Below are 212,573 nucleotides of genomic sequence, written 5' to 3'. Positions count from 1 at the left end.
CCTGTCCGACCGGCTACGCTGGGGTGGCGGCCGGACGGAGCGCTCCGCGCGTTCGCCGAGGAACTCAACGATGTCACCGCGGACAAGGTGGTCGCCGCCCTCATCCTGTCGGCGGGCGACCGCGGCCCGGGCCTGGCGCAGGCACTGGAGGATCTGTCGGCACCGTCCGCGAAGAGGTCGCCAAGAAACGCGCCATCGAGGCGGACCGCGCCAAGCCCCGCACCACCGTGCGGTGGATGACCATCATCACCGTGGGCGTCGTGGTGGCCGGGTTCTTCGTGCCGTCATACCGAAGCCCGTACTCCACGCTGGCGGGGACAGCTCGTGCTGGCCTCCTGACGGCCGGGTCGTCGGCGTAACTCGCCACTGTGGCGGCAGCTGGGGCACTTTCCGGCGGGCGTCCGCGCGGTCCTGGTCCACGGACCAGCCCAGGCACCGTGCCGTTCTGGCCACCGCGCCGCCCGCGCCGAGCCGGGCATGCGCGGCCGATCCGCCCGCTCGGGAGCCGGAAGGGGCCGCCTCGTGAACCTGCTCCCCGTTGTCGTGACCGGTGGCACGGTCGGCGCCGGCGTCGCCCTGCTGATTAGGGAACTCCTGCAGCCCCAGCCCGCGTTGGGCCGGCCTCAAGCGCAGCGCCCCCGCCACTTTGGACCATGCCCGAGCCGGAGCTGGACCGCGAGGAGGTGTTGGGGCCGGCTGGCCTGCTGGGCCCGGCCTCGAGCGGCTCCCGGGCGTCCGGGTGGCCCCAGTGAAACCTGGCCCTGCCATCGTTGGGCAGGGGCCGGGCCAGTTCATGCTGAGAAGACCGCGCTCGCTGGTCTGGGTCTGCTCTGCCGGTGATCGCGAGCGATTTCCGTGGAGTCATCGCGGGCGTGGGCTTGCCGTCTACGTTGCCGCGCCGGTCGGACTCCTCATCGCCGGCTTGCTGTTCATCACCCGGATCTCGCAGGTGCGGGACCAGGCCAGCGTCCGGAGAGTTCGCGCCGCCCTGTCGCTACTCGACCTTGGTCGCCCTCAAGCGGGCCGGCCGACGCCGGCCCCTGCCGAGGCCCTGGAAAAAGGCCGCCGAGGTCGGCGATGGCTGGCCCTTCCTCTATCTCCAAGGGCGCGCTGCGCCGGGGCACGGCTGGATGAAGATCCCTGCCGTAATCAGGCGCTGCACTGGAAAACTCCGCCAACACGAGTAATGACTTGCCCGTCCTGGACCGACGTCGCCGACATCATGCGGCGGCTCAGGCTACCGACGGCGCCGCCCGTCTACAAGGCACTACGGGCCCGCACCCGCCGCCCTCAAACGCCGAACTGCTGGCGGATCAGTCCCAACCGAGGCGAACGCGGGCCAGCGAGAAAGAATGACCGCTCCCGGAGCCCCTGCTCGCCGTCCTGGTATGTTCTTGATGGCATTCCGGCGGTGATCCGCTTGCTGACCGTCTGAGACCACTCCGACTCGTTCAACGCACCAGAGAGGCAAGGAAGATGACGCACACCACAGCCCGCACCCGCCGTGCCGTGCCTCCCGGCGGCTACCCACCGCACTGCGGCCCCGTCCACACATCCGCGGACCAGGCCGTCGTCGTCGGGCCACGCATGCCTTGGAGCGCGCCAACGGTGGGGTCCTCCGGCTGACCACGCGCGTACAGGAAAGGCCTTCAGGAGGCCGCCCGCCGTCCGGACCGCGGCGACATCAGCATCACCACCGTCATCATCTGGCTCGCCGCCATCGCAGGCGCTGCCACGAGTCGCCGGGACCAATCGCCGTCGTGATCGCCAAGTACAACGGCAAGCTCTTCGGCGCGTGATGAAGCCTCCGAGCAGCTGACGGACTGGTGGCAAGGGACGAAGATGGCACGACGAACCGCGGCGACACCAGCATCCAGATGGCGATCATCTTCCCGTTCGTGCTGCTCGCCAACCCTCGCCGTCATCCCAGGCCTCCATGTGGTACTACGCGCGGCAGATCGCCCTGACCGCTGCCCCGCGAAGGCCTCACGGCGGCCCGCTCCTACCAATCGAGCCCGCGCGACGGGGCCGCCAAGCACGCAACGTGCTGGGCCGCACCGCAGGCGACAGCCTGCGCGGCTACAGCGTCTTGGCCGCCGGCCGACGGGACAGCGGGTGCAGGTCCAGGTGATGGGCACGGCCCTGTCGATGATCCCGGGCGTGCCGGGCCTGCAAGATCAAGCAGTCGGCATCCGGAACCGTGGAGCGCTGGACCGTCCCCGGGGAGTGAAGCACGTGCGATCCACAGCCCGTTGGGCCCGCCACCTGCACGGCGATGAGGGCAGTGCCGCGATCGAGGCCGCGATCGTCCTCCCGGCATTGATCATGTTTCTGTGTCTGGCGATCGCCGGCGGTCGGATCGTCTCCTCTCCGGCTCGAAGATCGATTCTGCGGCTGAGGACGCGGCCCGGGAGGCATCCATTCACCGCACGGCGGCGGCCCGCCCAAGGTGCCGCGCAGGCGGCGGCCGCCGAGTCCCTTAACGACCAGGGGCATCAAGTGCGCGTCGACATCCGTCAGCATCAACAACCGGTGGCCCTGAGCGTGCCGGTGGGCCAGGTCGCACGGTCACCGTGACCGTGACCTGCACGGTCAATCTGTCCGACTTGCTGCTGCCGGGGGTGCCGGGGGCCAAGACGCTCACGTCGACGGCGACGTCGGTCGTGGACCAGTACAGACAGCGAGGCGACTGATGATCTTGCGTCGGTTCTACGGACACGGTGCGACGACCGGGGAGGCGTCACCGTGTTCGTCGCGGTGTGCGTCTTCGCGCTGATCGGCATCATCGGTCTCGCCGTGGACGGCGGCAGCAAGATGCGCGCCACCGAGCACGCCGACTACATCGCCGGCGAAGCCGCCCCGGGCAGGCGGACAGGCCATCGACCCCGCCGAGGCCATCAACGGGACCGCGATCACCATGAATCCACAGGACGCACAGGCCGCAGCCCAGACGTACTTGGGCTCCGCTGGCGCCACCGGCACGGTCAGCGTGTCCGGCGACGGCAAAACCCTCACCGTCACGGTCACCAGCACCTACGACACGAAGTTTCTGTCGGTGGTGGGAATCGGTCTCTGTCGGTGACCGGCCATGGCAAGGCCACCCTCCTGCACGGCGTCACCGCTCCCGAAGGAAACTGATGAGCACCACCCCCTCCCCCGCCGCAGCGGGCCGCACGCACCCTGAGCCGACTCCTCAAGGCAGTCCTGAGTCTGCTGGTCCTGGCCGCCGCGGTCGCCGGGCCTGCCGCTGCTGCTGGCCTGGGCCACTCCGGTCATCTGGGCTTCCACCCACGACGACCTCACGCACCTGCTGGATCCGGCAGGACACGGGCGCCGCGTTCCTGCTGCTCCTCGTCGCGGTGGGCTGGATCGGGTGGGCCCAGTTCGCGTTCTGCGCCGTCCGCGAGTTTTGATCGCGCAGGTGCGAGGCCGAACCTGGCACGCCCCGCGAGGGATGGGCGCCTCCCAGCGCGCCGCGGCCCTCCTGATCGGCAGCATCCTGTGCTGCTTGCTGCACGAGTTCGGCCCTGGCCTCCGACGCCCAGGCCGCCCCGGCCCACCACGGCGGCCCACATTCCCGGGCCAGCCCCCAGGCCCCCGCAGGCCGTCGACACCGAGCAGGCCTCCAGGCCCTCGTCAAGCACCGCGGCGCCTCGGCACGCTGTACACGGTGCGCGAGAGGCCGGCTGGCGGAGAGCCTGTGGGGGCATCGCCGAGAAGGAGTTGGGCGACGGTGAGCGGTGGCGGGAGATCGCTGCCCTGAACGAGGGCCACACCATGGTCGACGGCACGGTTTTCCGCGCGAACAGCTTTCTGCAGCCCGGCTGGCAGCTTCAGATGCCCGACACGCCAACGGGAGCGGGAGACCTCCGTACGCAGTTGGATGAGGCCGCGCCGGCTGGCGGCGAGAAGAGCGAGCACGTCGTCACGGTCCACTCGGGCGACTACCTGTCGAAGATCGCGGAGGAAGAGCTCGGCGACGGCAACGAATGGCCCGAACTGTTCAAGGCCAGCCAAGGCCAGGAACAGCCACACGGCCTGCCCAAGATCACCGACCCGGACGTCATCTACGCGGGGCAGCAGGTCACCGTGCCCGGCACCCAGCCCGACCAGCCCACTCCGCCGCACGGCAGCAACGACGGCGATGCGGCGGGCAGCCAGGACACCACTCCCCCGGAAGCGAAGACGCCTGGCGCGAACAGTCGCCGGGCGATGACGCGGGGGATGCGCCAGCTACGGGCCCCAGCACGGCGCCCGCTCCAGCGTCGTCGGCTCCCAGCGCAGCGAGCAGCCGCCTGGCCGAGCAGCCCGGGCAGGCCCAGGGCTCGCCCTCCGCCGCTCCTTTTGCCACGCCGCAGCCCAGCAGCAACGCCCCCTCTGCCGCGTCGGCGTCGGCCGGGCCGTCCGGTTCCGCTGCCTCCTCCCCCGCCGCCACGGCATCCGAGACGCCGGCGTCGGCCCCGTCCGACGGTCCGCTGAACTTGCGCACGGTCCTGGGTGCCGGTGCACTGCTGGCCGCCGCCATCACCGCAGCGCTCGCCCTGCGCCGGACCCTGCAGCGCCGGCGCCGCAAGCCAGGCGAGAAGATCGCCATCGCGTCGGAGACCTCCCCGGCCGAGGCCCAGTTGGCGGCGGTTTGCCGAACCAGGAGGCGCCGCTCGGCTGGATGTGGCCCTGCGGACCCTGGCCCACCAGCTGGCCCAGCAGAAGAACGATGCGGTCTTGCCTCCGGTGCGGGCCGCACGTATCGGTGCCCGCACCCTGGAGGTGCTGCCCGAGGACCTCGCCCTGGACGCTGCAGCGCCCTTCGTCGCCGGGAAGGCCGGTTGGTGGGTCCTGCCCGCCGACGCCGACCTCCTAGACGAAGACGCCGCCCGCGACGTGCCGGCACCGTACCCGGGGCTGGTCACGATCGGCCACGCCGAGACAGATGACCTCCTGCTGCTCAACCTCGCCCGGCTGCCCGCCCTGCTGCTGGACGGCAATCCGGTCCACATCACCGAGGTGTGCACCTCACTCGCCCTCGAACTCGGCATGAGCCCGTGGGCCAGCGAAGTCGAAATCGTCACCATCGGCTTCGGCGAGGACCTGCCGCAACTGCTGCCCACCGCGCGGATCGCCCACATGCGCCACGCCTCACACGCTCTGCGCGACCTGAGTGAACGGCTACTGGAAGCGCACCAGATGCCCGAGACCAGCCATCATCCCTACCTGCTGCTGTGCGCGGCGGCACTTGACTCGGACACCGCCTGGAAGTTCGCCGACGTTATCGACAAGGCCGGCAGTTTGCCCGTCACCTTGATCGCACCGGCCAGCACGGCGGCCGCGCACTTCCCGGAGGCGGAGATCCTCAACGCCTCGGTCAGCGACCCGCAGCCTCTCGACGCCGCCGGCACCGACATCACCGTGCAGCGCCTGGAGCACGCTTCGTACCTTCAGATCACCACCGCGCTGCGGGTGTCCGCGCAGCCGGCACACCCGGCCGAGGGCCCCTGGCAGGACGTCCCGGCCGAGTCCGACGTCTGGCAGGAGCCTGCGCCGGAGGAGTCCGCCGGGCCGCTCCCCGACGCTGACTCGACCCCTCCGTCGGCATCGGGCGCGGAAGTGGACGGCGAGGTCTTCCCGGCCCTGCTCGCCGCCACCACGGATCCGTCCGGACTACGTCTTCTGGCCGCCACCACGCCAACGCCTCAGGTTGCGGAGGAAGCCGAGCCTGGGGCCGACGCGCCCGTGGCCCCTGCCGCCGGAGGTCCGGATAACCCTGACCCTGTCGCCCGACAGGCCGCCGAGGCGGGAGCGGTACAGGAGGCGGACGAGGGCGAGACACATGACCTGCATGCCCCGGAGATCCGGGTGCTGGGCCCGGTCGAGGTAGACCGCGTGGACAGCACCGGCCACGGCCCGCGGATGGCACAGCTCGCCGCCTTGTTGTTCTTCCGGCCCGGGCGGAGCGCGGACGTCCTGTGCTCCCATATGGATCCCGTCAGCCCCTGGTCGACGAGCACCCTCAACGCCCGGATGCAGGGCCTGCGCAGTTCCCTGGGCAGCGACGCGTCCGGCAGCCTCTACGTGCCGCGCCGCAAGGCGGCAGAGGACCCGTACCGGCTCGCCCCCGGTGTGCGCTGCGACTGGACCCGATTCCTTCAGCTCGTCGAACGCGCCCTGCCACTGGGCCCGGCCGGCCTGACCGATATGGAGAAGGCGCTCGCCCTGGTGAGGGGAAGGCCGTTCGGCGGCAAGCCGCTGCCCTGGGCCGAGCCCCACCAGCAGGAAATGATCACGCGGATCATCGACGTCGCCCACACCGTGGCCACCCACCGCACACCCCCGGGCCCTCACCATGACCTCAGCGCGGCCCGCCAGGCCGTCGCGACCGCGCTCGATGTTGACCCCACGGCGGAGCTTTTGTATCGGGACTGGCTCCGGATCGAGAGCGCGGCCGGCAACCGGCAGGGGCTGCACACCGCCATCACCCGCGTCCAGCAAGTCAACCGGGCGCTGGACTGCTCCCTCGAGACGGAGACCACACAGCTCCTCAACGAGCTGCTGGGCTTGACCCACCACGACCACGCTCACCCCCCTTCACTGCCGGAACGTCAACGGCCGTGATCTGTTACACCCCAACGTCTGTGTCCCTGCTGGGGAGGTGACTCGGGGCACAGACGTTGGGAGGATCGGGCCTGTCCGGTTACCTTCGGTGCTCCTCCCAGGAGCGTGCCGCCTCCCGCATGGGGTTCGCCCAGTCGTCGGTGCTCTCGGCCGCGATGGAGTCCCAGAGACGGCGCTGGACGCGGGCCAGGGCATTGAGGCCTTCCGCCGGGGCGAGCGCCCATGCCGGGTGGGTGGCGGACGCACGCTCCGCCTGATCGCGAGTGTGGCCGTGAGCGATCAGCCAGAGCAGCCAGAGCGCGGGGTCGATCCAGGCGGCGCCGGTGGAGGCCCAGCCCCAGTCCACAAAGAGGGCTCTGTCCCCGGATACGAGGACGTTGTGCGGGTTCCACTCCGTGTGGAGGAGGCTGTCACCAGCGAACCAGGACAGGTCTGCGGGGTCGTCCACGAAGGTGCGGAGCCGATGCGGCATGCTCTTCAACTCGAGTGCCGGCGCCGGGACCTTGGCCAACCGCCTCATGGTGGCCATGACCGCCGGCAGGTCGCGGGACTTGGGCGTAAAGTCGGCGTGGCCGCCGTTGACGTACTCGAATCCGAGCAGACTCCAGCCGTCCTCTTCGATGTGCCAGAGCAATTCCGGGGCGATTCCCCGGAGGTATGGGCTGATCTGCGCCTCCCGATTCTGGGTCCATACGCGCGGGTGATCCATGGGCAGGCCCTTGACGAACAGGGTGTCCTCGGGGGTGCGCACGCGGGCGGCGATTGCGCTGTTCAGGCCTGCGTTGATGTTCCCGACGTCGACAATAGGGCCGCTGACCTTCTCGATCATCCGCCGCACGGCGTCCGGCAGGTCGGTGAGCCGCTGCGTGGACATTGCGGAGAGCCTCCAAGGGGAAGGTGCCGGGGCCGCCTTCAGAGGCAGCCCCGGGCAGGTGGGGTGGCTAGTTGTACGGGTTGTAGTCGCCGCAGCCGGGCAGCGCTTCGGCGAGCAGGGCGTCCACGTCCTCGACCAGGGTGACCTCCTCGGGGTCCTGGACAGCAAGTCTCCGGCTTGCGCGTCAGCTCGATGATCACAGCGGGTCATGTCACTACCTCGTTTTGTGTTGGCAGTAGTTTTCGAGCGGTGCCTTCGCCTTCTGGAAGACCTTCGCCATCGGCCTGCACACCCGGCACATGCCGGACAGCGTGCAGCCGTTGCATCCTCTGGTGCGAAGCATGAGGGACTCGGCGATTGCGCCGAGCTGGGTCAGACCTTCCACACCTTCGGCGATCAGGTCGATGTTCGGTTCGCGGCCGACCTTGCAGATCGAGGCCCGTCCGAACGGGTCGGCGTGGAAAGACGTCACGCCGGCCGGGCAGGCAGTGAACGGTGCCCGGTTGGTGAGGTACTCGGGCGACAGCGACGGCAGCGTCTCGGCACCACCATGGATGGTGGGCGAGTTGTTCGCGTACTCGCGGAACGGCAGATCGAGGCTGCGCACCCAGGCGCGCATCAGGTCGATTTCCTGGGCGTTGGCCTGCACGATGATCAGGGACAGGTCCAGGTTCAGCACGGCGTCGATCGCCATGCGCAGGCCGCGGGAAAACCGAGTGAAGGCGCCGCGGTTGCGAGTCACCGTGTCGTACGTCTCGGCCGTTGCGCCGTACATGCTCAGCGTCAGCTTGCTTGCGCTTGGATGTGGTCCCCGCCGAGGCCGCCGATCAGCCCTGCTGCACCCGCGTCCACACCGCGGACTCTCGGGGTCTGGTTGGGGGCCCGATCAAGGGTGCCCAAGTCAGTAGTCGACCGCATAGGACAGCTGACCTCACGCTGTGGAGTTGCCGAGCTCCTTCGCTTCACTTAATGAGCTGCTGAGTACCATCTCGCCAGTTTCCAGAGCGGTTGCAAGGTCTCGGTGCAGCCCTTCTGGGAGCACCCCCGAGTCGAGCGCGCAGCTCCGGAGCAAGTTCTCGCAGTCCTGCCACTGGGCGTCCTTCGCGAGCGCGTCGAACAGGGGGTGAGCCAGGACCTCGCGGGCCGCGTACCCGTTGCGCGCTTTCATTGTTCGCCGGCACAGATCGTCGACGAGGAGGGGGGCTAAAGGGTGTTCGGCTGATCCGACGACGTCCAGGACGGTAAGGCCGAGACGGACGTCGAATATGGTCATTCCCGCGTTCGCCTCGTGGTTCAGGTAGGTGTTCGTCAACAACGTCAAGGAGTCGTCGACTGGTTGGCCCACGTCGCGGCGGCATAGCGTCATCAGGCAGGCGGTGACGACCTGTTCCCACGCCTCCCCCGGTGCTGTAGCGGCGAGGAGTTCGTGAGCATGGCTGGTCTGACCGGAGGTGAGAGCCGCGATGACGGCGACTTGGCGCCCGTCCAGCATCCTGGTGCCCACGCCCCGGTGCTGTTCGATATGGGCCAATGCCTCAGACCATCGCCCTGTCGTGGTGAGGCTGCGCGTGCCGTCAGCGAGGAGTACGCGCCATAGCCATGCCCGTACCTCTTGTCGGTCGCCCTCGGTGCAAGTCAGGTCAGCCGGCACGGTGATGCCCTCAAGGGAGACTGCGGCTGCGGCGCCGACGGCCTCGTACAGGTCCAGCAGCCGCTGGCGGCCCTCGTCGGTCCGGCCGGCGCGGATCTGCAGGCGGGCGAGGTTGACCAGGGGTTCCAGCGCGCGGATGGCGCTCATTGCGGGGAGCGGGCCGGCATTGAGGTAAGCCTCAGCGTGCCGGTGACACATCGCTCTCGCGAGATCCGGACGGCCGAGGTCGGAGGCGATGAGTGCCGACTGGTTGAAAACGGTGGAGGCCAGTCCTTGGTCGCTCTGCTTCACGGCCCTTGCGGCCAGCTCGGTCACGGACCGTACCCGATCGGGCAGGGGGAGGCAGGCGGGGCGGAATCGGGCAACGAGCGGGAAGCGCCTGGCTATTGGGCCGTGTGGATCCATGTTCCCCTCAAGCGACGCTGACGTGATGCTGGGTGAACGAGCTGGGGGCGGTGCACGTCGAGACGTCCGGCGGGCACCGCCCCCTTATTTATGGGCAGTTGTCTGTACGGGCCGTTGCGTTCAGTGCCAGTCGACGACGATGCGGTTGAGCGGTGTGTCGAGGACGAAGCTGCCGGGGCGCTGCTGGATCACAGGAGCGTCGAGGGGCTGGATCTCGAAGGTCGCCTCGCGGCCGCGGTAACCGCGGTCCCAGGTGCGGATCGCGTCGGCGACCTTCGCGGTCAACTTGTCGCTGCAGGGGCCGTGGCCGATGACGCCGAACTCCCAGAGCTTCCCGCCGTCGGGGGTCTTCCTCTCCGACAGACGGCGGGCGAGGTAGGCGATGGCGCCCAAGTCGACGGCCGCGGTGGAGGAGGGGTATGGGTCCTCGGCGAGGACGGTCCCCTTGGCTTCCTGCGGGAACAGCATCCGGATGAGGCCGCTGGGCAGGGAGCAGGAGACGAACAGCTCCATCCACTCGGGCGACTCCATGGCCCGGACCGTCATCCCGGTCCACTCCTCGGTGCGCGGCTGTGCCAGGACTCCGGCCAGGGCGCCGGCGTCCACGTTCTGGCCGGCGGGGGCCTGGAGCCGTACTGTGCTGTCCGTGCTGAGGGGGATGACGCGGCGGTCGTCGTCGGCGATACCCCTGCGCAGCGGCATGAAGGTGTTCATCTTGCTGCTGACGCTTGTCCAGCGGCCGTCGTGCTGCTCGTAGGCGATGGAGCGGGACACGCTGCCCTTGAGTCGTTGGGGTACGACGAGGCGTCCGCCCGGGGCGAGTTGCTGCATCCAGGCGTGTGGGACGCCGTGGGCGCCGACGGTAGCGATGATCCGGTCATAGGGGGCGCCTTCGGCGTGGCCGAGGGCACCGTCACAGGTCAGGGCCTGGACGTTGGTGCACCCGGCGGCGGCGAGGTGCGCGCGGGCTCCTTCCACGAGGTCGTCGTCCACGTCGATGGTGGTGACGTGACCGCTCTCGCCGACCAGGTGGGCAATCAGACCCGCGTTGTAGCCGGTGCCGGCGCCGAGTTCGAGGATACGTTCGCCGGGCTGAGCCTCCAGTTGGTCGAGCATGAGCGCGACGATTCCGGGCTGGGAGGCACAGGAGATCGACGTGCCGTCGGTGTCGTACTTGATGTTGACCGGCACGTTGGCGTAGGCGTCTTCGAGCGAGGCGTCGGGCACGAACAGGTGCCGGGGAACGGTGCGCAGGGCGGTCTCGACGGCATCGGTGCGGGCGTGCCCGGATGCGCGGATCTGGTCGACCAGGGCATTGCGGAGCCGGGTGGCCTCGGAGTCGGGGGTGGTGATCGTGTCGGTGTTCACCGCCTCGACGCTAGTGGTTTCGGACGTGCCCTCGGCGGGCGACGCGGTGTTGTCACTCGATCCCATGACTGCCTTTCTTGCGATGTTGAACAGGGTGCTCTGGTCTGGGGAAGGGAGACCGGCGCGGTTGGCGTGGAAGATCAGGTGGTGTGCGATGACGGCTCGCAGACCGCGGGTGAGATGACCGCCGACAGCGAGACGCGCGAGGTTCGTTCCGGCCTGCTCGAAGGCCCCAACCCATTCGGCGTGTCCTTCGAGCGGCCCGCTCGGGCGGCACAGGCTGTGGGCGTCGACCGTCATCAGCTTCTCTATCGCCGGAATCAGGGCCATCGCCCGTTCGGGGGCGAGGGGTTGGGCGGACGGCCGGAGCGTGGCGGCCTTCGCCCATACGTCCCCTTGCTCGAACCAGTCGAGGTTGGCGGCCCGCATCAGGGCGCTGATCAGGAGGACGGCGGTCTCCCGGCGGCCAAGCCGTCCAGGCCCGGGCTGGTAGTTCAGAAGGCATCGGCTGTCGTGGTGGAACAGCTCGTGGGCGGCGTCCATGGCCTGTGGACCGCCGAAGGCGTCGGTCTCCGGTTCGTAGATCGCCCGTACACACGACGCTGCCGTGCCGTCGTCGACGAGGTCGCTCAGCAGCAGCTCGACGAGCGGGGACGGTTCGGGGGCTCGGTACCGCAGCGGCCAGGGCTGTTTGTTCATGAACCACCAGCCGGTGAGCTGGCCGTCTTCTGCGGCCGCGATCAGGGCGGCGCCGAGGCGTTCGGCGATGGCGCGCTTGCCGGCCTCGCGGTCGGTGAAGGTGATGTTGTGCTGGTGCCAGGGGGCCGGGCGCATGGCGGTGTTCCTTCGGTGGGTGTCAGGCGATGAGCAGGCAGGCGTCCCAGGACGTTCGGGGCGGGGCTTCCGTCGCGGGGACCAGGAGCGCCAGGGCAATTCCGGCGGCGCCGTTGAGGAAACCGCGCCCGGCTTCGATGTTGTTGACGATCGCCGTGGCGGCGTCGTCCGGATCAGTGCCTGGCGGACAGAGGAGGGTCAGGAGGGCGGGGATCGCTGCGCGCAGGAGACACGCGGTCGAGGGATGCGCGTCCTCGGCGGTGCGGGCGGCGATGTGGGCGAGGCCGGCGAAGCCGTGGCACAAGCCGTTGTCCGTGGTGGCTTTGAGTTGGGCAGGGTCGGTGAGGGCGGCCACGAGTGCGTTCTCTGCTGCGACCTGGCGGCCGGTGTCGCCGAGGGCGAGAGCAGCGAGTTGCTGGGCGCGGCCCAGTCCCGCGGTGCCGTAGCACCATGACGGTCGCCGGGGTGCGGACGGAGCGAGGAGACCGGTGCGCAGTTCGTCTCGTCTGATCCAGTACGGCCAGCTGGGGCCCCGGTTGGTTTCCTCCTGCCACCGGTCCAGCCAGGCCAGGATCGTCCGCAGTGCTTCATGGTGATCACCGACGGTGGTGCCGCGGCGGGCGGCGAGTGCCAGGAGGGCGAGGACCCCGCCGATTCCGTGTGCCATGCCGGTGTTGCCGTGTCCGTCCGGGAACCGGCTGTCCGCTCGTCCGGAGGGGCCGGTTGGTGTCCACCAGCCAGGCAGGATCTCGCCGTTGTGTGTGACCGGTTCGGTCAGGCGTACGCAGTAGTCGAGGATGGCGCGCACTTCGGCACCGGCAGGGTCGCGGCGCAGGAAGTAGGCCCCGTAGCCGGTCAGGCCCCGGATCGTGTCGAACTCGGCCAGTTCCGGCAGTTGTCCGGCGTCGATGCGGCGATGTGCGACGTCCAGCCTGCGGCGAACGTCTGCGGCCAGTTGGCCCTCGATCAGGCCCAGGGCACGCTGGTAGGCGCCGGACGCGTGGTCGGCTGCACAGGCCATGGCGTGTGCAAGGGCGGGCACCCCGTAGAAGGGGTGGCTGTCGGGACCGTTGGTGAAAGGGGACAGTACGGCTGCGTCGAGCCAGTCGTGGGCGCGATGCCACGGGCCCAGGCCAGCGGCGGCCCGCTCGATGTGCAGCAGCGCGAGCCCTGTCGGCCCATACGCGAGGTGCTGGCGCGAGGACGCGCCATTCGGCCCTGGCAGGTCGGTAGCGGGGTCGGCCAGCAGATCGGCGATGGCTTCGGCCACCTTGAGCGTGATCGGTTCGTTCACCGTATTCTCCGGGACATCCAGGCCATGGCGGCGGCGCGCGTGAGGTACAGGCAGACCGCTTCCTGGGGGAAGTCGACCGCGACGTGGCGTACGAAGTGGACGTGCAGCAGCGAGGAGAGGACGTCGTCCTCCGCGATGCCCTGGGAGTCCGGACCGGGGACGTGGGCTCGGTAGGCCTCCAAGGCCGCCTCCCGGTCGGCCCACGCCTCCACGATGGCCTGTCCCCCGGGCGCGCTGCGCAGGGCCGTCCAGTCGCCGGACGGGTCGGACAGCCGGACCGTTTCCGTCAGTTGAGCGCGGGGAACCGATGTGGGCGCGGTGCGCGGAATGTGGTCGATCAGCCAGCGCATGCCGGCCTCGGTGCTGCCGAGGAACGCGCTGGCGATGGCGATGCTGTGCGCGGCCACCAGGGTGCGCTGGTACGGACGCTGAGGCTGACGAAGCTGGGTGACGATGGCGCGCGAGTCGGCCCGGAACACCTCCTCGGCGGCGTCCCAGGCGACTCCGGAGCCCCAACGGCCCATCTCCCGGTAGGAGGTGGGGTAACACAGATCCGACAGCAGCCCCTTGGTGCGCAGCTCGTCGGCCCAGGTGCTGATCGTCCGGACGGTCTCGGCGAAGGCAGCGGAGTTGGGTAAGGCGATCCGCAGGCGCAGGTGCTGGTCGGGATCGCGGAAGCGGATGAACCACCAGGGCGGACCGCCGAGTTGGTTCAGCAGGTCGGGGATGTGCCGGGTCAGCAGGAGGTCCTGGCGCCGTACGTCGCCGTACAGGGTGGCGAGCAGCAAGGGCGAGAGGCCCGGGGTCTGTGTCTGTGCCGGGGACAGGGCGCGTGCCGAGGCGGGGGCGGGCAGGAGCGGCCATGCTGGTGGCCGCGTCGCCTTGAGCGGCACGACCACCTCGTGCGCGCGATCGCCGCACCAGCCGTATGCGCCGCGCGGCGGGGCTTCAACGAGGAGCGCGGGTCGGGCACGGTTCAGGTGCTGGCGCAGCAGGGAGCGGTGCCCGGGCTGGTCCAGGTGGAGGAGCAGGCGACGGTCGTCCTCGGCGAGGAAGACCCGCTGCGGCATCCGCCGTCGGATCCGCCAGTCCTCGAGCGCCGCGTCCCATTCGCTCTGCGGGCTGTCGCGGCCCGGTAGTTCTGCGGGCTCAAGTCGCCATCGCGCGGGGGCGAGCACGGTACGCCCGTAGCGCAGTCGGGGCAGGAACGGCATCACCGAGGCCGCCCCCCAGTCGAACAAGGTGACCTGGGCGCACTGAGCGCGGGACAGCTCGGTGAGGAATCGGACGAGCGGCGGAGTGTGCGTGGCGAGGTTCAACGCGTGCATGCCGACGGCTTCGATCCGGTGCCCGTGCTGGGGGACGGCCAGGTACATGCGGCGGCCGTCGCACGCCACCGCGAGGTCGTCGGGCGTGAGGACACCGTCGTCGGGAGGACGGTGTTCCTGAACGCTGATCACGGTGGGCAGGACCTGTGGGGGGCGGGTGACATGGGCACTCGTAGGCAGGAGCGGCGGAAAGGACAGCTGGGCCGGGACGGTCCTGTCGTCAGCCGCCGGCAGGTCGGTCAGCTCCGTCTCCAGGGCGGTACGGTCCGCAGGGGCGAGCACGCTGAGGAATCGGCCCGAGGTGACGCCGACGCCCCGGGACACGCTCACGATCTCCAGACGGAACCGCCCGCTCTGCAAGTCGCCGGCGCTGGCTGCGTGCACGCGGACACCGATCTCCAGGTGCGGTGGAACCCGGGGGTGCTCGGGTCCGATATCCATCGCGGAGATCAGTTCATCGGTGAGGACCACTTCATCCCGGCCGTCGAGCACGGCGGCCTGCGCCAGCCCGACCAAGGTGTCGTCACGCACGGAGGTCGGACGGCGGCGTACCTCTGCTGACGTGCCCGGGTAGCCGTCAGGGAAACCGGTGCCGCTGTCGGCGAGGACTTCCTTGAGGGGCACCATCGTGCCGATGCCGTACCGCTCGTAGAACCGCCGCTGGTACGCCTTCCAGGCTGCGGTGCCGTAAGGGAGGGGGCTGACCCGGGTCATCGCCCAGGCAGCGCGCTCGGTCTCTCGGGCGACCGACTCGGGCAGAGCGACGTGGGCGTCGAGCCGGAGATCAAGAGCGAGCGGATGGCGGCGAAGCCCGGGAACCAGGGCCCGCATCCGTGCCGCCGTGCCGGCCCGACCGCCACGGGAGTCGCATGCGCGCAAGTCGGCCTGCACAGCGCGGAGTTCTCTGACGGTGGCGGCGACCGGTGCCACGGTGTCGGCGTGAACCGCGTCGAGGCTGCGCAGCAGGTGGTCCAGGGCGTCGGTCTCAGTGCTCGGCGCGTGCAGGCTGGAGATCAGAACCTGGTGTTCCATCGACTCCTGCACGAGCCGGAGTGCCTTCTCCGCCCCTGCGTGGGGGAACTCCGAGAGCAGCTTGTCGGCCAGGTCACCGGCGCGGATCGGTGATCGTGCGGCTTCCAGGATCAGGCGCACCGGCGCGGACAAGCCGATGGACGCCTCGACCGCGTGGCGCGGGTCATCGTGGGTGTCGGGCTGGTACGGCACGACGAGCCGATCCCCGCGTTCCGCGACGGCGCTGTTCAGCGCCACCGGCAGGCGCTCAAGGAGTTCCGGGCACGACTCCAGGAGCTCGATTACGGCCACCAGCCACTCTGCGGACGCCCGCCCGATCGTCACATGCTCCGCACCCCACACCGCGGCCGCCCTGGAGCCGAGAGCCGCTGTCGTCACCCCGGCGAACAAGCCGAAGGGAGTCGCCCGATGCTCGGCACGCAGCAGATAGCGGGCCACGGAAGCGATCGCGCGGCGCACATCACGCGTGGCCGGATTGCCGGACGAGCACAGGGTACGGACCTGGGAGGCGAGCGCAGGGCTGGCGTGTTCCAGGGCCTCGACAAGGTCCTCGTTGGACCACGCCTTCCGGAGCCACGCGAGCCGGGTTGCCGCATTGTGGGGAGAAGGGTCGTCAAGGTCGGGCCATGGAGGAAGAGGAAGCTCCGGCCGGGCAACTGCACGGACCAGAGCCGTCTTACCGGCGCGGTAACCGGTGCTCGAAGCCATCACAACCTCCGTGATCCAGGACGGCGGCCGGTGCCCTCGCGGTGCGAGGTGCGAAGGCACCGGCCTGTGCTGATGCGTGCCTCAGGTCAGGCCACGTTCGTGGTGCAGGCGCCGCAGGTTTCGCCGCAGCCGTCGTCGGTCAGGTTGATCAGGCCGGCGACGTCGGCGACCTCGACCAGGGTGACGTCGAGGTCGAAGCCGTCCGGCGTCGCGGCGCTCGGCTGGCTTGCCTTCGTGCTGGGCTCGATACGGGGACTCATGCCAACTCCCTTTTGTTGAAGGTCATTTAGGGATGGTTGTACGACCGGGTCAGCGCGTGTCGAGCGTCTTGAGGTCGCTACGTCATAGGGCGCTTCCCGGCCACCGGCCCGAGGTCCGTGCCCCGACCGGGTGGGGACGGGACCGCTTTTCGGGACGGAGCTCAGTTGCCAGCCCGGCAGCCGGCTGCCAGACGGGTCAGACCGTCGCTCCCCTGATCACGGACTGTCTGGGGAACGCCGGCCGACGATCGGTGGCTCAGGCACGGCCAAGCCCTCTCGCTCGCTCGACGTCGGTGACGTGAGCGCGCTGCCAGGCGATCTCGGCCTGGGCCGCGCGGGTGTAGTGCCGCATGACGGTCTCACCCAGCACATCGTGCACGATCTTGTGGCCGTCGAAGCCCACAAGGGCTTGCGAGAGATCGACTGGTACGGGGGCGGCATCGGTTGCCGTGTACGGGTCGCCCTCGCATGGTGGCGGGAGGTCGGGGTGGTCCTGGATGCCGTGGATGATGGCGGCGCAGGCGGCGGTCAGGGCGAGGTAGAGGTTGGCGTCGGCGCCAGGAAGGCGGATCTCCAGATGGGCGTTCTCGCCGACGCCGGTGATGCGGATGGCGCAGCCCCGGTTGTCGAAGCCCCAGGTGTAGCGGGTGGGGGCGAAGGTATGGGGGGCGTACCGCTTGTAGGAGTTAGTGGTGGGGGCGTACAGCGGGGCCAGGTGCGGCATGCCGGACAGGAGGCCCGCGATGGCCCGTTCCATCACCGGGGGCAGGTCCTCGCCGCGGTGGTAGGTGAAGGCGTTGCCATGCGCGGACCACAGCGACAGGTGCAGGTGCATCCCGCTACCCACGCCGGTGGAGGGTGCGGCCATGAAGACGGGCGTCATGCCACGCCGCTCGGCAATGTCCTGGACGATCAGTCGGAAGGCGGTGTAGGCATCGCATGCCGCCATCACGTCCCCGTAGACGAAAGTCACTTCGACCTGGCCTGCAGCACCCTCCGTCTTGATCGCTTCGACGGGGATGCCGGCGTGGCACAGGGCCTCGTGGAGGTGGTGGAAGAAGTCGGCGGCCTCTGGCGGATGTTGCAGCGCGTAGTCGAGGTTATGGGCCCAGGCCAGGCGCAGACCCTGGTACCCGGCCTCGTGCGCGTCCTGTGGACTGCCCTGATAGAGCAGGAACTCCACCTCTGTCCCGACCGCCACGTGGTAGCCGATGTCGACCAGACGCTCCAGCTGGGTGCGCAGCATGCGGCGTGGGGCGACCTCTACGGGCGTGCCATTGTGGTGGAAGGCCTCACCGATGACGAGGGCGGTGCCCGGCTGGTGGGGCAGCAGGCGCATGCTGGCCGGGTCAGCCTTCACGCCGAGGTCGCCGTAGCCCTGTTGCCAGCCGGTGAGGTCGAATCCGTCGAGCGGGGTCATGTTGATGTCGGTAGCCAGGACGTAGGCGCACATCTCCCCTTCGGAGTTCATCCGTTCCACGAAGACCGGGGCGCTGAGCATCTTGCCCTTGGGTCGGCCTTGCATGTCCGGCACGGCGAACCGGACCGTGGTGATCTCCCCGCGCTCGACGTACTCCCTCAGCACCGCAGGGGAAACCGTTCCCGCAGGCCAGGGGCCTGGTTCGGTGAGCGGCTCGTCGTGGCTCATCAGACGACTTCCTCCATGTCGGCCTGGTCGGCGGTCATACTGTTGGGGCTTGTGAGTTGGTAGTCGTGGCGGCCGCGGGTGATCCAGGTCAGCCAGGCCAGCAGCAGCGCGATGGCCAGCGTCACGCCCGCGTAGTTGAAGGAATCCGCCGTGATCGGTGCGGACTGGGGCAGGCAGAAGACCACGGTGATGATCACGACATACGCTACGGCGATCCAGCCGATCGGGCGCCGCCAACGGCCCAGCGACCACGGGCCGGACCTGTAGTGGTCGCCCTTGCGCAGGGCGAGGTAGACCGGGATGCCGTAGGCGGGGATCATGCCGACCGCGTTGATCGCCGTGATCGCGCCGTACGCGGCCGGCGACCACAGCGCCGGGAGGGCAAGCACGAACGGCAGCACCACCGCCACCCACACGGCCGGAACGGGGGTCTTGGTGCGGTTGCTGACTCTGCGCCAGGTCTGCCAGTGCGGCAGGGCGCGGCTGCGGGAGAAGGCGTAGATCATCCGGCTTGCGGCGGCGACCTCGGCGTTGCCGCAGAACAACATGGCCACGATGACGATCAGTAGCAGGGCCTTGGCGCCGCCAGAGCCCAGGACGTCGAGGAAGATCTGGGCGGGTGGCACGCCCGTGGCGGAGTTCTGGGTGGCTTTGTAGTCCTGGATGGCGAACAGCATCCCCGCCAGCAGGACGAATCCGGCGATCCACGAGACCGTGATGGCGTGCACGATCCCGCGCGGCGCCGAGGTCTGCGCCTTGGTGGTCTCCTCGGCGACGTGGGCGCTGGCGTCGTAGCCGCAGAAGGTGTAGCCGGCCAATAGGGCGCCGATGAGACAGACGTAGAGGGGGTTGGCGAAGCCGGTGTCGTTGTGGAAGTGGGTGAAGTCGAACTGAGCCGACTGGTGCTGGGACGGGGCGAGAGCCAGCGTGCCGACGATGATCGCGACGCCGAGCAGCTGCCACCACACCGAGATCGAGTTCAGGACGGTGATCAGGCGCACGCCACAGACGTTCAGTAGACCGTGGAGCAGCAGGATGCCCCCGAAGACGGCCATCGTCGTGCTGTCGGTCGGCTCGATTCCCCATTGCAGCTGGGCGAAAGCGCCGATGAAGGCGGCGGCGCCGTAGTCAATTCCGGCGATCGCGCCGAGCAGGCCGAGCAGGTTGAGCCAGCCGGTCGTCCAGCCCCAGCGGGGACCGCCGAGCCTGTCAGCCATGAAGTACGGACCGCCGCTGGTTGGGTAGGCAGAGACGACGTCGGCCAGGGACATCCCGACCAACAGCGTCATGAAGCCGATGACGACCCAGCTGCCCAGCATGACCACGGGCCCGCCGTGACTCAGGCCGAAGCCGAACAGGCTCATGCCGCCGGCCAGGATGCAGATTACGGAGAAGCTGATCGCGAAGTTCCCGAACACACCCATCTTGCGGGAGAGTTCGGCCTTAATGCCGAGCTCGGCCAGGACGGCGTCGTCGTGCGCTAACGAAGGAGCCGTTGTTCTTCCAAACACCAGAGTTCCTCTGCGGTGACGTGGGGATGAAACGGGGGAAATGATCTGCGCTCACCGAACGGCGGTGACCGACTGCTCATGAGCGGCGGCCCCTTCGCGGACGGAGGGAGGCGTCACGCATGCGTCGGAACTCGTTCTGCCAGTCCCGGCCCAGACTGGCGCTCACCTGCGCCCACGGCGCGCTGGTGGCATACGGGCCGATCGCCTCGAACACCCAGCTCGCCCCGCTCTCCCCGCACGCAACGAGCGCGTAGGCCAGGTGGTTGAGGTCCAACAACGACAGCATCGAGCGAGCCGTCGGCGGGATGCAGTAGAACCAGTCGTCCCGCGCTTTCCGCGTGTAGTGCCTGACCTGCTCTGTGGACCAGAAGGCGATGGCGCCGCCCTGCCCTTTTCCGTGCCGCCGCTGGTACTCCGCGACGAACGCGTACAACGGCAGCACCTGCAGCGCGGAGCCCTGCGGCGCTCGGGCGGTCACCCACCGAGCAAAGTCCACGGCCAGGCCGCCGGAGAGATGCGTATCGACGTACTCGCGCATGCGGTGGTAGGCCTCGCGACTGCCCGGATCTCGCAGGTCCGCTTCGTGGAGCAGCGGCCATGGCCCGGGAAACAGGCCCATTTCCGGCGCTTGGCCCCACCGGTGATGGCGCTGCCTGAAGAACGGGTCCAAATGCCGGGCGTCAATGGGCAGTTTGGCCAGGTCCAGCAGGCACACCCAGGGCACCGGGTCCTGCGGCCAGGTCCGCACCGCCGCCCAGCAGGCGTCCCTGGCGATACCGGCGGCCCGACCCAGCAACCCTGCCTCTCTGCCCTCACGAAAGGCACGGACAGCCTGCCGCGTCAGCACGCGTGCCCACATCATCAGCGCGTCCGCATTGCGTGGCTCCTCCTCGCGCCAGGCCGCGACAGCACCACCATCACCCGCTCCGACCGCCAAAACCTGGCTGCGCGCGGTGCGCAGCGGCCAGTCGCCGCCGGCCTTCAATAGCAGATCCCGCAGGGCGAACCAGCGGTTCATGCGCAGATCGTCCAGAGCCAGGCGCAGTTCGTCGTCCCGGCCCGCCAGGTCGACAATCAGGGACATGCCATCAGCGGGCATCGGTGTGCTCCCGCAGGGCGAGAGAAGCGACAGCAGTCAGCACGGCTCGGGCGCTCTGACTACGTAAGAAGGAAGTGGGGGACACGGCAGCCTCACGCTTGGGAAATGTGGAAGACCGCCGGGCGGCAGCCGGGCTCAGACCTTGGGGAGGTAGGCGGCTGCGGCCCGGCGGCCGCTCAGGGCGCCTCGACGACCGGGAACGTGGGGCCGAGTCCACGAGGCTGCATGCGGACCCGGATGGTCTTCCCGCTGCCGGACTCATCAGGGAACCAGCTGACCTCGCCGCCCAGTTGTCGCACGAAACCCATCCCCGTGCCGTCGCTCCCCAGCAGAGCTTCGTCGAGACCATGGCCTGCTGGCCTCGGATCCGTCACGTCGACGAGTAAGACGTCGTCTTCGTCAACCGACATGGTCAGCGTGACCCTGCCTGCGCCGACATGCTGGACGGCATTCCGTACAACCTCCGTGATGACCCGTACGGCGGACTCTTGCGGACCCGACCAGGCCATCAGTCCGAGGCGCGTACGGGCATGCAGACGAGCAAGCCTGGGGACGCACGCTTCCATCAACCAGCAGTGCGTCCAGACCTGCGGACGGACAGGAGCCGGCCGCATGTCGGGACCGCCTGCTCGAGAGCTCGCCGAGTCAACGTCGACGAACGGGGCCTCAGTTGCTCGTGGGTTCGCCAAGGGAAAGGCGAGGGCGGCGCTCACCATTTGCGTCACGGGGGACCTCTGTTTCCACGACTCTGTGCTTGGACATGCACTCTCAGCGAGGGTGCTGAACAGCCTGGTCCTGGATGGGGTGCCACCACCATGTCAGCGGGGTGCCACCTGCACGGCCGTTTGGCGGCCACCGGCCACCTGGCGGCCAGTCAAGTGCCATTCACCGGGCATGTGTTGCACTGGACGACGGCGCCGGGGTCCTCTTCCAGCGAAGGGATCGATCCGCAGGCGAGCCGCCGACGGGCCAAGCTCGACGACTGGGGGACGACGTGAGTGCACAGGCCGAAACGCTGCTCAAGCAGTGGTGCGACGAGCACGACTTGGGCGTCCCCGAGTTCATCGCGCTGTTCGACACAACGGCCGACGAGGTCGTTCGGAAGGGCGTCAACAACCCGACGTGCAGCGAGCGTACTGTCCGTCGCTGGAGGAAGGGCCAGGTCAGGCCCGATTCGCTGTCTCCTGACACTCGCCGCGTGCTGAAGGCCATGACAGGTCGAAACATGGCAGACCTGTTTGCGCCTCCGCCGTTGCCCGCAGATCCCGAGGTACCCGCGTTAGACCTGGAGCAAGTGATCAACATGACCGCACGCGACGCACAAGACGACGCCAGCGCAACCGCCGCAGCGTCCGTCTCCGACACCAGCCTCGACCAGTTCACCGACGATGTGGCTTCCCTCGCGCGCGAGTACGCATCGATCCCACCGCTCGAGGCCTTCCGGCACGGCCGGCAGCTCCAGGAGGAGCTTCAAGACCTTCGAGACCGAACGCAGATCCCGGCCCAACAGCAGCGACTGCTCGAGCTCACCGGGCAGACCGTCGCCCTGCTCGCGGCGTCGGCCTTCAACCTCGGCGCCTTCGACGGCGCCCGCCGCCTGGCCCGTACCGCCCACCTGTACGGTGAGAGCGCCCGATTCGAGGCGTTGCAGGCGTACGCCGACGGCATCCTCGCCTACATCGCGTACTACACCGGGATGCCTGGCGAGGCCGTACTCAAGGCGCAGCGCGCCCAGACTTACGGAGGTCTCGGCGACGTCGCCCGTCGACGTCTCCTCGCGATCGAAGCACGCGCGCACGGCTACCTCGGCGACGTGGAATCCGCGCTCCGGGTGCTGCGGCTTTCCGAGGATGTCGAGAGCGGCGCACGCGATAACCTCCACGATGTGGTCGGCGGAGAGTTCGGCTTCCCTTTGGAGCGCCTGGCCATGTCCAGCAGCTCTACGGCGCTCCTTGTCCACGACGGCGAGCATGCGGAGCAGTCGGCACAGCGCGCTCTCACCTTGCTCAACCACCGACCACGGGACGCACGTTCGGCCCACGTCCTTGGAAGCGCCTCAGCCGATTTGGCCATGGCCCGGCTCCTCGCAAACGACGTCGAGGGCGCGGCCGCGGCCTTGGTGGCCGTGTGGGACATCCCGGCCGACCAGCGCGTGACCGGGATTCTCAACCGCGCTGGCCAGATTCAGCACTTCCTCACGCAGCAACCGTTCCGGGGCGCCGCACTCCCCCGCCAACTGCGAGATCAAGCCGAGGAGTTCACGCGCACCGCCAGCAATCACCAGCTCAGCAGCCGTTCCGCACTGCTCCAACTGGAGGCCTGAGTCAGGCCAAGGAAGCGAGGATCTTCGCCTCCTTCTCCGGGGCGATCCCGTGGTCCGCCCACCTCGGATGGCCCACGGGACGCCCATCCGCCTCCAACCAGGCCCACGTGTCCCTGATGGTGTCAGCGATCGGCCGGCATCGCAGGCCTGCGGCGACCGCGCGGCTTGCGTCGACTGACCACACGCCGGCGTGCGTGCGCCACAGCGGCATTTCCGTCCACTGCCTGACGCCCTGCTCGATCAGCACGTCCGGCGCCGTCCATACCGGCTTCCCGGCGCCGCCGGTGACCGCCAGGCACTCGGCGAGGAAGTCACCAAAGGCGAGCCCGTCGGGGTGGGCGACGTTGTAGCCGCCGCTGCTGCCGCTCGCGGCCTGGTCGAGAGCGAACTCGGCGACGTCGCGGACGTCGACCGGCTGGATGCGCTGGCTGCTCGGCTCGGGGGCAAGGATCCGTCCGCCGCGCTTGGCTCGGTTCAACCACCAAGGCAGCCGGCCGACGTACTCGCCGGGGCCGAGGATGACGCCGGGCCTGAGGAACACCGCGCGGTCGCCGAAGGCCTGAGTCACAGCTCGCTCACCGCCGGCCTTCTGGAATCCGTAGATCGTGGGGCTGCCGTCCTCGCCCGTGTACCCGTACGTCTCGTCGGCGTCCGCCGGGCATTCCAGCAGCGGCGAGGTGTCGGCGAGCTCCTGGTGCGGCCAGCCCTGGTAGACGGACACGGTCGAGATGTGCACCCAACGCCGGGCCACGTCCCTGAGGGCGGTCGTGGACAACAGGACGTCTCGGGGTGCAAGTTCGGAACTGGATGTGTCTACAACAGCGTCCCACGGCCCGTGCTGGGCGAGGCGCTTCAGGTCCTCGCGGACCGTGCGGTCACCGTGGACCGGTTCGGCGCCCTCAACGTCTCGGCCGGAGCGCCCGCGGTTGAAGGTGGTGACAGACCAACCCCGTTCGAGAGCGCCTTCTGCGATGTTCTTGCCTAGGAACCAAGTTCCGCCGATGACCAGAATCCTCATGCACCCGATCCTGCCGGGCGAGCGGAGGGAACGACACCCCGGGGGTCGCGGATCGCAACCTGGTTGGAGACCACACAGGCTTCCATGGCATCCCGCCGCGGCCCGAACCCACGCCGACAGACCGGATGGGAGATTGGCCACTCCGTGGCTTCCTCGACCGTGCGGATGGTGCAGTGGGCCTTGTCGGGGTCCTACTGCTGGATTCCGCTTTCGGTGGGTATAGCTGCTGGTAGCGGGGCGGTTTCGGGTACTCGGGGGCGGGTGCTGGGTCATGGTGCTGAAGGCACGGCTGGGCCGTGACGATGGCGAGCGAGCGGTGGTCCACCGCCTGGCGTCGGCGAGAAAGGCGCCGAGGGATGTGGTGGAGCGGTGCCGGATGGTGGAGCTGAGCTGGGACGGGTGGCTGGTCCCGCAGCTCGCGGACGAGCTGAGGTGCAGTCAGAAGACGGTGGCCGCTGCCGGCGAGAAGGTGGTGGACGTTCCGTCCACCCTCTCCGCCCGGGCCCGGCTGCTGGCCACCGGCGGGGACAGCAAGACCGACGCCGCCGACGCCCTCCATGTCGCTCAGGTCGCACTCTTCCGGCAGGACTTGCGCACGGTCGAACCGGAGGACCAGTCGACGATCCTGCGGCTGCTGACCGAGCGCCACGACGACCTCGTCAACGAACGCACTCGGATCATCAACTGACTCCACGCCGTCCTGCGAGACCTGCTGCCGGGCGGGGCTCCCACCCGCCTGTCCGCCGAGAAAGCCGCAGCCCTCATGAAGGGCATCCGTCCCGCCACGGCCACCGACTCCTGCCGACGCGATCTCGCCCGGGATCTTCTCGCGGATCTTCGACGCGTCGACCGCCAGGTCCGTGACAACGAGGCCCAGATGCGTGACGCCCTGGCGGCCGCCCGCACCGCGCTGACCGCACTGCCCGGACTGGGCACCGTGATCGCCGCCAAGCTGCTCGGGCACGTGGGCGACGTCGCGCGCTTACCTACCGAGCACCACTTCGCCAGCTATACCGGTACGGCCCCACTGGACGCCTCCAGCGGAAAAAACACCCGCCACCGACTCAACACCGGAGGAAACCGAGCCCTCAACTCGGTGCTGCACATGGTCGCTGTCTGCCAGATCCGCGACGGCGGCCGTGGACAGGAGTACTACCTGCGCAAGATCGCCGAGGGCAAGACACCGGCGGAGGCACGGAGGGCCCTCACACGGCGCCTCTCGGGCCCGGTGGCACCACCCCCCAGGTCATCCCTTCGACAGGGGGGACCAGCCATGCCGGGCCCGGAGGCCAGCGGCCCTCTTGCAGGACCGCGAAGAAGATAACGGGGGAGCGCTCAACCAGCTGATGCGGATCGGCGCCCATCGGTGGCGGTCCGAGCGGGGCGCCGCGATCAATAAGTGCTGTTCCCTGGATCTCGCGCGTTCCCAGCCCGGCACCACGGCGTGATAGCGGGCGGCGCATCGGTGTCGGCAGTGACCGGTCCGGGGTCGAGGCGACCTGCGCGGGAACTGCAGATCGCCCCGACCACCCACTACCGTTCGCGGTCGGCCATTCGTCGAGATCGTGGCGAACTGTTGTACGCGAACGCTGCTTCGTCCTCCTCGAGGTGACGGCACGACGACGTCAGGCCGCGTCCTTGTCCATGTCGAGAAGGACACTGCCCACCTTGTGCCGCGAATCCACTCGCCGGTGGGCGGAGACGACGTCCTCCAGGGCCATCGTGCTGTCGATGATCGGCTCGATCGATCCGTCAGCCACTCCACGCAGGAGGTCCGCGGCGCCGTCGCTGCGCCCCAAGGAGGACCCGGTCACCAGGGCACGGCTGGGACTGAGCATCTGCCCCAACGACGCACGCAGAAGCACCAGCTTGCCGCCGCTCGTGAGCAAGCGGTCCGCGTCGCTCGCACCGAGGTTGCCCACCGTGTCGAGGACGAGGTCGTACCGCTCCGTGTGCGCACTCAGGGGCTCACGGGTGTAGTCGACCACAGCGTTCGCACCGAGTCGTCGCACGAGCGCGGCGTTCGCGGCACTCGCGACGCCGGTGACGTACGCACCACGAGCGCGAGCGATCTGGGTCGCCATCAAGCCGATCTCCCCCGAGGCTCCGTTGACCAGGACCCGCGCGCCTGCCGCGATCCCGCCGCGCTCGAGGAAGTAGACGGCGGTGGTCCCCCCGAACAGCGTCGCCGCAGCCTGCCGCATCGACACGTCGGAGGGGATGGGCACGCATGCCGACGCCCGCGCCACCACGTACTGCGCGTGGGTGCCGGCCTCCATGCCCTTGACGCCGCACACCCTGTCACCGACGGAGACGTCGGTGACCCGCTCACCGACGCCGACCACCTCGCCGGCGAACACGCACCCCAGGATCTTGCGACGGGGGCCGCGGACGCCGAGCGCGAGGCGTCCACCGGCCCCCGTGCCCGGCGGGAAGTCGGCCGCACGCTGGAGGGTGTCGCCACGCGTCACAGCGGCTGCGACCACCCGCACCAAGACCTCACTCGAACCGAGGGACGGCTTCGGCACCTCGGCGACACGGACGACCTCCGGCGGCCCGTAGGCCTCGTACACGGCAGCGAGCATGATCAGTTCCTCCTGAGAGAAGGGCCGGACGAGGTCAGCGGTCGACACCGGTCGACGTCCACGACGTGCACCGCTTACTCTCCTTCCAGCGAATGAAACGGGATTCTCATCCCGCTTCTCGATACGATACGGGATGGCGATCCCGTTTAGGAAGGAGTCCCGTGACATCCACCGATCCAGCACCAGCTCCAGCACCAGAACCAGCACCACGGAGCCGACGGTCGGACGCCGTCCGCAACCGTCAGCGCATCGTGACCGCAGCAGCCGCACTCTTCGCCGCTGACGGGCTGTCCGTGTCGGTCGCAGACGTCGCCCGAGCCGCCGGGGTGGGGACGGGGACCGTGGGGCGACACTTCGAGACCAAGACCGAGCTCATCCAGGCCGCCCTCGCCGACCCCATCGTCGAGGTCATCGCGCGAGCCGACCGGGCCGACCGGCTCGAGCCCATGGCGGCCCTGCACGAGGTGTTCCACTCGATGGTCGAGGCAGCCGCAACCCACCGGGGCCTCGGCGACGCACTCGCCGGGCTGGGTGGCTGGGAGGTCACCGCCGCGCTCCACCAGATCGGGGCAGCGGACATCCGACGTGTCCTGGACCGCACACTCAACCGCGCAGCACAATCGGGCGCGCTGCGGGACGACATCACCGCCACCCAGGTACTCCAGCTCGCGATCGCTTGCATCAAGGTGCACAGGGAAGAAGGACGACGATCGTCCGAGATCACCCAGGAGATCGTCCTTCGAGGCCTTCGCCGCTGACCCGCTGAGCGCGAAGGAGCGCAGCGGACCCCGGTCGGAGCTGCACTGGCGGCCCCCCAGGACGGGTGCCGGCGCACCAGGATGACGCCCCCTCCCTGCGCGCCTCCGGCGTGTGCGGATCAGTGACCAGCCAGCGGGCCCACTCAGCGGGCCGACTCAGCGGGCCGCCGAGGAAGGGCACGACGAGCGCGAACAACCGCTCAGCGCCAGGTCCGCGATCGCTGCCATTCGCGGCGCCCCTCCCCCTTCGGTCCCGCCGAACTTCGGCGGCCGGCCACCGTGCGAACCGCGTTTCTTGCGGTTGGCGACCTGGTCGCGCTTCTCCGGGATCGTGCAGCGGAGCGCGGCGGCGGAATGGCACAGGTGCCGCCGCGGACGCGTGGCCGGGTGATCGCGCTGACCAGAATGACACCGCCCGCGGAACGGGCCTGACGCACTGGTCGATGCGCACGCTCGCCGCGTATCTGAAGCGGACCGAGGGCATCAAGATCTCCTTCCACTACGTCGCCCGCGTGTGGCGCGAGGAGAACCTGAAGCTCTTCCCACCACGCTCGCGCCGGCCACCCCGGAGCACCCCACGTGCGCGCACGGCCTCGCCGCATAACCCAGCCGCACCACCCGCTGCGCCCTGCCGACACCAGCTCGATGTCGGCGGGGCGCAGCACTGTCCACCGACCATTGGAGGAACTGTTCGTGCTCATCCCCCGACCGCGCCGCCGCATCGGCCGGCCCCGCCCGCAGCGTCCCGGCCCCCGCTACCCGCACCGCCCGGCTGCCCAGCGCCTGGGGACAGTGATGCCACGCCCCAAGAAGAAGCGCCGCCGCGAGAAGAAACAGCGGATACCGCGCGGAGCCCAAGGCATCCGCACCAGCTGCTGGACGTCCGTACGCAGCCGGTCGCGCTCGGCCCGCAGGCGGGTGAGCTTCTGCTGCAGCTCCTCATTGGTCCGCTTCAGGTCATCGACGACCTTCGGCCGCGCGTCCTCCATACGCACCAAGGCGTAGAACAAGTCCTACAGCCGGGTGTACTTGTGGGTGAGCTTGTTGCGCTTGAGGCCCGCCTCCTGAGCGAGGGACTTGATCGTCAGTTGACCGTCGAAACGCAGAGGTGTGCCCACCAGCAGGCGGATCATCGCGTCAGTGATCGCCTCGATCTCGGCGGTATCGCCGGGCGCGACGGACTCGCCGCCGCCGCGGTCGTCGCGAGCACGCGGCCCACCGTCTCGGCGATACCTGCGGCGGCCGGCGCCGCGGGTGCGTCAGTGCCGTCGGCCTGCTCGCCAGAGGCCAGGGAGTCGTCCGGGGCTGTCGTCATGTGCTGTCCTTGCCGGCCGTGCGCCCTACTGCGGCCTCATGCTCCTGAATGATCTTCTCTCGGCTCGTGCGACAGAGCTCGAGTCGGCGTCGTATCGGGTGGGGCAGGTGTGGGTCGGCGCAGTCGGTGTCGATCTGGGCAAGCTGCTCGTGGGCCCGCCGCATGTGGGTGTCGGTGCGGGAGATGTTCGCGCAAGCGGAGTTGCAGCGGTTCCAGTTCGGCGTGCGCAAGGACGGTTCCGTGCCCTTGGCCAGGTCGGGATCGCACAGCGCCTTGTAGGGGTCGAGGTTGCAGGTCAGCAGTACTTGCGGGTCCTCGAAGATCTGCAGCCGGGGGTTGTTGCCCAGCGCTTTCATCTGACCCTTGGTGGCGAATCCGCCCGCGTAGCGGGCGGTGAACTCCTCCGCAGCGGCGATGTAGCGGTCAGCGGCCGGCCCGCTGACCTGTTCTCCAGCGGATAGCCGGTCGCTGGCTTCCGCCAGCGCGTCCGCCAGGGCCAGCGTCTTCTCGAAGTCGAGGATCTCCAGCATGTCGGCCTTGGTACGCCCGCCGTATGACTCGGCCAGGGAACTTGCGACATGTCCGTACTGCAGGCCGAGGGCGATGCGGCCGCCGGGACGGCGGTAGATGAACCAGGCCACGGTGCGGCGCAGGCGGCGCAGTGTGATCGGCCCGTGAGGATCGGCCGGGATCAGCTCATGCGGGCGGGCGAGCCGAGTGGCGGTCGCGTTCGCCCAGTCGATGAACGACTTGATGCGCCCGACGAACCGGTTCGGGTTCAACCCCTCCGTGCGAATCTCAGCCGGGGCGGGCTCGAGGGTGCGGACAGTCATCGACCGGGGGAACAGCAGGCGATCGTCGTGGAGTTGCTCCAGGACCTTCACGGCGCGGTCGACGAGTTCGATGACCCTCCAGGGCTCGGGGCGAATCTCGCCTCCGGGCCGGGTATTGCCGTCTTCATCGGTGACGCCCTTGACCCCCCACGGAACCGTGCTCCCGCTAGCGCGGTCATCCCACACCGCCCTCCCGTGTATGCGAATCCCGCCCGGCCAGCCAGCGTGGCCGCCTACACTGCGGGCCATGTCCGATGCAGTCGCTGCGCCCCTCCGCCTTGAGCGGTTCCGGCCTGTTGCATCGTTCCGTCTCAATGCGATCACCGGGGTGTTGGTCGGAAGGAACGCCGGCGGCATGGCAGCCATGCTTGACGCGCTCGCGGTAGCGTGTGGCGTGGTTCGGGTTGAGCAGTTCCTGCAGTCCGGCAAGACCATGTCAACCGGCCCGATCCTGCACTCCGTTCTCGCCGTCGACGACCTACGGCAGGTTCTGCACGAAGCGCGGGAGCAGCAACACTCCATCGAGTTCGCGCGATCTCTGCTCAGGTCGGCCGAGAACGCTACTCATCTCCCGTCGATCACGACACCGACCGTCGGCTCGACGCCCATTCGGCCGGCAGACCTGCCACTGTTCGATGGCCTGGACCGTGCCGCTAAGGCTGCTGAGCAGTTCTGGCTTCTCGCTCTCGCCCTCCTGCGCGCACGGCTAGGGCCGGTCCACTACGGCTTCCAGCCGCCAGCCCCTACCCGTCAATTGTCCCCATGCGGCGTGATCCGGCTCGCCGCGCCGCGTGTCCCCCGAGCACCAGGAGGACCGGCCAACTTGCCGTTCTCCTCCAACTCCTGCGTGCTCGCCGCCTGACCCTTTTCAAGAGGCGGCAGCCGCCGCTTTCGAAAGGTAAGTCAGTGGAAGGTCCCACCCTGTGGGTGCTCGCGATGATCGGCTTCATCACCATCGTGTGCGTGATGGGCGCAAAGCTCGCCAGCGACTTCGAGACACTCGCCGAGGCCTGGATCGGCGTACTCCAACGGCTGCGTGAACTCCTGCGGCGACGGCGATAGAAGATCCCAGAGAGGGTCCCGGCCAGCAAGAACGTCCGGGCCTGTAGTGGGCGTGACGCTCCCGTCCGCGGGTCGTTGAACCGGTCGGACGTTCCAAAGCACAGAGAGACCCCGGGCCGCAGATGCCCGGGGTCTCGTATCTCCGACCGCCGCCAGCGGATGCCCAGCCACCAGGTAAACGTGGCGAACAAGGTTGCGCCAGCCGCCGTTGCCGCTCCAGGCACCAGGGCGAACAGCGCTCTCGGTACGAACTGCTTAAGGGTCTTGTCGTGCATCGAGGAACGCACGGCGACTGAGCTCACGTACCGCACGACTTGGACCGGGTGTGCGCCGGTTCATCTCCCCTTGAAGGTGGGAGCGGGTGACGGCGTCGGCAACGTCAGTGGGGGGTGACGCGTGCTGGACGTAGCCGCAGCTGACGGCCGCACAAGGAATCGACTTCGTGGATCGCGACCCACAACGCCCACAACTCATCTGGCACCAGACGCCGCGACAGTTCCTGGACCGCAACAGACTAGCTGCCACAGATCAGCGGATCACAACCACGTAGGACACGCTCTAAGTGGCATTGATGCAGGGTCGAATCTGTTCGTCTCCATCCGGTCCCAGAGTTCCATTCCCGAGATGACGGACTGATGCGCCCGGATGCACCGCTCAAGATTTCCCCAGATTTCGCCAGGAACATTTTGTTCGCTCAAATCCTTCTTGAGCGAATTTACTGCGGAGACATTTTCGCGGGTGCGCGCCTCGATAAGGCGTAGTACCTCGGCGACGGCTTCCTTCAGATCAAGCCCGCGTTGTTTACGGAGAATGGTGATCATGTTGGCCGGTTCGTTTCCCGCGACTTCGACGGAAAGGGAGTGCACATCGTTCGTCCAGCACATTACATCGGCCGCACTATCGATGATTGTTTGATACGACTTGTGATGGAAAACCGAGTCCGGAAGTTCGGCGGCTTCCGCAATCTCAACCAGGTTAGACGAGGGGTAACAAGTGCATTCGTCACGACGCAGTCGCAGGTACTCCTGCACGTCAGGCATGCTTCCTGTGGCCCAGAAAGCATTCTGTCTGGCGTGGCCTAACAACCAGATCTCAAGACTCATACGAAAACGCCGTGACCAGCCCGAAGATCGACCGGGGAATGTGCGTGAGCACAAATCGGAGAGTGCGGCGACGAGAGGATGGTCGACGGTGACCTTATCGCCCTGGATGGTCCTCCACGCCAAATATCGAAGATTGTCATATTCGTCCAGCCGATTCCCGGCTACCGCCGAATTCTGTACATCATCGAGAAGGAAGAACAGGAGGTTCCAGTTGGCGACCACTAGCAAATCCTTGAGGGAGGCCGTAGGGAACCAGTAGGATGTGAAGCCGGCAAGGTATGCGGCATCGAGCTTGGCCAGCGCCTCTTCGCCTTGGATAAGGCCGAATCGAACGCTCCAATCCCGATTATGCCGTTGCGCTTCGATACAATTTGGGTTCTTGCGCGCCTCAAATGGGAGCCGGATCTCCAATCGATGTAAGTTTTCTATTTTGTCGCCCGGATCGCGGGTAAATGCAAAATCCGGCGGAATGTCAGTAATCATCGCATCCTTCCGATGATGTCGATTGGTGAGCCTGTCGCGATAACCGTGAACGTTTCGGTGCTGTGCACCGTCATTGCGGGCGGCCCTGTTCCCACAGCGCGGTGAGCCAGGGATCCGGCAGGGCGAGCTGGTCCAATGGTTGTGAGTCGGGCTCGACGCAGGCCACCACGACGTCACGCATCCGCGCCAGCAGACTGTCCACATAGGACACCGGAACGAAGGCAGGGTCGTACACGGCCGCGAGCCGCAGCGCGTCACCCTCCGGGCGCGCGATCACGGCGAGCTGGGCTGGGAGCTGGAACATCCGGCCCGCGAAGTCGTCTTTGAGCTGATCACTGTGCCGGATCGAGCAGCTCTCGAAGCTCAGACCGTTTACCGGTGCCAGCACCTCGAAAACGACCGATTGCGACGGGCCGAAGGCCGCCAGCATGTCGGGCAACAGCTGGCACAACCCGAGCAGTGGGATGCTGTCGTGCCGTAGGGCCTCGCACAGGTCGCCTCCCGCCGCAGTGAAGGCTTCGCCAACAGGCAGTCCGGGGCGCAGGTGATGGCGCACCAATACCGCGTCGAGGACCAGTCCGACCGTGCGCTCCAGCTCTGCGCTGTGCCGTGCCGCGCTGACCGTCAGCAGTCGCACGTCCCGATCGCCGGTGTCGGCGGCGATGAGCGTGCACAGCACGGCATAGAGCGCGCTGTGCAAGGTGACCCGCTGGGACCGTGCGAAACGCAGGAATGGCTGTGCCTGGGGGGCGGGCAGGACCAGGCTGCGCACCAGCGTGGCGTGCGGTTCGGTCACCGTCTCGAGATGCCACGGCGGCACCAGCTCCACGGGCCCGCATCCCGCGACTTTCTGGGTCCAGTACAGAAGATCGTCCGGGGCCGGCACCGAGGCAGACGTGCCGAGCAGCCCGCGATAGCTCGGCGGCCCGGGCAGGGCAGCCTCGTGACCGGAGCAGATTTCCTGGTACAGCTGAGAAATTTCACGCTCCACAACGCCGACCGAGTGCCCATCGGACACCATGTGGTGCATGCGCAGCGACAGCAGATGCTCCTGGTTCGGGCCGCTTACCAACTCGGCGGCGAAGACCTTGCCCTGAGCGGGGAGCAGCGGGGTGGACTCTTGCAGCTCGGCGAGCACGGCGGCGATATCGGCCCGGTCCGAGGTGACTACCCGCAGGATCTCGGTCGTTGGTGGATCGATCACCTGGTATAGGTCCTCCGGCTCCCCCACCAGTTGCAGAGTGGTGCGCAGCGCCTCGTGGCGGTTTACAACCTCGTCCACAGCTCGAGCGAGCGCGTTCGTGTCCAGTGGGCCGCTGATGCGGTAGTGACTGCCGAGGGTGAAATCCGGGCCGGGAACTAGTCCCCTGTTGAACTGAAGGTCGTAGGCCCACAACAACATCTGCGCAGGACTGAGCGGCAAAGTCTCTTGGTCCACAGCAGACTCTTGAATGGTGGCCGCCTGCGGTGCGACCGTCTGGTGTGGGGAATCGGCCAGCAGAGCGGCAAGCTGCACGACTGTCGGTGCGTCGAACACCGTCCGCACGGGCAGATCGACACCGAACGCAGTTCTCAGCCGCACCGCCGCCCGCACCGCAAGCAGGGAGTCACCGCCGAGTTCGACGAAGTTGTCGTGTACACCCACCCGGTCCAAGCGGAGTAGTTCGGCGAGGATCTCCGCGACGCGGCACTCGATCGGCAGCACCGGTCGGACGTACGGGGTGCTCAGCGCGGGACGTTCGGCTGGCGGCGCGACCAGCCCGGCGCGGTCGAGTTTGCCGGACTCGGTCAGTGGCAGCTCGGTCAGCACGACGTAGGTCGAGGGACGCTCGTGCTCGGGCAGCCGTCCGGCAGCATGTTCACGCAGATCCGGCAGCAGTCGCTCGATGGCCGAGGCGATCACGTGCCGACGGATCGGCGCGTTGGTCAACTCCCCCTCGCACGGCTGCTGCGGCCATCGCACCGGGAGGTCACCATCGGCCGACGGGGGCAGGAACGCTGCGTCCAGCCCACCGCACGTCCATCCCGACGCCCTGGAGAACCGGACCGTCCAGCCGAGTTCTGCGGCCAACGCGGTGAGCTGCTCCGGACGCACGGCGCTACTGTCGGCCTCCGCGGCCAACTGGCGAAGCGACCCTGCGGTGTGTTCATCGTCGCTGCTCGTCAGCTGCGCGCGTATAACGCACGCGCCCGCGGTGCGCTGGTTGGGCACCCGCAGCACACCGATCGGTTCATCGCCGGTGAGCAGAGCCCGCAGCGCTTCGGGACTTCCCGGCCACGGCACCCACTCGGCGATCTCGATCTCGTTGGCGGGACCGGGGAAGACGACCGCGTCGAACCTGAAGTCGTTCATCTCATTGCGAGCCGCCCCTTGGCGAGGACGGACCTCGACTCTCCGGTCGCCAGCCGCTTGGAGGAACCACCGCGGGTCGACCAGGAAGTGCGGGTCGAGGTCGATGCGCCGCCGCCACAGCTCCCGCAGCGTCGCCACCGGTACGTCGTCGTCGGCACTCGCAAGCACCACGGCGGCGTGCAGAGCGTCCTCCAGGCCCAGATCCTTGACATCACCGAACACCACCCGGCCCTCGGGTGTCGTCGCGCGCAGCGCGCCGGACAGCACGGCGGCCAACTGGTCGGGACCAGAGAAATACGGGGTGACCGAATTACACAGCACCAGGTCGAAGCCGCTCAGCGAGTTCACGTCGCGAGCGTCGCCGTGCCGCAGCTCCACGTGATGCAGGCCGAGCGTGTCGAGCGTCTCCGCCAACGCGTCCAGCGTCGGCCGCGACATGTCGAGTCCAACGACGCGGTCACGACCGGGCGCGAGCTTGGTGAGTAGCATGCCGGTGCCGCAACCCAGTTCCACCAGCGACCGGGGGTTGCCCTCCTCGGCCAGCCGCACCGTATCCGCGACCCACTCGTCCATGTCCTGATCGGACAGTCGCTCTCCGGTGTAGCTACTGGTCCACCCGATCCGCTGGTCCCCATGGTCGAGGTCATCGATAACCGTGGACCAGGATTGCCGCAGCTGCTCGGCCGCCGACTGCTCATCCCACTCCGGGACCACGTAGGCGATCAGACCGTCGTGGGCTGTGACGACGGCATCTCGCACTCCGGGGTGCGTGCGCAGCGCATCGGCGACACCGTCCGGCTCGACCCGGTACCCGTGGATCTTGATCTGGTCGTCCAATCGTCCCCGCAGTTCCACCCGACCGTCGGCCCGCCAGCGGCCGAGGTCACCGGTCCGATAGACCACACGTCGGGAGTCGAGCGGATGCGGCACGAACCGCGCACGGGTCAGCTCGGGGTTGCCGAGGTACCCATCGGCCAGGCTCACGCCCCCGACGCACACTTCGCCGAATTCGCCGGGCGCCATGATCTGGCCAAGTGCGTCGAGCACCCACAGTTCGGTGTTGGCGATCGGGGTACCGACAACGACGTCGGTGCCAGGCTGCAGGGTCGCCGAGGCACACCACACCGCCGCCTCGGTAGGTCCGTACCCGTTGACCAGGTCGACATCCGATAGCACGCGGTAGTGCTCGGATACTAGGTCCGGCGGGCACTGTTCACCCGCGACCATGACCTGCCGCAACGCTGACGGCGTCGTCGTCGCAGTCCCCACGGAGGACAGAACGGCTCGGTACAGCGACGGAGTGAGCACCGTATGGCTGGTCTCACCGTCCGACAATGCCGAGACCAGCTCGCCGACCGCTTGCGCCGTATCGGGAGACAACAGTCGCAAGCAACCTCCGGACAGCAGGGTCCACCAGATGCCGGCCAGGCACGCATCGACCGTCATCGGCGAGACGAGGACGAGCCTGGTGATCGGCGTGGAATAGCGGTGCGCGTATGCCTGCATGGAGTTCGAGATGGCCCCGTGTGACACCGCAACCGGTTTCGGTCGTCCCGAGGTGCCGGAGGTGTGGATGACATAGGCGAGGTCCTTGAGCATGGGATCGCGCTCAAGCCGATCGCCCGCCAAGGCGGCAACCGCACGGCCCACCGAGGGATCATCGAGGTCGATCCGCTTCGCCTTCGACGAGACCTCCTGGTCCTGCATGGCCACCATGAACTGCGCGTCGACGTCGGCCAGCAGGCGTGATAGCAGCGCCTCCGGGTAGGCCGCGTTGATCGGCACATGAACCGCGCCGAGCGCAAAGACGGCCACCTGCACCACGATCGCGGGCACGCCACGCGGCAGCGCGCATGCAACCCGCGTGCCCGGCTGCACTCCCAATCCCTGCAGGTATCGCGCGAGCCGGTGTGCCTGGGCGACCAATTCGGCGTAACTGAGTGATTCACTCAAATCCTGCACGGCAATGGCATCAGGGCACAATTCAGCGCGCTGGCGCAGCAATGCGGGAAGTGGCAGCGCAGGAAAGTCAACCGTGGTCTCGTTCCACGCCCGTAACTCGTTTACCAGGCTTACAGGAAGGTCAGGCATAGTTCATCTCTCAATCACAAAGTAAGTTGCACTGAGCCTTTCCGGGTTGTGGTCGGCTCGGCGGTGATGGACAGCACCCGGGGTCAGCAAGCCGCTCCGAGGCAGAACGCACCCCGCTGCTATCGGCTAGAAGGGACCATTGCAGCGCTTGGGAATCGGTCGCCGTCGCGGCCCTACGGCGACTGTTCAGCCAGGTCGTAGCGGACTGGGCGCTATGTGCATGCCCAGCGCGTCATGCAGGAATCGGATTTGGCCGCATCTTGCCGATCCACAGGAGTACTCAGAAGGCGCGCATGATGAACGTACGCCGGATCGCGCGGCCCACGCGTCCCCATGACCAGTTGCGGGGCGCCGACGGCGAGCTTCAGGGTGTCGCGGCTGGCTCTACGGATACGCCCGCGTCCTGCTGACCGTCGGCGAGGACGGCACGGCCGAGGGCCAGTTGCTGGGCGGCACAGTGTCGTTCATGTCCGCGCGTGCCCACGCAGCGCCGACGTTCGGCAACCCCGCCCACTGGGCGGCCGGCCTTCCGGAGAAACCGCGGACGGGCCGGCACCGGAGGTGGAACGCTTCCTCGGTGGCGTCGGTGATCCGCTGAGGGCTGTTCCTCGCCCAAAGCGCGGTGCCGGACGCGCAGATGACGACGGTCGGCGACGTGGTGCACCTGGTCGACGTGGTGACCGGCTCGGCAGGACAGCGATGGCACGGCGTCCGGCTGGGCGAAGGAGCCGCGACCGTCGATGAGGATGGTCGGGGAGCCGGTGAAGCCGATACGTTCGGCCTCCGCCTGGTCGGCGACGACCCGGGTGGTGACAACGGTCCTGGCCATGCCGGTGGCGTGTAGCGCGTGCCGCAGCCGCTGCTCGGCAAGATGCCGGTTGCGGCAGTCAGGCACGACGAGGACCTCGATCTCCATGTCCTCAGGATCGCGCACCCCGCCACCGTACGACGCCGCACGGACGGCCACGCCCACGTCATCCATCGACGGCGCCCCTGCTCGTCGCTTTCGGCTCAGGTAGCCGGCCCGTTCGAGGCCGGCCACGATGCGCTGGGCGGTGCGCTCGGGGATGTAGCAGGCGGCTGGCGCTGAGAACGATCATGCTCGGCCTGGGCGCGGCCGACGTTCCTCAAGTCCGTGATCCTCCACGACGGACCGGGAGAAGCGGGCGAATGCATCCCTGCCCGCGTCGAACGTGGCGCGGGCCTCATGGAGAGCCAGGTTACGGCGTTCCTCGTCCTCCGCCGCCCGACCGCGCCACGGAGCGCGACGGATACGTTCGACAAGCAGACGGAACTCGTCGTTCAATATGCGGCCGCAGACGTAGACCTCCTGTGCCGCGGCCGCCGCAGCGTCCGGACCGTTGAGCTGGACTTCGACCAGCAGCTTCCTCAGTTCCCGGACAGCACCACTGATCTCCTGTTCAGAGAGCCGCAGGTTGCGGCTGGTGAGCAGGAATGAGCTGGCGGGTCCGTCGACTGCCCCCAACCCGACCCGGTTCAACGCGTCGTCGATCGGCTCGGCTGCCTGCTGAAACAGCCGGTAAGCCGCACGCCGTTCCTCTCTGAGCTTCTGCGCGTGTTCTATCCGCCCGCGCTCGCGAGCCTGCCGCCCGGCGGCAAGGTAGGCGAGACCCGCCGTTCCCAACGATCCGACGACACCGATTCCTGCGCCCGCTAAGGCGGCGATTCCCTGGTCCATGAGCGGCATCCTGAAGTACGCACGCGGCCGACATCAGCAGAATTCGCCGCCCTGGTCTCATCGTTGGTCAGTGGCGCGGGCGCCAGCGGGTGAAGACGCTCTGGTCGTCGCCGACGCCGAGCCGGAAGGGCAGGGCGATGCGGTCGCCGAGCTGCTGGTGCATCTGCCAGGTCCGCTTGAGCAGCATCGCGGCGATGCCCTGGCCGCGGGCGACGGCCAGGCCGTGGATCTTGGCGACGAACAGGCTCAGGACCATGGCCATCTCAGCGGCCGACGGCGCAACACATCCCGCTGCGCATCGTCAACACGCGGCACGCCCGACTGAATTTTCCGTTCCCCAGGGGGCTGATCGACGATCACCCCCGATGATGGGGCCCCGGAGCAAAGAATCAAGCAACGCTGGGAGTACGGACATGGCCGTGGAGGCCGGCACGCAGCAGGAGGAGCGCATCGCGGGACGAGTGTGGGCGGTACGCCTGGACCCCTACGGCCGCCCCTCCGCCGGCACGGTGAGACTCTCCTGCTCCCGCCCGGCCTGCGCCGATCGGCGCTTCCCCGGTGGCACCGCTGCCGGGCGCAAGGCAGCGGTGGAACACGTCAACACGCACCTGGCCCACATCCGCGAGGGCGGCGGGCCGCGCAGCGAGGCGTGGTGCGCCTGCCGCGCCGCCGACTGCGCGTGGCACACCCCTGACCCCGACACCGGACCCCGCGGCGGGGCACGGCCGGCGGCGGGGTCAGTGCGCTGCGGCGGCCCGGTGACCCTGACGGTGTACGCGGACCGTGCCGGGCGGCTGTGGCGGATCGCGGAGATGTGCGCCCGGTGCGCGGCCGCCACTCCCGACTGCCGTGTCCTGGACACCGCCTCCCTCCCGGCCCGCGCCACCCCGGCCGGGACGCGCCAGGCGGCAGGAACGCCAGCCGCGGAGCGACCGGAGCCCGCAGGCGGCACGGTCCCTCGCGCCCGCGCAACCTCACCGGGTAATACGTCCCGGCGGGCGAAGCGGTCGGGGAAGATCGCACAGCGGATCGTGCCGCGCGACCTCGAGCCTGACGCCCTGCGGGTGGAGCTCACCGAGCTCGGGGATGCGTTCCGCGTCTACCAGCAGCGCACCGAGCCCGACCTCGCCCTCCTCGCCGAACTCCACGAGCGGAAGGCCCGCGCCTTCCGCCAGTGGGCCGACGTGAGTGGCGACGGCTCCCTGCGCCACGAGGCGCACCGGGCCGAGAAGGCCGCGCAGACCACCCGCGAGATGCACACCAACCGTGGCGGCCGGCCCGTCGGCGACACGGCGGACGACGGGCCGGCGGTGGAACGGCTGCTGACCCGGCAACAGGCCGCGCACGCCCGCACCGTGCTGGACACGTCACCGCCCGTGCCCCGCACCCGGAGCCCGAGGTACACCTGGTGGTGCTCATGCTCGCCCTGCGGGCCGCGCGCGCCGGAACCGGGAACGTCACCAGCCAGGACCTCACCGGCTGGCTCCAAGGCGACGCCGAGCGAGTACTTCAGCAGTTGGTCACGGCTGACTGGCTGCGCCTGCCCGGCACCGTCGCCGAAGTGATGGCCGCCCGTCCCGAGGACCCCACCGCGTTCACCATCCCCACGCTGCTGCCCGACCAGCCCCGCCCCCTCACCATCGCCAAAGCCCACCGGTCAAGGATCTCCGGCTGGGCACAGAAAGTCGTGGGCGACCGCAAGATCCGAAAGAAGAAACCGGTCGCCGCCACCCGGCTCCTGGCCCTGTACACCGCCGCCCACACCCGCCCCGACGGCCGCCTCGGACACGCCGAGGACGGCGGACTCCCCCTGGACCAGGTCGCCGCCTTCTGCGCCCTGCCGCCCGGCCAAGTCGCCGAGCACACCGAGCTGTTGGTCGCCGCCGACTGGCTCGCCGAAGCCGACACTGCCGGAGGAAGGCTGCGTGGGCAGCTCACCGAGCGCGTCCTGCCGCTGGGCGGGCTGCTGTAGGAAGCCGGCCCTGGCCGCCCGGCACGACGAGAACGACCAGGATCTGGGGTTCCCGCCGGTGACAAGCCACTGACAGCCCTGGGCTCCGGTGGTCGCGTAGACGAGGCCGCTGACGCCGATGGGGTCCAGCTGTGCCAGTCAGTCCTCGCCCACCTGGATCAGTACGGCGAAACGGCGGCCGTCGGTGCCGGCAACGAAGCTTTCGAACGTACAGCCGGAGATGTCCGACAAACTGTCGCTGTCGCCGTTGGACCACCATTGCGCTGCCGACCCGAGGAGTTCAACGACCTGCCCCGCGACGACAGCGGCCTCGGCAGGGTCCATGAACACGACGCGGGACCACACGAGGCACTGGGAGGCAAGGCGCCCCAGGACAGACTCAGCCCTCCCCGCGTCGATGCCGTCCAGTGCCTCCTCGACCTGCTCAACGGGCGCTGGTCCCGTCGAATCGGAGGTTTTCTGTTGCCAGTCCTTCCGGCACAGCTGCCTGAACAGGGTGTGCACTTCAGCGGCCACAGCGGCCACGACCCCGCTCGCGCCACCGCTCGTCGGCCGCAGCAGCCCAGAGCGGACGTACACGCGCCCCTGATGCGAGAGGCGCTTCATCAGCACGGACAACTCGTCGCCCCGCCGGGCCATGTCAACGCTCCTTCTGCGCGAACAGCGTCGCGATCCGCCTCTGCCTGCCCTCCCCAGGCTCCTGCACCATCCGCGCGGAGACCAACAGCCCGGCCTGGCCCAGCAGTTCCACGATCCGTTCTGGCGGCAGCAGAGGGGATCGTCGGGGAGAGGCGGCACAGCGGGCGGCGGGCGACCGAAAGGTCGACAGGCGCCCGCTGTGGTCATCCTGCCACCTCGGGCCAGGGCTCCCGCCCGGCCCACGGGTCGGACTGCCCAGCTGCGGGCGGAGGTATCCGAAACCCCTGCCGGACGCGGGGTGGGATCAGGCGCTGCGGGGCCTGCGTGCCGCTGGCTTCTTCGTGGTCTTCTTGGCCGGCTGCTTCTTTGCGGTCTTCTTCGGCAGCTCGTGAACGTCTGCCTTCTCGCCGCAGGAGGCCTTGGCCTGCTGGACGGACTCGGTCAGGGCAGCCATGAGGTCGAGGACCTGGCCCGGCTGCTCGGGCTCCGGGGCTTCGGGCAGCGGCTTGTCCTCCCGCTTCGCCTCGATGATCTTCGCCATAGCCTCGGTGTAGGCATCGGTGAACTCGGGACCTTCGAGGTCGTCCCGGGTCATGCCGTCGATGAGGGCGAGCGCCCCCTCGATCCAGCACGATGAACCGGTTGCCTCGAACGATGAGCTGCGTGACCTTCTCCGCCAAGACGGTCCATTTTCGATCTTGAGGGCCTGTTCGACCCGTATGCTCCAAGATCGGTTGAGATACGGCTTCGCAGGTCAGGCCGGGTGATCTGCCGCGCATGGTCTGGCGCGTCTGACTCCACACCTTCCCCTCGGGAACGCCGCCGCTTGCAACTGTGCGTGAGGGATAAGCAGTTGGCAGACTGGCGAGCCGCTTTGGGCACTTCCTTGTTGCGTGCGCGCGGACCTACGCTGCTTCGGTGTACAGAAGTTCACAGCCAGGCATCAGCCCCGTCACCCGGGAGAGACCGTGAACGTCCCGACATTGATCGTGTTGGGGGCGGCGGGCGGTCTGCTGCGTGAGGCCGTGGACCTGTACAGCCGACTCGTGTCCTGGCGGGCCGAGCGCCTCAGCCATCGGCGGGGAGGACGACAAGCCCCGCTGTTCTCCGACTACTTCGATCCCACCGTCGACCTCTTCATGCCTGTCGTGCACATCGTGATGGGTGCCGGTGCCACGGTGCTGTTTGGCACCACGGGACAGATCAGCGGTGAGTACGCCGCTCTCGTCGTCGGCATGTCGGCACCTATGCTGCTGACCCAGCTCACCCGCGTCGAGACGGTGAACGATGCGCTGACGGCCGACCGGCGGCCGGCGGAGACTGCCGGGGAGAGCGCAGCGCCTTCGGCTATTGGTGCCGACGGCTCCAGTGCCGCAGCAGCCGCAGGGCCCGGCGCTTCCCCACCCCGAACGCAGCCCCGGCCCCCGCACTCCGCGTCTCCGCCCGGCCCTGCCCAGTCCGCCGCCCGTGCCGAAAGCCCGTTGCCCACGGGGCCGATGTCATCGCCCCGGCCGCCTACCCCGGTTGCTCGCGCGCAGGAACCCGCCCCCGACGGACCGCCTGGGGACCGAACACAGCTTTCGGAGTCCCTGCGCTCTGGGGACACTCCCTTCTCGACGGACCCGGCCGACGGCGCGGGATCTGGCCTCGATGGTGGCGGCGCGCAACGATGGCAGCAGCGGACGATCGGGGAGGAGGGGGCATGAACAGCGTTCCGCAGCACCTGCACAGCGAGGACCGCCAGGATTTCGAGCAGATCCTCGATGAGGCGCTGCGTTCCACCCTGCCCCGGCCGGAACAGGCCCCTTCCGGTTCTGCGGCCAATCCCGGCGAACGGCGCCGGCCGACGCCGTCCACCCGCGAATCCAACCCCCGCTCGGCAAGCGCCGACCACCATCGCCGGGCAGGTCTGGGGCCGCGGCCCGCTGCGGCCACCGTGCGCGCCGAACGACCGGGCGGCCGCCGGATCAGTAACGGCGTCGCGGCGCGGCGGTGGGCCGGAATGTCCTACGGCCGGCGTCTGCTGGCAGCAGTCTTCGGCCTGCACGTCCGTCCAGACGTACCGAAGACAGCCGGAGCGGCGGAGGAATCCACACCGCCCCCGGAGACGACCGAGGCGGCCGGATCCAGTGCATTCGCCGTCTTCGCCGCTCCCGCCACCGTCCTCTCCGGAGCAATCACCGCGATCTGCTTCCTCGCCGGCCTCGTCCTGAAGATGTTCAGCTCCGGGAAGGCGTCCGCCCGGCCCATGTTTTCCGCAGGCTGGGTGTTCGGATCCGTGACGGTCGGCTTGATCATCATCTGCATGATCGTCCAGCTAGTCACAACTCTGCGTAAGAGGCCCTCGCCCCATGCCGAACCGTACGGCGAGAAGACGCCCCGGCCGCCGACCGCCCGTGTATCCGGCTCCGACGCTGTCGGAGCGCAGCTCAATCGCGAACAACTGCGCACCATGGCGCTCAACGCCACCGCACTCATCACGGTGGCCGCGGCGGCCGAGTACCAGCACTACGTGAAGGTCCGCGAGGAACTGCGCCAACCGGCGCCGTCCACACCGCCGTCCACCCGCGGACCCGGCTCCGCAGGCGAGCCGGCAGCAGGGATCGCCACCACCCTCGGCGAGGCCGCCGGGGCCGGCGCGGGCCTGGGCGCCGTCGCGGCCGTCGTCACCCCCGTCCTCGCCGGAACGGCCGCGGCGATCTTCCTGCTCGTCGGCTACATCGTCGGGCTACAGTCCATGATCACCGCCGGATGGGTTTTCGCCGCCGTGACCGCGGCCGCGATCGTCGTCGCCGTTGTCGGACTGCTGCTCACGGCGCTGCGCACCCAGTCCTCGCTCGAATCGGGACCGTACGGTGAACTGAGCGGGGAAGTGGCCCGGGCCAGAGAAGCCTGGCACGAGGCACTCCTAGAGCGCGGCATCTTGCCATTCCTGCGGGAGGCGCTCGCCGACCCCGGAACGTCCGCGGCACTGCACAGCACGACAACGGCGTCGACCAGCCGTATGCCGCGTCTCGGCTACGACCAACCGGGCTTCCGCAGCCCGGACGACGGTGCGGCTCCCGGCCCGCGTCCGAGCTTCACCAGCCCGGACTACACCAGCCCGGACTTCGGAGGCCCGGAACACCAGCCGGAGTAACAGTCAGCTTGCGTCATCCCATTCCCGGGGCTGGGAGGGACAAGTCCGTTACCGTACCGCCCCGCTCTCATCGAGAGCCTCACGGCCAAGACCGGGCTGGATCTCCAACCGACGTGACCTCAGCTGCTGAAGATCGCTAGTGCCAATGGCCACGGCTGGCGATCAGCGCCACACTGCTCTGCCCGCTCTGCTGCTCCGTCGTTGGCTTCACCTCACGTGCTTGGCAGACTGCTCTTGCACACAGTGACGGGAGGCATGAGGTGGGACTGGCCGACTCCTTCGGAGCAACGGTGCTGGTGGAACGACACCTTCTCGCGCTGATCGATACCGACCCTGAGATCGAGGAGCCCTTCTCTCGTCTCCCTCGGAACGGGTCGTTTCTCGTCCACGAGGGTTCCGTCGTAGTCGCGTCTGCGCTGGAAGACCAGATGGCTCGGGTTCGGGTGGAGCTGTGGGACTCGATGCCGGACGCACCACCCGGAGATGCGTATCAGAGCATGGGCGAGCCGGCCCCCGTCACCTTCGATTCTGAACAGATCCAGCTGATCAACCTGATGCGTGAGCCTTCCGGAGACGAGTACGAGCTGGCGGATGCGGGGCCGTATCAGGTACGCGTGTGGGTGGGGCCGCAGGAGGAGGATCCGGAAGAAGAGCTTGAGGCATATCGGCTCTTCGAACGGTTCGTGATCCAGTTGTGGCGTTGAGTCGTCAGGCGGGGCGGCCCTCACGGAACCACCCCGACTTCGCGGACTACTTCACCTGCACGTAGAAGGCGTCGCCGTCCAGGATGCGAGCGTCGTTGTACCAGGCTGAGAGTTGAGAACCAGCCTTCTGGTTATCGGTGCTGTCCAGTGCTCGTGCGGAGAAGTTGCCTTGGGCTTTGTAGGCCCCTTCCTTGGTGGTAGCGAAGGGGTACTCATCACAGTCCTTGTCCTGACTGGAGTAGTTCGGCCAGTTTGCCCGGCAGACCGCCCGAGCGGTGTCGCGGTTCTGCCTGCGCAGGGTGGTGTCGTAGAAGATCCGGTGCAGCGGCTTCGCCGACGGTGCGCCGGGGACCGCCTTACCCGCCTTGGTCGGGACGGTGTTCTCGGGATGGTGCTGAGCGTCGTAGATGTGCTGTGCCGTCTCGTTGACGGCGGCGTTGCTGCGGTCGTACGTCAAGGTGTTGCGGGTGTTGGTGAAGATGCTGCCCGTCTTGTACTTCTCATAGGAGGCACTGTCGAACCGGACACTGATCTTGGGCTCGGGCAGCTGGACGTTCTTGTTGTCCTTGGCGATGAAGAAGGTTGCGGGCACGAAGTCGAACTTGTGGACCTTGTCCCGGCCGGTACCTGAGGCTGCGTCCTCGTCGAAGGTGAGCAGTTCCATGCTCTCCCTCTTCCAGTTCTTGATGCTGGCGTCCTCTTGCGCCGCGCCGACCTCACCGCGGAAGCCGCCCGAGATCTGCGTGACGCCCCCGTGCTTCTGCCCCTTGTGCAGGATGGGGCCGGTCCCGCTCGACTGGTTCCACCGGTTGATCAGGAACGTCGTCGAGTCCTTGACGGTGCCGGTGGTCTGGATGTCCTCGAAGTACTGGTCGAAGCTGACGCTCCGCTCGCCCTGGTAGGCGAAGCCGATGATCGTCTCGACATAGGTGAGCGTGCCGACGGGCTCACCGGTACGCACGTCCGTGCCAACGACCTGAACCGTTCCTCGCCGGCACAGAGCGAAGTGGTTCTTGACCCACTCGGGCTTGCCCGCACTGTTGCCGTGTCGTACGCATTCCCCGTGCGTCACGTCGTGGTAGTCGAAGTCACCTCCGCCCGGAGGGCGCGGGTTTGAGGCGCGGGCGACAGACGGAGCGATGCCCTGGGCGTCAGCCGCAAGTGAATCGACTTGTTCCAACGGCGTGTAGGTCGCCGTGTAGTTGATATCGGATGCAGTGGGCTCAGTGGCACTGACCGCCGTCGCCGGTGAAAGAAGCACAGCGAGTGCGCTCGCGATGGCAGGCAGAGCCAGTCTGGCAGGTCTCACACATACCCCCTGTAGATCTTGGTCGCGATCAATGTAGCTAAGGGGTGATGGTCGGCCCGTCCGCGCGCCGCAGGGCATCCGAAAGGTGATCAGAGCCACATAGCGTGTCCGGCCCGTCGCACAAATGCCCTGCAACCAGAGCTTGTTGGGCGCTGTCGTCGGCCTGTCTGCAGCAGTCGCACGATCACCGGCAACGCCGTGCGGGACGTAATCCACCGATTCAACGAGTCGGCTTGGACCGTCTGGACCCTCGATGGGCAGGAGGCCGTCCCGCCAACTCAGCCCTGACGACGAGGACTTCCTTTCAGAATGCTGGGTTCTTTCGGGCGAGGATCATGCAGTGGGCGAGTTGGAGGAAGGCGTCGTGCATGTCATTGCTGGTCTTCCAGCGGATCCGCAGGCGGCGGGGGCTGTGGAGCCAGGCGACGGCGGACTCGGCGACCCATCGGACGCGCCCCAGTCCCGAGGCCGTGCGATTGTCCGCGGCGGGCGATCCTCGGGACGATGCCGCTCGCGCAGGCGGCGCCGATAGCTGTCGTGGTCGTACCCACGGTCGGCATACAAGGTGCGGGGCTTGCGCCTGCGCTGCTCCCCACCTCCACCACCAAGAACCGCGAACCAGCCCCTAACCATGGAACTTGAAGTCGCCCTGACTTCGTCCCATCCGACAGGAGGTGTCGAGCGAAGAGTTGTGGCCCTATCCTGCCTATATGTTCAACGGGGGATATCCGCCGCCTGGGCCAGCTCGCCCGGTCCGCGAACTGCGCCAACTGGTGCGTAGCGACTTGGAGTGGTTCGACTCCCTTCCCGCCAGGGATGACCCAGAATGGGCTCATTTGCGAACAGCCGTCCTCTATGCATCGCTGCGATGGCGAAACGCTCGCGCCAAAGCGAATAACGTTGCGGCCGTGCCTATATTCCTGTGCAGTGCCGGCGGGTTGGCCTCATGGCTTGTAATTCTTCCCCTATGGGCGGTAGACAAGGGAGAGGTTCAGCATCAAAAAGCCCTGTCTACAGTCGCATTATTAGGGGCGTTTTTCATCGCTATTATCGCGTCGACCATGGTCTACTTCATGGTCCGAAGACGCAGGGCCAGTGCTCCCGAAGCACTGACGGTCGATGTGTTGCTTCCTGCCTGTTCCCTGGCTGTCGCCCTATACCTAAGCAGGGTCAGTCCGCGAAGTCTGGTTTTGCTTGGCGCGTTCGGCTGCGCGGCAGCGTGCTGTCTCTGGATTTCCGTGTGGTTCGGAGCCTTGCTCAGTGACACCATCACCAACAAGGTAATTACCCGTCGATGCCTTCCGTTCGACGGATTACTGATCGACGTCGTACACCTTACCGCTGATTTCCACCGCAGCAGCCGTTGGCGTCTTTCCGCCAGAGCGGCCCGGCTCGCCTGCGACCGCCTCGAATCGCTCGCCTTGGCCTCGGGCAAGGCGATGACCGCGCCAGGCCGGGCATCACCCCGCGCGAGAAACGAACTGCGACAAGACGGACTGCGGCTGGCTGCTGTATTTCGCGCCCACCAGAAGAAGGTAGCTACAACACACACCGTGGAAGACGCGGACAGGATTGTCGCATCTCTGTTGGTGGCGGTCGAAGCACTTGCCACAAGCGACCGAGACACGCTACTGGCGCATGCTCCGGACTCGGTGCCGGTCGTGCGCAGGCTATACAGCGCCCTCATGCGCACCTGGCCGCCCCTGGTAATGATTGCTTCCGGTGTCGGACTACCCTTCATTCCGCTCCTGGCTGATCAACCCGCGGCGGCAGGGAGCCTCCGCTGGAGCCTCATCGTTGCTGGCGTGCTCAGCATCGTCGCCGGGCGAGACACGGCCGGGCAGGTCGGGGGAATCCTCGACAAGGCGCTTCCCTGGCGAAAGTGACCGGCAGCGAAACTGCTCAATGAGACGGACAGCACCACAAGATCCCCGACAGCTGAGGCGGTTTGAGCCGGGCTCCGGCGACCAGTCTGTAGCGGCCCCGGCTAAGGCCGCATGGACAGGGCGGGTTTCAGTTGGAGACGTCCGTCTCCAGGCGAGGTTCGCCGAGTTCGTCATGCATGGCGTCACGCAACTCGCGCAGGACGGTCCCATAGGCGTCGATGACGTCCGCCAGTTCTGGGGAGTCGGGCTTGGCTCCGGAACCAACGACGTCGCGGAACGCCTTCAAGCGGTTGAACGCCAGGTCGGCGGCTGCCACGACGGGCTCGCGGCCCGACAGTACGACTCTCTCCCTAACCGCGTAGACCTGGTGGTTGCCGAAGGCGGCGCGTGCGGCGAGATCTCGTGTCACCTCGACCGGGTGACGGCCGTAGGCGACCGCGAACAGGGATTCCTGGGCGAGGTTGAGGGCGGTGAGGAACTCGCCGTAGAGCGCGCCCTGTGTTCCAGCGCCTGGCTCTGGACCTCTCGGCCCCAGCGGGCCCGGTCGGCCAGCAGGGTTGAGCCGACTCCGACAACGGCACCGAGTAGTCGATCTTGGCCATCGTGGGCAGGAAGACCGTAGGTTGCCCCAGGCAGAATCGGTCATTATTCCAGGTCACGGGGGCTGACACCGCTGGCCGAGACGTAGGCCGACGCGTGGAAGGACTGGGTGGGGCATCGGAGCCGCAGCCGGCGCAGCAGGCGAGTCGGCAACTCCTCCTGGTTCGAGCGCCCATCCCTGGGAGTGGCACCTGAGGCTAGGCTCCGCAGACGTCGGTCGACCTGTCGGCTCGCGGCCCGCAAAGGTTCGGGTTACCGCTGGAACCTTTGACTACCAGTTGGACAACATCCGGCTGTGGCCCCCGCTGAAGCCTCACGGTGTTCCCTACAAAAAGACCGTCCTCGGTATCTTCTTCTGGTTCCACGGTCCGGATTTCGCCACTGATACCTTTGGCGGACTCACTGAACTGAATTTTCGCCTGACCGATACACATGTGACTGGGATCATCCGGACATGGGCCCTTATTCCAGGTGTACGTGCCACTACGGTCTGCCTGAACGACTAGGGTTGCTCCGTGGCCTTGCCAAATGCCGATAAAGGGCGCAAAGTCGTCAACCGGCTTCCCGAGTTTTTGGATATACGCTTGTAGCGCCGTCGCCGTGTCATCCAGCGCGTGCGTGTCCGACAGGATGTTGATGTGGGAGCAGGATGCTCCCAGGGTTACGGCCAGAGCCTGCTGCAAGGCGGGTTCTTGTGGCTTCTGCTGACCATTTAGATGAGACAAGGCATCGCTGCCGCTCTTTAGTGTAGAGAGAAAGTGAACCAGTTGTCCTGGCGCGGCGCGTTCGATGATGCCTCGAGCAATCGCCACTGCCAAGATTTTATCGAAGCCCATCGTGCAGCGCTCCAGCCGAGACGCTACTTGGCTGCCAGGGCGAGCACGTTCTGTTCTGGCACCAGATTCAAGGTAGCCTTGAGAAGAGTTACTGTCGACAATTCCGTCATTACCCAGGTCGATGTCACCGAGGTCGAACATAAATAGTTTTCGGCTGATGCTGACGTCGCCCGCGAGCTGGGTTAGTGGCGCACTTACCGGCAAGTAGGGGATGTCCTTACACCCGCTCGGCAGGCTGATCTTTCGATCATGTGGCGCCAGACAGATTGAACCATCAGTGCCAGAGGGTGGCAGCGGCCACGCCGCTCGCAGGTTGCGGCCCAGGATCGGTTCCATAGCGCGGGCGGTGGAAGTGTAACCAAAAGGCGACCCCAGAAAGGGCGTATCGAAAGTTACCAGGCCGCCGATAATAGTGCTGGCATCCTTTCCGTCTTTACCCATTCCACCATACCGGGCATCTGCAGCGAACTGAGTGGCCAGCCGCCCAATGAGTGGGCGACAACAAGAACCTTGCCGTTCCCATGCGCTTGCGATACCTGCCGCAAGTAGTCCGCCAAGCAGGCGGCGATCTCAGGATTGGCGGCCCAATGAAAGTTGGCCGCCTGATAGTCGAACGCCAGCAACTTCACGCTCTCAATAGTCCTATTGAGCCTTTTCTCTAGACCATTTTTGACCGGGTTCATATTACCGGCGTTGCCGGTCCAGCCATGCACAAGAACGACGGGCTGAACTTGCGGTGAAAGGTTGTCAGGCTGGTCGCTCCTGGGTGACTGCCCTTGGCAGCTCGGTGGCTCTGCCGAGGCAGCGGTCGCCGGGGAAGAACTGGGCCAAATCAGCGTGCTTACGATCGCCGCGACGATGCCGAAGTTGCCGAGCCGTTTCACTTGGTCTCCGATGTGATCGCGATCAGCCAGCGCTTATGAGACTTTAGGAGTGTGGCTCGCCAAGAGGAATTTCTTCCGCTTTCGTCGACGAGGGCAAAGGTGGCGGTCGCCGAGTCGTCCGCGTTGACACGCATCGTCCCTGGCTCGGCCTTGAGCGAACGCAGGCTTCGTAGCTGTCGTGGCAATCCTGGAGGTAGCTTCTGGCCCGGTGGAAGTTCCAAGGCAGCCGCTACACGGGAGGGATTGCCGCTATGGAGGTCATCCGCGAGCCGTTGCACCTGAGCCACGTCCTCCGGCGAGGTCGTTGGCGTGGGCTGTGGCTTCGGCTCACCGCCCGAGCACCCCGCAGTAACGGCCGCTGACAGCGCGATACCCAACACCGCCAGCACTGACCTTACGGCTGGTTTCCATCCCATTGCCGCCCACGCTTTCTCCGGTCCAGGTACTGAGGGAGCTTCTAAATGTAAACAGAGACGCTAGTCTTGAGCACCGTAGATAGAGAGCTCAATGGTGTACACACCCGGGATGTTATTGCATCCGAATTGTTTAAACTTCAATTCATCTACCTGACGGCCCGGCCCGGGAAGATAGAATTCGAAATACATTTCAGCTGGATGGGCGCGCTTGCTGTGGAGTTCGGTAAACACGTACATGTCAGAGTCGCGATAACTGGCGCTTCCGCAGAACACATCGTAATTGGCCGGGCTCGACCTCAGGGCGTACCCGCGTTTTTGCAGCTCAGCCACTAGCCGGCTCACTATCTCGCCCTCGGCGCCAGTGGCTGTATAGATGTAATTGGTGCTGCAGCCGGCATCCGTAATGATCGCGAGGCAGTCAAGGGTCTGATCGGTGCGTTGGTATTTCATGGCCTTGAACTGCGGCACCATGAGGCGGTCGGCACAATACGACCCGAGTAGGACGAACAGGATCAGCCCGGCTAAGATAAGGATAACTTTGCGCATTTGATAAACTAGTTACGTTCTACACTGTACAGAAAGTGTAACGCAATTACCATGGTTTACCATTACGTTTGAGCTCCTCTCGATGCCCGACTCCTATTCTTCCGGACAAAATTGCGGCAGAGGATGGGTTACCAACCGCGCCAGCAATCATTCCACGAGCCGTCTAGGGCTCAAACGGAAGCGACAGCACGGCTAACCTGAATGGCCGTGCCTTGAGATTATTGCTTTGTCTCGCCAAGAAGAGTGATCGAGGCATCCCTGACGGCCCGCCCTGTGCTGAGCTGCCGCGACGCGTCCGCCAACGTGCCGCGGATGCGGCCAGGGCGCCCCAGACGGAGCATGGAAGTGGAAGCTGCTCGATCGACACTCCGTCGCCTCGGGACTGCCCATGACAGACTCGCAAGGACTCCACTGCGCCAATGGGCATGAGCTTGAGCCTGACCAGCCGGCGTCCAAGTTCTGCACCACGTGCGGCGCGCCCATGGTCATCACGTGTCCCAACGGCCACGAGGTCCAGCCCGCTTCGTACTGCATCGTGTGTGGCGCGGCCTTGCCTCCCACCGGACTGTCGACCTCTGGTGACGAAGGCACCGTCACCACTTCCTACACGGAGGTCAGCGGTGAGTCCGCGGACGCCGACGCCGGGGACACAGCTGCCCTGGCCGGAGCACAGGCCTCAGGTCGGTCCCCGCCCGAGGCACCGCCACCGATAGGTCCAGGGAAGCACCGACGTGGGCCGTCTAACCGTGCTATCGCCGGCGGGGTACTCGCCGCCATCATCATCGGCGTCGGGGCGTACTTCGGTATCACCCAGCTGACGAGTTCGGGCACGGACAAGCCGGCCAGCGTGACCTCGACAGGGTCATTCGCACCGTCCACGGAGGAGCCCTTGCCCTCAGCGCCGGTGGAAACCGAAACCTTGCCCTCTGCGCCGACAGGGCTCTCGCAGACGCCGCAACCCAGCAGACCTGTCGCGCCGCCGCCATCGGCGACAGCTGGCCCGGCAGACACCGTTGAGGCGTACTTCGCTGCTATCAACGCCGGTGATTACAAACAGGCTTGGGATCTGGGAGGAAAGAACCTCACCCACGGGTCGTACTCGGCCTTCGTGAATTCATTCGAGGGCACCGCCTACGACTCGGTCACCGTCATCTCTGTTGCCGGCAACACCGTGGGGGCCGAGCTCGACGCAACGCAGACGGATGGATCACGCCGTTACTTCGCCGGCACGTACACCGTCCGCAGTGGCGCCATCGTCGCGGCCAACATCCACAGTCAATGACCGTCAAGACCCCCGACCCACGCCGGAAGCGTCTGGATCCGGCCCGAGTCAGGGGCTGGGCGGGGATGAGGTCCGGGACACAAGGAGCGTGACGGATGATGGCAGAACGAATTAGCTGCCCGAACTGCGGCGCATCGATAGTGTCAACTGCCGCCTTCTGCCCGGAATGCGGCCACCGCCAGGCGAAGCCCGGTGCTGGCGCCGCGACGCCCCCCTCAGGGCACATCCCGGCTCCGCCCCCGCCGCCCGGACGGCCGCCTACCGGCGAGCCACCAGCGGGCGCCCCGCCGCCGCATTTCGGCCCGCGGCCGACACCCGCGAAAGGGTTCTGGGCGGGGCTGTTCGACTTCGGCTTCACCACCTTCGTCACGCCCAAGGTCATAAAATTTGTCTACGTGGTGGTGACGATCAGTATCGGGCTGACCTGGATCTACTGGCTCTATCTTGGGTTCCACGCCTCGCCCAGCCTGGGCATTCTGGTGCTGGTCTTCGGGCCTCTAGTGGCGCTGCTCTGGCTCATCGTGTACCGGATCATGCTTGAGCTCGCGATGGTGATCTTCCGAATAGGCGCCGACGTTCACGCGATCAACGAACGCAATGACCTGGAGTAGGCCGCGACCACGAGCCACGACATCCCCGCAGCTCATATCGTCCCCTGGGACAAGGTCGAGGTCCTTGAGGTCCTGGATGAACGACCGTTGCGGCGCCCTGGACCTGGCGGCCTGACGCACTCCCACAGGGGGCCGGAGGGACAGGAGACTCCGCAACATCGGCCACGACAGCACGCAGCCTCCCGTCCCAGCTATCACCCACCGGGGCGAACAGGCGACCCCCGGACCGCACGCCGGCACGGACCCGGAACCAACGACACACGCATACGCCGTGTCACTGGGGCAACGCCTCTGCCCGGGAAAGGACACGGGCGCTAGAAATCTGCAGCACGGGGGGATGACCGCAGGGTTGTCGCGCTTGCGGCAGCCGTCATCACGACCCAGACGGCATTCGCCCCTCCACGGTCGCAGAAAACCAGCCGCCGGGCGCCCCCTTTCCGCCACCCGGCGTCAATCGAGCGGCATCGGACCTTCGCCCGCGAACGGCACCAGCAAGCGGCCCCGGTCGTCCAGGCGAGCCTGCCCCGCGGGGTGAATCTGCCGTTCCTGACCATCGGGGAAGCGAAGCCGCACAGCACTGCTCACTCGGATCGCCGCGGCCAGGCGCACCGGCACACCCCGCAGCACACCACCCCACTCCGCGGGGCCAGCGGGAGAGACCGCTCCCAGATCAACATCGACCGTCACCTGCTCTCCCGCCACCAGGAGCACGAAGGTCCCACCAGACGAAGAGGCCACCCCTCCACCTTGTCCCTGACAAGGTCACCTCCGCGACCGCATGTCGAGTGGCACCACTGCACTTCTCATCGGCATTGATCATGTGTCGGCGACGGGTGACTGGATCTGGGGCCGGGATGGCCGCGTACGTGGACGGTGACGTGGAAGACCGGCAAGTCTGAGGTCATCGTCCCCGGCCGGCGATGGCGTCGGTGCCGGTTCGGCGGTTTGCCTGGCGGACCGGTCAGCGTCACCGGCCCGGGCTGGAGTGCCTGGTGACGACCGGTCGGCAGCACGGCTTCGAGAGTCTGGCCGAACACTGGCTGCTGCTGGTCCTGGACTTCGTCGGCGGGTTCGACGAGGTGCTGTCCCAGCCGTTTCGTCTGCGGTTTTTCTCCTCGCAGGGCAAGGGCTCGCACATTCCGGACTTCCTCGTGCCCGCGGCGGGAGCCTCGTGGCTGGTGGACGTGCGTCCCGGGGGCCTGATCGGCGAGGAGGACGAGGTGCGGTTCGCGGCGGCAGCGCAGGCGGCGGCCGCCGCAGGCTGGCGCTACATGGTGGTGACCGGCTGGCGCCGGCAGGTGCTGGCGGGGATCGACGCGTTGTCGGTGCGGCGGCGCCCGATGGCCGATCCGCTCGGGCTTGAGCGGCAGCTGCTGACTGCGGTTGGCCGGCGTCCGTGGCGGTTCGCCGAGCTGGTGGACCAGACGCAGGTTCCGGCGGTGGCCCGCACGCACGCGGTCCATCTCCTCTGGCACCGGCGGATGGCCGTCGACCTGACCCTGCCGTTCGGGGATGCGACCTGGGTCTATCCAGCGGGAGGCCGTGATGGATGACAAGCAGCAGCCCGCCCGGTTCGAGGACCTGAACGACGATGACCAGAAGCGGCTCCGGCTGAGGGTGGCCCACTTCCTGGAGGCCGAAAGCGGCTTCCGCAGCGGCAGCCGGCATTGGCCCCAGGAGGGTGAGCCCCGGCCCGAGTACGACCCGGAGCGGACCACGCTGACCGAGCGGCGGCTCGCCAAAGTGGCCGAGCTGAAGGCTCTGCACCCGGACGACGCCCGTCAGCTGGGTCTGGGGCAGGTCAGCGAGCGCACGCTGCAACGGTGGTCTGCAGCCTGGCCTGAGCAGGGGATCATGGGGCTGGCGGACGGCCGTCTCACCCCCGTGCTGCGGGGGCACCGCAAGATCACGTTGCAGGTGGCGGAGGCGATTCACGCGGTCCACGCGGAGTGTCTGCACCGTTCCCGGGTCGGGATGAAGACCAAGGAACGGATGATCCACCAGTTCGTGCGGGAGAAGTTCGGCACGGAGGCGGAGAAGAAGATCCCGCACTACACGACGCTGTTGAAGGTCTGGAAGGAGTGGTTCGGGCCCGAGAGCGGACGTCAGCGCTACCTCCGCTCAGCCGCGGCGGTGGACACCGGCGGTTCCACCGTGACGATCACGCGTCCCGGCCAGGTGGTGGTGCTGGACACCACGCCGTTCCCGGTGAAGCTGCGCGATGACGTGTTCGGTGAGCCGATCACCGTCGATCTCACCCTCGGACTGGACGCGTTCACGCACTCCCTGGTGGCCTTCCGGCTCACCCCGGAATCGGACTCCTCCATCGAGGTGGCCATGCTGCTGCGTGACGTGATGCTGCCGCTGCCGATGCGCCCGGACTGGACGCCGGACATGGAATGGCACTACCCCGGTGTCCCGGCCGCGCTGGTCACGGAGTTCGCCGGCCATCCGGTCGCCGGACGGCCGTTCTTCGCGCCCGAGACGGTGACCAGCGATCACGGCAGCGTCTACAAGAACCACCACCTGGTGCAGGTCGCCCGCACGCTGGGGACGGTGGTGCTGCCGGCGAGGGCGATGCGCGCTCAGGACAAGGCGGCCTGCGAACGCGCGTTCTTGGGAATCCAGTCGCTGCTGCTGGAGATGCTTCTCGGCTACCGCGGGCGGGATGTCGCCGACCGGGGTGCCGACCCGGAGGGCGACGCGGTCTGGACCCTGGACGAGATGGAGCATCTGCTGGCCACCTGGATCGTGAGGATCTGGCAAAACCGCAGGCTGGACCAGTATGCGCCCGCCTGGGACCCCGGCGGTCGGCACAGCCCGAACACCCTGTTCGCCACGGCGGCGGCCCGCGACGGGATCGCTCTCCAGATCCCGGAGGCGAGCCTCTACCACCGCCTTCTGCCCGCGCACTTCGTCAAGATCCACGGCCGTCGCGGGGTCAAGATCGGCGGACTTTGGTATGGCGGCGACGACCCCGTCCTGGGCGAGCTCAGGTTGTTTCCCTCCCCTCGCAGCGGCCGGCACAGGGACAAATGGGTCGTGCACCGCGACCCCCGCGACTGCCGGCAGGCGTTCATCGAGCTCGCCGGGCAGTGGCACACCCTGTCCTGGAACGGACTGCCCACCGGCGAGGACCTCCTCGCGTTCTCCGACGCGCGGGTCCAGCAGGTCCTGCGCGAGGCCGCCCGGGCCGGGCTGACGCCCCGCGACGACACCGAACTCCTGCCCGTCCTGCTCGACTTGATCGGCGCCCGCTCCCCGGTGGACTCCTGGCCGAGTCAGATGACCAAGGCCGAGCGGGCAGAACGGACCCGTGAAGTCGCCCGCGCACGGGCCGCCGAACGCGACCGGAGGGCCCCCGCCGGCCTGACGCCGCTGCCCGTCGCGCCGCGGCCGGTCGAGCTCGTCCGCCAGAACCAGCAGGCCGTCGACGCGGAACGGCGCCGCCGGCGCGAGGCCGCGGTCGCCGCTCCGCTCGTCTCACCGCCCCGCCTCGGCGACGGCCTGCGCGAGCACTCGCTTTTCACGCTGCCCGACGCCGATGACGAGGCCGGTTCCGCTTCTCAGCCGGTACAGGAAGGACCGCAGTGACAGGCGAGATGGAGACGCTGCCGTTCGTCCTGACAGTCCCTGCTCCGGCCCGTGACACCGTGGCCGGCTGGCAGCACTGGTGCCGCACCCGCAAGCTGTTCGTCCCGGCGCCGGTGATGGACCGCGCGGCCTTCGGGCTCCTGAGCCGGCGCAAGCAGATGCTGCACAACCTGCACCGCACGGCCACCCACGCGAACCTGCAACTGCTGGACACCCCGATGAGCCGGGCGGTGGAGAAACTTCTCAGCGGCCGCATCGAGACCAACGCCTTGAAGATCAAGCCCACTACCCGGGCCGGGGTGATGGTCTCCGGCGGTGGCTACCAGGGCAAGACCGAATGCGTCTGCGAGATCGCCGCCGCCTTCCAGGAACGGTGGCTCGCTCTCAACGACTACCTCAACCCCGATGCCCGCCCCGGCAGCCGTGACCTGCACATCCCGGTCGCCTACGTCCAGACCCCGGTGACCGCGAAGCCGAAGAGCACCTGCAAGGCGATCCTGAACTTCTTCGACGCGCCGCTCGGCCCCCGCATGGACCTGCCCGACCTGATCCGCCAGGTTGCGGCGTCCCTGCGGACCACGGCACCAAGGTCCTGATCCTGGACGACATCACGAGGCTTCGCATGCACCGGGCCGACGACCAGGACACCCTCGACCTGATCCGCGCGTTCATGAGCATGAACGTCACCCTGGTCCTGGTCGGCGTGGATATCCCGGGCTCCGGGCTGCTGCGCGAAGGGCGCCACGACCCGGCCACCGGCCAGTGGCGGCTCCCGCCCTCCCGGCACGCCAAAGCCCACGGGCTGGAGGCCACGCAGACCGAACGGCGTTTCGACCTGATCGAGCTGGATCGCTTCCACTACGGCACCGCACCGCAGATCACCGCCTGGGTCCAGCACCTGCACGGCGTCCAGAGCGGCCTGCGGCTCCTGGACGCGGTCCCCGGCATGCTCACCGAGGGCACGATGCCCGAGTACCTCTACCACCGCACCAATGGTGTCGTCGGCCTCCTGGAACGGCTGATCGAAGACGGTTGCCGCGAGGCCATCGACTCCGGCCGCGAACGCCTGGACGAAGAACTCCTCGAGGGCATCGCCATCGACCTGCGCGACAGCGACCAGCGTGACGCCGGCGCCTGCGAAGTCCCCGCCGTCCCCGACAAGCCCGCCCGGCGCAAGCCCCGCCGCGGCCGCAACACCGTCTTCGACGACCACGGCCCCCTCGGCACGGCCCAGGAAGGCGCCCGATGATCACCCCGCTGCCCCGGAGCCTGGACCCGCTGCCCGGCGAACTGCTGGCCGGCTATGTGATGAGGCTCGCCCACCGGCTCGACGTCGCCCCGGATACTGTCCTGCGACGCACTGGCCTGGCCGAGTACCAGCCCAACACCCAGGCCATCACCCGCACCGCCCTCTCCCTCGAACTGCCGGCCCAGCGAATGAACGACTTCCAGGCCGCCACCCGCCTCACCGCAGCCGAAGCCACGGCTCTGACCCTGCTGCCGCTCGCACCCCGCTACCCACCCATCGCCCACAGCCTCGACGTCGTCCGCGCCGGCAAGCGCATCCCCGCACTGGACTGGCTCTTCCCCGCAGCAGTCCGCTACTGCCCCGACTGCCTCGCCGGCGACGGGACGCCGTTGCAGACGGACCACGGCGGCCCCTGGAAGACCGACTGGAGACTGCCCGTCATCTTCGCCTGCGAGCACCACCAGCGCTTCCTCGAACACCTCTGTCCCGAATGCCAGCGACCGCTCACCGACCGCCCCGGACAGCTCATCGCCCGCCCGACCATCGCCGGACTCCACCCCGCCCAGTGCCGAGCGCCCCTCGCCCACGAGTCCCGCCGCACACAACGGACGGGCCAACTCTGCGGAGCCCGCCTCAACCGGCAGCCGCCCGGACCAGCAGAACCCTTGCCCGAGGCACTCTCCGCACTGCAGAAGAAGATCGCCGCCATGCTCGGCCCGGACACCCCGGCGGCGACGGCCAGCGAGTACTTCACCGATCTCCAGATGGTCAGCGGGCTTGTCATGATCACCTGGCCGAAGGCTCGGCCCACCGCACAGAACGTCGACAGTCACCGCACCGATCGGGTGCTGGCCGCCCGCCAGGACTCCTCGCACTCGCTGCATGTCAGCACGCCGCCCCAGGACGCCCGGGCCTGCGCGATCATCCTCCTCGCCGCCGATGCCATCCTGTCGGCCACCGACCTGCGATCTGCGCTTGCCCCACTCGCACCAGTCGAGAACCGCACCCGCAGCGGCATCGCCCCGAAACGTCACCGCAGCTGGGACACCGGATTCCGCCGCTATCGGGACGACTGTTCCGAAAGGTTCCAGAACGCCGCCGAATACCTGGTCTCCACGCACCGACGAAGCGGCAGGGGCGGCAGCCGGCTGCCCCAACGCGGCCTCGACGACGGCTCCCAGCACGTTCCGGCGTTCCTCCCCCTGGAGTGGGCCGAACGCCACCTCGGCGACTTCACCGTCGCCTTCAGCATGCCGGTCCTGCGGCGCACAACATCCGCCTTCCTCGTCCGACGAGCCCTCGGGAAGACCATCGTCGACGCCGCCGAGTTCCTCGGACTCGGCATCGATGGAAAGGGTCTGGGCGGGCCCATCGCCAGATGGGCCCGCCGGCAGGGCACTCCGGAGGCATACGAGCAAGCACTGGACGCGATCGCCGCAGACCTCGCCTCCTCACCACTGATCGACAACCGGCACCGACGCACCCTTCTCGCCGACTGGGCGCTGCCGTCAGACGCATGGCACCAGATCGCCGACCAGCTGAAACGCCGGCCCAGCCCCCGCTACATCTCCGACGACCGCGCACGCCTTGCCGCCACGGCATACATCTGGACCGAAGTCACCCACGGTGAGACCCAATTCGCCCCACAACCGGCCGAAGCCCAATACGATCCCGAGCTCGACGCGACATGGAGCCAGGACCGGTTCACCGTCGGTCACTGGATCCGGCAGAACAAAGTCCCCCTTTACCAGCAGAGGAAGCCGCTTCTCGACGCCTACGCCGCCCAGCTGACGCGAGCCGTTGACGCAGCCTGCTCCAGTAGCCAACTCGCCAGCTGAAGCGCTCAGCGGCGAAGCTTTGCTGGGATTTCGATTTCGGCCAGCATCCCTGGGGGGGGATGCACCGCCGTCGCAGGCGGTGCATCGCGTTCCACGGCTTATTCGCTCTGGGCCTGTGCCTTGTTGATGGCTGCTTGAAGTTGAAGCCAGGTTGGATCTGTCGCGCTGGCCGCGGTCACCGCTGCCAGATCGTCTGCTTCCCATGTGCGGGTTCCGTCGGTCAGGACAAGGTGCGTCTCCAGGTCGTCGCCGTCGTCCGGAATCTCGGCGGTGGCTTCCAAGAACGCTATGGCTGCAGCCCTCGAGACGTCCCTGCTTGTGGTGCGGGTCTGCGTGGAGCCGGTCAGCACGGACAAGAGCACCAGCTCTCCCTCACTGCCAGCAACGAGAAGCTCGCCGGTCGCCGTGACGGCCAGCGCAGACAAGCGGGACCCGGTCAGCACATCGTGCTCGACCGCTTGCCGGGTTTCGAGGTCCACCTCGACCAGCGCCCCCGCGGGCGTTGCGATCCACAGCACGCCCGGTTGCGGTCCGAAGGCGATGTTGTGACGCGACCAGGCTTCCATCTGGTCAAGCCACTCCTGCGGGTACGGATAACCAGGGCTGGGGTCGCCGAGGGTTGTGGCCAGAACCCGGTGCAACGAAGGAAACTCGAACACCTCCACCGAGTTGTCGTACGCGTTGCCACGTACCGCTATATGACGTCCGTCCGCGCTAAAGAGCGGAGTCTCATAGCCGTCACAGTCCAGGATCAGCGCCCGGCGGAGCGGCCGCATCATGGCAGGCGCGGTCCCCTGATCGACGCGCGCGAAAAGGCAGTGCGTGGCCCCCTGGTCGCTGGTGAGCGTGGCGACAAGTCCGCCCCCGGGATGCTCCGCGACTCCTGTATCCCACCGGGGTCCGGCACCAATGGTTCCGGAGGCAAGGTCAAGGACGTCCGAGCTCTCCCACCCGCCGCCTTCGTCGCGAAACGACGGCGAACCCCACAGGGTCTGCCCGTCCGGGCTGAAAGCCAGGCTGCGGTAGGAGGCGGTGGCTGATGCGCCTTCCGGTTCGGAGACCCCAGCAGGAGTCCATTGCCGTAGTCCGTCTTCCCCTGTCACGACAAGCAGTGGTTGGTGCGGATGCCACGCGACAGCGGGCGTCCGCTCTGCCCGCTCCCACCCAAAGGCGTCTCCATAGGCATTCGACGTGAGGTCCACGGAGCCGAGTTCGCGCAGCTGCCCCGCGCCGCAGTCCCAGATGTGGACTGCCGGACGCTCGGAGTCCGAGCAGGCCACCAGCGGAAGCCGCGGATGGCATCTCAACTGTTCAAAAGAGCGTTCGCCGCCAACCAGCCCACGTGCCACTACTTCAAGATCAGTCACCCCAGCACCGTAGTTCTCGCCGGCCTGCGCGGCGAGCCCCTTACCCGCATGCGCTCCGTGCGGCGCAGACGTGAGCGCCAGCCCCCGCCAACTCAAGGGCTCACTCGCCAACTGAAGCGCTCAGTCACAGAAGGAGGGGTCTTGCGCGCGGCATCATCGGTCAGTAGTCGACATCGAGGTAGTCGAGGTCGGTGAAGTCAACCAGCAGGCCGTGGGCGCGCCGTCCGCGGTCTTTGAAGTAGATCTCCTGGAGTCCTTCGGCCACGATGTCCTGGAGCTGTTGCTCGGTGGCTCCGGCGGCGAGCCGGTTCGCGAGACGGCGTCGTGGTTGCTTGAGCTGTCCTGTGAGGTAGCGCTCGACGGTGCGCTGAGTGATGCCCAGCAGGTCGGCTGCCGCCTGGGTGCCCTTGGTCTGTTTGACTAGGAACTGCATCTGCTTCTGGGCCGACTTCGGCATGGGTCGGGTGAAGTGCGCGGCGTCGGCCCTGTCGAGGCTGTCGGCGATGAGACCCACAGGTCCTACTCCCCTTCGTCCTGGCCGGAGACGATGCCGGTCTTGATGTGCCGGGCGATGTTCACGTCCGGGCCGTACTCCTCCATCAGTCCCTCGGCCCACAGCACGCTCTGGGTGCCCTCGTGTTTGACCATCCCGGGTGAGACGCCGAGCCGGAAGCCGCCGGGCAGAGGCTTGCCGTCCTGGTAGGGCAGGAAGTCGAGCGGGCTGGGGCCGTCGGAGGCGTACACGGCGCAGTCGGAGAGGATCGCGACCGGACACAGGTCCGCGTGGGTGGCGAGCTTGAGCATCTTGCGGTGCATGTTGACGCGGGCGTTGGCGATGACCGCGGCGCGGATGTCGGGGCGCCAGGTCGGGCGGGCCAGGGCTCGCCCGGCCGCCAGCCGCCGCTGCGGGCCCGCTCGCGCAGTTTGCCGAGGCCCCCCTTGACGGTGGCCTTGATGGCGCTGAGCACGGCGGCAAGGACCGGGTCGGTGTGCTGGTGTCCGGCCATCGCAGCCAGGTAGTGGTCTTCGGGCATGCCGGGGGTGATACCGAGGTCGGCCATCGTGGCGACGTAGGCTTCGCGCAGCCGGGTGTACCAGGCGTCGAGGTAGGGGCCGTGCTCGTAGCGCAGGTAGGCCTCAAGAGGGGGTGACGGTGTAGCCGAGTTCGACGGCGTAGGCGACGGTCGGGGTTGCGTACCAGGCCGGACCTGTGGGGCGTTCGCCGTGGGGGGGTGAATGGGCTGGGTAGGCGCTCGTCAAAGGTGATGTGGGAGAGGTCGATCAGCCAGGAGCCGGGCAGTTTCGCGTCGAAGACGGGCTGGTTGACGTGGACGGGTGCGGATAGGCCGACGGTGAGCCGGTTGGCGGCCGCGGCGAAGGCCATGTTGACGTCGATGCCGACCACGTAGGGCTTCATGCATTCCGCGTCCGTCAGTGGCCGGGCCCACTGGCAGGCCTCCTCGTCCAGGACCTGGTCGGGGGTGCGCTGGTGGAAGCGCGGATAGAGGGCGGCGACGGCCGGATGACCGTCGGGGGCCTCCGGCGGGGCGCACTCCACCGGTTCACTCAGCGAGCCGGGCATCGCCCCGGGAACCCAGTTTCCGGTGGCCGGGTCTTTCACCGCGCGGGTGGGGGGGGCGCAGCGCGGTCATCAGTTCCAGTCCGGTGACGGCGGTGGAGCCACACGGGGTGAGCACGCGGGTGGCGTAGGTGCTCAGCAGGCGGGCGAGTTCGGCTGGTGGCAGTTGGTCGGCCGTCCCCCAGGAGCGGGTGTCGAGGGCGCCCCATGGCACGACGGCGAACTGCACGCACTGGCGGCGGGTGCCGTCGGCGGTGCGGTAGACCCGCGCCCACGGGCCGAAGCCGCGCTTCGTCAACTTCCACTGAGTCTTAGCGAGTTGCTTGAGCACCTGGTGATCGTCGGGCAGACGCAGGCCGCGCCGGTCTTCCAACACGGTCGGCAGGCAGAGGCGTTGAACGGCGGAGACGGTCAGCACGATCAGTGGGTCAGCGTCCTTACCCGAGCGGTGCAGACGCGCAGCACCCAGCTTGGCCTCACCCAGCGCCCAGTTGACCAATGCCGGAAGGTCAGTGAGCGGGCAGTTGAGCACCAGGCCGCCAGCGCAGTAGGCCATGGCGTCGCCGTCCACGACGGCGAGCGGCCCATGGGCAGCGCGCGTCCGCTGCGGGCACGGCCGCCGCCTTCTGGGCCGGCGGCCGGTGCACCGTCGCCGGCGGCCGGACGGGGAGGGCCGCCGGGTCTGCCGCGAGCGCGACGGGCGATGTGGGTGCTTGTGACTGCGAGATGGCGGACGGGCTGGCACCGGTTCGCGGCGTCGAGTCGGAGGGCGGCTCGGGGGCGGGGAAGCGGTCAGCGAGGCCGTCGAGGAGACGGATGTAGGCGGCCCGTACGGGAGGGCGCGGCTCGGTGCGGCCCGCCTCCCAGCCGGTCACCGTCTCGCGTCGCACGTTCAGCGCCTTCGCGACCTGGTCCTGGCCCAGGCCCGCGGCTTCGCGCAGCCGTTTGCGGTTCGGCGGCGACCGGCATGGCGTCCGGCGCCGCCTGTTCCAGCAGGGCGTCGACTGATGCGAAGAGCCCGTTCTGCTCGTCGGACACGAGAGTCACCTCCACCCTCACCTTGCACGGAACGCACATCGGATCACACGTCAAACGCACGAGGAGTGAAGGGATTCGGGAGTCAGGTGGCGTCTTCCGTCGAGCTTGATCACCGTGTGGCGTGGGGTCACCGGTGAGCTGCGATCCGCTCACGGCTGAGCCGTAGCAGTGTTCCGGGCACGCCGCGTGTGCCGTCAGGGTTCCGATTTCCGTCAGTGGCCTACGGCGGGCTCCGACCGACCCGCAAGGGCGGCGGCCTTGGCGTCAGCTCAGGAGACGGTGGTTCTCCGAATATCCATTTCGGGCGGGCTATGCCGGCGGCGGAAGGGTGTCCCGGCGGCGACGCTCGTACCGTCGGAGGTAGTCCTCGAACACCGGCACGACGGCCATGCTGCGGCCGACAAGTTCATACCAGGACAGGCCTTGCGTGTTGCACAGTTTGCACAGGTAGCCGCGCACGCACTTCCCGCACGAGGGGCCACGAGAGGGGCAACAGGTGCTGTCATGGTCGATGTGGAAGGCGCCTTGCCCCTCTTGCCACTGCCGCGTGCAGATGTCGCATCGGTAGTCACGGGACTCTCTGAACTCCCGGACTGCCTCCATCGACGGGAAATTGAACCGCTTCATGAGCACGTAGTCCGGTTGGCAGGCGGCGCAATAGGTCGATCGGCCGCTGAGTTGGGCTGACGAACGGCTGAACTCTCCGAGGGGCTTGACGTTCTTGCAGGCGGGGCACCTCTTCAAGTCGGCCTGCAGCAGGGCATACGCCTCATCCTGGCTGATCCGCAGTTGGAACAAGGGCACCAGTTCGCCGCGCCGCTTGTCCTGCTGGTAGTGGGCGTTGCACAACCCTCCGCCGATCGCGGGCAAGCCGCACGGCGTGCCGAGTCCCTCTACACCGGGACCGGTACAGAACTCCGGCATAGTCCGCCGCCGCCGTCGGATCGGGCGCAGCTCTTTGCCGGCCGCGCGCTGCTGGTTGTGGGCGTCACACAGCCTGTTGGATCGTATCGGCCGTTCACACGGCGGATACGGGGAAGTCCCAGGGGGGAACGCCTCGCAGGTCTTGGCCACGTCGTTGAGGGCGAGTAGCTCAGGGATCCGGGTGTCCGCCATGGCCGGAGCCTAAGGTCTGGGTCTGACACTGCCTCAGCGCCGGCCCTGGTTCTCGGGTTGGCTGTGCTTCGGTTCTTGTCGCGGGTGCAGTCAGACCGGGTACCGGCGCTTCCCGCGCGGCCTGAAGCCGGGGCGCCTCGAAGGAACCGCGTGAGCCGAAGAAGCAGGGGGTCGGCCGTCCGCCAGCGGCGGGAGGAACGGCTGGACGCGAGGTGCGCCGGAGCGCTTGTCTGGATTTTCATGCGACGGCGCACGGTGTATCAGGAAGGTTCTCTTCCAGCGGCGATCGATTTCTTTCAGGGACGGTCGGCTTTCGAAAGTATTAGGGCACCTAGGGGCGGAATCTGCCCTTCAGGTGCTGTTTTCGCACGCCGATGCGGCTGCTTAGCCGTTAGTAACTCACTCTGATAGCCGAACGAATCGGGAGCGCGCTAGGGTCGCGCCGGAGATGGGCCCCGGCTCAAGGCTGGCTACCAACGGACCAGGGCCCTTCCGCATTTTGACCAGCCGTCAATTCTTGAGGAGAAAAGGTGACTGCTCCCAATGTCGTCCGGGGCACCGTGGTGTCCGGGACGCACCCGGACGGTAGCAATGCCGGCGGGTATTACGCACGCGTGCGTGCCTTCGCTGTCACGGTCAGCCTGGGCCCCGTCGTCGTGCTGATTTTGTCCTTCGTCCTGCCGTCCGTCGGCGAGTGGCCTGCTGCCGCGGGCGTGGCGCTCGCCGGGGTCGCGGCGGCAGCGGCGCGCACGTCACGGATCGATTTTCTGTGGGCGCGGCTGGACTGACGGTGCCGCCGGGGCCGGCGGGCAGGTTCCGTCGGCCCCGGCCGGGGCGTAGCTGCGGGGCATCGGTGAGGTGCTGCCTGCCCGGGCAGGCAGCAGAGAGGACGACATAAGTGGCGACTGGAACGTCGCAGCCGGAGGCGTGCGTGGTGTGTGCGGGCCCGCTCGAGCAGAGCTCGGGCGCGGGCCGGCGCCGCAAGTACTGCGGCACTGCCTGCCGCCGGCGGGCTCAGCGCAATCGCCAGGCGCGCCGGGTGGTGCGTGTGGAGCAGCAGGGTCCGCTGGGCGGGGCGGTGGCGGCCGAGGTCCGCCGGCTGGCGCAGCAGCTGCTGGACAGCGAGATGCGCGAAGAGGAGCTGGGTTCGCTGTTGGAGCGGGCCGAGGCGATCCGGCGGGAGCTGGATATCTATACCGCGGCTGCGGTGCAAGATGCCCGGCACCGCGGTGAGAAATGGGAAGCGGTGGCCCGGGCCGCGCATGTCGCGCCGGAGACGGCGCGGGCGCGCTGGGGCCCCGAGCGGGTGGCCCGGATGATGGATCTGCATGCCAACGAGAAGCGGGCAGCTCCCGCCCGCTGGCGTGGGCCCGGGGCGGGGCGGCTTGCCGAGGCGGCGGAGGGCGCGGTCGCCGAGCCGCGCGCCGAGGGAGTTTCCCCGGCGGGCCAGTTGGCGTCGGCGCTGGCGCAGCTGCAGGCGGCCAGCGGGCTGACCATCAAGGAGGTGGCCGATTCCACCTTGCTATCGCCGTCGTTCATCTCCCGTGTCCTGTCGGGTGATCGTCTGCCGACGTGGGACCTGGTGTGTGCGCTGGCTGTGCTCTTTGGTTCCGATCCGGCTGAGCTGCGGGTGCTGTTCGAGGGCGCGCACGGGCTGACGGCGCCGGGACGGCAGCCGGTCTCGGCCGCCATCGGGCAGTTACACGCGGCGGTGCGCGGGCTGTATCGGGCGGCCAAGTCGCCTTCGCCGGAACGGATCGAGGTGCTGAGTTCGAGGGCGGTGAGCGCGCGGACGGCGCGCCGTGTGCTGACGGGCGTCGATGTCCCGGAATGGGATGTGCTGGCTGCTCTTGTCTGTGCGCTGGGGGGCCAGCCGGTGGATTTCCAGCCGTTGTGGGAGGCGGTGCACTACACGTTCTTGATGTGCGACGACCCCCGGCTTCCGGAGGGCACCGCGCACATTGTGGTGCCGGGCCGGGGCCGGTGACCGGACACCGCCGGGCGGCGGCGGAGGCGCCCGCAGCTGCTGGGGAAGCACGAGCCGGGCGGGCGACACTGGCTGCGTATGCCGTCTTCCGCGAACGCCACTATGAGCCGTATCTGCACTACGCCGCCCTGCGCATCGGCCGGCACGAGGCCGCGGAGACCGCGGTCACGGCCGCGTTCACCGAACTCGCGGTGTCCTGGACGGCGGTTTTGGGCAGTGCCGGTCCGGCTGCCATCGCCTGGCGGATCCTGCACCACCACATCGATCATGCCCTGGGGCTGAGTCCCGGGCAGGCGTCCGGCGGGCGACCGGTGTGGGCGTTGCTGCACGATGTGCACCTGCTGCACCAGGAGATGCATCTGAGCTGCGAGCGGATCGCCGAGGTGGTGGGGCTACCGCCTGACCAGGTGCTGGGGCTGCTGCCGCCTGCCACGCAGGATTGAGAATCTACGTCGGCCCACGCATGGAGGTGTGACTTTACGGCTACACTCTGTCACTACTGGGGCGCTGTCGGGGCGTGCCGGGGTGGGAGGGGATGCGTGTGAGCTTGCCGTACGGGGTCGACGTGACGGTTCCGAGCGTGGCGCGTATGTACGACAGTCTGCTGGGCGGGAAGGACAACTATCCCGCGGACCGTGCGGCGTGCACGGAGCTGCTTAAGCAGGTGCCGAGCATGCGGGAACTGGCGCTGAACAACCGGCAGTTCCTGCGCCGCGTGGTGCATGTGCTGGCCGCCGAGTACGGCATTCGCCAGTTCATCGATCACGGATCCGGGCTGCCGACCCAGGACAACGTCCATGAGATCGCCCAGCGGGTGGACGCGGCCAGCCGGGTCGTCTACATCGACAACGACCCCATCGTCCGCACCATCGGTGGCGTGTTGCTGGAGAGCAACGAGAACACTGCCGTGCTCCAGGCGGACATGCGGGACACCGACGCGATCTTCTCCAGTGAGCCGGTGGACCGGCTGATCGACCTCAACGAGCCGGTGGCAGCGTTGTTCGTGTCGGTACTGCACTGCATCCCGGATGCTTCCGGGCCGGCCGATCTGATCGCCCGGGTCGCCGACCGGCTGCCAGCCGGCAGCATGATGGTGGTGTGTCAGCTGGTCAGCGACTCCTCTCAGGTCCGCGACTTCGTCACCGGCTTCATGGACGAGCAGACCCAGGGCCACTGGGGCCGGGTGCGCGAGAAGAGGGATGTCGCCGCCTTCTGCGCTCCGCTGGACCTGGTCGAGCCGGGCCTGGTGGAGGTCTCCGCCTGGCGGGCCGAGAAGGACGATGTGCCCGCCCAGCTCAGCTGGGAGTGGGAGGAGTACGGCGGGGTGGGCTTCGTCAGGCGCTGACCGACCGGCCTGCCGGGAGCAGGCGTAGTGGAGGAAAAGTGGTCAACGCCAGGTGGCCAGGGCCGCTTGCAGCAGCGCAGGGGTCTGTGCGGCGGGGCTGGCCACGCCGCACAGGTTGTTGAGCACGGCCTGGTAGCGCTCGGACTCCGAGGGCTTCTCCCGGTATTGGGCTCCTTCGTACTGCTCGAGGTAGACCATGTCGGGCAGGTACTCGGGGGTGAAGAACCTCAGGTGCACGATCGGGTGCCCGATGGCTCCCACGGCGCCCACCGACAGCGGGGCGATCTGAAGATAGAGGCGGCAGCGCAGCTCCTCCAGCAGCGCGAGCAGGTACTTGATCTGCCGGTACATCACGCCGGGTGTGCCGACCTGGCGGCGGAAGACTTCGGAGTCCATCACGGCGAGCAGGACCGGTGGGTCCACTTGCCGTCGCAGCATCTCGATGCGCTGCCTGCGCAGGTTGACGCGCTCGGCGATCTCCTTGGCCGGCCTGGTCGGATGCGCGGCCCGGATCACGATCTCGGCGTACTCCTCGGTCTGCAGCCAGCCCGGTACCAGTTGGGGCTCGTAGGAGATGATACGGCGGGCGGCCGGCTCCATGGCCAGCAGGGGTCGCAGAAGGGGCGGCGCGGCGTGAGCGTAGGGCTGCCACGGCTCCGGTTGTGCCGCTTCGTGGACCAGGTCGGCGATCCTGCGCCGTTCCGGTTCATCCCGTACTCCGTAGACGTCCAGCAGTTGTTCGACCTCCGCCTGCTTGAGCGCGGCCAGGCCGTTCTCCATGCGGCTGATCGTCGACTCGGAGGCGTTGATACAGCGGGCGGCCTGACGGGGGCCGATCCCGGCGTGGTCGCGGCAGCGCCGCAGGTGCCCGGCGAGGGCCTTGCGGTGAGCGGCTGCCCCCCATTCCGGGCGGTGCGGAAATCCGAGAATGGACGGCGCCTCCCGCTCGGCTGCCATACGGGTGCTCCTATCGCGCTGTTGAGGAGGCCGAGTATGGCAGCCAGCGTGCGGTCATGTCAGTAACTGGCCACGACCCTACCTTGAGTTATTTGAGCGCGAAATCGAACTCACCGTCTTTGACACCGCCGAAGAATGCCTCGATCTCCTCACGCGTGTAGATGAGAGCGGGCCCGGAGGGAAACCGCGAATTCCGCATCGCGACGCCGCCACCGGACAGCGCAGCAATCTCCACACAGTTGCCGTTTCCGCCGCTGCGGCGGCTCTTGCGCCACTGCACGCCCTCGATCTCACCCGCACCGACACCGTTTTCCAGCCGTTGCATGCCCCACCGCGCCTTCCTGAACCAGTCCCCGGCCAGCGGGCTCCACGGGAGCGCCTGACCGGTCATGCGTACGAATACAAGGGCTCCGCAATTGCAGGCCCACGCTTGCAGGAACGAGGAGTGGGCCGGAATAGTGACGGTCAAGACGGCACGCCGTGTCCGGCACGGCACACGGCACCAGTTCCGGGGGACGGACGATGACGCCACGTCACGACGAGACATTGCTGCCACTGCGCACGGCTGCAGACTCCGGCTCCCGAAGACCGCAGGCTCTCTTCCTCGGCGAACCCCCGGCATCCACCGCGAATCTGGCCGTCCGTAGCGGTCTGGGCAGCACCCCGTTCACCGCCCGCCGTATCCCCGCCACCGCCAACAGCTGCTACATCGCGCGGAAGTTCACACGCCAGGCCGCACTGCGGTGGAACCTCGACACCATCTGCGACGACGCCGTCCAGATCGCCTCCGAGCTCGTCGCCAACGCCATCCGCCACGGCCAGAGCCGCACCATCGCATCGGACGAAGAGCAAAGCGCCGTGTGGCTGGCACTTGCCCTGCGCCCTCAGACACTGCTGTGCGTGGTACGCGACCCGAGTCGACGCCGCCCAATGCTCGCCCCTCCCCCACCCCTGGCCGAACACCACCGCGGACTGCCCATCGTCAACGCGCTCAGCAACACCTGGGGCTGGACCACCAACGCCCAGGCCCGCGGCAAAACCGTATGGGCACGCGTCACTTTGCCTGCCGCCTAACTAGAGGGCGTCTGAAAAGCCTGTCAGTGGGCAAGTTGCCTGGTGGCGGGGTGGTGCGCACTTTCGGGGGGCTGGGGTGTGCGGGCTGCGTACCCGCTACTCGACGGATCTGTCCGATCCGGAGTGGGAGATTCTCTGTCCGCTGGTTCCGGCGGTGAAGCCCGGTGGACGACCGGCGAGACACACCAGGCGGGAGATCCTCAACGCGTTGGCGTACTGGCTGCGGGCCGGCTGTGCCTGGAGGCTGTTGCCGCATGACCTGCCGCCGTGGCAGACCGTCTACCACTACTGGCTGCGATGGCAGCAAGAAGGTGTGTGGGAGCGGATGTTGACGGCGCTGCGCGAGCGCGAGCGGGTGCAACTCGGCCGTGATCCCACGCCCAGCGCGGCCATCGTGGACAGTCAGAGCGTCCGAGCCAGTGAGCGCGGTGGCCTGCACGGGTACGACGGCGGCAAGAAGGTCAGCGGCATCAAGCGCCACCTGCTCGTCGATACCCGCGGCACGGTCCTGGTGGCCTGTGTGAGCTCGGCGAGCGTCGGCGATCGCGACGGCGCCGTGGTGCTGTTCTCCCGGGCTGTTGGTGCCTTTTCGCGTCTGCGGCACGTTTGGGCGGACCAGGGATACCGCGGCGCCGACTTCCACGCCTGGGCCCGGGAGGCCACCGGTATCGCCGTGGAGGTCGTACAGCGCCGCGACGGAGGATTCCGCTCGACCTGGACTCGGGTGGGGGCACCGCCTCCGGCAGTGCCCCTCTTCTCGGTGGTCCCGCGGCGTTGGGTGGTAGAGCGGACGTTCGCCTGGCTGGGACGGTGCCGTCGCCTGTCGAAGGACTACGAGTACCTGCGCGTGTGTTCGGAGAACGCCATCTACCTCACTATGGCCATGCTCCTCGTGCGACGCCTCGCGAGATCAGCCCACTGACAGGCTTTTCAGACGACCTCTAGTCGGCCCCGACCACCGCGATGTCGTGCGGCGACCGCGCATCGATTTCGTAGTGGGTGCCGAACTGGCTGCTGAAGCCGATCACTCGCACCCTCTGCCCCTGCTTCAGGCCGGAGACGTCGATGCCCGTCTGCACATTGACGAAGACCGGCACGGGGCCCGAACCGTCGTCGACGGACAGCTTGTACCCGTAGGGGAGGTCGCTCGTGGGTGCTTGAGTGATCCTGCCGACGACCTTGACGAGCCGCCCCTCGGTGGCCTCTCCGACCCCGGCGGTGCCGACTCGCTCCGGTTTCACCGGCCGGCCCTTGTGACCGAGCTCGACATCGCAAGGATCTGCCGGGACCAGGGTCAGCAGTCCGGAGCTGTCCCGCAGCGTGCCGGTGATGCGTGCGCGCCGATACGGGTACGCATGCACGTCGCTGTGCAGGCTGACGTAGATACCGGCGGTCCTGTCCTGGAGCCCGAATCCCTTGTCGCCGAAGCTGGATTCGAAGGCACCGGAGGGAGTCGTCACCGAGCCCGCCACGGTGACCACTGTCCCGACCGGCAGGCCGCGGGCCTGGGCGATCGAGATCGTCTTCGCCTGCGGTGCGGCGACTGCCGAACCGGTCCCCAGCACGGGCGCCACCATCAGGGCGAGCAGGGGTGCGAAGAGCAGCATGAGAAGCCGACGGGTCAGACCGCGTTTGAGATCTAGGTCGGTGGCTTCTCGGAGGGTGCTCTAGGCTCGGTCAGGTGATCTCCGACAAGTTCCCCCTCGTCGGCGGCTTCAGGGAGCTGGAGTACGGCAGCCCGGAGGGGCCGTCGATCCGAGCTGCTGTGCGCATGGCGGCGCCGAGGTGTGAAGGCGATCTGGTTCGGTACCTGCGTGGCGGCGCGACCTTGGTCGCCACGCCTTCAGCCGTGCCTGACGTGCTGAGCGAAATGGGCGCGTTCATCGGAGGACTGCACCTGCTCACAGACGGACATTGGCTGTGGTACTCCGACTTGGCCCACTACGTGGGGCGCTACCACGTTGAGCTCGACCCGGCGTTCATCGAGCACGCGCGGAGCAACAACTGGACTGTTCCGCAGGTCAGCGACGAGCGCCTCGAAACGATGGTGACGTTGCTCATCGGAGAAGAAGTTGAGCCGGACTGATGTTGCTGCCCGCGCCTGGCTATCAGGCCGAAGTTCGGGTCAACGGGCGCCGACCCGCTCGGGAAGCCGGCCTCACCCGGGTCAGGCGGCGGACCATGATGCCGATCATCGCCCAGCGGAGCATCGTCTCGGAACGGGCGGGAATGGTCTCGTAATCGCGGGCCAGGCGTCGGTGGGCGGTGAGCCACGAAAAGGTACGTTCTACCGCCCACCGCTTCGGCTGGACTTGGAAGCCCCGTTGGCCGGGGTCCTTGCGGACGATCTCCAGCTCCCGGCCAAGCACGGTGGTGGTCCAGTCGACCAGGCGGCCGGCGAAGCCCTGGTCCGCCCAGATTTTCTTGACCCCCGGGTGGTCGAGGCGGGTCCACAGCAGTGGTCGGCGGCCGCCATCGCGGTCCTGGACGCTCGCCGCGACGACGTGCACGGCCAGCAGCAGGCCGAGGGTGTCGGTGACGATGAACCGCTTGCGGCCCTTGACCTTCTTGCCCGCGTCGAATCCCCTGGTGACAGCGGGAACGGTGTCGGCAGTACGGACGGACTGCGAATCGATCAGGCCCGCGCTTGGCTCAACGTTACGGCCGTCGGCTTCGCGAATCTGGCCGCGCAGGGCGTCGTGGATGCGTTCGACCGTTCCGTCGTCGTGCCACCACGTGAAGTACCAGTAGACCGTCGGCCACGGCGCGAAGTCCTTTGGCAGCTGCCGCCAAGCACAGCCGGTCCGCACGACATAGAAGATCGCGTCCACGATCCGCCGCCGCGGATGCTTTTCCCGACGCCCGCCCTTGCGCCCCACTCTCGCTGGCGGAAGCAACGGCTCCACCAGCGCCCACTGCTCGTCCGTCAAGTCCGACGGATACCCGCCCCCAGCACCGCTCACGGCATGCTCAACGATCACACCAGCAACGAGCCACGGTAGATCTCAAACACGGTCTCAGCCATGGGACCGCATGGATTCACCGCATTGTCGGTGCAGGGCGGTGACAACATTCCCTTCCTGGTTAACCTCCGCGACGCTCGGTCTCCCGACACCGCGCATCACCCATTCGGCGTAGTACGGGTGGGCAGTGAGGAAACAGCCGCGGAACCTGGACAGTGAGGGCCTGCCGTGAATCGCTCTGCGGAACTCCGGCGGTATCAGCCGAGCACACCCACACCACGCTGGGAGGCGCAAGATGGGGTACCAGTACACGTCACAGGAATGCTTTCTCGCGCCGGGTCAAAGTAATCATTTCGGATTCAACCTCGCCGTTTACCCCGGCCCCTACTTCGCTTTGGCTGTACCCAACACCACCACAAAAACAGGCAAGCATTCACTGTGGACGGAATGGCACGGCGTGTCACGAGTAGTCGGCTCGCAGGAAATTCCCGTCATCACGGACACGTACTGGGTGAGAGTCCAAAACGAACAGGCAGATCGAAGTGAGACATTCTTCATCCAAGCCTGGATCCCGTAGAGAAGAGGCGATCCTCATGACCAAGCTACTAGTTGTTGCTGACGAAGCCGGAAATATCAAGGCCGCGACCAGACTGGGTCCGGCAGAGGGCGCAAGTACATCGGGAATCGCATCTCTCATCCTAGAAATTGCGCCCGGTGCCGGCGAGGAAGCGCACCACGTGCCCCTTCCAGAGGAACTGCGAGCCGCGGGATCACTGGAGTCTCTCGATGAATACTACGTGGAAGTCTCTCACGGCGAAGCGAAGCTCGTGAGGCGCGCCGCCTGACGCTCGCAATTGCAGGGTGCCGACGTGGCCCAATGTGCTGCGCCAGACAGCAAGCCAGCCGCCCACGTCGGCAATTTCACGAAGGGTCGAGGTAATGGGATTCGGATTGTCACCCACGAGCGAAAATCGTTGGCCGGACGGAATAATTCCTTTCGAGATCGATGCCACGGATTTCCCTGCCGGGACAGCCGACCGAAAAGCCGTTACGGATGCCATCAACACATGGAACACCGTGTCCATCGTTAGGCTCGTACCACGAACCACCGAGACCACGTTCACCAGATTCATCTCCGGCTCTGGATGCAGCACCAGCACCGGTCGCGACATCACCGTCACAGGCGAGGACGCAATTTCCTGTGACATCGCCAGCGGATCTTTCGGCGCCGGCAACGTAATGCATGAAATCGGCCATGCGATCGGACTGATTCATGAGCATCAGCGCACCGACCGGGAGCTCATGGTCACTGTAGATGAGGCCAACATTCGACCAGAAAAGGTCGATGACTTCAAGATAACCGACGGATGCAAGCTCGGCAGTTATGACTGTGGATCGATCATGCACTACTCTCAGACCGCGTTTGGGAAAATGGTCGGCGGAGTCACTCAGACCACGATATCCATCAAGCCAGGGGTGTTCTGCCCAGCTATCGGGCAGCGGAACAATCCTAGCGGGGGGGACATTGCTGCTACACGTGCGCTTTACGAGGAAGTCATTGGCCTGACCTACAAGGTCACGCTCCCCGAGTTCACCGATTTCTGCCCCACCATCACATCCAATGGTAAGCACGTGCTCCTGGCTTGGACAGGGGAAAGTAATCGGGACATCAACGTGCGCCTCTCCAATGACGACGGTCTCACCTTTCCGGTCAAACACATAGCGTCGGACACGTCGATCGACGCTCCGGCTCTCGTATCAGTCCCGGATCCATATGGCGGGCGCGCATTTATCGCCTGGACTGGTGAAGGGGCAAACAAACTGAACTTCGCGCAGGTGGAATGGCGTGACAATCCCCTTTCCATTGACGGCTTGATCAACAAGGAGACACTATCTGAGGAAAGCGACCACCGTCCCGCTTTGACGATCCATCAGGGGATGACTTGCCTCGCGTGGACCGGGAAGGATGACAGGCTAAATATCATGTTTGGCGTGCTCGGCGGACGGCCGTGGGCGGGCAAGCATACCTTCGACACCGAGACGTCTGATAGCAGTCCCACTCTGACTTCGTACAATGGCCAGTTGTTCATGTCATGGCGGGGGTCAGGCAACAAGAACATCAATGTTGCGCGAGTTATTCTCGACGGAACGACGGTTCTTGGCCTAGCTGATAAAGTGACGCTCAATGACACCAGCGACTACTCTCCTTCGCTTGCTGCGCAGGATGGGCTGGTCTTTCTCGGATGGACCGGAGAAGGTGCTCAGCACCTCAATCTTCGATGGTCGATCGACAGCGGAAACTGCAGCCAGAAATTCGTGTTGGACGGCGAGTCATCCGACGCCAGCCCCTGTCTGACCGAACATAAGAACCAACTGACAATGTCATGGCGCGGAAGTGGAGATAAACGAATTAATGTCGCCAAGATCGCGTTCAGATCACGCCCGTCCCCGCCCGTCGTCACATGATTTGAACAGCGTTGGCTCCTCCAGCCAATTCAGCTGACAACAGCTCTTCCTTCCGCCGAGCCTCGACACCAGTTGGAACAGCTTGGGCATCTCCCGGACCGGTAGTGCCGGGGGCCAGGTACTCACCAACGGTTTATTCGGTCTCTCACGCGCTGCTGTTCCAGGAGCGTAGGCGGTCGGCGATGTCGTAGACGGTGAGCCGGAGCGCGCGGATGTCGGTGATCAGGTCCCGCCACGGCTCGAAGGAGTCGTCGATCTCCTCCCCAGAGGCCCGGATGTAGGCCACCGCGACGCCATACGCGAAGTACGCGTTGCGTGCCGGCAGCGGGCGCAGCAGCACCAGCTGTTCCAGGAGCGCGGCGGCCCGCCAGTAGGCGTCGGGCGTGCCCATGTCCAGCTGCGGGGTGTTCACCCGGTGTCGGGCCACGGCGGCCACCAGCCCCGAATAGTCCCGAACCCCGAGTTCCTTGCCGAGGAGCTCTTCCTGCCGGTCCAGGAGCCACCGGATGTCGATGTGCAGGTCCAAGGTCAGGCCGCCCGGCCTGCGACGCCCGGGCGCGGCGGAGCGTCACTCGGGAAGGCCGCGTCGAACGCCTCGGCCAGCCCCGGCTGTGCGATGACCTCGCGGAACACGGCGGTCGCCTTGCTCAGCTTGATCTGGTTCTCTTCCTCTATGGCCAGCTCGGCCAGGTAGGCGCGCACGCTCTGCCCTCGGGCTGCGGCGACCGCAGCGAACCGGTCCCTGGTCTCGGAGTCGACCTTTACGGTGGTGTCAGCCATACCCCGAGTATGCACCCATGGGTACCTTTGCGAATACCAGTCACGGAACGGCCGCTTTCCACTCTGCAGGTTCCCCAAAACCACATCATCTCCTCAGCGCCTTCCGCATATCCGTGCCATTTGTGGAGCTCTGCGGAGATTCCGCCGACCACCAATCCTTGCTAGGCCATCGCCGACCGCCCAGTGGCACGAGGCGGTCGATGGCGCGGCCCGGACTGCGGTGTCCGAGAACCTCCGGCTGACGCTGCCCGCCGAGCGGACCACGCAAGTGGCCGAACTGTCCGCGGCGGAGCATCCGTGTCCAGTTCCTCTGCGCTTCCTGACCGGCTCGCACCATCGCGCTGGCAGGACCGCACCCGGCCCCCGCCCGCGGGTGCTGCCGAGCCCAGGCCCGAGTGCTCATGTGGCGTGGCGGGCAGACTCCTTGGGGGCAGATACGTCGCTGAGGACGGTGGCCAGCTTGAGTCCATGGGTGGTGCGGGCGTGGGTGGCGATATGCACGCTGGTGGCGGCGGCCCTGGTCGTCGTTGCGTGTGTGGTCGGCCTCAACACCGGCAATGGCGTGGCGAGTATCGCGGGCACGTGTACGGGGCTCGCGGGTCTGGTCGTCGCGGTGAGGGCCGGGGCGTCGGCTGCCCCCGGCGGAGGCCCGGTGGTGCGGGTACGCCGCAGCGGTCATGCCAAGGCGAGTAACGGCGGTCGCGCCCTCACGGGTGTGAATGCCTCGGCCGACCGACCGGGCCGGTACCTGGTTGACGGGAGCGGAGATGCCGAGGCGGACGGGGGCGAAGCCGACACAGGTGTGCGCATCACGTGACGCGCGACCGGTAGCCGGGGTGGCGGTGGCGAGACCGACGGCGGGGGATGCATGGCGCTGGGACGACGCAAGGGCAAGCAGTCGGTGCGCCGATCCGGCCCGGCGGAGGCATCCGAGGGCGGTGTCGCAGTCACCGGGGTGGTAATAGGCGACGTGTTCGCGGGGGCCCGTCGACAGGTGCCTCCGTCGGACTACGTCCACCAGATCCGGCGGATCGCGGCGCCCGACCTACTGGACCGGGAGGCGGAACTCGCGGAGCTGGGGGCCTTCTGCAGCGCCAAGGACGGCCCGGCGTACGGGTGGTGGCGAGCACCGGCGTGGACGGGCAAGTCCGCCCTGATGGCAGCCTTCGCTCTGGCCCCGCCCAGGGGCGTGCAGGTGGTGGCGTTCTTCGTGACCGCCCGGTTCGCCGGGCAGAGTGACCGCTCCGCGTTCTGCGAGGTGGTCATGCGCCAACTGTGCACGCTCCTCGACCAGGAGGTCCCGGAGCTGACCGACGCGACACGCGACGCCGCCCTCCTCCACGCCCTGGAAGCCGCCGGAGCCACGTGCATGGAACGCGGCGAACGCCTGGTGCTCCTGGTGGACGGCCTGGACGAAGATCGGGGAACGGCAGCGGAGGAAGGCGGGTTCAGCATCGCGGCCCTGCTGCCGGCCGAGCCGCCGCCCGGCGTGCGGGTGATCGTTGCCGGGCGGCCCGACCCCCCTGTGCCGCGCGACGTCCCCGACCGCCATCCGCTGCGACACAATCACGGCATCGTGCGCTCCCTGAGTCCTTCACCCCACGCCGGGGAAATCAGGAGACTGGCGGAGAACGAGTTGCGGCACATCGTCCACGACAAGGGTCTGGCCCTGCACCTGGTGGGCCTGATCAGCGCCGCCGGCGGCGGCCTGAGCGGCGATGACCTGGCCGAACTCGCGTACTGTCTGCCAGCGGACGCCGAGGAACACCTCCGTACGGTCACCGGCCGTTCCTTCGCCGGACGCGACCCGCAGTGGGCCTCGGACGGGGCTCCTACCGTGTACATCCTCGCCCACGACGAACTCCAGGTGGCGGCCGAAAAGATGATCGGCCCGCGGGAACTGGAGGGGTTCCGACAGCGCCTGCACGCCTGGTCCGACGGCTACCAGGCGGCCGGCTGGCCCCCGCGAACACCCGAGTACCTGATGCGCGGCTACCCGCGCATGCTGCGCGCCACCGGGGACCTGACGAAGGCGACGTCACTCGCTCTGGACCAACGGCGGCGTGCGCGAGCGGTCGAGGTCTCCGGCTCCAACATGACGGCCCTGGAGGAAATCGCCGCGACCATCGAGGCGCACCTCGCACAGGGCAGTTCACCGGACCTGGACGCACTGCTCCGACTCGCCTACGTGCGCGAGGAGTTACGCAACCGGGCGTTCCGCATGCCGCGCGAACTTGCGGTGTGCTGGGCACTGCTCGACGAGCCGGACCGCGCCCGCGCTCTGATCATCAGCGGCAACGGCCACATTCCCCAGGCCGAGGCTCTGACGTACGTCCTGCTGGCGACGGCCCTGGGGAAAGCAGGGCGGGTCGAGACGGCCCTCGCGTTCGCATCCGACGCCGTGGACACGGCGCGCACCCTCGGCGACCCGGCCAACCGTGCGGAGACGCTGGCCGAGGCCGCGCACGCCCTCGGCGAAATCGGCTGCCCCGCCTCAGCCGTCGTCGACGCCGAAAAGGCCGCCGCCGTCGCGGAGAAGGCCATCGCCGTCACGGAGGAGGCCGCCGCGACCGCGCGCGCCCTTGCCCCTCCGGGGCTGAGGGACCAGGTCCTGGCCGATGTAGCGGAGGCCATGGGACGGATAGGGGAACGTACCCGGGCTATCGAACTGTCCGACGCCATCGCCGACCCCGAGGACTGGGCCGAAGCCCTGATTCGCGTCGCCTGCGCCCTCGGCGAGGCAGGGCGGTACGCCGACGCCACTGAGATCATCCGCGCCGCCCCCCTGTTCCAGGCAGAAGCGCTGACCGTCGTCGCACGGTCACTCACCGAGGTGGGAAGGCACTCCGAGGCCGTCGCGCTCGCGGAGGAGGCCCTGACCCGTGCCTCGGCGTACGACGACGACCAGGAGGATCCGGACGAGGTCGTGGCCGAGGTCGTCGGCGTCCTCGCGGCCGTCGGCCAGCACACCCAGGCCGCCGAGCTCGCCGCCACCCTCGACGACTCCGCCCACTCCGACCAAGCGCACACGCACCTCGCCGAGGCACTCGCCCGCGCGGGCCATCGAGACCGGGCCGTCGCCGTCGCCCGGGCCCTCACTGACGGCTCGGCCCGGCAGGAAGCACTGGTCGCGGTCGTCGGAGCCCTCGCGGCCGCTGGCCAGCACACCCAGGCCGCCGAGCTCGCCGCCATCCTCGACGACTCCGTCCACGCCGACCAGGCGCACTCCCGCCTCGCCGAGGCACTCGCGCGCGCGGGCCATCGAGACCGGGCCGTCGCCGTCGCCGGCCGCATCACCAGTCTGGAGTTCCGGGCTAAGGCGGAGGCCCAGATGGGCTGCGCGTTCGCGGAGGCTGGCCGCTCGCAGCAGGCAGCCGAGTTCGCAGTGGCGTGCGCCGCCACCGCGCAGAGGACGGCCCCGCGGCTGCTCCCCGGCATGGATGACGGGGCCACCATCGCGGTCGCGCTCGCCCGCGCGGGCCGCTACGCGGAGGCCCTTGAGGCCGTAGGTGAGGTTGCCGAATCCTGGCAGGCGGAGAACGTGCTGGCAGCCGTGGCCGACGCGCTCGCCGACGCCGGACAGCTCGATCAGGCCGCTCTGGTCGCCCGACGCATCAGCACCGACAAAACCCGGGTCCGCACGCTGACGCACGTCGCCGGCTGCTCCTGGCGGACCGGTCACCCCGCGCGGGCGGACGAACTCGCCGAGGAGGCCGCAGACATCGCACGGAAGCTGGCCCGGGAAACCGGCGACCCGGTCGCGCTCGCCGACGTCGCCGGCCTGCTCGCCGCGATGGGGCGGCAGCGACAGGCCGACCGGATGGCGCACACCGCTGTCTGGACCGCCCGCCGGGTAGACGATCTCGTCCGCGGTCCGTCGGCGCTCGCCGACGCCGTCCGCGCCCTGGCCGTGACCGGTAGGCCGGCCCAGGCACGAAAGTTGGCGCTCGGCATCGCGGACTTGAACGGCAGGTCGAGCGCGCTCTACCACCTCGCGGAACAGCTCGCCCGCGAGGGGAACCACCAGCAGGCGATCACGCTGGCCGAGAGCATTACATTGCCCGAGTACCGGAGGTTCGCGCTGACCGAGATTGCCGGACAGCTCGCGCGCGCCGGCCACCACGAACAGGCCGTCGCCCTGGCCCGCGGAGAGCGGGACGTGCGCGCGATGGCGGACGTCGGAAGCGTGGTGGGTGACCGGATGCTGGTGGCCGAGGCCATCCAGGCCGGATCATGGGAGGGCTCGGTGGAGGCTGTCGGCCGACTGTCCGCCGACGACTTCGACGCGTTCGCCGGGTGGCTCGCACAGCGTCGCTGAGCGTCGTCCCTCCGGGCGCGCCGCCGGACGGGAGCAAGGGCGGATGCGGCCCCTGCTCCCAGTCCAACCGTCAGGCCCGGGTGCGCCGCCGTCCCCCAGAGGAGACCACCAGCCGCTCCACCGCCCAGATCACCGCGAGGGTGGTACTGGTCCTGGTCAGCGAACTGACTTTGACCGCGAGACCCGGGGATTCGAACCCTCAGTGAGACCGAGCGGCTGGACACAGCGTGAGAGAGCTCGAGAAGCTGCAGGTCACGGCATCGGCGGATGTAGGCAAAACTGGGAACCTACATCCTGTCAGTGCCCCTCGCTGAGCATCTCGGGCATCAGGTCGCCGCGAACGTGTCGGACACGCGGGCGGTGTCGGTAGCGGCCGAACTCGAGCCTCGCCTGGTCCACCTCGATCTCGACCACTACCTCCGGCATGACCGGCAGGAAGCGCACGGGATCGGCGCCGGGCAGTCCGCCGACGGTGCCCGGGAGCTCGCGCATGTCCCCGCCAGCCGCGTGCAGCAGCGGCGCCACGGCCAGGCGCACCTCTTGAGTGAGGGGAAGGCTCACGCCGACTGCCCGCATCTGGCCGCCCTTCAGCCGGCCCAGGACGAGGGCCTGCGTCGCCGGTGTCCTCCCGGTCACCCCGATGATCACGGCCTCGGTGGTGTGCCGCTGACGCCACTTCACCCATCCGGAGGCGAGGTCTGCGGCGTACGGCGCGTCGGTCCGCTTGCCCACAAGGCCTTCCACCCCCGCGAGCGCTCCGACCCATTTGAAGGCCTGCTCGACGTTCTCGGTCGACGGAACCGGGCGCAGGGTTTCCGGGCTGCCGTCGAGCAGGCGCAGCAACTGTGTGCGCCGCTCGGTATACGGGCGGGGCCGCCAGTCTGCGTCGCCGACGGCGAGGACGTCGAACGCGGCGACGTGGACGGTGAAGTCGGCGCCGCGCCGCGGCCCGCGGCGGCCGGCCCGGGTCTGCAGGCGGTCGAAGGCCACGCCGGAGCCGTCGTTGAGGACGGCGACAAGTTCTCCATCGAGGACGGCGTCCGGCAGATCAGCGGCGGCCGCGGCGACGTCGGAGAACTGGCGGGACAGGTTGGTGCCGTGTCGGCTCCACAGGCGTCGGCCAGCGGTATGGATCTGGCATCTCCAGCCGTCCCACTTCGGTTCGAGCGTCCAGCCCTGCGACTCGGGAACGGCAGTGACTGCGCGGGCCAGAGCGGGGCGGGCAGAGCGAAGGGCGGCACCGGCACCTCCTGCGGGACCTACAGCGTAGGTCGGCGCCCCTTCGCACGCTCCCCGGGACCAGCTGGAACAGCACCCGGTAAGACCATCAGCCTGCCCCATTACCGGGCGGGGCATCGGGCTGGGCATCGGCTGCTGTTGGCTTGGCCGCCTGGTCCGTGTTGTCTACTCCTGATGGCCGAGCCTCACGATCATGTTCGGGTGGCGCTGACTGAGTGCCTTCAGGGCGAGCAAGCTCTTGATGCTGGGTTCGCGTTCCTGCAGGTAGGTTCCGGGCTCGACGTCGTTGTCCCATCCCCAGCGCGTGTGGCTGACATCACCGGTCATGAGTACCGGGCCCGCCGCGGTGCGGGCGAGGTAGGAGACGTGTCCGGTGGTGTGCCCGGGGGTGAGGATCGCGAAGAACGAGCCGTCGCCGACAGAGCGCGAGGCCGAACTGGAGGCTGCCCGGGAAGCCAACCGGCAACTGACCAGGGCCCTGAACCAGCGCGAGTGACCAGGCCGTCAGCCCGGCACCACTTCGGGTGTGCGTCCGGTGACGCGGAACGAGAGTGCCCGTAGCTGTCACAACCCTGACGATCGTCAAGGTCCGGTGTTGCCGTTCGGCTCGGGTTCCCGGCTGTTGCCGCTTCTACGTTCGGTCCTCATGGAACGAAAACCGCGAATGAAAGTCCGAGCCGGTCGGCTGCTCGGCACGTTGGCCGTCCTGGGTGTAGGAGCAGGAATTGTCACCTGGCTGTCCCCCGGTGGCCTGGGTGAGGTTGGTGCTGTCGAGGTCACAGGTGGAGCTTCGGCGTCCGCGTACCGGTCGGTGACCGGGGCGGTGGCCGATGCACCGTGGTGGCTGGGCCCCCTCCTGGACATGGCCACCGAGGGCACTCTTGTGATCCTCGGAATGTTGCTGGTCTGGATGTGGTGGACGGCAATCCGCCGCAAAGACACACGGGGGATTGCCGGATCCGTTCTGACCGGTCTGGGCACCGTCGTGGCCTATGCGGTGAGCGAAGCGGTGAAGCTCGTGGTGGACGAGGAGCGCCCTTGCCGTGCGTTACACGCAGGCGTCGCATCTGTCGCGGAATGCCCCGGGGTGGGGGACTGGTCGTTTCCGAGCAACCACGCCACCCTGGCTGCCGGGTTGGCCGTCGGTCTCGCCGTGCTGCGGCCCCGCCTCGCCGCGATCACGCTGCCGCTGGCGGGGGCCGCTGCGCTCCTGCGTGTGCTGGTGGGGGTTCATTACCCGCACGATGTGCTCGCTGGCGCGACGCTCGGCGGCGCTGTCGTGGCTGGCGTGCTGCTCGCGTTCATGCCCCTTGCTCAGTCGATGGCATCACGGCTGGGAAAGTTGAGGCGGAATGATCCCGGCTTCGTGGGCCACGACCGCGGCAGCGGCCCGGTTGTCCACGCCCAGCCTCGCCAGGATGGAACTCACGTGGGCTTTGACCGTTCCCTCGACCACATGGAGCCGCCGGGCGATCTGCCCGTTGGACAGGCCGCTTCCGAGGAAGGCCAGTACCTCTCTTTCCCGGGCGGTGAGGGCGGCGACACGGTCGCGGGCGGTGGAGCGCCGACCGGCCAGGGTGCCCGCGCCCGTCGCGGCGAGGTGCGCGATGACCCGGGCCGCGACTTTCGGTGAGAGGTAGGCGGCGCCTTCGGCCACCGCTCGGACTCCGGTGATCAGTTCCTCGGGCTCGCCAGACTTGATCAGGAAGCCTGCTGCACCACCGCCGAGCGCCTTGAGGATGTAGTCGTCCTCGCCGAAGGTCGTCAGCATGATGATGTTCGTGGTCGGCGCTGTGTTGCGGATTTCCGCGGCGGCGTCGATGCCGTTGATTCCCGGCATCCGGATATCGAGTACGGCCACCTCGGGACGATGGCGCCGGACTAGTTCCACGGCGTCGTGCCCGTCGACGGCCTCGGCGACGACTTCGATATCCGGATCCGTGGCAAGTACGGCGCGCACCCCTGCCCGGATCATCGGCTCGTCATCGGCGATCAGCACCCGGATCATCGAACGCTCACGGGGTGATCGTATCCAGGGACACCAGGGTGTCCTTCCGGAAACAGAGCTGATAGACGTCGCCGGACCGGTCGTCGAACCGGTCGGCCGTCATCGCGTAGTACTCGCACGTTATGCCGTCTCCCGTCGGCTCGGCAGTCAGCGGTCGATAGTTCGTCTGCCGGTCCGGCAGGAAACGCTGCACCTCGGAACGATCTTGCCCCACATGCAGGCGGGAGTAGTCACGTGGGTCCAGGACCGACTGCGACGCCGACAGCATCTCCCATCCCATGAGAGTTCCGCTCAGCAAAGCTCCTGTCACGAGGGGCACCATGACGGCGGCGACCAGGGCCCGGCCGACCCGGCGCCGAGCGCGGCTATGTTCCTGCGGCAACTCGTCACCGCGAGAGGCTGAGGGCGCGAGCGGCGGCGAGGGGGTGTGCGGGATACGCGCGACGACTGCGTAGCCTCCGTCGTTTGGGCCGTGGCCGAATGAACCGCCAGTCAACCGCATACGTTCTTCGAGACCGATAAGGCCACGCCCTCCACTCCCAAGCCGCGGCCGCTGGTCGGCCGGAGACGATGGCGGGCCGTTCTCCACCACGACTTTTGTTTCTGCTGTCGTATGCGTCACGTGGACAGTCGCGGTCGCGCCGGACGCGTGCTTGGCAACGTTGGTCAGAGCTTCCTGCACGACCCGGTGAGCCGCCCGTTTGACCATGGGCGGCACCTTGTCCGCCTCGCCGTCGATGCGCAACTCCACCGTGAGGCCGGCCGCAGAAGCCTCGGAAGTCAAACTCGTGAGGCTGGAGTTGTCGGGGTCCATCGGCGTTGTGTCGGTCTCCTCACGCAGGACACCGATCACCTCGCCGAGACGCTCCACCGCGGCCGCGGCTCTGGCTCGGATGTCCCCTGCGGCCTTTTGGTGGTGTTCTTCAAGGTCCGGCCCGAGTTTGAGTGCGCCGGCCGACAGGGCGATCAGGCTGAGGTCATGTCCGAGTACGTCATGCATGTCCTGGGCGATACGTGCCCGCTCGCGCAGCCGAGCTTGATCAGCGATCAGCTGCTGCTCGCGTTGCAGCTGATCGGCGCGCTCCCACCCGGCCCGGACTAGCTGCTGATACTGGTACCAGAACCGGCCCGCGAACCAGGGCAGCATCGTGGCGGCAACCACCACTGTCACAAAGCGGCCGGCAAGGGGGAGCCAAGCAGGTACGACGGACAAGGCCACCACGCTGGCCGCGAGTATCGCGACCAGGGCGAGCGCTGTCGGCGCTGTCCGTCCCGGCCGTCGTCCTGCCAGGAACGCGGCGATGGCAGTCGGAACGGCCCACCACAGGTTCATCACGCTCAGACCGGCAGCCAACGCGGTAGTCGCTGTAAAAATGGTCCCAGGACCAAGTGCCCGCCGTAAAACGGCAGTTCCGGTCGCAGTCCCAACGTTGATCCTTGTGCTGTTCACAGAGGTGACGGTACGGACATCGGGCGCCGTCCGACCACTGCCGAAAGTCCAATCTGCGCCGGTGACCGGCGAGCACTGGGTGGCGAAGCGTCCCCACCTCGTGCAGGCGACGTGAATCCCTCGTTTCAGCGATCCCGCTACACCTGTTGCAATCACTACATTGTGAGCCGTACCGGCGCTGAGCTGAGCGAACGCTCCTTGTGTACGCCAATGCCACACGGTTAGCCCCAGAGAACCCGCTGTGCCAGTGGTGCGCGGCACCGGTCTTGGAGAAATGGGGACCCGCCGTGCGCTACATCAGCACCCGGGCCTGACCCGAGCCCCGCGTTGTCCGGGCGAGGCGGCCACCCCGCCTCCCCGTCGCGCCCGACGCGAAGTGCCCAGCAGTGCGGCCCCGCCGACGCGCCACACGGGAAGCACACCCGATCCCCGGCTGGGCGCACGAGATGACGCAAGCCGACACCAACGGCGGTCACGGGGCGGCTGAGATACTCCCGCTATGGATCAGTCGAGGGGGAACGGCGGCCAGACGGGGACGCCGTGGTGGTACCGCGTGCCGCCGGTCGCGGTCGTGCTCATCACGTACGCCGCGGCCGGAATCGTGATCTTCACCGTCGTGTCCGAGTCGGCGATCGCGGGCGCGCGTGCCGTCGGTGGGGATGTCCCCGCGCGGGCCCCGCAAGTTCAGCGGAGCGAGGTGGGCCAGTACCGGCCGAAAGCCGGTGCGCCAGATCACCGCGTCCGCGCTGCTCTGGCTGCCGTCGGCCCACGCGACACCGGTAGCGGCGAGCTGGACGACCCGGCCGGCCAGGGGGCAAGGCCGTCCGCCCAATCCGCAACGAGGTCAAGACCCTGGTCGCGGGCCTGATCACCGTGATCGCCCCGGCCAGGCCGGAGGCGACGGCGTAAGCGGGATGACGTCGTCATCGAGGCGCGCAGCGCCCGTCGCCAAAGGGCCCTGCTGGCGTAGGAATACCGCAGCCCTGGAATACGTGCCTGGTACCAGCTATCCAGGTGGATCTCACGAACAACGAAATCCCTTTGTTTCGGTAAGTGGGGGGAGAATTCCGCCGTCCGGTGAAATTCAATTGGTCGGTTGAGTGCCAGGGTCGAAGTCATACAGGTAGAGACCAAGGGCCCCTGCTGCTGCCAAGCCGTCGCCGCTGGGCATCCATTCCAGCGCACGCAGCATCCCATCAGTGCGCATAGCGGTGACCAGATCTCCTGAAAGGCGATCCCAGATCAGCACCGTGTGGTCGCCGCCGCAGGTGGCGATCCATGTGCCGTCCGGAGAGATCGCCACCGCGGTCACCCCGGCGGTATGGCCGTCCAGCGTGGCGATGGTCCGCCCGCTGGCCACGTCCCAAATCCACACCCTGCCGTCGGTGCCGCTGGCGGCGATCCATGTGCCGTCCGGAGAGATCGCCACCGCGGTCACCCCGGCGGTATGGCCGTCCAGCGTGGCGATGGTCCGCCCGCTGGCCACGTCCCAAATCCACACCCTGCCGTCGCGGCCGCCGGCGCAGGTGGCGAGCCACGTGCCGTCCGGAGAGATCGCCACCGCGGTCACCAAGCTCGTGTCGCCGGTCAGGGTGGCGGTGGCCCGTCCGGTGGCAGCGTCCCATATCCGCACCGTGATGCCGGCGCCGGTGGCGATCCATGTGCCATCCGGGGAGATCACCACCGTGCGTACCGGACCGACGTGGCCCGTCAGGTTGGCGGTGGTCCGCCCGCTGGCCACGTCCCAAATCCACACCGTGCCGTCGCCGCCGCAGGTGGCGAGCCACGTGCCGTCCGGAGAGATCGCCACCGCGAGCACCGAGCCGAGGTGGCCGGTCAGGGTGGCCCTGGTTTGCCCACTGCTCGCGTCCCAAACCCGCACCGTGCCGTCGCCGCAGCCAGCAGCGAGCCACATGCCGTCTGCGGAGACTGCCACTGCGCACACCAAACCGGTGTAGCTGCCGGCGGTCATGACAGAGGTGGTCCGCCCGCTGGCCACGTCCCAAATCCGCACCCTGCCGTCGTGGCCGCCGGTGGCGAGCCGGGTACCGTCCGGAGAGATCGCCACCGTGCGTACCGGGCCGACGTGGCCGGTCAGGGTGGCCCTGGTCCGCCCGCTGATCGTGTCCCAAATCCGCACCCTGCCGTCGTCGCCCCCAGCACCCGTGGCGAGCCAGGTACCGTCCGGAGAGATCGCCACCGCGAGCACCGAGCCGACGTCGCCGGTCAGGGTGGCCCTGGTCCGCCCGCTGATCGTGTCCCAAATCCGCACCCTGCCGTCGTCGCCCCCAGCACCCGTGGCGAGCCAGGTACCGTCCGGAGAGATCGCCACCGCGTACACCGGGCCGACGTGGCCGGTCAGGGTGGCCCTGGTCCGCCCGCTGGCCACCTCCCAAATCCGCACCGTGCCGTCGTCGCCCCCAGCACCCGTGGCGAGCCATGTGCCGTCCGGGGAGATCGCCACCACGTACACCGGGCCGACGTGGCCGGTCAGGGTGGCCCTGGTCCGCCCGCTGGCCACCTCCCAAATCCGCACCCTGCCGTCGCGGCCGCCGGTGGCGAGCCAGGTACCGTCCGGAGAGATCGCTACCGCGTCCCACCACGTATTCCAGCGGGCGGTCAATGTGGCCGTGGTCCGCCCGCTGGCCACGTCCCAGATCCGCACTGTGTAACCGTCACCGGCGGCGAGCCAGGTACCGTCCAGGGAGATCGCCAGCGAGTCCACCTCAGAGCGCATGCCGGTGCGGCCGGTCAAGGTGGCGGTGGTCCGTCCGGTGGCAGCGTCCCAGATCCGCACCGTGCCCGCGCTGCCGCCAGTGGCGAGCCAGGTGCCATCAGGGGAGAACGCCACCGCGAGCACCGGACCGTCGTGGGCGTCCAGCACTCGGATCTGCGCGGGGTCTGGCGTGTCAGGCAACGGCCAGCGGTTGTGGAGTGCTGGGTGGGCGGACGGTCTCGCCCCCGCCTGTGAACGCCAGGCGTCATAACCGGCGAGGCGGCTGCGAAGGACGGCACCCAGGGCATGAGCTGGAGTGATCGGTGCAAGAAGATGGGCACTCTGGGTGAAGTCGTTGGCTGCCTGCCGAGCCAGGTTGGAGGCGAGCTGGCTCATATCGGCCAGGGGCGCGGTCGGCCCGCCCTCGATCAGACGATGCTCAATCCACCGCAGGTCGAGTGCGAGGACCTCGGCCTCACGGTCGCGTCCGGCGTCCAGGTGATGAGCCACGAGGTGGTCGGCGAGGTAGCGGTCGGGGTGCTGCCACCACGCGTGCACCGGCCCGCTGCCTCCACCCGGCTGCGGGTCGGCCAGGGGCAGGCCCACGGCAACGGCGTCGACCAGCGCACCATTTATGCGCTGCACGCCCCCATTGCCCAGGCGGCTGCGCAGGAGCTCCCGGATGACGTCGTGCAGGCGCACGCGCCCTCCGTGGGCCGAGTCCAGCTCCAGCAGGGACAAGCCAGCGAGGACGAAGCACAGGTCTCTGGATCGCTCTGGGTGCAGCGACCCGGTCGCCTGCCAGAGCACGATGATGAGATCGATGGGGATGGACTCGTCCTCGGCGAAGATGCCCAGTTCGGTGAAGCGCTCGAATCCGCCGGGCGGCAGCAGCGCGGCGCCTGCCTCGACCGCTGCGGTCACCGCAGTCTGCCGGGCGCGTGGATCATTGAGATCTACTGGGACTGCGGGATCCAACCCGGCCGGCCCGTCGCGGCGCAGTTTTCCTAGGATCTCGGCGGATGCGGCGGGGGCCGTCATCCCGGTGTCGATGCGACGGTGCACGTACTGGTTGCAGATGCGGAGCAGCAGCGGCCAGCGTCCGGTCGCTCGCAGCAGACCGAGCACGGTGTCCTCTGGCAGGTTGTCGGTCAGGCCGAAGGCGAGGACCTGCCGCGCTTGGGCGGCCGACATCTCGTCGACCCTCACCGGGTACGCGCCGCCCGGAAGCAAATCCGGCAGCCGCGTGGTGATCAACCGGCGGCACTTAGCGCCGCCGGCCAGAAACGGCGCGAGCTGCTCGGTGCTCCACACGTCGTCCAGGATCAGGAGGATGGACGGGCGGGCGTCGAGCAGTCGGCCCAAGTGCGCGCCAGCCAGGTCCGGGTCGTCGAAGACCGTGGTGTCTCCGGTGATGAACCGGGTTGCCTCGGCCACCTTGGCGGTGACCTCCGACCGGCTGCGCACGTCTAACCCGAGGGTGACCCGGTAGATCCGCCCACGGAAGCGGCGCTGGACCCGTCGGTCGGCCCAGACCATCTCCGCGAGCGTGGTCTTTCCGAAGCCCCCCGCACCGTGCAGTCCGGCCGTAGCCGTGATTCCGACCGACCGCAACCGCCGTCGGCGGCCCAGCTCAGCCGCCACCTGCCGGACCTGTGCACGGTCGACCACCCACCGCGGTATCTCCGGGGGCGCTGGCGGTGGTGGGTCCTCGGCCGTCGACGAAGACTTGACCTCGTGGAACAGCGTATACAAGGCCAGCAGCAGGGCCAGCGCGAGACCCACGCCCAGGACGATCCACGCGTGCCGTCGAACCTGGTCGAGCGGACCCGGCCACCGGTCCTGACCGGTGGCCGCGTTCTCCGCCAACGACGTCACCGCACTGACCACCGCCATGATCACGGCCGACGCAGCTAGTCCCGGCCACCGACTCCCGGCCACGAGCCCCCCAATACCTCACACACCGTCACAGGAGGCTACTGCCGGGCCGACCCGTCGTACTGACGAACGGAGCGATCCGACACTCCCCCGCAGGGGAATACCGCAGGGGTGGAATACGTACCCGTGGCTCTGTACATGAGTAGCGGCGTCGTTTCGACGAGAGTTAGAGAGTCGCACATCCATGCGGATAGGCGAGGTGCGCAAGAACGGGAGGCACCCGCGCTACGGCCAGCGAATCAGAGGACATGCGGCTCGTGGGACGGCGGAAAAAACGGCCTGTTGTCCCCTGGGGGGATCTGCTTAAGAAACCCGGCAAAGGACCGCAACTGGCAGCAGGCCTTCACTGTTGAGGAAATGTGAACGCACAGCTGCCCCGGCACGGGGCCGAGCGGCGTGGCCTGCGGCTGTGGCCGGTCCGCAGAGTCCTCGTCCTGACCATCGCCGCGGCGCTCGCCACATCTTCCGCGGCATTCATCGCCGGTTGGAAGCTGCTCGGCGTCCAAGGGCTGGCACACGAACAGCACATCGGCTCGCAGACGCTGTTCGACCTTGTGAAGCTGTCCTTCGGAGTGGCCGCCGGCGTCGGCGCCCTGGTCGCCCTGGTCAACGGCTACCGACGCCAGCGTGTCGACGAGGATGGCGCACTGCGCGAGGCCACCCGCCTGCACACCGAGCGTTTCACCACCGCTGTCACTCAGCTCGGCGAGGAATCTGCCGCGGTCCGCCTCGGCGGAGTGCACGCCTTGGCCGGCCTCGCCGACGATGCCCCCACCTCCGGCCTGCGCCAGACTTGCATCGATGTCCTGTGCGCCTACCTCCGTCTGCCCCACAGCGCCGACGCCGACCTGCCGACGGACGATGCGGAGGCCCGGCACGGCTACCTGGCCCTGCGGGAAGTACGGCACACGGTCATCCGCCTTATCCGCGACCACCTCCGCCTGGAACCCGAACACCCGCACTCCTGGCAGGGCCACGACTTCGACCTCACAGCGGTCACATTCGACGGTGGCGACCTCTCGGCGGTGAACCTCTCCGGTGGCACGGTCGACTTCCGTGGCGCGCAGTTCTCCAGCGGTACGGTCGACTTCCGTGGCGCGCAGTTCTCCGGTGGCACGGTCGACTTCAGCTCGGCGCGGTTCTCCGGCGGTACGGTCGACTTCAGCTCGGCGCGGTTCTCCGGCGGTACGGTCGACTTCCGTGGCGCGCAGTTCTCCGGTGGCACGGTCGACTTCCGCCGAACGCGGTTCTCCGGCAGCGAGGTCGACTTCAGCCGGGCGCAGTTCTCCGGCAGCAGGGTCGACTTCAGCGGCACACTCAGCTACGAGGGGGCGAGGTTCCGCAGCGGCGAGGTCAGCTTCAGCGGGGCGGAGTTCTCCGGCGGCACGGTCGACTTCCGCAACGCAGGCGGTGTGGCGCCGATTGGCCTTGTTCCGCCGGGCGGGTCGCATCTGCCGTCCGGGGTGAGCCTGCCGTCTGAGTGGTATCCGTCAAGGGCTTGACGCGACCCACGAGGGTCGCTTCTAGCGTGAGCGGAGCAAGGGAAAACGATCCGGGGGGGGGCAGGGAGCGGCGGCCACACTTGGCTCGCGAGGAAGTCCGCAGTGACTCCCAAACTCATCGACATTGATCATGCGGTGGGCCCCAGAGTGACTCCTGAAGTCGCTACAAACGCCTCCCGTTCTCGCGTACGCAGCCAGTACCCGGTACCAGCAGCCCGCCCCGACCTCTCCCCCGCCGACGTCCTCCGCCTGACGTCACCGCCGCACTGACGGCGACCGGGTGCGGCGGCCCCGCCGACGCACCACACGGGAAGCGCACCCGACCCCGGCTGGGCGCACGAGATGGCGCAGGCCGGCACCGTACGGCGGTCACGGAGCGGCTGAGATACTCCCGCTATGGATCAGTCGAGGGGGAACGGCGGCCAGACGGGGACGCCGTGGTGGTACCGCGTGCCGCCGGTGGCGGTCGTGCTCATCACGTACGCCGCGGCCGGAATCGTGATCTTCACTGTCGTGTCCGAGTCGGCGATCGCCGTGCGCTCCCGCCCCGGCTCGGGGGCCGCGGGGCGGGAGCGCAGCACCAGTGTCTCGCCGCATCGCCGGGTGGGGTGGCATCAGGCGCTGCGGGGCCTGCGTGCCGCCGTCTTCTTCGTGGTCTTCTTCGCCGTCGTCTTCTTGGCCGGCTGCTTCTTCGCCGCCTTCTTGGCGGCGGCCTTCTTCTTCGGCAGTGCGTGGACGTCGGCGCCCTCGCCGCGGGAGGCCTTGGCCTGCTGGACGGACTCGGTCAGGGCGGCCATGAGATCGAGGACCTGGCCCGGCTGCTCGGGCTCCTGGGCTTCAGGGAGCGGCTTCTCTTCCCGCTTCGCCTCGATGATCTTCGCCATGGCTTCGGTGTAGGCATCGGTGGTGAACTCGGGGCCCCCGAGGTCCTCCCGGGTCATGCCGTGGATGAGGGCGAGCGCCCCCTCGATCTCCTCCTCCGTCACCTTCTCGCTGGGCGGGTCGACGGCGGCCGGATCACGGACCTCGTCCGGCCAGCGCATCGCATGCAAGACGATCGCGTCTTCGCGCACCCGTAGCAGGCCCAGGCGTTCCCGGCCCGACCAGGCGTACTTGGCGATCGCCACCTTCGACGACCTGCCCAGGGCCTGACGCAGCAACTTGTACGGCTTCGCCGCCACCTGCCCGTCCGGCACCAGGTAGTAGCCCTCGGCAATGCGGATCGGATCGATCGACTCCAGTGGCACGAAGGCCTGGATCTCGATGGCCTTCGCCGTCGGCAGCGGCAGCTCCCGCAGCTCCGCATCCGAGATCGCCACCACCTCGTCCTTGGCGTACTCGTAGCCCTCGACGATCTCCGACTGGGAGACCTCCCGGTCCTCCAGCTCGCACACCTTCCGCACCCGCACCCGGCCCATGTCCTCCAGGTGGTACTGGTGGAACTGGATCGAGTGGTTCTCGGTAGCGGACGCACCATGGATAGGTACCGTGACCTTATCTGAACCAAGGCTGCGGGGTGCGGCTGGTTCCGAATGTCATGCCGCGCTCGCCAATGCCCATGCCTCGGTCGTATCCCTCCTCGCCTTGGTGGGCACCTTTGTCTGGATCAACTACCGAGGACGGATCGCTACTCGGAGGATCCATGCTCACATCCCAGACCCCGGCATCTGAGCGGCGAGATGACGTTGCAACTCGACGTGCCTGAATTGGTATACCGCCCCCGACTGCCGTAGCACGCCTCGCTGCTCATGGGCGTCTTTGAGGAAAGCCATCAGCCGGAACGGCAATTCGCCACGCATTGCGAGATAAATCCGAGCCAACTCGAATTGCAGTGAGGCTGACTCCTCAAGCGCAAAGGCCAGTCCCATCAACACTCCGAAGCTAATCCCAAATGCCACTCCGGAAGCTCCGGTAGCGAGCACTATTCCGAAGAGGGGCGCTAGGGCGATCCCGAATTTAAGCATCGTCACACGACGGTCGGATGACAACAAGGTTGCTGGCCCTACAAGTGACGACAGATCCGGTGTCAAAGGAGTAAGCCCGGCCACGCATCCAAGGGGAATCCCGAGCACTAGGCCAATAACTGCCCCGAACCGCAGCCATGTCCCGATACCCTCCATTATACCCGCAAGCCCTAGTGTGAACCCGAAAAAAATCCCACCCGCGAGTCCCTCAAAGAACCGTGCGGGCGACCAGCTCAACCGAAATCCCGGGATAACCCGCGATGCTTGATGACGCGAATCCGAGGGCAAGCGAGAGAATGCGATGACGGCTGGAATTCCGACAGTCAGCCCACCCTCAAATCCGTAATCAATTCCAGTTGCCAATCCGAGTACAGATCCAAGAAGGAAGCCGGATACGATTCGGAAATATCTGCGATGAGAGGATACGGAGACGGCGTATGGAAGGTCCCACCATGCAAGGTCCGTGGCACCATGCCGGTTGGCTTCCAAATGCACTGCCAAGAAGGCCAGTATGCGACGGGCTTCTGGGGGGGACCACGCTGGCGGGTCGGGCTGGTCGTGAGTGTAGGCGGCAGGGATAAAGGCTCGGAAGAGGTGTGTGACGACAGCCGATCGGTCAGGCAAAGTAGCGACATCGCACAATTCGCGCGGATGGGGCGTCGACATTGATCCACCGCGTCCGCCGGCCCTGGGGTTGTAAATACTACGAGCCAGGAACAGACCCAACGGGGTGGAGAGTGCTTGTGCAACCGGGCTTGCTGTGCCAAGACGCGAGACGACAGCGTCCCATCGATGGGCCGCGGAAGTATGCCGGCCCCCGGCATCCCGCTGTAGGTAGTACGCGGCCTCCTGGGCATCAACGGGAAGCAGATGAATGGCAGCTGCCCCGTTGAGGCGGACGGTCGAATCCGGCCGGTTGAGGGCTATACGGTAGGGGCCGGTGCGACTGGCAAGTACCAAGTGTTGCGTAGCGGGCAGACGGTTCAACTTATCGAGAGCGGCGGCATGTCGAGAAGGGGGCAACTCATCGAAACCGTCAAACAGAGGCAGGATGAGACCCGCATTGACTAGATAGGTCGCCATATCGCCGAACCCATTACCAACTGCCTCTGTGAGAGCGATGGACGATGGAGTTTTCGATCTGAGGCCCGGATGGGTGCGACGCAGATGTTCAGCCATCCAGACTCTCATTGGCTGATCCGGGTTCCAAGAGGCCATAGAGAAGATCACGGGCACAGGGCCTCCGTCCGGTCGACGCGCGATGAGATCTTGTAATAGCCGGATCATCAGCACGCTCTTGCCGGCGCCTGGTTCTCCGAGAATCACCAGGCGTCGTGTCGGAATCTTCGTCCAGAAAACATTGCCGATTTCTACATCCCGCCCTGCAATGTAAGCGGCGTCCGAGGGCCAAAGCGCGGGATCCCCGGGAGGGCCACCGGGCCACGTTCGGGCCATGTCCACCAAGAGCGGCCACTCTTCTGCCAAACTCGTGTCGGCGGCCCGCCAGGAAACCGGAAGAGGGTAAGGATCGTTTACCCTGTGGATTTCTGCTTCGCAATCCCATTGAGTTCTCACAGCCTGGGCAAGAGCGTTCACTATCTCGCTGATATTTACAGGATCAGCCTCATTCCGGTCGGCGCGATATGCCGCCCAGGCCAGATATGAAGGAGCGAGGCCGAGTACCACTGACACAGCCGTGGCCGAAACTCCTAGATCAAACTCTCGAGCAAGCCCCAGTGCTGCTACCAGGCCTCCCAGCAGTAGCAACAGGTAGATCTGGCCTGCACGTTGCGGCCCCCGGCCGCGACCCCCGTGTCTCACAGTTGGACATGATGGCGTATGTCCGGCCCTGCACGGGTGCGATTCACGCAGGCTGATAGTTCAATCAATCTACATCTGCCTCAAGCACGGCGGGGAAGCTAGCAGACAGGGCCTTTGACCAGCGAATATTCCTTGCTTAGTACTCCAGTCAGAAATCATGTCCTGAGCTGGTTCTTCTTCGGTAGTGGCAGCGGCGGGCAATGGCTTGGTGGTGTCTGCGCCAGTGGGACCAATTCAGTGCGTGCAGTTGTCGGTCCTGGTGGGGTCTGGGGTGCGGCAGGAGAGTGTCCAGTAGGCGCCGGATCTCTGCCACGGTGAGGGGGATGAGGTTGGTGGTGTCGTTTCTGCTGCCCCCCTTGCGGTGTCCAGGGCCCGGGCTGCGAGGACAGCAAGGAAGGCGTGGGCGAGCATGGCCAAGGTGATGTGGCGATACCAGCCCAGGTAGCGTCGGACCTCGTATTCGTCCAGGCCACATTGGTTCTTCGCGGCCTGGAAGCACTCTTCGATGGCCCAGCGTGAGCCGGCAACGCGAGCCAGTTCGGCGATCTCGACGCCGACGGGTGCGTATGCGAGGTAGTAGGCGAGCTCGCTGGGATCGGACAGGCTGCGTCGGGCCATCACCCAGCGGTGATGGGTGGGTGGGTCCGGGTCGAAGATGATGTTGGCGGGCAGTTTGGCCGCGGCCCAGTCGTAGACTCGCGGGCCCTTGGCTCCGTCGCCGCAGGAGAGGGTTTGCCAGGCGTCGGCGGGTGCTTCCTCGATGAGCTGGTCGATGCGCCAGAAGCCCGCCAGGGACTTGATCTGCTGGGACTTCGGCACCGCCACGACATGGCCGACGTCTAGTTGTTCGAGCAGGCGGCGGAAGGACCAGTCCTGTCCGTAGGCTTCATCGGCAGTCACCCAGGCGGCGGGCAGACCCGCGGCGATGCAGCGGCGGACCAGGCCCTTGGCCAGCTCGCCCTTGGTCGCGAAGGTGCGCTCGTCGGGGATCTTCGCTTCCCGGCACCGCTCTTGATCCTTGGTCCAGGACTTGGGCAGGTATAGCTCGCGGTCGACGAGGGCTCTGCCATGGCCGGTGGCGTAGGCCGCGAAGACACCGATCTGGCAGTTGTCGATCTTTCCGGACGTGCCGGTGTACTGCCGCGACACCCCGGCCGACGTGGTGCCCTTCTTGATGAACCCGGTGTCATCGATGATCAGCACGCCGTTCGGGCCGAGCTGTTGTCCGACGTATTCGCGCAGGTCGTCTCGAACGGCATCGGCGTCCCAGCGGGCACCGTTGAGCAGGTGCTGCAGCCCAGCAGGGTCACGATGTCCGGCACACTCGGCCAGTTGCCAGCCGTTCTTGCGGCCCACCGGCGCCAGCAGGCCGCGGACGTAGTCCCGCATCCGCCACCGCAGATCCGCACGACCGAACCGGCCCGCCACCCGAGCGAAGACGGACTCCAACTCCTCAGCCCAGCCCTCGACTTCAGTAATCCCCTCCACGACCGGACAACGAGAAGAGCCAGCTCAGGACACGATTTCTGACTGGAGTACTAAGAGCTCTACGGACGTCTCCACCCTCACGCTTTGGGCATGCCCAATTCTGTAGTTCCGGGAGCCTGATGGTGCTTCGGGGCGTTCAACTCGGGCGCGGGACGCCCAGCATCTGCACGAGCTGGGCGAGTTCCTCCTCGAAGAGCTTCTCCGGGCTGGTGGTCTGGGTGTGCATGTGGCCGTAGACCTCCAGTGACACCAAGCCGTGCAGGTGACCCCAGATACGCAGGGCCAGGGCGACGGCTGCGGGCGGCAAGTCGGGGAATGCGGGCCGCACCTTGTCGAGGAGCCCCGGGTCGAAGTCGGACCAGCCGAAGGCGCTGTCCTCGTAGAGATGCTGGGTGTGCGGCCATGCGGCTGCCGCGAGGGCGGTGAGTCCGGTACAGACCCGGCGTGCGGCATCTGGGGCGGGGCCGCCTTCGGGGGCGTGGTAGCCGGGGACGGGGTCGCCGTAGATGAGCCGGAAGCCCTGGGGGTTCACCACGGCCCAGGTCCGGAAAGCGGTGGCCCATGCTGTGATGCGGATGGCGGGATCCGTGGCGGGGGTGGCCTCCCAGGCGGCGTCCACGGCGTCGGCCAGGGCGGTGTACACGTCGTTGATGAGCGTGGTGACCAGGTCGTCCCGGGTCGCGAAGTAGCCATAGATCGCGTTGGCGGTCATGCCCATCTCGCGGGCGATGGCCCGCAGTGTGATGGCGTCCGGGCCGCCCGAGGCCATCAAGGCGAGGGCCACCTTCTTGATTTCGGCCGTGGTCTCGGCCCGTAGCCGCTCGCGTCTTCCCTTGCTTCCCGTGACTGTCACAACAGGAACTCTACAGCGTCAATTTACTTCACGGCGTATAGTTTCTTCACGGCGTCACCTCTGGTGGCGTCCCACGTCTGCATGCACAGGGGAGAACCATGCACATCGGAGTCATCGGAGCCACGGGCACCATCGGCGGCAGGGTCGTCGCCGAGGCCCTCGAACGGGGCCACCACGTCAAGGCGTTCAGCCGTGACGCTGCTCAGGCGCAACACGAGGAGCGTCGGGACAACATCACCTGGACGAGCGTCGACGTCCTGGACCCGAACAGCGTCGCCGGCGCCCTGTCCGGACTCGACGTCCTGATCAGCGGATTCCAGCCGGGCAACGCGGCCAAGGACTTCGCGGACACCGTCCGGCGCTCGATCGCCGACCCCACCGTCTACGCCACGGCGGCACGGGCCCTGCTGAAGGCTCTGGAGAGCCACCCACGGACCCGGCTCATCGTGATCGGCGGGGCCGGAAGCCTCGAAGTCGAACCGGGCGTGGTGCGCGCAGACTCCGACGAGCTGCTCCATGCCGCCCTCGACGAGCTTGGACTACCCCGCGAATACGGCGCAGCGGTACGTGGTCACCGCGACGCCCTGAACGTCCTGCGAACCTCGAACCGGCTGTGGACCTACTTCAGCCCCGCAGAAGAGATCGGTCCCGGCGAGCGCACCGGTCGCTTCAGGATCGGCGGAGACCAGCCGGTCCTGGACGCTGACGGCCGCAGCCGCATCTCGGTGGAGGACGCGGCCGTCGCCTTGATCGACGAGGCGGAGCTGCCTCGCTTCGTCCAGCGCCGCTTCACCATCGGCTACTGACAGCCGCAGCCCACATCCCCGTGGGGGAGGTCATGACCTCCCCCACGGGCAAGGGCGACGTCCATCTGAGTCAACCCGGCCTCCGGGAATCTTGAACCCCTTCTTTGAAGCCGTGTCGGCCCCTACGCTCCTGGAGTGAGTTTCGAAGGCCGCGACTCAGCCGTCCGTACCAGCCGGGGGTGCTTTGTGGCCGCCCCCGTCGGGGATGCGGCCGAGTTTCTTGACGTCGATGTGGAGCAGTTCGCCGGGGCGGGCGCGTTCGTAGCGGCGTATCGGTTCGCCGGTGGCCCGGTCGGTGGCGGCCAGGGCGGGCAGGCCGTGACGGTGCAGGATGCGGTGGGCGGTGGAGGCGGCGATGTTGCATCGGGCGGCCAGTCGCACCGGTCCGATGCGGTGTTCGCGGCGCAGGCGCACGACCTGCTCCTCGATGGCGGCCGGGGTGCGGCCGGGCTGGTGGTGCGGGCGGCTGGAGCGGTCGTGCTTGGCGTCGGCCCCGTGTCGGCGGTAGCGGCTGGCCCATCGGGCGGCGGTGGTGTGGCTGACCTGGAAGCGTTCCGCGGCCGCCGCAGCGGCCAGCCGTCCTCGACGACACACCGGGCCAGACGCAGCCTGCCGGTCGGTGTCAGTGGGGCGTTACGGTGGAACAACGAGGGCCTCCTGACGGTCGGTGCAGACTTCGCAATCCACACCAAACCCAGAGGCCCTCGCCCCGTTCAAGGACACCTCGTTGTGAGGTCAGCGGGGCGGGCCAGCTGGAGCAAGGTACTCTCGCACGGCGGCTGTCGCTGGTTCGGGGGCTCTGCAGAGGTTCCCAGAGCGACCCCTGTCCGTCAGCTGACGGCCGCTCGGGCGCAACCTTCCGGTGTTTTGGCGTGTCCACGTAGTGTGCTGACACTACGCAGAACGTATCGGACAGCGGTGGCCGCCGCTTTCGCGACTGCCGCCCTGGCGTTCGCATCCCCGGCAGCGCACGCCGCCGGAACGACGCTCGTCCTGGACGCCCAGGAGAACTACTACCTCCCCACCGAGGGCGAGGGCCCGATCCTGGACCTCGGCATCACCGCCTCGGGCGGGGACGCCCATGACGTCTCGGTCGCGGTCGACGCGTCGTCCCTCGCCGGGAAGGCCACGATGGTGGTCACGGGGGACTGCGTGAGCACCGGCACCCTGAAGGTGAGGTGCGACGTGGGCCCGCTGTCGGGCAAAGAGTCGATCGACCCGTTCTTCCTGAAGCCCACCGTGGCCGCCAAGGCGGGCGACACCGGTGCCATCACCTACACCGCCACCGCCTCCGACGCGGCTACCGTGACGGGGAAGACGGACGTCCTGGTCGGCGGGCCGAAGCTCGTGAGCCGGCCCTACCCGGCGCTGAAGGGCATCGCGCCCGGCGCCGTCTTCAAGCGCACCCCGGCCTTCGCCAACACCGGCACAGCCCCCGCCGACAAGGGCGTCATGCTGCTGGTGCAGGACTCAGACGGCGTCTCTCTCGCCCGTGACCACTCCAACTGCCACTACTCGGACGGGCCCGACGCCGGCGCCTGGTGCCGATTCAACACCCCGGTCGCGCCCGGCGCGGCCTACAAGACGGACGCGCCGCTGCGCTACACCGCCTCCAAGGACACGATGTACGGCTACAACACCTACGTCGTGTGGCCGGTCGGCGGCACCGCGCCCGACTCCTTCGACCCGTCCAACTTCCCCGAGACCGGCACCGGCGCGCCGCTCGGCCTGAAATCCGTCGCCGCTGGCTCGGGATTCACCGGCTCCGGGTACGGCACCTTTGCCACCACCCAGCGCGCCGACTACCAGGCGCTCGGTGACACGGTCGAGGGCAAGGTCGGCGAGACGGTGAGCATCACCGTGGGCGTGCGGAACAACGGGCCGGGCCGGATGGGCTTCCGGTGGATGGACGCCGACAACTCCGGCACGTTCGTGGTGACCCCGCCCGCCGGCACCACCATCACCGGCGTCCCCGGCCCAGGCGAGCAGGGCGACCCCGGGCCGCTGTGGAACTGCACACCGGGCAAAGCCGGCGCGAAGAGCTACACCTGCGACATCGGCAGCACCGACTTCCGGCCGGGCGACGCGGTGACCCAGGAGTTCACGGTGCGGATCGACCGGGTCGTCCCCGGCGCGCGGGGCAGCGTGCGGGCGGTGGAGAACCCCGAGTACCCCAATCGTGACGACGACGTGGCGAACGACACCGCGGCGATCGCGGTGAAGGCCACCGGCTCGGCGACGTCCAGTCCGTCGCCCAGCGCCTCCGCGTCCCCGTCGGCCGCTGCGAGCCCATCCGTCTCCGGGGCGGGAAGCGGGAGCGGGACGACGACTGGCGGCGGGCTCGCCGCCACAGGCGCGGACGGAGTCCTGCTGCGGGCGGGCACCGCCGTCCTGCTGGTGATGGGCGGCGCGCTGGTGTTCCTGGCGGCGCGGAGATCGCGGGCGCAGGGCGGCCGCTGAGAAGCTGTGTCACATCATCTTTTCGCAGGTCACAGGGCGTGAAGGGTGGTAGTGATCCCGCTTGCCGTTCGGTTGGGCGTCGATGGTCGCCGTTCCGAACGGCAGCAGCAGCGCGCTGATCTTCAGGCGGCTGCGAGGGTGGTCGGCAATGCCTCGGTCTGGCGGCGCGGCGGGGCGGGCCGGTCGGCGGGACATGAGGGTGATGAAGGCCCAATGGATGCGGGCTTCGGCGTGGGCCCCCACGAGCCCGGCGCGGCATTCTTCATGCCGTCAACTCGCCGCGAACATCCGTCACCTGGCGCACTCCGGCCGCCTGCCAGATCGCACACTACGGCGCGTGGAACGGTTGCGGCCCGATGTAACACGCGGTCTCACACCCCGCTCTTTTCCTTGTGCCGCCGGTGCCATGCACGTCTGCGGCAGCGGGAGAGCAGTACCGTGCCGAGGCAGTATGTTCCAGCCCGACCGTCCAACCCGTGCCGCACTCCACACAGTTCGCCGTCCGGGCGGCCTGGACCGCCTCGGGCCATGCTCTCGTGCGCCGCATCCGGCGCCAGTGCCGCGAGCGGCAGGCCCACGAACAGAACACCGCCGCCGCCTTCACCGCCGGCATCAGCGGACCGCCGCACCCACGGCAGAACAGGGGGCCTGGTGTCATCGTCCGCGGCTACGACCAGCCGTAGCCGGAGCACGTCCGTTCCCATGCCGCCACCGTACGAAGCGAGGGAAGCCGTTGCGGCACTCGTGACGCGGTGCCGGGGAAGCAGCGTCAAATGCTGTGCCAGGCCGATTCGGACCGCGGAGGATGGTCGAATGACGATCACTTCCCAGGGCCGCTCCTTCGACAAGGCCGCCGCCAGCTATGCTGCGAACCGTCCTGCGTATCCGACCGCCCTGCTCGATGCGGTCGAGGAACTCGCCGACCGCCGCTTAAAGGGCGCCCGTGTCGCGGACATCGGCGCTGGCACGGGACTGGCGACCCGCCCTCCTCCACGCCCGCGGTGCCCGAGTCATCGCGGTCGAGCCCGGCCCCGCAGGCCTCCCAGTTCCGCCTCACGCTGCCCGGCGTCCCCGTCGTGCTCGGTGACGGCAACAACCTGCCACTGGCTTCAAAGTCCATCGACGTCCTCACCTATGCCCAGGCCTGGCACTGGACCGACCCGCACAAGTCCGTACCGGAAGCTCTCCGCGTACTGCACCCCGGCGGCGCACTCGCCCTGTGGTGGAACGACTCGGACAGCGCTGTCGGTTTTTGCCAGCCGAGCAGCACCTGTGCGAGCCTTCTGCCACTCCTCGGAAAGGGCTGACCCTGATGCTCGGCATGGTTGTCTGGGACGTCCGCTCTCGCGCTTCGACGCGAGAGCGGTAACGGCCACCTGCCTGAACGCACACGCCTGTCCGATAGACAGGCGTGGGTTCAGTCTGCTCCTCGTCGAAGTGCTCTTCGTGCCCCTGCACGTTCGACCACGAGGAGTACGTGGTGTCCACCATCTACTGGACCGAAAACCACACCCGCCAGTCCGCCCGCTGGCATTCCGAGAACGCCGCCCCTCTTCCCCAGCGAACCGTCGTCGCCGACGACCGGCTGAAGGCCAACGACGCCTACCGACAGGCGTGCGAAGGAACGGCCCTGCTCTGGCGAGGCGACTTCCACAACGCCCGGCAACTCCTGCAGGCGATGGGCCGCCGCATCGACCGCAAGCCGCCCAGGTCCAGCACGTCCCCGAGCGAGAACTTCCACCTGCACCGACGCAGTAGCAGTCACCGCGCCCGTGTCCTCGGAAAGCTCCTGGTGCTGTTGGACGACGACTACACCTTGACGTTGCGCCGGGCGCCCGACGTCCGCCAGGCGTGTCTGGAAGCTTATGGCCCCTCAAAGGGGCCCATGGCGGTCTCTCTGCGGGAACTGTTGGGAGTGATCGGCGCTCACCAGTGGCGCCTGAAAGGGATCGATGTGCCAGCGCTCGGGACTCGCATCCACCCCCACTACGGCGTGTTCGCACCTGTCAGAGGTGAGTACGTTGACCTGGTCGCCCACACGCCACTGCCGCCGGCGACCCGGCACAGTCCCGCCAGCAGTACGGCATTCGACCTCGGCACGGGAACGGGCGTCCTCGCTGCGGTCCTGGCCCACCGCGGAATCAAGCACGTCGTGGCCACCGACATCAGCCCACGTGCCCTGGCCTGCGCCAAGGAGAACGTCCACCGGCTAACGTTGACCGACCGTATCCAGGTGTCGGGCCCCGGCCTGTTCCCCGAAGGCCGCGCCGACCTCATCGTCTGCAACCCGCCCTGGCTCCCCGCCCGTCCGACCGGCCCCATCGAACAAGGCGTCTACGACCCGGACAGCACCATGCTCCACAGCTTCCTCGCCGGACTGCCCACCCACCTCCGACCAGGCGGGGAGGGCTGGCTCATCTTGTCCGACCTGGCAGAGCACCTGGGCCTCCGGACACGTCAGCAGCTGCTCGACGCTATCCAGGCAGCACAACTTCGCGTTGTGGACAAGGTCGATACCAAACCCCGGCACCCACGCTCCAAGGACGCTGCCGACCCACTCCACACAGCGCGAAGGACCGAGACCACGTCCCTCTGGCGTCTGATCCCGGCACCATGACCGGCACCCGGACCACGCAACGGCATCCAGCCTCCCGGTTCACCAGGTGAGCACATCCCGTGGGTGACTTCGCCGCGCTCACGGGAGTGTAAATCTAACGGCGGATCTGACGATCATGGGAGAGACGTCAAGTGACTGACACCGCCGTGGAGTTGGAGACCGTGGAACCTGTGGAGAGTGCCCCGCCTGGGCAGCCTGGGCCAGTGTCCGACGAGCAACTGGTCGCGATGCTGGTGGAGCGGGCCCGGTCGGAGGGGCTGCAGCTGACCGGGCAGGGTGGACTGCTGCAGCAGTTGACCAAGCGGGTCCTGGAATCTGCCCTGGAAGGTGAGATCACCGATCACCTCGGCTACGAGAAGCACGATGCCGGCGGCCGGGGCAGCGGCAACTCCCGCAACGGGAGCCGGACCAAATTGTTTGACCGTCGACAGGCGGTGGAGACCGGCGACGACGAAGACGCGCGCTCCGCCTCCGAGGTCTCACAGCTGGCGCGTGACACCGCACAAGGCGAGGGGTGGGTGGTCAGCTTCGGCTTCCGGCAGCCGGTGATGACCTGCCCCGGCTGCGCCGACGGCCGGGGACCGGTGCGTGAACGCGGCGACTGCCGACGGTGCATGGGCCGCGTCGACTCAGAGTCGAAGTGCGTGTACTGCCTGCATCAGGTGGAGCCTAGGCAGTCCGAGGCAGGCTGATCAGCAGAGCTTCCCGGTGTACCAAGCGTTGCGGATCTGCGAAGTGGTACCGAGTTGAGTGATGCCGGGGCGGACACAGTGCTTGGTGTCCCACTCATTGATCCGGTCGATCTTGATCTGGATGATGGAACCGTCAGTGGTGCAGTGGTTGTAGAAGGCCAGGAAGTTCTTGGTGAAATACCCGCAGGGATCCGCTGCAGGGGCTGCCGCAAGCGCGGGCGCAGCCGTAGCCACCGGAGCGGTAACACCCAGTAAAAGCGCGGTCAGGGCGAGAGGAAGAAGTCGTCGTGTACGCATGAGGAGGGATGTACCCATACAGCGAAACACATGAACTAAAGGCTTCGACCTGGCTGAATCACAGCTGGCTGCTACGGGCGGACCGGATGCGCAGGCGAACTCCTCCGTTCGGATCCTGACCTGGGCAGCGCTCTACGGACCTTCGAAAACAGGAACTGAACGCGGCCCGCACCGGATCCGTCACGGTCCCACGAGGGCATAAAGAGACGATCACGGTCGATGGCCAGGAGCACTTTGTGAAGCTCGGGGTATTCCTGTCGAACACGAAGTCGAGGCGCGCGAAACTGGCCGCCGACAAGCTCCAGCAGTTGGCGAACCTCGGTCTGGCATGGGCAGCGTGATGCCCGGCGGCGGCTCTGAGAGCCGATGCCTGAGACGACCGTGATCGCAGGATCGCGGCATCGTTGAACAGCGCGACTCCATATACCGGGCCCCGGGGATGCTCTTCTCTCCGGGGCCCGTGGCGCGCGTCAGCTCATGGATCTCACCACCGGGGCTGTGCGCTGTGGATGGCCGCCAAGCGTCTGTGCAGCATCGACGCCAAGGCCGCGGGATTGCTGCGCAGGGTCAGCCGAGGTTGAAGTCCTTTCCGGACTCGAGGCTGCGCACGGATTGAAGCTGCAGAACCTCAGCTCCGATGCGCGCACTTGTGGAGATGATTCCTTCGGGCGTCGTCAGTTCCCCCCAGGGCGCGTCGCCGTCCGTGCTGATCGAGTGGAAGGCGACCTCCCGGCTGTCGAATCGGTTGCTGGTCAGCCATCCCTGGCTGCTTGCGGCCGCGATAGTGGCGCGGATTGCATCGGCGACCCCCACGCGGGTTTCGACCGAGTCCCAGTCCAGGCCGGGTTGGGAGGGGCCGGACTCCCAACCAAGGCGTCCCACGTGGGCATTGGCGATTGTCCCCTGGCCGGTGAGGTTGGTCAGGTACGGCGAGACGGAGGCGCTATCGCGGGGGCCGCCGGCTGTCGCCGCCTTGGCGATCCCCCATTCGGGCGGGAAATCTGTTCCGGACGTACCGTCGTCAATGGTAGTGATCAGGCCCAGGCCCGGCCGAGGATGGCTGGGCTCGGGGAAGTCGCTGTCGTTACCCGCTGGCAGGCTGCTCTCTCCCGCGCCATCATCCTTCGTGACAGGCCGCGTGGTTTCGCTTGTGGGGTTGCCTTCCTTGTCAACTTCCGTCACCGTCTCGGTGCCCTTGCCCTCGCCGTCGACCTTTGTGGTCGAGACCGTCGAACTGCCGTCAGGAGCTTCTCTGACCCAGGTCGTTTCATTGTGGTCCGCGTCCGCTACTGTCCAACCCCGTGTCGTGGTCGTGTCGCCGTTGGTGTCGGTCTGGTTGGTTTCCCAATTTCGGCTGTAGGTGCCGTCGGTCCCGTTGAACTCTTCCTGCCGCTGGGTGACGCTCTCGCCGCTGGCGTTGGTCCACGTTGTCTCGCTGCCGGTTCGGGTGCCGTCGGATTCGGAACTAGACCACGCTGTGCTGTCCGACTTGATGAGTTCCTGGCCCTGAGCATCGAAGCCGGTGGTGTGTTGCTCCACGGTATTACCGTGCGCCGACTGAGTGATTTCTACCCAGGACTGATCGTCGTGCTCGATCTTTCCAACGGTTTCCCGGTCGGCGCCGTTGATGGTCGTGGTGGTGGTGAAGGTGTCGCCGCCCAGAAGATCCTGCTTGGTATCGATCGTGGTCGTCGCCCTGTGCATCGTGTCGTATGACGTGGTCTCCGTCGACTCCGTGTGGAGTTCACCAGCATCGGTGAAAACGTTGCTGGTGGTGCGGTGGTTGTAGATGTAGGTGTTGTCCGGTTGCTGTTGGTAGTCCCAGGTTTCCCGAGACTCGCGGATCGGGTTGCTCTGAGCGTCCTGGACATCGACGGTGTGGTGCGTGACGCCGTCGGCCTTCCAGTGCTCCGTATAGGTCGTCTGCACGACGTTCCCGCTGGCGTCGCGCTCCGTGTCGACTTGCAGGTGATGCCCTGTCTCGGTTTTGGTGGTGACGCTCTGCACTGATCCGAGGGTTTGCGCGGCAGCGATCGTGCCCCGGATACCCGTGGCGACCCTTGCGAAACCGCCGTCCACTGCGACTACCGGCCCCAAGACATACGTGTCGGTTTGTGTTGTCCCGTCACCCTGGCCGCTGCGGGAGACTGTCAGTCGTCGCCCGCGCGGTCGTAGCTCGAGAACGCTCTCCGACCAGGAATCACCGCTCGCCGACAGCGCATGGAACACACCGGATGTGTCGTACTGGAGCAGCTGATACGTGTCCGACGACCTGTCAACTCGGGCACCTTGAACGGCTCCGTCCCTTCGCATCGTGAAGGTCGTCCGGGCTGGAGAGGAAGCGCCCTTTGTCATAGCTTGCTCCTTCAGTGAGTACGCAGCACAAGTGACGACTCCGAAAGCATAGAAGCGAACTATGCCATCGAACAGGTAGATTGACTTCAAAGCATGTCGTTGGGGACTCTTCGGGCCTATCTCGTTCACAGCTCAGGCCTCCGGAGCCCTCACAGCCCGAGGCGTGACCACAGCGTCCCGCCATCGTTGAAACAGCACGACTCCACACGCCACGGGCCCCGGGGATGCCTTCACTCCCCCGGGCCCGTGGCGTCGGCGTCAGGACGCAGTTCAGCGGTATCAGCCAGCCGGTAGGCCCGGGAGTACCGTCCCCGTGTACGTGGCGAGCACGCTTCCCAACGCACCGCTGATGACAGGCGAGTTGAGGATGCCGATGATGGAGGCTCCCCAGCGCTGAAGCCTGCCGGGATCGGGAGAGCCGTTGGTGGCCTCGGTTTCCATGCGCGTGGCGAGCTGGGTGAACTCGATGGTGTCGTCTTCCGGCAGCTCCAGTACCGGTGCTGCCTGTCGCAGGGCACGGGCGGCCGGGACTTGTGGCAGCAATGGTGCGGAGAACAGTGTGCCGCCAGGGCCGACCAGACCGGTGTCGACCTCGGCTGGCGATGCTTCGGCGTCTGCCGCGGCGAACTCGTAGTAGCGCAATGGTTCCTGGCCGAGTGGGATCACGGGGTCGGCGGCAGCGCGGAAGAGGTAGTCGAGCACGGCGGTGGTCGAGCGCAACTGGTCGAAGAGGAAATCCCAGTCGCGGCGGGTAAGGGCGATGGCGGGCAGGCCGACCGGCGGCCAGGTGACCACCGTCGCGTCCGGGACGTGCGGGTGGTCCAGCAGGAACACCGCAATCCACTCGTAGGCGTTGGCGTCGACGCTCAGGAACCGGCCGCGGCCGTTGACCATGTCCGCAGGCACCATGCTCAGTTGGCGAATGGTTCCCTTGGCCTGGCTCATAGCCTTGGCCGCCACCTTCTGGATCCAGCGCGCTTCCTGAGTGGCCGGCTTGGGCGGGATGGTGCGGGCCTTCACCTGTACGGCCGCGCCGCGCCCGCCGGCCAGGAGCAGACAGTCGCCCAGCTCCCGCTGGCCCGACCCCTTGGCCGCGTGCTCCGCCTGCTGGAAGACGAAGTCGGGCATGCCCCACGTGGCCGCGGCGGTGTGGACCGCCGCTTCTGCACCGGTTCCGTGATCGACATGGGACGGCAGGGGCAGGGCGGGCGGGATGCGGCGCAGATGCGCTCCCTTGGGCGTGTCCACGATGAGCGTGAGCGCGCTGGGGTCATCGTCCTTGACGAAGCGCCACAAGGCGGAGGAAGGCTGTTCGGTCACAAACGTTCATTAGACGCGCCAGCAGGCGCCCGGCGCTCCGGGTTCTTCGTTTTATGGGCGGGGACCGTAGGCGCCGACTCTCTCCAGTACTTGGAACGACCACGCGCGCGGCATGCGCCAGGCCCTACGGCTGAACCTCGGCAGCAGAGCAGGCTTCCAGACGGGCCGCCCCGGGGAGAGCCAGGAGGATGCAGGGTTGGTAGCAGTGTTCATGTTGTCGACCGCTGGAGGCATCGGAGAAACTGCTGCAGGAGCGGTACGGCTGGCACTTCTCCCTGGCGGACTCCCAGCTACGGGGTTCGGCCGAGGCTGTTAAGGGCGGAGTGATGCCGGCAAACCCCGTACACCGTCAAGCTTGGCCCGAGTCAGCTTCACGCCGGCGAGCTTGGCGCCTCGCAAGTCTGCGTCGACAAGGGTTGCTTCGGTGAGGTCCACGCCACGCAGGTCCGCGTTCGTCAGGTCTGCCCCTGTAAGGTCCGCCTTTGCCAGGCTGCCGTTTTTGTCGATGTACCAGCCGAACTCGCGTGCCAGCGACTCTTGGTCCACGTTGCTCAGTCGCGCACCGTGCAGCTTCGCACCAGTCAGGGACGCGCCCTTCAGATTCGCTCCAATAAGAGCAGCGTTGCTCAGGTTTGCGTCATCTAGGTATGCACCGGTGAGATCCGCCGTCAGGAGGGTCGCCTTTGTGAGATTGACGGCCGAGTCCAGCTGGGCTTCATGAAGTTTCGCGTAGTTGAGATCCGCTCTCGTCAGGTTGGCGTCCCAGATGATTGTGTTCGTCAGATCCGCCTCCTCCATCGAGGCGTCGGACAAGTCCACGTAGTCGAAGCGTGCTGCTGCAAGGTTCGAACGGAGGAAGGAGGCGTGGCGCAGGTCTACGCCGTCGAACGTTGAGTGCCGGAGATCCGCTTCGTCGAAGCCGGCAGCACGGAACGCTGCACCGTGTTCGGGTGTTTTGCGCCGTGTAAACACCTCGGCTCCACGGAGATCCGTGTGCCTGAGATCCAGGATCGCTCGCTCGTCATGGTCGGCTGAACGATCGGCCAGCACACTCAGAACGGCCTGTACATCAGCCTCGAGCTTGACTGGGGATTCCAGGCTCTGCTCAATTACCTCCTGCCGCTCCTTGGCGAAGCCGCTGGCCGGCACCCGGGCATGCCGACGCGCATACGCCGTCAGCACCATGACGATCGTGGGCTGGTCGCGTGCGGAGTCCAGCATGATGCGCTGCAGGGCGTAAATCCCGCCCAGGCGCACATCCTCGGAGTCCGAGCCGAGATTGTTGATTGCGGCAGTGAAGCGGTTAGTGATCTGGCCCTGCTCAGCGATCCGCAGCTCAGTCCGCGACTGGTCGACCGACATCCACGTGAACAAGAGTGCGACCAGTGCAGTCAAGCCCGGCATGGCCGCTACCAGCAAACCCATCCGCTCCGCCCGGCCCATGCCGCTGTTGCCGTGCCGACCAGGGCCGCGGGTTCTGCGCCGCACCTGCTTGTCTGTCCGGCGATGCGCAATCCGCCTCAAACGGCCGGTGCCAAAGCTGCTCCTCACCCCTCCATGACATCCGACAGTGCCGGGTGCTGTCCGACGCCACGCCGCCTATGAGCTGCCTGTGACGCGAGAACGGGAGTCCTTCGCCAGCGACTTCGGAAGGCGCCTGCGGTACGTCCCCGTGATCAATATCGATGAGTTCGGGAGCCGATACCGGTGCCAGTCCTCGTCTGCGTCGGCGTCCTGCCGGTCTCCGGCTGGGAGGGGGTGTGTGCGCGGGGCGGGCAGGACCGGCGCACGCCTGACTCTGGGTCAAGTTACGTGGCATTGCGGGGATTTACGTCAGTGCAGGTCAGGGGGGCTACCGAGGGGAGAAATACCAAGATCTCGACAGGCGCGAGGACCGTTTTCGGAAAGAGATCCGAAAAGCAAGCTGATTGCCCGTGCGCCCTCGACGAAAGTGTCCGATCAATCCCACGTTGTCCTGCACTTGGGGGCATTTGACCGAATGGCGCGGGGCAAAGGGTGTCACTACAGTCACGGAGCGCGAACCCGCGCTTTCTCAGGACCCGGGTTCGCACTCCACAGCAACTCGATCTAGGAGAAGCCCTTGTCTGGATCCCCCGTCGAGCGCGGGATCAAACGCCTTAGGCGTCGGTCCGCGCATGACCATAACAAAGCTGCCGTCCTGGGCGACACGCCCGTCAACACCGAGGCAACACCCGGCAACAGCCTCCCGGCACCGCATATCCCGGTGACCGCCGCCCCCCCCGGTGCTTCTGGTCGTGCCCAACTCCCCCGACCTCATGGAGCTGGCAACCTCCCTGGTCGCGACGGCAGTCTGGGCGTTTATCGCCTGGCGGACCCGGCGCGGAGAGCCCCCTGTGACCTGATGAGCTGCGGGCTGATGTCCCCTCGGCCTGCAGCGTGATCTGTCGGCATCCGCGAGACGAAACGGATGCACTCATACCGCTCTCCGTCACAAATCCCGGGCGACGAACCCCCTTTCGTCGCCCGGGAAAGTCACCGGTAAAGGGAAAACGCCACGATGGGGAACACTTTTTCGCAGCCCACCTGCAAACATTGCGGCGGGCAGCGACGTCTTCAAGCCACCGGCCGGCCGGGCGAATACTGCAGCACCAAGTGCCGCCAGGCGGCGTACCGGCTGCGTCAGGCTGCGGAAAAGCCGCCGGACACCGAGCAGTTCGACCAGGCTCTGCGCATCCAGCTGAGCCAGATCGCCCAGGCCGCCCGGAGCATTCTGGACGCTCTCGACCAGCCGGAAACTCCGGCGTCCGCGCCGCTGGAGCAGATGGTGCGCCTGCAGGTGCTCGCCGAGCACCTCACGCCGCACATGGTGGCCAGAACCAAACAGCGCGGCGCCTCCTGGGACCGGATCGGTGCCCTGCTCGGCATGAGCAAGGACACCGCACGCAAGAAGTGGCCGGTGCCCGCCCGCCGCAGCCCCCCCTCCCCGCGCACCGTCCTCCCGGACCCGCCCGTGAGCCCCCCGGCTCCGCCCGCCGGCCCCGACAGCAGCGACGACGGCGCGGACCGCGCATCCCCCGCCGCCCCGCCCTCGGCCGGCCCAGCGCCCCTGCCCTACCTCGCCGGACAGGATCTGGCCACCGTCCTCAGCAGCCTCCAGCGCGCCTCCGGCTTCAGCCTCAGAACCCTCGCCAGCCGCACCGGCCTGTCCGCCAGCTACCTCTCCAGGCTGATGTCCGGCGAACGCTTCCCGGCCTGGAAGAACGCAGCCCTACTCGCCCGCATCTGCGGCGCCGACCCGGAAGTACTGCGCCGGGTCTGGGAAGCCTCCAACGCCCGACGCGACAGCCAGCCCCGACCCGCCTCCCTCGCCTCCGCCCTGCGCTTCCTGCACCTGCGCGCCGGCAGCCCCACCCCCTGGGCCATCGCCGTCACCAGTGGCAACCAACTCGACCAAGACCACATCGCCGGCCTGCTCGAGGGCACCGCCACCGGCGACTGGGAAGACGTCCAGCGCCTCGTGCAGCTCCTCGACGGCGAACCCGCCTACTACTTACCGCTATGGGAAGCCGAAGCCGCAGCACACCCCACCACACCCACCGAGCCAGCCCCCCAGCCGCCACCCGCCAAGACACCCGCCGACAGCCCCCCGCCGGCGAGCACACGCGTCGAAGAACTCCTCACCGCCTTCAAAGACGCACTCGGCCCGACCCGCGCCACCCAGCCATCGCCCCTCCGCCGATGCCTCGCCGCCCCCATACCCGGCGTCACCCACTGGAGCGGCCGCTGACCACATTCGGGGCGTCTGGCGCTGCGTTGGTGGGCCAAGGCAAGACGCCCCGCTTCCTGCGGGGAGATGCAGGTGCAAGGCCTGCCCGGCGCTCCCATACGAGCGCGTTTCCCTGCCCGGCCAGGACCGGCGCAGCACCAGCGGCTCCTACCGTGCGGGGCCCCCGCACGGTAGGAGCGGGGAGTGATGGGGGAGCATCTGCTCAACCGTCGCCTGCCTGTGAGGGATCGTCATGCGTTGTGCCCGCCGTGCCGTACCGCCCGTTCTGCTGACCTGCCTGCTGCTGGCAGGCTGCAAGCCCGACTCGCTGGGCACGTCGACGTCGTCCGAGAGTCGCAGTCCAGTGGCGGGGGCGCCGGGTACGGCCGCGTCGGCCGGTGCGGGGCGGGCGATCGCCGTGGGGGCGGGACCGCAGAAGCACTACACGGTCCAGCAGCAGCCAGCCGCCGGCTCGTGCCACTACCGGACCGAGCACGGCGAGCCGCTCGAGGACCCCAACTGCACGCCGGGCGCAATCTCTCCGGCCGTGACGCAGGCGAACCTGACGTCGACGATCTGCCGCAAGGGCGGCTACACCTCCGGCGTACGCCCCTCCGCCTACGTGACCGGCAAGGAGAAGAGGCTGAACGCCGCCTCCTACAGCTACACCGGCCGCATGAGCGACGCCGAGTACGACCACCTCATCAGCCTGCAACTCGGCGGCGACCCCAACGACCCCCGCAACCTGTGGGTGGAGCCCGCCGACCCCGGCCACAAACAGGGCACAGGGGTGAACAACAAGAAAGACCCGGTGGAGACCAAGCTGCACACCGCAGTCTGCAACGGCCAAGTGACGCTCGCAGCCGCGCAGCAGGCCATCGTCACCGACTGGACCACCGCCCTGACCGTCCTGCATCTCAACTGAAGAAGACGGGCCCCGCAGCAAGAGCAGCAACGGGTCCCAGTCCGGCCCCGCGTCGGTCGGCTCGTGCCACCATGCCTCCCTCCCTGTATGGGCAGTCATGTGCATGCTCTAGATTGCTCGCACCAACAGTGCAGTTCAGGGGGGCAAGTGAAGAGAGCGCGGCTTGGCGTCGTGACGGCGTTGGTGCTGCTCGCGGCAAATCTGGTGGTGGCCGGGTCCGCGGCAGCCGTGGAGGATGACACAGGCACGGTGGTCCCCATGGCCGGCTTCGGCAGCCTGATAGTCGATCCAGTGCATGATCGGCTCTTCCTCAGCGGTGGCAGCACCGACGACAAGATCCTCGTTACGGACCTGTCCGGCGCTGCGGTCGGCAAGATCGCAGACGAGTCGGGTGCAACCAAGCTGGCGCTGTCGCCGGACAGCAGCACTTTGTATGCGCTGCTGCCGGGCCAGGGCGCGATTTCAGCCATCGACACGACAACGCTCTCGGAGGTCGCCCGCTACGACACTGGCGGGCAGGCCGGAACTGCAGACCGTCCCGTCCCTACCTCGCTCGCATTCAGCGCGGGGAGAATCTGGTTCACCTATACGCAGGGCGACAGCGGTGGGCTCGGCTCTCTCGATCCTGCAGATCCGGCTGCGCCGGCCGCCCGCACAGAACTGGGTCAGGGATACGCCGTTCAGTCGAGCCCGAAAGCCCCGGGCACCCTGGCGGCGTCTTTCCAGGTGGCCGGTCAGCCGGAGCTCGACGTCGTCGATGTCACCACTGGCACGCCCCGGATCACGGCGCATGCCCCCGGCGTCTGGTCGTCACGGCTCGTGATCACGCCCGACGGCCAGGGTGTGGCCACTGACGTCAACGGAGTCCTGCGGCTCACCGACCTCTCGTGGGATACCGATTACAGCTCCTTCCCCGCCCGCGGTTGGTCGCTGAGTAGCTTCGCATTCGCTCCCGACGGGACCATGGCCGGGGAAGGCTGGGACGGCATGGGTAGTTTGGTTCACGAGAGTGTCGTGACCGCACAGCCCCAAGGCACGCAGAGGCTGCGGACCTACGATTTCCCGGACTTCCAGTCCACCGGAATCACGGTGCAGGACATTGCGTGGACTCCCGACGGTTCCCGGCTGTTGTCGGTAATCGACACCATGGGCACGCTGCGGCTGCACGAGCTACTGCGGCCGCGAGCAGCCCAAACCTCGATGGGCATTGCATACCCCAACTTGATCCTCAACACGGGAACTGCCCTCCCGGAGAGCGGCTCGGTGAGCAGCGCACTCCCCTTTTCGGCCGGCGCCGTGGTCCACATCAGCCGCGCGGACGCGGCACATCCCAACGGTGTCGTGCTTCCCGACGCGCCCCTCACATCCGACGGCCGCTTCGCTTTCGGGGATACGCCACCTGGTACGGGGACGTACACCTATCAGGTGCGATATTCCGGCGACGCTGACCACCTGCCGTCGGACACCACCGCGACGATACGCGTGGCCAAGGTGCTCAGCGTCGGCACCGACGCCAGCAGCTACGCCTACGGCGCCACCGCGAAGGTCACTGCGCACCTGAGCGTGGGCTTCACGGGTGGCAAGGTCTCCCTTTACGCCCAGCCTGCTGGCGCCACTAAGCAGCTGCTGAAATCGGGCACCGTGGATTCTTCCGGCAACCTCGCCGTGAGCTACAAGGTCACCAGAGGCACGACGTTCACCGCGGTGTTTGCCGGCAGCTACGACTACTTCGCCACCACCGTCGCCAAATCTGTGGGCGTCCACGCATCGGTTGGTGGTTCGCTGAGTGGCTACTACACGACCGTGCTTTACGGGAGCACGTCTTATCGGGTCTACCACCACACCGCGAAGCAGAAGTACACGATGACCGTCGCCCCGGCCAGGCCGGGAGCATGCGCGCGGCTGCTCGTGCAGCACTACTCCTCCGGTTCCTGGCATACCTCGAAGGACCTGAGCTGCGTTCGCCTGAGTGCGACCAGCAGCTTGACCTACTCGTTCTCCTACACCGGGCCGGTCGGTGACCGGTTCCGTGTCAGGGCGGAGTCCAATCCTCAGGCCACCGATACAGCCAATTTGCCCACGTGGAGCAGCTGGGCATACTTCATGATTCGCACCTAGTGCGCGACGGGCGCGGCCCGGCCCGCTCCGTGCGCCGCTGCTCGATCTGGACCGCGCCCTGGACGCGGTAGAGCACCCGGGCACCCGGCTGTGCACGCTGTGCGGAGCCGGGCAGGAGCTGACGCCGCTGCTCCGTGGCTTCGACCACATCACCGACTCCGCCCCGACGACTCCTGACCCTGGCCGCCCGCACCGTCGGCGGCTCTGGCGCGGCGGCTCCGCCCGGCGCGCAACACCAGCGAGCGCGCCCCGATCCCCGGCTGCGTCCGCGCCGCCCATTCCTGCCCTCCCTCTCCTCTACTCCAGCCAGACACCTCACGTTGCTATGCCGTCAAGCGGGCGAATGTGGTGTTCGATTGTCGGGCTTGGCAGGTTGTTTCTGGTTGTGCCGGAAGGTCCCAGCGGCAGGACGCTTCCCGGCTGCATCGAGGCCTGCGAAGATCATGGGTGTGACCGCAGCAGACCCTCATCCCTTCTCCGCGGTGGAAGAACCCGCCCTGGCTGTGCGGGATGAGCGGGGTGGTTTGCTGGCCGTGGCGGGCAGGCGCGGATATCGCGTCCCGGTCCCGGTAGCGGTCTATGACACGTCCGATCTGAGCTGTCGCGTCCTCGTTCACTCGCGCTTCCCTGTGCATGCCATGGCCTTCCATCCTGCGCTCCCGCTGCTGGCAGTCGGCACCGGCCGATACGACGGCGGCTACTTCTTTGAGGGGGAACTGCTGCTCCTGCATCTCGAGACCAGCGAAACCCGATCGCTCATCGAGCACGAGATCGGCCGGCAGGTCCTGGAGCTGGAGTGGGTTGACGAACACGCCCTGCGGATCCTGATGGCCCCGCCCGACGACTGGCAGGACAAACAGGCCCGTGTGGAGGGGCACGTCGCGGTCGTCCACCGAGACGACTGGGCTTCGGTCCTGGCCCGGTCACTCACCGGCCGCGATTTGGCTGGCCCGAGGTTGCCGGCACCGCGTCCCGACGGCCGCGAGGCAGCCCGGCAGATGCTTGTTGAAGTCACCGAGGCCTGGCGGGTTCAGAGCGCCGATCACCCAGCGGATCTGTGATCGCATCAGGCCGCTTTGGGGAGCTCGACGGGGAACGCGGTTTGCTCGTCGAACAGCTTACGGTGCTGGAGGCAGTGGTAGAGCTGGCCGATCATGCGGTTGAAGAGATTGCGCTGGGCGGCGGCGTGCCAGTCGCCGATCTCGCGGCGCCGCCGGTAGTGGGCGTCTGCTCCGGGTGAGTGGCGAAGGGCGGCGAAGGCCCAGAGGTAGCCGGCGTGATTGAGCCGGTCGTTCTTCACCCACCGCCGTGTGATGGATGACTTCTTGCCGGAGGCCCTGGTGATGGGCGAGGAGCCGGCGTATGCCTTCACGCCGCGGGCGTCGGTGAAGCGGCTGTGGTCGTCCCCGATCTCAGCCAGGATCCGGGCGGCGAGCTGGATACCGAGCCCGGGGAAGCTCAGCAGGATCTCAGCGTCCGGATGCTGAGGGAACGCCTCTTCCACCGCCTGGGCGAGCTGGCCGGAGGCGTCGCAGCCCCGTACTCGAACATCCCGAGCAGCATCCGCTCCGTCGGAACGCTCTTAAACACGGATTAGGGCATGGGCAAAAGCGGCCGCAACGGGGATGTCAGAGGCCCATCCACGCCCGTACGGTGCGAGTGACCTGCACGGATGCGGCGACGCCGGTGAGGTTCGCGCAAGAGAAGTCGCAAGAGATGCCGCAGGAGACGACGCAAGAGTTGGCGCAGGAGATGTTGCCGCGCGGCAGACCGGAGCGCGTTTCGAGCTCGGCGCCCCCTGGCCAGCTGCCCCACCGCCCTGCCGCCGCTGTGGTCATGATGGGGATTCTTGAAAACGACCAGGGTTGCTCGTCGCCCCACTCGCTCTGAACGTTCAACGGAGTGGGGAGTTTCAAGGTTCTGACACGCGGCCGCGTGATGACCGCGCCAGATGCCTATCGCCCACTACGACATCCGGTTGCCACACCACGGAGACGCGGTCACAACCGGTGATCTGCGCGCCTACCACCGGCCGCCAGGGGCACAGGGTCGAGGCCGTACCCCCAATGCGCTTGCAGTGCTAAGCAAGAGGCAGGCGCTCGGCCACGGCACGCCAAGCGGTGATGGGGAAGGTATGCGGGGCGTCGGTGACGATCTGCAGGGCGACGTGGTCCGCGCCCGCCTCCAGGTGGGCCAGGACACGCCGCGCGACGACGTCGGCGGATCCCCACACCACCAGGGAGTCGACGAAGCGGTCACTGCCGCCGTCGGCGAGGTCGCCCTGGGTGAATCCGCCCTCCAGCCAGGTCCGCACGTAGTTGGCCTTCGTGAGGTAGGGACCGATCGCCCGCCGCGCCGTGGCACGAGCCGTGACCGGGTCGGTGTCCACCACGGACGTCTGCACCGGCGCGAGGAGCGGCTCCGCCCCCAGCACCGCGCGTGTCCGGGCCGTGTGGGACGGCGGGACCAGGTAGGGCTGCACTCCAGCGGCCCGATCGGCGGCGAGCTGCGTCATCAGGTGCCGGTGCGCGCCCAGGATCCGTGCGCTCTTCGGCAGTGGGCCGCCGGACGCGTCCAATGCGTCGAGGTAGGCGGACATCGCCGTATAGGGGCGCTGGTAGGCCGAGGCGATCTCCGCGTGACTGACGGCCAGGCCCACCAGCGTCCGTCGCCGATACGGTGCGGGAAGCCCGCGGTAGGCGGCGGCAAGCCGACCGGGTGGAAGGTTCCAGATGGAGACGCAGGAGGGGGCGACGATTGTGTGCTGGGTCGCCGTGAGGAGGGTGAGGCTGCTGTGCAGGTCCCCGCTCGGGTTGCCGCCGGGGTTGCCGCCCAGCCACAACGTGCCGTAGTCGAGCTCCTCGAGTTCGCAGGCGGCCGCTCGCGCTCGGTCGGGATCACCGTGAGTGAACGCTGTACTCCACACCCCGAACGGCGACACATCCATACCGCGCCCTCCTCGGAATTCACCTGACAGTGGCCTGTCCTGACGGTCACTCGCCCACAGCCTGACGGTTTGCCCTTCGCGTGGCGAGATCGTGTTCCAGCCTGATCACGTCTGCTGGGGTGTTCACCGCCTGCCAGGGTGCGTCGATCGCGTAACTGGACAGCTGATGGGAGCCGGCCAGACGGGGCAGTGTGCTGTCGGCGTGATCTCCTTCTTCGGGCAGGAGGGAGACGACCCGCCAGGCGAACAGGTACACACCGGCGTTCACCCGGCCCGGCCCCGGGATCGTCGGGGCGAGGTCCGTCACCCGGCCCAGCTCGTCATAGGCCACCGCGCTGCCGGGCAGGCCGGGACCGGCGAGCGCCACGGTCGCCGCGACGCCACCGCGCAGGTGATGGGCGCGCATCCCGCACAGGCAGAAGCACGTCCAGATGTCCCCGTAGACGGCGAACCACGGCTCGCCCGGATACGGCAGGGCCCGCGCGGCCCGGCGCAGACCACCGCCGCGCCCCAGAGGCCGTTTCTCGACCACTGCCTTGGTCCGTGGCGGCGACGGACGGGCATCGAGGTACGAGACGATCACCCCGGCCAGATGTCCTGCAGAGACCACGACGCGTTCGACTCCGCAACCAGCGAGCCAGTCGAGTTGGTGCCGCAGGATCGGCACCCCGTGAATCTCCACCATCGCCTTGGGCCGCTCTCTGGTCAGCGGCAGGAGCCGACTCCCCCTTCCGCCCGCCAGAATGACGGCCTGCCGAGCAGGCAGTGGGTCGTCTCGCCCGCAGACCAGAGATGGTGTGTCGGCTGCGGCGGGCTCGCCCGGCCTGTGCACACACACGCGAGAGTCGGGCGACCGGCCGGATCGGATCATGCTCATGTAGATACCCGTCCGGTCGGGACGAGACCAGGCGTAAACCGGTCTTCGCGCGCTCTGCACACCGGTTGGTCGACCCGTCGCGTGATTCTGGTCGACCCGTGTCGAACGCCAGGTCCGGATCGGGGCACGGCACATGATCTGCCGTGACGACGAAGGGCGGCCCAGGAGCACGGGCGTTCTTGGTCCGTCGGTCTCGGCAGCTTCCAGACGGTGTGGCCCGCCATGGGAAACGGCCTTCGGCATCGCTCCGCGCTGGCCTTCGGCCACCCTGGACAGTCCGTCCCGCCCCTGGACTTGGCTGGCGATCGGGCGGCCCCTCCTTTGTGGCGCCCGTCCGCAGGTCAGGTGATCGGTGGGTGGGGAGAATTATCGGGGCTTGAGCAGGTTGTCCCAGAACGGGTCCTGGTCGGCTGGCGAGATCACGCCGAGCTGGCAGGCGTCGATCTCCGCGGGGTTCAGGCGGCGCCCGCCGATGTCGGTGTGCTCCAGGTTGTACTCGGCCGCGCCCAGCAGGCCGAGCAGATTCTCCCGGGCCTTCGCCTCTGTCCCGTAGTGGTCGTCGGCCCGGGCGGCGATCATCCGCTCGTAGGGCGCATCACATGCGTCTTTCAGCGTCCCCAGGGTCGGCTCGTGGGTGGCCACCTCGTCGACCAGGTCCGTTGCGAGCGGCGGCTGATCGCGGATCAGCCGGTCCATCACCGCCATGCCCAGAACCGCGGCCGCGCTTGCGTAGCGCCAGGCGAGCGCGCTGGCCTGCCGCTCGTAGGCGTCCGCAGGGCGGTACAGCTCATGCAGCGCCGCCAGATGGTGCCGGTAGCGGCGGTCCGGGTCGGCGTACCCCTCGGTCACCTCCAACTTGACCATCAAGCCGTCGGCATGGACGCAGGCGGCCTCCCACTCGTGCCGCAGATCCACATAAGTCTGGTTCAGTGACCGCAGCGTCCGCCATTCGTGCGCCGTGACCGGTCCGAGCTTCTCCACGTCAGGAAAGCGTGATCCCACGGTTGTTCCTCTTCGTCGCGATGCCCGGCACGCTACCGGCCCCTCCGACATCCACGGCGGGAGTCGGCCAGTCCTGCCAAGGCCCGCTGAGTATCAGGTCACCGTCTCGGCCGGGGCGTTGACGATCAGGTGAGGAGGATCCAGCCGAGGAAGATGTGGCCGGCGGCGCCGAAGCGCAGGACATCGTTGGGCCCGGCCGGGGCGCCCGGTTCGAACACGGTGGCGACCCGCAGCAGCAGCTGGCCTGTTTCCGGCATGCCTTGGGGCTCCAGGTCCGCCGACGACGACCACTGCCCGGTCAGGCTTGCGTCAATGTGGATGGTCGATCCGATCAGGTTCACACGAGGCGGGGCCTGGTCGGCGACCCACTTGTCCACCACCAGCTCGCGGCCCATCTGCGGACCCCGTGAGCCCGCCAGTGCCGTTCGGTGTTCACCGTCCAACCGTCGCCGCCGTCCTGGTCGAAGGCCCTGAACGGGCTGCCTGATCACAGCCGAAGTGCAAGCAGGTGGTCGTCGGTGGCGACGATCACCACGGCGTCCTTGATGATGGCCAGGTGGCGGATCGGAGAGGATATGTCGAGTTCTCCCGCGGATTCTATGTCGAGTTCTCCCGCGGATTCATCGCCCTCGCGCCACCAGTGCAGGATGCCGTCGGGTCCGCCGGCGGCTATGAGCTGCCCGTCGGCGGATGCCGCGGTCACGGAAACGACCGAGGACGCGCCAGTCAGGTCGTGGCTTGGACTGAGGCCGGGCTGCCCGTCGTCGGTGTCCGTCTCTACCAGGTCGTAGATGTGAAGGCACTGGTGGCCGGGTCTCACGAAGGCGGCCTGGCCTCGGAAAAAGCAGCCGACGGGGCTCACCAGCGGCTCATCGATGCTCGCGGGTACCGCGACGTGGAACCCTCCCAGCGGATGGAGTGTGCCGTCCGAAATGTTGAGCAGGTCAACTACGACACTGTGCTCGACGATCACGTGGGTCTGTAGCGCATCCCAAGTGACGTTCAAACGCGGGTATGCCAGGTGGAGTTGTTCATTCTTCGGCCGGTCGGCTCTGGCCAGGGCGACCGTTGAAGACTGGTGCCATCCGGACGCATGCAATTCCAGCGTCGTGATGATCTGTGTACCGTCATCTTGCTCGCCCAGGACCACCACCGTGGGCTCGGTGGAGCGCAGTGCCACCGCACTGTATACGTGCTGCATTCCAGCCAGGGTGACATCGGTATGTGTTATTCCGCTGGTCAGCCCTACCGAGAACAGGGTAGGGCCCGAGCCGTCAGCCGGGGTGACGATCAGCACGATTGTGGTGCTGGGGAAGGCCACATGGATTGCTGCGGTGTTCTCTGAAGCGGGAAAATCGAAGACTGTTTCACCGGAACGAGCGTCGAAGACTTCAACCTTGCCCGTCTCCGAGTGGGGCGCGGCGAAAAAGTCTTCGAGTGATACTGCGATGTAGCGGCCATCCGCTGAGGGGGTCAACTTTCGGATCCGGTACTGCAAGCTCCCCGTGAGCTGGGCCGTGGGACGGCTTTGAGCATCCAACTGCCAGCTTCGGATGGCCCCTCCAGTACGGTCTGCCGCCAGCAGTAGTGGACCTGTCGTGTTGGTTGTGAACAACACCGCTCCCACAGGTTCGCCGAACTGGCACAGTGCCCAGCCGCCCTGGCCGTCCAGCGAGGTGAGCATGACCGTTCCGGTTTCGGCTCCGGAGGCCAGCATCCCGGATGGAGCGTGCACTGCCAGGGCGTTCACCCCGCCGTACACGCCTATGGTGCAAATGTCTGCGGCGTCTTCCTCGCTCTTTTCTTCCAGACGGCGTGCGTAGTCAATGATGCCCGAATTGTAGAACTCACCTGTCCGAAGGAAGTTGCCGTCGACTTGGGCTCGGAACCATGCGGCCCGCGAGGCGGCAGAGGCGTGCATGTGATGGATCGTGACGGTGCCCGGATCGTCGCCGGGACGCGAGATGAACATGCCTCCGGAGGCGTAGCCAGCCACGTACACCAAGCCCTCCGGGACGGGGGTGACGACTACCGCTCCCACCCACCCGTTCTCCAATTGAAGGACGGGGCTTTCAGTGACGGCGATGTTTTCCTCTTGCGGTTGCAACTGCCAGAAGCGGACCTGCCCGTGTGCGTGCCCGGAGACGACTTCCCCGCCCTCCGCGTCGGATGCACAGAGGGACAACACCGGACCTGCCTCCTCGTCCGCGCCGAAGAGGGGTGCGTAAAAACCGGACCGGAGGTCCCAAAGAGTGTGGGAACCATCACTGAAGCCGAGGATGGCGAACACCTCTTCGCCGACTGGACACAACGCGGCCGCCGTAATACATGGTCCGCCCTCGTCGGCGGTGAATTCGACCTGTTCCGACAGGGCAGGCCCACACCGTAACTGTCCCCGGAAGGGGCCCGTCGCCAGGACGAGCCAGGCACCGTCGAAGAGGCACGTGCAGACCGCGAGAATCCCGAACATGTCGATCTTGATATCCGGAATCAGTGGCTCGTTCAGTTCGAGGTCCCAGATCCGCAAGTACCCGGCCTGCCCCCCAGTTGCCAGGACATCCCGGCCGTCGACAGTGAATGCGGCCATCGCGTTGACACCTTCGGGGTGCCTGCCGATGGTCTGGTAGGGGTATGAACGGATGGCGAAGCCCCACAAAGGCTGCCACGGCCGATGCGCGGGGACCGCGGCGAAAGCGTTGGCTGCATCGGGGAGCTCGGCACCGCGCGCGGCCAGTTCCAGGCGCGCAGCGCGTTCGCCGGGCGGTAAGCCGACGAGCAGGGCGACAGTGCGCAGGTAGATGGCGAGGAGCGGATTCGGGGCGTCGCGGGACGCCGCTTGCTCGGACCTGTGCCACACGGCGCGCTCGACCGCCCGGGCATCTGCATTTGCCAGGAAACCCGCATCAGTGACCAATTCGCCCAGCAGGTCGGCTTGGGCCGCATGGTACGGCAGGTGCTCGCGAGTGTAGTCATCCACCGCGTTCCAGTCCTGAACGCCGAGGTCGGTAAGGTACCGGGTCACCGAACGGTGCCAGTCTCGACCAATGATCTTTCGCCGTGTCAGGTACTCGCGGAACGAATCGTGGTAGTACCGCACTTCGTCGGAGTTGTAGCTGTACAAGTATTGGGTGCAGTCTTCAAGTACCTCCTGGACTGTTGTGTCGGGCAGCCCAGTGATCGCCGCGATACGGCCGGCGTCCAGGCCGGAGCCTTGGGCAACCGCGATCACGCCCAGCACGGGGACGTAGCAGCGGCGCCACCGGCTGCGGTCGGATTGGAGCTGTCGGGATACCCAGCTGTCGTAGAGATCGGCGAGGCTGCTGGGGAAGCGTGCCTGCGAGGGGTCCATGTCCAGGCCTGCTGGATCACGCAGCAGATCGTCGAGGACATGTTTGGCTACCAGGAAGTTCCCGGAGCTGACCTCGACGACGCGATCGATCCAGGCGTGCCTCTGCTCGTTCTCGGTGCCGGTCAGCCGCACTCCGACATACCGGGCCAGGTCATCGCTCGTCAGCTCGGGGTTGTGAGCCAGGGTGATCGTGGGCTGCGGCAGGCCTTGCAGTGCCCAGGGATCGGGACGGCTGGTGACCAAAAACCGCAGCGACGGCTGCCGTTCATCGGGGCGACGTAGCAAGAGCCTGAGAACCGCTGAGATGTTGTCCTCGTCGTGGTAGGAGAAGGAGGCGCTGAGGTCGTCCAGAATCACAACGAGGCCGGTTTGCCCACCAGTCGTGTCACCTGAACTCTCGGCAACCTTCGCCAAGGGGGACACCACAAGCCGGTTGAGGGCACGGCGGGTGCCCATCGCGCTGAGGTTGTCGATTCTCAGCCCGACTGCCTGCGCACCTGGCTGCATCTGGTCGATCTGGAAACTGGTCTCGTTGCGGATAGACACTCCGATTTCGGCGATCGAGGCTTGCACGGCGGCGCCGAAGCCAGGCATCGCGTGTGACAACGCTCGCGACAACGCCTTGACGAATTCAAGGGGGTCCAGGCTCTGGTCGTCGTTCGGGTCGCAGTAATGGGCAAGGCAGAGCGTTCGTCCCGCCTGGTGTTCGGCTGCATGCGGGGGCGCACTGAGGCGCGCGGCCAGCTGCCGAGCGAACACCGACTTGCCGGTCCCGGGAGGGCCGGTTACCAGGCAGAGGCCCGACCGAGAATCCTCCAGCCACGCATCGACCTTCCTGAACATCCCCTGGCGTTCGACCAGTTCGTCCGGAGGAAGGGCGGGTGCGCGGAGCGCCCCGCTCGTGCTCGGATTCCCCTCGGTGCCCCACGCATGCGCGGTCACGGCCGGGCCCACCTCTTCAGCCGATGTCGTCGACGTCGAGACCAACCGCCTGGCCGCCAGAACCGATGTCACCGACTTTCAGTTCGGCTTTGACGTCAGCGTTGCCCATACGCTTCGCGCGCACCGCGGCCACATACCCGTCGACCGACGCGGCGCTGACATGGACGTCGATGACGGTGCCCGTGGTTTCACGAAGCTCACCGCGGAAGGTAATCCGTTGCCCGTACACGGTCTCCAGCAGCCGCCGCAGGGCGTCCACCACCTCCAAGAGATGGTTGTCGGCCGGGTCGACTTCTGCGATGCCGTCGGCGTAATCAGCGAGTTCCCTCCGCAACGCCCGGATGGCATCGGTTTGTGCCTCGGCTCGGCTGTAGCGGATGCTCACACTCTCCAGCGGGGAGTCGAGGGCACCCCCGGCGTCGACGTCGATGGGCCCGTCCGGTCGCTCGGTGCGGTCGCGCATCCGTCGGAGCAGATCTGCGGCCTGGTCGTAGAGGAACCGGATGCCTTCGGTCAGAGCAGTCGCCCCGATCGCGGCGAGGGTGATGGGCTCAGACACTGCTCCCCCGAGGAGTCCCGTGGCCGGAAACCTTGCCTTCATGGCAGCCCCTACTCCTCCCGTCACCACACTTGCCTATAAAAGACGAATCAGGCAGTTGAGGCGTGCTGAGGCCGCGTCTCCCAACGGTTACGAGTACGGGGCCAGCGACTACAAGGACCAAGGCCCGGACGCCGCACTCGCGCTGCTCACGAAGAACGTGGAAGACCTATGCAACGAGCAGCGGCGCCGCCAGCAGCAGCTGGACCAGCCCACCGAGCAGGCATCACCCACCGCGGGTGCGTCGCCTGCCTGAACCTGTTCGGTAAACCGGGCCGGGCCAGTGCGAATTTCCACCCGCCGGGGTGACGCGGCACCGGATCGGCGGGCCGGGAGGATGCTGGCCCGCTACGAAGATCACGACCGCTTGTGATCTTTGAGAGGGAGCCTCGTGCGTTCCGTTCGCGCCCTACGGACCGCGGCCGCCGCGCTGTCCGCGCTCGCCGCCCTGCTCATTCCCACCACCGCGCACGCCGCCGACCCCGGCGATACCGTCGCCCTGCCCGTCCGCGACGCCCTGGCCGCGCTCCCCGTCCACGAGGAGGACCGCACCGGATACGAGCGCACCAAGTTCCGGCACTGGATCGACGCCGACTACGACGGCTGCAACACCCGCAACGAGGTCCTGATCGAGGAAGCCGTCACCGCCCCCGCACAGGGCGCCAACTGCCGGCTGACCGGGGGCGCTTGGTACTCGCCGTACGACGACACCTACTTCGCCGCCGCCCGCGCCCTAGACATCGACCACCTGGTCCCGCTCGCCGAGGCCTGGGACTCGGGCGCCTCCGCCTGGACGGCGAAGGAACGCGAGGCTTACGCCAACGACCTTGGGGATCCCCGCGCGCTGATCGCGGTCTCCGCCGCTTCCAACCGCTCGAAGGCTGACCAGGACCCCCAGACCTGGCAGCCACCCGCGGCCGGCTACCGCTGCACCTATGCCACAGACTGGGTGGCCGTGAAAACCCGCTGGCGCCTGGCGATCGACCCCGGTGAAGAGAACAGGCAGTAAGTCGGTGGGGGCGGTTGATCTGTGGTGGGCGTGGGCCCGCACGGTGGGCGGGCGGACGTCAGCGCGAGGGCAGGCAGTTGTGGTCCGGGCCATGGAGGCTGTGCGCGCACGGCGGCTTGTGCGGGGGCCGCTCGGGGCTGAACTGTGGCCACCGCCAAGCGAGTTCAACTTGTCGTCGGTCCAGGGGGCGCCGGTGAGGCTGGAGCCGTGCATCCGCAGCGCCGGGATCTGATGCGGCAGGTGCTGTTGCGCATGGCCCCGCGAATTCGGGTACGTCGGTGCCGTGCCGGCTCTGCTGTGTCTGAACCGTGCCGTGGAGGGCCGCTCAAGGCGTTGCCCCACGTCGGATAGAAGGCTGCAGCAGGACTACGAGTACGGCAGTTGCGCCGAGCCCAGAGAAATTTCTTGGGCACCAGGGTGACCTCGGATCGGAACCCCTCCGTCAGCTGCCGGTCAGGACTACGCTGCCCCGCGACGGGGCGATCTAAGGGGGAAACAGCCATGGCAGACCAGGATGCGTCCTCATCCGTGTTGATTGAGACCGTTCAGGTTGACTCGCGCGGCGCACGCCAGATCAGCAGTAGGACGCGGACGGCGTCGCCGCTGGGCGAGCGCTCCGGCGAGGTGCGGGAGGCAATCCAGCAGGCTACCGCCCTTGCCCAGGACGCCCTGGACCAGGTGCCCGAGCGGCGCGGCTGGGCAGTAACCGGGATGGAGGTCTCCTTCGGTCTGACCCTCGCGGCGGAGGCCGGCGTCATCCTGACCAAAGCATCTGCGGAAGCGTCCCTCGAGGTAACGCTCACGGTGGAACGGACTAAGGGTGCCCCATGAGCACCATGTCCTACTGGGTGCAGATCGACGAGGGTGACCTGCATCTGGGGGCCGGATTCCTCGTCACACGCGGCTTCGTGCTGACCGCGCTGCATTGTATGGAGGGGGTGTCCTCCTACGATGCGGATCTGGATCTGCAGCTCCCGGACGGGCAGCGAGTTCCAGGACGGCTGTGCGACCGGATCGAAGACGCGGACCTTGCGCTTATCTCTGTGGTGAACGCCCACGCGTATGACCTCCCGGTCGCCCCGCCCACGGACCGCCCCCGCCAGGACATCCCCTGGAAGGGCTCCTACCGGCCGCCAGGTGAGAAGACTCGGCTGAGCGGGCAGATCACCCACGCACCGGTCAGTCACCAGAGCGAGGCAGGCGGCGAGTTCACGGGACTGCAGCTGACTGTCGACCAGGAGGTCCACAACTTCGCGGGATACTCCGGCAGCCCGGTGGACATCGACTCGGCCGAGGCCGGTTCACGTGAGCGTCCCGTCGTCGGCATCCTCATGGAACAGGAGCTCAGCCGCGCAGACGGCTCCCCGGACACCAACGTGGTGTTCGCGGCCTCGGTACTGCACGCGATCGAGCGGTTTCCGTACTTCGACGTCGCGCACCTGCGCGCCGCGGTCGCTGGCGAACAGCTGGTCCTGCCCGCGCAACAGCCTCGTCGGGCTGTGCCGGACAGCGGTGTCGAGGCTTTCCTGAGGCGGCTGCGCCAATTGGAGGAGGACGGCTACATCACCCCGCAGGAGGCCGCGGACGGGCGTGCCAAGGCCCTGCGTGCGCTGGGCGACCAGCTGCTCGGCGGAGCCGGTGGTGACTGAGCAGACCACCGCTCCGGGGTGGGCGGAACGGATCGGCGCCGCCGAGCGTGCGGTGCGGGGTGACCCGCGGGCACCGCAGTTGCTGGGCACCTATGTCAACGGCCTCGCTGACGATCTCGCTCTCCTCAACACCTCCGACGATGCACAGCACTTCGCGTATTTCGTCACGCTGTTGCGCGAGCTGGATCTTGCTGGCGCGGTCGGCAGCGCGCTGGCGGTGGCGGAGTCCTGGATCGAAGACGGTCGCGTGCCCGCCGTACACCGGTGCGCCGTTCACAACCGGCTCGCCACCGTCCTCATCGACGCGGGAGGCGAGCATCTCGACGAGGCGCTGGCCGCGCTGGAGACGGCACTGGACGCTGCGGACACGCCCGCCGAACATGCCCGCACCTATACGAACCTCGCCCTGTGCGCGGCCGAGCAGGGAAAGTGGCCGATCGCGCAGGCCCGCGCTGGACAGGCAGAGGCGCTGAGCCGCTCCCTACCGGAGACTGGACAGCGCCTCGAACTGCTGCTGCGGGCCGTCACCGTCCTCTTCCTGGCAGCCCGCCGAGAAGAGGACGCCCACCGCGCCCGAGAACTCGCCCGCGAGCTTGAGGTTTTGTGCCAGCACCAGATGGACCGCTGGGGCGACGACCATCCCCTCGCCCTGGAGGCACTCGTCCTCATGGCCTCAGCCCGTTACGAAACGGCCGCCCTGGACGATGACCTGGAGAGCATGGAGCGGCTCACCGACGTCCTCGAGCGCGCGTCCCAACGCTCGGCAACCACGCTGGGGATCCGGCACCCGCGGGCCAAAGCGGTGCGCACCGCCCTCACCCGTGCGCACGAGACCACCCGCCAGACACGCGCTGCCCTGCTCACTCCGGCGGCTACGGCCCCGCGCCCGCAGCCAGCGCCGGACCAGCAGCCCCTCCTCGTCCTCGAACTGCTGGTGCACGGCATCGACGGCGCCACCCCAGAGCAGATGCTCGGCGACCCACGCGTCGTGCGAGTCGGGGGCGATGACGTCGCGGCGCTGCACCGCAAGGCCGAGGACACGGACGCGGAGCAGCGACCGGAGGACTACCGCGATCACCCGGTGCCGGAGGCGTACACCTGGGCCCGCCTCGCCCCGGGCACCAGCCCTGGCCGAGTGCTGCAATACCTGCTCCTGCCCTTTATGGTCGTCAACCTCGCCCACTGGATGCGCCCACCCGCGCGCGGTCTCCGGCGCACGTCCAGGCTGCACGGGCTGCTGGTGCGGCTCGCCGCGCTCAGCCTCACCGTCATGGTCGTAACGGCGGTCTGCGAACTCTCCATGGACCTGGCCGCCTGGCAGTGCGCCGGCAGCGTCGCATGCGCCCGCGGCCAGCGCTTCTGGATGGGCTTCATGGCAGCGGATTCCGGCGGCTGGTGGGCGCAGCCCGGTCGCCGCCTCGCCGTCGGATCGTTGCCTCCGTGCGTGTGCATCGCATTGCTGTGGCGGCTGTCCCGGCAGAACTGGAACGCCTATGAGTCCCAACGGCCACCGGCTCACCCACCCGCCCCTGAGTTTTCGGACCGCACGCCGCTCGCCAAGCCGGGATTCTGGTACCAGCGACGCCTGGTGCATCGGCTCACCGCCGTACACACGACCGCTGGACTACTCACTGTGGCCTGGCTGCTCGTCAACGCGCCTGCGCACTTCGACCGGCAGCACGGGGGATCGGCAGCACTGGAGACTCTGGGCTGGCTGTTCAGCGCGCTGATCCTGGCAGGCGGCCTGCAGGTGGTGTGGGGAGTTTGCCGCCGCGGCACCTCCGAGAACCGGCTCGACATGGAACTGGACCATGGACTTGCAAGGTCCCCCCGCAACGCGGCCGCCCTCTTCGTACTCTGCCTCGGCTACGCCATGTGGTCCCGGCCCTCCTGGCAATCCACCGGACGGCTTCCCGGTAGCGACACCATGTACAGCGGAGTACTCGTGGCCCAGGGGCTGGCTGTGGTGGCGCTGGTCGTGGTCGGAAAGGTCCTGTTCCGCCGTGGGCCGGTCCCGAACGTCCTGTTGCGGGGCCTGGCCCCGGCTACGGCAGTGATGCTTGCCTGCTCCCTCTACAGCATGCTGGCCGCTGGCGCCGTCCAGGGACTCGCTGACTGGCTGGATAACCGCAGTTCCTCCGGACCGCCGGCCGATGCCATACCCGGCCCTCCCCCGCTGGTGACCTGGCAGATGTCCGCCATCCCCGTACTGCTCGCCGTCCTTCTGGCCCTCGCAGGTTCGGTGTACGTCCGCATCCACAAACTGGCGCAAGCCTTGAGCGCGCACGTCTTCGCGGATTTTCCGGGCGAGCCCAAGAATGCGCGGCGTACCTACCAGATCGCGATCGCCCAGGCACGCGCCCGGGTCACCGACACGATCCCTACCCTGCTCAGCGCCTTCGCCTTGGTCGTACTGCTACTGACCACGGCTTCCCTGACGGGAGCCCTCCTGACGGCCGCTCCCCCGGGCCACGCCGCAGCCGGACTGCCGCGTCCCGTCGCCGAATTGAGCCAAACCCTCAAGGCAATCGGGTCCTGGCTGATCGCCGCCGGAGCGGTGGTCTTCCTCAACTCCAGTCGCCAAGCCGCCCGTGCCCCGTCATCCCGCAGTCTCCTCGGTATCGCGTGGGACGTGGGCACTTTCTGGCCGCGCGCTGCCCATCCCTTCGCCCGGCTCTGCTATTCGGAACGGGCCGTCCCCGACCTCACCTGGCGCATGACAACGTGGTGCCGACAGACCGGCGGTCGGGTCCTGATCTCCGCGCACTCCCAGGGCAGCGTGCTTGCGGCCGCCGCGATCTGGCAACTGCCCTTCGCTGACCGTAAGCGCGTCCAGTTACTCACCTACGGCTCGCCCTTGGAGCGTCTGTACGGGCGGCTCTTCCCGTCGTACTTCGGGCATGAAGCGCTTCACGCACTCCACCGTGAGGTCGACACATGGCGCAATCTGTGCCGGCTTACGGATCCCATCGGCGGCCCGGTGCACGTCGGTGGCGGGGGCGAAGGCCCTGAAGTAGACCGCCTTCTGAAAGATCCTCTCAGCTTCGGCCGCTCGGCTGCGTACCCGCTGTCCACTCCAATCCGCGGGCATAACAACTACCAGGCCGATCCAGCTTTCGCCGAGGAACGACAGAGGATGGTGGCACGGACCGTGTCTCCGCCCACCATCGCGCGGCCCTCGCTCGACGGCGCGTAGCGCACTTGACGGCGTAGGGCTGTCAACAGGAACACCGATATTCGGCCTTGTCACCCCTGTCATGACGACAGGGGTCGGCGCCCGACCAGGGCAATGAGCGCACGCGATCACACCGCCCTTTCGTCCGTCCGGCACAGCACCCGGTCGTTCGCAGCCGGCGGGTTCGAATTGTGTATGAAGGGGTCCGATGATGCGATGCGGTATGCCGGGTGTGGGTTGGCACTGTAGGGCCTTCTGCGTCGCGTGGCCGCCGAGGGCGGGTATGGATGGGGGAAGCGTCAGAGTGTGATTGATCTCCAGCCAGTTTGCTGATGTTTGTGCGGCCCTTGTGGGTTTCTGAATATTCTCCCGGGCAGGGTGCACACAGAGGTGCGGTTCGACGGCGGCTGGGGGGCGCGGTGGGCACCATGGCGGGCGGCGCGATGTCGCTGTTGTTCAGTGAGGCCGAGGGCCGTATCCGTGTCTCTTCTGTGGCCGGGATTCCGGATGGCACGTGCGCGGTGTCGGTCCCGGTACGGCGTCAGGGGAGCAACCGGGCGCCTCGTGATCGACGAGGGCTGTTGCGTATTCGGGAAGTCGACCTGATCACAGCAGCGTCGCAACCTGCTTGTCAGCCGCCGGAACAGCTCAGCAGCAGGGATCTGGTCTGGGTGTTGTCGGCGAACCGGCGCGGTTGGTCCACCATCGTGTCCCGGTTCGGTAGCCGTGCTCGAGACGCTGCTTTGGCGCTGGTGCGTTGCGGTGGTGTGGTCTTGCGCTGCGGGGTCGATGAGGACCTGGAGGTCGCGGATCCGCTCAGCTGGCGGCTGTCGCACGCGTGGGCCCTGCAGGCGGATGAACTGCTGCAGGAGCTGCGGGGCTGGCGGGATCCCGATGAAGTACGCAAGGACCTCTTGGCGTTGATGGGGCCGGTGGAGGAACTGGACGGCGAGCGGGCGCTGTTGGAGGCCTGTCCGGCGGGTTCTGTGCTGCGAGTGCCTGAGAGCAGTGCGGCGGCGACGGAGGCCTGGAGCGCCTATGAGGCGGCCGTGCGGGCGGCTGCACAGTGGTGGCCCTGTTACCGGGCAGGCGAGCGCATGACGGCCAAGGAGCTGGCCGGGCTGGCCCTGAGCGGGTCGAAGATGTGGACTCCTGCGCGTCAGACCGCCTTCGAGAATCTGATCGGTATGAGTTTTGACCTCGCTCTCGATGAGGCCGATATCGACATCCGTGTACGAGGGCCGTTGAGGTGGCACGTGGGGTCGGTGGCGGCCGATGCCTCGGTGGCTAATCCCTGGATCGCTCTGCCAGCCGGCGCTCTGAGACTGGTCGGTGAGGTCGAATACGGCGGACGGGGTGTCTTCCTGGTGGAGAACTCCGACACGTTCGAGCGCGTGTGCGCGATACCCGAGATTGCCTCGCAGTGGCTGTGCATCTGGGGCAAGGGGTACGTCACCAACAAGCTCGTTGCCCTGCTGGACTGGCTACAGCCCGCGCGCCTGGCGATCTGGGGCGACCTGGATGCCGACGGCATCGCCATCATTGATGACCTGTCCGGGCGGCTTGGCCGCACGGTGCATCCAGTGGGGATGGAGGCGGCAGTGTGGCGGGCCGGCCCCTACCGGTATCAGAAGCCGGAGGCGTTCCCGAAGGCACGGGCGCTGGCGGCCAGGATGGCCGCCGAGGGACCGGTCGAGCTGCAGGCTCTGGCCGCGGAAATCGCAGTGACGGGTGAGTCGTGCGAGCAGGAACCTGTGCACAGAAAGGTCCTGCCTCGTTTGGCGGAGCTGTTGAGTGCGGTGCCGGCCGATGACTGAGCAGTTGGCGTTCGGGGACAGTGAGCGGGAAGATCTCGCGGCTGCCACGCAGTTGGCCAACTGGCGGGCTTTCATGGCTCCCGTCGCCGAGGATGCCGGTGCGGTGGCGCGGCACCCGGAGGTGGCCCAGGTCGCGCTGGCCATCCTGGAGGTGTTTGCCGAGCATGCCGGGCCGCACGGGCTGACGAGAGCGCAGGTGCTGGAGGCGCTGGCCAACCATCCGCAGGGGTGGCCGCAGGAGTTGGTCGACCGGCGGCTGTCGGTCTTGACGCGGCTTGGCTTTCTCGAGCCCTATCTCCTCAAGGCGCACCAGGACCGGTACGTGGTGCGGCCGGCCGGCTTGGCGGGGGCTCTGGCGGCTGAACGGCTGGCCGAGCACGGCGGCGTGGATGAGCTGATCCTGCTGCTGGATCGGGCCAGGGCCGTGTTCGACCGCAGCAACCCCGATCCGGGCGCTTGCCTGGACTACTTGGTGTCATGCCGCAATGCACTGCGTGTGTTCGCGCTGGATCTGCAGCGGCAGATCGCCACCGGCACTCCGGCCGAACTCATGGAATCCCAACGGCAGCACGATCACCAGGGGTTCACGCTGCAGGTCAACGAGCTGAATGACCTGGTCACGGTCCGGTTCAGCGGACAGTGGGCGCTCGAGGAAGCCGCCTCGGCGCTGATCGAGGCGGAGCTGTTCTACCGCCGGCAGGTCATCGCCGCGGCGGAGAAGGTCCTGGAGCACGGTGGGGGCAGCCTGAACTTCGACGTCCTGACCGTCACCGAATACACCGATGCGGCTGTCAAAGGCGACCTTGCTTTGCTGTCCCAGGCCGGCGCAGCCCTCGTCGCCGACATGCCCCCGGTGTGGATCGAGCCTGCCGGGCTCCTGGAGGCCGTGGAGGGCTTCGCGCCCCGCTCGCGGGTGCGTGTGCGACCGCCGGTGCCTGAGACGAGGGACGATGAGGAGGACGACCCGCTGCGATGGGCTGAGCAGGCGCAGGAGCGGGCGCGGGAGAGCCGTCGGCTGCTCGCCGACGAGTTGCTGGAAGGGGCGCAGGAAGCAGACCTCACCCAGGCGTTGTACGCGGTCGGCTGGCCCGCGGCCGCGGCGATCATCACCGACGTCCTAGCGCTGGGGGACGATCCGAGCGAACCGTACGCGGTCGTGGTCGAGGACGCCTTGCTGGCTGATCCGGACGCCTCTGTCACCTATATGCATCCGGTCCGTCTTCGCCGCACACAGACCGCCGGTTTTCCGGACGGGGACGTGGATGAGCCCTGAGAGCGCCGCTGCTCAGCCATCCGGCTCGGACACCGCTGTGCAGACAGCACTGCTTCTGGCCCGGCTACGGGCTGTGGGGGTGGCCCCGGCGACGGTGTCTGATGCGGTCCTGGCTGCCGCTGCGGCCGCGGCCTGCCACAACGGTCGCCGCATCATCCGGATCCATGGCGCAGCGACGTCGACCGACGTGCTGGTGCTGGGGTGGGACGGTGACACAGCGCCAGCTGCCGGTCTGGTGTCACCGCAGCTGTGGCTGGGACTGTCTCCGGTTCCGACGCTCGTGTGGGCCGCGTGCCTGCGGGCGGCCTGGCCCGAGCCGGGACTGGCACCGTTCCCGGGGCGTCCCTTCCCCAAGACTGGCATTGTGTCGCTGTGTTCGGCACTGGGCGCGGACCGCAAGTCCGTCGAGCAAGCCCTGGAGCGGACCTTGCCCGATGCGCATCTGATCGTGGCCGAGAAAACCGTGTGCCGGCTGGGGGCAGCCGTTGCGGCGCTGCCCCCAGCCGTGGTGGAGGGCCTACGGCGCGGGCATCATCTGCTGCCAGCCCCACAAGCAGACGCGCCGGACCTGGAGCAGCTCCCGGTGCCTGGGCAGGCGTCCGCTCACGAGATCCCGGCCGAGACCGACGCCGTGCCTGAGGCTTCCGATCCGTACGTGGTCCGGTCGGCGATTGCCGCGCTGGAGACGGCGCGCAGACCGGTGCCGCGAGGTGCTCTGCCGCTGCTCGCCGATCCCGCGATGCGCTCGGCGGCGGAAGAGATCCTGCGCCCGTGCGGGCGTCAGCTGCTGCAGACGGCGGATGGTAACTGGACTACCGGGTTCTGCGATTCGGTGGCCGATGCGCTGGTAGCCGAGGGCACCGGCACCCTCGGCACGGTGGACAGGGCCGTGCTGGCCTTGGTGCTTTTGCACACGGTGGCCATCCCGCGGGCCCAGGGGCGGCATCGCCACAGCCGGTGGACGGGCGAACCGCATGCGGTCACCCTCGCCGCCCTCGCCTCCAATCGCAAGATCTCCAAAGTCGCGATGAGTGCCGCCCTGCGCAGGCTGAAAGCCGCTGGCATGGTCGCCGAGAGCACCACCGGCCATTACGTTCCCGGCCCGGCACTGGACCGGCTGAGCGACGAGCGCAGCAGCATGCTCTGGGAGGACCTCATCCTGGTCGGGCGGCCGGACGGGCACCTGGCCGCGGCCATCCGGCGCCGCCGCCTTGCAGCTCTCCCTTCCGATGACGACGGGCGGCCTGCTGACGGGCCGGCAGAAACGGACCACGTGTGAATGAGCAGCAGGTGAGTGTCCTGGGCAAGCGCGGGGTGATCGGCACCCGCCAGCTCATCGCCGTGCAGACGTTCGACATCGCTCGCCTTACGTCCCATCCCGTCGCCGTCATTCCCGGCGCTTTCATCGCGGTGACCGGTCGCGGGCCGAAGGACTCCAACGAGTCGGGCAAAACCAGCTTTCTTGCGGCTGTGGCTCTCCTGCTCGGGGATCCCGAGTGGCGCCTGGCGGGAGGCGGCTCCGTGCATGCGCCCCGGCTGCTGTTCGAGCCCGTGACCGCCGGCGCGGTCCCGGAACTGAACGCTCCCGCCCACCTCGGCTATGTGGTGGGCGTCTTCGCCGAGCCGGACGACCCGCAGGCCACCGCGCACACCGTGTGGCTGCAGATATCTGCCAAGCCGCAGCACATCGAGGTACGGCACAAAGAAGGCGTCCATCTGCTCCTGGACGGCGATGACCGCTCACGGCATGATCGGGCACCGGATTTCTTCCGCAAGCTGAGCGGGAAACCCCTGGGCGCCACGGACTTCGCGGAAGCCCTCTACGGCCGCGCACCCCGGCTGCTGGCCTACATCGCCACCCGCGGCGGGCTGCGTTCACGTCCCTCGCTGCTGAAGCTGGACGCCGGCACCTTCACGCCTGTGCAGATCGGCGACGCGTTGCTGTCGCTGACCGGTAAGGCCGGCATGCTCTCCAACGACGAGCAGGCCCGCAAGGACCTGGCCAAGACGCAGGCCGACCTGGCCGACATGATCGCCCAGGCCGAAGTCTCCTACCGTGCCGAGGAAGCCATCCTGCATTCGGTCTCCACTCGGGCCCGCGCGCGGGTGGAGACGTCACGCGCCTACCGCTTCTGGCGCTGGGCATGCGCACGGGCCGCCCTCGACAGGGTCATCCGCCAGCAGCGCGTCACTGTCCGCCTCGCCGTCACCGGCGCCGACATCGACACGCTCACGCAGCAGTACAACGACACCCAGGGCGAGCTCCTTGAGGCCCGCAACACTGCTCACCTGCGGCGCGAGGCCGAAGGCACAGACCGGCGCAAGAAGCAGGCCCAGCTGGAGGTGGAAGAGGCCAACCAGCGCGAGGGGCGATTGCGCGGCGAGCTGGAGCGCACACAACGCGATTACCGGGCGGCCGCCGAGCGCGCCGGGCACTATGCCGGACCGGTGTCTGAGGAACTCGCCCAGCGGCTGCGTGACCACGAGTCCCGGCACAGGACGGTGGGAGCCAGGCTCCTCGTGGCCGAGGACCGCGTCACCAGCCTCGCCGAGGAGCTCGCCGAAGCCCGCGAGGGCCGTACGGGTGCGGCAGCATCTGTGCTGCGAATGCTGCACGAGGCGGGGGTCGAGGAAGCGGTGGGGCTGATGGCCGCCACCCGCATCCAGCCGCACGCCCGGCACCTGTGGGAAGCCCGCCTGTCTCCGTGGCGGGACGCCGTGTGCATCCCGGCAGACGCCGACGTCTTGGAGCGTGCCACTGCCGCCGTGGACAGCATGCCCGGTGCCGTCCTCATCGCCGGCCCCGAACCCGGCCCGTCCGTCTGCGATCCGCTCCCCCATGACCCGCCCTTGCTGCCCGACGGCATCCTCGGCACCGATCCCCTGGCCGTACCCTTTCTGCAGGCACTCGCCCAGTGCACCAGCGTGGAGCAGCCGCCGCATGCCGTCATGCCTCACCTCGGCATCCACGTGATCGGTGGCTTCGCGCAGCCGATCGCCGGGCAGGAGGACATCTGCGCCCACCTGCAGCAGCAACTAGGCGAGGCAGCCACCGAGCGGGCCGCCCTCAAGGCGGCGCTGGACCTTCAAGACCGCCGGATCGCCGAACTGCACCGGGACATCGACCGAGCGCTGGCCCACGAAACCGCCGAACAGCTCAAGCCTCGGATACGGGAGCTGGAAGACACCCTGGCCGAGCTCCTGACCGCACTGCCCAGCCTGCGCGAGAAGGCCGAGGCAGCCTCAGACGCCGCCCACCAGGCCAAGACAGCCTTCGACACGGCCGAGGAACGCGCCAGGGCACTCAGCGTCACCGCTACAGAGACAAAGAAGAACCTCGCGCAGGCCCAGCGGAGAAAGGACAGGCTGGATGAGCTGCAGACCTCGCTGACCGGTGACCGCTCTGCGGGCGCCTGGTCCGGATCCCTCGACGAGGCGCTCGAGGAACTCAACTGGCATGCTCTGCCCGAGGATGACCCCGATGCCGAGCCCACGGACGAGATCACCCCGGCTTCCGTCGTACCCCGCGATGCGGGCCGCGAGGCCGAGTGCCGCAGCAGCGGCCTGCTGCACGGCGAAGCCCGGGCTCGGCTCGCGGCCGCCCTCACCGGGCTGGCCGCAGACACGAAAACCACCGGGGTGGCCACACCGGAACTCGCCGACGCCCTGCACCACCACGACCGCAACACCATCGACCCCGACGGTCGGCTCTTCCGCACTTCCCTTACGGCCCTGCGAACCTGGCTGGACGACAACGCCGAGCGGGACGACAGCGCCCGGGAACAGGTGGAGATCACCCGCGGCAAACGCCAGGCCGAACGCCAGTATCTCGAAGGCGTCGTCGAGGAATCACACCAGGCCCTCGCACAGACTCAGCAATCCATCCAGCAGCGGGTACACAGCGCACTGGATCTCATCAGCACGACCCTCGACCGCCTCAACAAACGCGACGACGGCTACGGCGCCGACCTCGACCACCAGGTCTTCCCACCCGACACCGCTGAAGGACAGTGGATCTGCCACGTCGTACCCCGCTGGCGGCGCAACCCCGGCGGCCGACTACTGCCGTACGACGCCTCCACCAACACCGCGCAGGAAAAGCTGTTCTCGATCCACCTCGTGCTAGCCGCCCTGTTGGCGGCGCCCGACGCCCGCGGTCGTGTCCTTATCCTCGACGAGCTCGGCGATTCGCTCGGCGCAGAACACCGGCGCGAGGTCATCGCCGCCTTGCGCGACGCCGCGCAAGAACACGGCATCACTGTGCTGGCCACCTGCCAGGACGGGCTGATGTCGGATGTCCGGCCAATGTGCGGCCAGATCCTGCAGTTCCGCTACTACTCCAAGTCCGACGCTCTCAACCGGCCCACGCTCATGTTCGGTTTCGATCCCAACCACCGCCGCGTCAAGCTCACCCTTGACGACCTCGTCACCAGCCGGTCCTGACAGCTGGACCGTTCATCTCAGCGGCTCGGCCGCGGTGCGCAGCCAGCTGGACAGACACTGCGCGTCTCGCCATCAAGCAATATGATCTTGTCAGGAGGGAGCAGGATTGCCTCCCCAGACGCCCTCCCGTTCGAGGCCGGCGGCCCGGCGATCACCGGGGAGTGGGTCCACGGCGCGACCGCCCGGAAGACTCCAGGGTCCAGTACAGGTCTTCCGCATCGGGACCGGCATTCCAGGACCTGAGCAGTCCCGTCGTAACCAATCGGTCAAGCACATAGGGCAGTTCGGCAGGCTCGGTACCGCCAGCGCGCGCCATCTGCTCAAGCTCGCTCCAACCGCTGCCTGTTTGGAGATCCGTGTGGGCTGCGAGGTAGACGCTTGCCAGCTGCGGCAGCGGCTCCGCTGTCCCCGCCCTTGAGGGACAACCGGCACGCAGCGCCCAGTCGGCTGCATGCCTTCGGTCGCTGCGAGCTGGCGCCTGGCCCAGCAGGGTGGCATCGAGCAGTTCGGCAACGAACTCGTTGGCGGCGCGTTCCGGAGCGGTGCGCAGCCAACGTGCTCGTTCAAGCTCGTGCCACGGGTCGGGGGTGTCGAGGTGAAGGCTGCGCAGCAGGCCTTTGGCCAGACGGACATGCATGGCGGCATTCATGCGCAGGGTGCACTGGAGGGCGAGCAGGCGTGCCGCGGCCGAGGCATCGGGCGGGAGAGCGGCGGCCAGGTAGCTGAGCATTTCACGTACTCGGATCTGCTCGCCGGGCCCTCTGCGTTGTCGTGTGCGTCGCCGAGCGGTTGGTGACTGCCGCAGGGTGGCGCGGGGGGCGGTGTCGGGTACGACGGCGGCCTGGGCTGTCGCGGCAGCGCAAGCGCTGCAGGCATCGGCGAGTCGCCATAGCTGTCCGCCGCGTTCGCATGCGAGGAGGAGGCGGATGGGGCCGGCGCAGCCGCGGTGGCGGGGGTGCCAGCGGCAGCCGCGTTCGTGGCACTGGCAGATCCTCAGGTACGGGGGACGGAGGTCACCACGCGCGTGCCGTGCGAGGTGGGCCAGGGCAGCCGAGCGGGCGGAGGCTGCGGTGATTTGTGTGACGCCGTGAGGGCAGTGCTGGCACACGAGGACGAGCTCGTTGGCGTGCGAGCGTAGTTCCACGGTCCAGGCGCGTGGCGTTGCCGGACATGCTGTGCGCAGCCTCATGGGCGCGTGTTCCTTCAGTTGCTTCCGTACTGATCCCGCTCTTGGTTGTGCGGGACGGCCGCCCACCGTAGTGCAGACCTCTGCCCTCCCATGGTCGCCGTCACCTGGGAAAATAGGGCAGAGGTCTGCACTGACAGGGCAGGGGTCTGCACCGTCGGATGGACGGGTGACGATCTTGCCGCCCGATCCGGACCTCGACGCGCTGCGGTTGGAACTCGCGCGTCTGCGGGCCGCGCGCGGGTGGAGCTACGACGAGCTCGCCGCCCGCAGCGGCCTGGCCAGACGCACCGTCATCGAGATCGAACAGGGCCGCACCATCGGCACGCTGAAGACCTGGCACGCTCTCGCCCACGCGCTGGACACGCCGTTCGACGAGCTCTTCAGCACGCTGTGCCGCGGGCACGACCTGCCCGGCCCGGCCCGCGACTGACGCCCTGCCACGCGACTGCCGCAGACCACCCGAACCGGCGAGACCATCTCGAACGCACGACATCTCTTCGCACGCCAGTCTCACGGAGTGCGGCCGAACGGGCGACCCGTCAGAACTGCTGGCGCGGATCCGGCGTGTTGACTGGCAGCTTCCCCTGCATGCGCTCCACACCACCTTCCGCAGCCCGGCACTGGGACGGTAGCCCGGTCGTCGCCCACCGCATGCGCCGTTCCCTGCAGGTCACCCCCGGCGGCGCCAGCCGACTACTGCGCTGCGGCCAAAACGACCGGTGCCACGACTGCGGCAACCGGATCGAGTGGTACCACCGCGACACTCAGCGATCCGTCCGCCTCCACCCGCACGAACTGCCGTCCGCCCGGGTGCCCGCCGGGTGCCGATGGCACGTCAGCTCCGGCATCGCCTACCCGGCCGGGGACGGCAGCAGCTGGTGCCGTCTGCCGCACGCCGTCGTCTGTCCCACCCGAGACGTTCCCCCCGCCCCTCCCGAGCTGGCCGAGCTGCGCCGGTCGCTGGCCGTGAACACCCGTCGCCTGATCGACGCCGGTGCCTTCACCCCTCCTCTCCCCTCGCCAGAGGGCCCGGCGCCCCAGGGGGAGAGCTCGGCGGTCTGCCGCCCGGCCCGTCCCATCGTGCAACTGCTGTACGTGCGCTACCTCGCCGCCCGCCCGGTGGACGAAATCCAGTGCATCGCCCAGACCCGGCGCCGCCACCGCTGCACCAGCGCCCTGCTCTCTCCCGGCACCCCGGCCGGCACCTGGACACTGATGCCGGCCACCGCCACCAGCGGTCAACTGGCCCTGCCCGCAGCGAACATGGCGGTCTACAACCTCAGCGGCCTCCCGTACGCCGAGCAGCTGCGCTGGCGCGCCCAGCGCTGCCTGCAGCATGCCGCCATCCCCACGGCCGCCGACCTGGCGGTGGCCGAATGGGAACCCTTCGATCCTCTGCGCCACCACGAGCACATCCACACCCGCCTGCCCACCCACGTCCGGCGCCCCGGTGCCACGAGCCGTACGCAGGAGGCAACCCGCCCATGACTGCATGCCATGCCATTGAGATCATCCTGACCAGGCCCGCCACCCACAGCGAGCTCCGGCACGCCCGGCGCGGCGTCCGGCTGGCCGCGAACGCGGACCGCACCCGGCTGATGTCGGTGCAGCGCGCACACACCGCAGCCGGCGCCCTGCACGTGCTGCGCCGCCGACTGGGCACACGGTTGCCGATCGACGTCCTGACCACGCATTACCCAGACGGGCATGGCCAGGTCTTGCTCAACGTCACCCTCGGCCACGGCGCCGACAGGGTCCTGCGCCGGGACGCGGCGATCCTGGGGCAGTGGCCCCAGGACGTGCTCCGCCAGCGCGTGACCGCGGCCCTGGCCCGGGAGGAACAGAACCGCGCCCGGCGCCTGAAGGACCGGCTCGAGGGGCTGTTCGCCGACCACACGCCGGAGGAAGTCCTGGTCGGCGCAGCCAGCTGCGTACGCAACCGTCAGCACCACCGCGCACCAGCAACGCCGTAACGCCTCTCCCCCGCGCAGCTCCCGGCGGGTGGCCGCAGACGGCCCTCCCTCCACCTGTCCCTCATTTCCCTTTTGCGGAGCCCTTGTTGCACACGTCCACCGATGAACAGGCCCACGCCGTCGCCGCTTTCCAAGCCGGTCACCATCTCGTCCTGCAGGCCGGCGCCGGGACGGGAAAGACCAGCACCCTCGGCCTGCTCGCTGCCGGCACTCGTCGCCGCGGCCCCGCTACTTCGCCTTCAACAAGGACATCGCCCGGGATGCTGCCGCCCGCTTCCCCCGCTCCGTGCTGTGCAAGACCGCTCACGCCACGGCCTACGCCGCCATCGGCCACCGCTACACGAACCGGCTCAACAGCCCCCGCCAGCCCGCGTGGAAAACCGGCCAGGCACTCGGCATCACCCGCCCGCTCCGCATCGGCGATCACGAGATCGGCCCCAGGGCGCTCTCCCACACCGTGCTGCGCACCGTGACCCGCTACTGCTACTCCGCCGACCGCACCCTGGCCCGCCACCACGTGCCACGCATGCGCCGGCTGAACACGGCCGACGACCACGCCCAACTCGCCGACCAGGTCCTGCCGTTCGCTCTCAAGGCCTGGGCCGACCTGCACAACCCCGAGCAGGGCGTGGTCCGCTTCGAACACGACCACTACCTGAAAATGTGGGCCCTGACCGAACCGACGATCGAAGCCGACTTCCTCTTCCTCGACGAGGCCCAGGACACCAACCCGGTCCTGGAAAAGGTCTTCGCCGCCCAGCGCGGCCACGCCCAGCTCGTCATGGTCGGCGACTCCGCCCAGGCCATCTACGGCTGGCGCGGCGCCCGGGACGTGATGAGCGGCTTCGACGCCACTCCCCTCACCCTGACCCGCTCCTTCCGCTTCGGTCCATTGATTGCAGAGGAGGCCAACCGGTGGCTCGCGCTCGCCGATGCCCCCATCCGCCTGACCGGCACCGACGCCATCGCCACCGAAGTCGGCAACCTCGACCGGCCGGACGCGGTGCTGTGCCGCACCAACATCGGCGCCATGGCCGAAGTCATGCGCCTGCTCGCCGCCGGCCACCGCGTCGCCCTCACCCGGGGAAGGCAACAGCTGGCCGCGCTCGCTCTCGCGGCCCGCGACCTCAAGGACGGCCGCCGCACCCCCCACCCCGAACTCGTCCTCTTCACCTCGTGGGGCGAACTGCAGGACTACGCCGCGTACGACCCCGCCGGACGCGACGTCCAGCCCTTCGTCGACCTCGTCGACACCCACGGACCCGATGCCATCCTCGCCGCCGTCGACCAGCTCACCGACGAAAACCGTGCCGACGTGACCGTCTCCACCGCCCACACCGCCAAGGGCCGGGAATGGCCCACTGTTCAGATCGGCAACGACTTCCCGCCACCCAAAGACACCGACCAGCACGATGCCCAAGGACGCCCCATCCCCGAACCCGTCAGCGACACCGACGCCCGCCTCGCCTACGTCGCCGTCACCCGCGCCCGACAGCACCTCGACCTCGGCGGCCTCTCATGGATCACTACCCACCCCGCCCCACCGCGTTTGGCCTAGAGCAACCGACCGACACACAGCCTTCCGGCGCACGAACCGGTCTCATGAGGCGCCGCACGCTTCTCTGTACAGACCGTGAACTGGTTGATCAGTCAGTAGCCAGCTGCGCGGACAACAGCTCTCCGTCCCGCACCACATGCACACCCGGTCCACAAGCCCGTCCTGCCTGTCGCAACCTCAGCCTGCAGCAGAAAACAACCCAGGCTCGTCATGCGTACTATCGCTAGACACAACTGTGCGGCAGTAACGGCTACTGCTCACATGGCACCAGGAGAAACAGCACACACGTTAGATTTTGCATACGCCGCGAGCTCGCTGCTTGCTGGCCGTAGCACCCAGGAAGGGTGTGAGCACGATGCCCGAAACCACTGCCGAAACCACCGAGTTGACCTCACAGTACAGCGCGCAGGTGGCCGCAGACCTTGAACGCAACCTCAAGGAGCAAGACCGTCTCAGCGGTGAAATCGATGCGCTCCAGGCGCAGTTGGCCGCCCTGCGGCACGACCACTCCGTCCTGGTGAACATCCAGCAGGCCCTAGGCATCACGGCAGTGCCCGCGGCCCCTGCAGCCGAACCCGTCGCGACGGTGCCTGCTCCCCGCAAAAAGCGAGCAGCCGCGACAGGCAAGGGCAAGCAGACGAAGGTCGAGAAGCCCGCCGCACCGGCCCGGAAGAGGACCGGCAAGAAGAGCCCTGCCAGGACGCCGGCCGCCTCGTCGACCACGCCCACGCTCGTCGACCTCGTGCGCGAACATCTGGCAGGCCAGAGCGAACCCCGCTCTGCCACCGAAATCAGCGCCGCACTGGGACAGCAGCACCCTGAGCGCACCGTCAAGACGACCGTGGTGCGCACGACGCTCGAGGGGCTCGTGGCCAGGAACCAGGCCCAGCGCACCAAGCAGGGTGCGTCCGTCTTCTACACCGCCCCCGAGGTGGCTGAGCCGGCCCACAGCGAGCAGCCCGAGCAGCAGTCCGGCTGACAACGCCCCGAAGGCTAGGCCGCAGGCATCCGTTGCGCTCCTGCGGCCGGTGGAGATCACCCTTTGCCGCAGCGCGGCGCAGCGGCGCCCACGGCACCCCTGTGCAGGGCGCGGCAGGTCCCTGCCGTCAGGCCGCATGGGAGGCGGCGGGCCGGGGGCTGAGGTGCCGTACGGCCTGGCGGCGGACTGTGGTCGCCGACAGGACCAGGTAGCGGACCTTGCTCGCATCCAGTCCCATCACGGCGGCAGCGGCTGTGCTGGTGTAACCGAGCCGGCAGTGCAGGACCAGCGCGTCGTACTGCTGCGCCGGGCAGGCATCGAGCGTGATCGGAGCAGGCGCAGCGCTCTGCACGCGGGTGCGCAGCAGTGCCCAGGCCCGGGCAGGTGGGTTGGGATTGCTGACGATGTCGCACCAGCCGACCGCGAGTTCGCCCAGGACGCTGCACACCAGGCGGTGGGCCTGTGTGGGTGGCAGGTGGGCGCGGGCGTAGTCGAGGTAGCTGTCGCGGTTGAGGGCGCAGAAGGCCTCGAAGGCGGGCGGCAGCGCCGGGGTCAGGCTGGCCGGCTCGCGCGGCAGGCTGCTGGTACGGGGGCGTGGGATACGGGCCGGAGCGGCGGGGGGGCAGGTGGACTGGCGCGTGGCGTGTGTGGTCATCCGATCACCTCGGTGACGGGGCCGGCCGTGCTGGGCAGCGGGCCGGCCAGGGCGGCGCATGCGGCGTTCCAGAGGGGTCGAAGCGGCTGCGCTTCGGCGTTGAGGGCGTGGGCGAGTTCCTCGACGTCTTCCCAGGCGGGCAGGGCGGTGCCGTCGAACATGCCGGTGATGGCATGCGGTGTCAGGTGGGTGTGCTCGCCGAGTTCGTCGGTGCGGGGCCGGGCGGCGGCCAGGTGCAGTCCGCGCAGAGCGGCCGGCAGGCTCTGGCGCTGGGTGGGGGCTTGTCCGCGGGCGGCCGCCCACAGCGGCTGGATCTCTGCCGGGTCTCCCCCACAGGCGAGAGTGAGCAGACGGGCCACCTTCCATGACGGGCAGCGCTCGCCGTTTAAGACGCGTGAGACGTAGGAGGCGGACACCTCGGTGTCCTCGGCCAGCTCGCGCAGGGTCTTGCCGCTGAGGCGCTGCAGATGGGACAGAGCGCGGGTGAGCACGGCGGCCGGACCGGCCGGGTGACGGTCGGGGTCTCTGGCCCGGGAGGGTGTCATTTCTCCCCTGCTGGAGGCCGGGCGGCGCTGGTCGGGGAGGCGGGCCGTGGAGACCGTGCGCGGCGCCGAGGTGGGCGGCGGGGCGGCGGCCTGACGGGGGAGGCGGACTCGTGTCCGGGTGCGCAGCGGGCGGCTGTCCATACGGCGGCGTACGGCGTCGGCGGAGAGCTTGCGGGTGAGCTGCTCCGGGGGCAGGCCCAGGCACTGGGCGATGTCGGCGTTCTTCTGCCGCTGGTCGCGCGCCTGTTGGATCAGGACCGCCTTGAGGTCTTCCAGATCGCCTTCTACGACGCGCAGCAGGGTCAGGGCTGCCAGCGGCTGCTGTGCATGGGTTAAGCGCAGCATGTGGGTGATCACTCGGGCCAGGTCGTCGGCGACCTGGTCGGCGAACTCGTTGTGCGCGAGCGCGTCGGGGGTGGGCGACTTCTCGCGGGCCCTGCGGTAGGCACGACCGCAGGCGTCGCTGCAGTAATGGCGCGGCCGTCCGGAGCCGGCGCTGCGGCCGATCGGATTGCCGCAGCCGGGGTTGAGGCAGTGGGCGGGGCCAGGGTCTTTGGGCGTCATGACAGGGGTCATCCCTTCCTCGAAGGTGCTACCGGGGACGAAGGGCGTGCGGAAATGGGGAGATTCGACAGAAGCCGTCAGTGCCTGTTTCTCCCTCATCCGCGACCGGGCGGGCGCGGATGCCGCAGGCCTGGTGTCCGCCGCCCGGCAGTGATGGCTGTCCGGGCGGCGGACACCTGTTCGTCAGGCGGTGCGAAGGCGCCGGTAGCGCAGGTGCGAGCGACGTGTTGCGGCCAGCAGCATGCAGACCGCCGCTGCGGCGAGCTCGTACATCTCGGGCCGCCAGACCAGCACGGTGCCAAGGACAGGGGCGGCAATGAACGCCCCTACCTGCATGTTGACTTCCCTGTCACGCAGCTCGCGGGTTTCAACCGCGGCCTGCTGCGGGATGTTACGGTCGAACCGCTTGGGCCGGCTCAGATCCAGTGAACGGCCGAAGACGGAGATTCGGTCAGGGGGCATTCCAACTCCTTGGTCGAAGCAGAGAGTTGAGTTGGGCCCCGGTCTGGTATCCCGCCGTGCCGGGGCTCACTCGTGCGTTGGGGGGACGCTACATGCTCACTCAAACGAATGCCTACCACTACGGTACGTAAATGACATCGCTGCGGTATCCGACGTCCTTGCACGTGCATAACGGTCGATGCTGGACACAACACGATCAGAATCGGTCCCCAGCATCCCCGGAACACTCAACCTCACATCCGGTACAACACAACGACCGAAGGACACGGCGATCCCGCCTGTCTCACGCGCAGTAACCGGCAGCCATCCGACCGCCTCGCAGATCAGGGAAGTCCGGCGCTCCCTCACCGCCTCTGCCACCCAACGATGGCCGCCTACCGCGGGCGGCGCGAGCTGCTGTGCGCCGCGGGCTGCTCCAACGGGCGGCACTCCGGAGCAGGACCGGGAAGGCTCACCGGGTTGGTTAGGCCGTGTTGGCGCGAGGGCGTCCTCCCCGTCGGATTGCCCGCCCGGCCAGCTGAGTCCCAGTGATTTCTAATCGCCACTACCCGCCGCGGTATTACGCTCCGGGGATGAACGGTGACCATGCGGATCCGCCAGGCCGGCGGGCAGCTTCGGGCCGTGGACGGCTGGGGCTGCTTCCGATCGGCTGGGCTCTCGCGTTGACCATCGTCGTAGCGCTGCTCATGCTGACCGGGGCAACGCTCATCGGAGGCGCCCTGCTCGGGTTCCGCGAGATCAAGAGAGAACCTCAGGTGTCGGCGGGCACCTTGTTCGATCTTCTGAAGGTCAGCTTCGCTCTGGTAGCAGGGGCGGGCGGCCTCGTGGCGCTTGTCATGGCCTATCGGCGACAGCGGCTCGCCGAGTACGCCCACGAACTCGACCAGTCCAAAGAAGATCGTGAACGTAGCCGGGTGTTCAATGAGCGGTTCAGCTCAGCTGCGGGACAACTCGGACACGAACAAGCCGCGGTTCGCCTGGCCGGAGTGTACGCAATGGCCGGCCTCGCAGACGACTGGCAAGCCCATCGGCAGACCTGCATCGATGTGCTGTGTGCCTACCTGCGCATGCCGTACCCGCCCGCGCCAGCCGACACCTCCCCTGAGTACGTCGGCTGGCTTCACTCTCGGGAGGTCCGCCACACCGTCATACGTGTCATCACCGCCCACCTTCGGGACGACGCGGCCGTTTCCTGGTGCGGACACGATTTCGACTTCACCGGAACCATCTTTGACGGCGGTGACTTCACTCGCGCAAGGTTCACGGGTGGCACGGTCATTTTCAAGCGCGCCAAGTTCTCCAGCGGAGAGGTTGCCTTCCACGACGCTAGCTTCGCTGGTGGCGTTGTGGGTTTCTGGGCGACAGAGTTCCAAGGCGGTCGGGTCTACTTTCCCGATGTAACGTTCAGCGGTGGCACCGTCTCCTTCGAGGAAGCCAAGTTCGTCGCTGGTCTGGTCTGTTTCGACCGCGCCAAGTTTGTCGGTGGCCGGGTCCACTTCCGCGCTGCTGAGTTTGCCGGCGGTGAGGTCAACTTCCTTGACATCATGGACTGGTCCAGGCCGCCGGAGTTCGATCCCGACCAGCCGCCGGCAGGCGTGCTGATCACGCACCATCCGGGCACTGCCTAACACTCCGACTCGGAGGGTCACCGGGTTGTTGGGTCAGGCCACGTTCGTGAGGGGGCGAAGGCCCCAGCGGATGCCCTTCTCTCTGCGGATGCGAGCGCGTTCCTTGCGTTCGGCGGCCAGGACGTCGCGGTGGTGGGCGTTGGCGTTTCGCCAGCGCAGGTAGGCGCGCAGGACTCGGGTCTGCGCGGTGTGCCGAGGTGCCCGCGATCCGATCATGCTCAGCCTCCGCTGGGCGTGCTACGCCTCGGCGTGGACTACGGATTCGGATCCCTCGGCTGCCACGACGAGAATTCCCTCCTGTTCGTCACACAGCAGAGACGCGTGGCGCACCCTGGTCATGCAGGGCGACGGACTCCCCCTTCGCCTGGCCACCACCACATATATCCAACAAACGATCCACCATTGTTCCGACACACCGCACGCCGCCCGCCGCGGCCGAGTCACAGCAGGAGGCTCAACCCGAGTAAATCCAGTAAGCGACGATGGTGACCGGCCAGACAGCGATTCAGCGCTTTAGCCGAGAATTCTCTCCAAGATCAGTTGCACCTGGCCCAGGAGAGGAGAGCTCAGCCATCCTGGCCAGCGGGAGGCAGCCACGCATGCTGGTCGACGTGTTCTGATCCGGCGTGAGGTGGTTCATGATGTTCTTCATGAGGCACGGGGGACGCGGCTGGGTGCCGCAGCGCGTGGGCAGGGTGTATCTGCTGTTGTCGTTACTGGGGCCAGGTGCCGCGCTGATTCTGGCCCGCCGGTTTGATCTTGGTGTGCCCGCAACGGCGGTGACGGTGTTGCTCGGGCTGGCACCGGCGTATCTGGCCTGGGCGTCGTTCCGGGCCGACCGGGTCGAGGCTGACCCCGTTGATCTGGACAGGGTGGTCGACGAGTTGGCCATGGCGGTCCGGAACCAGTGGGACAGCGAGGTGGCCGTACGCCGGGTCCACGATCCCTATCCGCTGCCGGTCGCCTGGCAGGTGGCCCCCGGCGACCTGGCTGAGCCGTGGGGGTTTCTTTCGGAGCTGGCCCGGGCCTGGCCCGGCGGCCCCCCGGGTGACCCGGCCCTTTGGCCGCCGGATGCCTCCGGGCTGGCGGGACGGGACGGAGAGATCGGGCAGGTGTTCCTTGAGCGGGTGCCCACCCGGCGCCTGGTCATCCTGGGTGAACCCGGCTCCGGCAAGAGCGTGTTGCTGATCCGACTGCTGCAGGACCTCCTGGCCCGGCGCACCACAACTGATCCCGTGCCGATGCTGTTCTCCCTCGCGTCCTGGGACCCCCGCCAACCGCTGAAGGCTTGGATGGCGGACCAGCTTCGCCACGCCCATCCCGGCCTGACCGCTGCCGCGCCATCCCCGGTCGCGCTCACCGCCACCGCAGCGGACGGGGCGGGTGATCTGGCGCTGTACCTGCTGAACGCGGGCCGCGTTCTGCCTCTGTTGGACGGGCTCGACGAACTCCCGCCCGCCCAGCACGCCATCGCCCTCGACCTGCTCAACCGGGACCTGGCGGCGAGCCAGCCCCTGGTCCTGACCAGTCGCACCGCCCCCTACCATGCGGCGATGGCCCGCCCGGGCACCACTGTCCGTCTCAACGGCGCCGCCGTTTTGCAGCTGTGTCGCCTGGGTGCCCGGGCTGCCGCCGACTACCTGAGCCGGGACGCCGGCGGCCCCGACAGCCCCGCCGCCGAACGCTGGAGCAGCGTGGTCACCCACCTGGGGACCGACAGCCCGGTCGGACAGGCGCTGTCCACGCCGCTGGGCCTGTTCCTGGCCCGCACCATCTACAACCCGCGCCCCGGCGCGCATCCCGGGTCCGGGGCGGCACGGCACCCGGACCCGGACGAGCTGTGCGACACCACCGCCTTCCCCGACCGGGCCGCCATCGACGCCCATCTCTTCTCGGCGTTCATTCCCGCCGCCTACACCTCCCGCCAGGCCCACCCGCCGCGCTGGACCGCCGAACAGGCCCGCCACGCATTCGTCTTCGTCGCTCAGTTCCTGCAGCATCAGCGGGCAGGCAGCCCCGATCTGGCCTGGTGGGAACTGCTTACCGCCGTCCCTCGACGTATCCGCCGTCTCACTGTCGGACTCACCGTCGGCCTTGTCGCCGGGCTCGGCATGGGCCTCGGAATGGGGCTCGGGGTCGGGCCCGGAATGGGGCTCCTCTGGGGGCTGGCGGCCGCGGTCGTGATCGGGCTCGCGTCCGCTCGCGCGGAGGGAGACGCAGCCAAGCTGGCCACCGGGCTTCGCTTGGACCGCGCGGCGGTCCCGTTCGGGCTTGTGGTCGGGCTCGCCGCATGGGGGCTCGTGGGCCTGCTCGGGATCACGCTCACGGCCGGGCTGCTGTTCGGGCTCACCTTTGGGCTCACGTCTTTGCTCATGGGCGGGCTGCGACCTGGTGAGGTCGATCTCACCGTCAGCTCCGCCCCAGCGGTCTTGTACGACGTGGACCGCCGCGCATTCCTGTTGGCCGGGCTCCTGTACGGACTCCCGATCGGACTGTCTCTGGGTGCCACGATGGGGCTTGTCTTGTCCTTGACGATCGAGGCCTCGGCCGTGATCGGGCTTGGGTCCGGGCTCGCGGTCGGGCTCGCGTACGGCCTTCAGGAAACAGCATGGGGACGATCCGCAATGTTCCGCGCCTACCTGACGGTGCGCCACCGCATCCCGTGGGACCTGCCGGCATTCCTGCAAGATGCACACCAACAGCGCGGAGTCCTGCGGCAGGTCGGCCCCGTGTACCAGTTCCGGCACATCGACCTGCAACGTCACCTCGCCCAGTAGGAAGATGTGACACAGCTCAGGCTGCTGGGGGCGTCGTCACCATGCCGACTCTGGCCACCGCCCTGGGGCCGAGAGAGCGCCTCCGGCACCACCTGCAGGAACAGCGCTCACAACTCATCGGGCTGGGCCAGATGTCGCCAGTCTGAACCGTGCCGGGTCTGGTGGGCATCAATTGACGTGCATGTCAAGGCAGTTGGTCAGGTCCTGCGGGGCTGGTCGAATTGCGCATGCCACTTGATCGTCGACAGCACTACGACGGGCGCCGGTACTGGTTCAGGCCGCGATTCCGTGAAATCCCCAGGTTCGAGGTGTTGCCTGCTGGCAGGTCAGGGCTCGGTGAGTTCTTCCAGCTGTTGAACGACGTGCTCGATGGGGCCGGTGGCGTCGATCTCGACGGTTGCCGTTGCCCGTAGCAGTGGTTCGACGGTGGCGAGGTGATGGAGAACGGCGTCTCGTTCTTCGGGCTGCTTGCCGTAGGGGTTGGTAGTGCGGGCTGCGATGTGGGCCAGTAGCACCTCGCTGGGTACGCTCAGCAGCACGATGTGGTCGAACAATGGGTAGAACCGGCCCTGGTTGGTCTTGCAGCCGGCCACGAAGAGGCTGCCTTCGCGGTGGCTGCTGAGCAGGTGGGTGATGGCCTGTTCCCGCCAGATCCAGTCGGTCGAACCGTCTGGCAGCGTCACCCAGTGGCTCCAGATCTCGGTGTCCGTGTCCACCGCCGTGTGCCCTCGCTGGCGCAGGTGGTGGAGGGCCGTCGACTTGCCGGTGCCCGACATTCCGGTGCGGATTCGGTGCGCTGCGGGTAGTACACCGCGCGGAACTCCTCCAGCAGCACCGTGGCGGTGGCGGCGGAGACGATGCCGTCCCGCTCGGCGAGGTCAAGGACGTGACGGAGGTTGACGAGCGGCCAGGTCAGAGCCTGCCGGTCGCCGTCGGGTGTGTGGCCGACGGCGACCTCGTCGTACCGGTGAGCTCGCCGGTCAGGTAGCGGCGGAAGATGCAGCCGACCCCTTCCATCCCGAAGGAGTGCAGTTCGGCGGCGCGCAGGGCGCCGATGCTGGCGGCGCCGATCATGCGTACGCCCCGCGCGAGAGCGGCGAGGATCTCCTTGTGCCGCAGGGCGGCCGTCTGGTGGTAGAGGCCGTCGATGAGGACCACCGTGTCGGTGTCGGCGATCGCGGGGTCAAACAGATCACCGTGGCGCGCGGGCGGCAGAACGCGGACGGCAGCATCGGCGAGCAGGGGTTCGTCGGGCGGAAGGGTGGGCCCGACGTACACGTGGATCATGAGGGACTCCGGTTGGGGACGGGGAGAGGAAGTGCCCCTCGCAGGTGCTGTGAGGGGTACTTCCGTGGTGCCGGGCCCGGCCAGGTGGCACGCCGTTACACGGCTGCTAGCTGGCCGGGCTTTCGCGCCGGATCAGCCGGCGCTGTGGGTCAGGACCTTCGTCCTCGCCGTCCTCGATCCGTACGGCGCTGGTCTGGTCGATGAGCGTGGTGACCGTCTCGGCGCCCACGGGCCTGGCCTGCGCGACGACTTGCGACTTCGAGTCCTCCATGGGGCCCTCCCCTCTGTCGTATGCGGCAGTTGCGGAGCGGGTGCTCGCGACTGGTGGTGCCACGGATCCGGCACGGGCCGGATCCGCCTGCCCGTCCTTGCGGACGGGAGGTCTGGTGATGCGGATCGCGCCGCCGTGTACCGGCCAAGAAACTTGGGGGGTGCGGGGCGGCGGCGCGGTCATCCGCTGGCCGGGGGCGAGGAGGAGCAGGCCAGCCGGGTCGGGTAAGCGGTCCGGCCGCCGGGAACGCCGGCGCGTGCTGCGCGGTCGTCTGACCGGCCTTCGGCCTCAGCCTGAGAGTCTGCCGGGTGGTCGTCCCAGCCGGTGAGGCCCTGTTGTGCGTCGAGGGCCGCGACCAAGGGGTTGGTCCCGGCGGTAGAGGTGTCCATGAGGTGTCTCCGGTGATCGGTGAGGGTGCGCTGCCCCGCCCGGCTCACGGGGGCCGGGCGGGGCAGCACGCAGATCCGCGACGGGGGACGCGCGGACCTGCGGTCCGGTGGCTAGGTGGTCGGATGGGAGAGCTGGTGGGTGGTGAGGAAGAGCCTGAGGTTGGGCCAGTCGTCGGCCAGGACGGCCATTGACGTGCACGGACAGCTCGTGGTGTCGGTGGCGTGCCAGCGGGCAGCCTCCTCGCGCAGCACCTTCGTGGTGACGGTGTCGATCAGATCGGCGGGGTGGTCCTGTGTGCACTGCGTCGACACGACGTGGACCGTGGCCCGGGTGCCGTCGAACACGGTCGTCACGATGACCCGGTCCCCGCGGAGGGTGTCGAGGGCCTCGGTGACCAGTGCGCGGGCCCGACTCACCAGGACCTCGACGACTGGGTCCGCCAGCCGCCAGGATCCCAGGGCGACACCCACGTTGAAGGCCGCGCGGTCGGGGGTGGCGGGGTCGCTCGTTGCGTAGTGGCGGGTCGCCTTGCACGAGCCGGGCCACGGGGTGGCCGGCAACTCGGCGTCCGCAGGCGGGCCGGGGTGCGGGGCGGTCACCATGTCGCCCCCTGCCGGACGGTGACGACGTTGACCGTCGCGTACTGGCACGGGCCCGTGGTCAAGGTGGTGGTGCCCCAACTCGATTCGGTGAACGCCCCCTGCCTGCTGGGCAGTAGGGCGCCCTGGGCGGGGTCGGGAGTGCGGGTGGGGATCACGCTGACGGTGGCGCGGGCGCTGTCGCGTAACTGTGGGACGTCGGTGTTGCCCTCGATCATCACGGTGACGGCGATGTACGGGCTCGGCTGGAGCTTAAGCACGTCGTCGACGTACTCGGCGGCGAGCTCGCCAAGGAGATCAGCCACTCCCGCGGCGACGCCCCACGCGTCGAACGTGCCAGCCACTCCGGCGTGCACCCGGTGCTGCACATCGAGGGTGACGGGCCAGGTCCGGCGCAGGGCCTCGGCCCGGATCTGCGCGGCATCGACGCGCGGAAACGTCATCGTGTCATCGTCACGGGTGGGTACGGGGGGCATCGGCCGCGTCCTCGGGGGTGTGGGGGGAGTCGGTGTCGTCCTGTGTGGGGGCATGGATGGAAGCCGCGCTGGCCTTGGTGGTCGGTCGCCGGGCCGGGAGGTTCAGGCAGGCCCACACGGCGGTCCCCCGTCGCGCGGGCACTGCCCCGGATCGGGCGGCCAGGGCCTCGACGAGGTAGAGCCCGCGACCGTGCTCATCGTCCGCGTCGGCCTGGTGAGCGGCAACACGGCGGCGGGGGCCCTGATCGATCACGACCGCCCAGACCTGATCAGCGGTGAGGAGCAGGGCGATGGTGACGCGCTCGTTCGGGGCGTGCTCCACCGCGTTGGTGGCGAGCTCCGAGACGATCAGCGTCAAGTCCCCCACAATCCCCCGCGACATGTGCCACAGGCGGCACGTGTCCACCACGAACGCGCGCGCCGCGCGGGGCGTGCACTCGGACCGCCCAGGCAGCTGCCGGACCTCGCGCAAGCACTGCACGGTCCTCGGCCTGCTGCGGGGCGGGCGGCCCAGGCCATGCGATGGCACGGGCCGTAGCCCTGGCAGGAGTTCGCGGTCGAGATCTCTCCAGACGACCTCAAGAGCACCGCTCTGGCTGCCCTGCGTGGGGTATGCGGTCACCACTGCTGTCCCTCCCTGGGGCGGCCTGGCCTCGGGTGCTCTCCGGTCCATCCCTCGATCCGCTGTGCGAGGGCGGCAGTGCGCCGAGCCAGGACCATGGGCAGCACCTCGGCGAGTACATCGGCGCTGGTGATCTCGGGACTGCTGCCGGGCGGTGTCGTCCAGGTGCGGCCTTCCACCCAACGGCCGCTGTCGCGCGTCACGTTGGGGGCAGGGCAGCGCATCAGCGCGTTCGCCACGCACACCGTGTGCGGCTGCGGCCGCCAAGCCGCGGCGGAGCCCAGCGGCACCAAAATCTCGACGCACCTGCGGGGCACGTTGACGAGCACCGGGCCGTGCGGGATACCGCGCTCACCCAGCACGGTGAAAACATCGTCGGCGACCACATCACCGATCCGCAGCACCTCGACACCCCGCACCCGGATGAACGGGGCAAGACCCGCCTGCCACGCCAACAAGAGACTCAGCCGCGGCACCATGCCCGGCTGCCACGGGTCCACCCGTTCTTCCCACCCCGTCCCACCTTCATCGGCGCAGTGTTTTCCGGTGGCACGGCCACCTTCAACGGCACGGTGTTCTCAGACGGCTCAGTCACCTTCGACCACGCAGAGTTCCGCGACGGCACGGTCACGTTTGTCAGCGCGGTCTTCTCCGGCGGCTCAGTCACCTTCGACCAAGCGGTCTTCTCTGGCGGTACGATCGCCCTCGACTACGCGGAGTTCGGCGACGGCACGGTCTCCTTCAACCGCGCGATGTTCACGGGCGGTACAACGATCTTTGACCGCGCGATGTTCACCGGCGGCACCACGAACTTTGACCGCGCGGAGTTCTCAGGCGGCACCATCACCTTTATCGCCGCGGAGTTTTCCGGCGGCACCGTCACCTTCGACCGCGCGAGGTTTTCCGGCGGCACGGTCGCCTTCGCCCCCGCGGCCTTCTCCAGCGGCACGGTCACCTTTGTCAGCTCGATCTTCTCCGGCGGCACAGTTGCCTTCGGCCGTGCGGAGTTCTCCAGTGGTACGGTCGCCTTCGACTACGCGGAGTTCCGCGACGGCACGGTCGACTTCGACCGCGCGAGGTTGGTGCCGGGCGGCAATGTCACCTTTGAGAGCGCAGAGTCTGGTGGAACCCGCATCATCTGGGGACCATTGCCGCAGCCAGCGGGTTTCTAGCGAGCGGCGAGCGGGCCTGGCACGGCTGCTTGCTCGGCGGGACACTGATTCCTACTGTAAGGGCTTGCCGGGAATCAACACGTCGGTTTGATCTTGGTTTTGTCGGGGTCGAGAAACCTGGCGACGTCTTCCCGTGTGCGGAAACGGGCGGTTGAGGCGGGGAGATGAACACCATGGGCTTCCAGGAGCGGGCGGACGTCTTTCACTGCACGGCTGATGGTCATGGCGGTGGTGTTGAAGAGCTGGCCCAGGAGGTCCATGGTCGCGAGTTTTCGCAGGTGGAGCATGGTGACCAGGACCCGGTCGGCTGAGGTGAGCTTGGCTTTGGCACCTGCGCCAGGGGCCACCAGGCGCTCGTGACCCCGACGTGTGCGAAGTACTTGCTCGCGTTGAACCTCCATCGCTGAAGTCAACGACTCGATGAGCTCGCTGAGCTGCCGGCGGGTCATCCCGGTCAGTTCCGGGTCCTGGAGCGAACGCCGCGTGAGGCGAGCCGGTCTGTGCGCCAGGGCCTCGTCCGGTGTGCTGCCGGTGGTCGCCGCGTCCATCGGATGCTGGGGGTGGAGGGTGTAGTTCCAGTCGCCGTGGAAGCGATGGCGAGTGATGGGCAGGGCGGCGATCTCGTCGTCGCTGACACGGATGCCGGTGGGGTACTCACCGCTGTCGAGCTCGGCATGGACGGTGAGGCCGGTGCGGCTGGTGGTCGCGGCGATGGTTTGGAGCATGACTTCATGGCTGGTCAGGGGTCTGCCGCGCCAGTTCATGGTGATGTGAGAGAACAACCGGTGCTCGATCTTGTTCCATTTCGAGGTGCCGGGCGGAAGGTGACACACCGTGATCTCAAGACCCGTCTCAGCGGCGAGGTCGGCGAGCTGGGTCTTCCAGCCGCGGGTGCGATAGCCGTTGGAGCCCCCGCCATCGGCGGTGATCAGCAGTCGGCGGGCGTGGGGGTAGTCATACCGGCCGACTGCCTGCCACCAGCGCCGGATCGAGGCGACGGCGAACGCCACGGTGTCGTGATCGGTGCCGATGCTGACCCAGCCGGTGTTCGCCGCCATGTCATAGATTCCGTACGGAATCGCTTTCTCGGCCTGGCCGGGGAAGTCGTGCGTCTTGACCCTCACGGGCTGTCCTACGGGCCGCCATTCGCGCCCGGCGCTCTTGTAGTCGCCGATCAGCTCCTTCTTCTTGCTGTCCACGCTGATCACCGGGTCGCCGGCGTCCCGGTGGTCTCGTGCCTGCTCATTGAGGTAGCGAAACTGGGCGTCCCTGTCGGGGTGCTGGGCACCCTCGATGGTCTTGGCGTTGCCCTGCAGACTGAAGCCTTCCTCCCGCAGCAGGCCGGCGACCGTGTCGGCGGAGACCCGGTGGCCCTGCCGGGTCAGCTCCGCTGCCAGCTTCCGGGTCGACTTCGTCGTCCACCGCAGCGGCGACATCGGATCGCCCCGCTCGTCGGGCTCGACCAGCGCAAGCAGCGCCGACCGCAGCCCCGGATCAAGGTCCACGGCCTTCTTCCGGCCTCCACCAGGACGACGGATCCGCCCCAACAGAGCCTGATCCCACCACGCCCCAGCGACAGCGCTTCCGCCCCTATGGCCAGCCGACGCTGGCGCTCGTCCAGATGTGGCAACAACACCTGGAACTTCGCAGCCAGGACGGCCTCGATCCCCTCCGGTCTCCCCATACCAGAACAACGAGTCCGACAGCCGGGAGCCACGACTTGTTTCCCGGCAAGCCCTTACCACGGCTAACACAATGAGGTGAGTGTGCGCTGATGGCCGTGTCTGGGGCGGGAGTTGAGCGTTCGGTCCGGTGTGGGGATGTCGCCGTGGATCGTGTCGGATGAGCTGTGGGATCGCCTTGAACCGCTGCTGCCGAAGCGTGAGCGTAGGTTCCGGTATCCGGGCCGCAAGCCGCTGCCGGACCGCGAGGTGCTCTGCGGGATCCTGTACGTGCTGCACACCGGCATCCAGTGGGAGTACCTGCCGCAAGACCTCGGCTTCGGCTCGGGTATGACGTGCTGGCGTCGTCTGCGGGACTGGAACGAGGCCGGCGTCTGGCAGCGGCTGCACAAGGTCCTGCTCGCCGAACTCAACGCGGCCTCGCGGCTGGACTGGTCCCGCTGCGTGGTCGACTCCTCCCACGTCAGGGCGCTAAAAGGGGGAGCCAGACGGGACCGTCGCCGGTCGACCGGGGACGAGCCGGCTCCAAACATCACTTGATCACCGATGGGCACGGCACCGCGCTGGCGGTCCTGCTGACTGGTGGCAACCGCAACGACGTCACCCAACTGCTGCCGCTGCTCGACGCGATCCCACCGGTCCGCGGCCGGGTTGGCCGTCCCCGCCGCAAGCCTGACTCGCTGTTCGCCGACCGCGGCTACGACCACGACATCTACCGCGACCAGGTCCGCGCTCGCGGCATCGTGCCCGCGATCGCACGCCGAGGCACCCGGGACGGCACCGGACTGGGCACCTACCGCTGGGTCGTGGAGCGGAGTTTTGCGTGGCTGCACGGCTTCCGCCGCCTGCGGATCCGGTGGGAACGCAGGGCCGACATCCACGAAGCGTTCCTGAAACTCGCCTGCTGCCTCATCACCCACCGACAGCTCAGCGCATTGCGCTGACATTGGAATGCAAGGTCGTCACCCCTCGGATGTCCGTGGCTCATGCCATGATCCGGCCTCATGAGTGACCGTTCGCTTTCGTCCGCCTGGCTGGCCACGTGGACCGACAGAATCTCGGGGACCCTCACGGCAATGACGGGCGAGTTCGAGCGTCGGCATGGCTTTCCCCCGGGCGCCAACGCGGTCCGGCCGGCCAACCGCGACGATCAAGCCGCGGCTCGCACGCTCGCCCAAGTGAGCCTCATCCCAGCTGACTTGGTCACCTTCTACGACAGCATCGGCGACGTCACTTGGGCAGACGTCGGCAACGGCTACTTCCTTGACCCGGCACGTGACGTCCTGCTGCGGATCCAGGAGTACGGCGTTGTCGCTGTCGACGTGAACCAGACAGCCGGTGGCCTGGTCATCGGCTCGAATGGCGGCGGCCAGTCCTATGTCGCGGGCCCTGATGGGACGGTCTACCGGACGCGGACGGCGTCGCTGGACGAACCGGAACTCGACAAGGTGGCCGATGACCTGCGGCAGTTCCTGGAACTGCTGGAGCGATCCCTGGCACGGTTCGTTGCCGACGGAGAGCCGGGCCACCTGTAGACGCCGTCCTCGGCACCCATTCTGTTAGCCGCTGTTACACCGTGTCCTACATGGTCAGTTTGCCGAGGCGTTTGTAGCAGCAGAGGGCCGAGGAAGGCCAGGTAGTTGCGGGGGTGGCGCTCGTAGCGGGGTGACAGGCAGCGGTAGCCGGTCAGCCAGGAAGTTGGGTCGGCCGCGTGGCGAGGCGCCTGTCGAAGGACTACGAGTACCTGCGCGTGTGTTCGGAGAACGCCATCTACCTCACTATGGCCATGCTCCTCGTGCGACGCCTTGCGAGATCAGCCCACTGACAGGCTTTTCAGACGCCCTCTACTGACCTTTTCGGATGGGTGTGGATCCTCTGAAGTGACGGTCGGGATCAAGCAGTGAGGTTGTGTTCTCCTGGTCGGGGGTGAGGTAGAGACGTTGATGCTCACCAGCTGCGTGGAAGACCCAGTAGTCCTCGAAATCGCCGTTTGTGATCAGTGCGCGGAGTTGGAGGACGGCTTCGGCGCCGTCAAGGCCCCAGCGGGCACCGGTAGTGTCGAGACGGTCGGCGATCAGGTGGCGGCAGGCGCCCTCGACGGCGCCGGTGGCGATCGGCCAGCCCGCTTTGAGGGCGGTGTCGTAGTGGAGTTCGTCGAGGTGGCCGGTGAGGTAGCGGTGGCAGGTGGTGACGGCGTCGCGGCGGGCGGCGGGCGGCTGTTCGGCTGCGGCCTGGGCGGTCACATCTGTGGCGGCGCGCTCCGTGTGTCCGGCGAGGATCGCGGTGAGTTTGTCCGCGGCCCAGGTTTCGGCCTCGCGGCTGCCGGGCGGGTCGAAGGCGTGCGCGGCCGTCCAGCAGTACTCGGCGACGTGCACGAAGTCGAGCAGCACGTTCAGGCGGATGCCGCGGTGGGCGGCTTCGGTGTGGATCAGGTCGAGTTGGTGGCGAGCGCCGTCGACGAGCACGATCCACTCCCGCAGATGGTGTGGGTCGTGGGCCTCGGCCTGGGCGAAGGTGTCGGCGACGACCTGTTCCGGGGAACGGATCACTGAGGCGGTGCACGCGGTCGGCGCGGGGCCGGTGCGGTGTCGAAGACGCAGGCCACGGTCGCCATGCGTTTGCGGGGAGCGGCCGCGGCGAGTTCCCGTTACGTCGCGAGCACGTCGTCCGCCCGGTCGGCGCTCCAGGCGGCCAGTCCGCCGGTGATGACGGGGCCGACTTCGTGCAGTCGGAAGGTGAAGCGGGTGACGACGCCGAAGTTGCCGCCACCGCCCCGGATCGCCCAGAACAACTCCGGGTTCTCCGCCCGGCTGGCGATCCGTGTCCTTCCGTCCGCCGTGACGATCTCGGCTTCCTCCAGGTTGTCGGCCGCCCAGCCGAACCGGCGTGTCAGGTAACCGAATCCGCCGCCGAGGGTCAGCCCGGCGACTCCCGTCTCGGACACGAACCCGAGTACCGTCGCGAGGCCGTACGGCTGGGTCGCCCGGTCGATGTCCTGCAGCAGGCACCCCGGGCCGACGTGCGCGAGACGGGCGGCCGGGTCCACGGTGACCTCGCGCATGCGGGACATGTCGAGGGTCAGCCCACGGTCGGCGAGTGCCGTTCCGGCGATGTTGTTGCCCCCGCCCTTGATACTCAGCAGCAGGCCGTGGTCCGAGGCCGGCTGGACGACCAGCGACGGCTTCGCCGCGACCATGGCGTTCCAGACCAGGACGGCCTCGTCCCAGCCTTCGTCCCCGGCGGTGAGCAATGGCCCTTCGAGCCTGCTGCTCAGCTGCTTGATTTGGGCAGAGGTCAGGCCGTGTTCCCGCCGCCGAGCCCGGCGACCTCGAACATTCTCGTGCTCATGCCGACTGCTCCTCCATCGATGGTCCCATCGCGGTGCGCAGCGCGTCGAGGAAGAGCTCCGGCTGCTCTGCGGCGGGGTCGTCCCGGCAGTCCTCGATCACGTGCAGCGGCCAGCCGTAGCGGACGCTGGCCGCCTGCGCTGTCCGCAGCCGTACCTGGAGGTCGTGCCGGCCGTGGATCAGGTCGGTGGGGACGGTGATGCGCGTGAGATCGCCAGCCGGGATGGCAGGCATGGCGACCCGCGGGATGAGGCGGCGGAGCGCCGCCTGCACGCTGGGAGTGCGGGCGCGGTCCAGGGCGTAGTCCAGCAGCGGCTGCCACTGCTCTCCCGTCTGTTCGCCCACCTGGTCCATGTCGAGGAAGCACCGGTTGAACAGGCGGTCTCGGCTCTTCGGAGTCGGACGGGCAACGAAGCCCATCATGGGTACCGCGAAGCTCGGCGCCGGCCGGAACAAGCCCAGCCCCAGTGTGTCGACCAGGATCAGGTGGGCGAGGCGGTCGCTGTGGTGCACCGCGTACCGAGCGGCGATCGCGCCGCCCAGCAGGTGGCCGACCAGTACGGGCGGCCTGGCCTGGCAGGTCTGGTCGATCAGCTCGTCGAGCCATGCCAGGACCCTCTGGGTGTCGAGTCGTCCGTCGCGTACCAGCGACGCTCCATGGCCGGGCAGATCAGGGACGATCACCCTGTGGGTCTTGACCAGGTCGGGGATCACCCTGATCCAGACGGCGGCGAACTCACCGTGGCCGTGCAGCAGCACGACGGGCGGGCCGTCACCGCCTTCCAGGACGGCGGTGGACACCGTCGCCAACTGAAGCTGCCGCTCCGTCAGCGGCATCGCCGCAAGCAGCAGGTCGCGCGCCTGCTGACCGGAGGACTGCTCCGGGCGTGTTGCCCCGTCCTGAGTGCTCATCACGGCCTCCTTCTCAGGGCCTGCCAGGCCCATGAGATCCAAGGGCCTACGAGGAAAGAGTCCGCGTCCGGCGGCGGCATCCGCATCGGTCGCATCAACCAACTCGGCCGGCGCGCGCCGTGTGGGTATTTCTGTGCAGGCGGCCAGGCGCTATACGAGGTCGTGCTCGTAGGCGTACGCGGTGGCGGCGGCCCGCGAGGAGACGCCCAGCTTGGTGAACATGTTGCTCACATGCCGGGCCACCGTCTTGTCGCTGATGACAAGCCGGTCCGCGATCTCCCGGTTCGACGCGCCGGTCGCGACCAGGCGGAGCACCTCGACCTCGCGAGGGGTCAGACCTCCGGGACTCGGATACGAGGCCCGGCCCATGAGCTGCCGCACCTGCTCAAGCGCCGGTACCGCGCCCAGCTGCTCGAAGACCCGGCGGGCTGCTTCCAGCTCCATCTCGGCCGTGTCGTGGTCACCGATCCGGCGGCGCGCCCGCGCCATCTGCAGCCGCACCCGTGCCGTCTCGTAAAGGGCATCGATCTCGTGCCAGGCAACCCACGCACGGCGCAGGGCGACGCACGCGGCCTCCGGTTCACCGGCGGCAAGGAGCACGGATCCGTGCGCGTACGCGACCACCGCCCGCAGGTACGGCGAGTCGAAACCGGCGGCGATCTTATCGAGCTCGTCGACTGCGAGCTGAGCGTCCTCGACGGCTCCGGCGGCGAGCTCGATCTCCACATAGCCGGCCAGCACCCTGGGCCGATCCTCCACCCCCTCGCTCTCCCCGACCGTCCGGCGGATCGCGGCGGCAGCGTCATCGAGGCGGCCCTGCGCCAACCGGAGCAGCGCCAGGCCCGGCTGCGCCGAGTGCCCCCAGCCGATGGCCTCGCGGTAGCAGCTCTCGGCCCGGGAGAACTCGCCGCGCAGCCGGAACAGCTCGGCACGCTGGTACAGCGCCATGCCCATCACCGGGTCACCGGGCGGGTCGGACAGGTGCTCGCACGCCTGCCGCACCTCGTCCATGGCATCGGCCCACTCGCCGCGCAGCTGCATGATCTCCGAACGGTGCACCAGGCACTGGCCCCGGTACGGCTTGAGGTCCTGCTGCGTGGCGCACCAACGGCTCAGCGCCGCCGTCCACTCCTGCACACGGCCAAGGTCAAAGATCCCGCGGCAGGCGAGGATCACGGCGCAGTAGACGATTCCGGCGGTGACCGGCGACACCTCTCCCGTGGTCACCGCCACCATCGCCTCGTCCAGCATCGCCACGCCCTGCGCCGCCCGACCCTGCGCGACGAGCGCCTGGCCCTGCCCCAGCCTCCCGAGCGCCCGCAGGTCGGCGTCGTCGAACCGGTCGGCGATCTCGGTGATCTCCGCAAACGAGCGGCGCGCCGCCTGGGGATCGCCACCGCCCAAAGCCCCCAGCGCCATGGGGATACGCAGGTACCCCTGCTCCACGCAGTCCAGCGCCGCATCCTCAAGGATGTGCTGCGCACGTGCCAGCCATCCGCCGCCGCGGGCGTGCTCGCCGTGGAGGACGAGCGTGAGCCCGATCCAGAACGCACACCGTACGGCCGACGCCACGTCCCCTCGCGCCAGGAACGCGTGATGGGCCCGCTCCCAGGTCCCGGTCGCCCCGTCGACGGCTCCGATCAGGTACGCCGCCCGCGCCATCCGGTCGAGATCATCAGCCTCCAGCTGGCCCCGCTGGTCGGCGGCCGACAGATGCTCATACGCATCCCGCCACGCAAGCCGCTCGTACGCCTCGCGCCCGTGCATGCGTGCATCGACGATGGCCATGAGTGCTCCCGCCAGCGACGAGTCCCTGTAGGCAGCGTAAGCGGTTATTGCGGGCTGCGCCCGAGACCGCCGCTGAGCCGCGTTCATGTCACGGCCAAGGTGGCGGGCGGTACTTGGACCTATCCGAGTGCGGTGGCGGTGCTGCAGAGCACGGACGGCCAGTCTGCGGTGCGCTGGAACAACTCGGTGCTCTACCCGGGCCTGCGCGATGACCAGTCGCTGACGGCGGGCAAGCTCCCCGCTGACGCGAGCACGGCCGAGGTCGTCGCGAGCGACGGGAAGACGGACCTGACCACGTTCCCCTCGCTGCGGGACATCGCGGCGACGATCCTCCAGAACGCCAAACCCAGTGGTGGCAGCACCGGCACGGGCGTAGCCGTGCTGAACGCCAATGGCGACGGTGTCAAGGCGCTGCAGGTCTTCGCCAAGGGCCGGACTGCAAAGATCAAGACGACCATCGACGCGCACCTCCAGGCCGTGGCCGAGAGCGCGGTGAAGGACTCTCCCCTGCAAGACAAGCCGTCCGGGACGGTGGCGCTGGACTGGCGCAGTGGCCACATCCTCGCGATCGCCCACACGGGCGCGGACGGCGACATCGCCATCAACGGCATCAAGTCGCCGGGCTCCACCATGAAGATCATCACCTCGGCGGCCCTGTTCGACAAGGCCAGCCTCACGCCGAGCAGTCCGGCCCCGTGCACCAACTCGCTGACGGCCAACAGCCAGACGTTCCACAACGACCCGGGCGTGACGGCCAACCCGGCCGCAACCATCGCGCAGGCGTTCACCGTGTCGTGCAACACCTCCTTCATCAAGGACGGCTTCCACTACCTCGTGAACAACGGCGACGCCTCCGCCCTGCACGACGAGGCCGTGAACGTCTTCGGCATGGGCAGCTGGTCCGTCGGCGGCGGCGTCGCCACCACCGACCCGAGCATCCCTGCCGACCTCCAGGGCGGCGACCAGGCAGCCCAGTTCATCGGGCAGGGCACGGTCACGGCCACACCGCTGTTCATGGCGTCCGTGGCGGCGACCGTACGCAATGTCGGCTTCGCGCAGCCGATCATTCTGCCCGGAGAGCACCAGGAGACCGCGCCGCAGCAGATCTCCGGCCGTACGGCCTGCTACCTGCAGTCGATGATGCGTGGCGTGGCCACCAGCGGCACGGCAGCACCGCGCCTCGGCGGCCTGGCCAGCGTGGGCGCCAAGACGGGTACGGCGGAGGAAGCCGACCACACCAACGGATGGCTGACCGCGTACAACTCCCGCATCGCCGTCGCGGCCCTGGTCGAAGGCGGCAGCTCCGGCGTGGACTCCGCCGGATACGTCGTCCGACACCTGCTGACCGAGAGCTGATCCGCAGTGAGCGAGGGCAGTCGTGAGCAAGGCGCCGCGTGTTCCCATGCTCTGCCAGGTGATCACCTTGCGTCGCTGCCGGTTCCGGCACGAGGGGCACTTGCCGGTGATCGGACAGGATGGGCGGGCCCTGGGACGTGACGGCCCTGGATGCTCGGTTTGCCATCGAACCCGGCAGCCCGCTTCGGCATGGTTGGGCGGCCCGACGGAAATCCCCGGGCCACCCAACCTTCGTTCAAGGGCACCCCCTTGCGCGCGCCGTCCCTGTCAGAGGAAGAGCTGTGCGCACTGGCACTCGCAACGATGCCCCCGGCGCGGACGTGACTGGCACGGGCAGGGAGAATCCACACACCACGACAGCAACGACGACGGGGGAGAGCCCGTGACCAGACCGGCCCCGCGCTGCAGCACGGTCCTGTATGCGATATCCGCGACCTGCGCCGCCATAGGCGCCCTGCTGTGGGTGCGCGGCCAGACCAGCGCGCCCCCCAGGTACTACGGGGCCTTCCTGGCGGCCGACAGCTACACCCCGTCGGCCTGGCGGGTGTGGTCGCCGGCAGTGCCCGAAGAACGTCTTGGCCTGTACCTCATCGCGGCCGGGCTAGTGCTGGCTGCGGCGGCGCGCCTGTTCTCCGTCCGGCGCGGCTGAGCAGCGCCAGGACCAGCTGCTGCACGCCGTCCACTGATCTGCCGCGCCGTCCTGGCTGCGGGACGCCGCCGGGGCCGACCTCTTGATCTGCGCCCGCGACGGCGACACCAGCCGCCTCGGATCGCACAGCCTCGGCCATGCCACCCTCCCCAGTCTCGGCTTCGCGTGCTGACGGGGGTGTGTTGTCCGGTGGTCCGGGGGACCATGGAACTCCAAGCGCCTGCAGACGCAGACAGGCCGCGCTCCAGGCCGGCGGATGGCCCCGCCGGTCGGCAGAAGGAGTGCCGCGATGAGCGAAGCCGAATGGCCGCCAGCGGACCTCGACCGGGCAGACAGCAACCGCCCGGAGGGCGAGCCGTCGCAGCCGAGCGGGCTGATGGATCTTCTCGCTGTCGCGGCGGTGCTGCTGGACGCCGAGGGCCGGATCGTCCTGTGGAGCCCGCAGGCCGAGGAACTGTACGGCTACACCGCCGAGGAAGCACTCGGGCAATACGCCGCCCGGCTGCTCGTCCACGAAGACCACTTCGACTGGGTGATCAAGAAGTTCGCCGAGGTCATGGAGACCGGCCAGAGCTGGGGCGGCACGTTCCCCATCCGGTGCAAGGACGGCAGCACACGGCCGGTGGAGCTGCGCAACATGCGGCTGCTCGACGATCACGGCGCCTTCTACGCCCTCGGGCTCGGCACCGACTCCCCCACACTGCGCGCACTGGAGCGGAACGTTGCCCTGTCCACCCGGCTGATCGCCCAGTCCCCCATCGGGATCGCGATCCTCGACACCGGCCTGCGCTACCTGGCCGTCAACCCCGCCCTGGAGCGCATGCACGGCATTCCCGCCACAGAGCACATCGGCCGCCACTACCGCGAAATCATGAAGCAAACGAAGTTCGAAGTGCCCGAGGCCGCGATGCGGCAGGTCCTTGAGACCGGGATCCCCCTGGTCGACCAGTCCACCATCGTCGGCCGCACCCCGGCCGACCCGGAACACAAGCACGCCTGGTCGATCTCGCTCTACCGGCTGGAAAACACCCAGGGCCGCGTCCTCGGGGTGGCCGACCTGGTCGTGGACGTCACCGACCGGTACTGGTCGGCCACGGAAGCCACCGAGACACGGCGGCGCCTGGCCCTGATCGCCGACGGCTCGGCCCGCATCGGCACCACCCTGGACGTCGAACAAACGGCCCGCGAGCTGGCCGACGTCACCGTGCCCGAACTCGCCGACATGGTCGCCGTCGACGTACTCGACTCCGTCATCGACGAGCACCGCCCCACCACCACACACGGCCCCGCGCACTTCCGCGCCCTGGCGGTCAAGGCCGCCTACCCCACCGACGCCCTCCGGGCCGCCGACGCACCCGGCCAGATCGCCGCGTACGACGCCGGCCGCCTGGCCACCCGATGCGTACGCACCGGCCGGCCCATCCTCATCCGCCACGCCGACGGAAACGACCTCACGCGCATCACCCGCGACGAGGACGCCGCCACCCTGCTGGCCCGCGCAGGAGTGCACTCCTACATGGCCGTCCCGCTCGCCGCACGCGGCACCGTCCTCGGCTTCCTCGGCCTGACCCGGGCCCGCGATCCTCGGCCGTTCGACGAGGACGACCTGGCCATCGCCACCGAGCTGGCCTCCCGCACCGCGGTGTGCATCGACAACGCCCGCACCCACCAGAGCGTGCGCAACGCCGCCGAGACCCTGCAGCGCAGCCTGCTCCCCGAGCACCCGCCCCACCTGCCCGGCCTACAGGTCGCCTCCCGGTACCTGCCCGCACAGGCCGCCTACGAGATCGGCGGCGACTGGTACGACGTCCTCCCCCTCGGCGGGGACAAGACCGCGCTGGTCGTGGGCGACGTGATGGGCAGCGGTATCGACGCGGCCGCGACCATGGGCCGTCTGCGCACCGCCACCGCGGCCTTCGCCAGCCTCGACCTCGGCCCCGCCCGGGTCCTCGAACAGCTCGACGCGATCACCTCCGGCCTGGACCCGTACATCGCCACCTGCCTCTACGCCGCCTACGACCCGCACGACGCCACGTGCCACATCGCCAACGCCGGCCACCTGCCCCCCGTCCTCGTCCCCAGCGGCACCCGGCCACGACTGCTCGATCTGCCCACCGGCACCCCCCTCGGCGTGGGCGGCATCCCCTTCGAAACCACCGCCCTCAGCCTCGCCCCCGGCGACCAACTGGTCCTGTACACCGACGGGCTGGTCGAAACCCGCCACCAGCCCATCGACGAACGCCTCGACACCCTCCTGAACCTGCTCGACACCCCCGACCGCCCCCTGGAAGAAACCTGCGACCGGCTCCTGCACGACCTCCGGCACCCGGACGACCGCGACGACGTCGCCCTGCTCATCGCCCGCGCACACCCCTTCACAGTGGGCCGAGGAGCCGCCTGACCAACCCAGGCACCGCCGGCCACCGTCAACCTGCCCTGGGCCGTACCCCTCAGCGAGCCAGCGCCGCTCACGCCATGCCGAGCCGTCCCGTGTGACACATCGGCACCACGATGCGCTGGAGAAGGTGACCCGATCATGAGGGTCGAGGAGTCCGCCCTCTGTGGAGGGGGCTGCGGGCTCCGACGTGCAGGGGCAGGCCGGTTCCCCCCGTGACTGGCCTGCCCCTGCTCGCGAAAGGGAGGCCGCCGACGTGCCACCCGCGGTGTCGAGGGCACCCGAACCGGTCCAGGCCGGCTGGCACCCCACCGCCGGGCCGGGGCGAGCGGCTGCCCGGCGTGCGGGCTTTCCCCACCGCCGGGCACCTCGCCGCCTATGCGGGGCTCGCCCCGGTGACTCGAAGATCCGGGTCCTCCATCCGGGGCGAGAGCCCGTCCCGCCGGGGCAACAAGCACCTGAAACGGGCGCGCAAGAAGGACGAGGGCAAACGGCACAAGCAGGCCCTGATGTGTCTCGCCCGCCGCCGAGTCGACGTCCTGTTCGCCATGCTCCGCGACGGCACGTTCTTCGAACCTCAAGCCGTCCCCCAAGCCGCCTGAAACATCACCAATCAACCGCCCCGCCCCTTGACGAAAGAGATAGGGGCACCCCCCGCCTGACGTCAGCGCCGCACTGACGGCGGCACGGCGCGGAGGCCCCGCCGACGCGCAACACGAGCGAGCGCGCCCTGATCCCCGGCCGCGTCCGCGCCGCCCATCCCGCCCTCCCACTCCTCAACTCAGCCAGGAACATGGGCAAAAGCGGCCGCAACGGGGATGTCAGCAGCCCAACCACGCCAAAACCCCGTACTGACCTGCACAGATACGAGAGGGCATGTGCAGCGCCCGCAACACCTACCGCAAGGCTCAGCGCAACACTTGTCGCAACACCCAGCGCAACCTGACGAGCTCGCCAGGTCGGGTAACTGGCGAGGCGGTCGTCCTGCTCGACTGGTCAGTCCGACCGCCCCGCCGCCCTGTCACCGCTGAGGGATCTCACCGTCCATGAAGTCGCGAAGGTGGTCCTGGCAGTTTGGGCGCCCCTCCAGCGGCGACAGTCCGGCGGCCTCGCTGGCATGCCACATCACGTCAACCATGATCCCTGCCGCCTCATACCACTCCTCATCCCCGTTGAACGGGATGGCGGCCGCGCGGGCCATCGCGCGGGCGGCCCTCCTGGCGGCCACGGCGGTCAGCGTGCCGGGGCCGGTGAGGCCAGCGGCGGTGTCGTACGTGAAGGGGGCCCGCCCCTTGGAACGGATGACGTCAGAGCACCACGTCGCGTCGTCGGCGAAGACATCGAGGGCGGCACGGGCGAGCGTACGGCCGTCGGGCAGCGTCCCGGCCTTCGACAGGGCAAGGAAGGCCGCGTGGTACGCCTCTGCGTCGGAGTCCCACGAGTGCCTGTCGAACCCGACCCGGTTCAGGGCTGCGTCAGCGGCGTCTGAGCAGGCGTCATACGTCCGCTGGACCCGCTTGTTGTCGGTGTAGTAGAAGAGCCCCTCAATCTCCCCTCCCGCCTCGAACCAGGTGCTCGCCTCTGTGGTCACGGCGTCCACGGCCAGGAGGTGGTCGGCGGCCTCGATCAGGCCCGCCGCCCGCAGTTCGCGGGCAAGGCGGACCCACCTGCCCTCGAAGGGCTCGCACATCTTGAGGCACCGGGCGTACGGCAGGCCGGTCACGGCCTGGATCTGGCGGGCAAGCTGCGCGGCGCGGGACTGCTTCTTCGGCATCGTCGTCTCGGATTCCGGCGGACCTTGCCCACGCCGTACCCGCCCCGGTTGCTCGATGCGCTCGATGATCTACGGGGACGCCGGCCTGTTGAGACCTTGACCCGGGATCGTCTGCTGCGTGGGAGCCGACGGCGGGGGGCCGTACGCGCCTAGCCGTCCGGCAGCATAGCTGGTCGCTGTTGCGGGGTAAACCCGGTCCTGGCCAGCCGTGTTCGGGGCCGGCCGCAGTGCGACCGGTCCCGTGGTCGGGGGGCGACCACGGGACCGTCAACGTCCGGTCAGCGTGCGACGTTGCTTGACCACGACCTTCCATGCCGTAGCGGTCTTCGTTGTTGCCACCGGGGGCAACTCCCTTCATCGGCTGGCTACAACTCACACCACTCACCCAGAGGGCCGGCCGCCCACGTCTGCGTGAAGACGTGCACCAGGTCCCACGCCCGATCAACATCCCGGACGAAATCGCCCGTGAACGCGGCGAGATCGTCCATGATCGGGACCTCGATCTCGGCACCCGTGGGCGCCGTGCCGTCTCCTACGAGCAGAGACATCCGCTCGGTGTCACTCGTCAGGTGAACGATCGCGTGATCATCTCGGAAGGCCAGGGTCAGCACCGGGAACTCCCTGTTCGGCGACCGAACCTCGACGTATCCCTGGCCACAGGAACGCAGGTCGTCGAAGCGATCCGACAGATCCTTCACCTCCGTGCGTCGCTCAACCGGATCGAACAGTCCCGATTCCGGCGACGTCGCCGCCCACACCACGCTCATCCAGTCTCGCTTCCCCACACAGGCCATCGCCCACGATCCAGGGCCACGCTCCCACGCTCCACCACGACACACCCCCTTCGTCGGTGCCGTGCGCTTGCCGCCCGGCCGCTGCGCACGCTGCGGGCGGGTGCTGCTCATCCGCGTCGGCGGCCGGGCTGTGCCCGGGCGTCGATGGTGTGCTCGGTCAGGTGGGCGAGGAGTGCGCGTTTGGCCTCCCAGCCGTCTGCAACGTTGGAGGCGGCTCCAGGGTGTGCGGGGTCGTTGGAGGGGTGGGCGTCAAGGAGTCAGCACCCTCCCTATGTGCTGCCCTCACCGGCAGCGTAGGAAGAGACACTCACCGCCAAAGGCGGATCGCTGCTGCCGTACCCCGTATGTATGTACTCCGTCCGCACGAGGGGCCTTGGACTGCCCATCCCGAACTGGCCGCATCCGCGCAACCTCGACCGGCGCCCGTCGGACCAACTCGTCCGGCCCGGTTGGAGATGCGGCAGCTCGCGCCACACCGAGCCGCCTCGCTCACCGGCGTGCTGTTTTAGAGAATCCTGCGCCCGGCCAAGGACTCCGCGAGAAGATTCACTGGGTCGGCGTGCAGAACACAGTGGGTCACCGGTCCACGCAGTTTCCCGGACCGGCCGAACAAAGCACGCCGGTGAGGGTTGGACGGTGTTGAACGCTGCGGGAGTGGGATGAGTCGGGGGAACATGGCAAAGTGGTTTGAGCGTATGGCAGCGATTCCTGGTGTGCGGTTCACCGGCAGCCCCGGTGTCGTCCGGGAGGCGCTCGCAGAGGCGCATGTCCGTCCGCAGATGTCCTACGTCTCACTGATGTGGCCGACCGCTGAGGGCAGCACGTCGGCAACGCCGGCCAGCCGCCATGTGCCGGTGGAGGCGAGCGGAGCGGACCTGGTCACCCGAGTCTGGGAAGCGCTGGAGCTTCCCGGTGAAGCGATGGACTACCACTTCGTCCTCCAAGGTGCGGTGGACCGCTTGTGGAACGGCAGACGCTCCTACCCTGACGGGCTTGAGCTGCTTGAGGTGTTCGCGCTACTAGACTTGGACTTGATGGAGGCCGCCCCTCAGGCGGTCTCCTTTGACACCGGCCCCTTCCCGGCTTCGTTCGTGCACGTGACGTCCGTTCCCCGACTGGTGATGCTGCTGGAGCGTGAAGGCGCCTTCACCGACGCCCTCGAAGTGGCAAGACGACTGGCTCCTTTTGAGCAGGGTGAGGATGCAGTAGCCCGCCTCTCGGAGAAGATTGGCGCGCTGGCGGCCGAGGCGACGTTTGGCGGGGCGGCATGAGTGCTGGGCTGGAGCAACTGATCCCCTCGGCGTCCTACCTGGAAGAGGCCTTCCTGCGCTGGGTACTCACTCCAGCCACGCGGCAAGGAATCGTGGCGCATGTGCACAGCCAGCATCCCGTGACGGTCAACGAGCGCACCTACCGGCTGGACTATCTGATCGCAGGCCAGTCGCTGCGCCTGGCCGTCGAACTGGACGGCTTCACCTTCCACAGTGACCGTACTGCCTTCACCTACGACCGGCTGCGGCAAAACGACCTGGCGGCCACGGGGCTGACGGTGCTGCGGTTTTCCTATGACGCGGTGCGCCTGGACACCGCGCGCTGCGTCGCTCAGCTGCAGGCGATGTTGCGCCAGGATGCCGTGCTCTCGGCTCTGGTCATCGCCGCGCCGCGTGTCGAGATCCCGGACATGGTCGGCGATCCTCTGCGGGCTGCCGACCCTCCTCGGGTAACGCGGTCACCAGCCGATGAGGCCTACTTCGCCGGCGTGCGTGCTCAGGTCGCCCGGGAGCCGTTGCGGGCCTGCCAGGACGAGGCCCTGGCCGCGCTGGCCAACTACTACGCCTCCGGCGGTCGGCATGCGGCCACGGTGATGGCGGTCGGGGCTGGCAAGACCGCGCTGGGGGTGGCGGCCGCACTGTCGTTCACCAGGCGGCGAGCGCTGGTGGTGACTCCGGGCTCGGTCATCCGCGGCACCTTCGCCAAGGCACTCGACCCCGGAGTGCCGGGCAACGTCCTGTACGGGCTGGCGGGCGGTCCCCTGCTGCCGGGTAACCAGCCGCCGGCCACACTGGTCCTGGACGCGGACGACGAGCAGATCAGCCGGGTGAGCCGACAGCGGATGCTCGCTGCGGACGTTATCGTCACGAACTTTCACGCGCTGGGTACCGGCGACAAGGACGGGGACCTGCTGGCCAAACTGGAGCCGGAGGATGTCGACTTCATCGTCGTCGACGAGGCCCACATCGCGGCCAGCGCCTCCTACCAGCGGCTGTTCGCTCACTTCCACGGTGCGCGCACGCTGTTGATGTCGGCGTGCTTCCGGCGCCTGGACGGCAAGCCGATCGACGCCGACGTGGTCTACCGCTACCGGCTGGTGGACTCCGTCGCGGACGGCTCAGCGAAGAACCTGCGCGTGCACCGGTTCGCCCCCGATGCGGCTACGGCGGTCTACGAGGCGGTGTGGCCCGACGGGCGGCGCGAGCAGATCGTGGGCCGCGACGCGCTGTTGGCCACGTTGGGAGACGAGCGGAAGATGGCCCGCGTCACCGCGCAGTCCGACGCCTCGATCCGGCAGGTGATGACCGTGACGCGGGCCTGTCTGGACGCGCAGGCCAAGCTGCTGGCCCCCGTCAAGCCCCGGGCACTGCTTGCGGCGATGGGTGAGGCTCATGCCCGCCAGGTCGCCCGGATCGCCGAAGAGCACGGCATCCCGTGTGCCACGTTGCACCACACCATGTCGGCGTCGGCGATCAAAGCCACCCGGCGGCGCTTCGAGTCGGACGCGGGTGATCTGCAGGGCATCGTGCAGTTGCGGATGCTCGGCCAGGGCTACGACTTCCCGCCCATCACCGTGGTCGTGCCCGTGCGTCCCTACGGCAGCTTCGGCGAGTTCTACCAGTTCATCGGGCGCGGGGTGCGGGTGCTGCGGAATCCCGGTCTGGCAGCCGATCAGCAGTACCTGGATGTGGTCTGCCATGCCGAATTCGGTCTCGAGGAACATCTGGAGGCCATGTGCGAGGACAACGACATGGATCCCGCGTTGCTGCTCGACGTCCCCATGATCGATGCCGACACGCTGGAGGCTGGCGTCGTGGGTGGTGACGGTGCTGAAGAGGAGGCATCCGACAGTGCGTTCCTGGGCGGGGTCGATGCGTTCGTGCTGTACGAGCAGGGGCGTGTGGAGCAGCGGGTCGTGCACGACCTGGACCGGGTGGAGGCCCGTAGGGCGGAGCGGGAGATGCAGCTGATGGCCCAGCGCTACGCCGTCTACGCGCAGAACACCGCGTCTCCGATGCCGTTTGAGCAGTTCGTCGAGTACATGCGGAGGCTCACCGGTGGCCGGTGATCTGTCGCGCTGGTGGCAGCCTGCTCTCGACGCGTCTCCCGAGGACTGGCTTGCCCTGGAGGCGGCTGCCGGTCGGCAGCAGAGGTTCGCTCAGCTCGACGCCCTCGCGGCCCGGCTGCTGGCCGCGGCGCTGGCTGGCCGGCGCGTGGCCTCGGTGATCAGGGGTACAGGGCCCGAGGCAGCGGACAGCGTCAAGGTATTGAGACTCACCGCCCGGCAGAAGTCGTGGTGTGCTGAGGCGTTCGGCGTTCAGGAGCAGCAGCGGCGCGGTGCCTGGTATCTGCCGCAGAATATGTCGCTGAAAGCCGGGGCGGTGAATCTGCCGCACCTGGTGCGCCAACGGCCCGATCATGCCCTGACGCTGGCTGCGGACGACTCGGCCGGCATCATCCTGGTGGACGGCTCGGCCGACGCGGTGTTGCTGTGGTCGGTGCTGGTCCCGTTGTTCGAGATCCTGATCGAGCCGATCCGGGTGCGGGCGGCGGGCCCGGCCAAGACCATCGACGACCAGCGGCAGCTGTGGTCCGGCATCGAGGAACGCTACCGCCTGCTCGGCCTTGCCGACGAGGCGCTGGAGGACTTCCGCTTCGGTGGCGGCTGGCACAGGTTGGACCGGCCCGGGCAGCAACGCGCCCGTCTGCGTCTCCTAGCCTCTCTTGCCGCCGTCGATCCGCTGCAGCTGGTCACCCGCCACCGCAGCCTACAGCTGCAGGCGCTGATGGCCGCCTTCGCGAAGAAGGCCGTTAAGACCGGCACCGCCCTGGCGCGCCGGGTGCTGACGCGCGCCCTGCAGCCGGTCGTTTCCGGCTACTTCGCCGGCGACTGGCTGGCCGTACTGGACTACCTTCAGGCGCCGCCGCACCCGGACGAGGAGATCATCACCGCGCTGCCCGAGCCGCGCCTGTATGTGGGGATGTCCGCCCAGGCGGCTGGCATGGCGGCCGAGGCGGGCATCCCGGAGGACGAGATTCATGCGATGCTCGCGGCTTTCCTCGGCGGCCCGTCCTCCCTCTCCGCCGTCGAGGAACGCGTGGCGGCCCTGCGCGAATGGTGGACGGCCTTCGACCAGGCGCACGCCGCCCAACGACCCGGCATGCGGTCGCTGTGGGGACTCGTGGATGAAGGCATCATGGGCTTCGGGCCGGACGATCACGGCTTCACCCAGCAGCTGTACCGGCAGGTACTGCCCGCCTCCGTCAACGAGCAGGTGGACCGGCTGTGGCAGTCGGTGACTTTGCAGCGGCACGCCAGGAGCATCGTCAGCAACCCACAACCCCACCAGCTGATGACTGAAACCCTCGGCCCGGCCCTGGAGTTCTGGCACGGCGTCGCGCTCACCGCCTGGTTCGTGTGCGAAGGCCCCTACTCCCGCGCCCCTCTGTCCGGTGTGGCCGACTACTACAGCCGTCCCCTCGCCGCGCTGCGAGATGCCGGCTGCCCCGTCTCGCCAGACTTTTTCAAGGAACTGCGCACCGCTGAACGGCATTTGGGCCCGGAGGAGACGATCGTCAAGCGGCGCAGCGAGCTCCCCGTGGACACGGACATCGGTTCCTTCAGCCTGACCATGAGCTACAGCAGCGGCAGCCGCCGCGAAGGCTTCGAGCGGGTCCGCGACATCGTCACCCGCCATCGCCGTGCCTGGGCCGATCAGTACCTCGACACCTACCTGCAGCAGCGCTGGCGCACCGCGCTGGAAGACGTCGCCCGCGCCCATCACCGGCACGTGGCCTCCAAGGGGCGGCCACCCACCCTGATCCAGTTCGCCCAGTTCGCCACCACCGCGGCCAACCAGTGGACCGGCGGCGACCTCGGCGCCCTCTACACCGCGATCGGCGAGCCCGCACCCACCCAGCAGCAGCGCCCGACCCGACTCCTGCCGGAGGGCGACGGCCATGACTTCGCCCGCCACGTCTACACCGCCCTCGGCGGCATCACCGTCGACGACGAACTGCACGCGGACCAGCCCAAAGAAGCCCGACGGCAATGGCAACTCAGCCGCCTGGCCGTCGAAAGCCTGCGCTACGTACAGCTCCACGAAGCCCTCGGACAGCCTCCCACGTTCAAACAGTTCGGCTCCGCACGGCTGGCCCTGGCCTGGCCCGGAGGAGAAGCCGAAGGCTGGCCCATCTTCCAGCACACTCTCGCCTCTCTAACCAACATCAGTCCGCCCGCAAGTGAACCCGCCGCAAGGGCAGCCGAGGCCGACCCGCCGGAAAGCACCAAGCACGTGCTGGCCAAGGGGGCCAACGCCCCTGTCCGAACCGAATCTGTAGCGGTGCGCCTCATCACCACTGGCGTGCCAGTCGACGTCTCTGCCGTCCTCCTCGCCAGCAACGGCAAGGTACGCAGCGACCACGACCTCGTCTTCTACAATCACCCGCACCACGACGGAGTCCGCACCAGCGGGGACACGGTCATCGCAGATCTGCCCCACATCCCTGCTGACATCCACAGCCTGGCCGTCATCGCCAGCATCGACCTCGAAGCACAGCCCACGGCCTTCTTCGACCAGCACTCCACCTGGCGTGCGGAGGTCACCCAACCCTCGGGCACCCACTTGCACTTCGAGCCGGCACCCTTCACGTCGGGGGAAACCGTCTCCATCGCCGTGGAAATCTATCGACGGGCGGCAGGATGGAGGGTGCGTGCTGTCGGCCAGGGCTACGACACCGGCCTGGCGGGCATGGCCACGGACTACGGCATCAACGTCGAGGACTGACGGAGTCGGCAGGGGCCTGCCGCCCGGCCGGGGATCGCGGCCAGGGACGGCGTTTGGGGCGGCGGGCTTCGCGGAACGACTCGAGCTCCGTGAAGCGGCCCACGCGGAGGTCGACCGAGAAGAACTGGTCCGGAGAAGCTGGCCACCGCCTGCAGGCTTCCCCGCCCACAGCGGCCAATGTGTCCGCCGTCCGGAGCAGTCATTGCCATCACAGCGGCGGCGGTACGGACGGTCTCTGGATCGCCTGAGTATGCACGGTGAGCGCCACCGGCTGCTGTTCGAGATGGGTGCAGTTCCTTTCGAGTGACGGCCGCGATCAAGTGGTGAGGTCGTAGTTCCGCTGGTGAGTGCGTCAGGCGGCATGCCGGAAAATCATCCGTCGGGGAACCGCGCCACGTACGGATACTGGGCCGGTGAGCAATGTCATGGCTGAGTACGAAGCGGTTACTGAGCAGTTGATGCGAAGGGTCTACCTCGGCCTGCGTGAGGACAATCTCGACCCTCAGGATGTCGTCGCCCTCGCCTGCGAACTGCTCGACTGGTTCCACTGCACCGACGCCGTCCTGGAGGTTGTCGAGCGGAATCCGGCCGAGGTGCCGCGGGCGGAGATGACCGCCCTGGCCCGGCGCGTCCTGGACGACGTGGGCTTCGATCCTGGCTTCGCCCTCGTCCCCGAGCGTTTGGCGACGTTGCGCGCCGCGCTGCGAATCGTGGCCCGCGATCTGCCCACGCGTGGGATCGAGGGCGAACCGGAGATCGAGATCCTGGAGGACTGGTTCCCGGTGGGAGCCGGTGTCCGCCTTGCCGATGGCGAACGGCTCAACTGGGGCGGCCCCGTCCTGCCGAACATGTGCGACGACCCGGCCATGGCACTGACCAGCCTGGCGATCATGATCCAGGAGAGCCTGCTCGAATGGACCTGGCAGGTCTGGCCGGTGTGCCCCCGGCATCACCTCGGCGTCCACGGCTCGGAGCGGGACGGTGCGGCCGTGTGGTGGTGTGCGGGCGATGGCGGACACATACTGGCGCCGGTCGGTGAGCTCGCGCGCGCTCTCGGCCGCCGTCGCCCCGAATAGGACCGGCGGTGGGGTGCAGTTCGTTTCGGACGACCGCCTAGATCAGGCGGTGGGGACGTAGTTCCGCTGGTCGGGTGCGGGGTAGAGGCGTTCGTGTTCGCGGGCGGCGTGGTAGCGCCAGTAGAGGTCGAGGTCTCCGTTGGACAGGACGGCACGCAGTCGCAGTACGGCTTCCGATCCGTGGAGGCCCCAGCGGGCGCCGGTGATGTCGAGGCGGTCGGCGATCAGGTGGCGGCAGGCGCCCTCGACCGCGCCGGTGGCGATCGGCCAGCCGGCTGCGAGGGCAGCGTCGTAGTGGAGTTGGTCGCGGTGGCCGGTCAAGTAGCGGCCGCAGGCGTCGACAGCCTCGCGCCGGGCCGGCGGCAAGTGTTCCCGCTCAGCCTGGCTGGTCATTTCGGCGGCGGTATGGGCAGCCTGACCTGCGAGGATCGCGGTAAGACGGTCGGCGGCCCATGCTTCGGCTGCGGTGGTGCCGGGTTTGTGGCAGGCGTGGGCGGCGGCCCAGACGTACTCGGCGACGTGCACGAAGTCCAGCAGGATGTGGACCGTGACGCCGCGTCGGCCGGTCTCGGCCCCGATCAGGTCGAGCTGGTGGCGGGCGCCGTCGACCAGCACGACCCACGGCCGCAGATGCTTCGGATCACGGGCCTCAGCCTGGCCGAAGGCGTCGGAGATCACCTGCTCGGGCGGGCGGACCAGCGAGGCGGTGCACCACTTGTTCTCGGCCCGCGGTCCCGGACGGGCGGGGCGTTCGCCGCTCCGGCCGCCGGGCGGGTGGATGACGTCGTGCGGACGTCTGAGGGCGGGACGTGTGTCGAAGACGCAGGCCACCGTCGCCATCCGCTTCCGGTTCGGCTTTTCGCCCGGCGCAAGCCGGCCGCGATGACCGGCCGCCGCTTTCGCGGCAGCCAGGCGGGTGGCCTCCCGCAGGGCCTCAGGCCGCATGACCACGCCCTTGCCGTCCGCCTGGATCACCAGCGGCATCGTGCGGCTGCACGGGATCGGGATCCGGGTCCGGTAGAAGCCGTCGACATCGACCGCGGCGGCGACCACGAGCTCTTCCGGGGCGTTGACCCGCCGGACGGTCGCCTCGTCGTCCCACTGGTTCTTGACTGCCTCGGCCAGCTGCCCGGCGATCGCGCCGAGTTCTACGGCCGTAGCGTCGGCACGGTCGGCGCGGAACGCCGCCCAGGCGATGTACGCCGACGCAAGGCTCAGCAACACCGATGCAGCGGTCGCGGCAGTACCGAGATGAAAACGCTGGGCCAATGCCAGCGCTCCGGCCGCCCCCAGTACGACCAACACAAGGTATCGCACGCCTGTTCGCTGCAACTCTCGACATAGTCCCCCGCGCCTCACGGCTGGTTATCGTGTCGCATCCGGCCACGGTTGTGCATGGGATGGGCGCAGTTCAGCGCAAGTCCAGAAGCCATCTCTCAACTTCCTTCGACAGGTGACAGCTTGTGACGCAGATTGGTCACTTGCGCGACGATCGGGGTGGCGACTGTGGACGGCGCAAGTGAACGACAGCCAGGGCTTCAGCGGTTCGCGCCCGCGCGGGAACCGGTGGAACCGCGGTGATGGCTGGGCGAGCGCGCCGCAGGGAGACTATTGATCTTTAACTCGGCTGGTCGGGTAGGGGATGGAGTGGAACTCCCTGACTTCATCCTTGCCGGCCCTTTCGGATGCCCTCAATACTGCACAGCTGGTGGCTTAAGTCCGTACCGGCGGGCCACCTGTGCCGCCTGATCAAGGACGGACAGCCCATCATTCCGGGTCGCCGAGTGCGTTGCCCGCTTCAGGTCGCCGACACCGCGGTGGGCCAGGCCCAGCTTCCGGTGGGCGACCGACCAGTCCTCCATAGGAGCCCGGATACTTCCTCCCCCGCGTGGGCAGCAACGTGGTACTCGATCGGCGTCACTGTAAAGAGGGGGACTCGGGTGGCGGACGATGACGACCCGCCGACGGGGTGGGACGAGGGTGAGTGCCGGATGTGGGAGGCCTACCGGCGCGGCGAGTGGTGCGAGGGTGTGCCGGAGGTACGGGGAGAGGCCGTGCGCCAGCTGTTGCTGATCACTCCGCCCCCGCGCTCGGGCCACCTCGCCCGGCTCCGGCTGCGGGGCGTGCGGATACGCGGGGAGCTGGACCTGTCCGAGGGCGTCGTACACGGGGCCGTACGCCTGCGGCGGTGCCGGCTCGACGGGGCGCCGCGCCTGGACGGCGCACAGTTGGAGGCGCTCGAACTCGACGAGTGCCGGCTGCCCGGGCTGCAGGCGCACAGCGTGCGGGTCGCCCAGGAGTTCAAGGTCACCCGCTGCACGGCGAACGGGACACTGGACCTGCGCTCGCTGACCGTCGGCACCCATCTCTCCCTCGACGGCACCAAGGTCCGCCCCGGCCCCGGGGAAGCCGCCGTCGACGCCCGGTCCGTCGCCGTGGACGAGTCCCTGTCGGCGGCCGGTCTGGAATGCGCAGGCACCTTCTACCTGACCAATGCCCGCGTGCAGGACCTGCTCATACTCCGGGGAGCGACGATCAGCACCCGCAGGGGAAATCTTCAGATGTCCGAACTCACCGTCGGCGGCGGCCTGTACATGGGTCGCGGCTTCTCCTGCGCTGGAACGGTCAACCTCTGCGGGGCCTCGATCGGGGCGTCGCTGGAGCTCCTCGACGCGACCCTCACGGGCCCGGGCTTGGACGCGGGCAACTACGCCCTTCATCTGGGCTGCGCCCAGATCGGAGGCGATATCCAGGCCGAGCGGGGCCTCGTCGTCAACGGACCGATCACCCTCGCAGACACCTCGATACGCGGCAGCGTCGTCCTCAAGGGTGCCCGCCTGAACCACCCTGCGGGTACGGCGCTCACGGCGGCCCGCGCACACATAGGCGGCGACCTCGACTGCCGCAACGGCCTGTCCGTGCACGGCACCGTCGACCTGTGCGACGCTCGAATCGGCGGCTCGCTCCTGCTGGACGGGGCCGAACTGACGGCACCCGGGAGCGACTCGAGCGCCCTGAGCGCCAATGGGATCGACGTGGGCGGGGTGGCACACTTCGGTCGCGGCCTTACCGCTCACGGCAGGATCGGCATCAGTAATGCCACCGTCCGCAGTTACGTGTCCTTTCACGGAGCGATCCTGGACGCGGCCGGAGCAGAGGAGGCCCTCGCCTGCCGGGGCACGACGGCGGCTCAACTGTCCCTGCAGTTCGCGCAGTCGCCCAGGGGACACGTTGCCCTCAGCCGAACCAAAGTGACGCTGATCCGGGACAGCCCTGCCCACTGGCCGACATCCCTCAGAGTAGACGGCACCGTGTACGACATGCTGCGTCCCACCCTGCCCGCCGCGGAACGCCTCCCCTGGTTGATGCGGGACCCGGAGGGTTTCAAGCCCCAGCCCTACGAGCAACTGGCCGCTGTCTACCAACGCCACGGCCGGGACGCCGACGCCCGGACCGTCCTGGTCGTCAAGCAGCGCAGCCTGCGGCCAACCCTCGCCCTCCCCGCCCGGCTGTGGAGCCTGCTGCAGGACGCAGCGGTCGGCTACGGATACCGCCCGCTGCGGGCCGTATGGCTGTTGGTGTGCCTGCTGGCCACCGGCTCAGCACTTTTCGGGACGTGGCACCCCGAACCCGTAGGCGGCCAACCCTATCCGCGCTTCCAGCCCGTCATCTACACCCTCGATCTCCTACTGCCACTCGTCGACCTCGGCCAGGAGCGGGCATACGAGCCGTCCGGGGCCATGCAGTGGGTGGGGATCATCCTCATCGGCACCGGATGGTTGCTGGCCACCACCGTCGCGGCCGGCGCAGGACGAGTCCTGCGGAGAACCTGAATCGATGGTCACCGCACTTCCATGCGATGAATCCACCCCGGCCCTCCCCCAAGAGCCAGCGCTACGCCTGGCTGCGCGACCCGTTGAACCGCACACATCTCTCCGTGCTCGAGGAGAACTGACCAGGCAGCCTCAAGGAACAGTCCGGATACCGCGTACCGAGTGACGCCCCGGGGCGGCGGGCACGCGTTCTGTTGCTGGAGTGCGCGTTCCCACCGTGGGAGCGTCGCGGGGGCTCTGTGCTCTCCGCGTCATCGCCCCGACCGGGACATCGGGTCAGCAGAGGTCGAACCGATCGAGGTTCATCACCTTGTCCCACGCGGCCACGAAGTCACGCACGAACTTCTCTCCCGCGTCCTGGCACGCGTAGACCTCCGAGACGGCCCGAAGTTGGGAGTTCGAACCGAGGATGAGGTCGACCGCGGTGGCGGTCCACTTGAGCTCGCCCGTGGTGCGGTCCCGGCCTTCGAACACGTTCTCGTCCGAAGTCGATGTCTGCCACTGAGTGCTCATGTCGAGCAGGTTGACGAAGAAGTCGTTGGTCAGTGTCTCCGGCCGGTGCGTGAAGACGCCGTGCGGGGATCGCTGGAAGCCGGTGTTCAGGACCCGCATGCCGCCGATCAGCACCGTCATCTCGGGAGCGGTCAGCGTCAGCAGGTTGGCGCGGTCCAGCAGGAGGGTCTCCGGCGACAACTTCTCTCCCGTGCGGAGGTAGTTGCGGAATCCGTCGGCCCTGGGTTCGAGCACGGCGAACGACTCCACGTCGGTCTGTTCCTGCGAGGCGTCCGTGCGCCCCGGTGCGAACGGGACCGTGATGTCGTACCCGGCGTTCTTCGCGGCCTGCTCGACGGCCGCGCACCCGCCCAGGACGATCAGGTCGGCGAGCGAGACCTTCGTTCCGCCAGCATGCGAGAGGTTGAAGTCCTGCTGAATCTGCTCCAGCTTCTGCAACGCCTCGGCCACCTCGGGCAGGTGGTTGACCTCCCAGTCCCGCTGCGGTGCGAGCCGAAGCCGTGCCCCGTTGGCCCCGCCACGCTTGTCGGTGCCGCGGAAGCTCGCCGCCGCCGCCCAAGCGGTGGTGACCAGCTGGGAGATGGACAGTCCCGAAGCGACGATCCTGCTCTTGAGGGCGGCGATGTCCTTGTCTGTGACGAGTTCATGATCGGCCTCGGGGACGGGATCCTGCCACAGTTGCGGCTCGGGAACCCACGGGCCGAGGTAGCGCGCGACGGGTCCCATGTCGCGGTGCAGCAGCTTGTACCACGCTTTGGCGAACGCCTCCGCGAGCTTGTCCGGGTTCTCGTGGAAGCTCTTCGCGATCGGGCCGTAGACCGGATCCAGCTTCAGCGCGAGGTCCGTCGTCAGCATCATGGGAGCGTGCCTCTTCGACGGATCATGAGCGTCGGGCACCGTGTCCTTGGCCGAAGGGTCCGTGGGAGTCCACTGTTTGGCACCGGCGGGGCTCGTCGTCAGCTCCCAGTCGTACCGGAACAGGTTGTCCAGGTACCCGTTGTCCCACCTCGTCGGCTCGGTGGTCCATGCGCCCTCGAGCCCACTGGTGAGCGCGTCGGCGCCCTTGCCGCTGCCGTACATGTTCCGCCAGCCGAGGCCTTGCTGCTCGACAGGGCAGGCCTCGGGTTCCGGACCGATGTACGCGGGGTCGACGGCACCATGACACTTGCCGAAGGTGTGACCGCCGACGATGAGTGCGACCGTCTCCTCGTCGTTCATCGCCATGCGCCCGAATGTCTCGCGAACGTCCCGGGCGGCGGCGATCGGATCCGGGTTGCCGTTGGGCCCCTCCGGATTGACGTAGATCAGTCCCATCTGCACCGCACCGAAGGGCGTGGCGAGTTCCCGGTCGCCGCTGTAACGCTCATCTCCGAGCCAGGTGTCCTCGGGCCCCCAGAAGATTTCCTCGGGTTCCCAGATATCCTCTCGCCCGAAGCCGAACCCGAACGTCTTGAACCCCATTTATTCCATCGCGCAGTTGCCGGCGAAAACCAGGAGGTCGGCCCAGGAGATTTTCCGGCCGTACTTCTGCTTGACGGGCCAGAGCAAACGGCGCGCCTTGTCGAGACTCGCGTTGTCCGGCCAGCTGTTGAGGGGGGCAAAGCGCTGAGCGCCGCTGCCGCCACCGCCCCGGCCGTCGGCGATCCGGTACGTGCCCGCGGCGTGCCAGCTCATCCGGATGAAGAGCGGCCCGTAGTGGCCGTAGTCGGCAGGCCACCAGTCCTGCGACGTCGTCATCACCTCGAAGACGTCCCGTTTCAGCGCGTCCAGGTCGAGGGTCGCGAACTCTTTCGCGTAGTCGAAGTCCTCGTCCATCGGATTGGAGAGGGACGAGTGCTGGTGGAGAATCTGAAGGTCCAGCTGATTCGGCCACCAGTCCCGGTTTGTCCTGGGCCGAGTCGGCGTTGGGGTCGGTGAGGGGATTGCTGGGTTCTCGCTTTCGCTGCCGGACACGTCCGTCCTTCTTTCTGTCTCGGTGTTTCCACCCGCAATGCCGATGATGGTGATGTGTCGGCGTCCGTATGGTCGCGCACCGCACGCTGCACCGCTACGAAACACGCAGAGCACCCCGCATGACAGACGTGCGATTAGCGGCTGCTTTCTCCCCCGGACTTCTGGCGCAAACTGAATCCGGGTTCCCGGATATTCTGACCGCAAACCGTCGGAGAAGTGGCCGGGAACTCACGCCGGCGCCCTCACGTCGAGGCTCCCGGGCCGGCCGCCTCCTCGTCAGGGGGCGTCGCCACGTCGGGCCGGTGCCGGGACGGGCTGCTGGACGGCCTTGGGCAGGGCCTGTTCGGCCCAGATCACCTTGCCCTGCGGGGTGTACCGGGTGCCCCAGCGCTCAGCCATCTGCGACACCAGGAACAGGCCCCGGCCGCCCTCGTCCGTGGTCGCGGCGTACCGCAGATGCGGTGAGGTGCTGCTGCCGTCGGACACCTCGCAGATCAGCGTACGGTCGCGGATCAGCCGTACGTGAAACGGCTCGGCGCCATAGCGGATGGCGTTGGTGATGAGCTCACTCAGGACGAGCTCCGTGGTGAAGCCGAGTTCTGACAGGCCCCAGGCTTCGAGCTTCTCGGACACGGCGTCGCGCATCCCCGCGACCGCCGCCGGGTCCGGCGGTACATCCCAGTCGGAGATCCGGTCGGGCGGCAGTTCCCGTGTGCGGGCGACGAGCAGGGCGACGTCGTCCTTGGGGCGCTCGGGGAGCAAGCTGTCCAGCACGTCCTGGCAGGTCTCCTCGGGCGGCCGTCCGGGGTGGCCCGTCAGCGCAGCGCGCAGCAGTTCCATTCCCAGATCCAGGTCGCGTCTGCGGTCCTCGATGAGGCCGTCGGTGTACAGGACGAGCTGGGTTCCCTCCGCGAGGCACAGCTCCGCGGTCTGGAACGGCATGCCGCCGAGGCCGAGGGGCGGGCCGGCCGGCACGTCCGGGAAGGTGACGGTTCCGTCGGGCTGGACCAGTGCGGGCGCCAGATGCCCCGCACGCGCCGTGACGTAGCTGCGCGTCACGGGGTCGTAGATCCCGTACAGGCAGGTGGCGCCCACGAGGCCCGCGGCACTCTCGGCCGCCTCGTTCTGGTCGATGCGGCCGACCAGGTCGTCCAGATGGCTCAGCAGCTCGTCGGGCGGCAGATCGAGGGCGGAGAAGTTGTGCACCGCGGTCCGCAGTCGACCCATCGTGGCGGCGGCGTGGAGGCCGTGGCCGACCACATCGCCCACGGCCAGTGCCACCCGGCTCCCCGGCAGGGGAATGACGTCGAACCAGTCCCCGCCCACGCCCGACTGGGCGGGGAGGTAGCGGTAGGCGATGTCGAGGGCGTTCTGCTCGGGCACGGCCTGGGGCAGCAGGCTGCGCTGGAGGGTGACTGCCAGGGCGTGCTCACGGGTGTAGCGGCGGGCGTTGTCGATGCTTATCGCGGCACGGGCCACCAGTTCCTCCGCCAGCGACAGGTCCTCCTCGTCGAAGGGCTGACGTGGTCGCGCGCGCCAGAAGTTGGCCATGCCCAGCACGACGCCGCTGGCCTGGATGGGGGCGCTGATGAGGGAATGGATGCCGTAGTCGATGATCGCCCTGGCGCGCCCCGGGTCCTGCACGCGCCAGCCCGTGGCCGTCGGCAGATCGCTCACCAGCTGGGAGCGGCCGCTGCCGTAACCGCGCGCCTGAGGCGTGGAGGGAAGGTAGTCGAAAAGCCGCCCCTGTTCGGAGAGCGGATGGTCGTCCCGGATGCCGCGCACGGCAGCGCGTCGCATGTCCTTCGCCGTGAGCGCCGGCTCCTCGCCGTGCAGGACGGCGTCGGCCAGGTCCACAGTGACGAAGTCCGCGAAGCGGGGAATGGGGACTCGCGCCAACTCGTCGGCGGTGCGCAGCACGTCCAGCGTGGTACCGATGTGGAGTCCGGCGTCGTACAGCAGCCTGAGCCGTTCCCGCGCCACATCTGCCCTGCCGGTCACCGCCTGCAGTTCGGTGGTGTCGCGCAGCGTCACCACCGTCCCTTTGGGGCCGCCCTCGCGATCCGTGGGCCGCTGGTTGACCGCGAGCAGTCGATCTCCGGCGAGGTGCACCTCGTCAGTGGCCTCGTGTCCTGAGGCGAGAAGCGCCTTCGTCTCGGGATCGAGGCCCGGCAGATCCGAGACAAACCGTCCCTCGACGTCCGGGGGCAGCTCCAGCAGTCGTCTGGCTTCGTCGTTCGCCAGCATCAGCCGCCCGTCGGCAGCCACGATCAGCACCCCTTCCTTGACGGAGTGGAGCACCGTGTCGTGGTGCTCGTACATCAAGGTCATCTCGTCCGGGGCCAGGCTGTGTGTCTGCCGCCGCAGCCGTCGGCCCACCAGGACCGTCACACCGATGGACAACGCGAGCGCCCCGGCCCCTGCCCCCAGGATGATCGGTAGTTGGCGGTCCACCTGACTTTCGACGTTCTTGACCTTCATCCCGGCCGATACGAGGGCCACCACGTTGCTGGCAGCGTTCTTGATCGGGACCGTGGCCTGCACCTCGCGACCCAGCGGGCCCTTGACGCTCTCCACGTAGACCTTCCCCGCCAGCGACGGCCCGATCTTGCCGACGAACCGCTTTCCGATGCGGTCCGGCAAGGGGTGCGTGTACCGGATGCCCTTGGTGTCCATGACCACGATGAAGTCGACGCCGGTGGCCCGGCGCGCCGCCTCGGTGAGCGGTTGGAGAATTTTGCTCGGCTCCGGGGCCCGCAGTGCCGCCAAGATGCCTGGTGAGTGCGCGAACGTCTGCGCGACGGCCGTGGAGCGGCGCTTCGCCTCGGCGCTGGTGTCCCGCTCCGACTGCAGGACAAGGGCAAAGACGCCGGCGGTTACGAGCAGCACCACCAGGGCCACCTGGAAAACCAGCACCTGCCCGGCCACGCTTCGCGTGCCCTTGCTGATCAGCCCCTTTGCTGAGGGGCGCTGAAAACGGGCGAAACGACTCGCCATGCGACCTTTCTAACACCGGTGATCCCAAGTGGCCAGGCCTGCCCGCCCTGCCCTTGCTCGGCTGAGTTCGGGTGTCTGTGTGGTCATGCGCGGTATGGGCCGGGCCTCCGGGCGGGGCAGGCCGCCCCGATCGCTCGCGTGCGGTGCGTGACATCCCCGCGCCCGATGTCCGCTCAGGTCGATATGATGCATTTTGTGATCATGATTGGGCGGCTGTGGCGCCGTCGTCCTGCCTACGGCGGCCGATGGGAAGCTGCCCGGCTGTCACCCGTGATCCTGACCGTCCTCATCGCCGGCCTGGCGTTCTCCACACCCAGGGAAATCGCCGTCAGCCGCCTTCTGCCCGCCGCACCCGCCCTTGCTGCCGCGATGTGGCCCGTGCTCCCCACGATCCTGTTGGGGGCGTTCTGCCTGCTGACCATGATCGTTCTCAGCTTCGTCTACACCGATCTGGGGACGCAGTACACGTCGGCCGCGATCATCGCGGTCACTTTGGCGGCCGCGTACGCGAGCCATGTCCGGCTTCAGCGAGAGGAAATACTCTTCCAGGTCCGGCTCGTCGCCGACGCGGTCCAGAAGGTGCTGCTGCGCCCGCTGCCGCGCCGCATCGAGGACGTGGAGATCGAGTCGCTGTATCTGGCGGCCCAGGAGCAGGCCCGGATCGGCGGCGACTTCTATGAGGCGATCGGTACACCGCACGGGGTCCGGCTGCTCATAGGCGACGTACGCGGCAAGGGCATGGCCGCGGTGGGGGCGGCCTCGGCGGTGATCAGCTGCTTCAGGGAGGCCGCGTACGACGAGCCCGACCTGCAGGGCATCATCCACCGGCTGGAGACCACCATCACGCGCCACAGCGCTGCGTTTCCCGTCCAGGACCAGTCGGAGCACTTCGCCACCGCTCTCCTCGCCGAGATCCCGTACGGCGGCGGCCACATGCGACTGCTCAACTGTGGGCATCCCCCACCGCTGATCGCGCACCGTGGGCAGGTCCGGGTCCTCGAGCCCGCCATCCCCTCGCCGCCCCTCAACCTCGCCGAGCTAATCGGTGACCGCTACTGGGTCGACATCGTCGCCATCGCCCCGGGTGACCAGTTGCTGCTGTACACGGACGGCGTATCTGAGACCCGGGACCACACGGGCCAGTTCTTCCCGCTGTCCGACTGGATGCGGCGGCAGGGCCTGGAGCAGCCCCGCGAGCTGCTCGACCGGCTGCACAGAGATCTGCTGCAGCACAGCGGCGGAAGGCTCGACGACGACATCGCCGCCCTCGCGCTGAAGTGCTCTCGGGGGCCATGACGAGAGAAGCTGCGGGGTGTCGTCCCACGGGCCCGCCGGCTTCGGCTGCACCGACTTCCGGCGGGCACCCCTGAGCGTCCAGGCGTGTACGGATGAACGGGCCAGGACGGCGGCGTGTCGCTGCCCGGGCAAGGTCGCTGCGATTGGCCCTTCGACCGACGCTTCGACGAGTGGCTTTGACGGGAACGACGACGGACGGAGAAACGGATGCTGGTACTGGGGCGCTCGCAGGTCGAGTCCCTGCTCGACCTGGACACGTTGATCGATGCGCTCGCCTCGGCGATGGCGGACCGCCCTCGCTGACGCGTCGTTCCACGTAGGCACGGGTGCGGATGTCCCAGCGCAGGCGGGCTATGACGATGGTGTAGAGAGCTGAGTTGGCCTGGCGGTTGCCGCCGCGGTTGAGTCTGCGCCGCTGGGTCTTTCCAGACGATGCTTCCACGGGGCTGGCACCGCAGAGGGCGGCGAATGATGCCTCGCTGCCCATGCGGTCAGGGTTGTCGCCGGCTGCCGTCAGTAACACAGCGGCAGTGTCCGGGCCGACGCCGTACAGGCTCAGCTGCTTGGGTGCGCGAGCGCCGATCGCTGTGGTGATCCGGGCCGTGATGTCGTTGATCTCCTCGGTGCGATGCAGGATTCGCCTGGCAAGCAGCCGGAGCGTATGGCGCGAAGCGGCCTGCGGCCCCGTGCCCGGCGCGGACCGCAGCTGCGAACACCGGCGGATGAGCTTGGGGTTACTCAGCCCGGCCAGGGACTCCCGCAGCGCTGGGTCTGCGGCCACGAGCACGGCCTTGAGCTGGTTGATGGCCATGGAGCGGGACTTGACGGCGGAGGTCTTGGCCAGCTTGAACAGCCGAATCGTTTCCACCGGCCCGTCGGCCGTTTTGGCGGTGGCCGTGGCCCGGCCGCAGAGAACGGCCTGGGCCGCGGCCGCCGCGTCGATGGAGTCGGACTTGCCGTGCCGGCGCCGTGCCGCTTTTGTCGGGCTGGTTGACCTCGGTGACCGTGATGCCTTCACGGTGCAGATGGCGGGTGAGCGCAGCTCCGTAGGAGCCGGTGCATTCCACCCCGGCCCGCTGCAACTGCCCAAAAACACGGGCCCAGGAAAGAAGCTGCCGGTAGCCCTCCTGGGTCGTGGCAAAGCCTCGAGTGTCTAGCAGGCCTCCTGTGCTGGTGATGACCGCAGCCACATGGACGTCCTTGTGCGTATCCACTCCGAGCAGGACCTGTTCGCGATGGTGAGCTGGGCAGTGTCGTGGATGGGATTGCTCAGTCATGCTGGACACGGTCGCCTGTCTCCTGATCGCCTCGGGAACACCGGTTGGCCGACGCCGAAGCGGTGGTGGCGTCAGGACTGTGACGGTGCCTGTCGCGAAGGCCCCTATCGGGACACGCCCACCGTTTCGGTGGCAGCACCCACCGCCTCAGACAGCAGTCGGCAGATCAAACGCAAGGCACCAGGGCCAGTCGTATCGCGGGCCAGACCACCGCCCAAAGCGACACCCCAACATCCTCACAGTCCTACCGGCATGTGACGACGCTGGCGGAGGCGAGTGACGTGGCATGGAGTCGATGCGACTCGTCACTCCACGTGAGGAGGTTGGGCCACACGGCGGCGAGGACCTCGTCGATGATCCCGGAGAGGCGTCTTCCACGGCAGCCAAGTCACTCCGGCTCGCGGAATCATGTCGATTCACTGAGATGGGCCGTCGCCGTCTAGGACGGCACGGGCAGCGGCAAGGAAGTCTTTTGGGCCCCTGCGGGCCGCCCGCACGTGGGAAGAGTCGATCACCGCCCGCGACCAGTCCAGCTTCTTCGCCGCGCGCAGCTTCTTCAGCAGCACCAGATGCAACTGGTCCCACACCCCGGCCTCGTTCCACGCAGCCAGCCGCCGCCAGCAGGTCATGCCTGAGCCGAAAACCAGCTCCTGCGGCAGGTACTCCCACTGAATACCCGTGTACAGGACGAACAGGATGCCGCACAACGTCCGCCGGTCCGGGACCCGCGGTCTGCCCTCAACCAACTTCGGACCAGGCACGGGCAGCAACGGCTCGATCAGCGACCACAGTTCATCCGACGCGATCCACGGCCGCGACTGACGATTCCCCACGACCAGACCAACGACCATCCAAGCCGAAAGCCACATGATCAACGGCTTCTGTTGGGACCTCTTAGTCTCGCCAGCCATAGCGCCGCTCGGGCCGGCCGGCGGCGCCGTAACGCAGGGAGACATCCGCCGTGCCGGTGGTGTGGAAGTGCTCCAGGTAACGGCGGGCGCTGACACGGGAGATACCGGTGGCGGCCGCGCATTCGGCGGCCGACAGGGTGCCGTCCGCATCGCGGAGCGTGCGTTCGACGAGGTCGGCGGTCTCCACGCTCAGGCCCTTCGGGAGTCTGGCGACGGCCGAGGGGACGTGCCCTGCGCACAGCACGCGGTCGATGTCGGCCTGGCCGCGCACCACCGTGGTGAGAAGCCGGCCGCGCCGTTCGGCGTACCGGTCCAGGCGGGGCTTCAGGTCCTCGTAGTCGAAGGGTTTGAGGAGGTAGTCCACGACACCGTGGCGGACCGCGCCGCGCACGGTGTCAGCCTCGCGCGCGGCACTGATGACCATGAAGTCGCAGTCGTGTCCCGCGGTGCGCAGCCGCGGGATGACATCCAGGCCGAAGACATCGGGCAGATAGAGGTCGAGGAGGACCAGGTCCGGGCGCAGTTCGTCGACCGCGGTGATGGCCTGCTCTCCGGTCCCCGCGGTGCCCACGACCCTGAACGGCGGCACCCTCTCGACGAAGGTGCGGTGGACCCGAGCCACCATGAAGTCGTCGTCGACGACGAGAACATCGATCGTGCCGGAGGTGTCCCTCACTGTGCTCCTCCTTCCTCGATCGCTTCCGTCGAGTGGCTCACGGACATGCGCGCGGTGAACCGGGCCCCTTCGGCGGTGTTGGTCACCCTGATCTCCCCGCCACGCCGTTCACAGACGAGCTGGGTGAGGGCCAGGCCGATGCCACGCTCGCCCTCCGCGGCGGCCTTGGTGGTGAAACCGTGGTGGAAGACCTCCCGGGCGAGTTCGGGCGCTACCCCCGGGCCCGAGTCGCACACCACGATCTCCACGCTGGACGCGTCCTGCCGGAGTTCGACCTCGACCCAGGGCTCCCGGCCGTCGGGGCCGCTCCCGGCGGCGGCGTCGATGGCGTTGTCGACCAGGTTGCCGACCACAGTCGCCACGTCGGCGGCATCCTCCGGGGCGAGCCGGCCGAGGGAGGTGTCGTCCGAGACCTTCAGGGTGATCTTTCGTTCAGCCGCGAAGGAGTCCTTCGCCATGAGGAGAGCGGCGACGGCCGGATCGTGGACGCGGCGGCCGATGGTCATGTCCAGGGACTGGCGGCGCCGGGTGAGCGCCCGGACGTAGCGCACGACCTCGTCCTGCTCACCGATCTGGATGAGTCCGGAGATGGTGTGCAGCTGGTTGGCGAACTCGTGTGTCTGGGCCCGCAGCAGCTCGGACGTGCTGCGGAAGGAGCCGATCTCGCGTTCCAGCCGCGCCAGTTCGGTGCGGTCCCGCAGGGTGGTGACCGAGCCGAGCAGGCGGTCGTTCTTCGTGACGGTCATCCTGTTCATCACCAGCACACGACCGTGCCGTATGACCACTTCGTCGGGTCCGTGCTCCGCTTCGGGCCGGGTGCCGGTGAGTACGTCGTGCAGACGGCCGTCGATGCCGAGCTCGTCCAGCGTCCGGCCCACGCACTCCTCAGGCAGGTCGAGCAGCTGTCTGCCCACCTCATTGACCAGAGTGAGGCGCTGCTGGGGGTCCAGGGCGACCACGCCCTCGGCGATCCCGTACAGCATGGCCTCGCGGTGTTCGGCGAGGCCGGTGATCTCTCGCGGTTCCAGACCAAGCGTCTGCCGTTTTACCCGTCGGGCAAGGAGCCAGGAGCCGGCGAGGCCCAGCCCGCTGGCGATGCCCAGATAGGCGAGGAGATAGGAGGACGCCCCACTGAGCCGCTGCCACACCGTCGGGGACGCCTCCCCGATCATGACGATGCCCAGGGTCCGCCCCAGGCCACCGCTCGCCGCGCCGAGCACCGGCACCTGCGCCACCAGTTCGCGGCTGCCGTCCCAGGTGAGCGAGCCGGACCAGCCTCGTCCGCGGGCAACCCCCGGTCCGAACCGCAGCCGGTCACCGATGACCGTCGGGTTGGTCGAACTGACGATGCGACCGGAGGAGTCGGTGATGGTCACGGAGCTGACCCCGGACTGCACCAGCGTGGAGTGCGTCAGCGGGGCCAGCGTCTCCTCCGGCGCTGGACGCGGGAGTTGGTTGCGCACCAGTGGATTGGCGGCCAACTGCTCGGCCATCGCACTCACGCGGCGGCCCTCGACCCGGCTGAAGGTGGCCTCCGACTGGGCGAGCGAGAGCGCCGCGACCGCCAGCAGCACGACCACGACGATGGCGAGCTGCAGCGCCAGCATCTCGCCCGCGAGGGTATGGCGGCGAAAACTGGTGACCACAACGAACTCAATCTCTACTGCTGACACAAACTGGGCGGCTCGCACCTCGGGCTGCACAATCATGACGTCCACCCCGGCGGCTGCGGAAGAGAGGTGCCATGAGAGGTCGCTCGCACGCCCTTCGCGGCGCCCTTCTCGCGCTGTCGCTGCTTCTCGTCACCGGGTGCCAGATGCTGCCCGACGGGGAATCCGCCGACGCCGGGCTGCGGATCATGGTTCCGAACACCGCCGGTGGCGGATACGACACCACGGCCCGGACGGTGGCCCGCGTGCTTCAGGAGACCGGCGTGGACTCCGGCGTGCAGGTCTTCAACCTGCCGGGAGCAGGCGGCACGGTCGGCCTGCAGCGCATCGTGAACGAGCGGGGCAACGGCAGGCTCGTCCTGCAGATGGGTCTCGGAGTGATCGGTGCGTCGTACGTGGCGCACACGAAGGCGTCAGTCCTCGAGACCACTCCCCTGGCCCGGCTGGTCGAGGAGGCCGGCGCGGTGGTCGTGCGTCGTGACTCGCCCTACCGATCGATCGACGATCTGATCTCCGCCTGGAAGAGGAACCCCGCGCGCTTGAAGGTCGGGGGCGGATCCTCACTCGGCGGACCGGACCACCTGCTGGCCATGGAGTTGGCCAAGGCCGTCGGTATCGGCCCGCACCGGGTCGGCTACGTCGCCTACGACGGCGGTGGCGGCGACCTGCTGCCCGCTCTCCTCGACGGCAAGGTCGACTTCGCCACCACCGGCTTCGGCGAGTTCGTCGACCAGATCGACGCCAGTCAGCTCAGGGTCCTCGCGGTGACCAGCCCACGACCGATCGGCGCACTGCCCGGAGTACCGACCCTCAAGGCGTCCGGCATCGACCTGGTCTTCAGCAACTGGCGGGGAGTCGTGGCGCCGCCCGGCATCCGGGGCGCCGACCGGATCCGATGGATCGACGCGCTGACAGCGATGCACCGGTCCCGGCAGTGGAAAGCGGAACTCCGCCGCCACGGCTGGACCGACGCGTTCACCACCGGCGACGCCTTCGCCGCATACCTGTCCGAACAGGACACCTCCGTAGCCCGTCTCGTCAGGGATCTCGGACTGGACTGACCGGGCCACCGCCCGCCCCTCCTGACACCAGCCGCACCACCACCCCTCTGCGCTGCGGCTCACTTCGCCATGCCCATCAAGCCGTCCACCTCAACCCGTCTGTCGAAAGGCGCACCCGCATGACGCCGCACACCTGGTGGTTGCTGCTCATCCTCACCATCGCGATCACGGCCCTGATCTACCTCATCAACTCCCGCTCGCGCATCCATCCGTTCGTCGCGCTCATCGTCGTCGCTGTCGGCACCGGCCTCGCCGCCGGTGAGCCCGCCGCCAAACTGGTGGAGTCCCTCGAGGACGGTGCCGGCGGCACCCTCGGGGACGTGGGCATCACCCTGGCCCTGGGCGCCATGCTCGGGCGTCTGCTGTCCGACTCGGGCGCCACCGACGCCCTCGCCCACGCCCTGATCGACCGCTCCAGCACCCGCAGGCTGCCCTGGCTGGTCACGGCCGCGGCGTTCGTGATCGGCATCCCGATGTTCTTCGAGGTCGGCCTGATCGTGCTGCTGCCACTGATCTTCAGCGTGGCGCGCAGGCTGGAGGCCCAGGGCGGCGCGAAGGGCTCCCCGTACGTCCTGCTCGGCGTACCGGCCATCGCCGCGCTGTCCACCCTGCACGGCATGCTGCCGCCGCACCCGGGGCCGCTCACCGCCATGACCGGTCTCCACGCCGACCTGGGCCTCACCATGGTCGTCGGCTTCGTCTGCGCCGTCCCCACCGTGATCCTGGCCGGCCCCGTCTACGCCCGTTGGATCGCTCCGCGTCTTGCCGAGGTTCGCCCGGACGAGGCTCTTGTCGCGCAGTTCACGGGTGCATCGCAGTCTGTCCGAAGGAAGTCGCCGGTCAGCGTGACGGCCGGCGTTCCGAACGCGTCATCGGCGGATACGGACGTCACGTCCCGTTCCGGGATACCGACCGGGCTGGCCATCACCGCGGTGCTCGTCCCCGTCGGCCTCATGCTGCTGCGGACCCTCGCCGAAACGGTGCTCGACGAGACGAGCACGGTGGGTTCCGCGCTGACCTTCCTGGGCGAGCCCGTCGTGGCGATGCTCGCCGGGCTGCTCTTCGCCCTCGGCGTGACCGCTCTTGGCACGGACCGTACCGGCGAGGAGGTCCGCGCCTCCCTCACGGACAGCCTGAAGTCCATCGCCGCCATCCTGCTCATCATCGGGGGCGGTGGCGCGTTCAAGCAGGTTCTCCAGGACTCCGGCATCGGCGACGCGATCGCCTCCGCCGCCAAGGGGGCGCATCTGAACGTCATCGTACTGGGCTGGCTGATCGCACTCCTGCTGTCGCTGACCACCGGTTCCGCCACCGTCGGCATCGTCTCCGCCACCGGCATCATCGCCCCCATGGTCAGCGGAGGCGGTCTGGAGGCATCGCTGCTCGTGGTGGCCATCGGGGCAGGTTCCCTCGGGCTGAACTACGTGAACCACGCCGGTTTCTGGCTGGTCAAGGAATCCTTCGGCATGGATCTCACACAGGCCACGAAGACACAGACCGTGGTGCAGACGTTGGTGAGTGTGCTCGGCCTCGGAATGGCGCTCCTCCTGTCCGTGTTCGCCTGACAGCCACCGAGCGGTGTGCATCGTGAAGGTGCACACCGCTCAGTGAGCTTCTTCGCGCTGGTCCCTGACAGGTGACAGGCCGTGAAGCGCAACGAGCGAGGCCCCCGAGCTGTTGATCGAGATGTCTGACGTCTCAACCACGCTGCTCGGGGGCCTCGTTGGTCATCTGCCCTGCCGCACCCAACCTGCCCCATGCACGCGTGGAGTGGGTAACCATGCTCGTCGTCACCCGTGAGGGTGGCCGGCGCTGCAAGCTCCGCCCGTCCCAGTGCGCGATGGTGGCACTGGTGTACCTGCGCGAACACACCACCCTCGTGAAGATCGCTGCTGGGTTCGGGACCAGCGAGTCCACCGCCCACGCCTACACCAGCCAGGTCATGACTTGCTCGCCGAACGCGCGCCGGGCTGGCTGAAAGTCCTGCGCGAGGCCGACGCGGACTTCGTCCTGCTGCGGCAACCAGTGCTGGCCCGCGCGGTGCGCGGATCACCGAGGCTCACGGCCCCCACGGGCAGGGCATCCTCGCTGAGCGCCGCCACTCAGTGACCTCGTGCGATCCAGCCGGCGAGGTGGGACGCTTCAGCGCCGATGGTGGTGGCCTGACCGTGCCCGGTACGCGCTTGCGTGGCCGGTGGCAGCACGAGGAGGCGGTCCCGGATCGAACGGATGATGGTCGGGAAGTCCGAGTACGACCGACCGGTCGCGCCTGGACCCCCCGCGAACAGCGTGTCGCCCGTGAAGACGGTGTTGAGCGATGGCAGGTACAGGCAGATGGCCCCGGGCGTGTGCCCAGGAGTGTGCAGCACGCGCAGTTCCGTGCCCGCGACGGGGATGCGCTGGTCGTCGGAGAGGTAACCGTCGGGGTCTGGTCGGGGTGGGTGTGCTTCCACAGCAGCCGGTCGTCCAGGTGGACGAGGACGGGCGCGCCGGTGGCCTCGGCGAGGGCGGGAGCCGCGTTGATGTGATCGTTGTGGGCATGGGTGCACACGATGGGGGTCAGACGGCGGTCCCCGACGGCACGGGCGATGGCCTCCGCGTCGTGAGCGGCGTAGATGACGACCGCCTCGTGGTCGTCGCCGACGATCCAGACGGTGTTGTCGACGTTCCAGGTGCCGCCGTCCAGGCTGAAGGTGCCCGAGGTGATGACGTGCTCGATACGGACGCCGGTCATCACAGCATCACCACCGAACGCAGGATGTCGCCCCAGTCCATATGGGCAAAGGCGTCCTCGACCTCGTCCAGGGCGATGGTCTCGGTGACGAAGGCGTCCAGGTCCAGTCGGCCCTGCAGGTAGAGGTCGATGAGCATCGGGAAGTCGCGGGAGGCCAGGCAGTCGCCGTACCAGGAGGACTTCAGGGCTCCGCCGCGGCCGAAGACGTCCAGCAGTGGCAGGTCGAGCGTCATCTCCGGGGTGGGCAACCCGACCAGGACCACCGTGCCGGCGAGGTCGCGGGCGTAGAAGGCCTGCCGGTAGGTTTCCCGTCGGCCGACGGCCTCGATGACGGCGTCGGCGCCGAACCCGCCGGTCAACTCGCGGATCGCCTCGACCGGGTCGGTCTCCTTGGAGTTGACGGTGTGGGTGGCGCCCAGCCTCGTGGCGGTGGCCAGCTTGCGGTCGTCGATGTCGACGGCGATGACCCTGGCCGCACCGGCCAGGTGGGACCCGACGACCGCGGCATCCCCGACGCCACCGCAGCCGATGACGGCCACCGTGTCTCCTCGGCCGACGTTGCCGGTGTTGATCGCCGCGCCGATGCCGGCCATCACCCCGCAGCCGAGCAGACCGGCCGCGGCCGGTGAGGCGGCCGGGTCGACCTTCGTGCACTGCCCGGCAGCGACCAGCGTCTTCTCGGCGAAGGCTCCGATACCGAGTGCGGGCGAGAGCTCGGTGCCGTCCAGGAGAGTCATCTTCTGTGCGGCGTTGTGGGTGTCGAAGCAGTACTGGGGGCGTCCGCGCCGGCAGGCGCGGCAGCGGCCGCACACGGCGCGCCAGTTGAGGATGACGAAGTCGCCGGGTTCGACGTCCGTCACTCCGGGGCCGACTTCTTCGACGACGCCGGACCTCGTGCCCGAGGAGGAAGGGGAAGTCGTCGTTGATGCCCCCGTCGCGGTAGTGCAGGTCGGTGTGGCAGACACCGCACGCCTGGACTTTCACCACTGCCTCTCCCGGGCCCGGGTCGGGCACGACGATCGTCTCGACGGCCACCGGGTCGCCTTCGGCGCGGGCGACGACGCCGCGTACGTGGTGGGGCATGGATGTGGTCCTCTCGCTGTGCGATGTGGGTGGGTGGGACGGGGTGCGGTTGCCGGAGGTCACCTTGCGGGCCGCACGGTGACGGGGAGTGCTGCCCAGGAGCGCAGGGTGTTGTTGAGATGGCGACGGGGTTCGCCGGTGAGCTCGATGCGTTCCACGCGGCGGGCGAGGGCGGTCAGCAGGGCCTCGGCCTCCAGGCGGGCGACGTGCTGGCCGACGCACTGGTGGATGCCCATGCCGAAGCCGACGTGGCCGGAGGGGTCCCGGGTGAGGTCGAAGCGGTCGGCATCGAGCCAGCGGGCCGGGTCGCGGTTGGCGGCGCCGAGGAACATCAGGATCTTCGTGCCCTCGGGGATGCGGGCGCCGGCGATGCTGACGTCGGTGGTGGCCGTACGGAAGAAGGTCTGCACGGGTGACTGCCAGCGCACCGCTTCGTCGAACGCCACACGTGCCGACTCGGGTCGTTCGCGCAGTCGTTGCCACTGGTCGGGATGGGTGGCGAAGGCGTAGAGGGTGGCGGCGAGGCCGTGGACGGTGGTGTCGACGCCGGCGGTGAGCAGGGAGCGCACCACCAGGGGTGCCTGGGTGTGCGTGAGGTCGCCGCGGTCGGCGGCGGCCCCGATACGGGAGCCGAAACCGTCCTCGCTCAGCGCCTCGCGGGCGCACTGGGCGTTCACCCAGGCCGACAACTCGGCCGCCCTGTCAGCGTCGGCCTTCACGAGGTCGTTAGCCGGTCCGAAGGCGTTGAAGGCCGTGTTGCCGTAAGGCAGGAGGTTGTCCCGTCCCTCGGGCCCCAGTCCTACGGCGTCGGGGAACACCCGTAGCGGAAACGCCCCGGCCAGGCCCGTGAAGGCGTCGAACTGGCTGCCCCGGTCGGCCAGTACGGTGTCGACCAGTTCCTCGGCGACCGTCTGCCACGTCGCGCGCAGTTGCCGCAGGGCGGGTGGTGCGAGGATCTCGCGCAGGACACGGCGCGGGGCGTCGTGGTGCGGCGGGTCGGCTTCCAGCAGCAGGCTCGGCGGCCGCCAGGGTCTCTCGTGACGGAAGTTGGCCAGTCCGACGCCGGCGGCGGACTGGAAGGCCTGCCAGTCGACCAGGGCGGCGTGCACCTCGCCGTAGCGGGCCAGCGCGTACACGTTGTAGCGGCTCAGGTGGACGACCGGACCGGCTTGCCGCAACTGCTGGTGCAGCGGCTCGGGTTGTGCCAGATGGTCGGCGGCGAAGGGGTCCGCGTCACTCGTGGCGAGCGAGACGGCGGGGGCCGGTGCGTGGGTCATGGCGGCTCCGAACGGAAGAGGGCACGGGGCGCGGGGGCATGTCTGCGGGTACGGCTCAGAGGTCGAGGACGATGCGGTCACCGCGGGAGCGGGACACGCACGGGAGCATGCAGTCGTTCGCGGCCCGTTCGTGGTCGGCGAGGATCGAGTCCCGGTGATCGGGCGTCCCTTCCAGCACCGGCGTGAGGCAGGTGCCGCAGGTGCCCTGCTCGCAGGAGGACAGGACGTCGGCTCCCACCTGTCGTACGGCGTGCAGGACGGAGGTGTCCGGCCTGACAGTCACGGTGCGGTCCGTTCGCGCAGCGCGGCGATCCTGCGGCGTTCCAGCAGCGACAGATACCGGCCTGACCGGGATGTCTCTGGCAAGTAGTCCGGCTTCAACCCGCCGTTCTCCGCCCGCCACCGGTAGCCGGTCTTCCGTCCGATCCCGAGCTGCCTGCACGCCTCGACGCTGCCCCACCCCGGCCGCCAGAAGGCGCCAGTACTCGGCCTCGAGCTCTAGCCTGCGCTTGCGTCCCCGCCTTGCCATCAATACTCCGCAATGATCAAGGAATGTTGCGACAAGCGTTAGAACCCAAGCGTCGGAACTGGGTCACGATTCCCGCGTCGCCGACAGACCACTTGGCACAGTCGGCGCACGCCGCCGTTCAAAGGGGGCGGCTCCACGAGCGGAGCCACGCATGCATCGGCCGCCCCTCTTGCTGAGCAGCGAATCGAGCGCAGCGAGGTCCGGCCACGCTGAGCTGTCGGACTGCGCCATCCGTCGCAGATCCCGCGCAGGAACGACTGTGCGCAAATCCCGCAACGCGCGCATCCTGCCGCTGCCATCCAACAGCCACAAACCAATGTTCCTCTTGCCCCAGGCAGCCTTGGCGCCGACCCCTTGGGTCCCCAGGACCTTCGGCTGGCCCCGCGAAGGCATCCACTCGGCCAGCTTCCACCGGAAGTACTCGCCGTATGCGCTGCTTTCCGGCATGGCCCGCTTGGCATCCTGGGTGTCAGGGAACACCGCGTCAGTCTCTGTGTAGTCGAGAAACCGGTAGGGCATCCGCCGCCCTTTCCGTGAGCGCACCACCCTGAACCATGGGTTGGACAGCGCGGTGGGAGCCGCTGCGCGCTTGGCGGGCTGCTCAGCCCGCGCACTGCGGTAGGCAGCCTGCTTGCACGCGTCGCTGCAGTACTTGCGCGTACGCCCGCGGGCCTTTTGCACGAAGGGCGGCGTGGTACAGCCGACACGCTGGCACCGATGGACAGGTACCTCTTTGACACCCTCCCAGACCAGGGCCGAGTGCTGCGGACCCGTCCGGCCCAACAGCTCCTCACGCAGTTGGGGCCCGAACTCCGAGTCCCGCAGTCTGATCAGCAGGCTCCTGATGAGCTCCTGCAAACCCGCTACCGTCCAACCGAACTGTCGGGCCATCTGAACGAGTGGAGCCCCGTGCAGATAGTCGAGCAGGAGCCACCGTTCGGAGTCCCGCAACACCTTGCGCAGAGCACGCCCGAGGACGTCATCGCCGATCCGGCGGCTGACGGGATCCTTGTCCGGCCAGTACTGTTCTCGCCTCACTGCGCTCCTCCCCCGCCCGGCTCCACAACCGCCGTACTGTCCGGCGACGTCGCACCGCCGGAGAGCGTGGGATCGGCCACCGGCCCCTGGGGGCTTGCCCCCGGTCCCGCACTGAGGCCAGCCTGCCCGACTCCCATCGGCAGCGACTTGAAGAGCCTCAGAAGCGTCCGCCCGCTGCTGTCCAGCATGACTGGCAGATCTTCGAGCCGCGCACGGCGGATAGCCAACGCAGCCAGAACGGCGTGGGCGACGAGCGCGGCGTGACGACCGAATCACAGTTGGTCGATTGTCCAAGACGCCGGTTAGCATGGAGTGAGCTTTTCACTCTTGATGGAACGGTGGGCCGAATGTCTCGCATGGCAGCGAAGGATCGACGGGAAGAACTCATCGCCGCGGCGTTCCGCGTCATGATCCGCGACGGAGTCGTCAAGACCACGACACGCGCTGTCGTCAACGAGGCGAAGATGCCGCTGGGCGTTTTCCACTACTGCTTCAACTCACGCGAGGAACTCCTCCAGGAAGTCATCACCCGCATCACGGACAGCGGTGTGGCCAAGGCCCGGAACGTATTCGAGGGAGAGGGCGACCTCGGCGCACGCATCGCCAGGAGCCTCTACGCCTTCTGGGAGGGAGTCGAGCTCAGCCCGGGAGAGCATCAGGTGGGGTACGAACTCACCCACTACGCGTTGCGTCAGGAGGGCCTTGAGGATCTGGCCCGCCGGCAGTACGAGCACTACCTGGAAGTCCACGAGCAGCTCCTCGCGGAAGCCGCCGAGAGCGCGGGCATCGAGTGGACGGTGCCCCTTCCCGTTCTGGCCCGCTACCTCAACGCGGTGCTGGATGGCGTCACGCTGTGCTGGCTGGCCGACCGTAACAGCGAGAACACCCGCGAGGTGCTCCGCCTGACCGGCGAGCACCTCATGAGCCTCGCCGCCAAGGACGTGTGAGGTGAGTCGCCGGTGAGCGCACGCTCATAGACACTTGCCGCCCCCTCGTCGGATGGCGGCCACACCAAAAAGTCGGGTGGGTGCGGCGGCCGTAGCCGCCGCACCCACCCGACTTGGTTTCCTGGGATCAGCGCGTCATGTCAGTCGAACAAGTCGGGCTGTTCCGCGGTGATCTGGTCCCACAGCGGACGGAACTGGAACCAGCCCGGCAGAGCGCCGGTGGTCTGCCCCCGCACCATGCGTGCCGTCTCGGAGTCGATGAGCTTCGGCTCGCCGGCGGCCATGGCCAGGAGCTGGGCCTGGCATGAGCGTTCCATGGTGATGAAGTACCAGGCCGCCTCGGCCACGGAGGCGCCGACCGTGAGCAGTCCGTGGTTTTGCAGGATGACCGCCTTGGCGTCGCCCAGGGCCACACCGATCTTCCGGCCTTCCTCCGTGTCGTTGACGACCCCGCGGTAGTCCGAGTAGATGCCGTGGTCCTCGAAGAAGGCACAGGCGTCCTGGGTGATCGGCTGGAGCGGGACGCCGAGGCTGGAGAAGGCCTTGCCGTGCACGGAGTGGGTGTGCGCGGCCGCGACCACATCCGGCCTGGCCCGGTGCACCTCGGAGTGGATACAGAATGCGGCGTTGTTGACCGGGCGCTTGCCTTCCAGGAGTGTGCCGTCGTGGTCGACGAGGATCAGGTCGGAGACGCGGATCTGGCTGAACGACATGCCGAAGGGATTGACCCAGAAGGCCGACGGGTTCTCCGGGTCACGGGCTGTGATGTGTCCGGCCACGCCCTCGGAGAATCCGAACCGGGCGAACAGGCGGAAGGCGGCCGCGAGTTCCTGCTTGCGGACCTGACGCTCCTCCTCGACGCTCAGGTTCTCCTGAGGCAGCGGCAGCGTGACGCCTTCGGGCATAGCGCCGACAGACGCGTGCGGGGCGGGTGTCGTGGTCATCGGGCTGGCCTTTCGTTGTCGGGTGGTCGATCGCACGGTCACTTGTTCCGGCGGCGCAGGCGGCTGCCGTACATGACATCCACCAGGCGCAGGATGGACCGGTAGGCCGAGGGGTCGAACGGGATCATGTGAGGGTCGCGGCGGGTCGGGAAGCGGTTCACGCTGACCGCCTGGAGCCGGGTGTACTTGCGGATTCCTTCGGCGCCGTGCCGGACACCAAGGCCCGATTCCTTCCAGCCGCCCATGGGCAGGCCGAGGGCCATGTAGTTGCTCTGGGCGTCGTTGATGGTGACGCAGCCGGCCTCGAGCTGCTCCGCGAGGTGCCGGGCGCGCTTCGTGTCGGAGCTGATGATGGTGGCCTGCAGGCCGTAGGTGCTGTCGTTGACGAGCCGGACGGCCTCCTCGGCACTTGCGACCTTCATCACGGGCAGCGTGGGGCCGAAGGTCTCCTCACGCATGCATTTCATGGTGTGGTCGACATCCACGAGCAGGGTAGGTTCGAAGAACCGGCCGGGGCCCGGTGCGGCGTGGCCTCCCGTGAGTACGCGTGCCCCTCGGCTCACGGCGTCCTCGACATGGCGTGCGATGATCGACATCTGGGGCGGGAAGGTCATGGCTCCCACATCGGTGCTGCCCAGCCCCGCCGGCCTGCCTGAGATGACCTCCTGGAACCGCTCGCGCAGCCTGGCGACGAAGGCGTCGTAGAGGGGCTCTTCCACGTAGACCCGCTCCACCGACGTGCACATCTGGCCTCCGTTGCACAGAGCACCGTGCAGGGTGACACTCACGGCTCGCTCCAGGGAGGCGTCGGCCAGTACGACCAGGGCGTCCTTGCCGCCGAGTTCGAGCGAGCAGGGGATGAGCCGCTCGCCCGCCCGCGCCGCGACGGCCCGACCGGTCTTCGTCGAGCCGGTGAACATCACGAAGTCGGCGGCGTCGACCAGAGCCTGGCCGGTGGTGCCGGCGCCGGTCACGACCTGGAACACGTCCTTGGGCCAGCCGCACTCGCGGGTCATTTTCTCCATGAGCAGCGCGGTCAGCGGCGTGTACTCGGAGGGCTTGAGGACGACCGCGTTGCCGGCGGCCAGCGCCGGGATGGCGTCACCGAAGGAGTTGATCAACGGGTTGTTCCACGGACCGATGACGCCGACGACGCCGAGCGGTACGCGACGGGTGTACATGCTTCGCCCGAGCACGAACGGCGAGAGCGAACGGATCTTCGTCTCGGCAAGGAAGTGCCGCGCGCGCTTGGCCCAGTAAGCGAAGGCGCTGACGCAGTAGACGATCTCGACGATCGCATCCTCTTCCGCCTTGCCGTTCTCCGCGACGATGGACTCCGTGACCTCCTGCCGGTGGGCCAGCAACCACTGACGGCCACGCGCGAAGAGTTCCGCACGGCTGCGGGCGCTCAATGCCGCCCAGCCCGGCTGCGCCCGCCGGGCTCGTGCGACCGCCTGCGCCACCTCTTGCGTCGACGCGTCGGTGACGTGGCCGACCACTGCTCCGGTCGCCGGATTGTCCACTGCTATCTGTGCGTCCGCCCGTGCGCCGTCTGGTGTGAGCGATCGAGTCTGAGCCACGGAAAAACTCCTGCCGGAACGTTGACTTCGGTTCGCCCAGAATGAGACGGTCGCCCGTACAAGTCAAGCGTCTTGTACGGGCGTCCAACTTTTGGGGGCGCCAGGGCAAACCGTCACCGAGGAGCAGCTGGATGAAGCGGATGACATCGGTCGCATTGAGCGGCTTCGGTGTTCCCGAGTCCCTGCGCTGGCATCAGGGAGCCCTGTGGTTCTCCGATCTGGCGCACGGCACGGTGCACCGCTGGGACGGCAGCGGAGAAGCCGAGACGATGCTCAAGGTGCCTGGCCGGGCCGGCGGGCTCGGCTGGCTTCCGGACGGGCGCATGCTCGTCGCTTCCATGGACGGAGGCGTCGTGTACCGGCTGGAAGCAGACGGCGAGCTCGTCGAGCACGCGGATCTGCGGCACCTTGTCGGCGGCCCGGTCAACGACATGCTCGTCGATCCGCTGGGGCGCGCGTACGTCGGCAACTTCGGCTTCGACTACCACGCGTTCGCCCGCGAGCACGCGAACGCCATGCTCTACGCGCCGCCCGGACCACCGAAAACGCCGATCGCATGCCTGGCCCCGGACGGGACTTTGCTGGGCGTGACGGAACCGGTGCTCTTCCCCAACGGATGTGTCCTCACGGCCGACGGCGCCACCATGGTGGCGGCCGAAACCCTCGCCATGCGACTCTCCGCCTTCCCCGTGCTCCCGGACGGCACTCTGGGCGAGCCCCGACCCTGGGCCCCGCTGATCTCACCGTTCCTGTGGCGTGCGGTGAACGATCCGGGACTGCTCGGCAGGATCACCCGGCGCGTCTCGGCACTCCTGGACCACCCGGCCATCGCCAAGCGCTCCGCCTCGCCGATCGCTCCCGACGGCATCGCCTGGCACAGCGACGGGGCAACGATGTGGATCGCGAACGCTTTGCGCGGCGAATGCGTGCGCGTGGCCGAGGGCGGCCGCGTCCTCGATCGCGTCGCGACCAGCCAGAACACCTTGAGCTGCCTGGTCGCAGGGCTCGACGGGCGCACCCTGTTCGCGGCGACTGTCCCGACCGACGATCCCGTTCGCGCCGCCGAGCTGAACGGCGGTCGCATCGAGATGTTTCGCCTGCGAATCCCTCGGTAACAACCGGGACCGATTTCATGTCGGACAGTTGACTTGGACAGACGACCAGGAGACTCTGTGGCCATGAGTGAAACGCCTGAAAACAGCCGGGTCCTTCTCGTCACCGGTGCGGCCTCCGGCATCGGCGCGGCGATCGCGGAGTTGGCGGTGGCACGCGGTCATCGGGTGATGCTGACCGATGTCAATGAGCAGGCCGTGCAGGCCCGTGTGCTCAGCCTGGGCAGCCGGGCCGCCGGCTGCGTGCTGGACATCCGCGATCCGGCAGCCTGGGTGAAGGCTTTCGAAGCGGCGGAGGCCGCGTTCGATGCCGTCGATGTTCTGGTCAACAACGCGGGCATCACTCACACCGGTCACGCGCGAGACCTCAGTCCCCGGCAGCACCGTGACATCGTCGAGGTCAATATGCTTGGCACCATTACGGGCACCTGCGCGGCGATCGAGCGGATGACCCCACAGGGCCGTGGCCACATCATCACCGTCTGCAGCATGACGGCGTTCCTCCCGCTGCCCGGATATGCCACCTACTGCGGCTCGAAGTACGGGGTGCGGGCCTTCCACCACAGCGTGGCCCTGGAGGAACGCGACGGGCCCCTGGACTTCACGATCATCCATCCTCCATCCACGCGCACGGGCATGCTCGACCAGGAGATGGCCGACCCCGCTTGTGCCATCTCCTTCGCCGAGAAGTCGTACGCGCCCGAGGACATCGCCAAGACCGTCGTCGACGCGATCGCCTCCAAACCGGTCGAGGTGGTGTTCCCGCCGCTGGGCGGTCGGGTCCAGCGGATCGCCGGTGTCTTCCCCCGCCTGATGCGGTGGGTGATACCGCTCGCCGAGGCCAGGGGCAGGCGACAGCGAGAACGCCTCATCGCCAAGGCGGGTGCCCATCAGCCCGGCACGGCACGGCCTTCGGACCGGTCCACCGTCTGACCCTTGCGGTTTCCGGCCGCCGCTGACCAGGCCGGTCAACGTCAACTACCGAGAAAGGGTGCGGATGTGAGCGCACATGTGGTGTCCCGGCCGGACGTGAAATCGGCCGTCTCTGCCCTCGCCGGCCTGAGCGAGGTCCGGATGGCCCAACTGAACCGAGCCACCGAGCACTTGGATCCGCCGTTCGCCGTGGTGGACCTGGACGCCTTCGACGCCAACGCCGAGGATCTGACGCGCCGGACGGGCGGGCTCGCCACCATCCGTGTAGCCAGCAAGTCGGTCCGCAGCCGCGAGTTGATCCAGCGTGCCGCCCAGTGGGAGGGCTACCACGGCATCCTCGCCTTCACTCTGCCCGAGGCCCTGTGGTTGGCAGAAGACCACGAGGACGTGGTCATCGGCTATCCGACCGCGGACCGCACCGCGCTGCAGCGGCTCGCGAAGGACGAGCGTGCAACTGCCCGCATCACCCTCATGATCGACTCCGTCGGCCAACTGGACTTCATCGACCATGTGGTGGGCGCTTCCCGGCCCGACCTGCGCGTGTGTATCGACCTGGACGCCGCGCTGGAACTGGCCGGCGGCCGCATCCACCTGGGCCCGTACCGCTCCCCCGTGCACTCCCCGCGACAGGCCGCGGCGCTCGCCCGGGAGATCGAGGGCCGCCCAGGGTTCCGCCTGGCCGGAGTGATGTCCTATGAGGGCCAGATCGCGGGCCTCGGCGACAACCAGCCTGGCTCCCCGATCAAGCGGGCAGCGCTGCGCGCCATGCAGCGTTTCTCCGCCCGCGAACTGGCCGACCGGCGCGCCGCCGCCATCGCCGCCGTCGAGGCCGTCGCACCGCTGGAGTTCGTCAACGGCGGGGGCACCGGCTCCATCGAGCAGACCGCGTCCGAGCACGTCATCACCGAGATCGGCGCCGGATCGGGCCTGTACGGGCCGGGCCTGTTCGACTTCTACCGGCGTTTCCGTCCGCGGCCTGCCGCCTATTTCGTCATGCCGGTCGTACGCCGCCCGACCGACAAGATCGCCACCGTGCTCGGGGGCGGCTGGGTCGCCTCCGGCCCGACCGGCCGTGACCGTCAGCCCACCCTGGCCTGGCCCCAAGGCCTGCGGATGAACCCCCTGGAAGGCGCGGGAGAGGTGCAGACGCCGGTGCTCGGCACGGCAGCGCACGGACTGCGCCTCGGGGACCACGTGTGGTTCCGGCACGCCAAAGCCGGCGAACTGTGCGAGCGAGTGAACACCCTCCACCTGGTGTCCGGAAACGAACACGTCGGCCAGGTCCTCACCTACCGGGGCGAAGGACACGCCTTCCTCTGACCACTCCCCATCCGCGGCCCAGTCTCCCGGAGGCCCGATGCTCCCCGACTTCGACTCCCCCGCTCCAGCCCTTGCAGGCTCCGTCGGCCAGGCCATCGCCCATGGGCCGGCCGAACCCGTCACCCGTCGCTGGACCATCCTGTACGGCCTGGTCTGGTTCGGCTTCTGGATGGCGAATCTCGTCCCCCTCCAGCTTCTGCTCCCTCAGCAACTGGAGACGATCGACCCGTCCTCCAAGGTCTACGACTTCGCCGTGGTCAACGGTGTCTCGGGGCTGGTCGCGCTCATCGCCCTGCCGCTGTGCGGCGCCCTGTGCGACCGTTCCCGCAGCTCCTTCGGCCGACGCAGACTCTGGCTCGCAGCAGGCGCGATGGCCTTCGCCGTCGGGCTGATCGTCACCGGCGCGCAGACGACCGTGACGGGTGTGGTGGTGGCGTGGGCGGCCAGCATGATCGGGCTCAGCGCAGCCACCGCCGGGCTCACCGCCGTCATCGCCGACCGTGTTCCCGAAGCCCAGCGCGGCATGATCTCCAGCGCCATCTACGGTCCCCAGGCCCTCGGCGTGGTCGTCGGCATCGCCCTCGTGTCGGCTTTCGGACTCTCTCCCATGTCCGGGTTCGCCGTCATCGCGGTCCTGCTGATCGTCTGCCTTGTGCCGTTCCTGGCCGCCCATCGCGACATCGCCTTCAACGCCGAGGCGCCGCTCAGCATCCGGGAACTGCTCGCGTCGATGGGCAGCTCCCTCAGGAACCGGGAATTCGCCTGGGCCTTCGGCGGACGGCTCCTGGTCAATCTGGCGAACTCGCTGGGCACGTGTTACACGCTCTATTTCCTCGCCGATGGCCTCAAGGTCTCTGATCCGGCCGACAGCCTGCTGATCTGCACCGTTCTCTATCTCCTGGCCGGCCTTCTGGCCACCACGGCCGCCGGTGTGCTGTCCGACCGCCTCGGCCGACGACGGATCTTCGTCGCCCTCGCGGCGCTGCTCCAGGCCGCATCCGGCTTCCTGCTGGCGAGCGCCCCAAGCCTCACCGTCATGATGGCGGCATCCGCTCTCATGGGCGGCGGCTTCGGTGCGTACATGGCCGTCGACCAGGCTCTGATCACACAAGTGCTCCCCGACGCCGAGAGCCGGGCCAAGGACCTCGGCATCATGAACATCGGCGCGGTCGTTCCCCCGGCGATCGCCCCGTTGATCGCCGGAGCGATCATCAGTTCGGAACACGGCTACCCACTTCTCTTCGCGCTCGTAGGCGCGGCCGCCGCCGTCGGAGCGGTCCTCGTCTACCGCATCCGTTCCGTCCGCTAGATACGCGAATGGCACCACCGCCCAGCTCACCGAGGAAAGAGGAGTGACATGGCAACGACCCGCTACGGCGCGCACGCGGGCAAGGACCGCGCGAACAGGAGTGTGTGGCGGAACTGGGCCGGGAACGTCACGGCCCGCCCAGTGAGGGACGTCGCACCCGCCTCGGTCGATGAGCTCTGCGCCGTTGTGCGCGAGGCGGCCGAGGACGGCCTGCCGGTGAAGCCCGTCGGCAGCGGCCACTCGTTCACCGCCGCTGCCGCGACCGAGGGCGTGCTGATACGGCCTGACCGCCTGACCGGCATTCGCGCCGTCGACCGGGAGGCCAAAACCGTGACCGTGGAAGCGGGCACACGGCTCAGGGACCTGAACGTCGCCCTGGCCCGGGAAGGCCTGTCACTCACCAACATGGGCGACATCATGGAGCAGACCGTCGCCGGCGCGACCAGTACGGGCACTCATGGCACGGGCCGCAGCTCGGCCGCGATCGCGGCCCAGATACGCGGCCTTGAACTGGTGACGGCGGACGGCTCGTTGCTCACGTGCTCCGAGAAGGAGAACCCGGACGTGTTCGCCGCTGCGCGCATCGGGCTGGGCGCGCTCGGGGTTGTCAGTGCCATCACGTTCGCCGTGGAACCGCTGTTCCTTCTCACCGCACGCGACGAACCGATGACGTTCGACAGGGTCACGGCGACGTTCGACGAACTCCAGGCGGCCAACGAGCACTTCGAGTTCTACTGGTTCCCGCACACCGGAAACTGCAACACCCTGCGCAACAACCGCAGCACAGGTCCGCTCGCCCCGATGGGCCGGTTCAGAGGCTGGTTCGAGGACGAGTTTCTCTCCAACTGTGTTTTCCAGGCAGTCAACTCGCTGGGGCGGGCCGTGCCCGCCGCCGTCCCGGCCATAGCGAGGGTGTCGAGCCGGGCTCTTTCCGCCCGCACCTACACGGACATCCCGTACAAAGTCTTCACCTCCCCACGCCGCGTGAAGATGATCGAGATGGAGTACGCCCTCCCGCGCGAGGCACTGATCGACGCCCTGCGCGAGTTGAAGGCCATCGTCGACCGTTCGGATCTGCGGATCAGCTTTCCCGTCGAAGTGCGTACGGCACCCGCGGACGACATCACCCTCTCCACAGCGTCGGGCCGGGAGAGCGGATACATCGCCGTCCACACCTACCGGGGCATGCCCTTCCGTGAATACTTCGCAGCGGCGGAGCGCATTTTCACCGCGCACGGCGGACGCCCGCACTGGGGCAAGCTGCACACACGTGACGCCGGCTACTTGGCGACGGCGTATCCACGCTTCGGTGAGTTCACCGCATTGCGCGAACGACTGGACCCTGACCGGCGTTTTGGCAACGAGTACCTGCGACGAGTCCTGGGCGACTGACCCAGCCTTCCCGTGACGCAACCCGAAGGTGGTAACACGTATGTCCTCCGCCCAACCGACGCCGGTGACGGACCTTCCCGCGCTTGACGACCTCATGTCTTTCGAGGACTTTTCCCGCGACTTCGTCGAGACCGCCCGAGAGCTCATACGCCGAGACGGAACAGGACTTCTCAAGGGCCCGGAGAACAGCCTTGTCGTCCTGCGCAACAAGGACGTCAGGGCACTGGCGGCGAATCCGGCTATGGGCAACATGCCGGCAGAGGTTCTGTTCTGGATGGCGACCGAGATGGATCTCGGCTCCGGGCCCGGCGTGAAGCCGGACCCCGAGCAGACCGCCGGTTTCGGGCAGTTCCTGCGGAATCAGGTGTTCACTTCCAACCCCCCGTTGCATCAGCCAAGCCGCAACATCCTCGTCCGGCAACTGACGCCCCGAAGCATCATGCGTTTCGTCCCAGCCGCGCAGCGCCTCGCAGAGGAACTCGTCAAAGAGTGCGCAGGACGGGAGCACATCGACTTCTCCCATGAGTTCGCCGGGCGCTTCGTCACCCGCTTCTGGGCCGAGCAGCTGGGCCTGAGCAGCGACCAGGCGGCACACGTCCAAGAACTCATGGAGGAGATGAACCTGACCTTCCTGCTCTCCCGTACACCCGAGCAGTCCCAGCGGATGTTCTCCGCTGCGGCGACCTACATGGACGTGGTCGGGGACGCGGTCCGGCAAGCCTGGGCCAAGAAGGACAACGAATTGCTCCTCGGCATGGCAGCCGACCTCGCCGCGATCGACCTCGAGGGCGAGCCTGAGGACATCGGGACGCTGGTGGCCGCCAACTTCTTCGACGGCTTCCACACGGTCGGCGTGGCGATCGTGAACGTCGTCTACCGCTTGCTGATCGATGAGGCGGCGCATGCACAGGTCCGGGCCGACCCGGCACTGGTCACCAACGCGTTCTTCGAGGGCACCCGACTGGAGTCGCCGCTGATGGTCAGTCAACGGCTGGCCCTGCAGGACGTCGAGCACCAGGGTGTGCTCATCCCCGCCGGTACTCCCATCGTCATGGTCTGGGCCGCGGCGAACCGTGACCCCGAGGTGTTCAGCGACCCCGACAGCTACCAGCTGACCCGTCCGATCCTGCACGGCACGACCTTCGGCGGCGGCGGCCATCTGTGTCCGGGCAGGAACGTGGCCCGGATGCTCACCGAGACCGTCGTGACCGCGCTGACCGCATCCGACATCGACATCACGCTGGCCAGTAACGAGCCCTCGTGGGTGCCTCACTCTCTGATGCGGCACATGACGAAACTGCCGCTCACCCTCCGACGGGTGAGCAAGTGAGCACCGTCGTCATCGTGGGGGCAGGTCAGGCGGGCTCGGAACTGGCCGTGGCGCTCCGGCAGACCGGCTTCGGCGACCGCATCGTCCTGGTCGGGGCCGAACGCCATCTGCCCTACCAGCGTCCGCCCCTGTCCAAAGCGTTCTTGCGCGGCAAGGTCGAGCACGAGGCACTGCGGACTCGCACCCTGGACGCCTACACCAACGCCGGCATCGAGATCGAACTCGACACTGCCGCGGTCGGAATCGACCGCCGGACACGATCCGTCACCTTGGCCGACGGACGCACGCTGCGCTACGACAAGCTGGCCCTCACCACCGGTGGCAGTCCGCGCCCTCTCCGATTCGGCCCCGACCACATCGCGGGCAGGACTCTGCATCACCTCGACGACGCGATAGCGCTGCGGCAGGAACTCCACTCCGGAGGCACCCTGCTGATCGTCGGCGGCGGATTCATCGGCCTTGAGACAGCGGCCGCCGCGACCGACATGGGGATCGCGGTGACGCTCGTAGAGGCCCAGCCGCGCGTCCTGGCCCGGACGTGCCCACCGGCCGTCTCCGCCTTCGCCGAACGCGAGCACCGCAATCACGGTGTCGATCTGCGCACAGGCGTGTCCGTCCGCAGCATCGCCCGGCGCGACGGAGCCCTCCTTGCGGAACTCAGCGATGACACCTTGGTCAGAGCCGACCTGATCCTGACTGGCGTGGGGATCGCTCCGAACGACACCCTCGCCACCACCGCGGGACTGGCCGTCGACAACGGTGTCCTGGTCGACGCCGCGGCCAGAACCGAGGACCCCGACATCGTCGCCGCGGGCGACTGCACGCGACAGTGGCACGGGTTCCTCGGCCGCAGCGTACGCCTCGAATCCGTTCAGAACGCCACCGACCAGGCCAGAATCGCGGCCCGGACCCTGTGCGGGAAGCCGACCGAGCGCTCTACGGCGCCCTGGTTCTGGTCCGATCAGTACGACCACAAACTCCAGATGGCCGGCCTGCCGCAGGCGGGCGACACGGCTGTCGTCCGCGGCGACCCGTCATCGCACTCCTTCACAGTGGTGTATCTGCGTGACGGCGTGATCACCGGCCTGCACGCGGTCAACCGGCCGCGGGATTTCACGGCCGGCCGGCAACTCGTCACGGCTCGGGCCGTGATGACCGGGGATGAAGCCGCCTCCGAAGACCTTCCGCTGTCCGAACTGATGAAGCGACACCAGTCCACCGTAGAAAGGCGTGCCTGACGTGCCAGTGATCAGGTTCATCGAGGCCGACGGAACACCGCACCCCGTGGAGGCCGTCGTCGGCCAGAGCCTCAAGCAAGCAGCACTTGACCATCTCGTGCCCGGCATCATCGGCGACTGTGGCGGCTGTGCTTCCTGCGGAACCTGCCACGCCTACATCGACGAGAAGTTCCTGCCGGTCCTCCCTGCGGCTGATGAAAACGAGGAGATGATCCTCGAGGGGGTACCGGCGCCACGCACCTCCAACAGCCGCCTCACCTGCCAAGTCCCTGTGACAGCCGACATGGCCGGGATGGAAGTACACATTCCTGAGACCCAGTTCTAGGGACGGATCATGTCGCGAGTGCCAGGGTGGCTCGGCCGGCTCGGTGCCGGGCTCACCGAGCTGAGTGAGCGGCGCGCCGGCGTGGACCGGGAGAGTCGAGAGTCACGGAGCGAGCTCAAGGACGATACGGCCGCCGAGGAGTCCGGCGCGTCCGAGGCACCCCGGGCGGTTCAGGGCGC

At 68.1% G+C, this 212,573-nt stretch carries 161 protein-coding genes and 28 pseudogenes (1 of these 189 running past the window's edge); 88 read left to right on the top strand and 101 right to left on the bottom strand.

Features of this window, described 5'->3' with window-relative positions; all coding sequences use genetic code 11:
* Window positions 1–240, top strand: a pseudogene (locus EDD92_RS48505) (hypothetical protein); the annotation flags it as partial.
* Window positions 241–1,649: 1,409 nt separating this feature from the next.
* Here the strand turns inward: EDD92_RS48505 and EDD92_RS51955 are convergent.
* Window positions 1,650–1,925: a hypothetical protein gene (locus tag EDD92_RS51955; protein WP_260327262.1), complete on the bottom strand. Its 276-nt coding sequence runs from the start codon at window positions 1,923–1,925 to the stop codon at window positions 1,650–1,652.
* Between the two features lie 190 nt (window positions 1,926–2,115).
* On the opposite strand from EDD92_RS51955, the gene EDD92_RS48485 reads away from it, so the two are divergent.
* The 4 genes and pseudogenes from EDD92_RS48485 to EDD92_RS51945 all read left to right on the top strand — a co-directional run bounded on the left by EDD92_RS48485 (window position 2,116) and on the right by EDD92_RS51945 (window position 6,609).
* Window positions 2,116–2,577, top strand: coding sequence for a TadE family protein (locus EDD92_RS48485; RefSeq protein WP_260327261.1), 462 nt, complete (start codon window positions 2,116–2,118; stop codon window positions 2,575–2,577).
* A 168-nt stretch (window positions 2,578–2,745) separates the two neighbouring features.
* Window positions 2,746–3,138, top strand: a pseudogene (locus EDD92_RS48480) (pilus assembly protein TadG-related protein).
* 585 nt (window positions 3,139–3,723) lie between these two features.
* On the top strand, window positions 3,724–4,479 hold the full coding sequence (locus EDD92_RS51950) for a LysM peptidoglycan-binding domain-containing protein (RefSeq protein WP_260327260.1): 756 nt from the start codon (window positions 3,724–3,726) through the stop codon (window positions 4,477–4,479).
* A 189-nt stretch (window positions 4,480–4,668) separates the two neighbouring features.
* Window positions 4,669–6,609 (top strand): bacterial transcriptional activator domain-containing protein, encoded by a 1,941-nt coding sequence (locus EDD92_RS51945; protein WP_260327259.1) that lies wholly within the window; start codon window positions 4,669–4,671, stop codon window positions 6,607–6,609.
* Between the two features lie 79 nt (window positions 6,610–6,688).
* On the opposite strand, the gene EDD92_RS48470 is transcribed toward EDD92_RS51945, so the two are convergent.
* The 11 genes from EDD92_RS48470 to EDD92_RS48420 all read right to left on the bottom strand — a co-directional run bounded on the left by EDD92_RS48470 (window position 6,689) and on the right by EDD92_RS48420 (window position 21,031).
* Window positions 6,689–7,483: an aminoglycoside phosphotransferase gene (locus EDD92_RS48470; RefSeq protein ID WP_260326240.1), complete on the bottom strand. Its 795-nt coding sequence runs from the start codon at window positions 7,481–7,483 to the stop codon at window positions 6,689–6,691.
* Between the two features lie 214 nt (window positions 7,484–7,697).
* Entirely contained in the window at window positions 7,698–8,258 is a 561-nt protein-coding gene (locus tag EDD92_RS48465) for a hypothetical protein (RefSeq protein WP_185124381.1), read from the bottom strand.
* 156 nt (window positions 8,259–8,414) lie between these two features.
* Window positions 8,415–9,539, bottom strand: coding sequence for a hypothetical protein (locus tag EDD92_RS48460; protein ID WP_123970188.1), 1,125 nt, complete (start codon window positions 9,537–9,539; stop codon window positions 8,415–8,417).
* Between the two features lie 120 nt (window positions 9,540–9,659).
* Window positions 9,660–11,741 carry a methyltransferase, FxLD system gene (gene fxlM, locus EDD92_RS48455; protein WP_123970187.1) on the bottom strand — a complete coding sequence of 694 codons (2,082 nt, stop codon included), beginning with the start codon at window positions 11,739–11,741 and terminating at the stop codon, window positions 9,660–9,662.
* A 22-nt stretch (window positions 11,742–11,763) separates the two neighbouring features.
* Entirely contained in the window at window positions 11,764–13,035 is a 1,272-nt protein-coding gene (locus tag EDD92_RS48450) for a lanthionine synthetase C family protein (protein ID WP_123970186.1), read from the bottom strand.
* The gene (locus tag EDD92_RS48445; protein WP_123970185.1) at window positions 13,032–16,103 is read right to left on the bottom strand and encodes a lantibiotic dehydratase; all 3,072 of its coding nucleotides are present in this window, start codon (window positions 16,101–16,103) and stop codon (window positions 13,032–13,034) included. Before EDD92_RS48445 ends, EDD92_RS48450 begins: the two co-directional genes overlap by 4 nt.
* 86 nt (window positions 16,104–16,189) lie before the next feature.
* Complete coding sequence (locus EDD92_RS48440; RefSeq protein ID WP_123970184.1) at window positions 16,190–16,363, bottom strand: FxLD family lanthipeptide; 174 nt, start codon at window positions 16,361–16,363, stop codon at window positions 16,190–16,192.
* A gap of 256 nt (window positions 16,364–16,619) precedes the next feature.
* Entirely contained in the window at window positions 16,620–18,011 is a 1,392-nt protein-coding gene (locus tag EDD92_RS48435) for a glutamine synthetase family protein (protein WP_123970183.1), read from the bottom strand.
* Window positions 18,011–19,522 (bottom strand): amino acid permease, encoded by a 1,512-nt coding sequence (locus EDD92_RS48430; RefSeq protein WP_260327258.1) that lies wholly within the window; start codon window positions 19,520–19,522, stop codon window positions 18,011–18,013. The genes EDD92_RS48435 and EDD92_RS48430 overlap by 1 nt, the downstream gene beginning before the upstream one ends.
* A 76-nt stretch (window positions 19,523–19,598) precedes the next feature.
* The gene (locus EDD92_RS48425) at window positions 19,599–20,606 is read right to left on the bottom strand and encodes a hypothetical protein (RefSeq protein WP_123970182.1); all 1,008 of its coding nucleotides are present in this window, start codon (window positions 20,604–20,606) and stop codon (window positions 19,599–19,601) included.
* Between the two features lie 191 nt (window positions 20,607–20,797).
* The gene (locus EDD92_RS48420) at window positions 20,798–21,031 is read right to left on the bottom strand and encodes a hypothetical protein (RefSeq protein WP_123970181.1); all 234 of its coding nucleotides are present in this window, start codon (window positions 21,029–21,031) and stop codon (window positions 20,798–20,800) included.
* A 584-nt stretch (window positions 21,032–21,615) separates the two neighbouring features.
* Between EDD92_RS48420 and EDD92_RS48415 the strand changes: the two genes are divergently transcribed.
* A complete protein-coding gene (locus EDD92_RS48415; RefSeq protein WP_260327257.1) occupies window positions 21,616–22,944 on the top strand; it encodes a DNA-binding protein in 1,329 nt (442 codons plus the stop codon).
* 1 nt (window position 22,945) lies between these two features.
* Here EDD92_RS48415 and EDD92_RS48410 read toward each other — a convergent pair whose 3' ends face one another.
* Window positions 22,946–23,962 (bottom strand): NAD-dependent epimerase/dehydratase family protein, encoded by a 1,017-nt coding sequence (locus EDD92_RS48410; protein WP_123970180.1) that lies wholly within the window; start codon window positions 23,960–23,962, stop codon window positions 22,946–22,948.
* 271 nt (window positions 23,963–24,233) lie between these two features.
* Here EDD92_RS48410 and EDD92_RS50645 point away from each other — a divergent pair, with 271 nt between their 5' ends.
* Both EDD92_RS50645 and EDD92_RS50640 read left to right on the top strand, forming a co-directional pair.
* Entirely contained in the window at window positions 24,234–24,650 is a 417-nt protein-coding gene (locus EDD92_RS50645) for a transposase (RefSeq protein ID WP_221268235.1), read from the top strand.
* A gap of 75 nt (window positions 24,651–24,725) precedes the next feature.
* Entirely contained in the window at window positions 24,726–25,286 is a 561-nt protein-coding gene (locus tag EDD92_RS50640; RefSeq protein ID WP_221268232.1) for a transposase, read from the top strand.
* A 301-nt stretch (window positions 25,287–25,587) separates the two neighbouring features.
* On the opposite strand, the gene EDD92_RS48400 is transcribed toward EDD92_RS50640, so the two are convergent.
* Window positions 25,588–26,547 carry an NAD(P)-dependent alcohol dehydrogenase gene (locus tag EDD92_RS48400; protein WP_123970179.1) on the bottom strand — a complete coding sequence of 320 codons (960 nt, stop codon included), beginning with the start codon at window positions 26,545–26,547 and terminating at the stop codon, window positions 25,588–25,590.
* A 251-nt stretch (window positions 26,548–26,798) separates the two neighbouring features.
* Here EDD92_RS48400 and EDD92_RS48395 point away from each other — a divergent pair, with 251 nt between their 5' ends.
* Complete coding sequence (locus tag EDD92_RS48395; protein ID WP_185124380.1) at window positions 26,799–27,305, top strand: TetR/AcrR family transcriptional regulator; 507 nt, start codon at window positions 26,799–26,801, stop codon at window positions 27,303–27,305.
* Window positions 27,306–28,060: 755 nt separating this feature from the next.
* On the opposite strand, the gene EDD92_RS48385 is transcribed toward EDD92_RS48395, so the two are convergent.
* The 3 genes from EDD92_RS48385 to EDD92_RS48375 form a co-directional block, all read right to left on the bottom strand.
* The gene (locus EDD92_RS48385) at window positions 28,061–28,315 is read right to left on the bottom strand and encodes a hypothetical protein (protein WP_123970177.1); all 255 of its coding nucleotides are present in this window, start codon (window positions 28,313–28,315) and stop codon (window positions 28,061–28,063) included.
* A gap of 119 nt (window positions 28,316–28,434) precedes the next feature.
* Window positions 28,435–28,620 (bottom strand): hypothetical protein, encoded by a 186-nt coding sequence (locus EDD92_RS48380; protein ID WP_123970176.1) that lies wholly within the window; start codon window positions 28,618–28,620, stop codon window positions 28,435–28,437.
* A complete protein-coding gene (locus tag EDD92_RS48375) occupies window positions 28,617–29,702 on the bottom strand; it encodes a hypothetical protein (RefSeq protein WP_123970175.1) in 1,086 nt (361 codons plus the stop codon). Before EDD92_RS48375 ends, EDD92_RS48380 begins: the two co-directional genes overlap by 4 nt.
* Here EDD92_RS48375 and EDD92_RS48370 point away from each other — a divergent pair.
* Together EDD92_RS48370 and EDD92_RS50370 are read left to right on the top strand one after the other, a co-directional pair.
* Window positions 29,701–30,315, top strand: coding sequence for a hypothetical protein (locus EDD92_RS48370; RefSeq protein ID WP_123970174.1), 615 nt, complete (start codon window positions 29,701–29,703; stop codon window positions 30,313–30,315). The genes EDD92_RS48375 and EDD92_RS48370 overlap by 2 nt on opposite strands.
* A gap of 44 nt (window positions 30,316–30,359) precedes the next feature.
* Window positions 30,360–30,515, top strand: a complete 156-nt coding sequence (locus tag EDD92_RS50370; RefSeq protein WP_185124379.1) for a hypothetical protein — start codon at window positions 30,360–30,362, stop codon at window positions 30,513–30,515.
* A gap of 536 nt (window positions 30,516–31,051) precedes the next feature.
* Here EDD92_RS50370 and EDD92_RS48365 read toward each other — a convergent pair.
* The 5 genes from EDD92_RS48365 to EDD92_RS48340 form a co-directional block, all read right to left on the bottom strand.
* Window positions 31,052–32,101, bottom strand: coding sequence for a terpene synthase family protein (locus tag EDD92_RS48365; protein WP_123970173.1), 1,050 nt, complete (start codon window positions 32,099–32,101; stop codon window positions 31,052–31,054).
* A gap of 70 nt (window positions 32,102–32,171) precedes the next feature.
* Window positions 32,172–36,545, bottom strand: a complete 4,374-nt coding sequence (locus EDD92_RS48360) for a non-ribosomal peptide synthetase (protein ID WP_123970172.1) — start codon at window positions 36,543–36,545, stop codon at window positions 32,172–32,174.
* A gap of 364 nt (window positions 36,546–36,909) precedes the next feature.
* Window positions 36,910–37,527 carry a hypothetical protein gene (locus tag EDD92_RS52660; RefSeq protein ID WP_185124378.1) on the bottom strand — a complete coding sequence of 206 codons (618 nt, stop codon included), beginning with the start codon at window positions 37,525–37,527 and terminating at the stop codon, window positions 36,910–36,912.
* A 114-nt stretch (window positions 37,528–37,641) separates the two neighbouring features.
* Window positions 37,642–38,244, bottom strand: a complete 603-nt coding sequence (locus tag EDD92_RS48345) for a hypothetical protein (protein ID WP_123970170.1) — start codon at window positions 38,242–38,244, stop codon at window positions 37,642–37,644.
* Between the two features lie 67 nt (window positions 38,245–38,311).
* Window positions 38,312–38,506 carry a hypothetical protein gene (locus tag EDD92_RS48340; protein WP_185124377.1) on the bottom strand — a complete coding sequence of 65 codons (195 nt, stop codon included), beginning with the start codon at window positions 38,504–38,506 and terminating at the stop codon, window positions 38,312–38,314.
* Between the two features lie 151 nt (window positions 38,507–38,657).
* On the opposite strand from EDD92_RS48340, the pseudogene EDD92_RS48335 reads away from it, so the two are divergent.
* Window positions 38,658–40,216: pseudogene (locus tag EDD92_RS48335) on the top strand (hypothetical protein).
* A 138-nt stretch (window positions 40,217–40,354) separates the two neighbouring features.
* Here the strand turns inward: EDD92_RS48335 and EDD92_RS48330 are convergent.
* On the bottom strand, window positions 40,355–40,855 hold the full coding sequence (locus EDD92_RS48330; protein WP_123970169.1) for a hypothetical protein: 501 nt from the start codon (window positions 40,853–40,855) through the stop codon (window positions 40,355–40,357).
* A gap of 304 nt (window positions 40,856–41,159) precedes the next feature.
* A complete protein-coding gene (locus tag EDD92_RS48325) occupies window positions 41,160–41,450 on the bottom strand; it encodes a hypothetical protein (RefSeq protein WP_260327256.1) in 291 nt (96 codons plus the stop codon).
* Between the two features lie 1,818 nt (window positions 41,451–43,268).
* Here EDD92_RS48325 and EDD92_RS48320 point away from each other — a divergent pair.
* Both EDD92_RS48320 and EDD92_RS48315 read left to right on the top strand, forming a co-directional pair.
* Window positions 43,269–43,994, top strand: a pseudogene (locus EDD92_RS48320) (hypothetical protein); the annotation flags it as partial.
* A gap of 260 nt (window positions 43,995–44,254) precedes the next feature.
* The gene (locus EDD92_RS48315) at window positions 44,255–44,698 is read left to right on the top strand and encodes a hypothetical protein (RefSeq protein WP_123970168.1); all 444 of its coding nucleotides are present in this window, start codon (window positions 44,255–44,257) and stop codon (window positions 44,696–44,698) included.
* Between the two features lie 46 nt (window positions 44,699–44,744).
* Here EDD92_RS48315 and EDD92_RS48310 read toward each other — a convergent pair whose 3' ends face one another.
* Together EDD92_RS48310 and EDD92_RS48305 are read right to left on the bottom strand one after the other, a co-directional pair.
* The gene (locus tag EDD92_RS48310; RefSeq protein ID WP_185124376.1) at window positions 44,745–45,770 is read right to left on the bottom strand and encodes a NucA/NucB deoxyribonuclease domain-containing protein; all 1,026 of its coding nucleotides are present in this window, start codon (window positions 45,768–45,770) and stop codon (window positions 44,745–44,747) included.
* Between the two features lie 541 nt (window positions 45,771–46,311).
* Window positions 46,312–46,589: pseudogene (locus EDD92_RS48305) on the bottom strand (transposase); the annotation flags it as partial.
* 326 nt (window positions 46,590–46,915) lie between these two features.
* On the opposite strand from EDD92_RS48305, the gene EDD92_RS48300 reads away from it, so the two are divergent.
* Window positions 46,916–47,893, top strand: coding sequence for a hypothetical protein (locus tag EDD92_RS48300; protein ID WP_123970166.1), 978 nt, complete (start codon window positions 46,916–46,918; stop codon window positions 47,891–47,893).
* Between the two features lie 127 nt (window positions 47,894–48,020).
* Here the strand turns inward: EDD92_RS48300 and EDD92_RS48295 are convergent, their stop codons facing one another.
* The 4 genes from EDD92_RS48295 to EDD92_RS48280 all read right to left on the bottom strand — a co-directional run bounded on the left by EDD92_RS48295 (window position 48,021) and on the right by EDD92_RS48280 (window position 51,175).
* On the bottom strand, window positions 48,021–48,302 hold the full coding sequence (locus tag EDD92_RS48295; RefSeq protein ID WP_123970165.1) for a hypothetical protein: 282 nt from the start codon (window positions 48,300–48,302) through the stop codon (window positions 48,021–48,023).
* 388 nt (window positions 48,303–48,690) lie between these two features.
* Window positions 48,691–49,770: a hypothetical protein gene (locus tag EDD92_RS48290; RefSeq protein WP_123970164.1), complete on the bottom strand. Its 1,080-nt coding sequence runs from the start codon at window positions 49,768–49,770 to the stop codon at window positions 48,691–48,693.
* Window positions 49,722–50,213: a triacylglycerol lipase gene (locus tag EDD92_RS48285; protein ID WP_123970163.1), complete on the bottom strand. Its 492-nt coding sequence runs from the start codon at window positions 50,211–50,213 to the stop codon at window positions 49,722–49,724. Before EDD92_RS48285 ends, EDD92_RS48290 begins: the two co-directional genes overlap by 49 nt.
* A 476-nt stretch (window positions 50,214–50,689) precedes the next feature.
* Window positions 50,690–51,175 carry a hypothetical protein gene (locus EDD92_RS48280; RefSeq protein ID WP_123970162.1) on the bottom strand — a complete coding sequence of 162 codons (486 nt, stop codon included), beginning with the start codon at window positions 51,173–51,175 and terminating at the stop codon, window positions 50,690–50,692.
* 904 nt (window positions 51,176–52,079) lie between these two features.
* On the opposite strand from EDD92_RS48280, the gene EDD92_RS48275 reads away from it, so the two are divergent.
* Entirely contained in the window at window positions 52,080–52,457 is a 378-nt protein-coding gene (locus tag EDD92_RS48275; protein ID WP_185124375.1) for a hypothetical protein, read from the top strand.
* A gap of 95 nt (window positions 52,458–52,552) precedes the next feature.
* Window positions 52,553–53,068 carry a DUF4282 domain-containing protein gene (locus EDD92_RS48270; protein WP_123970160.1) on the top strand — a complete coding sequence of 172 codons (516 nt, stop codon included), beginning with the start codon at window positions 52,553–52,555 and terminating at the stop codon, window positions 53,066–53,068.
* Between the two features lie 450 nt (window positions 53,069–53,518).
* Here the strand turns inward: EDD92_RS48270 and EDD92_RS48265 are convergent, their stop codons facing one another.
* The gene (locus tag EDD92_RS48265; RefSeq protein WP_123970159.1) at window positions 53,519–53,779 is read right to left on the bottom strand and encodes a hypothetical protein; all 261 of its coding nucleotides are present in this window, start codon (window positions 53,777–53,779) and stop codon (window positions 53,519–53,521) included.
* Between the two features lie 209 nt (window positions 53,780–53,988).
* On the opposite strand from EDD92_RS48265, the gene EDD92_RS48260 reads away from it, so the two are divergent.
* From EDD92_RS48260 to EDD92_RS48245, 5 genes are read left to right on the top strand one after another with little or no spacing between them, the layout of a single operon-like run.
* Window positions 53,989–54,621 carry a TnsA-like heteromeric transposase endonuclease subunit gene (locus EDD92_RS48260; RefSeq protein WP_123970158.1) on the top strand — a complete coding sequence of 211 codons (633 nt, stop codon included), beginning with the start codon at window positions 53,989–53,991 and terminating at the stop codon, window positions 54,619–54,621.
* Window positions 54,614–56,662: a DDE-type integrase/transposase/recombinase gene (locus tag EDD92_RS48255; RefSeq protein WP_185124374.1), complete on the top strand. Its 2,049-nt coding sequence runs from the start codon at window positions 54,614–54,616 to the stop codon at window positions 56,660–56,662. The genes EDD92_RS48260 and EDD92_RS48255 overlap by 8 nt, the downstream gene beginning before the upstream one ends.
* The gene (locus EDD92_RS50635; RefSeq protein WP_221268230.1) at window positions 56,659–57,258 is read left to right on the top strand and encodes a hypothetical protein; all 600 of its coding nucleotides are present in this window, start codon (window positions 56,659–56,661) and stop codon (window positions 57,256–57,258) included. The genes EDD92_RS48255 and EDD92_RS50635 overlap by 4 nt, the downstream gene beginning before the upstream one ends.
* Before the next feature lie 26 nt (window positions 57,259–57,284).
* The gene (locus EDD92_RS50630; RefSeq protein ID WP_221268229.1) at window positions 57,285–57,911 is read left to right on the top strand and encodes a hypothetical protein; all 627 of its coding nucleotides are present in this window, start codon (window positions 57,285–57,287) and stop codon (window positions 57,909–57,911) included.
* The gene (locus tag EDD92_RS48245; RefSeq protein WP_123970156.1) at window positions 57,908–59,749 is read left to right on the top strand and encodes a TniQ family protein; all 1,842 of its coding nucleotides are present in this window, start codon (window positions 57,908–57,910) and stop codon (window positions 59,747–59,749) included. Before EDD92_RS50630 ends, EDD92_RS48245 begins: the two co-directional genes overlap by 4 nt.
* A 98-nt stretch (window positions 59,750–59,847) precedes the next feature.
* On the opposite strand, the gene EDD92_RS48240 is transcribed toward EDD92_RS48245, so the two are convergent.
* The 4 genes and pseudogenes from EDD92_RS48240 to EDD92_RS48225 form a co-directional block, all read right to left on the bottom strand.
* Window positions 59,848–61,116: a hypothetical protein gene (locus EDD92_RS48240; RefSeq protein ID WP_260327255.1), complete on the bottom strand. Its 1,269-nt coding sequence runs from the start codon at window positions 61,114–61,116 to the stop codon at window positions 59,848–59,850.
* Window positions 61,117–61,276: 160 nt separating this feature from the next.
* Window positions 61,277–61,630 carry a hypothetical protein gene (locus EDD92_RS48235; RefSeq protein WP_123970155.1) on the bottom strand — a complete coding sequence of 118 codons (354 nt, stop codon included), beginning with the start codon at window positions 61,628–61,630 and terminating at the stop codon, window positions 61,277–61,279.
* 5 nt (window positions 61,631–61,635) lie between these two features.
* Window positions 61,636–63,772 (bottom strand): annotated as a pseudogene (gene tap, locus EDD92_RS48230) (telomere-associated protein Tap).
* A 270-nt stretch (window positions 63,773–64,042) separates the two neighbouring features.
* Complete coding sequence (locus tag EDD92_RS48225; protein WP_123970154.1) at window positions 64,043–64,849, bottom strand: endonuclease domain-containing protein; 807 nt, start codon at window positions 64,847–64,849, stop codon at window positions 64,043–64,045.
* Between the two features lie 530 nt (window positions 64,850–65,379).
* Here EDD92_RS48225 and EDD92_RS48220 point away from each other — a divergent pair.
* The 4 genes from EDD92_RS48220 to EDD92_RS48205 all read left to right on the top strand — a co-directional run bounded on the left by EDD92_RS48220 (window position 65,380) and on the right by EDD92_RS48205 (window position 68,181).
* Window positions 65,380–65,637, top strand: coding sequence for a hypothetical protein (locus EDD92_RS48220; protein ID WP_123970153.1), 258 nt, complete (start codon window positions 65,380–65,382; stop codon window positions 65,635–65,637).
* A gap of 110 nt (window positions 65,638–65,747) precedes the next feature.
* Window positions 65,748–66,836 carry a helix-turn-helix domain-containing protein gene (locus EDD92_RS51930; RefSeq protein ID WP_260327254.1) on the top strand — a complete coding sequence of 363 codons (1,089 nt, stop codon included), beginning with the start codon at window positions 65,748–65,750 and terminating at the stop codon, window positions 66,834–66,836.
* The gene (locus EDD92_RS48210; RefSeq protein WP_123970152.1) at window positions 66,833–67,279 is read left to right on the top strand and encodes a hypothetical protein; all 447 of its coding nucleotides are present in this window, start codon (window positions 66,833–66,835) and stop codon (window positions 67,277–67,279) included. Before EDD92_RS51930 ends, EDD92_RS48210 begins: the two co-directional genes overlap by 4 nt.
* A 92-nt stretch (window positions 67,280–67,371) precedes the next feature.
* Window positions 67,372–68,181: an SAM-dependent methyltransferase gene (locus tag EDD92_RS48205; protein WP_123970151.1), complete on the top strand. Its 810-nt coding sequence runs from the start codon at window positions 67,372–67,374 to the stop codon at window positions 68,179–68,181.
* Window positions 68,182–68,223: 42 nt separating this feature from the next.
* Here EDD92_RS48205 and EDD92_RS48200 read toward each other — a convergent pair whose 3' ends face one another.
* Both EDD92_RS48200 and EDD92_RS48195 read right to left on the bottom strand, forming a co-directional pair.
* Complete coding sequence (locus tag EDD92_RS48200) at window positions 68,224–69,138, bottom strand: helix-turn-helix transcriptional regulator (RefSeq protein WP_123970150.1); 915 nt, start codon at window positions 69,136–69,138, stop codon at window positions 68,224–68,226.
* Window positions 69,139–69,226: 88 nt separating this feature from the next.
* Window positions 69,227–69,463: a DUF397 domain-containing protein gene (locus tag EDD92_RS48195; protein WP_123970890.1), complete on the bottom strand. Its 237-nt coding sequence runs from the start codon at window positions 69,461–69,463 to the stop codon at window positions 69,227–69,229.
* A 197-nt stretch (window positions 69,464–69,660) separates the two neighbouring features.
* Here EDD92_RS48195 and EDD92_RS48190 point away from each other — a divergent pair, with 197 nt between their 5' ends.
* Both EDD92_RS48190 and EDD92_RS48185 read left to right on the top strand, forming a co-directional pair.
* The gene (locus EDD92_RS48190; protein ID WP_123970149.1) at window positions 69,661–70,212 is read left to right on the top strand and encodes an ATP-binding protein; all 552 of its coding nucleotides are present in this window, start codon (window positions 69,661–69,663) and stop codon (window positions 70,210–70,212) included.
* 76 nt (window positions 70,213–70,288) lie between these two features.
* Window positions 70,289–71,134 carry an IS5 family transposase gene (locus EDD92_RS48185; RefSeq protein WP_123970148.1) on the top strand — a complete coding sequence of 282 codons (846 nt, stop codon included), beginning with the start codon at window positions 70,289–70,291 and terminating at the stop codon, window positions 71,132–71,134.
* A gap of 19 nt (window positions 71,135–71,153) precedes the next feature.
* On the opposite strand, the gene EDD92_RS48180 is transcribed toward EDD92_RS48185, so the two are convergent.
* A complete protein-coding gene (locus EDD92_RS48180) occupies window positions 71,154–71,819 on the bottom strand; it encodes a hypothetical protein (protein WP_123970147.1) in 666 nt (221 codons plus the stop codon).
* A 74-nt stretch (window positions 71,820–71,893) separates the two neighbouring features.
* On the opposite strand from EDD92_RS48180, the gene EDD92_RS48175 reads away from it, so the two are divergent.
* A complete protein-coding gene (locus tag EDD92_RS48175) occupies window positions 71,894–72,298 on the top strand; it encodes a hypothetical protein (RefSeq protein WP_123969998.1) in 405 nt (134 codons plus the stop codon).
* A 22-nt stretch (window positions 72,299–72,320) separates the two neighbouring features.
* On the opposite strand, the gene EDD92_RS48170 is transcribed toward EDD92_RS48175, so the two are convergent.
* Complete coding sequence (locus tag EDD92_RS48170; protein ID WP_260327253.1) at window positions 72,321–73,193, bottom strand: IS5 family transposase; 873 nt, start codon at window positions 73,191–73,193, stop codon at window positions 72,321–72,323.
* Window positions 73,194–73,768: 575 nt separating this feature from the next.
* Here EDD92_RS48170 and EDD92_RS48165 point away from each other — a divergent pair.
* A complete protein-coding gene (locus EDD92_RS48165) occupies window positions 73,769–74,020 on the top strand; it encodes a hypothetical protein (RefSeq protein WP_123970146.1) in 252 nt (83 codons plus the stop codon).
* Between the two features lie 16 nt (window positions 74,021–74,036).
* Window positions 74,037–75,641 carry a M12 family metallopeptidase gene (locus EDD92_RS48160; protein WP_148096488.1) on the top strand — a complete coding sequence of 535 codons (1,605 nt, stop codon included), beginning with the start codon at window positions 74,037–74,039 and terminating at the stop codon, window positions 75,639–75,641.
* A 145-nt stretch (window positions 75,642–75,786) separates the two neighbouring features.
* On the opposite strand, the gene EDD92_RS48155 is transcribed toward EDD92_RS48160, so the two are convergent.
* The gene (locus EDD92_RS48155) at window positions 75,787–76,167 is read right to left on the bottom strand and encodes a toxin Doc (protein ID WP_123970144.1); all 381 of its coding nucleotides are present in this window, start codon (window positions 76,165–76,167) and stop codon (window positions 75,787–75,789) included.
* A 2-nt stretch (window positions 76,168–76,169) separates the two neighbouring features.
* A complete protein-coding gene (locus EDD92_RS48150) occupies window positions 76,170–76,421 on the bottom strand; it encodes an antitoxin MazE7 (RefSeq protein ID WP_123970143.1) in 252 nt (83 codons plus the stop codon).
* 460 nt (window positions 76,422–76,881) lie between these two features.
* Here EDD92_RS48150 and EDD92_RS48145 point away from each other — a divergent pair, with 460 nt between their 5' ends.
* Together EDD92_RS48145 and EDD92_RS48140 are read left to right on the top strand one after the other, a co-directional pair.
* Entirely contained in the window at window positions 76,882–77,238 is a 357-nt protein-coding gene (locus EDD92_RS48145; protein WP_123970142.1) for a hypothetical protein, read from the top strand.
* Between the two features lie 51 nt (window positions 77,239–77,289).
* Window positions 77,290–80,739, top strand: a complete 3,450-nt coding sequence (locus tag EDD92_RS48140) for a hypothetical protein (RefSeq protein ID WP_123970141.1) — start codon at window positions 77,290–77,292, stop codon at window positions 80,737–80,739.
* 297 nt (window positions 80,740–81,036) lie between these two features.
* Here the strand turns inward: EDD92_RS48140 and EDD92_RS48135 are convergent, their stop codons facing one another.
* Complete coding sequence (locus EDD92_RS48135) at window positions 81,037–82,080, bottom strand: ATP-dependent DNA ligase (protein WP_260327397.1); 1,044 nt, start codon at window positions 82,078–82,080, stop codon at window positions 81,037–81,039.
* 63 nt (window positions 82,081–82,143) lie between these two features.
* Window positions 82,144–82,437: a hypothetical protein gene (locus EDD92_RS48130; protein ID WP_185124372.1), complete on the bottom strand. Its 294-nt coding sequence runs from the start codon at window positions 82,435–82,437 to the stop codon at window positions 82,144–82,146.
* A gap of 187 nt (window positions 82,438–82,624) precedes the next feature.
* Between EDD92_RS48130 and EDD92_RS52270 the strand changes: the two are divergent.
* Window positions 82,625–83,266 (top strand): annotated as a pseudogene (locus EDD92_RS52270) (phosphatase PAP2 family protein); the annotation flags it as partial.
* A 39-nt stretch (window positions 83,267–83,305) separates the two neighbouring features.
* On the opposite strand, the gene EDD92_RS50625 reads toward EDD92_RS52270, so the two are convergent.
* The 3 genes and pseudogenes from EDD92_RS50625 to EDD92_RS51920 form a co-directional block, all read right to left on the bottom strand.
* Window positions 83,306–83,986, bottom strand: a complete 681-nt coding sequence (locus EDD92_RS50625; RefSeq protein ID WP_123970139.1) for a response regulator transcription factor — start codon at window positions 83,984–83,986, stop codon at window positions 83,306–83,308.
* A 7-nt stretch (window positions 83,987–83,993) separates the two neighbouring features.
* On the bottom strand, window positions 83,994–85,319 hold the full coding sequence (locus tag EDD92_RS48115) for a sensor histidine kinase (protein WP_260327396.1): 1,326 nt from the start codon (window positions 85,317–85,319) through the stop codon (window positions 83,994–83,996).
* Between the two features lie 754 nt (window positions 85,320–86,073).
* A pseudogene (locus tag EDD92_RS51920) lies at window positions 86,074–86,229 on the bottom strand (pyridine nucleotide-disulfide oxidoreductase); the annotation flags it as partial.
* A 3-nt stretch (window positions 86,230–86,232) separates the two neighbouring features.
* On the opposite strand from EDD92_RS51920, the pseudogene EDD92_RS52265 reads away from it, so the two are divergent.
* A pseudogene (locus tag EDD92_RS52265) lies at window positions 86,233–86,345 on the top strand (phosphotyrosine protein phosphatase); the annotation flags it as partial.
* Between the two features lie 175 nt (window positions 86,346–86,520).
* Here the strand turns inward: EDD92_RS52265 and EDD92_RS48100 are convergent.
* Window positions 86,521–90,048, bottom strand: a complete 3,528-nt coding sequence (locus EDD92_RS48100) for an NB-ARC domain-containing protein (protein WP_123970138.1) — start codon at window positions 90,046–90,048, stop codon at window positions 86,521–86,523.
* A 401-nt stretch (window positions 90,049–90,449) separates the two neighbouring features.
* Between EDD92_RS48100 and EDD92_RS48095 the strand changes: the two genes are divergently transcribed.
* Window positions 90,450–91,592 carry a pentapeptide repeat-containing protein gene (locus EDD92_RS48095; RefSeq protein ID WP_123970137.1) on the top strand — a complete coding sequence of 381 codons (1,143 nt, stop codon included), beginning with the start codon at window positions 90,450–90,452 and terminating at the stop codon, window positions 91,590–91,592.
* Between the two features lie 401 nt (window positions 91,593–91,993).
* Here the strand turns inward: EDD92_RS48095 and EDD92_RS48090 are convergent, their stop codons facing one another.
* The 5 genes and pseudogenes from EDD92_RS48090 to EDD92_RS48070 form a co-directional block, all read right to left on the bottom strand.
* A complete protein-coding gene (locus tag EDD92_RS48090; protein WP_123970136.1) occupies window positions 91,994–92,173 on the bottom strand; it encodes a hypothetical protein in 180 nt (59 codons plus the stop codon).
* Between the two features lie 33 nt (window positions 92,174–92,206).
* Window positions 92,207–93,085: pseudogene (locus EDD92_RS48085) on the bottom strand (Ku protein); the annotation flags it as partial.
* Between the two features lie 153 nt (window positions 93,086–93,238).
* A complete protein-coding gene (locus EDD92_RS52655; RefSeq protein WP_399185568.1) occupies window positions 93,239–95,011 on the bottom strand; it encodes an NACHT domain-containing protein in 1,773 nt (590 codons plus the stop codon).
* 600 nt (window positions 95,012–95,611) lie between these two features.
* Window positions 95,612–96,856 carry an IS701 family transposase gene (locus EDD92_RS48075; RefSeq protein WP_123970886.1) on the bottom strand — a complete coding sequence of 415 codons (1,245 nt, stop codon included), beginning with the start codon at window positions 96,854–96,856 and terminating at the stop codon, window positions 95,612–95,614.
* Window positions 96,857–97,001: 145 nt separating this feature from the next.
* Entirely contained in the window at window positions 97,002–97,718 is a 717-nt protein-coding gene (locus EDD92_RS48070) for a TetR/AcrR family transcriptional regulator (RefSeq protein WP_123970133.1), read from the bottom strand.
* A 98-nt stretch (window positions 97,719–97,816) separates the two neighbouring features.
* On the opposite strand from EDD92_RS48070, the gene EDD92_RS48065 reads away from it, so the two are divergent.
* Window positions 97,817–98,524 carry an NAD(P)-dependent oxidoreductase gene (locus tag EDD92_RS48065; protein WP_123970132.1) on the top strand — a complete coding sequence of 236 codons (708 nt, stop codon included), beginning with the start codon at window positions 97,817–97,819 and terminating at the stop codon, window positions 98,522–98,524.
* Between the two features lie 183 nt (window positions 98,525–98,707).
* Here the strand turns inward: EDD92_RS48065 and EDD92_RS48060 are convergent.
* Window positions 98,708–99,171 (bottom strand): annotated as a pseudogene (locus EDD92_RS48060) (leucine zipper domain-containing protein); the annotation flags it as partial.
* Window positions 99,172–99,442: 271 nt separating this feature from the next.
* Here EDD92_RS48060 and EDD92_RS48055 point away from each other — a divergent pair.
* Window positions 99,443–100,984 (top strand): hypothetical protein, encoded by a 1,542-nt coding sequence (locus EDD92_RS48055; RefSeq protein WP_260327252.1) that lies wholly within the window; start codon window positions 99,443–99,445, stop codon window positions 100,982–100,984.
* 9 nt (window positions 100,985–100,993) lie between these two features.
* Here EDD92_RS48055 and EDD92_RS48050 read toward each other — a convergent pair whose 3' ends face one another.
* Window positions 100,994–101,227 (bottom strand): hypothetical protein, encoded by a 234-nt coding sequence (locus tag EDD92_RS48050; RefSeq protein WP_123970130.1) that lies wholly within the window; start codon window positions 101,225–101,227, stop codon window positions 100,994–100,996.
* 233 nt (window positions 101,228–101,460) lie between these two features.
* Between EDD92_RS48050 and EDD92_RS48045 the strand changes: the two genes are divergently transcribed.
* The 4 genes and pseudogenes from EDD92_RS48045 to EDD92_RS52650 all read left to right on the top strand — a co-directional run bounded on the left by EDD92_RS48045 (window position 101,461) and on the right by EDD92_RS52650 (window position 104,293).
* Window positions 101,461–101,667 (top strand): hypothetical protein, encoded by a 207-nt coding sequence (locus EDD92_RS48045; protein WP_123970129.1) that lies wholly within the window; start codon window positions 101,461–101,463, stop codon window positions 101,665–101,667.
* 130 nt (window positions 101,668–101,797) lie between these two features.
* Window positions 101,798–102,231 (top strand): annotated as a pseudogene (locus EDD92_RS48040) (class I SAM-dependent methyltransferase); the annotation flags it as partial.
* Window positions 102,232–102,464: 233 nt separating this feature from the next.
* Window positions 102,465–103,601, top strand: a complete 1,137-nt coding sequence (locus EDD92_RS48035) for a class I SAM-dependent methyltransferase (protein WP_123970128.1) — start codon at window positions 102,465–102,467, stop codon at window positions 103,599–103,601.
* Between the two features lie 170 nt (window positions 103,602–103,771).
* Complete coding sequence (locus EDD92_RS52650; RefSeq protein WP_399185566.1) at window positions 103,772–104,293, top strand: transposase; 522 nt, start codon at window positions 103,772–103,774, stop codon at window positions 104,291–104,293.
* Here the strand turns inward: EDD92_RS52650 and EDD92_RS48025 are convergent, their stop codons facing one another.
* The 4 genes from EDD92_RS48025 to EDD92_RS48005 all read right to left on the bottom strand — a co-directional run bounded on the left by EDD92_RS48025 (window position 104,294) and on the right by EDD92_RS48005 (window position 109,816).
* Window positions 104,294–104,590, bottom strand: coding sequence for a DUF6355 family natural product biosynthesis protein (locus EDD92_RS48025; RefSeq protein WP_221268225.1), 297 nt, complete (start codon window positions 104,588–104,590; stop codon window positions 104,294–104,296).
* Between the two features lie 567 nt (window positions 104,591–105,157).
* Window positions 105,158–106,597, bottom strand: a complete 1,440-nt coding sequence (locus EDD92_RS48015) for a hypothetical protein (RefSeq protein ID WP_123970126.1) — start codon at window positions 106,595–106,597, stop codon at window positions 105,158–105,160.
* Window positions 106,598–107,224: 627 nt separating this feature from the next.
* Window positions 107,225–108,265: a hypothetical protein gene (locus tag EDD92_RS48010; RefSeq protein WP_123970125.1), complete on the bottom strand. Its 1,041-nt coding sequence runs from the start codon at window positions 108,263–108,265 to the stop codon at window positions 107,225–107,227.
* A gap of 312 nt (window positions 108,266–108,577) precedes the next feature.
* Window positions 108,578–109,816, bottom strand: coding sequence for a pentapeptide repeat-containing protein (locus tag EDD92_RS48005; RefSeq protein WP_123970124.1), 1,239 nt, complete (start codon window positions 109,814–109,816; stop codon window positions 108,578–108,580).
* A gap of 988 nt (window positions 109,817–110,804) precedes the next feature.
* On the opposite strand from EDD92_RS48005, the gene EDD92_RS48000 reads away from it, so the two are divergent.
* The 4 genes from EDD92_RS48000 to EDD92_RS47985 all read left to right on the top strand — a co-directional run bounded on the left by EDD92_RS48000 (window position 110,805) and on the right by EDD92_RS47985 (window position 116,117).
* On the top strand, window positions 110,805–112,034 hold the full coding sequence (locus tag EDD92_RS48000; RefSeq protein ID WP_123970123.1) for a helix-turn-helix domain-containing protein: 1,230 nt from the start codon (window positions 110,805–110,807) through the stop codon (window positions 112,032–112,034).
* A 232-nt stretch (window positions 112,035–112,266) separates the two neighbouring features.
* Window positions 112,267–112,938 carry a hypothetical protein gene (locus EDD92_RS47995; protein ID WP_123970122.1) on the top strand — a complete coding sequence of 224 codons (672 nt, stop codon included), beginning with the start codon at window positions 112,267–112,269 and terminating at the stop codon, window positions 112,936–112,938.
* 171 nt (window positions 112,939–113,109) lie between these two features.
* Entirely contained in the window at window positions 113,110–115,056 is a 1,947-nt protein-coding gene (locus tag EDD92_RS47990) for a hypothetical protein (protein ID WP_185124371.1), read from the top strand.
* Between the two features lie 449 nt (window positions 115,057–115,505).
* Entirely contained in the window at window positions 115,506–116,117 is a 612-nt protein-coding gene (locus tag EDD92_RS47985; protein WP_123970120.1) for a hypothetical protein, read from the top strand.
* 5 nt (window positions 116,118–116,122) lie between these two features.
* Here the strand turns inward: EDD92_RS47985 and EDD92_RS47980 are convergent.
* From EDD92_RS47980 to EDD92_RS47945, 8 genes and pseudogenes are all read right to left on the bottom strand, one after another.
* Window positions 116,123–116,590, bottom strand: a pseudogene (locus EDD92_RS47980) (transposase); the annotation flags it as partial.
* 94 nt (window positions 116,591–116,684) lie between these two features.
* Entirely contained in the window at window positions 116,685–116,894 is a 210-nt protein-coding gene (locus EDD92_RS47975; protein ID WP_123970119.1) for a hypothetical protein, read from the bottom strand.
* A 242-nt stretch (window positions 116,895–117,136) separates the two neighbouring features.
* On the bottom strand, window positions 117,137–118,003 hold the full coding sequence (locus EDD92_RS47970; RefSeq protein ID WP_123970118.1) for a TIGR03620 family F420-dependent LLM class oxidoreductase: 867 nt from the start codon (window positions 118,001–118,003) through the stop codon (window positions 117,137–117,139).
* Window positions 118,004–118,049: 46 nt separating this feature from the next.
* Entirely contained in the window at window positions 118,050–118,745 is a 696-nt protein-coding gene (locus EDD92_RS47965; RefSeq protein ID WP_311736824.1) for a nucleotidyltransferase family protein, read from the bottom strand.
* Window positions 118,746–119,246: 501 nt separating this feature from the next.
* Window positions 119,247–119,861, bottom strand: coding sequence for a hypothetical protein (locus tag EDD92_RS47960; protein WP_123970117.1), 615 nt, complete (start codon window positions 119,859–119,861; stop codon window positions 119,247–119,249).
* A 146-nt stretch (window positions 119,862–120,007) separates the two neighbouring features.
* Entirely contained in the window at window positions 120,008–120,277 is a 270-nt protein-coding gene (locus tag EDD92_RS47955) for a hypothetical protein (RefSeq protein ID WP_123970116.1), read from the bottom strand.
* A 92-nt stretch (window positions 120,278–120,369) separates the two neighbouring features.
* A complete protein-coding gene (locus EDD92_RS47950; RefSeq protein ID WP_123970115.1) occupies window positions 120,370–124,173 on the bottom strand; it encodes an NACHT and WD repeat domain-containing protein in 3,804 nt (1,267 codons plus the stop codon).
* Between the two features lie 16 nt (window positions 124,174–124,189).
* Window positions 124,190–124,732 carry a hypothetical protein gene (locus tag EDD92_RS47945; RefSeq protein WP_123970114.1) on the bottom strand — a complete coding sequence of 181 codons (543 nt, stop codon included), beginning with the start codon at window positions 124,730–124,732 and terminating at the stop codon, window positions 124,190–124,192.
* Window positions 124,733–124,829: 97 nt separating this feature from the next.
* Here EDD92_RS47945 and EDD92_RS47940 point away from each other — a divergent pair, with 97 nt between their 5' ends.
* The 9 genes from EDD92_RS47940 (at window position 124,830) to EDD92_RS47900 (ending at window position 138,137) form a co-directional block, all read left to right on the top strand.
* Window positions 124,830–125,027 (top strand): hypothetical protein, encoded by a 198-nt coding sequence (locus EDD92_RS47940; protein ID WP_123970113.1) that lies wholly within the window; start codon window positions 124,830–124,832, stop codon window positions 125,025–125,027.
* Window positions 125,028–125,162: 135 nt separating this feature from the next.
* Window positions 125,163–125,780 (top strand): HNH endonuclease family protein, encoded by a 618-nt coding sequence (locus EDD92_RS47935; protein WP_123970112.1) that lies wholly within the window; start codon window positions 125,163–125,165, stop codon window positions 125,778–125,780.
* A gap of 501 nt (window positions 125,781–126,281) precedes the next feature.
* Window positions 126,282–126,611, top strand: a complete 330-nt coding sequence (locus EDD92_RS47930) for a CU044_2847 family protein (protein ID WP_123970111.1) — start codon at window positions 126,282–126,284, stop codon at window positions 126,609–126,611.
* The gene (locus tag EDD92_RS47925) at window positions 126,608–127,429 is read left to right on the top strand and encodes a serine protease (RefSeq protein WP_123970110.1); all 822 of its coding nucleotides are present in this window, start codon (window positions 126,608–126,610) and stop codon (window positions 127,427–127,429) included. Before EDD92_RS47930 ends, EDD92_RS47925 begins: the two co-directional genes overlap by 4 nt.
* Complete coding sequence (locus tag EDD92_RS50350; protein ID WP_185124370.1) at window positions 127,422–130,625, top strand: tetratricopeptide repeat protein; 3,204 nt, start codon at window positions 127,422–127,424, stop codon at window positions 130,623–130,625. The genes EDD92_RS47925 and EDD92_RS50350 overlap by 8 nt, the downstream gene beginning before the upstream one ends.
* Before the next feature lie 407 nt (window positions 130,626–131,032).
* Window positions 131,033–132,421 carry a DUF2220 domain-containing protein gene (locus tag EDD92_RS47915; protein WP_260327394.1) on the top strand — a complete coding sequence of 463 codons (1,389 nt, stop codon included), beginning with the start codon at window positions 131,033–131,035 and terminating at the stop codon, window positions 132,419–132,421.
* Window positions 132,414–133,694 carry a hypothetical protein gene (locus tag EDD92_RS47910; RefSeq protein WP_123970108.1) on the top strand — a complete coding sequence of 427 codons (1,281 nt, stop codon included), beginning with the start codon at window positions 132,414–132,416 and terminating at the stop codon, window positions 133,692–133,694. The genes EDD92_RS47915 and EDD92_RS47910 overlap by 8 nt, the downstream gene beginning before the upstream one ends.
* A complete protein-coding gene (locus EDD92_RS47905) occupies window positions 133,684–134,973 on the top strand; it encodes a hypothetical protein (protein ID WP_123970107.1) in 1,290 nt (429 codons plus the stop codon). Before EDD92_RS47910 ends, EDD92_RS47905 begins: the two co-directional genes overlap by 11 nt.
* Entirely contained in the window at window positions 134,970–138,137 is a 3,168-nt protein-coding gene (locus EDD92_RS47900) for a hypothetical protein (RefSeq protein ID WP_123970106.1), read from the top strand. The genes EDD92_RS47905 and EDD92_RS47900 overlap by 4 nt, the downstream gene beginning before the upstream one ends.
* Window positions 138,138–138,288: 151 nt before the next feature.
* On the opposite strand, the gene EDD92_RS51910 is transcribed toward EDD92_RS47900, so the two are convergent.
* Window positions 138,289–138,867 (bottom strand): hypothetical protein, encoded by a 579-nt coding sequence (locus EDD92_RS51910; RefSeq protein ID WP_260327251.1) that lies wholly within the window; start codon window positions 138,865–138,867, stop codon window positions 138,289–138,291.
* A 625-nt stretch (window positions 138,868–139,492) separates the two neighbouring features.
* Between EDD92_RS51910 and EDD92_RS47890 the strand changes: the two genes are divergently transcribed.
* From EDD92_RS47890 to EDD92_RS47870, 5 genes and pseudogenes are all read left to right on the top strand, one after another.
* Window positions 139,493–139,756 carry a helix-turn-helix transcriptional regulator gene (locus tag EDD92_RS47890; protein WP_123970104.1) on the top strand — a complete coding sequence of 88 codons (264 nt, stop codon included), beginning with the start codon at window positions 139,493–139,495 and terminating at the stop codon, window positions 139,754–139,756.
* Window positions 139,757–139,914: 158 nt separating this feature from the next.
* On the top strand, window positions 139,915–140,814 hold the full coding sequence (locus EDD92_RS47885) for a DUF6083 domain-containing protein (RefSeq protein WP_123970103.1): 900 nt from the start codon (window positions 139,915–139,917) through the stop codon (window positions 140,812–140,814).
* Window positions 140,811–141,299 carry a hypothetical protein gene (locus tag EDD92_RS47880; protein ID WP_123970102.1) on the top strand — a complete coding sequence of 163 codons (489 nt, stop codon included), beginning with the start codon at window positions 140,811–140,813 and terminating at the stop codon, window positions 141,297–141,299. Before EDD92_RS47885 ends, EDD92_RS47880 begins: the two co-directional genes overlap by 4 nt.
* 86 nt (window positions 141,300–141,385) lie before the next feature.
* Window positions 141,386–142,857: pseudogene (locus EDD92_RS47875) on the top strand (UvrD-helicase domain-containing protein).
* 355 nt (window positions 142,858–143,212) lie between these two features.
* Window positions 143,213–143,836, top strand: a complete 624-nt coding sequence (locus tag EDD92_RS47870; RefSeq protein ID WP_123970101.1) for a hypothetical protein — start codon at window positions 143,213–143,215, stop codon at window positions 143,834–143,836.
* 127 nt (window positions 143,837–143,963) lie between these two features.
* Here the strand turns inward: EDD92_RS47870 and EDD92_RS47865 are convergent, their stop codons facing one another.
* The 3 genes from EDD92_RS47865 to EDD92_RS47855 form a co-directional block, all read right to left on the bottom strand.
* A complete protein-coding gene (locus tag EDD92_RS47865) occupies window positions 143,964–144,491 on the bottom strand; it encodes a hypothetical protein (RefSeq protein ID WP_123970100.1) in 528 nt (175 codons plus the stop codon).
* The gene (locus tag EDD92_RS47860; protein WP_123970099.1) at window positions 144,488–145,600 is read right to left on the bottom strand and encodes a helix-turn-helix transcriptional regulator; all 1,113 of its coding nucleotides are present in this window, start codon (window positions 145,598–145,600) and stop codon (window positions 144,488–144,490) included. Before EDD92_RS47860 ends, EDD92_RS47865 begins: the two co-directional genes overlap by 4 nt.
* Window positions 145,601–145,783: 183 nt before the next feature.
* Window positions 145,784–146,062, bottom strand: coding sequence for a hypothetical protein (locus EDD92_RS47855; RefSeq protein ID WP_123970098.1), 279 nt, complete (start codon window positions 146,060–146,062; stop codon window positions 145,784–145,786).
* A 572-nt stretch (window positions 146,063–146,634) separates the two neighbouring features.
* Between EDD92_RS47855 and EDD92_RS47850 the strand changes: the two genes are divergently transcribed.
* Window positions 146,635–147,690 (top strand): pentapeptide repeat-containing protein, encoded by a 1,056-nt coding sequence (locus EDD92_RS47850; protein WP_123970097.1) that lies wholly within the window; start codon window positions 146,635–146,637, stop codon window positions 147,688–147,690.
* Window positions 147,691–147,723: 33 nt separating this feature from the next.
* Here EDD92_RS47850 and EDD92_RS47845 read toward each other — a convergent pair.
* Window positions 147,724–147,891 (bottom strand): annotated as a pseudogene (locus EDD92_RS47845) (IS630 family transposase); the annotation flags it as partial.
* A 449-nt stretch (window positions 147,892–148,340) separates the two neighbouring features.
* On the opposite strand from EDD92_RS47845, the gene EDD92_RS47840 reads away from it, so the two are divergent.
* On the top strand, window positions 148,341–150,467 hold the full coding sequence (locus tag EDD92_RS47840) for an NACHT domain-containing protein (protein WP_123970096.1): 2,127 nt from the start codon (window positions 148,341–148,343) through the stop codon (window positions 150,465–150,467).
* 326 nt (window positions 150,468–150,793) lie between these two features.
* Here the strand turns inward: EDD92_RS47840 and EDD92_RS47830 are convergent, their stop codons facing one another.
* From EDD92_RS47830 to EDD92_RS47805, 7 genes and pseudogenes are all read right to left on the bottom strand, one after another.
* Window positions 150,794–151,243, bottom strand: a complete 450-nt coding sequence (locus EDD92_RS47830; RefSeq protein WP_123970095.1) for an AAA family ATPase — start codon at window positions 151,241–151,243, stop codon at window positions 150,794–150,796.
* Window positions 151,147–151,754: pseudogene (locus EDD92_RS47825) on the bottom strand (TfuA-like protein). Before EDD92_RS47825 ends, EDD92_RS47830 begins: the two are co-directional and overlap by 97 nt.
* 106 nt (window positions 151,755–151,860) lie before the next feature.
* Complete coding sequence (locus EDD92_RS50345; protein ID WP_185124369.1) at window positions 151,861–152,025, bottom strand: hypothetical protein; 165 nt, start codon at window positions 152,023–152,025, stop codon at window positions 151,861–151,863.
* A gap of 500 nt (window positions 152,026–152,525) precedes the next feature.
* On the bottom strand, window positions 152,526–153,017 hold the full coding sequence (locus EDD92_RS47820; protein WP_123970094.1) for a hypothetical protein: 492 nt from the start codon (window positions 153,015–153,017) through the stop codon (window positions 152,526–152,528).
* Window positions 153,011–153,457 carry a hypothetical protein gene (locus tag EDD92_RS47815; protein ID WP_123970093.1) on the bottom strand — a complete coding sequence of 149 codons (447 nt, stop codon included), beginning with the start codon at window positions 153,455–153,457 and terminating at the stop codon, window positions 153,011–153,013. The genes EDD92_RS47820 and EDD92_RS47815 overlap by 7 nt, the downstream gene beginning before the upstream one ends.
* Window positions 153,458–153,467: 10 nt before the next feature.
* Window positions 153,468–154,163 carry an ATP-binding protein gene (locus tag EDD92_RS47810; protein WP_123970092.1) on the bottom strand — a complete coding sequence of 232 codons (696 nt, stop codon included), beginning with the start codon at window positions 154,161–154,163 and terminating at the stop codon, window positions 153,468–153,470.
* Entirely contained in the window at window positions 154,109–154,474 is a 366-nt protein-coding gene (locus EDD92_RS47805; protein WP_123970091.1) for a hypothetical protein, read from the bottom strand. The genes EDD92_RS47810 and EDD92_RS47805 overlap by 55 nt, the downstream gene beginning before the upstream one ends.
* On the opposite strand from EDD92_RS47805, the gene EDD92_RS47800 reads away from it, so the two are divergent.
* The gene (locus EDD92_RS47800; RefSeq protein WP_123970090.1) at window positions 154,448–155,284 is read left to right on the top strand and encodes a hypothetical protein; all 837 of its coding nucleotides are present in this window, start codon (window positions 154,448–154,450) and stop codon (window positions 155,282–155,284) included. The genes EDD92_RS47805 and EDD92_RS47800 overlap by 27 nt on opposite strands.
* A 74-nt stretch (window positions 155,285–155,358) precedes the next feature.
* On the opposite strand, the pseudogene EDD92_RS47795 reads toward EDD92_RS47800, so the two are convergent.
* Window positions 155,359–156,857, bottom strand: a pseudogene (locus EDD92_RS47795) (ISAzo13 family transposase).
* Window positions 156,858–157,104: 247 nt separating this feature from the next.
* On the opposite strand from EDD92_RS47795, the pseudogene EDD92_RS47790 reads away from it, so the two are divergent.
* Both EDD92_RS47790 and EDD92_RS47785 read left to right on the top strand, forming a co-directional pair.
* Window positions 157,105–157,910, top strand: a pseudogene (locus EDD92_RS47790) (IS5 family transposase).
* A 132-nt stretch (window positions 157,911–158,042) separates the two neighbouring features.
* Window positions 158,043–158,501, top strand: coding sequence for an SMI1/KNR4 family protein (locus tag EDD92_RS47785; RefSeq protein WP_123970883.1), 459 nt, complete (start codon window positions 158,043–158,045; stop codon window positions 158,499–158,501).
* Window positions 158,502–158,547: 46 nt separating this feature from the next.
* On the opposite strand, the pseudogene EDD92_RS47780 reads toward EDD92_RS47785, so the two are convergent.
* The 5 genes and pseudogenes from EDD92_RS47780 to EDD92_RS52260 all read right to left on the bottom strand — a co-directional run.
* Window positions 158,548–158,662: pseudogene (locus tag EDD92_RS47780) on the bottom strand (IS5/IS1182 family transposase); the annotation flags it as partial.
* 148 nt (window positions 158,663–158,810) lie between these two features.
* Window positions 158,811–159,589, bottom strand: a pseudogene (locus EDD92_RS47775) (ISKra4 family transposase); the annotation flags it as partial.
* A gap of 24 nt (window positions 159,590–159,613) precedes the next feature.
* The gene (locus EDD92_RS47770; RefSeq protein ID WP_221268224.1) at window positions 159,614–160,216 is read right to left on the bottom strand and encodes an FAD-binding oxidoreductase; all 603 of its coding nucleotides are present in this window, start codon (window positions 160,214–160,216) and stop codon (window positions 159,614–159,616) included.
* 94 nt (window positions 160,217–160,310) lie between these two features.
* Window positions 160,311–161,225: an alpha/beta fold hydrolase gene (locus EDD92_RS47765; protein WP_123970088.1), complete on the bottom strand. Its 915-nt coding sequence runs from the start codon at window positions 161,223–161,225 to the stop codon at window positions 160,311–160,313.
* 150 nt (window positions 161,226–161,375) lie between these two features.
* Entirely contained in the window at window positions 161,376–163,013 is a 1,638-nt protein-coding gene (locus EDD92_RS52260; RefSeq protein WP_123970087.1) for a LuxR family transcriptional regulator, read from the bottom strand.
* 132 nt (window positions 163,014–163,145) lie between these two features.
* On the opposite strand from EDD92_RS52260, the gene EDD92_RS47755 reads away from it, so the two are divergent.
* The 4 genes and pseudogenes from EDD92_RS47755 to EDD92_RS47740 form a co-directional block, all read left to right on the top strand.
* The gene (locus EDD92_RS47755) at window positions 163,146–164,369 is read left to right on the top strand and encodes a penicillin-binding transpeptidase domain-containing protein (protein ID WP_260327248.1); all 1,224 of its coding nucleotides are present in this window, start codon (window positions 163,146–163,148) and stop codon (window positions 164,367–164,369) included.
* A 382-nt stretch (window positions 164,370–164,751) separates the two neighbouring features.
* Window positions 164,752–165,018 carry a hypothetical protein gene (locus tag EDD92_RS47750; protein ID WP_123970086.1) on the top strand — a complete coding sequence of 89 codons (267 nt, stop codon included), beginning with the start codon at window positions 164,752–164,754 and terminating at the stop codon, window positions 165,016–165,018.
* 289 nt (window positions 165,019–165,307) lie between these two features.
* Window positions 165,308–167,419 carry a SpoIIE family protein phosphatase gene (locus EDD92_RS47745; protein WP_123970085.1) on the top strand — a complete coding sequence of 704 codons (2,112 nt, stop codon included), beginning with the start codon at window positions 165,308–165,310 and terminating at the stop codon, window positions 167,417–167,419.
* A gap of 290 nt (window positions 167,420–167,709) precedes the next feature.
* A pseudogene (locus EDD92_RS47740) lies at window positions 167,710–168,015 on the top strand (transposase); the annotation flags it as partial.
* A gap of 419 nt (window positions 168,016–168,434) precedes the next feature.
* Here EDD92_RS47740 and EDD92_RS50340 read toward each other — a convergent pair.
* Window positions 168,435–169,187: a hypothetical protein gene (locus EDD92_RS50340; RefSeq protein ID WP_185124367.1), complete on the bottom strand. Its 753-nt coding sequence runs from the start codon at window positions 169,185–169,187 to the stop codon at window positions 168,435–168,437.
* A gap of 365 nt (window positions 169,188–169,552) precedes the next feature.
* Window positions 169,553–169,954 (bottom strand): hypothetical protein, encoded by a 402-nt coding sequence (locus EDD92_RS47730; RefSeq protein ID WP_260327247.1) that lies wholly within the window; start codon window positions 169,952–169,954, stop codon window positions 169,553–169,555.
* A gap of 722 nt (window positions 169,955–170,676) precedes the next feature.
* On the opposite strand from EDD92_RS47730, the gene EDD92_RS47720 reads away from it, so the two are divergent.
* From EDD92_RS47720 to EDD92_RS47700, 4 genes are all read left to right on the top strand, one after another.
* Window positions 170,677–171,252: a hypothetical protein gene (locus EDD92_RS47720; protein WP_260327246.1), complete on the top strand. Its 576-nt coding sequence runs from the start codon at window positions 170,677–170,679 to the stop codon at window positions 171,250–171,252.
* Complete coding sequence (locus EDD92_RS47715; RefSeq protein ID WP_123970082.1) at window positions 171,249–173,321, top strand: DEAD/DEAH box helicase family protein; 2,073 nt, start codon at window positions 171,249–171,251, stop codon at window positions 173,319–173,321. Before EDD92_RS47720 ends, EDD92_RS47715 begins: the two co-directional genes overlap by 4 nt.
* Window positions 173,311–176,040, top strand: a complete 2,730-nt coding sequence (locus EDD92_RS47710) for a TerD family protein (RefSeq protein WP_123970081.1) — start codon at window positions 173,311–173,313, stop codon at window positions 176,038–176,040. The genes EDD92_RS47715 and EDD92_RS47710 overlap by 11 nt, the downstream gene beginning before the upstream one ends.
* Before the next feature lie 425 nt (window positions 176,041–176,465).
* A complete protein-coding gene (locus tag EDD92_RS47700) occupies window positions 176,466–177,116 on the top strand; it encodes a hypothetical protein (RefSeq protein WP_123970080.1) in 651 nt (216 codons plus the stop codon).
* Window positions 177,117–177,158: 42 nt separating this feature from the next.
* Here the strand turns inward: EDD92_RS47700 and EDD92_RS47695 are convergent.
* A pseudogene (locus EDD92_RS47695) lies at window positions 177,159–178,463 on the bottom strand (ISKra4 family transposase); the annotation flags it as partial.
* Window positions 178,464–179,056: 593 nt separating this feature from the next.
* On the opposite strand from EDD92_RS47695, the gene EDD92_RS47685 reads away from it, so the two are divergent.
* Window positions 179,057–180,949, top strand: a complete 1,893-nt coding sequence (locus EDD92_RS47685) for a hypothetical protein (protein WP_185124366.1) — start codon at window positions 179,057–179,059, stop codon at window positions 180,947–180,949.
* A gap of 276 nt (window positions 180,950–181,225) precedes the next feature.
* Here the strand turns inward: EDD92_RS47685 and katG are convergent.
* Window positions 181,226–183,415, bottom strand: a pseudogene (katG, locus tag EDD92_RS47680) (catalase/peroxidase HPI).
* A gap of 276 nt (window positions 183,416–183,691) precedes the next feature.
* Complete coding sequence (locus EDD92_RS47675; protein ID WP_185124365.1) at window positions 183,692–186,412, bottom strand: SpoIIE family protein phosphatase; 2,721 nt, start codon at window positions 186,410–186,412, stop codon at window positions 183,692–183,694.
* A 201-nt stretch (window positions 186,413–186,613) separates the two neighbouring features.
* On the opposite strand from EDD92_RS47675, the gene EDD92_RS47670 reads away from it, so the two are divergent.
* Window positions 186,614–187,708, top strand: coding sequence for a PP2C family protein-serine/threonine phosphatase (locus tag EDD92_RS47670; RefSeq protein ID WP_185124503.1), 1,095 nt, complete (start codon window positions 186,614–186,616; stop codon window positions 187,706–187,708).
* A 373-nt stretch (window positions 187,709–188,081) separates the two neighbouring features.
* On the opposite strand, the pseudogene EDD92_RS51900 reads toward EDD92_RS47670, so the two are convergent.
* From EDD92_RS51900 to EDD92_RS47650, 5 genes and pseudogenes are all read right to left on the bottom strand, one after another.
* Window positions 188,082–188,519 (bottom strand): annotated as a pseudogene (locus EDD92_RS51900) (transposase); the annotation flags it as partial.
* Window positions 188,443–188,985, bottom strand: coding sequence for an IS110 family transposase (locus EDD92_RS51895; RefSeq protein ID WP_260327245.1), 543 nt, complete (start codon window positions 188,983–188,985; stop codon window positions 188,443–188,445). The gene EDD92_RS51895 and the pseudogene EDD92_RS51900, both read right to left, overlap by 77 nt.
* A 470-nt stretch (window positions 188,986–189,455) precedes the next feature.
* Window positions 189,456–189,836 (bottom strand): annotated as a pseudogene (locus EDD92_RS47660) (transposase); the annotation flags it as partial.
* 43 nt (window positions 189,837–189,879) lie between these two features.
* Entirely contained in the window at window positions 189,880–190,572 is a 693-nt protein-coding gene (locus tag EDD92_RS47655; RefSeq protein WP_030948008.1) for a response regulator, read from the bottom strand.
* On the bottom strand, window positions 190,569–192,218 hold the full coding sequence (locus EDD92_RS47650) for an ATP-binding protein (RefSeq protein WP_123970077.1): 1,650 nt from the start codon (window positions 192,216–192,218) through the stop codon (window positions 190,569–190,571). The genes EDD92_RS47655 and EDD92_RS47650 overlap by 4 nt, the downstream gene beginning before the upstream one ends.
* Before the next feature lie 98 nt (window positions 192,219–192,316).
* Here EDD92_RS47650 and EDD92_RS47645 point away from each other — a divergent pair, with 98 nt between their 5' ends.
* The 3 genes and pseudogenes from EDD92_RS47645 to EDD92_RS47635 all read left to right on the top strand — a co-directional run.
* Entirely contained in the window at window positions 192,317–193,303 is a 987-nt protein-coding gene (locus EDD92_RS47645) for a tripartite tricarboxylate transporter substrate binding protein (RefSeq protein ID WP_123970076.1), read from the top strand.
* A 119-nt stretch (window positions 193,304–193,422) separates the two neighbouring features.
* Window positions 193,423–194,868 (top strand): GntP family permease, encoded by a 1,446-nt coding sequence (locus tag EDD92_RS47640; protein ID WP_123970075.1) that lies wholly within the window; start codon window positions 193,423–193,425, stop codon window positions 194,866–194,868.
* Window positions 194,869–195,026: 158 nt separating this feature from the next.
* Window positions 195,027–195,319, top strand: a pseudogene (locus EDD92_RS47635) (transposase family protein); the annotation flags it as partial.
* An 86-nt stretch (window positions 195,320–195,405) separates the two neighbouring features.
* On the opposite strand, the pseudogene EDD92_RS47630 reads toward EDD92_RS47635, so the two are convergent.
* The 5 genes and pseudogenes from EDD92_RS47630 to EDD92_RS47605 form a co-directional block, all read right to left on the bottom strand.
* Window positions 195,406–196,037: pseudogene (locus EDD92_RS47630) on the bottom strand (MBL fold metallo-hydrolase).
* A pseudogene (locus tag EDD92_RS47625) lies at window positions 196,037–197,120 on the bottom strand (S-(hydroxymethyl)mycothiol dehydrogenase). Before EDD92_RS47625 ends, EDD92_RS47630 begins: the two co-directional pseudogenes overlap by 1 nt.
* Before the next feature lie 59 nt (window positions 197,121–197,179).
* Window positions 197,180–198,397, bottom strand: a complete 1,218-nt coding sequence (locus EDD92_RS47620; protein WP_123970074.1) for a cytochrome P450 — start codon at window positions 198,395–198,397, stop codon at window positions 197,180–197,182.
* Between the two features lie 55 nt (window positions 198,398–198,452).
* A complete protein-coding gene (locus tag EDD92_RS52645) occupies window positions 198,453–198,926 on the bottom strand; it encodes a 2Fe-2S iron-sulfur cluster-binding protein (RefSeq protein ID WP_399185314.1) in 474 nt (157 codons plus the stop codon).
* Between the two features lie 63 nt (window positions 198,927–198,989).
* Entirely contained in the window at window positions 198,990–199,964 is a 975-nt protein-coding gene (locus tag EDD92_RS47605; protein WP_123970073.1) for a hypothetical protein, read from the bottom strand.
* 356 nt (window positions 199,965–200,320) lie between these two features.
* Between EDD92_RS47605 and EDD92_RS47600 the strand changes: the two genes are divergently transcribed.
* On the top strand, window positions 200,321–200,911 hold the full coding sequence (locus tag EDD92_RS47600) for a TetR/AcrR family transcriptional regulator (protein WP_123970072.1): 591 nt from the start codon (window positions 200,321–200,323) through the stop codon (window positions 200,909–200,911).
* A 140-nt stretch (window positions 200,912–201,051) separates the two neighbouring features.
* Here the strand turns inward: EDD92_RS47600 and EDD92_RS47595 are convergent, their stop codons facing one another.
* Both EDD92_RS47595 and EDD92_RS47590 read right to left on the bottom strand, forming a co-directional pair.
* Complete coding sequence (locus EDD92_RS47595; RefSeq protein ID WP_123970071.1) at window positions 201,052–201,855, bottom strand: class II aldolase/adducin family protein; 804 nt, start codon at window positions 201,853–201,855, stop codon at window positions 201,052–201,054.
* Window positions 201,856–201,893: 38 nt separating this feature from the next.
* Entirely contained in the window at window positions 201,894–203,435 is a 1,542-nt protein-coding gene (locus tag EDD92_RS47590; RefSeq protein ID WP_123970070.1) for an aldehyde dehydrogenase family protein, read from the bottom strand.
* A 131-nt stretch (window positions 203,436–203,566) separates the two neighbouring features.
* Here EDD92_RS47590 and EDD92_RS47585 point away from each other — a divergent pair, with 131 nt between their 5' ends.
* The 9 genes from EDD92_RS47585 to EDD92_RS47545 all read left to right on the top strand — a co-directional run.
* Window positions 203,567–204,550 (top strand): SMP-30/gluconolactonase/LRE family protein, encoded by a 984-nt coding sequence (locus tag EDD92_RS47585; protein WP_123970069.1) that lies wholly within the window; start codon window positions 203,567–203,569, stop codon window positions 204,548–204,550.
* A gap of 63 nt (window positions 204,551–204,613) precedes the next feature.
* Window positions 204,614–205,480, top strand: coding sequence for an SDR family oxidoreductase (locus EDD92_RS47580; protein WP_123970068.1), 867 nt, complete (start codon window positions 204,614–204,616; stop codon window positions 205,478–205,480).
* A gap of 66 nt (window positions 205,481–205,546) precedes the next feature.
* Window positions 205,547–206,800: an amino acid deaminase/aldolase gene (locus tag EDD92_RS47575; protein ID WP_399185311.1), complete on the top strand. Its 1,254-nt coding sequence runs from the start codon at window positions 205,547–205,549 to the stop codon at window positions 206,798–206,800.
* A 37-nt stretch (window positions 206,801–206,837) separates the two neighbouring features.
* On the top strand, window positions 206,838–208,109 hold the full coding sequence (locus EDD92_RS47570) for an MFS transporter (RefSeq protein ID WP_123970067.1): 1,272 nt from the start codon (window positions 206,838–206,840) through the stop codon (window positions 208,107–208,109).
* A 48-nt stretch (window positions 208,110–208,157) separates the two neighbouring features.
* Window positions 208,158–209,501: a D-arabinono-1,4-lactone oxidase gene (locus EDD92_RS47565; protein ID WP_123970066.1), complete on the top strand. Its 1,344-nt coding sequence runs from the start codon at window positions 208,158–208,160 to the stop codon at window positions 209,499–209,501.
* Window positions 209,502–209,541: 40 nt separating this feature from the next.
* Entirely contained in the window at window positions 209,542–210,831 is a 1,290-nt protein-coding gene (locus tag EDD92_RS47560) for a cytochrome P450 (RefSeq protein WP_123970065.1), read from the top strand.
* A complete protein-coding gene (locus EDD92_RS47555) occupies window positions 210,828–212,069 on the top strand; it encodes an NAD(P)/FAD-dependent oxidoreductase (protein ID WP_185124363.1) in 1,242 nt (413 codons plus the stop codon). The genes EDD92_RS47560 and EDD92_RS47555 overlap by 4 nt, the downstream gene beginning before the upstream one ends.
* A 7-nt stretch (window positions 212,070–212,076) precedes the next feature.
* Window positions 212,077–212,394: a 2Fe-2S iron-sulfur cluster-binding protein gene (locus tag EDD92_RS47550; protein WP_221268223.1), complete on the top strand. Its 318-nt coding sequence runs from the start codon at window positions 212,077–212,079 to the stop codon at window positions 212,392–212,394.
* A gap of 9 nt (window positions 212,395–212,403) precedes the next feature.
* On the top strand, window positions 212,404–212,573 hold the beginning of the coding sequence (locus tag EDD92_RS47545) for an AI-2E family transporter (RefSeq protein WP_123970062.1). The gene runs 1,177 nt beyond the window's last position; only the first 170 of its 1,347 coding nucleotides appear in the window; its start codon is at window positions 212,404–212,406; its stop codon lies off the right edge, out of view.

This window comes from Streptomyces sp. TLI_185, from assembly GCF_003814765.1.
Classification (GTDB): Bacteria; Actinomycetota; Actinomycetes; order Streptomycetales; family Streptomycetaceae; genus Streptomyces.
The sequence above is the reverse complement of the archived record's forward strand: the minus strand, read 5'-3'. Positions and strand labels throughout refer to the sequence as shown.

Bases quoted from the DNA above. Each gene is read 5' to 3' on its own strand.
- EDD92_RS47785 (WP_123970883.1), top strand. From the start codon at position 158,043: ATGACGGGCGAGTTCGAGCGTCGGCATGGCTTTCCCCCGGGCGCCAAC.
- EDD92_RS47700 (WP_123970080.1), top strand. From the start codon at position 176,466: ATGGCTGAGTACGAAGCGGTTACTGAGCAGTTGATGCGAAGGGTCTAC.
- EDD92_RS48255 (WP_185124374.1), top strand. From the start codon at position 54,614: ATGGATGACAAGCAGCAGCCCGCCCGGTTCGAGGACCTGAACGACGAT.
- EDD92_RS51955 (WP_260327262.1), bottom strand. From the start codon at position 1,925: ATGACGGCGAGGGTTGGCGAGCAGCACGAACGGGAAGATGATCGCCAT.
- EDD92_RS50640 (WP_221268232.1), top strand. From the start codon at position 24,726: ATGAAGGGCATCCGTCCCGCCACGGCCACCGACTCCTGCCGACGCGAT.
- EDD92_RS48365 (WP_123970173.1), bottom strand. From the start codon at position 32,101: ATGATTACTGACATTCCGCCGGATTTTGCATTTACCCGCGATCCGGGC.
- EDD92_RS47640 (WP_123970075.1), top strand. From the start codon at position 193,423: ATGACGCCGCACACCTGGTGGTTGCTGCTCATCCTCACCATCGCGATC.
- EDD92_RS48375 (WP_123970175.1), bottom strand. From the start codon at position 29,702: ATGGCCCGCAGTGTAGGCGGCCACGCTGGCTGGCCGGGCGGGATTCGC.
- EDD92_RS47910 (WP_123970108.1), top strand. From the start codon at position 132,414: ATGACTGAGCAGTTGGCGTTCGGGGACAGTGAGCGGGAAGATCTCGCG.
- EDD92_RS48470 (WP_260326240.1), bottom strand. From the start codon at position 7,483: ATGTCCACGCAGCGGCTCACCGACCTGCCGGACGCCGTGCGGCGGATG.
- EDD92_RS48000 (WP_123970123.1), top strand. From the start codon at position 110,805: ATGGGGAACACTTTTTCGCAGCCCACCTGCAAACATTGCGGCGGGCAG.
- EDD92_RS50345 (WP_185124369.1), bottom strand. From the start codon at position 152,025: ATGGAGGACTCGAAGTCGCAAGTCGTCGCGCAGGCCAGGCCCGTGGGC.
- EDD92_RS47730 (WP_260327247.1), bottom strand. From the start codon at position 169,954: ATGAGCGTGGTGTGGGCGGCGACGTCGCCGGAATCGGGACTGTTCGAT.
- EDD92_RS50625 (WP_123970139.1), bottom strand. From the start codon at position 83,986: ATGATCCGGGTGCTGATCGCCGATGACGAGCCGATGATCCGGGCAGGG.
- EDD92_RS48165 (WP_123970146.1), top strand. From the start codon at position 73,769: ATGACCAAGCTACTAGTTGTTGCTGACGAAGCCGGAAATATCAAGGCC.
- EDD92_RS48260 (WP_123970158.1), top strand. From the start codon at position 53,989: ATGGCGTCGGTGCCGGTTCGGCGGTTTGCCTGGCGGACCGGTCAGCGT.
- EDD92_RS47885 (WP_123970103.1), top strand. From the start codon at position 139,915: ATGCGCTCCACACCACCTTCCGCAGCCCGGCACTGGGACGGTAGCCCG.
- EDD92_RS48340 (WP_185124377.1), bottom strand. From the start codon at position 38,506: ATGGCCATGGTCCTGAGCCTGTTCGTCGCCAAGATCCACGGCCTGGCC.
- EDD92_RS47570 (WP_123970067.1), top strand. From the start codon at position 206,838: ATGCTCCCCGACTTCGACTCCCCCGCTCCAGCCCTTGCAGGCTCCGTC.
- EDD92_RS47905 (WP_123970107.1), top strand. From the start codon at position 133,684: ATGAGCCCTGAGAGCGCCGCTGCTCAGCCATCCGGCTCGGACACCGCT.
- EDD92_RS48065 (WP_123970132.1), top strand. From the start codon at position 97,817: ATGCACATCGGAGTCATCGGAGCCACGGGCACCATCGGCGGCAGGGTC.
- EDD92_RS48435 (WP_123970183.1), bottom strand. From the start codon at position 18,011: ATGAGCCACGACGAGCCGCTCACCGAACCAGGCCCCTGGCCTGCGGGA.
- EDD92_RS52660 (WP_185124378.1), bottom strand. From the start codon at position 37,527: ATGGATGACGTGGGCGTGGCCGTCCGTGCGGCGTCGTACGGTGGCGGG.
- EDD92_RS51910 (WP_260327251.1), bottom strand. From the start codon at position 138,867: ATGCTCAGCTACCTGGCCGCCGCTCTCCCGCCCGATGCCTCGGCCGCG.
- EDD92_RS48115 (WP_260327396.1), bottom strand. From the start codon at position 85,319: ATGAACCTGTGGTGGGCCGTTCCGACTGCCATCGCCGCGTTCCTGGCA.
- EDD92_RS52655 (WP_399185568.1), bottom strand. From the start codon at position 95,011: ATGGCCCGAACGTGGCCCGGTGGCCCTCCCGGGGATCCCGCGCTTTGG.
- EDD92_RS47620 (WP_123970074.1), bottom strand. From the start codon at position 198,397: ATGACCCACGCACCGGCCCCCGCCGTCTCGCTCGCCACGAGTGACGCG.
- EDD92_RS47670 (WP_185124503.1), top strand. From the start codon at position 186,614: ATGATTGGGCGGCTGTGGCGCCGTCGTCCTGCCTACGGCGGCCGATGG.
- EDD92_RS48150 (WP_123970143.1), bottom strand. From the start codon at position 76,421: ATGGCTGACACCACCGTAAAGGTCGACTCCGAGACCAGGGACCGGTTC.
- EDD92_RS48180 (WP_123970147.1), bottom strand. From the start codon at position 71,819: ATGCTGCTCTTCGCACCCCTGCTCGCCCTGATGGTGGCGCCCGTGCTG.
- EDD92_RS48225 (WP_123970154.1), bottom strand. From the start codon at position 64,849: ATGGCGGACACCCGGATCCCTGAGCTACTCGCCCTCAACGACGTGGCC.
- EDD92_RS50645 (WP_221268235.1), top strand. From the start codon at position 24,234: ATGGTGCTGAAGGCACGGCTGGGCCGTGACGATGGCGAGCGAGCGGTG.
- EDD92_RS48360 (WP_123970172.1), bottom strand. From the start codon at position 36,545: ATGCCTGACCTTCCTGTAAGCCTGGTAAACGAGTTACGGGCGTGGAAC.
- EDD92_RS47925 (WP_123970110.1), top strand. From the start codon at position 126,608: ATGAGCACCATGTCCTACTGGGTGCAGATCGACGAGGGTGACCTGCAT.
- EDD92_RS47855 (WP_123970098.1), bottom strand. From the start codon at position 146,062: ATGCCCCCTGACCGAATCTCCGTCTTCGGCCGTTCACTGGATCTGAGC.
- EDD92_RS48245 (WP_123970156.1), top strand. From the start codon at position 57,908: ATGATCACCCCGCTGCCCCGGAGCCTGGACCCGCTGCCCGGCGAACTG.
- EDD92_RS47585 (WP_123970069.1), top strand. From the start codon at position 203,567: ATGAAGCGGATGACATCGGTCGCATTGAGCGGCTTCGGTGTTCCCGAG.
- EDD92_RS48380 (WP_123970176.1), bottom strand. From the start codon at position 28,620: ATGACGACAGCCCCGGACGACTCCCTGGCCTCTGGCGAGCAGGCCGAC.
- EDD92_RS48200 (WP_123970150.1), bottom strand. From the start codon at position 69,138: ATGGCAGCCGAGCGGGAGGCGCCGTCCATTCTCGGATTTCCGCACCGC.
- EDD92_RS47580 (WP_123970068.1), top strand. From the start codon at position 204,614: ATGAGTGAAACGCCTGAAAACAGCCGGGTCCTTCTCGTCACCGGTGCG.
- EDD92_RS47915 (WP_260327394.1), top strand. From the start codon at position 131,033: ATGGCGGGCGGCGCGATGTCGCTGTTGTTCAGTGAGGCCGAGGGCCGT.
- EDD92_RS47645 (WP_123970076.1), top strand. From the start codon at position 192,317: ATGAGAGGTCGCTCGCACGCCCTTCGCGGCGCCCTTCTCGCGCTGTCG.
- EDD92_RS48410 (WP_123970180.1), bottom strand. From the start codon at position 23,962: ATGAGGATTCTGGTCATCGGCGGAACTTGGTTCCTAGGCAAGAACATC.
- EDD92_RS47860 (WP_123970099.1), bottom strand. From the start codon at position 145,600: ATGACGCCCAAAGACCCTGGCCCCGCCCACTGCCTCAACCCCGGCTGC.
- EDD92_RS48370 (WP_123970174.1), top strand. From the start codon at position 29,701: ATGTCCGATGCAGTCGCTGCGCCCCTCCGCCTTGAGCGGTTCCGGCCT.
- EDD92_RS48330 (WP_123970169.1), bottom strand. From the start codon at position 40,855: ATGGCCCGGCGGGGCGACGAGTTGTCCGTGCTGATGAAGCGCCTCTCG.
- EDD92_RS48280 (WP_123970162.1), bottom strand. From the start codon at position 51,175: ATGCGCAAAGTTATCCTTATCTTAGCCGGGCTGATCCTGTTCGTCCTA.
- EDD92_RS48290 (WP_123970164.1), bottom strand. From the start codon at position 49,770: ATGGGTAAAGACGGAAAGGATGCCAGCACTATTATCGGCGGCCTGGTA.
- EDD92_RS48465 (WP_185124381.1), bottom strand. From the start codon at position 8,258: ATGTACGGCGCAACGGCCGAGACGTACGACACGGTGACTCGCAACCGC.
- EDD92_RS48400 (WP_123970179.1), bottom strand. From the start codon at position 26,547: ATGCTCGCTGCCGTGTACGAGGCCTACGGGCCGCCGGAGGTCGTCCGT.
- EDD92_RS48420 (WP_123970181.1), bottom strand. From the start codon at position 21,031: ATGTCGGTTGACGAAGACGACGTCTTACTCGTCGACGTGACGGATCCG.
- EDD92_RS47840 (WP_123970096.1), top strand. From the start codon at position 148,341: ATGAGGCACGGGGGACGCGGCTGGGTGCCGCAGCGCGTGGGCAGGGTG.
- EDD92_RS47595 (WP_123970071.1), bottom strand. From the start codon at position 201,855: ATGACCACGACACCCGCCCCGCACGCGTCTGTCGGCGCTATGCCCGAA.
- EDD92_RS48440 (WP_123970184.1), bottom strand. From the start codon at position 16,363: ATGAGTCCCCGTATCGAGCCCAGCACGAAGGCAAGCCAGCCGAGCGCC.
- EDD92_RS48100 (WP_123970138.1), bottom strand. From the start codon at position 90,048: ATGGCGGTGGTCAGTGCGGTGACGTCGTTGGCGGAGAACGCGGCCACC.
- EDD92_RS47930 (WP_123970111.1), top strand. From the start codon at position 126,282: ATGGCAGACCAGGATGCGTCCTCATCCGTGTTGATTGAGACCGTTCAG.
- EDD92_RS48190 (WP_123970149.1), top strand. From the start codon at position 69,661: ATGACGCCACGTCACGACGAGACATTGCTGCCACTGCGCACGGCTGCA.
- EDD92_RS47995 (WP_123970122.1), top strand. From the start codon at position 112,267: ATGCGTTGTGCCCGCCGTGCCGTACCGCCCGTTCTGCTGACCTGCCTG.
- EDD92_RS50630 (WP_221268229.1), top strand. From the start codon at position 57,285: ATGCACCGGGCCGACGACCAGGACACCCTCGACCTGATCCGCGCGTTC.
- EDD92_RS48345 (WP_123970170.1), bottom strand. From the start codon at position 38,244: ATGGACCAGGGAATCGCCGCCTTAGCGGGCGCAGGAATCGGTGTCGTC.
- EDD92_RS47975 (WP_123970119.1), bottom strand. From the start codon at position 116,894: ATGACCACAGCGGCGGCAGGGCGGTGGGGCAGCTGGCCAGGGGGCGCC.
- EDD92_RS47565 (WP_123970066.1), top strand. From the start codon at position 208,158: ATGGCAACGACCCGCTACGGCGCGCACGCGGGCAAGGACCGCGCGAAC.
- EDD92_RS48425 (WP_123970182.1), bottom strand. From the start codon at position 20,606: ATGTCCCTGATTGTCGACCTGGCGGGCCGGGACGACGAACTGCGCCTG.
- EDD92_RS47955 (WP_123970116.1), bottom strand. From the start codon at position 120,277: ATGGGCCGCGAGCTGGTGGTGGACAAGTGGGTCGCCGACCAGGCCCCG.
- EDD92_RS48140 (WP_123970141.1), top strand. From the start codon at position 77,290: ATGGCGCTGGGACGACGCAAGGGCAAGCAGTCGGTGCGCCGATCCGGC.
- EDD92_RS47745 (WP_123970085.1), top strand. From the start codon at position 165,308: ATGAGCGAAGCCGAATGGCCGCCAGCGGACCTCGACCGGGCAGACAGC.
- EDD92_RS47765 (WP_123970088.1), bottom strand. From the start codon at position 161,225: ATGAGCACTCAGGACGGGGCAACACGCCCGGAGCAGTCCTCCGGTCAG.
- EDD92_RS47720 (WP_260327246.1), top strand. From the start codon at position 170,677: ATGGCAGCGATTCCTGGTGTGCGGTTCACCGGCAGCCCCGGTGTCGTC.
- EDD92_RS47880 (WP_123970102.1), top strand. From the start codon at position 140,811: ATGACTGCATGCCATGCCATTGAGATCATCCTGACCAGGCCCGCCACC.
- EDD92_RS48025 (WP_221268225.1), bottom strand. From the start codon at position 104,590: ATGCGTACACGACGACTTCTTCCTCTCGCCCTGACCGCGCTTTTACTG.
- EDD92_RS47830 (WP_123970095.1), bottom strand. From the start codon at position 151,243: ATGTCGGGCACCGGCAAGTCGACGGCCCTCCACCACCTGCGCCAGCGA.
- fxlM (WP_123970187.1), bottom strand. From the start codon at position 11,741: ATGCGCCCGGCCCCCTGGCACCAGCACAACATCACCTTCACCGACCGC.
- EDD92_RS52260 (WP_123970087.1), bottom strand. From the start codon at position 163,013: ATGGCCATCGTCGATGCACGCATGCACGGGCGCGAGGCGTACGAGCGG.
- EDD92_RS48325 (WP_260327256.1), bottom strand. From the start codon at position 41,450: ATGACCCGGGACGACCTCGAAGGTCCCGAGTTCACCGATGCCTACACC.
- EDD92_RS47820 (WP_123970094.1), bottom strand. From the start codon at position 153,017: ATGGTGACCGCCCCGCACCCCGGCCCGCCTGCGGACGCCGAGTTGCCG.
- EDD92_RS48270 (WP_123970160.1), top strand. From the start codon at position 52,553: ATGATGGCAGAACGAATTAGCTGCCCGAACTGCGGCGCATCGATAGTG.
- EDD92_RS48205 (WP_123970151.1), top strand. From the start codon at position 67,372: ATGCGTGTGAGCTTGCCGTACGGGGTCGACGTGACGGTTCCGAGCGTG.
- EDD92_RS48195 (WP_123970890.1), bottom strand. From the start codon at position 69,463: ATGCAACGGCTGGAAAACGGTGTCGGTGCGGGTGAGATCGAGGGCGTG.
- EDD92_RS47560 (WP_123970065.1), top strand. From the start codon at position 209,542: ATGTCCTCCGCCCAACCGACGCCGGTGACGGACCTTCCCGCGCTTGAC.
- EDD92_RS47865 (WP_123970100.1), bottom strand. From the start codon at position 144,491: ATGACCACACACGCCACGCGCCAGTCCACCTGCCCCCCCGCCGCTCCG.
- EDD92_RS47715 (WP_123970082.1), top strand. From the start codon at position 171,249: ATGAGTGCTGGGCTGGAGCAACTGATCCCCTCGGCGTCCTACCTGGAA.
- EDD92_RS51895 (WP_260327245.1), bottom strand. From the start codon at position 188,985: ATGACTGAGCAATCCCATCCACGACACTGCCCAGCTCACCATCGCGAA.
- EDD92_RS48135 (WP_260327397.1), bottom strand. From the start codon at position 82,080: ATGGGGCAGGCTGATGGTCTTACCGGGTGCTGTTCCAGCTGGTCCCGG.
- EDD92_RS47850 (WP_123970097.1), top strand. From the start codon at position 146,635: ATGAACGGTGACCATGCGGATCCGCCAGGCCGGCGGGCAGCTTCGGGC.
- EDD92_RS48445 (WP_123970185.1), bottom strand. From the start codon at position 16,103: ATGGCTTCGAGCACCGGTTACCGCGCCGGTAAGACGGCTCTGGTCCGT.
- EDD92_RS48460 (WP_123970188.1), bottom strand. From the start codon at position 9,539: ATGGATCCACACGGCCCAATAGCCAGGCGCTTCCCGCTCGTTGCCCGA.
- EDD92_RS50340 (WP_185124367.1), bottom strand. From the start codon at position 169,187: ATGCCGAAGAAGCAGTCCCGCGCCGCGCAGCTTGCCCGCCAGATCCAG.
- EDD92_RS47970 (WP_123970118.1), bottom strand. From the start codon at position 118,003: ATGGATGTGTCGCCGTTCGGGGTGTGGAGTACAGCGTTCACTCACGGT.
- EDD92_RS47815 (WP_123970093.1), bottom strand. From the start codon at position 153,457: ATGACGTTTCCGCGCGTCGATGCCGCGCAGATCCGGGCCGAGGCCCTG.
- EDD92_RS47600 (WP_123970072.1), top strand. From the start codon at position 200,321: ATGGCAGCGAAGGATCGACGGGAAGAACTCATCGCCGCGGCGTTCCGC.
- EDD92_RS52645 (WP_399185314.1), bottom strand. From the start codon at position 198,926: ATGGCAAGGCGGGGACGCAAGCGCAGGCTAGAGCTCGAGGCCGAGTAC.
- EDD92_RS47810 (WP_123970092.1), bottom strand. From the start codon at position 154,163: ATGGACCGGAGAGCACCCGAGGCCAGGCCGCCCCAGGGAGGGACAGCA.
- EDD92_RS47870 (WP_123970101.1), top strand. From the start codon at position 143,213: ATGCCCGAAACCACTGCCGAAACCACCGAGTTGACCTCACAGTACAGC.
- EDD92_RS47675 (WP_185124365.1), bottom strand. From the start codon at position 186,412: ATGGCGAGTCGTTTCGCCCGTTTTCAGCGCCCCTCAGCAAAGGGGCTG.